At 43.1% G+C, this 230,686-nt stretch carries 192 protein-coding genes, 9 tRNA genes and 2 pseudogenes (2 of these 203 cut by a window edge); 77 read left to right on the top strand and 126 right to left on the bottom strand.

Annotated features, from left to right (window positions below):
* The 5 genes from rluB to rnm form a co-directional block, all read right to left on the bottom strand.
* A protein-coding gene (gene rluB, locus CXF83_RS10830) for a 23S rRNA pseudouridine(2605) synthase RluB (protein ID WP_101092111.1) crosses the window boundary here: on the bottom strand, window positions 1–128 show its start. It extends 745 nt beyond the left edge of the window; only the first 128 of its 873 coding nucleotides appear in the window; the start codon lies at window positions 126–128; its stop codon lies off the left edge, out of view.
* On the bottom strand, window positions 121–717 hold the full coding sequence (scpB, locus tag CXF83_RS10825) for an SMC-Scp complex subunit ScpB (protein ID WP_101092110.1): 597 nt from the start codon (window positions 715–717) through the stop codon (window positions 121–123). The genes rluB and scpB overlap by 8 nt, the downstream gene beginning before the upstream one ends.
* A 12-nt stretch (window positions 718–729) precedes the next feature.
* On the bottom strand, window positions 730–1,518 hold the full coding sequence (locus CXF83_RS10820) for a segregation and condensation protein A (protein ID WP_101092109.1): 789 nt from the start codon (window positions 1,516–1,518) through the stop codon (window positions 730–732).
* A 93-nt stretch (window positions 1,519–1,611) separates the two neighbouring features.
* The gene (locus CXF83_RS10815; protein WP_101092108.1) at window positions 1,612–2,232 is read right to left on the bottom strand and encodes an L-threonylcarbamoyladenylate synthase; all 621 of its coding nucleotides are present in this window, start codon (window positions 2,230–2,232) and stop codon (window positions 1,612–1,614) included.
* Window positions 2,229–3,107, bottom strand: coding sequence for an RNase RNM (rnm, locus tag CXF83_RS10810; RefSeq protein ID WP_374702341.1), 879 nt, complete (start codon window positions 3,105–3,107; stop codon window positions 2,229–2,231). Before rnm ends, CXF83_RS10815 begins: the two co-directional genes overlap by 4 nt.
* Before the next feature lie 951 nt (window positions 3,108–4,058).
* On the opposite strand from rnm, the gene CXF83_RS10805 reads away from it, so the two are divergent.
* The 6 genes from CXF83_RS10805 to trpA all read left to right on the top strand — a co-directional run bounded on the left by CXF83_RS10805 (window position 4,059) and on the right by trpA (window position 10,922).
* Window positions 4,059–5,642, top strand: coding sequence for an anthranilate synthase component 1 (locus CXF83_RS10805; RefSeq protein WP_101092106.1), 1,584 nt, complete (start codon window positions 4,059–4,061; stop codon window positions 5,640–5,642).
* Window positions 5,639–6,256: an aminodeoxychorismate/anthranilate synthase component II gene (locus CXF83_RS10800; RefSeq protein WP_101092105.1), complete on the top strand. Its 618-nt coding sequence runs from the start codon at window positions 5,639–5,641 to the stop codon at window positions 6,254–6,256. The genes CXF83_RS10805 and CXF83_RS10800 overlap by 4 nt, the downstream gene beginning before the upstream one ends.
* A 7-nt stretch (window positions 6,257–6,263) precedes the next feature.
* Window positions 6,264–7,316 carry an anthranilate phosphoribosyltransferase gene (gene trpD, locus CXF83_RS10795; protein WP_101092104.1) on the top strand — a complete coding sequence of 351 codons (1,053 nt, stop codon included), beginning with the start codon at window positions 6,264–6,266 and terminating at the stop codon, window positions 7,314–7,316.
* A 64-nt stretch (window positions 7,317–7,380) separates the two neighbouring features.
* Window positions 7,381–8,799, top strand: coding sequence for a bifunctional indole-3-glycerol-phosphate synthase TrpC/phosphoribosylanthranilate isomerase TrpF (gene trpCF, locus CXF83_RS10790; RefSeq protein ID WP_101092172.1), 1,419 nt, complete (start codon window positions 7,381–7,383; stop codon window positions 8,797–8,799).
* Window positions 8,800–8,905: 106 nt separating this feature from the next.
* Window positions 8,906–10,120, top strand: a complete 1,215-nt coding sequence (trpB, locus tag CXF83_RS10785; protein ID WP_101092103.1) for a tryptophan synthase subunit beta — start codon at window positions 8,906–8,908, stop codon at window positions 10,118–10,120.
* Window positions 10,113–10,922 carry a tryptophan synthase subunit alpha gene (gene trpA, locus CXF83_RS10780; RefSeq protein WP_101092102.1) on the top strand — a complete coding sequence of 270 codons (810 nt, stop codon included), beginning with the start codon at window positions 10,113–10,115 and terminating at the stop codon, window positions 10,920–10,922. Before trpB ends, trpA begins: the two co-directional genes overlap by 8 nt.
* Before the next feature lie 126 nt (window positions 10,923–11,048).
* On the opposite strand, the gene CXF83_RS10775 is transcribed toward trpA, so the two are convergent.
* A complete protein-coding gene (locus CXF83_RS10775; RefSeq protein WP_232775186.1) occupies window positions 11,049–11,966 on the bottom strand; it encodes an integron integrase in 918 nt (305 codons plus the stop codon).
* Window positions 11,967–12,349: 383 nt separating this feature from the next.
* On the opposite strand from CXF83_RS10775, the gene CXF83_RS10770 reads away from it, so the two are divergent.
* Window positions 12,350–12,682 (top strand): hypothetical protein, encoded by a 333-nt coding sequence (locus CXF83_RS10770; protein WP_101092101.1) that lies wholly within the window; start codon window positions 12,350–12,352, stop codon window positions 12,680–12,682.
* 256 nt (window positions 12,683–12,938) lie between these two features.
* Here the strand turns inward: CXF83_RS10770 and CXF83_RS10765 are convergent, their stop codons facing one another.
* Both CXF83_RS10765 and CXF83_RS10760 read right to left on the bottom strand, forming a co-directional pair.
* Window positions 12,939–14,039, bottom strand: coding sequence for an IS91 family transposase (locus tag CXF83_RS10765; protein ID WP_101089235.1), 1,101 nt, complete (start codon window positions 14,037–14,039; stop codon window positions 12,939–12,941).
* Entirely contained in the window at window positions 14,036–14,926 is an 891-nt protein-coding gene (locus CXF83_RS10760; RefSeq protein WP_101097995.1) for a tyrosine-type recombinase/integrase, read from the bottom strand. Before CXF83_RS10760 ends, CXF83_RS10765 begins: the two co-directional genes overlap by 4 nt.
* Window positions 14,927–15,158: 232 nt before the next feature.
* On the opposite strand from CXF83_RS10760, the gene CXF83_RS10755 reads away from it, so the two are divergent.
* Window positions 15,159–15,470: a VOC family protein gene (locus tag CXF83_RS10755; protein WP_101098004.1), complete on the top strand. Its 312-nt coding sequence runs from the start codon at window positions 15,159–15,161 to the stop codon at window positions 15,468–15,470.
* Between the two features lie 237 nt (window positions 15,471–15,707).
* Here the strand turns inward: CXF83_RS10755 and CXF83_RS10750 are convergent, their stop codons facing one another.
* Both CXF83_RS10750 and CXF83_RS10745 read right to left on the bottom strand, forming a co-directional pair.
* Window positions 15,708–16,685 carry a transposase gene (locus CXF83_RS10750; protein ID WP_101098003.1) on the bottom strand — a complete coding sequence of 326 codons (978 nt, stop codon included), beginning with the start codon at window positions 16,683–16,685 and terminating at the stop codon, window positions 15,708–15,710.
* A 275-nt stretch (window positions 16,686–16,960) separates the two neighbouring features.
* A complete protein-coding gene (locus tag CXF83_RS10745; RefSeq protein WP_101098003.1) occupies window positions 16,961–17,938 on the bottom strand; it encodes a transposase in 978 nt (325 codons plus the stop codon).
* Between the two features lie 261 nt (window positions 17,939–18,199).
* Here CXF83_RS10745 and CXF83_RS10740 point away from each other — a divergent pair, with 261 nt between their 5' ends.
* The 7 genes from CXF83_RS10740 to xthA all read left to right on the top strand — a co-directional run bounded on the left by CXF83_RS10740 (window position 18,200) and on the right by xthA (window position 23,779).
* On the top strand, window positions 18,200–18,727 hold the full coding sequence (locus CXF83_RS10740) for a GNAT family N-acetyltransferase (RefSeq protein ID WP_101089754.1): 528 nt from the start codon (window positions 18,200–18,202) through the stop codon (window positions 18,725–18,727).
* A gap of 428 nt (window positions 18,728–19,155) precedes the next feature.
* Entirely contained in the window at window positions 19,156–19,749 is a 594-nt protein-coding gene (locus CXF83_RS10730; RefSeq protein ID WP_101089753.1) for a hypothetical protein, read from the top strand.
* Between the two features lie 491 nt (window positions 19,750–20,240).
* On the top strand, window positions 20,241–20,951 hold the full coding sequence (locus tag CXF83_RS10725; protein ID WP_101089752.1) for an HAD family hydrolase: 711 nt from the start codon (window positions 20,241–20,243) through the stop codon (window positions 20,949–20,951).
* 456 nt (window positions 20,952–21,407) lie between these two features.
* On the top strand, window positions 21,408–21,779 hold the full coding sequence (locus CXF83_RS10720; RefSeq protein WP_101089751.1) for a hypothetical protein: 372 nt from the start codon (window positions 21,408–21,410) through the stop codon (window positions 21,777–21,779).
* 331 nt (window positions 21,780–22,110) lie between these two features.
* Window positions 22,111–22,656: a septation protein A gene (locus CXF83_RS10715; RefSeq protein ID WP_101089750.1), complete on the top strand. Its 546-nt coding sequence runs from the start codon at window positions 22,111–22,113 to the stop codon at window positions 22,654–22,656.
* Window positions 22,656–22,955: a YciI family protein gene (locus CXF83_RS10710; RefSeq protein ID WP_101089749.1), complete on the top strand. Its 300-nt coding sequence runs from the start codon at window positions 22,656–22,658 to the stop codon at window positions 22,953–22,955. Before CXF83_RS10715 ends, CXF83_RS10710 begins: the two co-directional genes overlap by 1 nt.
* A gap of 17 nt (window positions 22,956–22,972) precedes the next feature.
* The gene (gene xthA, locus CXF83_RS10705) at window positions 22,973–23,779 is read left to right on the top strand and encodes an exodeoxyribonuclease III (RefSeq protein ID WP_101089748.1); all 807 of its coding nucleotides are present in this window, start codon (window positions 22,973–22,975) and stop codon (window positions 23,777–23,779) included.
* 184 nt (window positions 23,780–23,963) lie between these two features.
* On the opposite strand, the gene CXF83_RS10700 is transcribed toward xthA, so the two are convergent.
* The 7 genes from CXF83_RS10700 to CXF83_RS10670 all read right to left on the bottom strand — a co-directional run bounded on the left by CXF83_RS10700 (window position 23,964) and on the right by CXF83_RS10670 (window position 32,280).
* Window positions 23,964–25,421 (bottom strand): methyl-accepting chemotaxis protein, encoded by a 1,458-nt coding sequence (locus CXF83_RS10700; protein ID WP_101089747.1) that lies wholly within the window; start codon window positions 25,419–25,421, stop codon window positions 23,964–23,966.
* A 105-nt stretch (window positions 25,422–25,526) separates the two neighbouring features.
* Window positions 25,527–26,018 carry a DUF1097 domain-containing protein gene (locus CXF83_RS10695; RefSeq protein WP_101089746.1) on the bottom strand — a complete coding sequence of 164 codons (492 nt, stop codon included), beginning with the start codon at window positions 26,016–26,018 and terminating at the stop codon, window positions 25,527–25,529.
* 359 nt (window positions 26,019–26,377) lie between these two features.
* Window positions 26,378–27,424 carry a ribosome small subunit-dependent GTPase A gene (gene rsgA, locus CXF83_RS10690; RefSeq protein ID WP_101089745.1) on the bottom strand — a complete coding sequence of 349 codons (1,047 nt, stop codon included), beginning with the start codon at window positions 27,422–27,424 and terminating at the stop codon, window positions 26,378–26,380.
* Window positions 27,425–27,692: 268 nt separating this feature from the next.
* On the bottom strand, window positions 27,693–29,939 hold the full coding sequence (locus tag CXF83_RS10685; RefSeq protein ID WP_101089744.1) for a xanthine dehydrogenase family protein molybdopterin-binding subunit: 2,247 nt from the start codon (window positions 29,937–29,939) through the stop codon (window positions 27,693–27,695).
* Complete coding sequence (locus CXF83_RS10680) at window positions 29,936–30,415, bottom strand: (2Fe-2S)-binding protein (RefSeq protein ID WP_101089743.1); 480 nt, start codon at window positions 30,413–30,415, stop codon at window positions 29,936–29,938. The genes CXF83_RS10685 and CXF83_RS10680 overlap by 4 nt, the downstream gene beginning before the upstream one ends.
* 102 nt (window positions 30,416–30,517) lie before the next feature.
* On the bottom strand, window positions 30,518–31,243 hold the full coding sequence (locus CXF83_RS10675) for a nucleotidyltransferase family protein (protein ID WP_101089742.1): 726 nt from the start codon (window positions 31,241–31,243) through the stop codon (window positions 30,518–30,520).
* Entirely contained in the window at window positions 31,240–32,280 is a 1,041-nt protein-coding gene (locus CXF83_RS10670; RefSeq protein ID WP_101089741.1) for an XdhC family protein, read from the bottom strand. Before CXF83_RS10670 ends, CXF83_RS10675 begins: the two co-directional genes overlap by 4 nt.
* 244 nt (window positions 32,281–32,524) lie before the next feature.
* Here CXF83_RS10670 and CXF83_RS10665 point away from each other — a divergent pair, with 244 nt between their 5' ends.
* Entirely contained in the window at window positions 32,525–33,100 is a 576-nt protein-coding gene (locus CXF83_RS10665; protein WP_101089740.1) for a type II secretion system protein, read from the top strand.
* A gap of 121 nt (window positions 33,101–33,221) precedes the next feature.
* Here the strand turns inward: CXF83_RS10665 and CXF83_RS10660 are convergent, their stop codons facing one another.
* Window positions 33,222–33,710, bottom strand: coding sequence for a CreA family protein (locus CXF83_RS10660; RefSeq protein WP_101089739.1), 489 nt, complete (start codon window positions 33,708–33,710; stop codon window positions 33,222–33,224).
* A 48-nt stretch (window positions 33,711–33,758) separates the two neighbouring features.
* Window positions 33,759–35,129, bottom strand: coding sequence for a molecular chaperone (gene yegD, locus CXF83_RS10655; protein ID WP_101089738.1), 1,371 nt, complete (start codon window positions 35,127–35,129; stop codon window positions 33,759–33,761).
* A gap of 298 nt (window positions 35,130–35,427) precedes the next feature.
* Here yegD and CXF83_RS10650 point away from each other — a divergent pair, with 298 nt between their 5' ends.
* Both CXF83_RS10650 and CXF83_RS10645 read left to right on the top strand, forming a co-directional pair.
* A complete protein-coding gene (locus tag CXF83_RS10650; RefSeq protein WP_101089737.1) occupies window positions 35,428–36,822 on the top strand; it encodes an NfeD family protein in 1,395 nt (464 codons plus the stop codon).
* 22 nt (window positions 36,823–36,844) lie between these two features.
* Window positions 36,845–37,624 (top strand): slipin family protein, encoded by a 780-nt coding sequence (locus CXF83_RS10645; RefSeq protein WP_374702324.1) that lies wholly within the window; start codon window positions 36,845–36,847, stop codon window positions 37,622–37,624.
* Window positions 37,625–37,673: 49 nt separating this feature from the next.
* Here the strand turns inward: CXF83_RS10645 and trhO are convergent, their stop codons facing one another.
* Window positions 37,674–38,657, bottom strand: coding sequence for an oxygen-dependent tRNA uridine(34) hydroxylase TrhO (gene trhO, locus CXF83_RS10640; RefSeq protein WP_101089735.1), 984 nt, complete (start codon window positions 38,655–38,657; stop codon window positions 37,674–37,676).
* Window positions 38,658–38,926: 269 nt separating this feature from the next.
* Between trhO and CXF83_RS10635 the strand changes: the two genes are divergently transcribed.
* Complete coding sequence (locus CXF83_RS10635) at window positions 38,927–39,577, top strand: glutathione S-transferase (RefSeq protein ID WP_101098002.1); 651 nt, start codon at window positions 38,927–38,929, stop codon at window positions 39,575–39,577.
* Window positions 39,578–39,921: 344 nt separating this feature from the next.
* On the opposite strand, the gene CXF83_RS10630 is transcribed toward CXF83_RS10635, so the two are convergent.
* Window positions 39,922–41,112 carry an AAA family ATPase gene (locus CXF83_RS10630; protein ID WP_101089733.1) on the bottom strand — a complete coding sequence of 397 codons (1,191 nt, stop codon included), beginning with the start codon at window positions 41,110–41,112 and terminating at the stop codon, window positions 39,922–39,924.
* Between the two features lie 575 nt (window positions 41,113–41,687).
* Window positions 41,688–42,164, bottom strand: coding sequence for a glycine zipper 2TM domain-containing protein (locus tag CXF83_RS10625; RefSeq protein ID WP_101089759.1), 477 nt, complete (start codon window positions 42,162–42,164; stop codon window positions 41,688–41,690).
* A gap of 53 nt (window positions 42,165–42,217) precedes the next feature.
* Here CXF83_RS10625 and aat point away from each other — a divergent pair, with 53 nt between their 5' ends.
* From aat to infA, 3 genes are all read left to right on the top strand, one after another.
* A complete protein-coding gene (gene aat / locus CXF83_RS10620; RefSeq protein WP_101089732.1) occupies window positions 42,218–42,928 on the top strand; it encodes a leucyl/phenylalanyl-tRNA--protein transferase in 711 nt (236 codons plus the stop codon).
* Window positions 42,918–43,649 carry an arginyltransferase gene (locus CXF83_RS10615; RefSeq protein WP_101089731.1) on the top strand — a complete coding sequence of 244 codons (732 nt, stop codon included), beginning with the start codon at window positions 42,918–42,920 and terminating at the stop codon, window positions 43,647–43,649. Before aat ends, CXF83_RS10615 begins: the two co-directional genes overlap by 11 nt.
* A 112-nt stretch (window positions 43,650–43,761) precedes the next feature.
* Complete coding sequence (gene infA, locus CXF83_RS10610) at window positions 43,762–43,980, top strand: translation initiation factor IF-1 (protein ID WP_005500725.1); 219 nt, start codon at window positions 43,762–43,764, stop codon at window positions 43,978–43,980.
* 148 nt (window positions 43,981–44,128) lie between these two features.
* On the opposite strand, the gene clpA is transcribed toward infA, so the two are convergent.
* Window positions 44,129–46,387, bottom strand: a complete 2,259-nt coding sequence (gene clpA / locus CXF83_RS10605; protein ID WP_101089730.1) for an ATP-dependent Clp protease ATP-binding subunit ClpA — start codon at window positions 46,385–46,387, stop codon at window positions 44,129–44,131.
* Between the two features lie 36 nt (window positions 46,388–46,423).
* Window positions 46,424–46,732, bottom strand: coding sequence for an ATP-dependent Clp protease adapter ClpS (gene clpS / locus CXF83_RS10600; RefSeq protein ID WP_101089729.1), 309 nt, complete (start codon window positions 46,730–46,732; stop codon window positions 46,424–46,426).
* A gap of 505 nt (window positions 46,733–47,237) precedes the next feature.
* Between clpS and cspD the strand changes: the two genes are divergently transcribed.
* Window positions 47,238–47,444, top strand: a complete 207-nt coding sequence (gene cspD, locus CXF83_RS10595) for a cold shock domain-containing protein CspD (protein ID WP_101089728.1) — start codon at window positions 47,238–47,240, stop codon at window positions 47,442–47,444.
* A gap of 95 nt (window positions 47,445–47,539) precedes the next feature.
* Here the strand turns inward: cspD and CXF83_RS10590 are convergent, their stop codons facing one another.
* Complete coding sequence (locus tag CXF83_RS10590) at window positions 47,540–49,765, bottom strand: NADP-dependent isocitrate dehydrogenase (RefSeq protein WP_101089727.1); 2,226 nt, start codon at window positions 49,763–49,765, stop codon at window positions 47,540–47,542.
* A 296-nt stretch (window positions 49,766–50,061) separates the two neighbouring features.
* Between CXF83_RS10590 and CXF83_RS10585 the strand changes: the two genes are divergently transcribed.
* The 6 genes from CXF83_RS10585 (at window position 50,062) to CXF83_RS10560 (ending at window position 55,705) form a co-directional block, all read left to right on the top strand.
* Entirely contained in the window at window positions 50,062–50,745 is a 684-nt protein-coding gene (locus CXF83_RS10585) for a pseudouridine synthase (RefSeq protein WP_101089726.1), read from the top strand.
* Complete coding sequence (locus CXF83_RS10580; RefSeq protein WP_101089725.1) at window positions 50,738–51,190, top strand: NUDIX hydrolase; 453 nt, start codon at window positions 50,738–50,740, stop codon at window positions 51,188–51,190. The genes CXF83_RS10585 and CXF83_RS10580 overlap by 8 nt, the downstream gene beginning before the upstream one ends.
* Window positions 51,191–51,333: 143 nt before the next feature.
* A complete protein-coding gene (mnmA, locus tag CXF83_RS10575) occupies window positions 51,334–52,449 on the top strand; it encodes a tRNA 2-thiouridine(34) synthase MnmA (RefSeq protein WP_101089724.1) in 1,116 nt (371 codons plus the stop codon).
* Between the two features lie 3 nt (window positions 52,450–52,452).
* Window positions 52,453–53,070: a high frequency lysogenization protein HflD gene (gene hflD / locus CXF83_RS10570; protein ID WP_101089723.1), complete on the top strand. Its 618-nt coding sequence runs from the start codon at window positions 52,453–52,455 to the stop codon at window positions 53,068–53,070.
* Window positions 53,071–53,099: 29 nt separating this feature from the next.
* On the top strand, window positions 53,100–54,470 hold the full coding sequence (gene purB, locus CXF83_RS10565) for an adenylosuccinate lyase (protein WP_101089722.1): 1,371 nt from the start codon (window positions 53,100–53,102) through the stop codon (window positions 54,468–54,470).
* A 107-nt stretch (window positions 54,471–54,577) separates the two neighbouring features.
* The gene (locus CXF83_RS10560; RefSeq protein WP_101089721.1) at window positions 54,578–55,705 is read left to right on the top strand and encodes a cupin domain-containing protein; all 1,128 of its coding nucleotides are present in this window, start codon (window positions 54,578–54,580) and stop codon (window positions 55,703–55,705) included.
* Between the two features lie 264 nt (window positions 55,706–55,969).
* Here CXF83_RS10560 and CXF83_RS10555 read toward each other — a convergent pair whose 3' ends face one another.
* A complete protein-coding gene (locus tag CXF83_RS10555; protein ID WP_101089720.1) occupies window positions 55,970–56,407 on the bottom strand; it encodes a DUF4826 family protein in 438 nt (145 codons plus the stop codon).
* Window positions 56,408–56,675: 268 nt separating this feature from the next.
* On the opposite strand from CXF83_RS10555, the gene CXF83_RS10550 reads away from it, so the two are divergent.
* Window positions 56,676–57,707: a Leu/Phe/Val dehydrogenase gene (locus CXF83_RS10550; RefSeq protein ID WP_101089719.1), complete on the top strand. Its 1,032-nt coding sequence runs from the start codon at window positions 56,676–56,678 to the stop codon at window positions 57,705–57,707.
* Between the two features lie 169 nt (window positions 57,708–57,876).
* Window positions 57,877–58,221, top strand: coding sequence for a hypothetical protein (locus CXF83_RS10545; protein WP_101089718.1), 345 nt, complete (start codon window positions 57,877–57,879; stop codon window positions 58,219–58,221).
* An 8-nt stretch (window positions 58,222–58,229) separates the two neighbouring features.
* Here the strand turns inward: CXF83_RS10545 and CXF83_RS10540 are convergent, their stop codons facing one another.
* From CXF83_RS10540 to ppsA, 5 genes are all read right to left on the bottom strand, one after another.
* A complete protein-coding gene (locus CXF83_RS10540) occupies window positions 58,230–58,646 on the bottom strand; it encodes a PliI family lysozyme inhibitor of I-type lysozyme (protein ID WP_101089717.1) in 417 nt (138 codons plus the stop codon).
* A 98-nt stretch (window positions 58,647–58,744) separates the two neighbouring features.
* Entirely contained in the window at window positions 58,745–59,164 is a 420-nt protein-coding gene (locus tag CXF83_RS10535) for a MarR family winged helix-turn-helix transcriptional regulator (protein WP_101089716.1), read from the bottom strand.
* Window positions 59,165–59,311: 147 nt separating this feature from the next.
* The gene (locus tag CXF83_RS10530) at window positions 59,312–59,746 is read right to left on the bottom strand and encodes a DUF1285 domain-containing protein (protein ID WP_101089715.1); all 435 of its coding nucleotides are present in this window, start codon (window positions 59,744–59,746) and stop codon (window positions 59,312–59,314) included.
* Window positions 59,747–59,872: 126 nt separating this feature from the next.
* Window positions 59,873–62,938 (bottom strand): D-2-hydroxyglutarate dehydrogenase YdiJ, encoded by a 3,066-nt coding sequence (gene ydiJ, locus CXF83_RS10525; RefSeq protein WP_101089714.1) that lies wholly within the window; start codon window positions 62,936–62,938, stop codon window positions 59,873–59,875.
* A gap of 486 nt (window positions 62,939–63,424) precedes the next feature.
* Window positions 63,425–65,800: a phosphoenolpyruvate synthase gene (gene ppsA / locus CXF83_RS10520; protein WP_101089713.1), complete on the bottom strand. Its 2,376-nt coding sequence runs from the start codon at window positions 65,798–65,800 to the stop codon at window positions 63,425–63,427.
* A 125-nt stretch (window positions 65,801–65,925) separates the two neighbouring features.
* On the opposite strand from ppsA, the gene ppsR reads away from it, so the two are divergent.
* Together ppsR and CXF83_RS10510 are read left to right on the top strand one after the other, a co-directional pair.
* A complete protein-coding gene (ppsR, locus tag CXF83_RS10515) occupies window positions 65,926–66,738 on the top strand; it encodes a posphoenolpyruvate synthetase regulatory kinase/phosphorylase PpsR (protein WP_101089712.1) in 813 nt (270 codons plus the stop codon).
* 236 nt (window positions 66,739–66,974) lie between these two features.
* Window positions 66,975–68,039 (top strand): 3-deoxy-7-phosphoheptulonate synthase, encoded by a 1,065-nt coding sequence (locus CXF83_RS10510; protein ID WP_101089711.1) that lies wholly within the window; start codon window positions 66,975–66,977, stop codon window positions 68,037–68,039.
* A gap of 158 nt (window positions 68,040–68,197) precedes the next feature.
* Here the strand turns inward: CXF83_RS10510 and CXF83_RS10505 are convergent, their stop codons facing one another.
* On the bottom strand, window positions 68,198–68,620 hold the full coding sequence (locus CXF83_RS10505) for a GNAT family N-acetyltransferase (protein WP_101089710.1): 423 nt from the start codon (window positions 68,618–68,620) through the stop codon (window positions 68,198–68,200).
* Between the two features lie 275 nt (window positions 68,621–68,895).
* Between CXF83_RS10505 and CXF83_RS10500 the strand changes: the two genes are divergently transcribed.
* Both CXF83_RS10500 and CXF83_RS10495 read left to right on the top strand, forming a co-directional pair.
* Entirely contained in the window at window positions 68,896–69,321 is a 426-nt protein-coding gene (locus CXF83_RS10500) for an acyl-CoA thioesterase (protein WP_101089709.1), read from the top strand.
* 216 nt (window positions 69,322–69,537) lie between these two features.
* The gene (locus tag CXF83_RS10495) at window positions 69,538–70,197 is read left to right on the top strand and encodes a response regulator transcription factor (RefSeq protein WP_101089708.1); all 660 of its coding nucleotides are present in this window, start codon (window positions 69,538–69,540) and stop codon (window positions 70,195–70,197) included.
* Window positions 70,198–70,257: 60 nt separating this feature from the next.
* On the opposite strand, the gene CXF83_RS10490 is transcribed toward CXF83_RS10495, so the two are convergent.
* Window positions 70,258–71,547 (bottom strand): NAD(P)/FAD-dependent oxidoreductase, encoded by a 1,290-nt coding sequence (locus CXF83_RS10490; RefSeq protein WP_101089707.1) that lies wholly within the window; start codon window positions 71,545–71,547, stop codon window positions 70,258–70,260.
* 401 nt (window positions 71,548–71,948) lie between these two features.
* Here CXF83_RS10490 and CXF83_RS10485 point away from each other — a divergent pair, with 401 nt between their 5' ends.
* Window positions 71,949–72,281, top strand: a complete 333-nt coding sequence (locus tag CXF83_RS10485; RefSeq protein WP_101089706.1) for a hypothetical protein — start codon at window positions 71,949–71,951, stop codon at window positions 72,279–72,281.
* 55 nt (window positions 72,282–72,336) lie between these two features.
* On the opposite strand, the gene CXF83_RS10480 is transcribed toward CXF83_RS10485, so the two are convergent.
* Window positions 72,337–75,765 (bottom strand): PAS domain-containing hybrid sensor histidine kinase/response regulator, encoded by a 3,429-nt coding sequence (locus tag CXF83_RS10480; protein WP_101089705.1) that lies wholly within the window; start codon window positions 75,763–75,765, stop codon window positions 72,337–72,339.
* 173 nt (window positions 75,766–75,938) lie between these two features.
* Between CXF83_RS10480 and acs the strand changes: the two genes are divergently transcribed.
* The 3 genes from acs to CXF83_RS10465 all read left to right on the top strand — a co-directional run bounded on the left by acs (window position 75,939) and on the right by CXF83_RS10465 (window position 80,150).
* Window positions 75,939–77,891, top strand: a complete 1,953-nt coding sequence (gene acs, locus CXF83_RS10475; protein ID WP_101089704.1) for an acetate--CoA ligase — start codon at window positions 75,939–75,941, stop codon at window positions 77,889–77,891.
* Between the two features lie 143 nt (window positions 77,892–78,034).
* On the top strand, window positions 78,035–79,798 hold the full coding sequence (locus tag CXF83_RS10470; RefSeq protein WP_198553572.1) for a DEAD/DEAH box helicase: 1,764 nt from the start codon (window positions 78,035–78,037) through the stop codon (window positions 79,796–79,798).
* A gap of 85 nt (window positions 79,799–79,883) precedes the next feature.
* Window positions 79,884–80,150 carry a GrxA family glutaredoxin gene (locus tag CXF83_RS10465; RefSeq protein ID WP_101089702.1) on the top strand — a complete coding sequence of 89 codons (267 nt, stop codon included), beginning with the start codon at window positions 79,884–79,886 and terminating at the stop codon, window positions 80,148–80,150.
* Window positions 80,151–80,232: 82 nt separating this feature from the next.
* On the opposite strand, the gene CXF83_RS10460 is transcribed toward CXF83_RS10465, so the two are convergent.
* From CXF83_RS10460 to CXF83_RS10380, 19 genes are all read right to left on the bottom strand, one after another.
* Window positions 80,233–81,384, bottom strand: coding sequence for a DcaP family trimeric outer membrane transporter (locus CXF83_RS10460; RefSeq protein ID WP_101089701.1), 1,152 nt, complete (start codon window positions 81,382–81,384; stop codon window positions 80,233–80,235).
* 1,608 nt (window positions 81,385–82,992) lie between these two features.
* A tRNA-Ser gene (locus CXF83_RS22515) sits at window positions 82,993–83,084 on the bottom strand.
* A 35-nt stretch (window positions 83,085–83,119) separates the two neighbouring features.
* A tRNA-Lys gene (locus CXF83_RS10455) sits at window positions 83,120–83,195 on the bottom strand.
* Window positions 83,196–83,260: 65 nt separating this feature from the next.
* Window positions 83,261–83,353: transfer RNA gene (locus CXF83_RS22510), tRNA-Ser, on the bottom strand.
* A gap of 35 nt (window positions 83,354–83,388) precedes the next feature.
* Window positions 83,389–83,464: transfer RNA gene (locus tag CXF83_RS10450), tRNA-Lys, on the bottom strand.
* A 157-nt stretch (window positions 83,465–83,621) separates the two neighbouring features.
* Window positions 83,622–83,697: transfer RNA gene (locus CXF83_RS10445), tRNA-Lys, on the bottom strand.
* 65 nt (window positions 83,698–83,762) lie between these two features.
* Window positions 83,763–83,838, bottom strand: a tRNA-Lys gene (locus tag CXF83_RS10440).
* A gap of 55 nt (window positions 83,839–83,893) precedes the next feature.
* Window positions 83,894–83,969, bottom strand: a tRNA-Lys gene (locus CXF83_RS10435).
* A gap of 65 nt (window positions 83,970–84,034) precedes the next feature.
* Window positions 84,035–84,110: transfer RNA gene (locus CXF83_RS10430), tRNA-Lys, on the bottom strand.
* Window positions 84,111–84,165: 55 nt separating this feature from the next.
* Window positions 84,166–84,241: transfer RNA gene (locus CXF83_RS10425), tRNA-Lys, on the bottom strand.
* Window positions 84,242–84,435: 194 nt separating this feature from the next.
* Complete coding sequence (gene ybgF / locus CXF83_RS10420) at window positions 84,436–85,155, bottom strand: tol-pal system protein YbgF (RefSeq protein WP_101089700.1); 720 nt, start codon at window positions 85,153–85,155, stop codon at window positions 84,436–84,438.
* A gap of 22 nt (window positions 85,156–85,177) precedes the next feature.
* Window positions 85,178–85,714 (bottom strand): peptidoglycan-associated lipoprotein Pal, encoded by a 537-nt coding sequence (gene pal, locus CXF83_RS10415; RefSeq protein ID WP_101089699.1) that lies wholly within the window; start codon window positions 85,712–85,714, stop codon window positions 85,178–85,180.
* Between the two features lie 23 nt (window positions 85,715–85,737).
* Window positions 85,738–87,066: a Tol-Pal system beta propeller repeat protein TolB gene (gene tolB, locus CXF83_RS10410; protein WP_101089698.1), complete on the bottom strand. Its 1,329-nt coding sequence runs from the start codon at window positions 87,064–87,066 to the stop codon at window positions 85,738–85,740.
* Window positions 87,067–87,075: 9 nt separating this feature from the next.
* Window positions 87,076–88,011 (bottom strand): cell envelope integrity protein TolA, encoded by a 936-nt coding sequence (tolA, locus tag CXF83_RS10405; protein ID WP_101089697.1) that lies wholly within the window; start codon window positions 88,009–88,011, stop codon window positions 87,076–87,078.
* A complete protein-coding gene (gene tolR, locus CXF83_RS10400; protein WP_101089696.1) occupies window positions 88,011–88,448 on the bottom strand; it encodes a protein TolR in 438 nt (145 codons plus the stop codon). The genes tolA and tolR overlap by 1 nt, the downstream gene beginning before the upstream one ends.
* Complete coding sequence (tolQ, locus tag CXF83_RS10395; protein ID WP_101089695.1) at window positions 88,448–89,137, bottom strand: protein TolQ; 690 nt, start codon at window positions 89,135–89,137, stop codon at window positions 88,448–88,450. Before tolQ ends, tolR begins: the two co-directional genes overlap by 1 nt.
* Window positions 89,127–89,525: a tol-pal system-associated acyl-CoA thioesterase gene (ybgC, locus tag CXF83_RS10390; protein WP_101089694.1), complete on the bottom strand. Its 399-nt coding sequence runs from the start codon at window positions 89,523–89,525 to the stop codon at window positions 89,127–89,129. Before ybgC ends, tolQ begins: the two co-directional genes overlap by 11 nt.
* A gap of 315 nt (window positions 89,526–89,840) precedes the next feature.
* Window positions 89,841–91,997 carry a prolyl oligopeptidase family serine peptidase gene (locus CXF83_RS10385; protein ID WP_101089693.1) on the bottom strand — a complete coding sequence of 719 codons (2,157 nt, stop codon included), beginning with the start codon at window positions 91,995–91,997 and terminating at the stop codon, window positions 89,841–89,843.
* Between the two features lie 619 nt (window positions 91,998–92,616).
* The gene (locus CXF83_RS10380) at window positions 92,617–93,486 is read right to left on the bottom strand and encodes a flagellar protein MotY (protein ID WP_101089758.1); all 870 of its coding nucleotides are present in this window, start codon (window positions 93,484–93,486) and stop codon (window positions 92,617–92,619) included.
* 140 nt (window positions 93,487–93,626) lie between these two features.
* Here CXF83_RS10380 and rnt point away from each other — a divergent pair, with 140 nt between their 5' ends.
* The 3 genes from rnt (at window position 93,627) to yfcE (ending at window position 96,965) form a co-directional block, all read left to right on the top strand.
* Window positions 93,627–94,349 (top strand): ribonuclease T, encoded by a 723-nt coding sequence (rnt, locus tag CXF83_RS10375; RefSeq protein WP_101089692.1) that lies wholly within the window; start codon window positions 93,627–93,629, stop codon window positions 94,347–94,349.
* A gap of 627 nt (window positions 94,350–94,976) precedes the next feature.
* Window positions 94,977–96,041, top strand: a complete 1,065-nt coding sequence (locus CXF83_RS10370; RefSeq protein ID WP_101089691.1) for a Preprotein translocase subunit SecY — start codon at window positions 94,977–94,979, stop codon at window positions 96,039–96,041.
* Window positions 96,042–96,413: 372 nt separating this feature from the next.
* Window positions 96,414–96,965, top strand: coding sequence for a phosphodiesterase (gene yfcE / locus CXF83_RS10365; RefSeq protein ID WP_101089690.1), 552 nt, complete (start codon window positions 96,414–96,416; stop codon window positions 96,963–96,965).
* Window positions 96,966–97,133: 168 nt separating this feature from the next.
* Here yfcE and CXF83_RS10360 read toward each other — a convergent pair whose 3' ends face one another.
* Together CXF83_RS10360 and CXF83_RS10350 are read right to left on the bottom strand one after the other, a co-directional pair.
* Window positions 97,134–98,435 carry an anaerobic C4-dicarboxylate transporter gene (locus CXF83_RS10360; protein WP_101089689.1) on the bottom strand — a complete coding sequence of 434 codons (1,302 nt, stop codon included), beginning with the start codon at window positions 98,433–98,435 and terminating at the stop codon, window positions 97,134–97,136.
* Between the two features lie 593 nt (window positions 98,436–99,028).
* Window positions 99,029–99,634, bottom strand: coding sequence for a peroxiredoxin (locus tag CXF83_RS10350; protein ID WP_101089687.1), 606 nt, complete (start codon window positions 99,632–99,634; stop codon window positions 99,029–99,031).
* 317 nt (window positions 99,635–99,951) lie between these two features.
* Here CXF83_RS10350 and CXF83_RS10345 point away from each other — a divergent pair, with 317 nt between their 5' ends.
* Complete coding sequence (locus tag CXF83_RS10345) at window positions 99,952–101,271, top strand: Na+/H+ antiporter family protein (protein ID WP_101089686.1); 1,320 nt, start codon at window positions 99,952–99,954, stop codon at window positions 101,269–101,271.
* A gap of 100 nt (window positions 101,272–101,371) precedes the next feature.
* Here the strand turns inward: CXF83_RS10345 and upp are convergent, their stop codons facing one another.
* On the bottom strand, window positions 101,372–101,998 hold the full coding sequence (gene upp / locus CXF83_RS10340) for a uracil phosphoribosyltransferase (RefSeq protein ID WP_101089685.1): 627 nt from the start codon (window positions 101,996–101,998) through the stop codon (window positions 101,372–101,374).
* Between the two features lie 218 nt (window positions 101,999–102,216).
* On the opposite strand from upp, the gene purM reads away from it, so the two are divergent.
* The 3 genes from purM to CXF83_RS10325 all read left to right on the top strand — a co-directional run bounded on the left by purM (window position 102,217) and on the right by CXF83_RS10325 (window position 105,727).
* Window positions 102,217–103,257, top strand: a complete 1,041-nt coding sequence (gene purM / locus CXF83_RS10335) for a phosphoribosylformylglycinamidine cyclo-ligase (protein ID WP_101089684.1) — start codon at window positions 102,217–102,219, stop codon at window positions 103,255–103,257.
* Entirely contained in the window at window positions 103,257–103,901 is a 645-nt protein-coding gene (gene purN, locus CXF83_RS10330) for a phosphoribosylglycinamide formyltransferase (RefSeq protein ID WP_101089683.1), read from the top strand. Before purM ends, purN begins: the two co-directional genes overlap by 1 nt.
* Window positions 103,902–104,656: 755 nt before the next feature.
* Window positions 104,657–105,727 carry a DcaP family trimeric outer membrane transporter gene (locus CXF83_RS10325; protein WP_101089682.1) on the top strand — a complete coding sequence of 357 codons (1,071 nt, stop codon included), beginning with the start codon at window positions 104,657–104,659 and terminating at the stop codon, window positions 105,725–105,727.
* Window positions 105,728–106,096: 369 nt separating this feature from the next.
* Here CXF83_RS10325 and CXF83_RS10320 read toward each other — a convergent pair whose 3' ends face one another.
* Window positions 106,097–106,717 (bottom strand): response regulator, encoded by a 621-nt coding sequence (locus tag CXF83_RS10320; RefSeq protein ID WP_101089681.1) that lies wholly within the window; start codon window positions 106,715–106,717, stop codon window positions 106,097–106,099.
* Entirely contained in the window at window positions 106,714–108,114 is a 1,401-nt protein-coding gene (locus CXF83_RS10315; protein ID WP_101089680.1) for a cache domain-containing protein, read from the bottom strand. Before CXF83_RS10315 ends, CXF83_RS10320 begins: the two co-directional genes overlap by 4 nt.
* Before the next feature lie 713 nt (window positions 108,115–108,827).
* On the opposite strand from CXF83_RS10315, the gene CXF83_RS10310 reads away from it, so the two are divergent.
* Complete coding sequence (locus CXF83_RS10310) at window positions 108,828–110,471, top strand: L-lactate permease (RefSeq protein ID WP_101089679.1); 1,644 nt, start codon at window positions 108,828–108,830, stop codon at window positions 110,469–110,471.
* A 76-nt stretch (window positions 110,472–110,547) separates the two neighbouring features.
* Window positions 110,548–113,367, top strand: a complete 2,820-nt coding sequence (locus CXF83_RS10305; protein ID WP_101089678.1) for an FAD-binding and (Fe-S)-binding domain-containing protein — start codon at window positions 110,548–110,550, stop codon at window positions 113,365–113,367.
* 262 nt (window positions 113,368–113,629) lie between these two features.
* Here the strand turns inward: CXF83_RS10305 and CXF83_RS10295 are convergent, their stop codons facing one another.
* Window positions 113,630–115,771 carry a TonB-dependent receptor gene (locus CXF83_RS10295; RefSeq protein ID WP_198553533.1) on the bottom strand — a complete coding sequence of 714 codons (2,142 nt, stop codon included), beginning with the start codon at window positions 115,769–115,771 and terminating at the stop codon, window positions 113,630–113,632.
* 333 nt (window positions 115,772–116,104) lie between these two features.
* Between CXF83_RS10295 and CXF83_RS10290 the strand changes: the two genes are divergently transcribed.
* The 3 genes from CXF83_RS10290 to asnB all read left to right on the top strand — a co-directional run bounded on the left by CXF83_RS10290 (window position 116,105) and on the right by asnB (window position 121,125).
* Window positions 116,105–116,851 (top strand): HAD-IIA family hydrolase, encoded by a 747-nt coding sequence (locus CXF83_RS10290; protein ID WP_101089676.1) that lies wholly within the window; start codon window positions 116,105–116,107, stop codon window positions 116,849–116,851.
* Window positions 116,852–117,101: 250 nt separating this feature from the next.
* On the top strand, window positions 117,102–118,742 hold the full coding sequence (locus CXF83_RS10285) for a M28 family metallopeptidase (protein WP_101089675.1): 1,641 nt from the start codon (window positions 117,102–117,104) through the stop codon (window positions 118,740–118,742).
* Between the two features lie 718 nt (window positions 118,743–119,460).
* Window positions 119,461–121,125 carry an asparagine synthase B gene (gene asnB / locus CXF83_RS10280; protein ID WP_101089674.1) on the top strand — a complete coding sequence of 555 codons (1,665 nt, stop codon included), beginning with the start codon at window positions 119,461–119,463 and terminating at the stop codon, window positions 121,123–121,125.
* Between the two features lie 77 nt (window positions 121,126–121,202).
* Here the strand turns inward: asnB and CXF83_RS10275 are convergent, their stop codons facing one another.
* From CXF83_RS10275 to CXF83_RS10265, 3 genes are all read right to left on the bottom strand, one after another.
* Window positions 121,203–121,547, bottom strand: a complete 345-nt coding sequence (locus CXF83_RS10275) for a 5-carboxymethyl-2-hydroxymuconate Delta-isomerase (RefSeq protein WP_101089673.1) — start codon at window positions 121,545–121,547, stop codon at window positions 121,203–121,205.
* A gap of 31 nt (window positions 121,548–121,578) precedes the next feature.
* Window positions 121,579–121,929, bottom strand: a complete 351-nt coding sequence (locus CXF83_RS10270) for a VOC family protein (protein WP_101089672.1) — start codon at window positions 121,927–121,929, stop codon at window positions 121,579–121,581.
* Window positions 121,930–122,257: 328 nt separating this feature from the next.
* Complete coding sequence (locus CXF83_RS10265; RefSeq protein ID WP_101089671.1) at window positions 122,258–122,965, bottom strand: DUF445 family protein; 708 nt, start codon at window positions 122,963–122,965, stop codon at window positions 122,258–122,260.
* Window positions 122,966–123,298: 333 nt separating this feature from the next.
* Between CXF83_RS10265 and CXF83_RS10260 the strand changes: the two genes are divergently transcribed.
* The gene (locus tag CXF83_RS10260; RefSeq protein WP_101089670.1) at window positions 123,299–123,685 is read left to right on the top strand and encodes a VOC family protein; all 387 of its coding nucleotides are present in this window, start codon (window positions 123,299–123,301) and stop codon (window positions 123,683–123,685) included.
* Window positions 123,686–123,702: 17 nt separating this feature from the next.
* Here the strand turns inward: CXF83_RS10260 and CXF83_RS10255 are convergent, their stop codons facing one another.
* Window positions 123,703–124,701, bottom strand: coding sequence for a 2Fe-2S iron-sulfur cluster-binding protein (locus CXF83_RS10255; RefSeq protein WP_101089669.1), 999 nt, complete (start codon window positions 124,699–124,701; stop codon window positions 123,703–123,705).
* A gap of 92 nt (window positions 124,702–124,793) precedes the next feature.
* Between CXF83_RS10255 and CXF83_RS10250 the strand changes: the two genes are divergently transcribed.
* The 3 genes from CXF83_RS10250 to CXF83_RS10240 all read left to right on the top strand — a co-directional run bounded on the left by CXF83_RS10250 (window position 124,794) and on the right by CXF83_RS10240 (window position 129,301).
* Complete coding sequence (locus tag CXF83_RS10250) at window positions 124,794–127,994, top strand: DUF748 domain-containing protein (protein ID WP_332871127.1); 3,201 nt, start codon at window positions 124,794–124,796, stop codon at window positions 127,992–127,994.
* Window positions 127,995–128,159: 165 nt separating this feature from the next.
* Entirely contained in the window at window positions 128,160–128,855 is a 696-nt protein-coding gene (locus CXF83_RS10245; protein ID WP_232775090.1) for a Type 1 glutamine amidotransferase-like domain-containing protein, read from the top strand.
* Between the two features lie 89 nt (window positions 128,856–128,944).
* A complete protein-coding gene (locus CXF83_RS10240; RefSeq protein ID WP_101089668.1) occupies window positions 128,945–129,301 on the top strand; it encodes a glutathione S-transferase N-terminal domain-containing protein in 357 nt (118 codons plus the stop codon).
* Window positions 129,302–129,486: 185 nt separating this feature from the next.
* On the opposite strand, the gene CXF83_RS10235 is transcribed toward CXF83_RS10240, so the two are convergent.
* The 8 genes from CXF83_RS10235 to CXF83_RS10200 form a co-directional block, all read right to left on the bottom strand.
* Window positions 129,487–130,002, bottom strand: coding sequence for a porin family protein (locus CXF83_RS10235; protein ID WP_157822884.1), 516 nt, complete (start codon window positions 130,000–130,002; stop codon window positions 129,487–129,489).
* A 391-nt stretch (window positions 130,003–130,393) separates the two neighbouring features.
* Entirely contained in the window at window positions 130,394–130,780 is a 387-nt protein-coding gene (locus CXF83_RS10230; protein WP_101089666.1) for a hypothetical protein, read from the bottom strand.
* A 116-nt stretch (window positions 130,781–130,896) separates the two neighbouring features.
* Entirely contained in the window at window positions 130,897–131,409 is a 513-nt protein-coding gene (locus tag CXF83_RS10225; RefSeq protein ID WP_101089665.1) for a thioredoxin family protein, read from the bottom strand.
* 92 nt (window positions 131,410–131,501) lie between these two features.
* Window positions 131,502–132,515 carry a DUF1214 domain-containing protein gene (locus tag CXF83_RS10220; RefSeq protein ID WP_101089664.1) on the bottom strand — a complete coding sequence of 338 codons (1,014 nt, stop codon included), beginning with the start codon at window positions 132,513–132,515 and terminating at the stop codon, window positions 131,502–131,504.
* Window positions 132,516–133,045: 530 nt separating this feature from the next.
* Window positions 133,046–133,450 carry a CBS domain-containing protein gene (locus CXF83_RS10215; RefSeq protein WP_101089663.1) on the bottom strand — a complete coding sequence of 135 codons (405 nt, stop codon included), beginning with the start codon at window positions 133,448–133,450 and terminating at the stop codon, window positions 133,046–133,048.
* Window positions 133,447–133,797 (bottom strand): P-II family nitrogen regulator, encoded by a 351-nt coding sequence (locus CXF83_RS10210; RefSeq protein ID WP_101089662.1) that lies wholly within the window; start codon window positions 133,795–133,797, stop codon window positions 133,447–133,449. The genes CXF83_RS10215 and CXF83_RS10210 overlap by 4 nt, the downstream gene beginning before the upstream one ends.
* Window positions 133,787–134,572, bottom strand: coding sequence for a DUF1538 domain-containing protein (locus CXF83_RS10205; protein WP_101089661.1), 786 nt, complete (start codon window positions 134,570–134,572; stop codon window positions 133,787–133,789). The genes CXF83_RS10210 and CXF83_RS10205 overlap by 11 nt, the downstream gene beginning before the upstream one ends.
* The gene (locus CXF83_RS10200; protein ID WP_101089660.1) at window positions 134,572–135,306 is read right to left on the bottom strand and encodes a DUF1538 domain-containing protein; all 735 of its coding nucleotides are present in this window, start codon (window positions 135,304–135,306) and stop codon (window positions 134,572–134,574) included. Before CXF83_RS10200 ends, CXF83_RS10205 begins: the two co-directional genes overlap by 1 nt.
* 312 nt (window positions 135,307–135,618) lie before the next feature.
* On the opposite strand from CXF83_RS10200, the gene CXF83_RS10195 reads away from it, so the two are divergent.
* Window positions 135,619–136,026, top strand: a complete 408-nt coding sequence (locus CXF83_RS10195) for a GFA family protein (protein ID WP_101089659.1) — start codon at window positions 135,619–135,621, stop codon at window positions 136,024–136,026.
* Between the two features lie 389 nt (window positions 136,027–136,415).
* Entirely contained in the window at window positions 136,416–136,841 is a 426-nt protein-coding gene (locus tag CXF83_RS10190) for a hypothetical protein (protein WP_101089658.1), read from the top strand.
* A 44-nt stretch (window positions 136,842–136,885) separates the two neighbouring features.
* On the opposite strand, the gene CXF83_RS10185 is transcribed toward CXF83_RS10190, so the two are convergent.
* From CXF83_RS10185 to yqfB, 4 genes are all read right to left on the bottom strand, one after another.
* Window positions 136,886–139,996: an efflux RND transporter permease subunit gene (locus tag CXF83_RS10185; RefSeq protein WP_101089657.1), complete on the bottom strand. Its 3,111-nt coding sequence runs from the start codon at window positions 139,994–139,996 to the stop codon at window positions 136,886–136,888.
* Entirely contained in the window at window positions 139,993–141,333 is a 1,341-nt protein-coding gene (locus CXF83_RS10180; RefSeq protein WP_101089656.1) for an efflux RND transporter periplasmic adaptor subunit, read from the bottom strand. Before CXF83_RS10180 ends, CXF83_RS10185 begins: the two co-directional genes overlap by 4 nt.
* Window positions 141,333–141,944, bottom strand: coding sequence for a TetR/AcrR family transcriptional regulator (locus CXF83_RS10175; protein ID WP_101089655.1), 612 nt, complete (start codon window positions 141,942–141,944; stop codon window positions 141,333–141,335). The genes CXF83_RS10180 and CXF83_RS10175 overlap by 1 nt, the downstream gene beginning before the upstream one ends.
* Window positions 141,945–142,100: 156 nt before the next feature.
* Window positions 142,101–142,406 carry a N(4)-acetylcytidine aminohydrolase gene (gene yqfB, locus CXF83_RS10170; RefSeq protein ID WP_101089654.1) on the bottom strand — a complete coding sequence of 102 codons (306 nt, stop codon included), beginning with the start codon at window positions 142,404–142,406 and terminating at the stop codon, window positions 142,101–142,103.
* Window positions 142,407–142,925: 519 nt separating this feature from the next.
* Here yqfB and CXF83_RS10165 point away from each other — a divergent pair.
* Window positions 142,926–143,141, top strand: a complete 216-nt coding sequence (locus CXF83_RS10165; RefSeq protein WP_101089653.1) for a DUF2986 domain-containing protein — start codon at window positions 142,926–142,928, stop codon at window positions 143,139–143,141.
* A gap of 20 nt (window positions 143,142–143,161) precedes the next feature.
* On the opposite strand, the gene CXF83_RS10160 is transcribed toward CXF83_RS10165, so the two are convergent.
* A complete protein-coding gene (locus CXF83_RS10160) occupies window positions 143,162–144,691 on the bottom strand; it encodes an MATE family efflux transporter (RefSeq protein WP_101089652.1) in 1,530 nt (509 codons plus the stop codon).
* A gap of 96 nt (window positions 144,692–144,787) precedes the next feature.
* Window positions 144,788–145,621, bottom strand: coding sequence for an ion transporter (locus tag CXF83_RS10155; RefSeq protein ID WP_101089651.1), 834 nt, complete (start codon window positions 145,619–145,621; stop codon window positions 144,788–144,790).
* Window positions 145,622–145,851: 230 nt separating this feature from the next.
* On the opposite strand from CXF83_RS10155, the gene CXF83_RS10150 reads away from it, so the two are divergent.
* Window positions 145,852–146,334: a L,D-transpeptidase family protein gene (locus CXF83_RS10150; protein ID WP_232775184.1), complete on the top strand. Its 483-nt coding sequence runs from the start codon at window positions 145,852–145,854 to the stop codon at window positions 146,332–146,334.
* Window positions 146,335–146,412: 78 nt separating this feature from the next.
* Window positions 146,413–146,970, top strand: coding sequence for a VOC family protein (locus CXF83_RS10145; RefSeq protein WP_101089649.1), 558 nt, complete (start codon window positions 146,413–146,415; stop codon window positions 146,968–146,970).
* A 48-nt stretch (window positions 146,971–147,018) separates the two neighbouring features.
* Here the strand turns inward: CXF83_RS10145 and CXF83_RS10140 are convergent, their stop codons facing one another.
* Together CXF83_RS10140 and CXF83_RS10135 are read right to left on the bottom strand one after the other, a co-directional pair.
* Window positions 147,019–147,402, bottom strand: coding sequence for a hypothetical protein (locus tag CXF83_RS10140; protein WP_232775089.1), 384 nt, complete (start codon window positions 147,400–147,402; stop codon window positions 147,019–147,021).
* A gap of 18 nt (window positions 147,403–147,420) precedes the next feature.
* Window positions 147,421–147,726 carry a monooxygenase gene (locus tag CXF83_RS10135; RefSeq protein WP_101089648.1) on the bottom strand — a complete coding sequence of 102 codons (306 nt, stop codon included), beginning with the start codon at window positions 147,724–147,726 and terminating at the stop codon, window positions 147,421–147,423.
* Window positions 147,727–147,898: 172 nt separating this feature from the next.
* Here CXF83_RS10135 and CXF83_RS10130 point away from each other — a divergent pair, with 172 nt between their 5' ends.
* Window positions 147,899–148,783 (top strand): LysR family transcriptional regulator, encoded by an 885-nt coding sequence (locus tag CXF83_RS10130; protein ID WP_101089647.1) that lies wholly within the window; start codon window positions 147,899–147,901, stop codon window positions 148,781–148,783.
* A gap of 104 nt (window positions 148,784–148,887) precedes the next feature.
* On the opposite strand, the gene CXF83_RS10125 is transcribed toward CXF83_RS10130, so the two are convergent.
* The 4 genes from CXF83_RS10125 to CXF83_RS10110 form a co-directional block, all read right to left on the bottom strand.
* Window positions 148,888–149,637: a toxin-antitoxin system YwqK family antitoxin gene (locus CXF83_RS10125; protein WP_101089646.1), complete on the bottom strand. Its 750-nt coding sequence runs from the start codon at window positions 149,635–149,637 to the stop codon at window positions 148,888–148,890.
* A 526-nt stretch (window positions 149,638–150,163) separates the two neighbouring features.
* Window positions 150,164–151,456, bottom strand: a complete 1,293-nt coding sequence (locus CXF83_RS10120) for a DUF4785 domain-containing protein (RefSeq protein WP_101089645.1) — start codon at window positions 151,454–151,456, stop codon at window positions 150,164–150,166.
* Between the two features lie 9 nt (window positions 151,457–151,465).
* Window positions 151,466–152,329 carry a hypothetical protein gene (locus CXF83_RS10115; protein WP_101089644.1) on the bottom strand — a complete coding sequence of 288 codons (864 nt, stop codon included), beginning with the start codon at window positions 152,327–152,329 and terminating at the stop codon, window positions 151,466–151,468.
* A gap of 378 nt (window positions 152,330–152,707) precedes the next feature.
* Complete coding sequence (locus CXF83_RS10110) at window positions 152,708–153,625, bottom strand: M14 family metallopeptidase (RefSeq protein WP_101089643.1); 918 nt, start codon at window positions 153,623–153,625, stop codon at window positions 152,708–152,710.
* A gap of 189 nt (window positions 153,626–153,814) precedes the next feature.
* On the opposite strand from CXF83_RS10110, the gene CXF83_RS22505 reads away from it, so the two are divergent.
* On the top strand, window positions 153,815–153,964 hold the full coding sequence (locus CXF83_RS22505; protein WP_157822882.1) for a hypothetical protein: 150 nt from the start codon (window positions 153,815–153,817) through the stop codon (window positions 153,962–153,964).
* Window positions 153,965–154,081: 117 nt separating this feature from the next.
* On the opposite strand, the gene CXF83_RS10105 is transcribed toward CXF83_RS22505, so the two are convergent.
* The 9 genes from CXF83_RS10105 to CXF83_RS10065 form a co-directional block, all read right to left on the bottom strand.
* Window positions 154,082–155,500, bottom strand: a complete 1,419-nt coding sequence (locus CXF83_RS10105; protein WP_157822881.1) for a hypothetical protein — start codon at window positions 155,498–155,500, stop codon at window positions 154,082–154,084.
* A 1,165-nt stretch (window positions 155,501–156,665) separates the two neighbouring features.
* A complete protein-coding gene (locus CXF83_RS10100; RefSeq protein WP_101089641.1) occupies window positions 156,666–156,932 on the bottom strand; it encodes a pentapeptide repeat-containing protein in 267 nt (88 codons plus the stop codon).
* Entirely contained in the window at window positions 156,923–157,321 is a 399-nt protein-coding gene (locus CXF83_RS10095; protein ID WP_157822880.1) for a hypothetical protein, read from the bottom strand. Before CXF83_RS10095 ends, CXF83_RS10100 begins: the two co-directional genes overlap by 10 nt.
* Before the next feature lie 127 nt (window positions 157,322–157,448).
* Complete coding sequence (locus CXF83_RS10090) at window positions 157,449–158,402, bottom strand: Gfo/Idh/MocA family oxidoreductase (RefSeq protein ID WP_101089639.1); 954 nt, start codon at window positions 158,400–158,402, stop codon at window positions 157,449–157,451.
* Between the two features lie 101 nt (window positions 158,403–158,503).
* Window positions 158,504–160,984 carry a TOMM precursor leader peptide-binding protein gene (locus tag CXF83_RS10085; RefSeq protein WP_101089638.1) on the bottom strand — a complete coding sequence of 827 codons (2,481 nt, stop codon included), beginning with the start codon at window positions 160,982–160,984 and terminating at the stop codon, window positions 158,504–158,506.
* Between the two features lie 1,187 nt (window positions 160,985–162,171).
* Window positions 162,172–163,293, bottom strand: coding sequence for a heme-binding protein (locus CXF83_RS10080; protein WP_101089637.1), 1,122 nt, complete (start codon window positions 163,291–163,293; stop codon window positions 162,172–162,174).
* A gap of 393 nt (window positions 163,294–163,686) precedes the next feature.
* The gene (gene lolE, locus CXF83_RS10075) at window positions 163,687–164,940 is read right to left on the bottom strand and encodes a lipoprotein-releasing ABC transporter permease subunit LolE (RefSeq protein ID WP_101089636.1); all 1,254 of its coding nucleotides are present in this window, start codon (window positions 164,938–164,940) and stop codon (window positions 163,687–163,689) included.
* Complete coding sequence (gene lolD / locus CXF83_RS10070; RefSeq protein WP_232775088.1) at window positions 164,937–165,635, bottom strand: lipoprotein-releasing ABC transporter ATP-binding protein LolD; 699 nt, start codon at window positions 165,633–165,635, stop codon at window positions 164,937–164,939. The genes lolE and lolD overlap by 4 nt, the downstream gene beginning before the upstream one ends.
* Window positions 165,636–165,645: 10 nt before the next feature.
* Window positions 165,646–166,869: a lipoprotein-releasing ABC transporter permease subunit gene (locus CXF83_RS10065; protein ID WP_101089634.1), complete on the bottom strand. Its 1,224-nt coding sequence runs from the start codon at window positions 166,867–166,869 to the stop codon at window positions 165,646–165,648.
* A 206-nt stretch (window positions 166,870–167,075) separates the two neighbouring features.
* Here CXF83_RS10065 and CXF83_RS10060 point away from each other — a divergent pair, with 206 nt between their 5' ends.
* The 3 genes from CXF83_RS10060 to CXF83_RS10050 all read left to right on the top strand — a co-directional run bounded on the left by CXF83_RS10060 (window position 167,076) and on the right by CXF83_RS10050 (window position 172,234).
* Window positions 167,076–167,660: a hypothetical protein gene (locus CXF83_RS10060; RefSeq protein WP_101089633.1), complete on the top strand. Its 585-nt coding sequence runs from the start codon at window positions 167,076–167,078 to the stop codon at window positions 167,658–167,660.
* 90 nt (window positions 167,661–167,750) lie between these two features.
* On the top strand, window positions 167,751–171,224 hold the full coding sequence (gene mfd / locus CXF83_RS10055; protein WP_101089632.1) for a transcription-repair coupling factor: 3,474 nt from the start codon (window positions 167,751–167,753) through the stop codon (window positions 171,222–171,224).
* Window positions 171,225–171,226: 2 nt separating this feature from the next.
* The gene (locus tag CXF83_RS10050; RefSeq protein WP_101089631.1) at window positions 171,227–172,234 is read left to right on the top strand and encodes a peptidoglycan binding protein CsiV; all 1,008 of its coding nucleotides are present in this window, start codon (window positions 171,227–171,229) and stop codon (window positions 172,232–172,234) included.
* Window positions 172,235–172,270: 36 nt separating this feature from the next.
* Here CXF83_RS10050 and CXF83_RS10045 read toward each other — a convergent pair whose 3' ends face one another.
* From CXF83_RS10045 to nagZ, 3 genes are all read right to left on the bottom strand, one after another.
* Window positions 172,271–172,546 carry an acylphosphatase gene (locus CXF83_RS10045; protein WP_101089630.1) on the bottom strand — a complete coding sequence of 92 codons (276 nt, stop codon included), beginning with the start codon at window positions 172,544–172,546 and terminating at the stop codon, window positions 172,271–172,273.
* A gap of 199 nt (window positions 172,547–172,745) precedes the next feature.
* Window positions 172,746–173,285, bottom strand: a complete 540-nt coding sequence (gene ycfP, locus CXF83_RS10040; protein WP_101089629.1) for an alpha/beta hydrolase YcfP — start codon at window positions 173,283–173,285, stop codon at window positions 172,746–172,748.
* Between the two features lie 78 nt (window positions 173,286–173,363).
* Window positions 173,364–174,377 (bottom strand): beta-N-acetylhexosaminidase, encoded by a 1,014-nt coding sequence (gene nagZ, locus CXF83_RS10035; protein ID WP_101089628.1) that lies wholly within the window; start codon window positions 174,375–174,377, stop codon window positions 173,364–173,366.
* 380 nt (window positions 174,378–174,757) lie between these two features.
* Here nagZ and CXF83_RS10030 point away from each other — a divergent pair, with 380 nt between their 5' ends.
* The gene (locus CXF83_RS10030) at window positions 174,758–176,134 is read left to right on the top strand and encodes an L-serine ammonia-lyase (RefSeq protein WP_101089627.1); all 1,377 of its coding nucleotides are present in this window, start codon (window positions 174,758–174,760) and stop codon (window positions 176,132–176,134) included.
* Between the two features lie 95 nt (window positions 176,135–176,229).
* Here CXF83_RS10030 and cysB read toward each other — a convergent pair whose 3' ends face one another.
* Complete coding sequence (cysB, locus tag CXF83_RS10025; protein WP_101089626.1) at window positions 176,230–177,204, bottom strand: HTH-type transcriptional regulator CysB; 975 nt, start codon at window positions 177,202–177,204, stop codon at window positions 176,230–176,232.
* Between the two features lie 225 nt (window positions 177,205–177,429).
* Between cysB and CXF83_RS10020 the strand changes: the two genes are divergently transcribed.
* Complete coding sequence (locus CXF83_RS10020; protein WP_101089625.1) at window positions 177,430–178,206, top strand: hypothetical protein; 777 nt, start codon at window positions 177,430–177,432, stop codon at window positions 178,204–178,206.
* Window positions 178,207–178,354: 148 nt separating this feature from the next.
* Here the strand turns inward: CXF83_RS10020 and topA are convergent, their stop codons facing one another.
* The gene (gene topA / locus CXF83_RS10015; protein WP_101089624.1) at window positions 178,355–181,066 is read right to left on the bottom strand and encodes a type I DNA topoisomerase; all 2,712 of its coding nucleotides are present in this window, start codon (window positions 181,064–181,066) and stop codon (window positions 178,355–178,357) included.
* A 333-nt stretch (window positions 181,067–181,399) separates the two neighbouring features.
* On the opposite strand from topA, the gene astB reads away from it, so the two are divergent.
* The gene (astB, locus tag CXF83_RS10010; RefSeq protein WP_101089623.1) at window positions 181,400–182,737 is read left to right on the top strand and encodes an N-succinylarginine dihydrolase; all 1,338 of its coding nucleotides are present in this window, start codon (window positions 181,400–181,402) and stop codon (window positions 182,735–182,737) included.
* Between the two features lie 70 nt (window positions 182,738–182,807).
* Here astB and CXF83_RS10005 read toward each other — a convergent pair whose 3' ends face one another.
* Window positions 182,808–187,094 carry an invasin gene (locus CXF83_RS10005; RefSeq protein WP_101089622.1) on the bottom strand — a complete coding sequence of 1,429 codons (4,287 nt, stop codon included), beginning with the start codon at window positions 187,092–187,094 and terminating at the stop codon, window positions 182,808–182,810.
* Window positions 187,095–187,311: 217 nt separating this feature from the next.
* On the opposite strand from CXF83_RS10005, the gene CXF83_RS10000 reads away from it, so the two are divergent.
* Window positions 187,312–188,628: a dicarboxylate/amino acid:cation symporter gene (locus CXF83_RS10000; RefSeq protein ID WP_101089621.1), complete on the top strand. Its 1,317-nt coding sequence runs from the start codon at window positions 187,312–187,314 to the stop codon at window positions 188,626–188,628.
* A gap of 255 nt (window positions 188,629–188,883) precedes the next feature.
* Here the strand turns inward: CXF83_RS10000 and CXF83_RS09995 are convergent, their stop codons facing one another.
* The 6 genes from CXF83_RS09995 to recR form a co-directional block, all read right to left on the bottom strand.
* Window positions 188,884–190,188, bottom strand: coding sequence for an inosine/guanosine kinase (locus CXF83_RS09995; protein ID WP_101089620.1), 1,305 nt, complete (start codon window positions 190,186–190,188; stop codon window positions 188,884–188,886).
* Window positions 190,189–190,420: 232 nt separating this feature from the next.
* Window positions 190,421–191,416, bottom strand: a complete 996-nt coding sequence (hemH, locus tag CXF83_RS09990; protein WP_101089619.1) for a ferrochelatase — start codon at window positions 191,414–191,416, stop codon at window positions 190,421–190,423.
* Window positions 191,417–191,545: 129 nt separating this feature from the next.
* On the bottom strand, window positions 191,546–192,190 hold the full coding sequence (gene adk / locus CXF83_RS09985) for an adenylate kinase (RefSeq protein WP_101089618.1): 645 nt from the start codon (window positions 192,188–192,190) through the stop codon (window positions 191,546–191,548).
* Window positions 192,191–192,378: 188 nt separating this feature from the next.
* Complete coding sequence (locus tag CXF83_RS09980; protein ID WP_101089617.1) at window positions 192,379–193,224, bottom strand: co-chaperone YbbN; 846 nt, start codon at window positions 193,222–193,224, stop codon at window positions 192,379–192,381.
* 73 nt (window positions 193,225–193,297) lie between these two features.
* Window positions 193,298–195,217 (bottom strand): molecular chaperone HtpG, encoded by a 1,920-nt coding sequence (gene htpG, locus CXF83_RS09975; RefSeq protein WP_101089616.1) that lies wholly within the window; start codon window positions 195,215–195,217, stop codon window positions 193,298–193,300.
* Window positions 195,218–195,390: 173 nt separating this feature from the next.
* Entirely contained in the window at window positions 195,391–195,990 is a 600-nt protein-coding gene (gene recR / locus CXF83_RS09970; protein WP_101089615.1) for a recombination mediator RecR, read from the bottom strand.
* A 734-nt stretch (window positions 195,991–196,724) separates the two neighbouring features.
* Here recR and CXF83_RS09965 point away from each other — a divergent pair.
* The gene (locus tag CXF83_RS09965) at window positions 196,725–197,018 is read left to right on the top strand and encodes a helix-turn-helix domain-containing protein (RefSeq protein ID WP_101089614.1); all 294 of its coding nucleotides are present in this window, start codon (window positions 196,725–196,727) and stop codon (window positions 197,016–197,018) included.
* A gap of 44 nt (window positions 197,019–197,062) precedes the next feature.
* Here the strand turns inward: CXF83_RS09965 and CXF83_RS22975 are convergent, their stop codons facing one another.
* From CXF83_RS22975 to CXF83_RS09940, 6 genes are all read right to left on the bottom strand, one after another.
* Window positions 197,063–197,197, bottom strand: coding sequence for a hypothetical protein (locus tag CXF83_RS22975; protein WP_269801707.1), 135 nt, complete (start codon window positions 197,195–197,197; stop codon window positions 197,063–197,065).
* On the bottom strand, window positions 197,197–197,586 hold the full coding sequence (locus CXF83_RS09960) for a helix-turn-helix domain-containing protein (protein WP_101089613.1): 390 nt from the start codon (window positions 197,584–197,586) through the stop codon (window positions 197,197–197,199). Before CXF83_RS09960 ends, CXF83_RS22975 begins: the two co-directional genes overlap by 1 nt.
* A gap of 339 nt (window positions 197,587–197,925) precedes the next feature.
* Complete coding sequence (locus CXF83_RS09955; protein ID WP_101098001.1) at window positions 197,926–198,855, bottom strand: hypothetical protein; 930 nt, start codon at window positions 198,853–198,855, stop codon at window positions 197,926–197,928.
* A gap of 127 nt (window positions 198,856–198,982) precedes the next feature.
* Entirely contained in the window at window positions 198,983–199,597 is a 615-nt protein-coding gene (locus CXF83_RS09950; protein ID WP_101098000.1) for a hypothetical protein, read from the bottom strand.
* Window positions 199,590–201,038 (bottom strand): AAA family ATPase, encoded by a 1,449-nt coding sequence (locus CXF83_RS09945; RefSeq protein WP_101097999.1) that lies wholly within the window; start codon window positions 201,036–201,038, stop codon window positions 199,590–199,592. Before CXF83_RS09945 ends, CXF83_RS09950 begins: the two co-directional genes overlap by 8 nt.
* 168 nt (window positions 201,039–201,206) lie before the next feature.
* A complete protein-coding gene (locus CXF83_RS09940; RefSeq protein WP_157822859.1) occupies window positions 201,207–201,851 on the bottom strand; it encodes a DCL family protein in 645 nt (214 codons plus the stop codon).
* Between the two features lie 865 nt (window positions 201,852–202,716).
* Here CXF83_RS09940 and ltrA point away from each other — a divergent pair.
* Window positions 202,717–204,189 carry a group II intron reverse transcriptase/maturase gene (gene ltrA / locus CXF83_RS09935; RefSeq protein WP_101089108.1) on the top strand — a complete coding sequence of 491 codons (1,473 nt, stop codon included), beginning with the start codon at window positions 202,717–202,719 and terminating at the stop codon, window positions 204,187–204,189.
* Window positions 204,190–204,401: 212 nt separating this feature from the next.
* On the opposite strand, the gene CXF83_RS09930 is transcribed toward ltrA, so the two are convergent.
* A complete protein-coding gene (locus CXF83_RS09930; RefSeq protein WP_101089109.1) occupies window positions 204,402–206,486 on the bottom strand; it encodes an AAA family ATPase in 2,085 nt (694 codons plus the stop codon).
* Between the two features lie 814 nt (window positions 206,487–207,300).
* Here CXF83_RS09930 and CXF83_RS09925 point away from each other — a divergent pair.
* The 4 genes and pseudogenes from CXF83_RS09925 to CXF83_RS09905 all read left to right on the top strand — a co-directional run.
* Entirely contained in the window at window positions 207,301–207,591 is a 291-nt protein-coding gene (locus CXF83_RS09925) for a hypothetical protein (RefSeq protein ID WP_101089110.1), read from the top strand.
* 659 nt (window positions 207,592–208,250) lie between these two features.
* Complete coding sequence (locus CXF83_RS22830; protein ID WP_232775086.1) at window positions 208,251–208,472, top strand: hypothetical protein; 222 nt, start codon at window positions 208,251–208,253, stop codon at window positions 208,470–208,472.
* A gap of 340 nt (window positions 208,473–208,812) precedes the next feature.
* Window positions 208,813–209,097, top strand: a complete 285-nt coding sequence (locus CXF83_RS09910) for a hypothetical protein (RefSeq protein ID WP_101089113.1) — start codon at window positions 208,813–208,815, stop codon at window positions 209,095–209,097.
* Window positions 209,098–209,916: 819 nt separating this feature from the next.
* Window positions 209,917–210,075, top strand: a pseudogene (locus CXF83_RS09905) (IS110 family transposase); the annotation flags it as partial.
* A gap of 65 nt (window positions 210,076–210,140) precedes the next feature.
* On the opposite strand, the pseudogene CXF83_RS09900 reads toward CXF83_RS09905, so the two are convergent.
* From CXF83_RS09900 to CXF83_RS09860, 8 genes and pseudogenes are all read right to left on the bottom strand, one after another.
* Window positions 210,141–210,437 (bottom strand): annotated as a pseudogene (locus CXF83_RS09900) (IS6 family transposase); the annotation flags it as partial.
* 80 nt (window positions 210,438–210,517) lie between these two features.
* Complete coding sequence (locus tag CXF83_RS09895; RefSeq protein WP_101089114.1) at window positions 210,518–210,952, bottom strand: hypothetical protein; 435 nt, start codon at window positions 210,950–210,952, stop codon at window positions 210,518–210,520.
* Between the two features lie 255 nt (window positions 210,953–211,207).
* Window positions 211,208–211,872, bottom strand: a protein-coding gene (locus tag CXF83_RS09890; RefSeq protein WP_232775085.1) for an IS6 family transposase whose coding sequence is annotated in 2 segments (ribosomal slippage) — window positions 211,208–211,530 and window positions 211,530–211,872 — 666 coding nt in all. Because the reading frame shifts where the segments join, the coding sequence is not laid out codon by codon here.
* An 85-nt stretch (window positions 211,873–211,957) separates the two neighbouring features.
* A complete protein-coding gene (locus CXF83_RS09885; RefSeq protein WP_101089115.1) occupies window positions 211,958–212,896 on the bottom strand; it encodes a LysR family transcriptional regulator in 939 nt (312 codons plus the stop codon).
* A complete protein-coding gene (locus CXF83_RS09880) occupies window positions 212,893–213,825 on the bottom strand; it encodes a LysR family transcriptional regulator (RefSeq protein ID WP_101089116.1) in 933 nt (310 codons plus the stop codon). The genes CXF83_RS09885 and CXF83_RS09880 overlap by 4 nt, the downstream gene beginning before the upstream one ends.
* A gap of 304 nt (window positions 213,826–214,129) precedes the next feature.
* The gene (locus tag CXF83_RS09875) at window positions 214,130–215,164 is read right to left on the bottom strand and encodes an outer membrane beta-barrel protein (protein ID WP_101089117.1); all 1,035 of its coding nucleotides are present in this window, start codon (window positions 215,162–215,164) and stop codon (window positions 214,130–214,132) included.
* A gap of 800 nt (window positions 215,165–215,964) precedes the next feature.
* On the bottom strand, window positions 215,965–220,956 hold the full coding sequence (locus tag CXF83_RS09865; protein WP_232775084.1) for an Ig-like domain-containing protein: 4,992 nt from the start codon (window positions 220,954–220,956) through the stop codon (window positions 215,965–215,967).
* 11 nt (window positions 220,957–220,967) lie between these two features.
* Complete coding sequence (locus tag CXF83_RS09860; RefSeq protein WP_101089119.1) at window positions 220,968–222,038, bottom strand: OmpA family protein; 1,071 nt, start codon at window positions 222,036–222,038, stop codon at window positions 220,968–220,970.
* 400 nt (window positions 222,039–222,438) lie between these two features.
* Between CXF83_RS09860 and CXF83_RS23045 the strand changes: the two genes are divergently transcribed.
* Window positions 222,439–222,744, top strand: coding sequence for a tyrosine-type recombinase/integrase (locus CXF83_RS23045; RefSeq protein WP_101089120.1), 306 nt, complete (start codon window positions 222,439–222,441; stop codon window positions 222,742–222,744).
* A 141-nt stretch (window positions 222,745–222,885) separates the two neighbouring features.
* Here the strand turns inward: CXF83_RS23045 and CXF83_RS09850 are convergent, their stop codons facing one another.
* The 7 genes from CXF83_RS09850 to CXF83_RS09815 form a co-directional block, all read right to left on the bottom strand.
* Entirely contained in the window at window positions 222,886–223,215 is a 330-nt protein-coding gene (locus CXF83_RS09850) for a YbaB/EbfC family nucleoid-associated protein (protein ID WP_101089121.1), read from the bottom strand.
* Window positions 223,216–223,315: 100 nt separating this feature from the next.
* The gene (gene dnaX / locus CXF83_RS09845; RefSeq protein WP_101089122.1) at window positions 223,316–226,156 is read right to left on the bottom strand and encodes a DNA polymerase III subunit gamma/tau; all 2,841 of its coding nucleotides are present in this window, start codon (window positions 226,154–226,156) and stop codon (window positions 223,316–223,318) included.
* A 151-nt stretch (window positions 226,157–226,307) separates the two neighbouring features.
* Window positions 226,308–226,859: an adenine phosphoribosyltransferase gene (gene apt, locus CXF83_RS09840; protein WP_101089123.1), complete on the bottom strand. Its 552-nt coding sequence runs from the start codon at window positions 226,857–226,859 to the stop codon at window positions 226,308–226,310.
* A gap of 251 nt (window positions 226,860–227,110) precedes the next feature.
* Window positions 227,111–227,479: a YbaN family protein gene (locus CXF83_RS09835; protein WP_101089124.1), complete on the bottom strand. Its 369-nt coding sequence runs from the start codon at window positions 227,477–227,479 to the stop codon at window positions 227,111–227,113.
* A gap of 281 nt (window positions 227,480–227,760) precedes the next feature.
* The gene (locus CXF83_RS09825) at window positions 227,761–228,525 is read right to left on the bottom strand and encodes an HvfC family RiPP maturation protein (protein WP_101089126.1); all 765 of its coding nucleotides are present in this window, start codon (window positions 228,523–228,525) and stop codon (window positions 227,761–227,763) included.
* Complete coding sequence (locus tag CXF83_RS09820) at window positions 228,525–229,361, bottom strand: HvfB family MNIO-type RiPP peptide maturase (protein ID WP_101089127.1); 837 nt, start codon at window positions 229,359–229,361, stop codon at window positions 228,525–228,527. Before CXF83_RS09820 ends, CXF83_RS09825 begins: the two co-directional genes overlap by 1 nt.
* Window positions 229,362–229,460: 99 nt before the next feature.
* A complete protein-coding gene (locus CXF83_RS09815; protein ID WP_101089128.1) occupies window positions 229,461–229,883 on the bottom strand; it encodes an HvfA family oxazolone/thioamide-modified RiPP metallophore in 423 nt (140 codons plus the stop codon).
* Window positions 229,884–230,257: 374 nt separating this feature from the next.
* Between CXF83_RS09815 and dusC the strand changes: the two genes are divergently transcribed.
* On the top strand, window positions 230,258–230,686 hold the start of the coding sequence (gene dusC / locus CXF83_RS09810; RefSeq protein WP_101089129.1) for a tRNA dihydrouridine(16) synthase DusC. 528 nt of this gene lie beyond the right edge of the window; the window shows 429 of its 957 coding nt (coding positions 1–429); its start codon is at window positions 230,258–230,260; the stop codon falls past the right edge of the window.

The following is a 230,686-nucleotide window of genomic DNA, read 5'->3' as shown; positions in this document are numbered from 1 at the left end:
TCAATGCGATCACCTAGGGTTGCTATTTCACCGTCAATACTAACTCGGCCTGCAGCAATCCATACCTCCATCTCACGACGGGAGCCATGGCCTGCTCGGGCCAAGACTTTCTGCAATTTTTCACTCATTAGTAGACTCTTCTGTTTTTTCGGCAACACTTTTCACTGTCGAGAAAAGTGCGTCCAATGATTCGGGATCTGACAACGACGGAAGTTCCGTGATGCTGTCCAAACCGAAGTATGATAGAAATTCTATTGTTGTAGCATAAAGCGCTGGTCTACCCGGCACCTCTTTATGGCCCACAACTTTAATCCAATTTCTATCGTTTAAACTCTTAATTATATGGCTGCTAATCGCAACGCCTCGAACAAACTCAATATCACCACGGGTAACAGGTTGTCGATATGCAATAACGGCCAAGGTTTCAATTGTTGCCCGAGAATATTTAGGGGCTTTCTCTTGCCATAGAGGCTGCAAATAAGGACTCAGTTCAACAAGAGTTTGAAATCGATACCCTCCTGCAACTTTGACTAACTGCACGCCTCGTCCTTCGTAATCAAGCTGCAGTGCATCAATTGAAGCCTGTACCTTTGCTCTAGAAACACTGAACTCAGAAAGTACGGTTTCTTTAAGCGCTTTAATCGTCATCGGCTTCGCCAACACGAAAAGACTCGCCTCAATTAACTGTTTTAGCTGCTCTGGGTTAATCTGTGACAACGAAGTAGATCCTTAGTACGCTCTAACATGTATAGTCGAAAATGGTTCAGCTTGTACCAGTTCAACCAACAACTCTTTCACCAGTTCCATTAACGCCAAAAAGCTCACAACAACCCCACTCCGACCTTCTTCAAAATCGAATAAAGCTTCGAAAGGCAGGTAGGTTTGTGCGTTTAACTTTGCCAAAATTTGAGTCATACGTTCTCGAGTAGATAACACTTCTCGAACAACATGGTGGTTTTCAGTCGCTTCAATACGCTTGAGCACTGATGTAAACGCACGTGCAACTTCGGTGAGTGACACTTCAGGCGGTAATAACTCAGGTTTTATATTGGCAGCTGGAACCGCTTTCGCTTGAAATACGTCGCGCTCCATTCTCGGAAGAACGTCTAACTTTTCTTGCGCGTCTTTTATCACTTCATACGCTTTTAATTGGCGTATTAGCTGGGCACGAGGATCTTCTTCATCCTCAAACTCAACATCAGGCTTTGGCAGTAAAAGTCGAGATTTAATCTCGGCTAATGTCGCCGCCATAACCAAATAATCTGCCGCTAATTCGACTTTGGCACCTTGTAGCAGATCCACATACTCTAAATATTGCTGCGTTACCGCAAATATGGGTAAATCAACCACATCGAGCTTTTGCTTACGAATAAGGTACAGTAAGAGATCCAGCGGCCCTTCAAAGGATTCAAGAAACACTTCAAGGGCTTCAGGTGGAATAAATAGGTCCTTTGGCATCACCTTAAAAGGCTTACCTCGCACCTTGGCTAAAGGCAATTTTTGTACAATTCCCTCCATCCGTAACACCCACTCTTTCGCAAACGCGCGATTATACCCGTAAATCACGACAGTTTAAAGCAATACTCGCCTTACATCACCGCCGAATACAACTTAAAGGAATGGAGTCACATCTCCAGCGCCTTCACGTATAATTTCAATCTCACCTTCTGACATATCAATCACCGTCGTTGGCTTTTCACCTAAATATCCACCATGAATAATCAAGTCAACCTGATGCTCAAGAATGTCGCGAATATGCTCAGGGTCTGACTCGGTAAACTCTTCGCCCGGTAATATCAAACTTGTAGACATCAAAGGCGCATCGAGAGCTTCTAACAACGCCAACGCAATGACGTTGTCAGGCACTCGAATACCAATCGTTTTCTTCTTTGGATTCTGAAGACGTTTAGGCACTTCTTTTGACGCTTTAAAGATAAATGTATACGGCCCAGGCGTATTATGTTTTAACACACGATAAGCTTGGTTATCAACGCGAGCATAGGTGGCAAGCTCAGACTGATCTCGACACATCAATGAAAAATTATGGTCGTTATCGATCTGCCTAATGCGTGCAATTCGGCTCATTGCATCTTTATCGCCTAATAAGCAGCCCAGCGCGTAGCCGGAATCCGTTGGATAGACAATGACGCCACCCTTTTGAATCACGTTCACGGCTTGGCTGATTAGGCGTACTTGAGGATTTTCCTCATGCACATAAAAAAACTGACTCATGGTGAATCCTTCCATTTTTCTGACTGCCAAACCCAACTAACGCCTTGGGGTTGGAACATATTTTTACCAAGTTCTATCCAACTTCCTGGAAAATGAAAATCACTGCCTAGTGAACACATCAGGTTATTGAGTACACTTAATGCAATTAAGTTACTGCGATCATCGATTGTCTGTTGACCCAATACCACTTCGATTGCGTCGCCGTTCGCGGCTTTAAATTCTCGTACTAACCGCTTTAGCCATTTAGCTGATAATTTATAGCCACTGGGATGGGCTAAAACGGCAACGCCGCCCGCCTGATGAATAATGGCAATCGCACTGGCCATATCATCCCAATTATTAGGCGCGTAACCTGTTTTGCCACGAGCCAAGTACTTTTTAAATACATTCGCAGTCGTCGTGGCATAACCTTTTTCAGCTAACCAACGAGCATAATGGCCGCGACTAATCGCAGCGTCACCCGCATAGAACTTAGCACCTTCATAGGCACCTTCTATGCCTGCTTTAGTGAGTCGGTCTCCAATCTCAAATGCTCGAGCAGCTCTTAGTTCACGTTGATGTGCTAAAAACTCAATCATGACGGCATTCTCAATATCAATATTGAGTGCAACAATGTGAATATCGAAGCTGTTCCAACACGTTGAAATCTCGACACCATTGATTAACTCCAATGGCGTTTCATGATTGTTGTTGTATTGGTGTGCTTCTTTTAAGCCATCGGTAGTGTCATGATCAGTAATAGCAAACACTTGCACGCCTTTACTGATAGCACGCTCTATTAATTCTGAAGGGGTAAGTTGACCATCTGATGCCGTCGTATGACTGTGCAGATCAACCAATTTTATTTCATTAATGTTTTCATCTTTCATCCCCATATAATACTTGAGTTTACAAATGAAAGGGGATTTAAATAACTAAAATGTAATCAATTTGGTTATTCCAGCGAGTCAGCTAGTTTAGAAACACAACTCTGGCTTGTTAGGTATTCGTGAAGTACTCCACATTAGCGACCACAAGATAACACTGATACCCGATGGTGATGGCTATGCGTTTTACTGAGCCATGCAACCGTTTTAGGATCACGACAATAGCCATTGATTGGTTCAACGATTGAGTGTATCGAGTGGTACTAAAGATACGGATCATAAATAGATTGAAGTGAACAGAGTCATACCCTTAAGTCACACTAATTGAATTTCAATGCTGTTCACTTAACCCCAGCACAAGGCTAACCGCAACATCAATGATGATATTGAAGCATTTACCCAGCATATTGCTAAACAGCCTATTTATACCGATATGCTTTTAGCCGCGGCCTTATAATGACAGTGGCTAGCACGGGCTTTAGCCCTTCGCTTCGCTGTAACATTGGTACACAGCTTATTAAATAAGTGGGGATCTCTTTACAAAGCCAACAGAACCACACCCGTTTCGCCTTCAACTGCGCTTTATCCCCACCTTTTCACTATCTTTTCTCAAAAAGAGAAATATTCAATTGACAGCCTTTGTCTGCAAATGTTTTTATATAGTCACGACAACAAACGAGATTGAATATTTAATGACACAGTTTACAACTTTCCAAAACATTAATTGGTGGTGGCACTTCCCAAATTAGCGGGTGGTGTGAAATTCTGTGCTCAATCAGTTTGAGACAAAATTAAACAAGAAAGCCCGCACAATTGCGGGCTTTCTTGTATCTAAACGATAGCAATACCATTAGATACAGTTCCCCAAGCGGCAGGCTCTTGATTTCTCATTATGAAAAATAACCTTAAAAGAGATATTACAATGAACAACGCATTATCCACCAAGGCAGGAACATAAGCATGGCACAAAACACAATGGCCAAAGTGGTGACTCAAAAGGAAGCACTCGCTTATCATAACGACCCATTACGCTTATACCAGCATGTGACCAACGATGCGCCGCATACTATGTTGCTTGAGTCCGCAGAGATTGAGAGTAAGGATCACCTTAAAAGTATTATATTGACCCATGCGGCAATGAAGATCCGTTGTGATGGCTACACCCTATTGTTTCAGGCATTGACCGAAAATGGTCAAACGTTACTTGACCCCATTAAGTGCTTTTTCACCGCAAACTTCCCCACAACGGAGTTTATCGAATCATCTAGCCGCACGTTAACCGTCAAACTACAAAAAAATAGCAAACAGCTTGATGAAGATGCACGCTTAAAGTCAACATCGCCGCTTGATGGCTTAAGAATGCTGGTCAAGCATATTCGCTGCGACGAAGCCCCTGCTTTTGAAGACCTCTTTTTGGGCGGCGTACTCTCTTACGACTTGATTGATACTGTTGAACCATTACCTCAAGTACCAGAAGGCGACAATAGCTGCCCGGACTATCTATTCTATCTCGCAGAGACCTTAATTCTGGTCGATCATCAGCAGCAAAGCGCTGATATCATTACCCATCAGTTTGATACGTTCACCGAGCCACGCATTGTAGAGATCCAAGCCACATTGGCGAGTCGCATGGCTGAACTGCAACAAACCTGTCAATCACTCCCACCGGTTGCTGCGTTAAATGTGGTCAATGCCGAGACGCAGGTCAATATCTCCGATAGCGAGTTTAAACAAACGGTCAACGACTTAAAGCAGCACATTATCGCCGGTGATATTTTCCAAGTGGTGCCATCTCGTAGCTTTAGCTTACCCTGCCCTAATACGCTCGGTGCCTATCGCGCCCTTAGACTCACTAACCCAAGTCCCTACATGTTTTACTTTAGAGGCGAAGGCTTCACACTCTTTGGCGCCTCACCTGAAAGTGCGCTTAAATATGAAGCCAGTACCAATCAAGTTGAGATCTATCCTATTGCAGGTACGCGTAAGCGCGGTAAGACAGCCGATGGTGAAATCGATTTTGATCTTGATAGCCGTAATGAACTAGAACTGCGTCTCGATAAAAAAGAGCTATCAGAACACATTATGTTGGTTGATTTAGCCCGTAACGATGTGGCTCGAATAAGTCAAAGTGGCACGCGTAAAGTCCCCGAGCTATTGAAAGTTGACCGTTATTCGCATGTCATGCACCTCGTTAGCCGAGTCACAGGGCAATTAAGAACCGACCTTGACGCCTTACATGCATATCAAGCGTGTATGAATATGGGCACCTTAACGGGTGCGCCCAAAGTCAGTGCCGCGCAGCTTATTCGCGGCGCAGAAAAAACACGACGTGGTAGTTACGGCGGCGCCGTGGGCTACCTAAACGGACTCGGCGATATGGATACCTGTATTGTGATCCGCTCCGCCTTTGTCAAAGACGGAACCGCATATATCCAAGCCGGTGCTGGCGTGGTGTACGATTCAGATCCACAAGCCGAAGCGGATGAAACAAGACAAAAAGCACAAGCCGTAATTTCAGCCATCAAGATGGGAGGTGGACGATGAAAATCTATCTACTCGATAACTTCGACTCATTCACTTATAACCTAGTGGACCAATTTAGAAGCCTTGGCTATGAGGTTATTATTTATCGAAATGACGTCGATGCTGACTTTATCGCCGATAAGTTACTCAATGAAACACAACCGGCGGCATTAGTGTTGTCTCCAGGTCCTGGCGCCCCCCATGAAGCGGGTTCATTAATGGCACTGATTGCCAATGTTGCAGGTAAAGTGCCTATGCTTGGGATCTGCTTAGGTCACCAAGCGCTGATTGAACATTATGGCGGCAAAGTCGAGCGAGCAAAACAAGTTGTACACGGTAAAGCCAGTCCAACAGAGCATAATGGTAAAGGCATCTTTGCCAACCTGCCCTCGCCTCTGCCAGTTGCCCGATACCACAGCCTTGTGGCGACTCAGGTACCCGACTGCCTAGAGATTATTGCCACCACAGAAGACATGCCAATGGCGATTATTCATCAACAAGATAACGCGGTGGGTTTTCAGTTTCATCCCGAATCAATACTCACCACGCTTGGTAGCCAGTTGTTAGTGCAATCATTAGATTACCTTGCACAATCATTAACCTTAACCCATGCCAAACTTGACGATAAAGGATAACAAAGTAATGAGCCAAACTAACAACAATGCCCCACTGCTCGAATCTCTTTATCGTGGTGAAAGCCTCAATCGTCAAGATGCTAAAAAGTTGTTTAGCAGTATCATTCAAGGCGAAATGAATGAAGTTACCATGGCCGGTATGCTGGTCGCGATGAAAATGCGCGGCGAAACAATTGATGAAATATCTGGCGCAGCTGATGCGTTAAGAGCAGCCGCAAAACGATTCCCAACCCCAAATGAACGTACAGTAGCGCAAGGGATTGTTGATATTGTGGGCACTGGCGGCGATGGCCACAACACCATCAACATCTCCACTACCGCCGCTTTTGTGGCCGCTGCAGCAGGCGCAAAAGTCGCCAAACATGGTAACCGCAGTGTTTCCAGTAAGTCGGGGTCATCGGATCTATTAGCCCAATTTGGCATTGATTTAACCATGGCACCTGAAACCGCACGAGACTGTTTAGATAACCTAGGCCTCTGCTTTTTGTTTGCGCCGCATTATCACGGCGGTGTTGCACATGCAGTGCCTGTTCGCCAAGCGCTTAAAACCCGTACCCTGTTTAATGTCCTTGGGCCGTTAATTAACCCGTCGCACCCTGACTTTATGTTACTTGGGGTGTATAGCGCAGAACTTGTCGCGCCAATCGCGCAAGTGGTCAAAGCCCTGGGGATTAAGCGGGCGATGGTGGTTCACGGTAGCGGTCTTGATGAAGTCGCAATACATGGTAAAACCTTGGTGCATGAACTTAATGAAGGCACCATTACTGAGTATTACCTCACCCCGAGTGAACTTGGCGTAGAAACCGCACAATTGACCGATCTTGAGGGCGGTGCGCCGGAAGAAAATGCTGCTTTTACCCGAGCTATCCTACAAGGTAAAGGCAAAACAGCCCATATGAATGCGGTAGCCGTTAACGCTGGTTGCGCCTTATATGTCGCTGGAGTGGCGGATTCAGTCAAAGTCGGTACTGCGCTTGCGTTAGCGACCATTGAAAGTGGCAAAGCGTATGAACTACTCACTGAGCTTGCCAATGCAAGCCAAGCGGGAAAAGGAGCTTAGTGTGAGCCACAAAATTAATATCAGCACTCATATAAAAACCGATAGCGATTTAAGAGAAGCATCAATGGCCAATGATACGACAACTAAAGTAAGCAATGTATTAACCAAAATTGTTGATACTAAACCTGCCCATATTGCCGCATTAAAACTGCGTTTCCCTGAGGCGAGCTTAATGCCTAAGCAGTCAGACCGCAGTCTGTTTGATGCACTTAAAGCACCTAATGCTGGCTTTATCTTAGAGTGTAAAAAAGCCAGTCCGTCGAAAGGTCTTATCCGCGACGTATTTGACGTGGATGCTATAGCCGATGTTTACAACCACTACGCTGCTGGGATCTCAGTACTAACCGATGAACAGTTTTTCCAAGGCGACATGGATTACATCCCTAGAGTCCGTGCGCGTGTTCGCCAACCTATTTTGTGTAAAGACTTTTTCGTTGACGAATACCAAATAAAACTCGCCGCCCATCAAGGTGCTGATGCCATATTGTTAATGCTCTCGGTGCTCAATGATGAGCGATATCAAGCACTGGCTAGCGAAGCTGCAAAGTATCAATTAGACATTTTAACCGAGGTCAGCAACGAAGTAGAATTGAGCCGCGCCATTGCACTTAACTCCGCTATTATCGGGATTAATAACCGCAATCTACGTGACTTATCAACGGATTTAGCCACCACCGAAGCGTTAGCGCCACATGTTCCGGCTGATCGCGTCGTTATCAGTGAATCAGGGATCTACAATCAAGCACAGGTACGTCGTTTAGCGCCCTTGGTTGATGGTTTTCTCGTTGGCAGCTCATTAATGGCAGCTGATGACTTAGACTTAGCCTGCAGAACCTTAACCTTTGGCCACAATAAAGTCTGCGGCTTAACCCGTATTGAAGATCTAGTTGAGGTAGCAAAAAAAGGCGCAGTTTATGGCGGATTAATTTTTGCTGAAAAATCACCCCGAGCCGTGACCAAAGCGCAAGCAATTGAACTTGTCCGTCAGCTCGATGCATCGGGCCACAGGCTTAACCTTGTGGGCGTTTTTGTCAACGAAAGCAGCAATGTTATCGCCTCACTTGCAAGTCAACTAGGGCTATATGCAGTGCAATTGCATGGACAAGAAACCTCGCTTGAAATAGACGACCTTCGCAGCGCATTAGCCACGCTAAAGGCTGATTGTCAGATTTGGAAAGCGGTTGCAGTGAAAAACGACAGTATCGATACCGAATTAGATATTCCGACCAATGTCGATCGTATTTTATTCGACAGTAAGAGTGACGGTCAGTTTGGCGGCACTGGGCAGGTATTTGATTGGCAACAAGCCATCCCTAATCGCAGCGAGGCACTTTTAGCGGGGGGCTTAACAGGTGATAACGCCAAGCTTGCCGCTAACCAAGGCTTTTATGGACTCGATTTTAACAGTGGCCTAGAACAAAGCCCTGGCGTTAAAGATCATAACAAGATAGCCCAAACATTTAACCATCTACGTCAGTACTAGATGAAGAACACATAAAGCGCGAATAGTGCGTTACAACAGCTCCCTCTGCATGCCGACATAACACGTGTCGGCATGCAGACAGAAATGAACGATAAAGGAACAGATTATGAGTAAATTAAACCCCTATTTCGGGGAATATGGCGGAATGTACGTCCCGCAAATTTTAATGCCTGCCCTCAAGCAGCTAGAAACCGCCTTTATCGAAGCGCAAGAAGATGAAGCGTTTCAAAAAGAATTTACCGATCTGCTCAAGAACTATGCTGGCCGCCCAACAGCGCTAACGCTAACCAAAAATCTTAGCCCTAACCCATTGGTTAAAATTTACCTAAAGCGTGAAGACTTACTTCACGGCGGCGCACACAAGACTAACCAAGTATTAGGCCAAGCACTGCTGGCAAAACGCATGGGTAAAAAAGAGATCATTGCAGAAACGGGCGCGGGTCAGCACGGCGTAGCAACGGCGCTTGCCTGTGCATTGCTTAATTTGAAATGCAAAGTCTACATGGGTGCTAAAGACATTGAACGTCAATCGCCAAACGTCTTTAGAATGAAACTGATGGGCGCCGAAGTTATTCCGGTCACTTCAGGTTCTGGCACCTTAAAAGATGCCTGTAATGAAGCGATGCGCGACTGGTCTGGTAGTTACGAAAAAGCGCACTATTTATTAGGTACGGCGGCAGGTCCACATCCCTTCCCTACCATAGTGCGCGAATTTCAGCGCATGATAGGCGCTGAGACTAAAAAGCAAATTCTTGAGCGTGAGGGACGCCTACCCGATGCGGTTATCGCCTGTGTCGGCGGAGGCTCCAATGCTATTGGTATGTTTGCCGACTTTATCGATGATGAAGAAGTCGCACTTATCGGTGTTGAACCTGCAGGAAAAGGGATTGATACCCCCATGCATGGCGCACCGTTAAAGCACGGTAAAACGGGCATTTTCTTCGGTATGAAAGCCCCATTGATGCAAGACAGTGAAGGTCAAATAGAAGAGTCATACTCGGTATCAGCCGGGCTTGATTTCCCATCGGTTGGCCCACAGCACGCACATCTTGCTGCCATTGGCCGTGCAACATACGAGTCTGCGACTGATGATGAAGCATTAGAAATGTTCCAGTTATTAGCCCGTAGCGAAGGTATTATTCCGGCACTTGAATCAGCCCATGCGATAGCCTATGCCGTCAAGCTTGCAAAAGAAGCGACCAAAGAGACCCTGCTAGTGGTGAACCTTTCAGGTCGTGGCGACAAAGATATCTTTACCGTGGCTGACATATTAGAAACCCAAGCAAAAGAAAAATCAGCACAGGAGAGTGGCAATGAGTAATCGTTATCAGGCAGCGTTTTCGGCCCTAGATAAGAAGAATCAAGGCGCATTCGTCCCCTTTGTGACCTTAGGCGATCCCTCTCCTGAGTTGTCACTGAAGATTATTGATACCTTAGTTGAAAACGGCGCTGATGCACTTGAACTGGGGTTCCCATTTTCAGACCCACTTGCAGATGGCCCTGTGATCCAAGGGGCTAATCTACGTTCATTAGCCGCAGGCACTACGCCAACACAGTGCTTTGAGATGCTTAGCGCTATTCGCGCTAAATACCCAGACTTGCCTATTGGCTTACTGCTTTACGCCAACCTTGTATTCGCTAATGGCATTGATGCTTTCTATGCTAAAGCCCAAGCCGCCGGTGTTGACTCAGTGTTGATTGCAGATGTGCCCGTTGAGGAAGCTGACCCATTTATTGCTTCAGCTAAGGCTCATGGCGTAGCGCCAATTTTTATTGCACCACCCAATGCCGACAGTGAAACATTGCAACTTGTGAGCGATAAAGGCGAAGGTTACACCTATTTGCTGTCACGTTCAGGCGTAACAGGCACTGAATCAAAAGCGGGGATGCCAATTACCGATATTCTTAACCGTTTAAAAGAGTTTAATGGTGCGCCGCCACTGCTTGGATTTGGTATTGCTGAGCCCTCTCAAGTTAAAGCGGCGATTGATGCTGGTGCAGCAGGCGCCATTTCGGGTTCTGCCGTGGTAAAAATTATCGACGCCAATAAAGACAATGAAGCGAACTTGCTCAACGCATTGGCTGAGTTTACCCGCAATATGAAAGCCGCCACGGCGCGGTAATGTTGCAAATGAATGGTTAGCTTAAGCGTTAAACGAAATCGCGGTACTCGATGAACTGCCGCGATTTTTTTATTGGCTTTTCGACCTCCTTTGCAATAGGTAGCTTCATAATCTGTTACCACATCATTAGCTGTCGAACGGACTGACAACACCGCTTGTATGGGCACCCACTACATGGGTATAAATTTGTGTTGTTTTAATGTCAGTATGCCCGAGTAATTCCTGAATAGTCCTTAAATCATAGCCTTTTCTCAGTAACGCTGTTGCAAACGAATGGCGGAAAGTATGGGCTGTGACACGTTTATCTATTTGTGTCTGCTTCACTGCAACACTTAACGCTTTTGAAAATGCTGTCTGATGAATGTGGTGCCGACAAATATAGTCATCGCTCGGGTGAATACACCGACGACTAGCAGGAAAAATAAATTGCCAATGAAATTTATTAGCACTGCTCCGGTACTTTCTAATGAGTGATATAGGTAAAGACGCTAGCCCGTACCCAGCCCTAAGATCTCCATTATGAACCGATTTAACTGACTCAATTTGACCTTTTAGCGGTAATACAAGCTCACTAGGCAGTAAACATACTCTATCTTTATTTCCCTTTCCTTGATGAACAAAAACGGTTTTGGAAGACAAATCGATATCCTTAATCCGTAAGCGTAATACTTCCTTTAACCTGAGGCCGGATCCAAATAACAATGCGGCTATAAGGTAATGGTTGCCGGCTAAATGTCCAATAACACATTTTGCTTCACCTATAGAGAGCACTTGAGGTATTCGCTTAGGGGCTTTTGCGTAGGGAAAATTCAGCCCCGCTGTATCCATCTTTAATACATAACGGCAAGCAAACACGATGGCACATAATGCTTGTTTTTGTGTACTGGCCGATACACCGCATTGCTCAGCTAAAAAACACAAAAACCGCTCAATAGCTTCATTTGTGATCTCAGATCCATGCCGTATATGACAACGCCGAATGAAGTACCTATTCCAATAAAGATAAGACTTTTCCGTTTGATAACTGTAGTGGCGTACTCTTATCTCAGTTCAAATAGCATCGATATATCCAGATTGACTCATACAAACCTCAGTGCTGTGTTTATATACAGTTATAATTGAAAATCATCTAAAAGATCAATTTTGATGTAAAAAAGATGCCTAAAAAAGTGTTCTAGGCATCGATAATATTTTAACATCCAATAAAAGTTATAAAAATCAAGCTTATGGTGAATATTGAAAATTGATACATAGACCTCGTAAACAACGGGGCTCTCTTTCTCCGACTAAAGCAGAGTCTACTTCTAACTGGGGTATGAAAAATAAACGATTTACAACAATGGCTTACAGATGATAAGTTTAACAGAATTAACATAGTTGCTAAGAACGTTATCAAGCGACTAATCAATAAGCTGTTAGGCATCAATATGAATCTCGATGAATTAGTAGCCTCCGTGACTGAAGTGGAACTAAGAGAAGATTTACTTCATTGGGTCAGCGAATGGAAGAATGATGAAAGTGATATTGAAAATCTAACTTTCATGATGAGCAAGTGGCACGGCAATGTATGGTTTAAAGATACTATTGAATCGAATGGGTTTCATACTAGATTTGAAGTATTTAAGAAAAATGCTGTTGATGGTATCGGTAGTTTAACTTTAAACGAAAGACTATATTGGTTTGGTTTATTTGAGCAATGGGATGATTCAAACGAAGAGTCACAATCACGTATCCGAACTAAACTGCGCGCAAATGCCTAACGAATAAGGATAGGCCGCGCGTAGCCGCGTCCTTATCCCGATTGTTGAACAAGCCCGAGTGATACCTTTATTGTGTAAATATCGGCGTAAGATCTTACGCTTTTTCGATGTGTGCTGAGCAGTAGCATTTTTTACTAGCCGCATCTATCCCTTAGCATCGCCAGCTAATTTCGTTACCTCAACATATCAATGCCTTAGCACCTCCTTATACTTTTCTTGTTCCGCATCTTAAGTGTTAACTTTTTTATCCTTCCGCTTAAACAGTGGCGTTAGGTGTCGTTGGTTTTTGCCTAAGAAAGCTTGTCAGTCGTGCGTGCACTCCCATAAATGTCATCGGCTGCTGGCAGCAGGGACAAGGTCGTATAGCTTTGGTTTTGGTAGCTTTTTCGAACGGCGCAAACATCGTTCCCGCAACCGCTAGCATGAGCTGTATTTGCAGTCTTAGTTTTCGGCAACTTCCTTGCAGTAATCCATAGTCTCTCACTCGACGTAATCCCTTCGGTAGCACATGCTGAAGCACTAACCATAGGAACTCCACCGTAGGTAAAGTGCGTATTTCAGTGGCTTTGGTTTGGCTATTTTGATACTCGAAGGACACTTGATCTTCGGTTGCACTAATGATGCTTTTGTCAGACAAAACGCCGCGATAGAGGTATCTCGACAGGTACTTTAGCGCAGGTAGCCCTTTGCCAACATGCTGGCAGTCGACAACCCACTGTTTCGGGATGGCTGCTGGCAGCTTGATGTTGAGCTTGTCTGTCAATTGCTCAAGCAAGCGTGCTCGCCATACTTTGGCGAGGTTAAAACTGTTAAACAGGTACTTGCCTTTGTTCTTGTGCCACTGTTGTTTGGCTTTGTTGAAACTCCCCGCGGGAATGATGAAGTGAATATGAGGATGGTAGTCGCGTCGCCGATTATGGGTATGTAGCACGCCCGTAAAACCGATGTCACCACCGAGTTTTTTTGCGTTTTTAGCAAATTCCTTGAGCACGCTAGCAGCGACGGTGAACATGGCTTGATAGACAAGTTCAGGCTGATGTTTGGCGGTAACTCTAAGCTCATAAGGCAGAGTGAAAGTGACCATGTAATACTCCACGGGCAACAGTTTAGCCTGCTGTTTTGCCAGCCAGTCGCTCGTGGTGTTGTGCTGACATTGCGGGCAACTGCGATGACCACAAGACAACGGAAAGTCAGCATGATGAGGGCAACTCTGACACGCCCACTGACTCGTTCTCTCAGTATTGGTGCGACAACTGAGCATGGCGAAAATAGCTTGCCGCATCGAGGTTGTGATTTGTTGATCAAAAGCCTGATTAAAGGTATCAAGATGGTCGCGTAAAATATCGATGAACTTCATACGTCGCACTCCCACTTCAAGATTAAATCATCAGCAAGTTTGTTAATTGCCTCAGCGGTATTTTTACGGGTGATGTGGGTCAGTTTGGTGTAACGAGCGGTGGTGTTGAGGCTGTTATGACCGAGCAGGCTTTGCACTGAGCGCAGGTCTAGTCCTTGCTCTAGCAGATGGGTTGCGTAGCTATGTCGCAGATTATGCGGACTGATGGATTTATGAATATTGCACTCAGCAATGACTCGTTTTAAGGCTTTCTGAATGCCGCCTTTATCTATCATCGAATCCGGTTTACCGTCTTTACCAGGAAACATCAGGCGTGGATGGCGATGAGTTTGCCAGTAATATCGCAGCGCTAATAAGGTGCGTTGTGGTAGAGGAACCAATCTATCCTTACCGCCTTTAGCATTGCGAATATGCACCTGCATCATCTGTGAATCCACATCACCTATTTGCAATGAAATGGCCTCGCCGAGGCGCAACCCCATACTGTATAGGGTCAGAAAGCAGACCTGATATCGCAACTTATGTGTGAGACTTATAACGATGGCAACTTCAGTTGGGGTTAGGATATCGGGCAGTCGGTTGACCTGTGGAGGCTTAACGATGTTGAGCCACTCCCAGTGTTGGTTGAGCACATGGCGATAGAAAAACTGTAAGCCGTTACGGTCAAGCTTAACGGTGCTCCACGAGTGTGATGCTATCAGTTGAGCAAAGTAACGCTTTAAATCATCGGTGGTAAGGTTGTCGGGACAACGGTCAAAGAAGGCGGCAATACGCCGTACTGCACGGCTATATGCATCGATGGTGGCGGGTCGCTTGCCTTGTAGGGTTAAGTTGGTAAGATGTTGTTCATAAAGAGAATCAAAGCGGTGTTGTTCGAATGTGTCCATGATAATACTCCTAGTAGTAAAGACCTAACAGGGTCTGTACTAATAAGTATTTAGGATGGGAGATAGAGAGGGCTTTTATCTTTTCTGCCGCAGAGCGGCTTCGTTCAACAAGCCATTCAAGCAGGACAAATAACAACTGGCTGTTGTTCGTGCCTCACACATTTTAGCCAGCTATTATAGGCCGCTTAACGTGGCGTTATGTGTATTTCAAAGTTAGGTGAATATTTAAATTATGAAGTTTAATCACGTTGGGATTCCGGTAACAGGTAGTTTTGAAGGCGAAATAGACTTGCCTCATTTAAAAATGACAGTATCTGATCATGAAAATAATCCTTATGGAATTCAGTGGCAACGCTATTGGAACGATGCTCCTTATCCAGAATTAGTTAAAACAGTTCCCCATGTAGCATTCGTAGTAGATAATTTGGATGATGAACTTGAAGGGAAGGTAGTTATTATTAAGCCTAACTCTCCAAGTGATGGTTTGCGTGTTGCTTTCATCGAAGTAAATGGTGCACCTGTTGAACTGATGGAGTATTCGTAAATATACACATAACAAAAATAAACATAGCCAGCCATTAATAATCAACAACATAACCAGTTTAACAACCAATATTAACGATTGATGTATGCCAAACGTGTACTTTAATTACTTTCAATAAATAATCGACGAAAAGTTCTAGAAAATTGCCGAGTTTGGTGGGATTTATGGGTTTAAAAGCGCAGATGTTTAACTCAGAGTTTTAGCTAAGGAATATAAGCTTGAAGGGGTTTATTGTGTCTAGTTTGTTTGCATGTACTGACAGCTGCTTGAAAAGTGCCGTCGCCGTTTTCCTAGGTGTTCGCAGTAACAGCTAAATTCTTGTAGTGTCCCTACGGGGCCATGGAATAACTCACCAAATTCTGCAACGATTTTTATCCAATTGTCTGCGGGGATATTTAAGCGATTGAGGATATTATTTGCAGTCGCTGATATAGCACCTCGCTTGTCATCACGGATAATTCTGCCTGTTTCATCAACTAACTCCAGGTAATCTTTCAGTGAGAAGGCAATGCCTTTGGGTTGATGTGCTCGCTCATTACCAATAAAGGGTAATAGCCTCTTCGGTTGTTCGCCTTTTAGGGCGGCACTGACTCTTAATTTTAAACTGGTGAAATCTGATTGTTCTGGTGTGTTAGCCATCTTAGCGCGAATAGGGTTGAGCTCAACATAAGTCATACAGGCCAGAACTGCAGCTTCATCCAATAGTGCTTGAGATTTGAATCGTCCTTCCCAGAAGTGCCCTGTGCAGTTGTCTTCATGGTTGGCTTGCCTCGCGATGGGTTCATTGAGGCACCTCATGAACCATGAGATATCACTGAGTCGTGAGCGGTAAGTGGCAATAAGGTGCTTTAGTGCTGTGACCATGCACTCGTCTATCACTTCACCTTTGGCAATTTTTTGAGTCAACGCTGTACCGTTAAACAGCTTATGCCACTGCTCTACAACCTCCCTATCAGACCAGTTATTTACTGTTTCTAGGTCAATATAAAGCACCACATGCAGATGATTACTCATCACCGCGTACGCCGCAACATCAATGGCAAACACTTCGGTTAACTTGAGTATTTGTTCTTCAACCCAACCACGACGGTGGTTGTAGTTTTTACCTGTGTATTTATCGTCGCCACACAAAAAGGCGCGCCGAACAACTCGACTGCAACAGTGATAATAAGGGGTGTCTTCGATACTAATCAGCGTTCTTCTTGACCGTGGCATGCAACCTCCTTGTTAAATGCTTCTTTCAAAGCTTAGTCGGAGGTTCTTCTTTGCACTAAACATAGCCAGCCATTAATAATCAACAACATAACCAGTTTAACAACCAATATTAACGATTGATGTATGCCAAACGTGTACTTTAATTACTTTCAATAAATAATTGACGAAAAGTTCTAGAAAATTGCCGAGTTTGGTGGGATTTATGGGTTTAAAAGCGCAGATGTTTAACTCAGAGTTTTAGCTAAGGAATATAAGCTTGAAGGGGTTTATTGTGTCTAGTTTGTTTGCATGTACTGACAGCTGCTTGAAAAGTGCCGTCGCCGTTTTCCTAGGTGTTCGCAGTAACAGCTAAATTCTTGTAGTGTCCCTACGGGGCCATGGAATAACTCACCAAATTCTGCAACGATTTTTATCCAATTGTCTGCGGGGATATTTAAGCGATTGAGGATATTATTTGCAGTCGCTGATATAGCACCTCGCTTGTCATCACGGATAATTCTGCCTGTTTCATCAACTAACTCCAGGTAATCTTTCAGTGAGAAGGCAATGCCTTTGGGTTGATGTGCTCGCTCATTACCAATAAAGGGTAATAGCCTCTTCGGTTGTTCGCCTTTTAGGGCGGCACTGACTCTTAATTTTAAACTGGTGAAATCTGATTGTTCTGGTGTGTTAGCCATCTTAGCGCGAATAGGGTTGAGCTCAACATAAGTCATACAGGCCAGAACTGCAGCTTCATCCAATAGTGCTTGAGATTTGAATCGTCCTTCCCAGAAGTGCCCTGTGCAGTTGTCTTCATGGTTGGCTTGCCTCGCGATGGGTTCATTGAGGCACCTCATGAACCATGAGATATCACTGAGTCGTGAGCGGTAAGTGGCAATAAGGTGCTTTAGTGCTGTGACCATGCACTCGTCTATCACTTCACCTTTGGCAATTTTTTGAGTCAACGCTGTACCGTTAAACAGCTTATGCCACTGCTCTACAACCTCCCTATCAGACCAGTTATTTACTGTTTCTAGGTCAATATAAAGCACCACATGCAGATGATTACTCATCACCGCGTACGCCGCAACATCAATGGCAAACACTTCGGTTAACTTGAGTATTTGTTCTTCAACCCAACCACGACGGTGGTTGTAGTTTTTACCTGTGTATTTATCGTCGCCACACAAAAAGGCGCGCCGAACAACTCGACTGCAACAGTGATAATAAGGGGTGTCTTCGATACTAATCAGCGTTCTTCTTGACCGTGGCATGCAACCTCCTTGTTAAATGCTTCTTTCAAAGCTTAGTCGGAGGTTCTTCTTTATGCCATTAACCATGGCTGGCTCTATTTTATTCGAATGTGTCCATGATAATACTCCTAGTAGTAAAGACCTAACAGGGTCTGTACTAATAAGTATTTAGGATGGGAGATAGAGAGGGCTTTTATCTTTTCTGCCGCAGAGCGGCTTCGTTCAACAAGCTGTTCAAGCGGGATAAATTACAGGGCGTTATAAAGCCTAAGGAAGGTAAACGTGCAACTTGTAGGTCAAAGATTAAAACTATCTCCTTTCGATAACACTGATATGGATCTTTTCATTGAAATATCAATGTGCCCGCAGATGATGGAACATGTATATGAGCCTTGTACATATGATGAGGCAAAAGAAGCATTTGATGCAAGGTCAAAACCTTGGATTTTGGAAAGTGATGGCTGGCTTTCATTAGGTATTACAGAATCATTTACTGGTGAAAAACTGGGGAGTATAGGTCTTAAAATTGTTAACCGTGAAGCTAAAATTAGTGAAGTCGGATTTATGATTAAGACAAATGCTCAAGGGAAAGGTTTTGCTAGTGAGGCGTTAAACCTTCTTAAAGCTTATTCGTTTGAAGAACTTGATCTAAATAAATTAGTAGCCACATGTTCAATTCACAATCATAGCTCATTTAACTTACTTGGAAAGGTGGGATTTGTTCGTGAAGGCTGTTTACATCAAAACTCTTTAATCAACCATAAGTATGTTGATGATTATGTTTACGGCCTATGTAAGTCGGCCTTATAACAAGTTGCTAAATTCAGATTCACCAAGACTGTCATCCCATTTGCTGAGCAAATCGCCCGCCAGCACATGGCTCACTTATTAGAGAGGCGTTAGCAGTACCAGATAAACTGGAGTCTGAATGAATATTGAAGTGTTAGAAAATCCTGAACAAAAGTTAATTGATTACCTTGATAAAAAGATCGATGACCTCAATTGGGCTAATTGGGAAGTAAGCGAACGAATTCCTTTAGCAGTGTAAATAAAAAATGAGCAAGGTGAAGTCATTGCTGGTGCAGCAGCTCGCTCATTGGGTGACAATTAATTTTTTTAACTTACGTTGGGATACGGTGAAATAATCTTACTGTCACAATATGGGGATATACTCATGCTTGGGCATTTTTTAGCAGAAATTAATGTGTTGAGATAGGATTATATTTAGGGAGCAAGCCATGCAAGAATTTCGTTATGAATTAGACCGCGAATCGATAGAATCATTACAGTCTCTAATAGGCCAAGAGATTAACTTAATAACTCAATTTGCGAATTTCAATTTTAATCAGCGAAATGTCACATGTTTTCCACCGTTATATTTTAGGAAGAAAGCCAGTTTTGTTGAGCTGACGAACGAATGGAATACCAGCCCTCAAGGTCATGATTTCCATCTTCCAAAGTTTAGGCTAGTGCAGAAACCGGATGACATTGAGTATCAAAGTGATAATGACTCTATCGGCCCATGTTCTGAAATTAAGTTTACGGAAAATGACCGTATCACCATAGAGGCTATAGAGATCCTTCGTCTTAGATGTCGGTGTGCAGTACAAGATGAAACTGAGGTTAGGAAGCTAATTCCGTCAGATGAAGTTGTCATATATGACTGGGGGATCAACATCAGACTCTCGGATGGTTCTTATGCTTCAATTACCACTGAGGATGACCATATTACGGGTGAATTAATAATCTCACCACTGGCTATTGAGGCCTATCATAAAGAAGATATTTGGGTTCAACAGCTTGATATTAGGCAAGTATTAACAATAATATAAGTTGTAATATCAACTAATTGCTTGAAAAGGCAGTGCCAGCCATGGTAAGTGGCAGCGTCATCTATTTAACTTCTCTTTAGATGACATTAGTAATGATTTTGATGATAATTCTGTGAGTAAAAGTAGCGTTGAATCATACAAGATGGGTGGCTTCTGTCGATATACTAAACGTAATGGTTGGTGAACTGGCTAGTCGTGGTATTACCGGTGGGACGAATATGGACACATTTTTAGCATTAAAAAGCAGTTTTACATCCAGAAAAGCTAAAACAATATCTAATTCATTAGAAAGCATAAATTGCTAACAAAGCATTTAGGAGTAATCCTCAACGCTTGGCATTCTCGGTTCTATGTCAGCTTAAGTGTTTATGGCACAATGGTTTAAGTATGGTGGTGGCATTGTTCACACCTTAATGCGGCGTTATGCGTATACACAAACTTGTCGTAAGGTGTATGATTCAATTAAGTTTATTGGATAATGAGGTGATGAAATGAAATTAGACGCAATACTGTGGGATTACGATGGAACCCTCGTTAATTCAGTACCCAAGAATATTGATATTACAAAAGCCATTCTATCTATCGTTGCTCCACATTTAACAGGTAACAATTTGCCTAAGTATTTGCTCAGCGAAGATTTTTACCATGAAGCCAATCACGGTGCTAAAAACTGGCAAGAGCTCTATGTTGATTATTACGGATTATCTCATGACGAAATGATCCGAGCTGGCAGTATGTGGGCAGAGCACCAAGAGAAAAATCAAACTGAAGTGACGCTTTTTGATGGTATTAAAAATGTCGTTGAGCAGTTTTCACAACTTCATCATGGTATCTGTTCTCAGAATTCACAAAACAATATTCGTCGTGTACTTAGAGATAATGGAATAGACGCTCCATTTAAAGCGATTATTGGTTACGATGATGTATCAAATGGCAACCAAAAGCCTCATCCATTTGGTGGTATCAAATGTGTGGAATCAATTTTCGGTCATACAAATAGTCAATTGTTAATGTACATCGGTGACCATGAAGCTGATGCCAAGTTTGCCCGTAATCTACAGTCCGCGCTTGGAAATAGTGCCAAGGTGATTTCTGTCGCGGCCGCATATAGTCGTTCTGAGCCTGAAAGTTGGGAAGTTAAGCCTGACTACATTGCAAACAATGTTGAAGATCTCCTTTCTATCATCGGGAAATACGCATAACGAATAAGCATAGGCCGCGCGCAGCCGCGTCCTTATTCCCAAGCCAGATTGATGCCTTTACATAGTAAATAGCGGCGCGAGAGTTCACGCTAGTTTAGCATCTAATGTCATTCGTTAAAATTTCACAAGTTACAACGATCCTTTAGCTTCGATAGTTAATCATTTTTTATATCATTAACCCCAAAATATCAGCGTATTAACTACCTATTTTCATCCGTCTCCGTCTGTATTTCAAATCTCATACTCATGACCTTTTACATCAAATGCTTATGCGGTTTCCCAGGGGTAATCCCCCTTTAATCAATATACTTTATGGCGCTCCTTACTTTACAGATATTCGGGGTCCTCAGGATTGATTAACGTTTAATAAAATGTCACAGTGTTATGGAATATTGAAGTACTGTAGCCTGTTGGAGTCGAGTTCTAGCGCAGGGCTATTAGAGGAGATAATGAGTAATGAGTAAAGTTATTAGGTGCCTTTTCTGTTTAAGTATAATAATTTCGTCCTTCAGTTCTCATGCGGAATATATCGTTGAGGTGACGCTCGATATTAACGGAATGTACCAAGGAAAGCAGGAGATAGGTTTACAGGAAAGCAAAACCCTGAAAAAAACAGACGACACAGTTTTGTTGTTAATCAGTCAGTCTTATGTGCATGATAATTATGCCACTCTGAATTATACAGTTATTGAATATCTTATATCTGATCCTGAAACACGAAATGAGCTTAAGTTACCCTCTATAAGCACCCTTGTTAATAATGAGGCTAGTCTTTCGTTAGGTGATGACCTCTCCTACAGTGTAACTGTCCGTGAAGTAAATAAATAGTAAGCCCATGACAGCATTTCTGAAAGACTATACCTTCAATCACTGTTTTCAAGCTAAAACAAATACCGCTGCCTTCAAGCTTTCCCTCTTGTTTTGCCACATATAATTAAAGCGTAACGGTTCTAGTCAGCAGCGACACTCTTTTTGCCAAATTTTTGCAACAACTAACTAGCGCAATATGTGCGAGATGGTGGCAATTCATTAACCCTAATGCAGCCATACTGAACATGGGTTTACCGAAGTGCTCAAGTGAACCCGTTACCCTTTTTCCTTCATGGCTTGCATGTTAAACTCAAGCACACTTTTATGAATTTTGAATTGACACTATCCTATGAAACAGTTGCTCGACTTTCTGCCTCTGGTTATCTTTTTTGCCGTCTACAAATTTTTTGATATTTACGTTGCCAGTGGCGCATTGATTGCGGCCACCGCATTGCAGCTCATCATTACCTACATCCTGTATAAAAAACTGGAGAAGATGCACCTCATTACCTTTGCAATGGTCACCGTGTTTGGCTCGCTAACCTTGATTTTGCACGATGACTCATTTATAAAATGGAAAGTCACTATCGTGTATGCTCTGTTTGCCATCGCGCTAGTGGTTAGCCAGTTTATGAATAAACCCATTTTAAAAAGCATGCTGGGCAAAGAGTTAATTGTTGCTGACAAGATATGGGCCCATGTGACTTGGTATTGGGTACTGTTTTTTGTGGCATGCTCTCTCGTTAATATCTACGTTGCCTTTAGCCTATCGCAAGAAACTTGGGTAAACTTTAAGGTATTTGGTCTAACCGCTTTGACACTGATCAATACGGTACTCACGGTATTTTATCTCTTTAAAAACATGTCTGAAGAAGATCGTAAGGAACTTAAATAATGTGGTATATGATTTCGTCGCAAGATGTTGAAAACAGCTTAGAAAAACGCTTATCTGTTCGTACAGACCATTTAGCGCGTCTGCAGCTTTTAGCTGATGAGGGCAAGTTACTCATCGCAGGGCCTCACCCCGCTATCGACAGTGAAAACCCAGGCGAAGCGGGTTTCACAGGCTCACTCGTGGTTGCTGACTTCCCCTCACTTGAAGATGCACAATGCTGGGCTGATGCCGACCCTTATATCGCCGCGGGTGTATATGAAAGCGTGGTTGTAAAGCCTTATAAGTTAGTGTTGCCGTAAATAAAAGGAACTCAAAATTGAAGATAGTTTCATTTAATATCAATGGATTGCGAGCAAGACTGCATCAACTGCAAGCTTTAATCGATAGCCACCAGCCTGACGTCATCGGTTTACAAGAAACCAAAGTGCATGACGAAGCCTTTCCACTTGCTGATGTAGAAGCAATGGGATACAAGGTGCATTATCATGGCGGAAAGGCACACTATGGTGTGGCCATGTTGTCGAAGGCTGAGCCATTAAAGCTTCAAAAAGGATTCCCAACCGATGAAGACGACGCTCAGCGCCGTATGATCATGGGGACTTTTATGCAGGAAAATGGCCGTCCGCTTACCGTGCTAAATGGCTATTTCCCTCAAGGCGAAAATATTAGCCATGAGATAAAATATCCCGCCAAGCGTAAGTTTTACAAAGACTTAATGGTATATTTAAATGGGTATCACAGTGCTGATGAAGATATTGCCATCATTGGCGATATCAATATATCGCCTGTCGATTTAGACATAGGTATTGGTGAGCCCAATGCCAAGCGCTGGTTAAGAACAGGTAAGTGTAGTTTTCAACTTGAAGAGCGTGAATGGCTTAAGACCTTAATGGACTGGGGCTTAGTGGATACGTTCCGCGAACTGCATCCAACGCGCACAGAGCGATACTCGTGGTTTGATTATCGCAGCAAAGGATTTGTCGATAACCGCGGCCTGCGCATTGATGTCGTCTTAGCGACCAAATCACTGGCACAGCGTCTGGTTGAATCTGATATTGATTACGACCTACGTGGTATTGAAAAGCCTTCAGATCACGCGCCTATTTGGAGCACCTTTAGTTAATCTAAATGGTGGTTTCAGCTAATAAAAAAATCCAGCAATGATTGCTGGATTTTTTATTATCTGATCAGGCAAAGATAGCGCTGTGGTGTCATTATTGGCAAAGGAACTAACCTTAGTGCAAAGCGACAGCCCTGCTGAGTCAAACTGACCTTTAAGCCTCGCGTTATAAAACTCGTTTATAACATTAGGTGGCTTTAGCCAAAGTATATTGCTTTAACAACTGCTCTAACCCCTGAGAAGCATCATTTAAGTCTGTCGCAAGACTAATTGAATGTTCAGTGGTTTGCTTAATCGTTTCAGCTTGGCCTCGAATATCGTCTAACTGAGAGCCAATTTCCCGAGATGCAACACTTTGCTCTTCAGATGATGCTGCGATTTGTGCACTCATATCGAATACTGTACTGATCGATAACGCCATGTTATCAACATCACTACTCACTGACACGATAGCCTCGCGGCCTTTGCACGCTTGCGATACGATATCGCCAGTAATGCTGCTCAATTTATGTGTACCCGCTTGTAAACCTTCAATCATAGATTGAATTTCAACTGTCGCTTTTTGTGTCCGGCTCGCTAACGTTCTCACTTCATCAGCGACCACGGCAAAGCCTCTGCCCTGCTCGCCCGCTCTGGCCGCTTCAATTGCGGCGTTAAGCGCTAACAGATTAGTCTGTTCTGAAATACCGTTAATGGTGGTTACTACTGCACCAATCTGTGTTGCAGCGTAGGAAAGGTCTTCCACTGAAGCTGACGCTTCTGAAATTTTGCCCGTTAATATACCAATACTCGCTACCGCTTCAGCCAGTTGAACTTTACTGTTTGCCGCCTGAGATGAGTTGGTTTGAGTTTGCTCTGAGGTGCTAGAAGCATTCTGAGACACCTCTTCAACTGCCGCTGTCATCTGCGACATCGCAACCGCGACCGTATCGAGGAACTGATGCTGTGCAGTGGTTAACTTTTCATTTTGACTCGCCTGTTGATGAAACTCACCAGCGGCCTCTGAAAGCGTTTGTGCGTTACGTGCAATTGCAGACACCATTTCACTCATGTTATCTGCGCTACGGTCTATTTCGCGGGCAATTAAGCTGAAATCATCTTTACCAAAAAAGTTAAGTCTAAAACTAAGATCACCATCAGCAAGTCTTTTTATGGCTTGGTACATATCCCACAAGCCGCCACCAAGCGAAGTTGATACCCAATAACTCACAAGATATAACGGCAGTAGACCTAAAAGAGCCAACCAAAGCATGTTATTCATATTTGACAAAGCTGGCTGTTCCCAACGACTCACATTAACCGTGTAGTTAATGAACTCACCGTCAACGGGGGCATTCACGCTAAGATTATCATTTGAGCGTTTCGTCTCAGAATTAAAAGCAACACTCAATCCATTTTCGCCGGCAAAATCAGTTAGCGATTGCCCAGTAAGAGATTGGGTCATCGCCATATTGGCATAAGCCTCAAGCGTGGCTTGAGCGCGCGCCATTGAAGCCGCTTCAATCTGTTGTTTGCTATTAAAATAGTTTGCTCCGGCCACCATTGCAGTGATGAGCGTAACCATAGTGCAGATAGACCAGAACTTTCCATTTAGACTGAGCTTGATTAATACCGCATCGACTGTTCGAAAATTAATTTGCTTCATCGTAAAATTCCCATGGCCCTTATATTTGACCTTTTATAATGCGTTGATAGACTCACTCGCCCAGTACGGCACAGTGTTGAGTTACTCGCTATATTCAATGTTGAATTATGACTCTTTTGCTGTATTTTCAGCAAATATTGTTTGTAGTTTTTGGGTCAAGCTGATTAGCTGAGTCGTCAGTAGACTCATACTGTAGCCCAGCATCGCGCCCACCAGTAAGGGGGGTAATATTGCCGCTACGTCGCCACCCATTGCAAAGGTGATACAACAACCGATAAATGCGCCGGGTATAAAGGCGAGCTTTTGATAACTTGCTTGTAAACACATGGCAGCCGTTGCGATGCCCGTGAAGGTATAGCCCATAACCGGAGAGACAAAAAAACTGCTTCCAGAAATAATTAGCCAACCCCAAAAGACACCAGAGACATTCGTCGCCATCGCCATCAGCATGCCTTTCACACCCGTTTCGGTTTGTGCAAAAAAAGTGCTACAACCAAGAAAACCTATCCAGGTGACAAGTTGAAATACATCAGCAAAGCCAGCCCATACGGCTGCCAATAATCCTGCTGAAATTGCTATTTGCCAACGATGCTCCATAAAGCCCTCTCTATAACGCGATACACACTTTGACTATGCCGATACACAGTACTTAATATCAAGGTCGCTAAATTACCATCTTTTGTAGGCTAAAAAACACGATCTACGACAAAAAAGCGCTAACAAAGTCGAATCTAGTGCACAAAACAACCGAAAGCGTAACAAATATACAATACTCCGACATACAACTAACCCAATAGGAGTATGAACTCAGCGGTAATAAGAGCCTCAGCAACCGAGTTATTTCAAACAAAATAGCCTTATGCTGATCGAGCTGCGATTGTCAGGCACAAAAAAACATCTACAAACGAGATGTTTTATTCAACGCAGGAGCACTCACAAAGAAACATATTAAAGCCTCAAGCTTTTTTCTTGTTCCTGCGTGAAGCGGTTTGCACGCCATTGATCATTTTCCCTAACGCCTTATCTTTGGCTCTTTTCTCCGCCAGTGTCGCGCCATTCAATGCCTGTTCACGCATCAGTTTGCGATAGCTCGTCAGTCGACGTTCCGTCACTATGCCATCATGCAGGGCTGCTTGGACCGCACAACCAGGCTCACTTTCATGACTGCAATCGCTAAATCGGCACTGCTGTGCTAATGCGGTAATTTCACTAAACGTATCACTAACACCTTGTTCGCAATGGCTAAGCTGTAGCTCTCGCATACCGGGTGTGTCCATAAGCAGTCCACCTTGAGGTAACCACTTCAGCGCTCTTGAGGTTGTGGTGTGACGTCCTTTACTATCATCTTCACGCACAGCACGGGTAACTTGCGCGTCAACGCCCATTAAACCATTGACCAATGTTGACTTCCCCACACCGGATGAACCTAAAAACGCAATCGTTTTGCCTGTTTGGCAATAGCTCGATAGCGCTTTAAGCGCTTCACTATCGAGCGCGTTAACGGCATGGATCATCATCAACGGATCTAGCTGCTGCACTTGCTGGCGCTTGTCATCCACATCAACACACTGATCCGCCTTTGTTAATACCACCACGGGATCCACCAGCGCTTCTTTCGCTAGCGCTAGGTAACGTTCAATTCGGCTCAGGTTGAAATCATGATTGAGAGAACAGACAATCATGACACTATCAAGGTTTGCAGCAATGAGCTGAGTCGCCACTTTCGAGCCTGGCGCTTTTCGTTGGAACAAGGACTGACGATCCAAATGGCGATGCACCCGCTGTGAGTCATCAAACAATGCCCAATCGCCAACGCATAGGCGCTCAGCCTGCGCCGAGAACGTTAATCTCACTTGTCCTTGCTCACTCATCACCACGACGTGACTTCTGTGCTGCTCAACCACACGACCAATACTGAACAGCGATAACTCTTCTAGGCTAAGTTGTTGCTGGAAAAACGGCCGCCAGCCGAGTTGGGTTAATGTCATCGTTGGGTTTTCCATGGTCTTCCTCCATCTACGATTTAGTAGATAATAAGCAATAATTGATATTGTAGCGGCGCTGATGCCACCTTTCAGCTAAGAGTTTCATATTAATGACTTGCTCAACAGTTTAATTGAACAAAAGCGACAGATTGCACGAGCTTATACCGACAATAACGGAGCCTGACATCCAACGAAAATGTCCAAGTCAAAAAATGCATAAAAAAAGTGCCATTAAGGCACTTTTTATTAGATTTGCTTTGTTGTTATTTATCCTAAAAAGAGATGTTTAAATATTAAGTAATTTATTCACCGGTAAATCTCTAATTCGCTTGCCAGTTGCCGCAAAGATAGCATTCGTCAGCGCTGGAGCAACGGGGGGAACACCAGGTTCGCCAACACCTGCTGGCGGCGCATCCGAACGTACAATAGTGACTTCTATCTCTGGGCATTGGCTAATGCGCAGCAATGGATAATCATGAAAGTTCGATTGCTGAACTTTACCCTCTTTAAAGCTAATCTGGCCCATCATCGCTAAGCTAAGGCCAAACATCACCGCGCCTTCTGTTTGCGACGTCACGCGGTCGGGGTTAACAATTAATCCAGCATCAATAGCAGCGATAGACTTAAGCACCGTTAAGTTTTGCTTATCGTCTACTTCAACCAATATCGCCACGGCAACATAACTGGTAAAACTTCGATGAACCGCAAAGCCCCAGCCCTGGCCCGCTTTAACGGCTGGCTGCTTATTGATTGCCTGTTCAACAATATCAATCACATTGAGGTAGCGGCCAACATCAACAGGGTGGCGCGATAGCTCTTCACCATAATTACCATATTTAAAACCTTGATCAGCAAAATCAACTTTTCTAGCCTTGCCTAACAGCGTCTTCCACATGGTTGTACAAGGAACTCCGGCATTACTGGCAAGCTCATCAACAAAACTGCCAATACCAAAAGCATGCTGGATATTACACACCGAACGCATCCAACCTATTCGTGTATGAGCCTCCGCTTTAACCGCTTCACAACGGTAACTCTCAACCGCTAAGGGCACATCAACAAAGCCGAGATCCAACTCGCCCGCCGAAGGATAATCGACACCTTCAGCAAAGGTTGAACTAATCGATGGGAAAGCCGAGCGCTGTAACATCGCCTCGGGCATCTTATTGTCATTGAGTTTGGCTTGATAAAACTGGGCACTGATTGCATGAAGATAGCCATTTTGGATCTCATCTTCTCGGCTCCAGCTGACTTTAACGGGTCGTTGCAGTTTTTGTGACAATAGCGCTGCTTCAACGCTAAAATCAGGTTTAGATTTACGACCAAACCCGCCACCAAGTAGAGTCACATTAACTTTAACCTGTTCCTCTTTGAAGCCAAGATTAGCCGCCACATTCTGCGCCGTGCTTTGTGGTGTCTGAGTCGATGCCCATACTTCACAGCCCGTTTCGGTGACTGAAGCCGTTGCCACTGGCGGCTCCATAGGGGCATGCGCTAAATAAGGCACCGTGTATAGTGCGTTGATCGTCGACTTTTCCGGCCAATCTTTGGTTTCTTTGCCTTGCTGCCGCGCGAGTTTGCCCGGCAGTTTGACACGCTCTGACAAAGTCTTTAGGTACTCGGTTGTATCGTGGCTGTCATTTGCAGATTCAGTCCAAGTGATTAAAAGTACCTTTCTACCTTGCTGTGCACTCCAACTGTTGGTGGCTATTACTGCAACGCCCCCTAACGCCTGAAAAGCAGGAGCACCTGTAGGCACTTTCATGCGAATAACATCAACCACTCCAGCGACTTCACGCGCCGCACGATCATCAAGCGTAGCAACATTACTGCCCAATACAGGTGGTCGGGTGATGCTGGCATAGAGCATCCCCTCCATCTGCACGTCGTAACCATATTTGGCTTTACCGACTAGCATGTCTTGCATATCAACAATGGTATGTGATTTACCAATGTGCTTAAAATCTTTGCTGTCTTTTAGCGTTACCGCATCCTCGGCAGGCATTGACAGTTTTGATGCTGCGATGGCCAACTCGCCATAACTCAGTTTACGGCCAGAATTTATGTGATGAACTTGATGATCTTTAGCACTAACCTCAGCTACTGGCACTTGCCAGATGTCGGCCGCGGCTTGCTCAAGCATGGTACGCGCCATCGCACCCATCTGCCGCATTGCTTCATAGTGTTTACGAATACTGCGTGATCCATCGGTATTTTGGCTGCCATAACGTTTGTCTGCTAAGCCCTGTACCACAACAACATGTTGCCAATCAGCTTCCAACTCATCTGCCAATATCTGTGGGATCCCGGTGCGGATCCCCTGCCCCATCTCTGAGCGATGACAAGTTAAATAGACTTTGTTGTCTTCGCCTATCGCGATAAACAGGTTTAATCGTGCTTCTTTATCTTGTGCCAGGGCCATCGGGCTCCAGCTCAGTCCGCTCGCGCCTAACGCTAAACCACCTCCTGTAGCACCAAAGAGCTTAAGCACGTCGCGACGACTGAAATTTTGTACTGCAGTAAAGGTTCTCATGATGATGCTCCTTTTTTAGCAACACCTTTTTTTGACACACTATGAATAGCAGATTTGATCCGGGTGTATGTGCCGCAACGGCAGATATTGCCTGACATAGCAGATTCGATTTCAGCATCGGTAGGAGCGGTGTTTTCAGCGAGCAACGCAGCGGCAGACATTAACTGTCCAGACTGGCAATAGCCGCATTGTGGCACATTATGATCACTCCAGGCTTGCTTAAGCTCTTCCGCGGCTAAACCTTCAATCGTTGTCACCTGTTTCCCTTGCGCTTGGGCGACACTGGTTAAACAAGCGCGAGCCGGTTTGCCATCAATATGAACAGTACAGGCGCCGCATAAGCCTGCGCCACAACCGTATTTGGTTCCCGTCATACCGAGCATATCTCTAATGGCCCATAGTATGGGCATTTTAGGATCGGTATCGAGGGCAAAACTCTTGCCATTTATACTGAGTGTCAGTTTCTCATCATTCATTACTCGCTCCTCATCTGTCGCTCTAATAGCCTCAATCACCGCGAAAGATTGATGACGTTATAATTTAATTATTTGATGTTTATGACGGTGTATTTATTAGTGTTAGCTCAGTTGTTGTTTTATCGCTTGCTGCCAAACTACAACATCTTCTCTTTGGTCGATATCGACGGCGATCCCTGGCACTTCAACAACGGTCAATTCATCTTGGGATGCGAGCTGCTTCAGTAAAGGTTTAGCGCCTTTATCGCCCGTAAGTTGCTGCAGTTGATTGAATAGATCCGCATTGAAAATAGCAGGCACGCCAATACTGTGTTGATAGCAAGCGCAACAGGTTTTTCTCTCTAATAACCAACGCTTAACTATAAGTGTGTAGGCGTCCTTATCTACGCCAATATGATCGGCGAGCGTCACCATCAACGCATCAGCGTTTAGCTGTTTTGCCGTTGTGACTGCGGTTTTTATTGAACTGGATAATCCTCGCTGCCATTGAGGATTGGTAATGACACGCACACCTGCGGGTATCAGGGCCATTAACGCTTGATGATGCGCGCCAAGCACCACAACAACGTCACAATGCAAAGAGGTTGATTCGAGCTGCTTAGCAACAGATTGAAGTTTATCAAGGCTATGAAGTAATAGCGGCTGACGCTTCACTTGGCCTATTGTATTAATAACATCAATAGGTTCTGCGAGCTTGATCCCTTCAAAACGGCTACTAGCGCCAGCGGCAAGTAACGCTATAACCAATTTATGAGTGCTATTTATCTCGTTAATTAAGGCGTTGTTGTCCGCAGCACCTTTGCTTACCTTGTTAAAAAGTTCTGTCACGTCATCACCTTATCTAGCGAGACTTGATGAGCCTTATGCAATACCCCGTGGCATTGGGCTAAAATACTTAGCGCAATGGACTCAGGTAATTCGCCTCCCAATGCAAGGCCCGCAGGGGCTGAAAATACCCCACTGAAATCATTTGCCGACACCCCCGCAATCGCCAGCACCTTTTCTCTACGATGTGGCGGCCCTAATAAAGCGACATAGCAGATTTGAGTCTGACTCAAACGCAATATCGCGTTAGCGTCTAATGTGAGGTTGTGCTGCATGACAACCGCCGCATCGAATCGATTCATTATGTCATGGGTTAATTTAGCTGGCGTTTGTTTGATGATTGTTGATGACGGAAAGTCATGATGACGGGCATAACTGGTGCGTTCGTCTATCACAGTGACTTGCCAACCTAGCTGATTTGCAATATTAGCCAAGGGCTGAGCGTCTAAGCCGCCACCGAATATCGCAATATGAAAACGTGGACGACAAGGGATCACTAATCGATGCTCTTGCTGCATAGGGTGATGACCCGTTTGCTCCAGCGTAAAAATAACAGGTTTTTGCACATCACTTGGGGGGTAGTGACTCTCAGATGGGTTGACGACCGTCGCTACAAATAGGTCTGAGGTCGTCCCCTCATCAGGGAGTACCAACTCGTATAAACAGGGGATCCCCGCTTGCAGATTTTCAGCAAGGCGATGCAGTTGTAAGTAGTGATTTTTAGATGTTAACGGAAAAAGCATAAGCTCAATGATGCCGCCGCACCCCAACTGATAGGTGGTGTCTGACTCGTCGGTCGCATCGTATACCAGCTTTACTGCGGTATTATATTGAATAGCCCGCTGGGCATGCCTTTTAAGATCCCCTTCTAAACACCCCCCGCTAACTAAGCCAATACTTTTCCCTAATGGGTGAAATAGCATCATCGCGCCCGCTTTACGATAGGCAGAACCTTGAACCTTAGTCACCACTGCTAACACCCATCCATCGTGGGGTGTTAACTGCCATTCGCTCAGTAGATCTTCAATATGATTCGACATAATTCCGTGTCCCCCATTGAGTGTGATACTCAATCTAGTGATTAAAACTAATCAACTTATTTGGCAATTGAAAGCCGCAAACCGTTACAAAAGGTGTTTTATCGTAAGGTAAATATAAGCGGGTCTTGTACATAGTTCAAATAACCGAGATTCAACGCCTTCGTTGACGGTTTTTTATTTCCGTTTTTTAACAAATCGATTACTATTAGTGGAATAGCAACACCTTATTGGAAGTCAAAATTGCATGGCCGCAAATAGTCAGAACAAAGGATTTACGTTAATTGAACTGGTGGTCGTCATCATCGTTCTCGGTATTCTAGCCGTTATTGCGGCGTCACAGTTTATCGATTTTAGACGAGATGCCGAAGTTAGCCGAGTTCAGGCTATCGCTGGAGCCTACCAACAGGCAATAACCTTTAGCCACACCCGTTGGCAAATATTGGGAAACAATAGCTCACTTAATGATTTGCCGAACTACGCGGGTGGCAAGCTAGATATGAATACGTTGGGTTTTCCACTGGGGATTGATAAAGGCAACCCTATGGGGCAACCAACCAACATTGGTCAGGGCGAACAGGGCTGTGTTGATCTGTGGGAAACATTACTTGAAGAACCCGGCAGCGTATCTTTATCAAGCGTCGATAATGGCAGTGATTTTCAAGCTTATCGCCACCAAGCTGATACCAACTCAACCGGACAGACCCAATGCAGCTATGTATTACGCACGCTTAATGATGTTGCGGGACGTAAAACAGCAGACATTAAGATTGTGTACGACTCTGTTGCGGGCACCGTCGTCAGTATTATAAGTGACAATTAATCGGCATTTAACCTCATAAATTAAAGCCGCCCAGTACAATTGCTTGATGGCGGCTTTAATTATCATCTACAGCACTTGCCAATATCCCAACATTTATCCATTACAAGATTAAAGTGCAATATTAGTGCGTCGATATTGTTGAAGGCTCAACCCACGCTTGAGTGCCATATAACGGCACCGTAGACAATGCATGTTTATGGCTGCCATTGGTCTCTTTTGTCGAGTAAGACAGATAAAGTAACGTCTGATTCTCAGCATCATAAATACGGCGTACTTTTAGCGTCTTAAACAGAATACTTAACGACGCTTTAAACACCACTTCACCATTTTTACTCTTATCGATACTCGCTATATCTGCGGCCGAAATAACACCCGTCTGACGACATGAGATACTCATGTCTGAGGGGTCGGCCAAGCTGAGGTTCGCTTCAATACGGCTAATATGACAGGTAACACCCGCGATTTTAGGATCGGGGCGTGCATCTATGATGATATCTTTAGTGGTAAATAAGCCAAGACTGACTTTACCAACGTCATCGCCACAGCCTGCTAACGTCAACGTGGCAACAGCGCCAAGCATACTGGCTTTTATTAGTGCTAACTTACTCATTTTATATCCTTTAACATTGTGTAGAGCCAGAGAGATACGAACAAAACGTTATGCAAAAACTCTTTGCGCCCAACGTGTTAATCCTGCAGTAACACTACCAAAGTGATCACCAACAACAATTGGAATGTCCGGGAATAAGCCTGAAATACGTCGGTAAATGGCTGGGCTTCGAGCGGTACCACCGGTGACATAAATTCTATCGGGCTTAACCCCTGATGTGCTCAATGCCTCACGCATTAATGATTCAACTTTGTTTAATGGTATGGTTATCGCTTTTTCAAAATCAGCTTCAGTCACTTTGGCATGTAAGCCTGCATCTATATATTCGAGTTGAGTATCGATACTGTTCTCGCTAGATAAGGCTATCTTACTTTGCTCTGCACTGCGTACTAATTTATAGCCTAACTGCTCTTTCTGCACTTTGAGTAAACGGTTTATCAACTCAGGTTGCCGTGCTTCGCTCACCAGATCTTCGATGAGTTTTTTTGATTTTATTGTAGCAAAATCACGCTGCGCACTAATATCGTTAACAGCGACCGCATTCCAGAAAGGTTTACTTGGCACAGGTAGCTTATTGACCATCAAACTTCCCAAACCAAGATGTGGCATAAATGCAGCCATAGACAGGGCGATATCAAGATCGTTACCGCCGATTCGTTGGCCGCTATGGCCTAAGAAATCAACGCTACGGTCACGCTTATCGATATGACTCGGCCCCATCTTCACCATCGAGCAATCAGTGGTACCACCACCAACATCCACTACTAGCACAGTCAAGTCTTCATCTAAAGAAGCTTCATAGTCCATACCCGCTGCCAGGGGTTCAAACAGAAAATCGACATCAGTAAATCCGGCGCGTTTTGCTGCAAGCGATAAAATAGCCTCAGCTTGCTGGTTGCTTTGCTCGCCGCCAACGCCTTGAAAATTCACTGGGCGGCCAATAACCGCATGGGTGATCTTGTTGCCAGTGGCGACCATGCTTTTTTCTGCTGCGCCTTTAATGTGCATCATCATTAATGTGACAATATCTTCAAAAAGCGCAATTTGATTATCTCTCAAGCCTGTTGCACCCAAAAATGACTTTGGAGAGCGAACATAAAACCCTTCATCAGGCATCTCAAAATAGGCTTCTACTGCTGCATCGCCGACAAACACCGCTTGCTCGTTAGGTAACAGATCCAGTTCACGGCGGGCATGCGCAGCTCGGCTTAGCTGTGCAGATCTAAGTCGGGTGTATTCGGCCTTCTGAGGCTCTGGTAATTGTCTTAACACGGCATCCGCAATCAACTCTCTGTCCATTGCGTATAGAGTAGACGTGAGATATTTCGATTCACCAGACAAAGGCACCAAGTCCACCTGCCCGTTATCCATAATACCAATCGCACAATTGGCACTACCGTAATCAAATCCTACAAACATTCGTCTATACCTACCTATTACCCATAAAAAAGCCGTGAAAAATAGCACAGTTAATAAGATGCAAAAAGCGTTATTTTGAAAAAATATCAGTAACGACGATTTCTATTCACTTGTGACAATAACTTGAGAAATGTAAAGAAAAACTGCGCAGCAAGTTCACTCCATTTCGTTTGCGGATATCCATCAGCATTTTTAAATTCGAATGGGAGCCTATTTCAGTCAATTGAGTAAAAATCGACTAAACTTAAATCATATACCGACACTGGGACTCGACTAGATAAACAACTAAGGTCTTATTATGTATGGCTGGAAGCTAGCCTTATTCGTAACCTTTATCTCATTGCTTTGCATGGGCGTGCAAAGTGCGGAAAAAAATAGTCTTACCTCAGAAATCCCCGTAATTAGCATCAAAGGTCCAATAGGGCCAGCAGTAAGCGAACATCTTACCGCTGAAATTAACGTCGCAAACAGTCAAAACACCTCACCACTCATTATTATAACTTTGGATACCCCTGGCGGATTGGTCTCTAGCCTTCGCGATATCAATCAAACTATTTTGGCCTCCAATATTCCTGTGGCATGTTTGGTTTACCCTAAAGGTGCCAGAGCCGCTAGCGCCGGCACTTACATTCTATATGCATGCCATGTCGCAGCGATGGCAAAGGCAACAACGATAGGCGCGGCTACGCCAGTTCAAATAGGCCCAAGTGCTCCTAGTCCCGAAAAAAGCGTTCCAGCGGATAAAAGTGAATCAGATAAACCGAGTAATATCACTGCATCAGCAATGGAGAAAAAAGTGCTTAATGATGCTATTGCCTACATACGTTCGTTAGCTCAACTAAGAGGACGAAACGAAAAATGGGCAGAGCTTGCGGTAAAAGAGGCTGCAACGTTAACGGCGCGTGAGGCTTTGGAACTCAATGTCATCGATTTGATTGCCGAGTCTCCGACACAACTCGTTAGCCGTCTTGATGGAACCATTATTACTTTTGGCGAAACAAAAATCCCCCTAAAGCTAAAAGGTGCAGTATTAGTGGATAAACTGCCAAGTTGGCAAAATCAGTTTATAGCCACAATCACTAATCCCAATATTGCCTATATTTTAATGATCATCGGCGTCTACGGCTTGCTGTTAGAGTTTTATAGCCCTGGCGTTGGGCTAGCGGGCGTGACCGGTGCCATTTCACTCATTATTGCTCTTTATGCATTCCAAATGTTGCCCTTGAGTTATGCGGGATTAGCACTGTTGCTTCTTGGTATTGTGTTACTGATAACAGAATCAATGCTGCCCAGCTTTGGGATATTTGGCCTAGGTGGTATTACCGCATTTGTGGTTGGATCGATATTTCTCTTTGATACCGCACAACCCCAATTTCAAGTATCACGTGTTCTTATCGCCAGTGTGGCGGTATTGAGTACATTGTTTTTTTTATTCGCCCTAGGCTTTATTTGGCGGGCTAAAAAGAACCCAGTGGTGACGGGGCCTGAAGCGATTATCGGCGCAAACGCAACGGTAATTTATGATTTTGAAGGCCAAGGTTTTGTCAATTTGAATGGCGAACGTTGGAATGCAATCAGTCCCATAAAACTCAGTAAAGGTCAGGCCGTAACGGTCATAGAAATTAACGGCCTGTCGCTACTCGTATCGCTCGTTGAAGCTAAGGAGGCCTCTAATGGAGTACGCAATCAATAACGGCGCAGTATTCGGTGCGGTAATGATCTTTGTCATTATCTCGCTGCTTATTAGTACATTCAGGATTTTGAGAGAATATGAACGAGGTGTCATTTTTCTATTAGGGCGCTTCCAACTCGTAAAGGGACCAGGACTTATCATCGTCATTCCATTTATTCAACAGATGGTAAGAGTCGATCTAAGAACCGTTGTTATGGATGTGCCTAGCCAAGATGTTATCAGCAGAGATAATGTATCAGTAAGGGTCAATGCAGTGCTGTACTTTCGGGTGATTGATTCTCAAAAAGCCATTATCAATGTCGAAGACTTCTTACAAGCAACATCTCAACTGGCACAGACCACTTTACGCTCGGTATTAGGGCAGCATGAACTGGATGAAATGTTAGCCAATCGCGAGATGCTCAATGCCGATATACAAGTGATCCTTGACGGTCGTACTGATGATTGGGGGATAAAAGTATCCAACGTCGAGATAAAACATGTTGATCTTAATGAGACCATGGTGAGAGCCATCGCTCGCCAAGCGGAAGCGGAAAGAACGCGTCGTGCTAAGGTCATCCATGCTTCGGGTGAGATGGAAGCATCGAGCAAACTCGTCGAAGCCGCGACCACACTTGCCACTGAACCGAATGCCATTTTATTGAGATATTTACAAACCTTAACTGAAATAGCCAGTGAGAAAAATTCGACGATTTTATTCCCATTGCCGATGGACCTGCTCAATGGTGTAATGAATACTGATGAGAAGTCAGCTGGTCTAGCAAAAAGAAAAACCGAACCCTCGAATAACAATGGCGAGTAAAAACTAAAAAAGGCAGCCTAGGCTGCCTTTCGTTTAACTGGAGTGCTCGTTATAGATTTTTTTCATTTTGAGCTTTTTTAAGCTGCTCTTTCTTAGCTCTACGAGACTCTATTACCTGGCTCACATCGCTACCGATATGTGCTTCACCACGCTGTTTTGATAATTGCACCTGACGCTCGCGCTCTAAAAAACGTTCACGTTGCTTATCGGTCACAGTGTCGATGCAATGAGGGCAGCTAACACCTTGCTCAAACTGAGCTGACGCTTTCTCTTCTACGGTGATAGGCATACGGCAAGCATTACATTGGTCATACTGACCTTTTTCAAGATCATGATTAACGGCGACGCGATTATCAAACACAAAGCACTCACCTTCCCACAAGCTTTCTTCCTGCTTAACTTCTTCAAGGTATTTCAAAATACCACCTTCAAGATGGTAAACATCATCAAAACCCTGCTCTTTTAAGTAAGCAGTCGATTTTTCGCAGCGAATACCACCCGTACAAAACATAGCTACTTTTTTATGCTTAGCTGGGTCAAGGTTTTGCTTAACGTATTCAGGGAACTCTCTAAACGCGGTTGTTTGTGGGTCGAGTGCATTTTTAAAGGTACCAATTTGGACTTCGTAGTCATTACGAGTGTCGACCAAAAGCACTTCAGGATCTGAAATCAGGGCGTTCCAATCTTTTGGCTTAACATAAGTGCCCACCACTTTGTTAGGGTCAATACCTTCGACGCCCATGGTCACGATCTCTTTTTTAAGCTTAACTTTAGTGCGATAGAAAGGCATATCGTCATCAAAAGACAGTTTGTGCACGATGTTGTCTAGCCCGGGTTGTGACGATAACCATGCGAGCAGTGCATCAATTGCAGCTTGAGAGCCAGCAACCGTGCCATTGATACCTTCGTTTGCCAATAACAATGTGCCTTTAACACCCAACGCTTCCATCACACTGAGTAATGGTTTTTGGATGTTTTCAAACTCAGGAAGTGACACAAACTTATACATAGCACAGACAACAACTTTTGACATAAAAACCTCTTATTACTGCTCGCTGAAGCTTAATCTTCAGTGCATTTAGTACTGCAGCGACAAAATGTGAGCCACTACGCAAAATTAAGCGCGGAGTCTACCTGAATCACATCAGAACAAACAGGTACAAAAAGTAAGGTTAATCGAATTTTTCTTAATAAGTTGTCTTATTTTTTACGCTAACCATTCGCGTAAAATCGAATATTGATTGTTATTTCACTTAAGTCAGTTAAAAATAGCCCCCTAGTTTTTATTCAAATAATATTATTATGACCTTACCCACATTATATTCATTTCGACGCTGCCCTTACGCTATGCGCGCTAGGCTCGGTCTAGTTCTCGCAAAATCCCCTGTTAGCTTGCGTGAAATTGTATTAAAACATAAACCAGAGGCGATGCTTTTAGCGTCTCCTAAAGGCACAGTTCCAGTATTAATTTTACAAAATGGCGAAGTGATTGAAGAGAGCTTTGAGATCATGTGTTGGGCACTGGCGCAAAATGATCCCCACGATCTACTTCTAACAGCGACGAGCGACAAGCAAGAAGCGGCTAAAGCACTGATTGATTATAATGATCAGGTTTTTAAATCTTGGCTAGATAAATACAAATATGCCGACCGTCACCCCGAATACAATGAGCAGTATTATCGTGAGCAAGGTGAAGTGTTTATCGCCCAGCTGGAGAATCTGTTGAGCAAACACCCTCAGCTTTTACGGGCGACCCCCTGTATTGCAGACTACGCCATCTACCCTTTTATTAGGCAATTTGCTCATGTCGACAAAGCTTGGTTCGAGCAATCCGCTTATAAAAATGTACAACTATGGCTAGCTAACCACCTTCAAAGTGATGAATTTATCACGGTTATGCAAAAATTCCCGACTTGGCTAGAGAATGAGCAATCATTTGTTTTTGGACAGTAAGTACTTGGTAAAAATAATAATGTAACTTCGTTATTAGGCATCTGTAGCAGAAAATACAGCTGGGATACTCATATCACAATCATAGGTATTATCACCATAAGTAACCCACCCATACTCCAATTAAAGCAACGGCGTCGTTTAGCTGAATTTAATTTATTTTTGGAGATAAGCTCTTCTAATACAAGGGGTTATGATGTAATAGAAAGGCGTCGTCTCAGCATCGATTAGGGTTCGTCTTGCAGAGGTCATGAGCGCCATCCTTAACTAAGCAGTACAAGCTAGTTTTTAAATTCGTGAGGAGCCATCAAGCTCTGCTCCCCTTTCTTTTATGTACGCGGCATATTTTACCCTAATAGACCTAGAGGCTTACAACACACACCATACCTTAAGCTGGCTCTACGATGGAGTTCATATACTTCACAACCTAACATAGGTTCAGTTCTATTGATAACTGCGCCAAAACGCTCCTGGTAGTCTTCATTGATTTGTTTTGCACTTATAAGCGGTACTTCAATACTGACATCTACACGACCTTTACGTATCAACGCAGGATCGAGACTTTCAAGATGGTTAGTGGTCATTATTACAAGGCAGTCTTCAAGAGGAATGACTCCGTCTAGCGCGTTAAGTACGCCACCTAAGGTTAGCGGCGGATTATCTACGTTACTTTCTGCAGCACGTGATACCGTAGCCTTTACACAGTCACAGTCTTCTATTAACAACATGGCTCCAGGCGGTATCTTTCTAATCGCCTTATGAACAGTGACATCGTTTACAGTAGAAAGATTAAGTATGTATAGATCGCGACCATACTCAACGGCTAAGGCTCTAGCTATACCCGTCTTACCGGTACCCGTTCGTCCATGTAGCAGTAAGGTTAGCTTACTTACAACCGATTTATCTCTACTTGCAAAGTTACCTACTTCACGAAGTAGCTCCTGCTTAAACCCTCCATCTAGCACTAATTCTCTAAAACCTGATGACTTCAATGTGCCATAGCGACACCATTCTGTGTCCTCGAAAATATTAACCTTTGGCTCAGTAGATATGTCTCCACGAACATCTTCTAAAAAACTATATAGTTTATCTCTCGACCACCATGGTACCGCTATAGTAATAGTATCGTACGGCATAGTGCTATCGACCTTGGACCGAGTTGCCAGCATGAAGCAACCATCGTATTTAAACATGTGCATGCCGTAACCAATAGATTTAACACTGATAAGACCGTCATAACTCGCACGATAGTCAAAGTACACAGCCTCAGAGATAGAGCGTGAAAACAGCGGAACGGTAGTGTTACTTATCAGAAAGGACAGTTTATTGAATACCTCTGTACGCGCCTGCTGGCTGTCGTCTATAGTCAGCCGTATCGACAGCAGGCTACTGACCCAGCTTAACATCTTCGAGGGGATGCCTTTTAACATATAGCCCACTAGTCCACTTAACGTTAATGTCAATACTCCGACAATGACAGCTGTCAACAAAGGATCACCGTTGGTGAGTGTCTTTACTTGTAGTAATAACGCGTTCATTTACTTATCTCTCTTATAAATGCCTAATGGACGTCGTAGAGAATACTACCAACATAGTCGAGGGTACTACCAAGGTATCCTCAGTATGTGCGCTATAGCACGTGGTTAAAACGTATACTTCCGAGAACGGCACCTAGCCTAGTTTTGCATTGCAGGGGAACCGATGTTCTAGGCTCTCAGGTTCGAGTGACCGCTGCTAGAGGCTGTGCATCAAATAATAGGACGTTATAGAAGCCACCATAAAATACTGATTTAAAGCGCTTTGATAAAGCAGAAACATGAGGGCTCGGCCATAGTCTTTCTCGTGCATCCATATATGGACTTCAAGGAATTTAGGTATCTTGCCTAAGCAGATGGCAAATAGAGGCGATAACGATTTTAAAAAAATAGTCAGAAGATCAACAACTTCATCTGGAGCCCTGAGGGATTAACTCTTATGAAATCAAGAGCGGACGCAAGCACTTTGCCCTTTACAAAAGAATGGGCGAAGCGCCACTAATTTTGTTCCGACTAAAAATAAAGGCGCCGCTTTATCAAGCTGCGCCTATGGGTAAAATCCGATGCCACAATGCCAATCACATCTGCTGGTCGACTCTGACGTAGCCTTTAAGATAAACCACTCTAACGTCATCATTGACGTTAAAAATCATCCCTTGATCTAAGTCTTGGATCACCATCACTTGTTCACCCGTGTCTAAGGTAATCATCATTTCAACTAACTTAAGCTCTTGATAATATGAGCTATCACCGTAGCGATTACCTATACCAGCACCTAGAAGCGCGCCCAAGACTGTCGCGACATCTTGGCCTGAACCACCGCCAAATTGATGCCCTACAACACCACCAATTAACGCCCCCCCAAATGTCTTCCAGCCAGTATTGCGATCTTCAACCAATTGCTTCTCGGTAATGTTTCTTACCGAAACCACTTGACCAAATTCAACTTTTTCAACTGGAACAGCCTGATTACGATCATAAGGCGCAGCGCTTAGTTGGGGTATACTAAATAATAAACTGATAACCGTAAAAACAATAAGATGAGGTTTCAACATATGCATTTTTCCGCTAACTTAAAGGTATGTACATTGCCTAATTTTACTCAATTGTGAACTCACTGTCCTATTTAAATCAAGATCAACAAGATTTTCCACCAGCAGAGCAAGCGCTAAGCGACCCTAATGGGCTACTCGCGGTTGGTGGCGATCTGCAACCTGAAAGGCTGCTAAATGCTTACTACAATGGGATTTTCCCTTGGTTTAATCAAGATGATCCCATTTTGTGGTGGTCTCCCGATCCGCGTGCGGTTTTTGTTCCCGGAAATTTAAAAATAAGCCGTAGCTTATTGAAACATTTAAAAAAACAAAAGTGGACCTATAGCATTAACAAACAGTTTTCCGCTGTCATTCAAGCTTGCGCAGCCCCAAGAGCTAAGCAAGATGAAACCTGGATTTCAGATGATATTCAGCAGGCTTATCTTAAGTTGCATCATCAAGGCCATGCTCACTCAATTGAAGTATGGGAAGAAGGCAGCCTCATTGGAGGCCTTTATGGGCTGGCTATTGGACAAGTTTTTTGCGGAGAATCGATGTTCCACCTTCGTACTAATGCCTCTAAAGCTGCTATGATCTTATTACAGCAACACCTAATACGGTGTGGCTTTAAACTCATTGATGCACAAGTGGTTAACCCACACTTGGACAGCTTGGGCGCAAAAGCAATAACACGAAAAGATTTTCTCGCGCTCCTTAAGCACCTAAGAGACGGCAACGTTAACCCGAACAGCTGGTTAACTGCAGAGGTACCGATTGAACTCTAACTCTAAATCTAGACCTGTCACGGTTGGAAAAACCAAAATCTTTCCTTGTAGCTACCTAGAGGAGCAACAAGAGCAACTCTTAGTATTGCAAGAGGATATCATTGATGCGGGATTATTTGAGCAGCTACTGGCGTTAGGTTTTCGTCGCAGCAGCAGTATGATCTATAAACCACAATGCCCTCACTGCAACGCATGTTTACCCATTAGACTTGAAATCGATGAATTCAAGTTATCAAAAAGACAAAAGCGCACCCTAAAAAATAATCAAGATTTAAGCTGGAAAATTGTCGATCATAAAACAGATGAGCAATATGCCTTATATGAGCGATATGTTAATACACGCCATTTAGACGGTCCAATGTACCCTGCCACACCAGAACAGTACGATAGTTTTGCCACCGCAAATTGGACTCAACCAGTGTTTATAGAGCTATCTATCGCTGACAAACTGATTGGTGTAGCAGTCACAGATGTGCTTCCGAACAGTTTATCTGCCATTTATAGCTATTTTGATCCAAATGAGCATAAACGATCTTTAGGAAGTCTGTTAATATTGCTGCAAACCAAGATAGCCAAAATGATGCAGAAACAATTTTTATATTTAGGCTATCAAATTGATGATTCTAGAAAGATGAATTACAAACGAGACTACCGTCCCCACCAAATTCTCACGCGTTCTGGCTGGGTTACAGAGATTAAGATCAAAAACATAAACATTTAAGCAATAACGGCTCTACAGCTGTGGTTCACTCAACCTTTTCTTTACAGTGACGTGAATTTACGGCATGATATGCCCGTTTTTAATATTTGAAGGCTAACAGGATAACTGATTAATGGCGAAAGAAGACAACATTGAAATGCAAGGCACAATCCTTGAAACCTTGCCAAATACAATGTTTCGTGTAGAACTTGAAAATGGTCATGTCGTAACGGCACACATTTCAGGAAAAATGCGTAAAAACTATATCCGTATTCTTACGGGTGACAAGGTAACGGTTCAGCTGACCCCTTACGATTTGAGCAAAGGACGCATCGTCTTCCGTTCACGCTAAGTTATTATTAGCCTATAACGTATCGAAAAAAAAGCCGGCTTATGCCGGCTTTTTATTATCTGCAATTCGGTGATGTTTGATAACGATGCTAAGCATCGCTATCAATCAACAAAGAATGGAGCCAAATGATGACTCCACTCAACGGCATTTAATGCATGGCTTTTTGCTGTGACTCAACTTTAATCACAATCTCATCGCCTTTCACATCAACATGGGCAACACCGCCTTTTTCAAGGTCACCAAATAGAATCGCATCTGCAAGTGGACGTTTGATTAAATCCGTCACTACGCGCGCCATTGGCCTTGCTCCCATAGACTTGTCGTAACCTTTCGCCGCTAATAGGGTTCTCGCTTCATCGCTGACATGGAGCATCACTGACTTGTCGTCTAGCTGAGCTTGTAACTCGACTAAGAACTTATCAACTACCTTAGCAATAACGGTCATATCAAGGTGGTTAAACCAGATAATGGAATCCAAACGGTTACGGAATTCAGGTGAGAACACCTTGTTGATTTCCGATAACGCATCTTGAGTATGATCTTGTTGCTTAAAACCTATCGATTTACGAACCGTTTCCTGTACACCAGCATTGGTGGTCATCACGACAGTGACATGTCTAAAATCGGCTTTACGGCCGTTATTATCTGTCAACGTACCGTGATCCATCACTTGCAGCAGCAGATTATAGACGTCGGGATGGGCTTTTTCTATTTCATCGAGCAATACCACACAGTGTGGGTTCTTAATCACTGCATCGGTTAATAAGCCACCTTGGTCATAACCGACATACCCAGGAGGAGCACCAATCAGGCGTGACACCGTATGGCTTTCCATATATTCAGACATATCAAATCTAACAAGACTAAGGCCAAGGCATTTAGCCAGCTGACTCGTCACCTCCGTTTTACCGACGCCAGTAGGACCGGCAAACAAGAAGCTACCGACAGGTTTATTCTCACCGCCGAGTCCACTACGAGATAGACGAATAGCGGCACTAAGCCCCTCAATCGCGATGTCTTGCCCAAATACGACCATCTTAAGGTTACGCTCAAGGTTCTTGAGCATATCCTTATCAGAACTCGATACCGACTTCTCAGGTATACGCGCCATTTTTGCGATGATGGTTTCGATTTCACTTTGACCGATGGTTTTTTTACGCTTATTGGCAGGCAACATCGCCATTCGAGCGCCCGCTTCATCGATCACATCAATCGCTTTGTCAGGTAAATGTCTATCGTTAATGTGCTTATCAGACAGCTTTGCAGCAACACTCAACGCCGCCTGCGTGTAGCGCACATTATGATATTCTTCATATTTCGACTTCAGTCCTTGAAGGATTTTGGTCGTCTCAGCAACAGAGGGCTCATTGATATCCACTTTTTGGAAGCGACGTGCCAATGCACGGTCCTTCTCAAAAATACTTTGGTACTCTTGGAACGTTGTGGAGCCCATACATCTTAAATTACCACTTGAAAGCAGCGGTTTAAGTAAGTTGGAGGCATCCATCACGCCGCCAGATGCGGAGCCTGCACCGATAATCGTATGGATTTCGTCGATAAATAAAATCGCATGTTTATCATTTGCAAGCTCTTTGAGCAAACCTTTAAAGCGTTTCTCAAAATCGCCACGATACTTAGTCCCCGCAAGCAATGCTCCTAAATCAAGCGAGTAAACCGTTGCCTTACTCATGACTTCAGGCACTTCATCCTTGACGATACGGTACGCTAGCCCTTCTGCAATTGCCGTTTTACCGACACCGGCTTCCCCCACTAACAAGGGGTTATTCTTACGGCGGCGACACAAGGTCTGAATTGAACGTTCAATCTCTTCGCTGCGACCAATCAATGGGTCGATTTCACCTTTTTTAGCTAACTCATTCAAGTTAGAGGTAAATTGCGACAAGATGCTGCGCTCTTCTTCCGTCTCAGTTTGATCTTCAATGCGATTGGGTTCGGCATCGGTATCAACATCATTTTTTGACGAACCGTGTGAAATGAAATTGACCACATCTAGACGAGTCACATCGCCTGAGCGCAATAGATAAACAGCTTGAGATTCTTGTTCGCTAAAGATAGCCACTAACACATTTGCGCCAGTAACTTCGTTACGCCCAGATGATTGGACATGAAAAACGGCTCGTTGTAAAACGCGCTGAAAACCGAGCGTGGGCTGAGTTTCTTTCTCTTCTTCAGGATCGGAAATGATAGGCGTAGTTTGTTGAATAAAACTCGAGACTTCGCCTCGGAGTTTATCGAGGTTTGCTCCGCAAGCAACTAACGCCTCTTGTGCGGCCGGATTATCGATTAACGCCAACAATAGATGCTCAACCGTCATATATTCATGACGTGCATCTCTGGCTTGCTGAAAAGCCAGGTTTAAGGTGACTTCAAGATCTTTATTTAGCATAAGCACCCCCAAAAATTAAAAACAGATTCAACCAAATTAGGCCTCCTCTAAAGAACACAGTAACGGATGTTCGTTTTGTCTTGCAAACTGATTTACCTGAGCAACCTTAGTTTCTGCAATACCAAAAGGGAAAACACCACAAATCCCCTTTCCTTGATGATGAATGGCAAGCATTATTTCAGTGGCTTGTGCTTCATCCTTTCTAAAAAATAGCTGTAAAATCTCAATAACGAAGTCCATTGGAGTGTAATCATCGTTATTCAATATAACTTTATACATAGAAGGTTGTTTTAGTTCTGATTCAACACTCTCTTCTACGTGTTCTACGTTTTCTGTTCTACTCATGTTTCAATACTAGCCTCTAGTCTTGGCTTGTTCCAATTGATTATCGAACTCAATCTATTTAATACCACAAATCATACCAATTGCATTAAGTATTTGACCAATTCAGAGAGCCTCAGACTTTTCAATTCAAGGCACATTGGTGAAAAAGGGTTATTCCCTGTTAAAGCACTGCAAAGCAGAAGTGGAAAATCTGAGGCGCTCACTTAGTGCGGGTTTCAAAGCCCTTTAAGCTTCGTTGTGGGCTTTAGATATAGAATAACTATTAGCTTCAATCCCCCATCTCGCCTACAGGGCTTTGAATTCCCGCTGAATGGTCAAACTTTTAATGCAATTGGTATCATACCAAATAGTATGTGCTACTTTGTTTGTAAAAATGTTACCTACTTGTTAATTTTATCTTGACAAGCAACTTTTCTGCTTTCATTCTGTTCAGTACGCGAGGATTTTCCTCGCTGATATGTTTGACTATCTTACTGGGAAGTGAACAACAGAAGGAAGTGGAAGTATGGCAAGCGGAACTGTTAAATGGTTCAACAACGCCAAAGGATTCGGGTTTATTTGCCCTGATGCTGGCGGTGAAGACGTTTTTGCGCACTATTCTACCATCGAAATGGAAGGCTATCGAACTCTAAAAGCAGGCCAACCCGTCAGTTTCGAAGTGGAAGCAGGACCAAAAGGTATGCACGCGTCAGCAATATCAACAGCTAACTAAATTAGATGTGTTTGAAATAAAAAAAGCAGAGTAGTGATCTACTCTGCTTTTTATTGCTTATTAAAAAAGGCCTGTGCAATACAGGCCTGAATATTTTAGCCGTTAACAAGTGCGTTTAGCGTCGCACTTGGGCGCATAGCGTTAGCAGCTTTCACAGCATCTAAACGATAATAACCGCCTAAATCTACTGCTGGGCCTTGCACACTATTTAGCTCAGTAACAATCTTTTCTTCATTACTCGCCAAGCCTTCAGCAAACTGCGCAAACTGTGTTTGTAGCTCGCTATCTTGTGTTTGCGCCGTTAACGCTTGTGCCCAATACATCGCTAGGTAGAAATGGCTACCCCGATTATCAAGCTCACCTACACGACGTGACGGTGACTTATTGGTATCAAGGAACTGACCAATGGCCAAGTCTAGCGTATCAGCTAATACTTGTGCTTTTGCGTTGTTGGTTGTCTGGCTTAGATGCTCTAATGATGCACCTAACGCTAAAAACTCACCTAATGAATCCCAACGAAGATGACCTTCTTTCTCAACTTGTTGAACATGCTTAGGCGCACTGCCACCCGCACCCGTTTCAAACAAGCCGCCACCGTTCATAAGTGGCACGATTGAAAGCATTTTAGCACTGGTACCCAGTTCTAAAATAGGAAATAAATCAGTGAGATAATCACGCAGCACGTTACCCGTTACTGAGATAGTATCTTTACCCGCTTTTACACGTTCAAGCGTATAGCGTGTCGCGTCAACCGGAGACATGATGTGCAGTTCAAGACCATTGGTATCATGATCTTTTAGATACAGCTCAACCTTTTTAATGATTTCAGCATCATGCGCTCGATCAGCATCTAACCAAAATATTGCAGGAGTCGCTGACAAGCGTGAACGATTAACCGCAAGCTTTACCCAATCACGAATTGGCGCATCTTTAACTTGGCACATTCTGAAAATATCACCGGCTTCAACCTTGTGTGACATTAGCACTACGCCACTTTGGTCAACGACATTAACGCTACCCGCCGCTGCAATTTCAAATGTTTTGTCGTGGCTACCGTACTCTTCTGCTTTTTGGGCCATAAGGCCAACGTTTGGCACGCTTCCCATAGTGCTAGGGTTAAATGCGCCATGCTTGATGCAGAAATCAATGGTTTCTTGATAAACGCCAGCGTAACAACGATCTGGGATCATTGCTTTCATGTCTTTTAGCTGACCATCTGGACCCCACATCTTACCTGAAGTACGAATAGCGGCAGGCATAGAGGCATCAATAATGACGTCACTTGGAACGTGTAAGTTAGTAATGCCTTTGTCAGAGTCAACCATCGCCAGTTCAGCACTGCATGCGTATACCGCGGCGATATCCGCCTCAATAGCCGCTCTTTGATCTGCAGGTAAAGTGGCAATTTTGGCGTAAACATCACCCACACCATTGTTAACATCAACGCCAAGTTCTTCAAATAACTTGCCGTGCTTCGCAAATACATCTTTGTAGTAAACTTTAACCGCATGACCAAAAAGAATCGGATCCGATACTTTCATCATGGTCGCTTTTAAATGCAGTGATAATAAAACATCCTGCTGTTTAGCTTTTTCTGATTCACGCTCGTAAAAACTCACTAAAGCTGCTTTGCTCATGACAGCAGAATCAATCACTTCATCGGCTTTCAATGCGATAGCACTGCGCAATACTTGTTCAGATCCATCGGTTTTGCTCAATACAATTGAAACACTACCCGCGGCTGCAACAGTGACCGATTTTTCACTGCCATAAAAATCACCTTCACTCATATGAGCAACGTGAGACTTAGAGTCTGTAGACCATTTCCCCATTGAATGTGGATTTTTTTGAGCAAACTTCTTTACCGAACCGGGTGCACGGCGATCTGAGTTTCCTTCGCGCAATACAGGGTTTACCGCGCTGCCTTTAATTCTGTCGTAACGCGCTTGGATATCTTTTTCAATATCGCTTGCGGGCTCATCAGGATAGCTAGGAATGTCATAGCCTTTATTCTGCAGTTCTAAAATACAGGCTTTAAGCTGCGGCACGGATGCGCTGACATTTGGCAGCTTGATGATGTTAGCTGCTGGTGATTTAGCCAGCTCGCCAAGTTCAGCAAGCGCATCACTGATTTTTTGCTCAGCGGTTAAGTTTTCAGGGAAAACAGAGATGATCCGGCCAGACAGTGAAATATCACGAGTCTCGACGTTAACACCTGCACTTTGAGTGAACTTCTGAATAATAGGTAACAAAGAAAGAGTGGCGAGTGCTGGAGCTTCGTCAGTTTCGGTATAGATGATCGTTGATGATTTATCGTTCATTTTTTGTCCTACATTATTTTAAATTTAAGATTTTTATAATAATTATGTCTATCTTTATGATTAAAAGGTAAAAAATTCAGTCACTTTCGATACTTATCGTCACTCACGCTGTGCGATAATTTTTTATATTGTTTGCCGCTACGTTCTCAATTGAGATCGCATAAACACGCGATTTTAGTTGCGGATCACACTTTTATGGCCGACATCATAAAACATTCCGAGCAAGATTCAAATTCCACTAATGGCCAATGAGCAGTACAATGTAATAATTAGCCCCTTTTTAAAAGTTAATTCGCGTGACTCAGCCATTTTCAAAGAAAAAAATACAACATAATAAATTCACCAAACCAAATGGCTTCTCTGCAACATCGGCAAACAAGCCCTACCGCCAATCACGACCAATCGCTAAACCTAAAGAGGTGCAAGACCCTATCATCGTGTTGTTCAACAAACCATTTGATGTACTTTGTCAATTTACAGATGAACAGGGCCGTAAAACCTTAAAAGACTATATTCCTATTCAAGATGTTTATGCCGCGGGCAGATTAGACCGAGACAGTGAAGGCCTTTTATTACTGACTAATGATGGTAAGTTACAAGCTCAAATTACTGAACCTAAAAAGAAAACCTTTAAAACATATTGGGTTCAAGTCGAAGGCGCCCCCACCGAAGTCGATCTCGATAAACTCCGCCAAGGGGTCGAACTTAAAGACGGTCTAACCTTACCAGCAAAAATTAATATCATGGAAAACCCAACAATATGGCCGCGTACGCCCGCGATACGCGAGCGTGCCAACATTCCAACGACGTGGTTAACCATTGAAATTTGTGAGGGCAGAAATCGTCAGGTGAGAAGAATGACCGCTAATATCGGTTTTCCTACCTTAAGATTAATCCGCTATAAAATAGGCCAATGGAGTCTAGATGATCTACCCAATGGCCAATACCGCCAATTGGATATGAGGTCTAAAAGTGTCTGAACGGTATAAACCAAACACCACGGTAGCCTGCGTCATTGCCTCTAACGATCGTTACTTATTGGTTGAAGAGCTGATTGATGGTGAAATTAGATATAATCAGCCAGCTGGCCACCTTGAGGCAAATGAATCGATTGTCGCTGCGTGTATTCGCGAAGTTCAAGAGGAAACAGGGCTCGATATCGAACCCGAGGGACTCGTGGCAATATATCAATATACCGCAACTGAGCAACTTGCATTTGTGCGTTATACCTTTTATTTAACGCTTAAAAAATGCTTGATTTCTACGCCTTTAGATCCTGCCATACAGACCACTAAATGGCTTACATTTACTGAAATAGTCGCGCTTAAATCTAAGCTACGAAGCCCGCTAGTGCTTAAATGCATTGAAGATTATCAAAACAATAAGCGCTATCCTCTCGAAATACTAAATGATCAATTGCTTTGATAGCTCAGTCTCCCAATGCATGGTAGAATATGCCCCCGCAGAAAGCGGCTGATGTTAGGCTCCCTTGTAATTAGATTTTTTACCCATATATTTAGCTAATATATGGCTGCGACACTCGTTAAACACAAAGGTTTTTAGGATTTATGACATCAATCGAACCCACTCATCTAGGTAAAAAAGTCATCGTCGGCATGTCCGGTGGTGTTGACTCCTCTGTTTCTGCTTACTTACTAATGAAGCAAGGCTATCAAGTCGAAGGCCTGTTCATGAAGAACTGGGAAGAAGATGACACGGATGAATATTGTGCGGCGGCTGATGATCTAAAAGATGCACAGGCTGTCTGTGACAAGCTAGGTATTAAATTACATACCGTCAACTTTGCCTCAGAATACTGGGACAACGTGTTTGAGTATTTCCTTGCAGAATACAAAGCGGGTCGTACGCCTAATCCAGATATCATGTGTAATAAAGAGATTAAGTTTAAGGCTTTTCTTGAGTTTGCAGATGAAATACTCGATGCAGACTACATTGCAATGGGCCACTACGTGCGCCGCCGTGACATTGATGGTATCCCCCAAATGCTACGCGGTGTTGATGGCAATAAAGATCAAAGTTACTTCTTATATACTCTCAGCCACGAGCAAGTTGCACGTTCACTATTCCCTGTGGGTGAGTTAGACAAAAGCGAAGTCCGTGAGATAGCCAAAGAGATGGGACTCATCACCCACGATAAAAAAGACAGCACCGGCATCTGCTTTATTGGTGAACGCAAGTTTACTGATTTTTTAGCCACTTTTTTACCGGCGCAACCTGGTGATATTGAAACCAGCGAAGGCGAAGTCATTGGTACGCACCAAGGTTTGATGTATCACACCTTAGGCCAACGCAAAGGCCTAGGCATTGGTGGCCTTAAAAACAGTAATGATGACCCTTGGTATGTTGTTGAAAAAGATCTAGTGCGTAATGTATTAGTTGTCGGCCAAGGTGGTCACCATCCCCGCTTGATGTCTAATGGCTTAATCGCTAATCAACTGCACTGGGTTGATAGAAAAGGGCCAGAAAATGGCGCCAAAATCACTCTAAAAACCCGTTATCGCCAACAGGATGTACCCTGTACTGTGACTTATGACAGTGCAGATCAAATTCGCGTTATCTTTAATGAGCCAGTCGCCGCAGTTACACCAGGCCAATCAGCTGTGTTTTATGATGGTGAAATCTGCCTTGGCGGCGGAATAATCGACGTACTAATAAGAGATTAATCCATGAGCGACCAGCTGTTTGAACGCACCATGGCTTTTGCTGGCATATTGCAAGCCGTAGCCCAAGTACAATACATCGCAAGAAATGGCGACTCCGATAAAGAAGCGCTAGCGGCAAGTTTAAATTCAGTGTTAGTGACTAACCCTGAATCGACAGCCGATGTTTACGCTGACCAAGAAGCGTTAAAGAAAGGCTATGAAATGATTGTTGCCCAGCTGGGTGACAGTAAGCAAAAAGATGTTGAAGTTACCCGCTACCTGGTGGGTATTCTGGCACTGGAGCGCAAACTAACGCGCTCAGCCAATGCCATGGGAATGTTGTCTGAGCGGATAAGTCAAATACACCGCCAACTTGGACACTTCGACATTACCGATGAGCAAGTTATTGCTAATTTCGCCGGCATTTACAGTGATATAGTTAGCGAACTCGGCCCAAAACTGCAGATTTCGGGTAATCCTGAGTTTCTCAAACGCACCCAAACTCAGCAAAAAATTCGCGCCCTGCTACTGTCTGCCATGCGCAGCGCAGTGTTATGGCGACAATTAGGAGGCAAGCGTAGGCATCTTGTCTTCGCAAGAAAAACAATAGTCGATACAGCTATGAAAAGCCTCACCCTATAATTTAAGACAAGTTCATCAAGGAGCTTCTAATGGAACTTTCCGCACTAACGGCTATCTCTCCGGTAGACGGTCGTTATGGTAGTAAAACCACCTCATTAAGAGGGATTTTCAGCGAGTTCGGCCTGACCAAATATCGCGTTCAAGTCGAAATTAACTGGCTAAAGCTGCTATCTAGCAGCCCAGAGATTGAAGAAGTTCCCCCTTTTAGTGAAGCAGCACTTGCTTTACTTGATCAGATTAAAGATAACTTTAGCGAAGCAGATGCCCAGCGCGTAAAAGATATTGAAGCCACCACTAACCACGATGTTAAAGCCGTTGAATACTTCATTAAAGAACGTATCGCGGATAATGCTGAACTTGTCGCTATTGACGAGTTTGTTCATTTTGCTTGTACGTCTGAAGATATCAATAACCTTTCTCATGCATTAATGCTAACGGAAGCGCGTGATCAGGTGGTTATGCCCGATTGCCAGAAAATTATTGATGCGATTAAAGCATTAGCAAGAGAGCATAAGACGGTACCGCTGATGTCGCGTACACACGGTCAACCAGCTTCGCCTTCTACCTTAGGTAAAGAGATGGCTAACGTTGTTGTGCGTCTTGAACGTCAGCTTAAACAAGTTGCAAACGTTGAAATCATGGGCAAACTCAATGGTGCTGTAGGTAACTACAATGCTCACATATCTGCTTACCCAGAAGTTGATTGGCATGCCCTTTCACAACGTTTCGTGACAAGTCTTGGCATCAACTGGAACCCGTACACGACTCAAATTGAGCCACACGATTACATTGCTGAGCTATTTGACGCGTTAGCACGATTCAACACCATTCTTATCGATTTCGATCGTGATATTTGGGGCTATATCGCCTTAGGTCACTTTAAGCAGCGTACCATTGCCGGTGAAATTGGTTCTTCAACCATGCCGCATAAAGTTAACCCAATTGATTTCGAGAACTCTGAAGGTAACTTAGGGATTGCAAATGCGTTAATGCAACACTTAGCGGCTAAGCTCCCGATATCTCGCTGGCAACGTGACTTAACTGACTCTACTGTTTTACGTAACTTAGGGGTGGGTATCGCTCACTCGCTTATCGCTTATCAATCGACATTGAAAGGGATCAGCAAGCTACAAGTTAACGAAGAGCAACTTCGCAAAGAACTTGATGGCAACTGGGAAGTACTTGCAGAACCAGTACAAACAGTGATGCGTCGTTATGGCATCGAAAAGCCATATGAAAAGCTAAAAGAACTCACTCGTGGTAAGCGCATTGACGGTCAGCAACTTGCTGTCTTTATCGATGGACTTGAGCTACCTGATGAAGTGAAAATTGAACTTAAGAAGATGACACCCGCCAATTATATTGGCCGTGCTGAAACTTTTGTTGATGAGCTTAAGTAAACGAACAACAACCTTGGTAGCTTAACTGACTACTAATGGTTCAAATAAGGCGGTAAGCTTAGGCTTATCGCCTTTATTTTTATCCTTTTTATGAGTGCTGCCAAAACATGTACAGTCTTAACTTAGACACCAATGCTTTTCTTACCGACTATTGGCAAAAAAAGCCGTTACTTATCAAAAATGCCTTTCCTAACTTTGAAGAGATCATCAGCCCAGATGAACTTGCAGGCTTAGCCTGTGAGGAAGAAGTCTCTTCTCGCGTTGTAGTGACAAAAGACAACGATTGGCAGATCTGCCAAGGACCTTTTGAAGATTATGATAAGTTTGGCAGCAGCCATTGGCAATTGCTGGTACAAGCGTTAAATCATTGGCATCCTGATTCTGCTCACTTTATTGATGCCTTCCGCTTTATTCCAGACTGGCGCTTCGATGATTTAATGGCCTCTTTTGCAACGCCTGGCGGCGGCGTGGGTGCGCACATTGATAACTACGATGTGTTTATTATCCAAGGTGAAGGTGAGCGTCACTGGACTGTGGGTGAAAAAGGCCAGTATGCGCCGAAAAATAATGATCCAACCACGCCATTAATTGAAGGGTTCACTCCCATCATTGATGTGGTTCTGGAAAAAGGCGACATGCTTTACATTCCCCCAGGTTATCCGCACCAAGGCCAAACCTTAACCACGGCGATGAGCTACTCAATAGGCTATAGAGCCCCAAGCCAACAAGAGCTATTCAGTTCATTAGCTGACGCACTCATTGATACCAATACCGGCCTAAAGCGCTTTACATCAACATCTGAACCGACCATTGCTAGCCAAGTGAGCATCAGCCACCAGCAAGATATGATGGCACTGATAAGCGAACTGGCCAGTTCACCAGAAAGTTATCAAATGATGTTGGGTAACATGCTGAGTCAGAACCGATTTGAATTGGATTTATGTGAGCCTGAGGACCCTTACACAGCCGAGATGCTGATGGACGATATTGATCAAGGCGCGCAGTTATACCGTATTGGTGGCTTAAAATTGTTGCAGCTAGAAAATGACACGATATCTCGAGTATTTATTAACGGTGAAGCCTTTGTGCATTCAACAGACATCACAGCCGAGGTTACGGTTTTAGCTAATAGCTTCAGTTTTGATACTGAGAAAACTCAACAGCTGATACAAAACAGCGCAACTCAAGATTTGATTTTGATACTGCTTAATCGTGGCTACTTTTACTTAGGCTAATACCAAAAAACAAATATTCTTATTTAAACAGGCCGCTTCAACGCGGTCTTTTTTGTCCGGCAACTCCAAGATTAAACAACACGATTTGAAGACACAATAATGCCGTTATCGATAATGGTCATGATTGAGTAGTGAACTGCAGTCTTGGATATACAAAAGTGGGCTATGTGCTAAAAATATTGAATTAGAAAAGTCGCACAAAATAAAACGCCTGAATAATATAATTTATTCAGGCGCTTACATCACTAACTTAATGGAAATAGATTAAGCAGCAGGACCCCAGATCTTATCATCGGCCTGCATTTTATACAGTCCTTCAGCTCGTGAGATAAGTAAGTTTGCAAACTTAGCTTGCGCAGGATCGTTGACCAAACTTGAGCGCTGAATATTCTCTGCTTTCATTTGCCACATCATAGAAAAATGACGAACCGCATCTCTAGCAGTAGCAGCAACGTTGACATCAACGTAGTCTGAAGGCAGGTCACCGGACATCACCCAAAATGTCTGCTTAGAGGGTTTTTTAGAGTCCATTTTCCAAATAGCAACAAATGGCGCTAAATAGCGGCTTTCATCAGCATGGACCTTATTTGGCAAAACCCCTTTTTCAGCGAGAAACTTGTTTGCTTTTTGAAATTGAGTTCTGATCCACTCTTGTCTTAATGCTTCTTGGTCTTGAGCTTGATCGACTTCTTGTTCAGCCATCTCTTCCTTCCTTTCTTATTTTTCTTTTGAGTCCCTAAAAACAGCAGTTCTCTAATAATTTACACACTTAACTAGCATCAATAACACTCATAGCCTTACGTTAACGTAAGGTGGAAAGCAGGATTGCCACACAGATCACAAATAATCCTAATCTTTACTTTGTTGAGAGTATCGCTAAATGCTATCGTTCTGCAATAAATATAACAAACAGATCGCACTGTAATCTAGCAGTAGCGGCATTATTGATGCTCATAGCGGAGATCAACAAGTGGCAGTATTCAATCACATCTCTTTTGACGACCATGAACAAGTAGTTTTTTGTCAGGATAAAGAAAGCGGCCTCAAAGCCATTATTGCAATTCATAACACAAACTTAGGCCCTGCTGTTGGTGGCTGTAGAATGTGGAACTATGAATCTGACGATGAAGCGATAACTGACGTACTGCGTCTTTCTCGTGGAATGACCTATAAAAATGCATTAGCTGGCCTCACCATGGGCGGTGGTAAGTCAGTTATTATTGCCGATCCAAAAATCAAAGATCGTGAAGCGCTCTTTAGAGCTTTCGGCCGTTGTATCGATACCCTAGGTGGAAAGTACTATTCTGCTGAAGATGTTGGTGTATCAACAACCGATATTATGATTGCACATCAAGAAACCCCTTATATGGCAGGTTTAGAAGGTAAGAGTGGCGATCCTTCGCCATATACCGCACTTGGTACTTTCTTGGGCATTAAAGCTGCTGTAAAGCATCAGCGTGGCATAGACAGCCTTAAGGGACTTAAGATATCTGTTCAAGGCGTCGGACATGTTGGTTACTACCTGTGTCGCCACCTTCACGAAGCAGGCGCAGAGCTCATCGTTACCGATATCAATCAAGAGTCGTTAGACAAAGTGGCTACTGAATTTGGTGCCACCGTTGTAGCACCTCAAGATATCTATCATCAAGATGTGGATGTCTATGCCCCTTGTGCACTCGGTGCAACAATCAACGACATCACTATTCCTATGTTGAAGGCGACTATTGTTGCTGGTTGTGCCAATAACCAGCTAGCTGAAGTTCGTCATGGTGAGTTGTTAAAGGAGCAAAATATCCTTTATGCTCCGGATTACGTTATTAATGCAGGCGGTATTATCAATGTCTCTTTTGAAAAAGACTATGATGCAACCGCAGCAACAGCCAAAGTAGAAGAGATCTACAACACGCTACTGACTATTTTCAAACAGTCAGACGAGCAAAACCGTACAACCGGTGATGTTGCTGATGAAATGGCGCGCAAAATCATTAATGCCGCTAAGTAAAACCTAGCACCTTGAAAAAAACCAAGCATTTGCTTGGTTTTTTTTTGACTATTATCTGCATAGTTCCATATACATAGCGATTGTTCATAAAATTTTCATTTTATCAAACTGGCAAAGGTCATATTCCTCTGCTTGAATTAAAGGCCCTAGGGAAATTGAGGGTCGTAAAATGGTGTGTTTTAAGTATGATCTCAACCAAGAAAACATTGAACTACAAGCCAGTAATTGGTGCGGTTTAGAACAAGCATATGTGAATGGAAAACGCGTATCGAGAAAACTAAACTTTGGCTATCAGAGCGAGCATAATGTGATGCTTAAAGATGGTAAACCTGCGAAGTTACATCTCTGTCTCGACCCAATGACTGAGCAAATTATCTGTCGTATTTATAAACAGAACAACCTAGTGGCGAGCCTAAAACAGGGCAAAAAAGAGCTGTATAGAAGCCGCTTAATGATCCAACAAGGCATCCTTGCTGTTGGCTTACTCGCAGTATTAGTGCTTACAATGAGTTAGTTTTTATATCAACATAATTGAATATCGTTCGATGTGACGCAAACTAACTGACTTGCTTGATAATTACCACTTCCTGCTGTCACGGTTGTAATCGATAACTTTTGACTATCCGTGCCATTCTCAATCAGTATCGCTTTAACGATTGTTCCGTCGCGAACAAAATTAACCGCAGCAATAAAGTCACCCACATACAGATCTCTATACAATTTAACACTGATACTGCCAATAGAACGAGGTTCTAGGCGCCCTTCTTCAACCACCAAAGTAGAACCATTAGCCAGAGTAATCGATTGAATAAACCCTTCAGTAGGGCGAGTTTGTTCAATCGTCTCTATCGTCGGTTGCTTCTTTTTTGATTTATTGATATTGACCGAGCAAGACGTTAAACCGGCAATAACGGCAATAATTAGCAGCGTTCGATTCATAAAAACTCCATTTTAAACGTGTACCCTTTAGAAAGTATGGTGGTGATTATTAATCATTGATTGTCGCATCAGGATATCAACAATATATAGCCGTAACATTAATCGGTAAAACGATTGATTTTATTGATCAGAGCTAAAAATATAGTACGTTCATCAAGGCTTAGGTTATCAAGAAAGGTTTCATTCACTCGCTCAGCTTCACGAATCAGATCTTGCTCTAAAGCTTTACCGTTATTAGTCAAATAGATATTGAAGGCTCGGCGATTGTCGACATCTTGCTGGCGGGTGATTAACTGCTGTAGTTGCAGCTGATCGAGTAATCTGGTCATGGTGTAATTAGCCACATCACAACGTTTGGAAAGCTCAGTTTGTGTCACGCCCTCTTCCTGCCAAAGTGAAAACAGCACTGGCCAGAGTTTTATGTCCAGATCATAGCGTTTAAGCTTTTGATCTAATGCATTTTGTAGGTCTACATTCAGATGAGAGACCAAGTAACCTAAGCTTTCAAATCGATTCAATCAGCACCTCCACTGCTATATAGCGCTTCATTCAATCTTATCACTTACGCTAAAAGAAACTAGCCTTCGGGTTAGCTAATTATCAAAATTCAATCAAACAGCTTATAAATCATTAGCTTGAAATAGCACATTTAGCTTAAGGGGCTGTCAGGCTATAAACTCATTAATAAAACGATAAAAACAGGCTCGATTAAGTCGTGCAATCACTCCCCTTTCTACCCTTGTTATTATTTTATCGTCACTCACAATAAACCCTTCAAACGCTGAAATGTGGTGACGGGTATTAATACTCGATACCAGCTCATATCCACCCTTGCCATCAGCATCATAATCAACAATGATTAATGCTTGATTGACCACCTCGACTTTTAGCTTTTCCACTGGCGTGATGAGAAAGTACTCATCATCAATTCTATTTAAAATACTGGCAAAAAGCTTACTAAACTTAAGCGGTAGCAGCCCTCCCTGATAGAACCAGTCACCGTTATCAGTGATCTCGAAAATCGCTGTATCAGTGCACAAAGGGACACTTGGTGTCAAAGATGCTATTGCATCGGTCACGTTTGATTCCTTTGATGTCATAGCCACCCCTACTTCTGTCCACTTTATTCAGTCTACTCTATACCCAAGCCACTTAGGTATAGAGATACCGACTTCGCCTAATATAAAAAAACTAGCCATTAGCTAGTTTTTTTAAGATGGGTACCGTTACAGTAACGTTAGCAATGCTTCTATCGGATGCTTTGGTTTATAACCGCTAAAACGTTTCACCTGACTTCGACAAGAGTAACCTGAAACCAATACTTGAGACTGCGGCAGCTTCGATAACGTTTGCTCCCAAGACATACCGTACAGCGCTTTAGAGCGCTCAAGATTTTCAGCTTCATGGCCATATGTTCCTGCCATACCACAGCACCCTAGATTCACCGTATTAAGCTTGGCACCAAAATGCTCGAAAATCCCTTTCCACTCATTTGCGGTATTGGGCTTGGTGGTTGATTCTGTGCAGTGACTAAACCAAGTGAATTCAGGTTTACTGCGCTCTGAACCGTCACAGGCAGGCTCACTTTCCTGCTGCTTAGGTTCAGCTTTGAGGACATCCAATAACCATTCATTCGCAAGTTGGACATGGAAGTCCCCTCTGGCGCCACCGAGTACTTCTGCATATTCGTCTCGATAACAAAGTACTAACGCAGGATCGATGCCCACCATCGGCATATTAAGCTGAGCCACCTCATTTAAGAAATCAGCAGTCGACTTAGCCGTCCGAGCAAACTTATCTAAGAAGCCCTTAATATGAATAGGCTTACCATTAGGTTTAAACGGCAGTAATACGGGCTTGAGGCCTAATTTATGAATTAGCTGGATGAAATGCAGCACAGTTCCCGCTTCATAAAAACTATTAAAAGGGTCTTGTACTACTAATACGTATTCACTGCGCTGCGAGACTGGAATTTGTTGCAGAGCAGCTAAATCATAGCCTCTGCTAGCGTGTCCTTCTAAACGTTGCTTTAACGTCGGAACTGATAAGGCTGGTGCATCAACATAACCGAGAGACTTCTTTATGACCCATTTGCTTAAGCTATTTTGCGATACCGCATTCACCAGTCTTGGCGCGTTAGCCATTAAGGGCAGCGAGTCTTCAATGCCTGCGACTAAGTAATCTTTTGCGGGACGCAGATAACGCTTGTAGTAAATATCAAAAAACTGCGCTCTAAATTTGGGTACGTCCACTTTAACGGGGCACTGACTTGAGCAAGCTTTACACGCCAAACAGCCTTTAAGAGACTCCATCACCTCATGTGAATAGTCATACTCTTTATCACTTTTTAATGAATTCTGCGCTCGTTGCAGCCAACCTAACGGCTTAGAGCGAGTCAGCTCGTTGACATCTATGCCTTCAGCTTCAAGCAGTCGCAGCCATTCACGCATGAGTCCTGCACGGCCTTTGGGTGACTGAACTCGGTCACCTGTGACTTTGAACGATGGACACATTGGCGAATAGGCGCTGTAGTTAAAGCACAAGCCATTACCATTGCAGTTCATCACATCAGGAAAAACGTTTCGGGTTTGGATCGGGATTTGTCTATCAAAGCTGCCGCGCTTAACGCTGTCGACATTGTAAATCATCGGTCCACTGTTTTTCGGCGCAACTAACTTGCCTGGATTGAGCTTATTGTGCGGATCAAACAGACCTTTAACCTCTTCGAGCAAACCATACAAATGCTCACCGAAAACCGCTGGTCCGTATTCACCGCGAACACCTTTACCATGCTCTCCCCACATCAAACCGCCATATTTCAACGTGAGTTCTGCCACTTGATCAGAGATTGTTCTTAGCAGTTTTTCATCTTCTACATCGCACATATCGAGCGCTGGACGCACATGCAACACACCAGCATCGACATGACCAAACATGCCATACTGCAGTTGATGGCTATCGAGCAGCGCTCTAAATTCAATAATATAATCAGCCAGCTTTTCTGGCGGTACAGCGGTGTCTTCTGCAAATGCGAGCGGCTTGCGAGTTCCCTTTGCCGCGCCCAATAAACCGACCGCTTTCTTACGCATCGCATAAATAGTATCGATACTGCTTCTGTCAGCAATGACTTGATAACCCAAAAGCCCAGCTTCGCTATTGGCCATTTGCGAGGTTAACATGGCTTCAAGTTTAGCCAATCTTGCTTCAACATCGGCTTGTTCGCCAGCGAACTCAACCATGTTTAGGCCGTCAATCTCTTTACCTGGAACGTCGGTAATTAAGGAAGACACCGAGTGCCAAATAATATCCTGTTTCGCCAGGTTGAGCACTTTGGAATCGACCGTTTCAACCACGGTGGCATTGGCTTTGACTAAATCGGGCGCATGACGCAACGCAGATACAAATGAATCATACTTGATGTTAACCATCATGCGGCACGTCGGTAACGGGGTAATATTCAACTTGGCTTCGGTGATCACTGCCAATGTGCCTTCTGAACCGGTCAAAATACGTGACAGGTCGAAGTTCTCTAAGGTGTCATCCCAAACATTTTTAAGATCATAACCGGTCAAAAAACGGTTTAACTTAGGAAAACGCTGCTCAATCTGTTCTCGATTACCTTTACACATTTGTGCAATCGTGGTGATTAGCTGCTGTCCTAATACGTTATCGGTTATCGATGTAACATCGTTTAATTGGCTCTCGCTTACCGGCTGAGTCTGAAGCTCGCTACCATCAAATAAAATGCTCGTTAGCCCGAGTACGTGATCTGAGGTTTTACCATAAACGAGTGAACCGGCGCCCGAGGCGTCGGTATTGACCATTCCGCCTAATGTCGCACGATTGGACGTCGATAAGTCAGGACTAAAAAAGAAACCATGGGGCCGCAATGCATCATTGAGCGCATCTTTAACCACACCCGCCTGCACTTTTACCCAGCCTTCAGCCGCATTAACCTCTAGCACGTGATTCATATAGCGTGACATATCAACAATAATGCCATGGGTTAATGATTGACCATTGGTGCCTGTGCCACCGCCTCTCGCGCTAAAGACAACCTTGGAGAACTCATCTTGATAAGCAAGCTGCAGTGCTAGCTGGACATCCTCAGCCGTTTTAGGATATATCACCGCTTGAGGTAAAAATTGATATACCGAATTATCGGTCGCTTGGGCTAGACGCGCACTATAGCGAGTATCTATATCACCAGAAAATGTTCCCTCTTCTAATCTCGTTAAAAAAGAAAGGTATATTGGTTCAAGCGTTTGTTGATGAGATAATTTCGGTAACATAGCAGCTTCTGTTAATTATTATTCTTAGGTTTATCTCAGCATTATATACCCAAGCTACTTGAAAATGCAGGCTTCAGTGGGAATTTATACGCTTTAGGCGATTTCAGTAATATGCTCCTGCATGACTGACATCCCCCCCTCTCTGGAGATTGCATTGATTAGGGGGTCGGGATCCCTTTGCAACATCAACATTACAGACTAAAGTGCATTCTAGATGACAACAATCCCCATAGAGTAAGGCTTTGCACATGTTATCTGCAGGAGTGTAGATCAGAGCTGAGAGCTAGATGCAGTCGCTGTGCGTTCTTTTTGACAGAGAGTATTAGAAGGAAGCCCCTACCTAATACGACTAGAATGGAATCGGTATAATACCTCTTAAACGAACATGTCCAAGTTGTTCGGGTATTAAAAAAGCCGCTAAATAGCGGCTTTTTTATTTTTTAATGAAATGTTAAATCATACCGATTTAACACCGCATTTTAGCGTTTAAGCTTCGTTATGTGCTTTGGCTAAATATAACCAAGTATCGATAACGGTATCAGGGTTTAGCGATACAGTATCGATGCCTTGTTCAACTAACCAAGCCGCGAAATCATTGTGGTCTGAAGGACCTTGACCACAAATACCCACGTAAGCGCCTTTTGCTTTAGCCGCTTTAATGGCCATTGCAAGTAGTACTTTTACTGCCTCATTACGCTCATCAAATAGATGGCTGATAATGCCGGAGTCACGGTCAAGACCTAACGTTAACTGCGTTAAGTCGTTTGAGCCAATGGAGAAACCATCGAAATGCTCAAGGAACTGATCAGCAAGCAGCGCGTTTGATGGAAGCTCACACATCATAATAACGCGGAGGCCATCTTTACCACGTACAAGACCTTCCTCTTTAAGCAGCTCAATAACTTGCGCAGCTTCGCTTACGGTACGAACGAACGGGATCATGATCTCTACGTTCTTAAGACCCATGTCATTACGTACTCGCTTAATCGCTTCACACTCAAGTGCGAAACAGTCACGGAACGATTCTGAGATATAACGGCTTGCACCACGGAAGCCCAACATTGGGTTCTCTTCCTCTGGCTCATAACGGTCACCACCAACAAGGTTTGCGTATTCGTTTGACTTAAAGTCAGACATACGAACAATCACTTTCTTTGGATGGAACGCAGAAGCGATAGTCGCAATACCTTCAACCAAGCGAGCAACATAGTACTCAACTGGAGATTCATAACCCGCGATCATCTCGTGGATCTCTTCTTGAAGCTCAGCCGTTTGCTGGTTGAACTCAAGCAATGCTTTAGGGTGAATACCAATCATACGGTTAATGATGAACTCAAGACGCGCCAGACCAACACCTTCATTAGGCAGGCGAGCAAAATCAAATGCTCTGTCTGGGTTACCCACGTTCATCATCACTTTCATTGGCAGATCAGGCATAGAATCAACACGTGATGAAATCACTTCGAAATCTTGCAGACCGTTATAGATGAAACCAGTATCACCTTCAGCACAAGAGACAGTCACTTCTTGACCGTTCTTAATACGTTCAGTGACATCGCCACAACCAACAACCGCTGGAACACCGAGTTCACGTGCAATAATTGCAGCGTGACATGTACGGCCACCACGGTTTGTCACAATAGCGCTTGCACGCTTCATGATAGGTTCCCAATCAGGATCTGTCATGTCAGTAACAAGTACATCGCCCGGTTGGATTTGGTCCATATCGTCAATTGACTTAAGGACTTTAGCAACGCCTTTACCAATTTTGTGACCGATTGAACGGCCTTCACAAACGACATCACCTTTAGTTTTAAGATGGTAGCGCTCGATAAGCTGTACATCTTCACGAGAACGAACAGTTTCAGGGCGAGCTTGAACAATATACAACTTACCGTCGTTACCGTCTTTTGCCCACTCGATGTCCATTGGACGACCGTAGTGCTTCTCGATTGTCATTGCTTGCTTGGCAAGCTCTTGTACTTCTGCGTCATTAATTGAGAATTCACGACGCTTGTCAGCAGCGATATCTTCAATCTTAACTTGCTTACCGTGAGATTCATCGTCTGAATAAACCATTTGGATAAGCTTGCTACCGATATTACGGCGAACAACGGCTTTATGACCAGCAACCAAAGATGGCTTGTGCACATAAAACTCATCTGGGTTAACAGCACCCTGAACAACCATTTCACCTAGACCGAATGAAGAAGTAATAAATACCACGTCATTGTTGCCAGACTCAGTGTCCATAGTGAACATTACACCAGAAGCAGCAGTGTCAGAGCGCACCATACGTTGTACACCAGCTGAAAGCGCTACGCCTTTATGGTCATAACCTTGGTGAACTCGGTAAGAAATTGCGCGGTCGTTAAATAGCGAAGCAAATACGTGTTTAGTCGCAACTAAAACAGCTTCGTAACCTTTAACGTTAAGGAATGTTTCTTGTTGTCCTGCAAAAGATGCATCCGGCATATCTTCTGCAGTAGCTGAAGAGCGAACCGCAAAAGATGCGTCGCTGGTTTCAGCGGCAAGCTTGTCGTAAGACTCACGAACTGCTTGCTCAAATGCTGGGTGGAATGGTGTATCGATAACCCACTGTCTGATCTGTGCACCGGCTGTAGCGAGTGCGTTAACATCATCTACATCTAGAACGTCTAGAATTTCGTATATCTTCTGGTTAAGTCCGCTTTGTTCAAGGAATTCATTGAACGCGAAAGACGTTGTAGCAAATCCACCAGGCACCTGAACACCTGCATTTGAAAGATTGCTAATCATCTCACCAAGAGAAGCGTTCTTTCCGCCTACCTTGTTGACGTCACCCATGCCTAATTCTTGATACCAGAGTACGTATTGCTGCACAGTTCTATCTCCGCAAGTATATTTCAGTTTGGCTCTTCACACGAGAGCAGCGGCATTTTACACTCCACGGCAACAAGCGTAAATGTATAATTTTATTTGTAATTTTATTACTACAAGAGGCCAAAATGTTACGTAAAGTATTTTATATCTCAGATGGGACGGCGATCACAGCAGAAGTGTTTGGCCATGCAGTTTTATCACAGTTTCCCCTTGAATTTGACGCACTTACGATTCCGTTCGTTGAAACAGAAAAAAAAGCTGAGTCCGTTAAGGCACAAATTAATGATTGTTTTATTACAACAGGTGAACGGCCTCTGGTTTTCCATTCCATCGTAAAAGCTGAGATTAGAAACATCATCTATAGCAGTGAAGGTTTGGATTATGACTTTTTGAACACCTTTGTCGCGCCATTAGAGAAACAATTAGGCATGCCTGCAACGCCAGCTTTACACCGTACTCATGGTAAAACCAATGACAGTTATGAAGCACGAATAGAAGCGATTAACTACGCAATGGAGAACGATGACGGCCAAACCATGAAACATATGGACAAAGCGGACCTCATTTTACTCGGAGTATCTCGCTGCGGTAAAACCCCTTCAAGCCTGTATCTATCAATGCAGTTTGGTATAAAGGCAGCGAACTATCCTTTTACTGAAGATGACATGGATAATTTAAAACTCCCTGATGCGCTAAAGCGCAACAAAGATAAGTTATTCGGCCTCACCATTGATCCTGTGCGTTTACATGAGATCCGTCAAAGCCGCATGTCGAACAGTCGTTACTCGTCATTACGCCAATGTAGGATGGAAGTGAAAGAGGTCGAAATGATGTACAAAAGAGAACGCATCCCTTTTGTAAACACCACCAATCATTCCGTTGAAGAGATTGCTACCAAAATCCTCGAAGCCACCAGTTTAGAGCGCCACATGTTTTAAACTTCCAAAGCAAATTAAGGGCTTTTTAGAACAAAAGCCTTACTGCCCAAGCCACATGAGAATGCCCCCTGATTTATGCATTTCCAAGCGGCTTGGGTATAACTTAAATCAAATAGTTTCAAATAAGAGGCAAATTAGCGCTAAATTTCCCATATTTGCCACTGTGCATAGCGCTACTATTCGTTATAATCCGAAGTAATCAGGCAAAAAGCCCATACAAACGCTCGGTATTGTGAATGACCATTAAAACAGACGAACTACGCACCTCCCTATTATGTAAGGTAATTTCACCTGCACAACTCGCTTCTGAATACCCTTTAACGCAAGACGCAGCAGACTATCTAGTCGAGCAGCGACGTGAAGTTGAAGCTATTATCAATGGCGAAGATCAACGACTGCTTGTCATTATCGGCCCTTGTTCGATACATGATACTGAAGCCGCACTCGAGTACGCTCAGCGTTTAGCCAAATTGCACCAGCAATATAAAGATGACCTGTGCATTCTAATGCGCGTCTACTTTGAAAAGCCTCGTACTACGGTTGGTTGGAAAGGCCTTATTTCAGATCCAGATCTAGATGGTAGCTTTAGCCCTAATAAAGGCCTTCGTAAAGCACGCCACCTGTTACAGCAGATCTCTGAACTTAAGCTACCTATCGCAACCGAGTTTCTTGATATGGTCAATGGTCAGTACATTGCCGACCTGATTACTTGGGGCGCTATTGGTGCGCGTACCACTGAAAGCCAAATTCACCGTGAAATGGCCTCTGCACTTTCTTGCCCTGTAGGTTTCAAAAATGGTACCGATGGCAATATAGATATCGCAGTCGATGCAGTGCGAGCAGCGCAAGCACCGCATATCTTTTATTCACCAGATAAAGACGGTGCAATGGCCGTTTACCGCACGCACGGTAATCCATTTGGTCACATTATTCTACGCGGTGGTAAACAACCTAACTACCATGCAGCTGATATCGAAAAAGTGGCAACACAACTTAATAGCGTAGGTGTAACTCAACGTATCGTTGTTGATTTTAGCCACGGTAACAGCCAAAAGAAGCATAAACAGCAATTTGATGTTGCCGAATCTATCATGCAGCAGATGAGCGAAGGCTCTACCGCAATAGCGGGCATTATGGCTGAAAGCTTTATTGAAGAAGGTAATCAAAAGGTTGTTGCAGGTGAATCACTTATCTATGGTAAAAGTATTACCGATGCTTGTATTCACTGGGAAGACTCAGAAGTATTGCTACGCGATTTAGCTAAAGCATCTCGTGCAAGAATCGAGTTATTGAAAAAGTAACCTTATTCTAAAGCTATACACTAGCAAGATTTAACCGCTTAAAAACGTAGTCAGCTATAGATAGTGACTGCGTTTTTTTATGTCCTCCTCGCTGCTCGTTACTTAACTACCCAAATACGTTGCAGCACAAACCCGGCATAATGCTGAAATCAAAATACTTAAACCAAGTTTTTTCTTAACCAACAACGGCTATGTCCTGGAAGGTAATCTTCAAGCTCACCAAAAACGCGATAGCCTTGCTGTTTATAGAAATCAACAGCTTGATAGCTAAAACTGGTTAAATGTGAATTTTTACAACCATTAATGCGAGCTTCCGATTCAATTTCATTTAATAAACGAATACCATACCCTTGACCACGCAAAGCCGCTGATACCCATAGCGAATCAATCCATAGCCAGCCAAAATTGTCATAATTCCCTTGGACACCGCCAAGCAATAAACCATCACTATCACGCAACAAAAATGCCAGTTCATATCGTCCAGTCGCAGGGACTTGAGTTTGGCTAAAACCTTCAATGCCATCCCAAATCGTACTTTGCTCCTGCTGTGATAGCTTATCTTTACGTTTTATCTGGTGCATTGACGTTTTTCCTTTTACCCTATCTAGCCATACAAATAGTTCGAATGTTGATCCCTTGTATAGCTCCCATATCGATGAATGTGTATCAAGGTATTGAAAATAAATGCAATTGTAAAGCGAGTAAAACTCACATAAACAGTACCCAATGACATGCAGTCATTGTTATTGCTCAAGTAGACTTTAGTCCATTTCAACATAGCTATAAATTATCTTTTTTGGATGCCAACAAACGACTATAATCGCGCCCCTATTAATGCATAACCTTAAGTTGCCGTATGCCCTTAACTCAAACACCGACTCAATTTAGTGACGCTATGTCGCTTAGAATTGAGCAATCTGAAGCTCGCGTGATCAAAGCGGTCTTTCCATCAATAACCAACCATCACAATACCCTTTTTGGTGGTGAAGCATTATCTTGGATGGATGAGACGGCTTTTATTGCGGCCACTCGTTTTTGCCGTAAAACGCTAGTCACCGTGAGCTCAGACAAAATCGATTTCAATAAAGCGATCCCTGCTGGCTCGTTAGCAGAAATTATTGCGCGAGTGGTTCACGTGGGTAACACCTCAATCAAAGTTGAAGTGAACATCTTCGTTGAAGATATGTATCGAGATCATCGTGAGCATGCAATACGCGGTGTATTTACCTTTGTCGCGGTTGATGATGAAAGAAAACCCACCAAAGTTTGGACCCCGAAGTAACCCGCTTAGATTGAGGGTTATGAGCATAATCCTCATTGCTTTATTTCAACGCTTAAACATATCTATTAAACGCTAGCTTAGTCTTTAGACCAAAGTCTAACTCTGTATAAGGTTTCGCGAAATTATAACCTTTCCTAATAAATCCATAGAACCCCTTATCATTTATCTGTTACATTGAAGCACCTTCACGCGCAACGAAAATAACCCTATAAAGCCATGAAGCCTGAAAACTTAAATATAATTATTGCTGACGACCACCCTTTGTTTAGAAATGCATTGAGACAAGCTTTGTCATCTGCATTTACAAATACCCAATGGTTTGAAGCTGATAGCGCTGATGCGCTACAAAAGCTATTAGACAATAAAGACATTGAATATGATGTTGTATTGCTCGATCTGCAGATGCCCGGCTCTCACGGTTATTCAACGCTGATCCATCTTAGAACTCACTATCAAGAACTCCCGGTGGTTGTTATCTCCGCTCATGAAGATAATACGACTATTAGCCGTGCCATTCATTATGGTAGTTCGGGGTTTATTCCTAAGTCTTCATCAATGGAGACACTTGCAACAGCACTCGAAGCGGTTCTATTCGGGGATGTTTGGTTGCCTGAGGGGGTTGAGCTAAAAGAGGTCAGTGACGATGGCACCGATCAAGTCGCCAGTAAGCTATCGGATCTGACGCCACAGCAGTATAAGGTGCTACAGATGTTTGCCGAAGGTTTGCTTAATAAGCAGATAGCCTACGACTTAGGCGTATCAGAAGCCACGATTAAAGCCCACGCTACAGCAATATTCAGAAAGCTCGGCGTTCGAAATAGAACTCAAGCTGTTATCGCATTACAGCAGCTAGAGATGGAAAAAGTCGACCTTTAACCCAGTAAAAATTATCAATAAAAAACCGCAATAAAATGCGGTTTTTTTATGCTTGATTTACTATCTAAAGTTCTCCATCACTTTGTAATACATCATTCCTAATGCTAGCGCCTGATTTCCAACCCATTCATTGACTGGGATCCGTAAGTGCGACATTTCAGCAAATAAACTAAATTCTTGTAGCTCTCCAACAACAGCATTGGCCATTATTTCACCCATGATATGGGACGTTGCAACGCCATGCCCAGAGTAACCTTGGCAATAAAAAACATTGGCTGATGCTTTGCCCAGTTGTGGAATACGGTTTAGCACTATGCCTGCCATTCCCGTCCACTGGTATTCTATTTCGACCCCTTTTAACTGAGGAAATGTTCGCTCAATCGCCGGTCTAAGTGCCTTGGCAACATCTTTTGAATCTCGGCCTGAGTAATTGGTTCCACCGCCAAACATCAAGCGATTATCAGCCGTTAAACGATAATAATCCAATACGAAGCGAGTATCATAAACTGCGACATCTTTGGGAATAAGGTTTTTCGCCTGCTCAGGCGTTAATTGTGCAGTAGCGCAATTGCCAAGCGATGCAGGAAACAGCATTCCTCGTAGCTTTTTACGCGCTAATTTATGGTAGGCATTCCCCGCTAGCACCACGCTATTAGCAGTGATTTTGCCTTTTGCAGTTGTGACAGTAGCCAGTATACCGTCTTCAATATTCAATACAGCTGATCCTTCAAAGATCAGCGCTCCCATACTTTCAGCAGCTCTCGCTTCACCAATGCAAAGGTTGACTGAATGGAGGTGCATATTGCGTTTGTTAAGTAGACCTGCATGATACAAAGGCGTATTGATGTAATCGGGCAACTGCTCTTTTGATAATAGCGCTAGCTCACTTTCCATACCACGGCGGCAGCCTTCATCGAAGGTTTGCTTCAGCTCGTCAATATGACTGGCTTTATAAGCGGTGTGTAAATGGCCAAATTTAAGATCACATTCAATGGCATATTTTTTGACTCGGGCTTTAATAATCTCATGTCCACGCCAACGCATATTCCACACAAAATCTTCAGCTTCAGCACCCACTTTGTTCTTTAATTGCTTAGTCATCGCGGCATCGCCAGAAAGACTACCGGTGACCTGCCCTCCATTACGACCTGTCGCCCCCCAACCTACCTTATTCGCCTCAACAATTGCGACTTTATAGCCCTTTTCACACAGCTCTACCGCCGTCGCCACACCGGTAAAACCGCCACCAACAATCACAACATCAACGCGAATATCGCCCTCTAATTGAGGATAATCAGTCTCATCTGTAATGGTAGCGTTATAGTATGAGTTGCAGCGTGGTTCTGGCATGACAATTTCCTTTTGAGTAATAGATTACTTCTTGTTTTATATTTTTTACATTGTGTTCAGTATATCCATCTGTATCGTTTGGTCAAGCAGTCTTAAAACCAATACTCGTCTCGATGAAATAAGTTAATCCGTTGTTACCTCTCTTCAGACTGAGGGCTGTTTAGTCTATTCGAAGCTATAACTTGTCGAGTGATATTTCAGCGACTATCTTCAATAGTAAGCATTTAATACCCTAATCATTAAATGGTGATGAGTTCAAAGTGCTGGAATTTCATCCCAAGGCGCGTCGATGGCGAACGGTATAGCTTAAAAATGATACAAATTCATTGTCGATAGGTATTCAGGGATTGCTCTCTGCAGGTTCGGCAGATTAAGTAACGATTCAAAAGAAGGACTGTGATATGAAAAAACTCGGTTTAGCTATTGTGATCTTCGCCCTCAGTGCCTGTGCGTCATCGCCTGCCACGTGGAAAGGCATGTCTGAGCGAGACATTGCAGCATGGAAAGATATTGGTTTTAACGCTGAACAAGCTCAAGCATGGAAAGGCGGTGGATTTAGCCCAGAGCAATCTGAAAGTTGGTCAAAACAAGGCTTTAACCTAACGAATGCCAGTAACTGGAAGAACCAATCTTTTGATGCTAAAGAAGCCAACAGTTGGAAAACAGGCGGATTTGATGTCGAAAGTGCAGTAGATTCTCGTGATAAAGGTTTAACGCCAGTAAAAGTTGAGTAACAAGTCATTGATAAAAAATGGCACGCTTAATCAGTGTGCCATTTTTGTATCTATACTACCCTTTTCTTATCAAGCTTGAAATCAAGGCTCTTAGCGCAGCAGGTTTGACCATTTTAGCCATGTAGTGATAACCACGAGCATGTACATCATCAATCAAATCTTTACGCGTATTGGCGGTAATCAAAATGCCTGGTAAATGCTCGCCATAAAGACTACGTACACCGTCCATTGCATCGACCCCATTTTGATTGTTATCCAAGTGATAATCGGCAAGAACGATATCAGGCGCGACCCCTTTAAGGCCTAATTTAATTCGAGCATCAGCAAAATCACTGGCGCAAATCACTTCACATTGCCAACGCGTCAATAAACTCTCAAGCCCGGCTAAGATAGCCTCTTCATTATCAATGCATAATACTTTGATGCCCGCTAATGGTTGCAATAAAGACGGTATTTTCTTGGCTATTGGCGCCGTCACTTTTTCGCCCAGTGGCACTCTGATAGAAAATACAGAGCCTTGGCCCAATATTGAAGTCACACTAATTTCATGCTCTAAAACACGGCTTATTCTATCAGCAATCGCTAAACCTAACCCCAAACCATTGACACTTTTACTTTCTGGGTTATCGAGTCGTTTAAACTCTTTAAAAATCTCCTGAGTTTCACTCTCATCAATACCACAGCCGGTATCCAACACTTGGATCTCAAGTTCAGTCTCGCGGTAACGGCAACCCAATAGCACACGATTACCTTTGGCGTAACGATAAGCATTGGTGAGGAAGTTTTGCAGTACCCGTCTTAGCAAACTAGGGTCCGAGTTGATGGTTGCTGAACAGGGTATTGAGCTAAATTTAATCATGCAGTCTTTTGCCATAGCTTGGAACTCAACGGTTAAACCATCAAGCAAGTCCGCAATAGCAAAATCCCGACGATTGACATCTACCATGCCTGAATCTAATTTAGAGATATCAAGCAAATCGGTAAGCAACTCCCCTGCAATTTTAAGTGAACTATTGACGTGGCTTAAGGTTGTCTTTGCCTCTAAGTCTAAATTTGGATACTGCGAGAGTGAGGCGGTAAAAAGTCGTGCAGCATTTAGGGGCTGCATCAAGTCATGTCCTACCGCGGCTAAAAACTGACTCTTAGAGGCATTTGCCATCTCCTCTTGCGCTTTTGACTCCAGCAGTTTGCTGTTGAGCATCGATAACTCATAAGTACGTTCTTGTACTCTCGCTTCGAGTGTCTCGTTCGACTCTTGTAATGCCTTGGCCTGCAAACGGTATTGGGTAATATCGGTAAACGTCATAACAAAACCGCCACCAGGCATCGGGTTTCCTTGAATCTTGATAACCTTGCCATCTTTACGTTGCCGCTCTGACACATGCTGAGTACCGTCTCGCATGTGCTGCACCCGCTTCTCTACTTGGTCCTCAATTTCACCAATACCACAGTAGCCACGCTTAGCATTAAAACGGACAACCTCTTTAATGGGCATGCCTGCCTGCAAAAAATTATCTGGATAATCATAAAGTTCGGCATATTTAAAATTCCAGGCCACTAGATTCAAATCTTTATCCACCACACTCATACCTTCGTATGCATGCTCGATTGCGCCCCGCAGCATATCTTGGCTTAGAATGATTTTAGAAGATGCCTCATCAACAAGGTTAAACACTTCATCTAAGGCAAGATCTCGACCTTGTAATACTGAATCCATAACCAATGAGGCACTAGAAGCTCCTAGCACTCCCGCGAGCATATGTTCAGTGTGTTCAATCAATTCAGGCGGGGCGATTTTATGCCAACTGTCGCTCTTTACTGCATCTTCTGAAAAACCAGAGAAGCTCTCATACGCACGAGTTGGGCTAACAAAGCGACTCGCGAGGATAAGTAGGTCTTGCTGAGAAAGCGCCGCACTCTTGCGGTTAGTCGCCTTCTTTAACCGCCCCGGAGTGACAAAGGCACTGGCTTGCATACGCTCAGCAACACCGGCACGAAACCAAACAGAGCCAAGCACATAACAAGCACAGTTAGCGAGCAAAGCGATGAGAATATCGCGAACATTGGGTTTAATCGAATCAAGCAAGGCAAAGTCAGTGGTGACGAGGCCTGGGGAATCCGCAGCACCTTGCAACAAGATATAACACCAACTGCCAAATCCGACAGCAAGGCCTAAAAACACCCCACTTCGATTGCCATGTTTCCAATACATACCGCCGATTAACGCGGGAGCTAATTGCGCAAATGCGCCAAAAGACAACATGCCTAAAGAGGACAGCGAATCATTATCCATAAACGAAAGATAACTAAAATAGCCTAAGCCTAGAATCAGCACGATGGCAAGACGACGTACATTAAGCAGCAGTTGCGAAAACTGGCTAAAATTTCTCGCTTTTATCTGCCCTGTACGCAGCATTAATGGCACCAACCATTCATTACTCACCATAACGCTAATCGTCACTACCGCGACGATCACCATTCCGGTGGCTGCGGACAACGTCCCTAGCAACGCTACGACAGCAAGCCACGGCTTATCGAGCGCCAGTGGTAAATTAATCACATAAGTGTCAGCAGCAACGGCGTCACCTAATAATAGCTTTCCAGCTAACGCTAATGGCGCGACAAACAGGCCAAACAACAACAGATAAAGCGGGAACATCCACCGTGCTTTGACCATCGTTTGTTCATCATTGCACTCGACCATCATCACATGGAACTGTCTTGGCATACATAAAAAAGCCGCCATGCCTACCAGTAACTCAGGCATTAATGATTCGACACGTAAATTCGGTTTGTTGATCAAACCCTGCGCACTCGCTTGCTGCCAGATATCGCCGAAACCGTCAAACACACTAAAACTGATGACCGCGCCAATCAATAAGAAAGCACCTAACTTGACCAGTGACTCAAAGGCAATCGCCAGTATCATGCCAGGGTTATGTTCGGTTGCATCGAGCTTACGTGTCCCAAATAAAATGGCGAAAACAGCTAATAGTCCAGTAATGACCAGCGACACTGTAGAACCATCGAACAAGGATCCTTCCGGCTGAAAAAGATTCAAGCTAAAGACCATTGCCTTAAGTTGCAGCGCAATATACGGCATGATGCCAAACAGGGCGATTAAGGTCACGATGGCCGCAAGCAGCTGAGACTTACCATATCTTGCGGCAATAAAGTCGGCCACAGAGGTAATATTCTGCGCTTTAGACACAATCACCATTTTTCTCAGCAGACCAAAACCGACAGTAAAAATGAGAATTGGGCCGATGAAGATAGGAAGAAAAGACCATAGGTCATCGGCTGACTGCCCGACTGTGCCTAAAAAGCTCCAAGAAGAGCAGTACACAGCAAGGCTTAAACCATAGATCCAGGCTTGAATACGCTTAGTGATGCGACTGAACCACCGCTCTGCTCCCCATGCGATGAGGAACAATAGACAGACATAAACAATGGCGATGGTGCCAACAAGAACAGTCAAATTCATAGGATTCTCTTTTTTTCCCTATTTTGCGGTAAAAAACGAATGAAATCTAGCCAAAAATAATTTACAACCATTTAAAAAATAAGGATATTTTTTTACTAGACCAAGGTCTAATAGAGATGTAGCCCTTACACAATTCATACTCAACTCACGCATTATTAGATAAGGGAAGCCCAATGAGCATGCCGTCTCTCTACAAAGTTCCAAGTGAAATCGCTAAAAACGCACTTGTAAATGACGAACAATATAAAAAAATGTACCAAGAGTCGATTGTAAATCCTGAAGGTTTCTGGAGAGAACACGGCAACCGTATCGATTGGATGAAGCCTTTCACTAAGGTAAAGAAGACTTCGTTCGATGACCATAACTTATCCATAAAATGGTTCTATGATGGCACATTAAACGCGTCAGCTAACTGCCTAGACCGACATTTAGACACCAACGCCGATAAGGTCGCCATTATTTGGGAAGGCGATGATGCTAAAGATCAACGCACTATCACTTATGGTCAATTACATGCCGATGTATGTAAATTTGCCAATGCCCTTCGCAGTCAAGGGGTTCGACGCGGCGACATAGTAACCATTTATATGCCTATGGTGCCAGAAGCTGCCGTAGCCATGCTCGCATGTGCCCGTATTGGTGCCGTTCACTCTGTTGTATTTGGTGGTTTCTCACCTGACTCCATCGCATCTCGCGTGATTGATGGAAAATCAAAAGTCATTATTACCGCCGACGAAGGTTTACGTGCTGGTCGCATTATCCCCCTAAAAGCCAATGTCGATGAGGCTCTTGCTCATCCTGATGTCGATTGCGTTGAAAAAGTCATTGTAATGAAGCGCACTGGCGGCGACATCAATTGGGTTGAAGGTCGTGATATTTGGTGGGAATCTTTGCTAGAAACCGCATCAGAGCATTGTGTTCCAGAAGAGATGGGCGCTGAAGACCCACTCTTTTTACTTTACACATCTGGCTCAACTGGTAATCCAAAAGGTGTGTTACATACCACCGGTGGTTACATGGTTTACGCCGCGATGACTCATGAGTATGTATTCGATTACAAAGATGGTGAAGTGTATTGGTGTACCGCAGATGTAGGGTGGATCACTGGTCACTCTTACATGGTTTATGGCCCGTTAGCTAATGGTGCAACCGTATTAATTCACGAAGGCGTCCCCAATTATCCGACCCCTGCCCGACTAGGCGAAATAGTTGACAGACATAAGGTCAATATTCTTTATACCGCGCCGACGCTTATTCGTGCCCTAATGGCCGAAGGCAAAGAACAGTTTGATAACTTTGATGGTAGTTCACTGCGCATTATGGGCTCGGTAGGCGAACCGATTAATCCAGAAGCATGGCGCTGGTACAACGACGTTATTGGTCATGAAAAGTGCCCTATTGTTGACACATGGTGGCAAACTGAAACCGGCGGCATTTTGATCAGCCCGTTACCGGGAGCGACTGATACTAAACCTGGCTCTGCTACGCGTCCGTTCTTTGGCGTCCAGCCTGCACTTGTTGACAACATGGGCAATATCGTTGAAGGCGCAAATGAAGGTAATCTGGTTATTCTAGATTCATGGCCTGGACAAATGCGCACCGTATTTGGCGATCATGAACGCTTTGTACTGACTTACTTTAAAACGTTTAGAGGCATGTACTTTACGGGTGACGGTGCTAAACGTGATGAAGATGGTTATTACTGGATCACCGGCCGTGTTGATGACGTTATTAATGTATCAGGTCATCGACTCGGTACTGCTGAAGTTGAAAGTGCCCTTGTGGCCCATAAGGATGTCGCTGAGGCCGCTGTTGTGGGTTACCCTCACGATATCAAGGGTCAAGGTATCTATGCATATGTCACGCTCACCCGCGGCACTGTCGAAACTGAAGAGCTGCGTCAGGAACTTCGCCAATGGGTTAGAAAAGAGATCGGTGCGTTAGCAACACCCGATTTAATTCAATGGGCCGGCGGATTACCTAAGACACGTTCAGGCAAGATCATGCGTCGATTCCTGCGTAAGATTGCCGCAAATGAAGTGACCAACTTAGGCGACTCTTCAACACTTGCCGATCCAGCAGTGATTGACACTCTAATTGAGTCTCGACTCAACCGTAGTGAGTAATCATTAAGCAGTCACTCTCCATTTGACCTTCCCTAGCCCCTCTTAAGAGGGGTTTTTTTATGCCTAAAAGATAGAAGCCAATATTTTCCTTATCGTCGCCCCTTATTTGTGTGATGATTTCGTTATCTGCTCCCCCCAATGGCATGCCAAACGGAAACTCACTCGTGCAACTTAGAGATTATCAGCAACAATCGGTTGATGCCGCCATCGCCCACTTTAAATCCAGCCCCGACTCTGCCGTGCTTGTCTTGCCTACTGGCGCAGGCAAAAGCATTGTTATCGCCGAGTTAGCCAGAATTGCTAAAGGACGTGTATTAGTATTGACGCACGTTAAAGAGCTTGTAGCGCAAAATGCCGAAAAAGTCGGCTTACTCACCGATAAAGCTTCAATATATTCAGCAGGGTTAAATCAAAAGTCGACAGCAGGCAAGACCGTCGTCGCCAGCATTCAATCCGCAGTTAAGCGCCCCGAGCAATTTGACGAACCTTACAGTCTTGTCATCATCGATGAATGCCATCGCGTTAGCCCCGATAAAGACAGTCAGTATCAACAACTATTAAGCCATTTAAAGTCGAAGAATCAGCGTTTAAGGCTGTTAGGATTAACCGCTACTCCTTATCGCTTAGATTTAGGATGGATCTACCGCCAGCACTATCATGGCAAAATTGGTAATACCGAAAAACCTGTATTTGAAAAATGCATTTTTGAACTGCCGATGCGTCCACTGATTAAACAAGGTTTCCTAAGTCAGCCAAAAATGTTTGACGGCTTAAGCGCCCAATATGACTTTAGTGAGCTTACTGCTACGCCAACCGGTGAATACAATGGATCCGAGGTCAATTCGATACTCAACCATTGTGGCCGAGCGACTACTGCAATTGTTAAGCAGCTCATTGAGCTGGCTAAACATCGTCAGGGTGTGATTATCTTTGCCGCAACGGTCAAACACGCTGAAGAGATCATGGCTAAGCTTGCGGACTGTAAACCTGCATTGATTACAGCCAAAACCTCGAGTGAAGATAGAGACGCTCTCATTCACGCGTTTAAAGCCAAAGAGATAAAGTTCCTTGTCAACGTTGCCGTTCTGACGACAGGCTTCGACGCTCCTCATGTGGATCTTATTGCGATTATGCGCCCCACAGCCTCTGTTAGTCTGTTCCAACAAATGGTTGGGCGTGGCTTAAGGATCGACAAAGACAAAACTGAATGCCTTATTATTGATTACGCTGCAAACGGCTATGACCTTTTCTATCCTGAAGTTGGCCAACCTAAACCCAACAGTAAGTGTAAGCCTGTGCAAGTCCATTGCCCTGTGTGTGATTTTGCCAATATCTTTTGGGGTTTGACCGATGACGACGGCGATATCATTGAGCATTTTGGCAGACGTTGCCAAGCTTTGATTGAAACACCTGAGGGTATACAACAGTGCGATTTTAGGTTTCGTTCCAAGTCCTGCCCCAATTGCGGCGAAGAGAACGACATTGCCGCCAAGGTATGTGGTCATTGCCAAGCCGTATTAGTTGATCCCGATAAAAGACTCAAAGAGGTGTTACAACAGAAGCATCATCACTTATTCAAGTGCCAAACAATGTTGCTTGAGCCTGAAAAGGATCGTTTAGTGGTGCGTTATATCGACATCGAAGGCAATGATTTCTGTCGTTACTTTAAGATGCAAACACCCGCCCAAATAAGAGCCGTATTTGCGCTGTTTATTTTTCCACATAGCAAAACACCGGGAATGAAGCATAAAAAATATAGTTCAGCTCAAGAGTTGGCCGCTGACGCGCTTTGCTTTAGAAAACCGGACTTATTGTTGCTTAAAAAAGGGAAAAAAGGCTGGGATTTACTGGAGTCTATCTTTGATTACCAAGGCCGTTATCAAACACAACCCTCAGATAATGAATAATACGATTAACTCGACTATAAATATCGATTAGAACTAATCTCTCGCCTATGTTATAAAGTGCTCAAGCTATTTTAGAGGAACTATTATGTTTGTTGTGATTTTCGGTCGTCCAGGTTGTCCTTATTGTGTTCGTGCAGTACAAGTTGCTGAGCAACTTACTGAAAAGCGTGATGATTTCAAATTTAAATATGTTGATATTCACGCAGAAGGGATCAGCAAAGCCGATCTTGAAAAAACAGTCGGTAAGCCAGTTGAAACCGTTCCACAGATCTTTGTCGATAAAGACCATGTTGGCGGATGTACTGAGTTTGAACAATACGTCAGAGCAAACGAGCTAATGCCTGCGGCATAAGTTGAACGCTTAAAATAAAAAAGGAGGCTATTGCCTCCTTTTTTGTGTGTAACACAATTTACTTAACTATTTATCTCATCAACTACAGCACATATTTCATTGAGAAAATCACTCGATTTAACTCGCCATCAAGGCCATTTTCTTTGGTGTTTTTAGCATACATATACTCAACACCCACCGTTAATGGTTTCACAGGTGAGTACAATAGGTTGAGGTAACCTGAGTAAGAATCTTTATTTACCGACCCACCAGTTAAACTCGCATTATTATCCGCTTTAAAACCTGACCCCGTGATACTGGTACGCCATTTATCATTCCACCAGTGACGGTAAGAGATATAGCCACCGTATGAGCTGATAACCTCAATATCACCATTAGCATCTAATACGCCTGCATTAGCATAGTTAAGTGCCATATAACGCCCTAGCCCATCACCGTAGGTTGCTGACATCTTAATGTCATCCTGCCCAACAGGAATAACCCCGGTGAAGCTCACACCATAACCAAATTCGGAAGTGTCTAGACCATCTTGTTCAATATTAAGCTCACGCGCTAACCCCGCAAAGGTGAACGCCATGCCGCCTTCTGTTTTCATGTTATAGCGAGCGACAAAATCAGGCACCATGCCGCTGCCGCTGGTGATTCGACTGCTACCACCTGTATCACTTCGATAACTATTCACCGTCGTTTCAGGATTCTCTGCGGAGAATTGAAAGCCACCATTGGTGTAGCGAACCATGGTTTGACGCACGAACGGCGTACCTTCAGCAGCACCAACAAAGTCTAAGTTCTCAGGTAGCGCACCTGGGTTTTGAAAGGTAGTCCACATTTGGCCCGCAGCCCAATTGTCAAAACTGACAAAAGCTTGGCGGATACGAGGAGAGTAACTATTTGATACTCGCTCGTTGCCATCGGTATGTGTCATAAAATCAAGTTCAATAAACCCAACGAGCTTATGCCCATCAATATCAGTAGAAGATTTAAAGTTAAAGCGTGATTCTCTTGCTTGAAAATCGACGACTTGCTTGCCGTTACTCGGATCACCATAAATTGTTCCTGGTACATAAAACTGACGAGATAAGCTTCCAGAATCAGGCGCGCCATTGCTGTAGTCACTGAACATCACATCAGCTTTTACATAACCACCGAATTTAAAATCTGTCTCTGCATATGCACTGACGCTCATTGTCGCAATAGCTGCTGCGCAAAGAACGCTTAGTTTTGCTTGTTTCATTCCCTTTCTCCCATATTTTTTATTATCCTTACGAAATATGACCGACTTAACATCAAGGCAACATTGGCAATAGGTCTATCAGACAAAGGTAGAATACATACAACCAATTAGTCACATCCGCATCTAACGCCACCAATATTAGTAAAGAATCATACAAAGTGTTAATAAGTGGAGGCGTTTTTAGAAAAGAAGTATGTGTTAATGTCGAATTATTTCATTCGAATAAATATAAGAGGCAAGATAAATGCCTTAGAAAACAAAAGATATAAAACAATGATAATCAACAACTTAAAATGTTATATTTAAAATTTAAATACCCTGCAAAATAAGTGCAATACCACTGTCATGAAATATGTGAAATTTTATGCAGACTCATTACCTATCTCACTCATTATTGGTTGTTTAGTCACATAAAACTCTGTCATAAAAAGCTAACAGCTAAAATACCCATTTTTGACTTTACTCATTTCCTACGTAAATATGTTCAAAATAGAAACTATCGGGACTATCGGGACTATCAGCAAAGAAAAAACTGAGCCAGAACTATTTTGACCATTTGCTGGCTTAACAATCATAGCCAAACAGCTCAGTTAATTTTTATTCCCACTTTACATGGAGTATTTTCAATTACTGATCCCCTTTGGAGTCATATTGGCAAAATTGGCTTTTATTAGTGATGAATAAATAAGCTAGACGCGAAGACATAGAATAATACCAATTCAGATCGCCTCAGACTTTTCAATTCAAGTCGCATTGGTGAAGAAATGGTTATTCCCTTTTAAGCCAATGCAAAGCAGAAGTGGAAAGTCTGAGCCGTTCACGCAGTGCGGGCGACGTTTAAAGTAAATGGCAAAGCCCTTTAAGCTTCGTTATGGATTTTGGATATACGACTAAACGGTCTATTTTGTTCCATACAAAATAAGACATTTCCACCCTCCTTGGCGGTCAGATTCAGGATGGACGAAGGTAGATTAATGCCGGAGCAATTGTCGAGGATGCCAGAGCCGAGAATCACTATTAGCTGCAATCCCCATCTTGCCTACAGGGCTTTCAATTCCCGCTGAATGGTCAAACTTTTAATGCAACTGGTATCATAACAAAAAATAGCAATTTACTTCTATTAGCGACAAACAAGCCACTTTAAGGACAGTTACAAAACAATATTATTAATTATCAGAAGTTGTTAGTGGGGTAGGACTAGAAGGTATAACTTGAAATAGAGCATTTGATCAGAGAGCTTCAATAGACGATTGAAACAAAGAGTGCTGAGTCGTGAAGAATTCTAACTTTCGAGCAATGGCTCAATAAAGAGCAAGCTACTACCAATTCACTCTGCAAGTGTCAACAGAGCTCACAACCTAACTTAATCGTTATTACTTTTATGAATGCTGAGTGTCGCTAGGATAAATACTGGCTTGAAGTGAACAATTGAAATAGGAGCTGAAATAAAGAATTTAAAATTGATTTATATGATTTGAACAAAGAAGTGATGGGTCGTGAGGGATTCGAACAACATGGTGGTTAAGAGTAAAGCTAACTGCGTACTTTATTAAGATGCAGCAACTGATTCTTTTACTAACGTCTCTAATATTTATTCACTAAGAGAAGTGGTGGGCCCTGAAGGATTCAAACCTTCGACCAATGTGGTAGTTAAGAGTAAAGCCACTGTGCTCTTATTCAAAGCATCAACTGAGCTAACCTATCTTTACCGTCTCCATTTTACCACCTGGAGAAGTGGTGGGCTGTGAAGGATTCGAACCTTCGACCAATTGGTTAAAAGCCAACTGCTCTACCAACTGAGCTAACAGCCCTTTCTGGTATTGCTGATATTACATTTTCTGAATTCATCTGCTTTTAAGCAAATCCACTTCAGAAGTGGTGGGCTGTGAAGGATTCGAACCTTCGACCAATGTGGTAGTTAAGAGTAAAGCCAACTGTGCTCTTATTCAAAGCATCAACTGAGCTAACCTATCTTTACCGTCTCCATTTTACCACCTGGAGAAGTGGTGGGCTGTGAAGGATTCGAACCTTCGACCAATTGGTTAAAAGCCAACTGCTCTACCAACTGAGCTAACAGCCCTTTCTGGTATTGCTGATATATCCAAGTAAATAACTAACTATCATTAGTTAAAGCCAACTGTCTGTTTCTACAAGAAACTGAGCTAACGGCCCTTTCTGGTATTGCTGATATTACATTTTCTGAATTCATCTGCTTTGAAGCAAATCCACTTCAGAAGTGGTGGGCTGTGAAGGATTCGAACCTTCGACCAATTGGTTAAAAGCCAACTGCTCTACCAACTGAGCTAACAGCCCTTTCTGGTATTGCTGATATTACATTTTCTGAATTCATCTGCTTTGAAGCAAATCCACTTCAGAAGTGGTGGGCTGTGAAGGATTCGAACCTTCGACCAATTGGTTAAAAGCCAACTGCTCTACCAACTGAGCTAACAGCCCTTTCTGGTATTGCTTTTCTGAATTCATTTGCCTTGAAGCAAATCCACCTCAGAAGTGGTGGGCCGTGAAGGATTCGAACCTTCGACCAATTGGTTAAAAGCCAACTGCTCTACCAACTGAGCTAACGGCCCTTTCTGGTATTGCTGATATTACATTTTCTGAATTCATCTGCTTTGAAGCAAATCCACCTCAGAAGTGGTGGGCTGTGAAGGATTCGAACCTTCGACCAATTGGTTAAAAGCCAACTGCTCTACCAACTGAGCTAACAGCCCTTTCTGGTATTGCTTTTCTGAATTCATTTGCCTTGAAGCAAATCCACCTCAGAAGTGGTGGGCCGTGAAGGATTCGAACCTTCGACCAATTGGTTAAAAGCCAACTGCTCTACCAACTGAGCTAACGGCCCTTTCTGGTATTGCTAGTATCTTTAACGCTTAATTTAGATTAACTAAATAATTCGTTTAGATACCCCCGAAAGACGGTGTCTCTCTGAGGGCGCCTATAATACCTTTTTCATTTGCTCATGCAAGCGCAAATTTATCATTTTTTATCGTTTGCATGAAAAACAGCCTAAGAGATTGTTTTTTGAATAAATCGTCATCAAAGTGCTGAAAGTTGCTGCTGTGCAATACGCGCCGCGGCACTGTTGGCATATTCCTTAACAACTTTCTGATAATAGGCTTTCGCTTTTGCTTTATCGCCAGTCTTCTCAGAAATCATTCCCAGCTTGACTAAACTCTCACCGCGCTTACCGGAATCTTTGAATTTATCAACCACGGTTGTAAACGCTTTAGCCGCGCTAACAAACTCACTCTTATTATAAAGTAGCTGACCTAACCAGTAATTAGCATTAGGAGCATAGCTAGAATTTGGATATTTTTCTATAAACTGGGCAAATGCTGGAATGGCAGCTTCGTACTTTTTCTCTTTCAGCACTAAATTTACAGCTTGCTCATAACTGGCAGTCTCGCCCAGGCTTGAACTTGCAGTCGAAGAACTATTACTACTTGCTACTATAGGTACCGCAGGCTTACTTGAGATATTAGCAATATCTTCATAAAGCTGACGTTGCCTTTGCAGCATCTGCTCAATTTGATAAGACTGTTGCTCACTTAATCCACGCAAGTCGAGGACTTCTTGTTGCAAAGTTTCTAAACGTTGCTGCATAGCAAATTCAGTTTGCTGTTTAGCTTTTACAATTCGCTCTAGACGAGCCACTCTGTCGTCTGAAGAGCCACCAGCAACATCCTCAACTGGTGCAGGTGCAGCATGAGCCGCACTCGCTAGGATGATTGCCGCTGATATCACGGCGTATTTCATAGGGTAAACCTTTTACCGAAAATTAATATACAAGTACTGCGCGACGGTTTATAGCAAAACCCTCATCAGAACGAGTTAGGTCCATTGGCTTTTCTTCGCCATAGCTAACAATACTCATTTGGCTAGGCTGTACACCCATGCCTTGTAGATATTTTGCAACAGCTTTAGCACGACGTTCGCCTAGTGCAATATTATACTCAGGCGTGCCGCGCTCATCTGCATGACCTTCAATCATGACTCGAACATTTGGATGTTCAACAAGATAATCACCATGTGCTTCTAACACTTCAGCAAATTGCTGAGAAACTGAACTACGATCAAAATCAAAATAGATGATGTGTTCTTTTCTTAGTTCTTGAAACTTAAGCTGCTGCTGCTCTTGTGGTGTTAGTACTGGCGCTACACCGCCAGTTTCAACACCATTGTTAGCAGATTCACTTGTTGATGTTCCAGTAGAGCTAGTTGCATCTGTTTCAGACTCAGAAGTCGAGCTACAGGCACTGATAGCCATAATAGGAAGTACGACTAACATGGCTTTAAATAGCTTATTCAGATCCATTTTAAAATCCTTAATCTTTATAGTTATAGAAATGGTGACCAAGAAGGTGATTTCACTTCACCTTGACCGGCAGGTAATCGGGCTTTAAATCGCCCATCCATAGAAACTGCGGCCAATACTTGTTTACCTTGGTATGTTGTTCCGTAAATTACCATAGTACCGTTGGGTGCTAGGCTTGGGGATTCGTCGAGTCGTGTACTCGTCAAAACTTGCATAAATCGTGTTTCAAGATCCATTCTTGCAATATTGTATTTACCATTAGTCCGATTTACAAAAATAATGCTGCGTCCATCGGGTGCAATCGACCCCCCGAGGTTCCACTCACCTTCGAACGTTAAGCGAGAAATCTTACCTGAATCCAAAAAGACTCTGTATAGCTGAGGGCGTCCGCCACGCTCGGAAGTAAGTAGTAATGACTTACCGTCTGGAAACCAAGAAGGCTCTGTATCAATAGCGTAATGATTGGTGACTCGCTTTAGTGCACTCGTTGCAATATCAACCACATAAATATCAGGCTGACCATCTTTTGAAAGCGTTACGGCCAATTTTTTCCCATCAGGCGAGAACACAGGCGCACCATTAATACCGTTAAAGCTGGTGACTTTTTTACGCGCCTGCGTATAAATATTTTGCACGAACACTTCAGCTTTACGGTTCTCAAAACTGACATAGGCTAATTCCTGCCCATCAGGGGACCATGAAGGTGACATCAATGGCTCTGGTGAACGTAACAACATCTGCTCGTTATAGCCATCATAATCGGAGATCATCAACTGATAAGGAGATTTTTCGCCATGTTTGACAACGACATAAGCAATACGTGTCAGAAATGCACCACGAATACCCGTCAACTTCTCGTAAACCACATCACTAATACGATGTCCATACTGCCTAAACTGTTCTGCGCTAATCACTGTTTCGCGACTATCAATCACCAGCTCTTTTGCAGATTGTGGACCCATATCGGATTGTAATTGTGCTTTTACCAAGTCGATTAACTCAAAACTCACCAGGTATTTATCAGCGCCATAAGGCTTGACTGATCCCATGACGACCGCTTCAGCAGGCTGTGCCATCCAGGCTTTAGCATCAAATTGCGCCAACGTACTGATATTACGTTGCGGTAGGCTTAACTCATCTGATGGGCTGAATGTGCCACTACGTGCTAAATCTGACATAACAATATCAGAGATCTGTGACGGCATAGGGCCAGTACCTTGCCAAACAAAAGGAATAACGGCTATCGGTCTTGCAGCATCAACCCCTTCGGTAATAACGATATCTAATGCCGCTTTAGCAGGCATGCTACAAATTAGCAGGCTTACCAGTAACCATTTCCCAAAAATCTTCATGTGACTCCTTTAATCAAACTCGGGTTGAACTGTTAAATTAATTTCTTTTAGCTTGTTATATACATCAGGCTCATTCGACACTGGCAAACGGCCAGCTTTGTTGATTGCCGCCTTAGTGGCTCGGCATACAACGCTATCTCCGTCCAAAATCCTACTTGCAGTAACAAAACCATCATTGGCTAAACGAATAAAGACTTTGCAGCTTTTCCCTCGCATAGATTCATCAACCACTAAATTGCGCTGAATCGTCGCTCTAATCATTGAGGTATAACGCTGAACTTCACTCGTGACCTGTTTATTCCGCGTTTGCGACAGTGCCACCTGCTCTGCAGCCAATGCATCTTGCATCATCTGTTCTTGCTGTCGCCTGGCTTGCTCTTCTGCTTTACGTTTACGCTCTGCTTCCGCTTTACGCTTACGTTCATCTTCTGCTTTTTTAGCCTTGGCTTCTTCTGCTTTACGCTTATCAGCCGCTTTTTTCGCAGCCTCTTCAGATGCCTTACGCTCTTTATCTTTTTGCTTACGATCTGCTTCAGCCTTTACCGCTTTCTCGTTTTCTTGTTTCTGCTTTAACTTGGCGGCTTTGGCTGCGTCATTAGCATTTTTTGTTTCAATCTCTTTTTGCTTACGTTGCTTCTCTAACTTTTTAATTTGTGCTTGTTCGCGCTCGCGCTCTTTTCTGGCATCACGTACACGCTTATCCGCATTATCTTGACGCGCTTTCTCTTTACGTTCAGCTTCACGCTTCTGCGCTTTTAACTTTTCAACATGCTCGGCCACTTTTCGCTGATCAATCACCACCGCCTGCACAGCGGGGGCACTGGCTTGAGGCTGGGGTTTAGGTTTTTCGGAAAAATCGATTCCTAAGGCTAAAATAACTATCACGCCAATATGAATCCCAGCTGAAATTGATACTGGAAGGGTTAAATCAGATTTAGTCGCCACTACTTATCCTCCGGCGAATCGGTCATCAAACCAACAGACGGTACGCCAGCCCCTTGCAGTGTCACCATCAACTGGATCACTTTTTCATAAGCAATGCTGCGGTCAGCTTTAACAACAACAGGACGTTCAGGCTCTAATTGAATAATAGCGCCAATTCGAGTAGCAACCTCTTCAAGTTCAAGCACCTCTTTGGTACTCGAGCTGCCCACATCCAGGTAGTACTCGCCCATAGCATCGATTGACGCAACGATTGGCGGCTTACTATCTGCCGGTAAAGATTCCGCAGCACCTTGCGGCAGATCAACCTTAACCCCCTGAGTTACAATCGGGGCTGTCACCATAAAAATAATCAATAGTACCAACATCACATCGATATAGGGCACCACGTTAATTTCAGCGACTGGACGACGGCGCTTCCTTTGGTAGCCTTGATGCATTATGCCTGTTCCTTCTCGCTGTATGCTTGGCGATGCAAAATACTGGAGAACTCTTCCATAAAGTTGGCGTAAGACATTTCAATCTTATCCACTTGAGTTGAGAAGCGGTTATACGCAATAACAGCCGGTATAGCCGCAAATAGGCCCATTGCGGTGGCAATCAATGCTTCTGCAATACCGGGCGCGACCATGGCAAGCGTGGCGTTTTCAACCGCACCGAGGGCGATAAAGGAGTTCATGATCCCCCAAACCGTACCAAACAGCCCAATATAAGGACTCGTTGAGCCTATGGTTGCTAATAGAGGTAAATGAGTTTCGAGTTTTTCCATTTCACGAGAAAGAGACACTCGCATGGCACGGTAGCTACCATCCATAATCGCTTCAGGTACTCGTCCGTTTAATTTGCTCAAACGTGAGTATTCTTTAAAACCAGTCACAAACAATGCTTCAAGACCTACGTTCCGATCCTGACGAGCAGAAAGCTCTTGATAGAGTTTATTAAGATCAACACCTGACCAAAATTTATCTTCAAACTTTAGCGCTTCGCTTTTTGTTGCCGCCAATAATTTACGACGTTGAATAATCACTGCCCATGAGGCAATGGACAAACTAAGCAAGGTCAACATAACAAATTTAACTAAAAGACTTGCTTGTAAAAATAATCCAATAAAAGAAATATCAGCTTCCACCGTTAAACTCCTGGGCAATATGTTGGGGAATGGCTCGGGGTCTCATACGCGATAATGCGACACAGGCGACTAAGATTTCAGCCTCGCAATACGTAACGCCCTGTTCATCAATTAAACGCTGTTTAAACACCAACGACGCTTTCTTAAGTTGTATGACCTCGGTTTCGACCATAAGGTTCTGTTCAAAACGCGCAGCTTTACAAAAATCCAGTGCGGCACGCTTTACAACAAAAGCTATATCATCGGCAAGTAGTGCAGTTTGACTCACACCCATCGCCCTTAACCATTCAGTTCGTGCACGCTCAAAAAACTTTAAATAATTTGCGTGATAAACAACGCCACCAGCATCAGTATCTTCGTAATAAACGGAAATAGGCCAACGAAACATATAATGATATCGCCATTTAATGAGATAAAATAAGAGGCCTACTATACCTAGCCAATATGCAATTGTGAATGGCGATATGTGATAACCCAACCGCTTCTTCATAAAATTTTGTTAATAATCTTAACGAATTATTACCTCTGTACCCAAACGGCTTAAAAATGCGCGTTGCAGAGATGTTGCGCCAATTCAATTCACGGCGCATTGCCCGTTATTCCCTAATTAAGCGAATGCGACAACGAAGTGGGCTTGGGTATCATTTTCAGGCAAAAGAAAGGGAAGCCTGAGCTTCCCTTTTTAATAAACCGAAATCAAAACTTATTGTGCGATTTTCGCTGGCACATTTAACCCAAAGTTATGCCATAAGAAACTATAAATATCAGCAAACTCATCAATCTTCATTGCCGTTGGTTTACCCGCACCGTGACCCGCTTTTGACTCTATGCGCATGATAACTGGCGCATCGCCTTGTTGTTTCTCTTGCATCATGGCACCAAACTTAAAGCTATGCAGTGGTACAACCCGATCATCATGATCTGCTGTCATCACCATAGTGGCAGGATAAGACTGTGCTGTTACATTGTGATATGGCGAATAAGCATAAAGTGCAGGGAATTGTTCTGCGTTATCTGCACTGCCATATTCACTGGTCCAAGCCCAGCCAATGGTGAACTTTTGAAAACGTAGCATATCCAACACACCTACCGCTGGCAGCACTGCCGCAAAAAGCTCAGGACGCTGAGTTAATGCCGCGCCCATCAATAAACCACCATTGCTACGACCATAAGCACCAAGCTTAGTACTATTGGTATACTTCTCACTGATCAGATACTCGGCCGCAGCGTAATAATCGTCAAATACATTCTGCTTTTTGTCGAACATGCCAGCTTGGTGCCAGCTTTCACCGTATTCAGCGCCACCACGAAGGTTAGGCACCGCATAAACACCGCCCATATCCATCCAAGCAATATTGGCAGGACTAAAGCGCGGGGTGAGTGAAATAGCAAACCCACCATAGGCATAAAGCAAGGTTGGATTGTTGCCGTCTTTCTTAATCCCCTTCTTGTATGAGATCATCATTGGCACTTTTGTACCGTCTTTACTGGTATAAAAAACTTGCTCTGATGTGTAATTTTCAGGGTCAAATGAGACAGTAGGCTTTGAATAAAGTGTCGACTTACCTGTTTTGAAATCAAACTTATAGGTGGTTTGCGGTTGAATGTAACTATTAAAGACATAGTAGAAGTAATCTTTACTACGTTTACCATAAGGCCCAGCTATCTTTCCTTTCCCCGGTAAAGCAACATCTTGGCGCTTGTCGCCATTCATGCTGTAAATCGTTAATTTACCCAGAACGTCATGCAGGTAGCTCACAACAATGTGATCATTAACGATAGCAATATTACTTATTGGATCTTTAAGCTCAGGAATAATCGTTTTCCAATTATCCTTGCTGCTTTTATTCACATCAATAGCAATCACTTTACCATTTGGCGCGTGATAATCGGTCTTAAAGTAGAACGTCGATTTATCATTACCAATAAAGCTGTATTCCGCTTCCAAGTCAGGGATAAGTTCAACCATCTCGGCTTGTGGCTCTTTTAATGACTTATAAAAAAATCGATTACGACTGTCTGTCCCCTGAGAGATATAAAGCAGCAGGTAATCGCCTTTATCTGTCACTTCAATCCCAAAACCCCAATCTTTATTTTGTGGTCTTTCATATACCAAGGTGTCTTCTGCCTGACTGCTGCCTATTTTATGAAAATACACTTTCTGGTTAAAGTTAACATCGGCGAGCGCATTTCCCCCTTTGGGAGCATCATAGCGAGCGTAATAGACGCCAGTGTTTTCACTATTCCATACCGCGCTGGAAAACTTTATCCAATCTAGCTGATCAGTTAACTTTTTTCCGCTCGCAATATCGACAAAGTGCCAGGTTTGCCAATCCGAACCTGATTTAGAAACACCGTATGCTAATGTATTACCATCATCACTTACCGACGTACCCGACAGTGCAATTGTACCGTCAGATGAAAACGTATTTGGGTCCAATAACACTTTCTCGTTACCCTTTGCATCTTTCACAAATAAAACAGACTGTGCTTGCAGGCCATTATTGCGATAGTAAAAGGTGTTAGTGCCCTTTTCATTTGGTGCTGAAATTTTTTCAAAGTTCCACAGTTCAGTAATACGATCAACAATCGCTTGTTTGTTTTCAATCGCCCCTAAGTAAGCTTTACCGTCTTGCTGTTGCTGCTTCACCCATTGATGGGTTTTATCTGACTCAACTTCTAAAAAGCGGTAAGGATCGGCAACCTGAACACCATGAATGGTTTCAATGACACTATCTTGGTCCGCTATAACAGCTTTTTCCTGTGACTCTTCAACAGATTGAGATTGGCATCCGACGATGGCAAGCCCTAATCCGATAGCCAATAACTGTCTTTTGGCAAAAAAAGAATTAATTCGCATTATTTGTATCCCTGATTCACTTATCCGTAGCACAACAGAACAGCCTGACTAGGTAAGCTTTTTTATTAAGTTGGCATAAATAGCCATTTTCAAGATGCACTATACAAACTAATAAAAAACAGCGCAAAAGTTTGTTATCGCCTAAGCTGACCTTATGCCACTCATTATTCATTATCAATCTTGCAACATAGATTAATTATATATTATGTTAAGTTATGCATAAAACGTGATTAAGCACTCAAAAAACAGTGTTTAAGCCTATATAGTTACCATCTAAACAATTTTAATTCATTAGTAAAACTAATGTTTAAGTTCAATTATTCTAGTTTGTCAGTTTACTAATCTCGCTCTATAATTCACCTCGTTTTCAGGAAGTGTCTGCCTAGCAGATTTGAAAACAAAGAACTCTAAACTTTGGTGGTTATCCACGGAAGTTACATCCCTGGTTCTTAGCTTGACTTCCTTCCTTCAATTTGTTGATTGCAAATCAAATATTTTTGCAGCCCGCTTGCTAATGTAAGCGGGCTTTTTTTTATCTTATTTTTACCAAAGCCTAAATCACAAAAAAGCCCTGCAATATATACAGGGCCTATCATTGTAGCTTGGATGAGCGAAGCGCTTAGAGCGGCTTACTTATTCTAATCACTACTCTGCGGTTTCTTGCGCGCTCATTAATAGTCAGGTTTGATGCCACATGTCTGCGCTCACCATGACCTACTGTGTGAATACGACTTTGTGGTATACCACTAGCAACAAACAAATCTTTAACGGAGTCAGCACGCTGCACCGACACCTTTTCATTTACACTGCGTCCACCATAGCTGTCGGTGTAAGCATCGATTAAGACTAGATCAACATTTTGATCATAGGCTAAATACTCTTGTACCTTACTAATTTGTGATTTAGCGTAACGCGTTAACTCGGTGCCGCCTGACTCATAAGTTAATACCGTAAAAGCAATATCTTCAAAAGAGTATGGTAATAGTGTCGATAAGCACGATTTAAATTGCGCGTATTGCCGTCTAAAGTTTACCGCCGACAAACCCACTGCAATTTTATTGGTCTCGTTGTACCAATCAGCATAATAAAACGTGGGCTGCATACCGCTTTCAAGTTCAGCCAACATTGACCATGCAGCATTGCGCGGTACTTCGCCACTAAAGTACTTTTGATAGGTGAGCTCAGTGATCTCTTTTGATACAACTCCAGGTCGCCATGCCGGCGCCATACTCATTAATGTTGCCTGCGTAACTTGATCAGGTTTAACCCACATATCCAGCGTAAAGTTCAGATTATGATCTTTACCGGCAATGCTGGTAAATACCGCTTTACCGTAGGCAGGAATATCGTGCTCAAGACGGCACATTACCGGATTATTGCCGCTCACACGCCACTGCGACTCTTCTAATGAAGCTACATATTGCTTTAAATCAGCACTGGCAAAAAATGGTAAGCATATTAATGTTGCAAAAAGAACGCTAAGCCGCATAAAACTAACCTCTATAATTGAGTCACTACACTCTATCGGCACAATATTATCTTTCTTTAGCGTATAAAATGACCAAACGCACATGACAGTCATTATCAGTTGCCCCATAATAGGCACCTGCTAACTTTTTGGAAAATTTAATGACTGACACTTTCGACCCCAACAAATTGAAAAACCGCTTTAGAGGATATTTTCCAGTGGTTATCGATGTTGAAACAGCCGGGTTCAATTCAAAGACCGACGCGCTATTAGAAATTGCAGTCACTATGTTAAAGATGGATGACGACGGCGTAATCGGATTAGATAAGACGCTGCATTATCACATTGAGCCGTTTGAAGGGTCTAACCTAGAACCCGAAGCGTTAGCATTCAACGGTATTGACCCCACTAACCCGCTTCGCGGCGCCGTGAGTGAGAAAGAAGCTTTTTTAGAAATTTTCAAAGAAGTCAAAAAAGCACAGAAAGCATCTGGATGTCATCGCAGTATTATTGTTGCCCATAATGCCGCTTTCGATCATGGTTTTGTCAGCCAAGCCATCGAGCGTAATGGTCTAAAACGTACGCCTTTCCATCCTTTTGCCACGTTTGACACAGCCGCACTCGCAGGCCTTGCCATCGGCCAAACTGTGCTGGCAAAAGCCTGCGCCATGGCGGGTATTCCGTTTGATAATAGAGAAGCACACTCAGCGTTATATGACACAGAACGCACAGCAGAACTATTCTGTTTAATCGTCAACCGTTGGAAGTCTCTAGGCGGCTGGCCATATATTGCCGATGAAACAGCCTCAGCCTCAGATTCAGAAGCTGAAGTTGAAGTTGAAGTGGAATCAGAAGCTGAGTCCAACTCTAAGCCAGAGTCATAGAGTCTGCTTTCATTGCTACATTAAAAGGCCGCAAATAATGCGGCTTTTTTTATGACTTGGATTTGATGGTGTCGGGGACGCTGTTCACTCATAGCAGCCGATAACCTAGCCTATAGTCACAATATAGTTTGGTCATAAGTGCGGCATAGCCAAATGCTTGTCAAAGAAACAAATTGTAGTTCCCCAGTGCAATTGAGGGCTGAGGATGACACAGTAGGTTTGAAAGCTAAACCTCCCTATTCACATTACGATAAATAGGGTAAAGCTAGAAAATGCTATAGAGACTGTTGAGTCAGTCTCTCTAATTAGGTCAAATTAACAATGCCACTGCAAATAGTTATTTTGCCCATTCAATATAAATGGGCAGCTTAATCAATCGACCTGTTTAACCTGCAAATCATCAATGTAAGACCTCAGGTTTACTTATGAGTGAATGCTTAATAAGCAGCGGCTGAACACCTTTTGAACACTTACACAATTGGCGTGTGAAATTTCAGCAGGAACACTTGGTAGGCTATGTTTTATAAGGGCATAACCGTTTTTATGATATATCCTTACGCACCATTTTTGCCTGACGATCCCGTTGACAGGTTTTGAGCTCACCGCTCACCGATAAAGAAGTCCGTTATGTTTTACACCGAAAATCCAGCCGTTAGATACCCGAAAGGGAATTTTGCCATGTGGAGCGTTTATAGCTTTACAGGGGCATCCATCATCGCCTCAATCGTGTTCTCTATGTTGTTATTTTTATCCATCGATGATGATCCATTTATGCAGGTTATGTTTGGCTCGCTTGCAGTGATTTTTGAGTTGGGTAAATTCTTTGCTTGGTATGAAGTGGGCGAACGTCAAGCTCGACGAAACTATAGTGGGATGATATTGGCCTTGGTCTTCTATGCTGTACTGGCCGTCATCTCGATCGGTGGTTCAGTGGGGGGAATAAACAGTGCCACTAACAAGGCTCAGGAGCATGCTAATGTTCATCAAAGTAAAGTAAACGCTTACAACATGCAGATTGACTCAATAGAGAAGCAGATCGAGCTTAATAACGTAGCGGCTAAGAAATACATTCAGATGGAACTTATTGCAACTGGGGTTATGCGTATTCAAAAAGAGAACGATAAACTTCGGAGCGAGCAGCAGCACTTAGCGATGGAGCGAGACAGCCTGCCGCTGATAAGCCAAGGTTCGGTCATTGGCTTGATCGATAGTCTGGCCAACGCCTTGAATGTATCGACTCAGACAGCTCAATTAAGCTTAGTAATTTTTCTCTCAGTACTCCTCGATTTTTTTGCTGCATTCTTTGTCGGATTAATAGGGGAAGAAAATCGATTCAAATACCAGTTCCGCCACACCAAGCCTATCACCATCGATGCATTCTCTATTCAGGAACTGAAGGCTCCGGACCTTCTCAGTAATTTCGAACCACATCAAGTCAGTTCGATACACTATTCCAGTGAGGTTGAAGATGTCAGTACTTCGCCCATGATGTCAAAAAGCGCTTATGAAATGGCTATTGATGCCTTAACGGCAAATCAGGTCAATTGCAGTAAGCGCGCGGTCAGTAAATACCTCAATATCTCTACAGATGAAGTGGATCAGATATTTAGCCGGTTGTTTAATGAGGGTATTGTGAGTAAAAAACCCAATAACCACTTTCAATGGCATGGTGTGCAGCAGCTAGGTATATAGGCCCTGACGGCTATCAGCACTTCATCGGCGTCGTGAGCGAGTGACCATTACATTTGTTATGACTTGTTCAGTCAAGGGCAATAGAGGTCCCTAATACACCCTATATAGGCTATTAGTGTTCGGATGTCGTTAAGCATTCTTTGCCTCTGGACATGTCTAGCTGAAAAATCGATTAAATTAAGCGAGAACAAATACTCTGAGGCCTTAACCTGTCTAACAGTAATAAGGCGAAGCAACCAAGAGATTAAGGATAAGTGGTTTTACAGGAGAGGCTTATATTCTCGAGGTTGAGGATTGTAGCGGGTTAGCTCATAGCAAAAGGGGGGGAATAGGCGTAATATTTCATTCCTGTTTTTTTATGGTGCATCTCTTATGGAACTCTTTTTTGCCTCCGATCTTCATGGCTGCTTCGATAGCACTCAGAAAATGATCGCCGCATTCGAACAAAGCGACGCCAAACACCTGATATTATTAGGGGATATATTGAACCCCGGCCCCAGAAATACGCTCCCTGCTGGCTATGCGCCGATCGAGGTGGCAAATTTACTGAATGGTTACGGTGATAGAATCATCGCCGTAAGAGGAAACTGCGACAGTGAAGTCGATCAGGTTCTGCTCGATTTCCCCATAATGTCTGACTATAATCTGGTGCTGCTTCCTAATGGGCGTCGTCTGTTTTTGACTCATGGTCATCTTTATAACATTGCTAACCATCCACGCTTGTGTCGTGGTGATATCATCGCTTCTGGTCATACTCATGTTCCCGTTGCTGCACAACATGATGACCTTATCGAGTTTAACCCCGGTTCTGTCACCATGCCTCGCGGCGGTCACGCTGCCAGTTATGGCGTACTGCACAACAACACCCTGTCGGTAATGAGCTTTGACGGTTCGCAGCTTTGTTCTTTAACTTATGATGAATAACGTCTTCAATAGATTGGAAACTGACTGTAAGCCAGATTATCGCTTGAGGCATTCGCATTGATTAATTTTATATGATGAGTAAGTGTATCCATAAAGAATGATTTTTCCAACATCAGCGGCCAGTTTTGAACTGACCCCTTAACCATACTTTCTCACGCTATTCCCTCATTAAAGAATCATCCCGCCGATGATAAACCCCAAGCCCACAGAAGTTGATATGGTGACTAATCCTGGAATAAGGAATGGATGGTTAAAAACCATATTTCCGATACGCGTTGAACCGGTATCATCCATCTGCACCGCGGCTAACAGTGTCGGATACGTAGGTAATACAAACAAGGCACTCACGGCAGCAAATGAGGCGATAGCCGTTATGGGAGCCACGCCAATGGCTAAGGCTGCTGGCATCAGTGCCATTGTCGTCGCCCCTTGTGAATAGAGCAGCATCGAGGCAAAAAACAGGGTAACAGCAAGCATCCACGGATACTGATTAAGCACATCTGCTGAGAGTGCTTTAATGTCGTCAATATGACTAGACACGAAGGTGTCTCCCAGCCAAGCAACACCTAACACACAGATACAGGCGCTCATCCCCGATTTAAAGGTCGCAGCATTAGCAATCTCAGAGGCGTCTATTTTGGTGAATGTCACAATCGCGGTCGCCGCCGAAAGCATAAACACCATGATCGCTTCATTGCGACCCAGAGATGGGTTTGGAATAAGATTGACCGTGTCTGAGATAATGGTGGCATAAACAATGACGCAGACAATGGCCGTGATAAAAATATAGGTGGCGGGTTTGGCCGTCGGGAGAATATCCCTTTGAGTTTGACCCTTTAGTTTAACTAACCCTTTTTGAAGACGTGCCTGATAAACCGGATCATCTTTCAACTCACAGCCTAAAAAATTTGAGACGAAAGCCCCGGCCATACAGGCAATAAAAGTCGTGGGGATACAGATTGCTAGCAGAGTCAGATAACCCACGCCAAGAGGTTCTAAAATCCCGGAAAAAAAGACCACCGCAGCCGATATCGGCGAAGCGGTAATGGCTATCTGTGAGGCGACAACCGAGATCCCAAGTGGCCTCGATGGTCTTATACCTTGCTCTTTAGCCACCTCGGCGATAACCGGTAGTGTTGAAAATGCCGTATGGCCGGTGCCTGCCAACAGAGTCATAAAATAGGTTACGATAGGCGCGTAGAAAGTGATACGTTTAGGGTTCTTGCGCAGGAAGGTCTCTGATAGATCAACTAGCCACTCTAGGCCGCCGGCGACTTGCATCGCAGCAATGGCCGCAATTACCGACATAATGATGAGAATCACATCTACCGGAATGTGTCCCGTGTCGACACCCAAAAATAACGACAGAACCAAGACACCTGCTCCGCCTGCCAAACCAATACCGATGCCACCAATCCGAGCACCAAGATAGATAAACGCGAGGACCACGAACAATTCAACAAAAACCATAAATAACCTTTATATGAAGCGATGGAGCAAACCATCCCAAACTGGATAAGGATGCTTTGAGACGTTCAGGTGAAGCTTATTAGGAGTTTTGGTACTGCTTTTCCCTGCGGAAGAAGATTTTACTATCGTTATTGCTTATGTAGTGATGTTTAATTCACTAATTGTTGAAGCTGTGAGTCCGCTCACGTGAGCGCTGTCTATGGTCGGGGGAAACGCACACTTATGGCAATCATGACGATAGGTATTAAGAAAAGTGATTGCTTATCAGCGTCGAGGAAGCAGTAAGACAGTTAGCTATAAACACCAAAAAGCTCGCAGCGCATGCTCTTCCCGCAATCGGAATCATTGATGTAGGGAACATCATTAACCATGCCATCGCGGCATTCGTGAATCCATTCATATCAGAAAAGCAGTCCTTTTTACCCGACTCTTTACTACAGAATGGGCAAAGCGCCACGACCTTTCTTTTGATCAAAGTAAAAGCACTGCTTAATAGGTTAACGTGCCTAATGCACGAATGTATTAGCAACAAACCGCAGACACAAAAAAGCCGCGTTTAAACGCGGCTTTCATTCAACAACTAAACGCAAATATTATAGCTTATCTGCGTTGTCACTTAGGTAAGAAGCAACACCTTCTGTCGTTGCGTCCATGCCTTTATCGCCTTTTTCCCAACCAGCTGGACAAACATCACCATGCTCTTCGTGGAATTGAAGTGCATCGACCATACGCAGCATTTCATCAACGTTACGACCTAATGGAAGATCGTTAACCACTTGGTGACGAACTTGACCTTCTTTGTCGATTAGGAAAGAACCACGGAATGCAACACCGGCTTCTGGATGCTCAACATCGTATGCTTTACAGATTTCGTGCTTAACATCTGCAACCAAAGTGTACTGAACTTGGCCAATACCACCTTTGTCGATAGGAGTGTTGCGCCATGCGTTATGAGTAAACTGAGAATCGATAGAGACACCGATAACTTCAACGCCACGTTTTTTGAACTCGTCCATACGGTGATCGAAAGCGATCAACTCTGAAGGACATACAAATGTAAAGTCTAGTGGGTAGAAGAATAAGACGGTTGGCTTACCCTTGATTGCTTCAGACAAGTTAAAGGTATCTACAATTTCACCATTACCAAGTACCGCAGCTGCAGTAAAATCAGGAGCCGGACGGCCTACTAATACACTCATTTTATTTCTCCATCTATGGATTGCTAAAAACGCTGGTTCGTTTTAAATCTAAAGGCATTATAGGCAGTGTTTTACGACACACAAGCTATTTGAGATCAATATCACCTTTTTAAATCATTATCGTGTTAACTGCGCAATATGCCGTCAGCATACCCTTATTCACGGTGATGATATTTACACTTTGTGCGCAATTAAGGCTACAGTGATCTAACAACTCACATTGAAATCAATATATAGCACGCTGGTACTGGACATCAGCGCTGTTAACAGGCAAAAATAGCCACAACTTTAAATATAAGAAAAAGATTAACCATATTATGAACGCTGTCGTCATTGCCGTTTGCTTAATGCTGGGCTTAAGCCTTGCACGAGTAAATGTAGTTATCGCTCTTACCATTAGCGCACTCGTTGCAGGCTTAGTGGGCGGGATGGGGTTACAACAAACCGTTGATGCCTTTAATACCGGTCTAGGCGGAGGCGCTCAAATTGCTCTGAGTTATGCACTGCTTGGCGCTTTCGCGGTAGCCTTATCTCATTCTGGGTTAACCACGCTTATCTCTCGAAAAATGATTGGCGCTCTAGGTAAGGAACAATCTAGCCAGAACATCAAAAAAGTCCGTTGGGCGCTGCTATTCGCCATTTTGACGATGGCAATATCATCACAGAATATTTTGCCTATTCATATTGCCTTCATTCCTATTTTGATCCCGCCTTTATTACACTTAATGTCAAAGCTGTCGCTCGATAGACGTTTGGTTGCTTGTGTGCTGACATTTGGCCTAGTAACCACCTATATGATATTACCTGTGGGTTTTGGTGGCATTTTCCTCAACGATATATTGCTAGCCAATCTTAACAATAATGGATTAGAAGCGGTTCGTTCTCAAATCCCACAGGCAATGTTACTCCCGGCGTTAGGCATGATTACCGGTCTATTGATTGCTGTATTTATCACTTACAGAAAACCAAGAGAATATAAAGAGGAGCTCATCCTCATTGCAGAGCCGGAGGAAGGTGTCAATAAGCGTAATATCGCCATCGCGATGATTGCTATTGTCGCCACGCTTGTCACTCAGCTCTATACCGGTTCAATGATTTTTGGTGCACTCATCGGCTTTATTATCTTTAGCTTCTCAGGGGCACTTAAACATGTTGCCGACCAAGATGTATTTAACCAAGGCGTGCGCATGATGGCCAATATCGGCTTTATCATGATCTCTGCCGCAGGTTTTGCTGCAGTGGTTAAAGAAACGGGTGATGTCAGTACTTTAGTAACCTCTCTTAGCGACATTATCGGTGATAATAAAGCACTGGCCGCCTTCTTAATGTTACTGGTGGGACTGTTTATTACCATGGGGATCGGCTCATCTTTCTCAACTATTCCGATTATTGCTACTATCTACGTGCCGTTAGCAATGACTTTTGGTTTCTCTGTTGCCGCAACGATTGCCCTCGTCGGCACAGCGGCAGCGCTTGGTGATGCCGGTTCACCCGCGTCTGATTCAACCTTAGGCCCGACAGCAGGTCTCAATGCTGATGGACAGCACGACCATATTAGAGACAGTGTTATTCCAACATTCATTCACTACAATATTCCGCTGTTAGTGTTTGGTTGGATTGCAGCTATGGTGCTTTAGTCAAAAAACGCCCAACAAAAAGGGAGCCTATTGGCTCCCTTTCTTATTGCTAGTGGCTTTTTATCAACAGCCTAATCAATGCGTTCTTTAAATATAGAGTTTACTTAGTACCAAAAATCTTATCACCCGCATCACCAAGACCAGGCAAAATATAGCCCTGCTCGTTTAAGCAGTCATCAATAGAGGCTGTATACAGTTCAATATCTGGATGGGCTTTTTCAAGTGCTGCAACGCCTTCAGGCGCTGCCACAAGCACAAGGGCTTTGATAGCAGTGCAACCACGGGCTTTAAGCAGATCAATGGTTGAGATCATTGAACCGCCAGTGGCTAGCATTGGGTCAACGACCAACGCGATACGTGAAGGCATATCACTGGCTAGCTTTTCAAAATAAGGCACTGGCTCAAGTGTTGTCTCATCGCGGTACATACCAACAACTGAAATACGTGCACTAGGTACATGCTCTAGTACACCGTCCATCATGCCAAGGCCGGCACGCAAGATTGGCACGACAGTGACCTTCTTGCCTTTTATCTGTTCAACTTCAACAGGACCATTCCAACCTTCGATAGTGACTTTCTCAGTTTCGAAGTCAGCCGTTGCCTCATACGTCAGTAGGCTCCCGACTTCCGCCGCTAGCTCACGAAAGCGCTTAGTGCTCACGTCACCTTTACGCATTAATCCAATTTTATGACGAACCAAAGGATGCTTAACTTCAACGACTTTCATCTTGTTCTCCTAATTTTCTAACGTATTTTTTACGGTAAATTTCAACGATTCTAGTAGATTTGTTCGCATAGGAAAACTTAAAGTTTTAAAAAGACGTTAAATCGTGACCTCTGTCGCGAACTTTATTGAAAAACTAAGCTTTCGAGGCTACTCACAAACTGTTAGAATAGCGCCGCATAAAATCCTATAATGATCTACCCGTACCCGAGAGGATCACCGTGAGCACTCCTACTACCCCACTAAGCTATAAAGATGCAGGCGTTGATATTGATGCCGGAAATGCACTAGTTAACAACATCAAGTCAGCCGTTAAACGTACTCGTCGTCCAGAAGTTATGGGCAACCTAGGTGGTTTTGGTGCACTTTGTGAGTTACCAACTAAGTATAAGCATCCAGTACTGGTTTCTGGTACTGATGGTGTTGGCACTAAGCTGCGCCTTGCTATTGACTATAAAAAGCATGATAACGTCGGCATTGACCTCGTTGCCATGTGCTCAAACGACTTAATCGTTTCAGGTGCTGAGCCGTTATTCTTCCTCGATTATTACGCCACAGGCAAACTCGATGTTGAAGTTGCTACCGCAGTAGTGAAAGGTATTGCTGAAGGCTGCGTACAATCTGGTTGTGCACTCATTGGCGGTGAAACTGCTGAAATGCCAGGTATGTATGAAGGCGACGATTACGACCTAGCTGGTTTCTGCGTCGGTGTTGTTGAAAAAGCTGACATCATTGACGGCACTAAGGTGCAAGATGGTGATGCACTTATCGCTCTCGCTTCAAGCGGTCCTCACTCAAATGGTTTCTCTCTAATCCGCAAGGTATTAGAAGTCAGCAAAGCAGATCCAGAGCAAGAACTTGCTGGAAAGCCGCTAATTGACCATTTGCTAGAACCAACAAAAATTTATGTAAAATCACTGCTAAAGTTGATTGAACAGTCAGACGTTCATGCAATGTCGCACATCACTGGTGGCGGATTCTGGGAAAATATCCCACGCGTTTTACCAGAAGATTGCAAAGCTGTGGTTAAAAGTGACTCTTGGCAGTGGCCTGCTATTTTTGACTGGTTGATGGAAAAAGGCAACATTGCAGAATTTGAAATGTACCGTACATTCAACTGTGGCGTAGGCATGGTTATCGCACTTCCAGCCGATAAAGTAGACTCAGCACTTGAGCTACTGAATGCCGAAGGCGAAAACGCATGGCTGCTCGGTAACATTGCTAAGCGTAACGGTGACGAAGAGCAAGTGGAGATCTTGTAATGTCTGAGAGCTGTCGCGTTTTAGTATTAATTTCTGGGAATGGCAGTAATCTACAGGCCATTATTGATGGTTGTGATGATAACGTACAAGCAGAAGTTGTTGGCGTCATTAGTAATAAACCTGACGCTTTTGGATTGATACGTGCTCACCAGAATGAAATTGATACCAGCTGCGTCATCGCTCATGAAGGCGAAACCAGACCTGAATATGACGAAAGACTTTTTAGTGCGATAGCAAAGTATCAACCAGACTTAGTTGTCTTGGCTGGCTTTATGCGCATATTGAGTGATGATTTTGTCATGCGCTTTGAAGGGAAGATGATTAATATCCACCCTTCTCTCTTGCCCAAATATACCGGCTTGAATACGCATCAACGCGCCATTGACGCAAAAGATACTGAACATGGCGCGAGTGTGCATTTTGTGACACCAGAGCTAGATTCAGGTCCGGTTATTTTGCAAGCCAATGTCCCTGTTTATGAAGATGATTCTGTTGAGGTCCTGGCAGGTCGTGTCCACGAACAAGAACATGCTATCTATCCACTCGTTGTAAAATGGTTTAGCCAGAACCGATTGCAGATGGTTAATGGTATAGCACAGCTTGATGGTCAAGCACTTGCTGTAAACGGTTACGCTGTTGACTAAGCGGCATTAAAACCAGTATTGCATTACAAAGGGCACCTTTCTGTGCCCTTTTTTACTTTCAGCCCTAACGCAGCCTCATGCGCTTACTCTATGTAGAGACCTCTTCAAGAGTTTCCCCTAGTATCCTTTGCCATCAAGTAAATTAGACCGAATACAAACACAGATATTTTCACCTAAACCATTTGCTAAATAGCGATATTAGAAAAACAATGTCGATGATGACACCGCTGTACAGCTACAGAGATTTTCGTGACACACCCCAAGCACAATTCCAGTAGGCTCAGTCATGGTGCCCTTTTCATTGATAGTCACGGCCGCATCTACAATAATATTTGACCTTATTCGCTTCGCTCTCTTAATCCGATCTTGTGACCTCTCCTTCACCCACAGGTAACACATTTCACGACTAATCGTTACAAAGTTGATCTACATCATATCCCCAGCTGCCTAGAATTACCCCTGAAGATCAGTTAACTCACACACGAGAAACAAGCCTGTAACTGACTGTATTTATTTGTTAAAAATATTAACCATCCGTTACCCACCTCAAAAAAAGGCAAGCCTGAACATAGGAAAACCGGCATTTCTACGGGTAAACCCTTAGTCGTCTTAGGTGCAAACACGGATAAAAAAAGCCTCTATAAAGCCATATGGTAGCCCCAGATAAACCATAAGTTTGCCGGGCATCTGATCCTATATCACCGCTCAAGACAAACAACAACCAACTGATCAACAAATCCAAATAAGGCACCTTGATGAATAGAATAACTAAAACGGCGTTAGTGGTAGCTGCATTTTTCTCAGCATCTTCTTTCGCTGGCTATGAAATTCAAATCGACGATAGCTCGAAGTTAACCTTCGGCGGCTACTTCAAAGCAGACTTGCGTAATGTCAGTGGCGACCAGGCTTATCGTGACTACTGGATTGGTACCAGTACCAGCGCGCCAGATACCAATCAAACCAGCCTCCAGGCCAAAGAATCGCGTTTCAACGTAAAGTTCACTCATGGCGAAGTGACTGGATTCCTCGAGTATGATTTCTACGGTGGTGGCGGTAACGCACTCGTTTCTAACTCATACACACCGCGTATGCGTCATGCCTTTATTGCTTACAAGAACTGGAAAGTCGGCCAGACATGGTCAACCTTTATGCCACTGGCTTCTATCGCTGATGCACTGGACTTTGGTGGAGCGCACGTCGGTCAGGTATTCATTCGTCAAACCCAGATCCGTTATACCAATGGTGGTCTAGAACTGGCATTAGAAAACCCAGCCAATGCTACCGATTCCAACCAAAGTATTCCCGATGCCGTGGCGCGTTATACGTACAAAGGTGATTTTGGCCAAGTAGCGGTTGCAGCGCTGGCTCGCACCTTCGATGACAATGGTGTAGCTGGTAATGCCGACGGCACTCAGTTTGCTTACAGCATAAGCGGTAAAATTAATACCTTCGGTAAAGATGACTTCCGCTTCGCCTACAACGCGGGCGCTGCAGGTCGTTATATTTCACCTGGCCACAACCCTGGTGACAAGGTCAATGCTGATGGCAGTGGTGACTTACTAGCAACGCAAGCCTATACCGTCGCTTATCGCCACTTCTGGACTGACGACTTGCGCTCTAGTGTTTACTACGGTCACGCTGAAGTTGAAGATTTCAATGGTGTGAATGCTGATTCAGATCGCAATCACTATGGCGTCAACCTGATCCAGCAGCTTAACAAGCAGTTAAGCGTGGGCGTTGAATTCGGCAACTATGATGCGGATATCTCTGCCACTGACAGTGCCAACTCTGATTACATCCAACTTTCGGCTAAGTACGTACTCTAAGTAACAGACGTTACGTATAAAATATTTATTCACTGTGCTTTCGACCAAGCACGTACTCTGAAACGACGCGGCATAAGCTGATTTATGTCGCCGGTTTTCTGAGTATTGTGAAAGTTCCCCTACTTACCCTAATATCAAGCAAGCATGGCGGCAAAGAAAGAACTCAAACTGGCAGTCATCTATCTGCCCCTAGAGAATAAGCTCCAAAAGGTCAACCAGTGGGATGGTTGACCTTGTCCCTCTGACCATAAACATGAGGGCAAAAAACCCCTAACTTAACGCCCACAACATGGCTAGTTTGCCATGATTTTACCCGAAGCATGACACCGCTTCGGGTATTTTTTTCATGAAAATACGGCGTGAATAGTGTTACCGATCTAAGCCATGATCGATGGCATAACGCACTAGCCCCGCCGTACTGTCTATCGCCAGTTTCTGTTTGATATTACGTTTGTGAGTCTCGACTGTGCGTACGCTGACATTCATCTCCAGCGCAATGCGTTTATTGTTCATCCCCAGCGATATCAACCGTAATACCAACTGCTCACGTTGGGTGACCAGGACTTGCTTGCCACTAGCAAGCTCCTGCGACAAGGTGTCTACGACTTCGGCACTGAAATAGCGCTTGCCAGCGGCCACTTTTTTGATGGCTTCAATCAGTTCTTTACCGGGTACATCCTTGAGAATATAGCCATCAGCACCGTAGCGCATTGCCGCCATAATATATTCTCTGTTGTCATGCATGCTCAGCATCACCACCTTGCATGACATCTCCTGCTCTTTAATCAGCTCAAGCAGATACATGCCGTCCATTTGTGGCATATTAATATCGGTCAACACCAGATCGATTGGCATTTCCTTGAGGATCTCTAGTGCCTTGACACCATTGTCGGCTTCAGCCTGCACCTCAATGTCATTGTCTAAGCTCAGACGATATCGTAATCCTTCACGAAACAGCGGATGATCGTCTACCAGAAGCACACGGATCATGACAGTCCCCCAGTGGCAGCATCGGCTCGATAACGCAACTCACTCTGGGGAATACGTGCCACCAGCGTCACTCCTTTACCAAGGGTTGACTCTACCTTGAGCTCACCATTATAAAAACTCACTCTTTCCTTCATATTTCTCAAGCCTATTCCTTCAAACGGGGTCGATTTTCTCTCAAAGCATTCATAGTTAAATCCCTTACCATCATCATGAACCTCCAAGGTCAACCATCCCGGAGTCAGTCCCAGCGAAATCAGCACTTTTTTTGCTCCCGAGTGACGCTCAATATTAGTCAATGACTCCTGCACAATGCGGTAAAGCGCGCAACTAAGCTCGGTTGACAAGATCTTGCGCACCGATAATCGCTGCACCTTGACCTCGATACCTGTGCGCAACGAAAACTCCCTGCCCAACTCTTTTAACGCAGCGCCCAGCCCATAATCCTCAAGGATGGCAGGATGTAGCTGATGCGAGATATTACGGATATCGAGCATAATCTGTCGCGTAAGTGTAATCGACTTATCCAGTTCCGGACTGGAATCGCCACCATATTCCTGTTTCAATTGGGCGGTTTCCATAGCAAACAGGGCCGCGGCAATCGTTTGGCTAACCCCATCGTGCAACTCTCTGGAAACTCGCTTACATTCCTCTTCCTGAGTCTGATAAATTCGCTCATTGAGGGTTCTGAGCTTAGCATTTGCGAGTCGTTTTTCACCCACACGCATAAAGATCCCCCCTATAAACACGGCGCTGACCGCTAAGATACCTATCGTCAGAGTCATGAGGGAGGTGTTGCGGATATGACTACTAATAGCGGTGCTCAATAATGCCGCCTCCTCATCGATATCATCAATATAAACGCCAGTACCAAACATCCACTCCCACTGTCCCAACACCTCGGCATAGGCGAGTTTTTGTCCCAGTTGGCCATCATTAGAGGGCTGATTGAATAGGTAGGTCAGATAACCGCCGCCTTTCCTCGCCCCTGAGATTAACTCTTGGATAAAGTGGACTCCGTTGTCGTCTTCCAAGTCTAGCCAGTTTTTACCGACACGCCACTCCTGCTCGGGTAAGACCAGGCTATTGCCATTGAGATCGTAGGCGAAGAAATACCCGTTTTTACCGAAGCGCATATTGGCCAGCATAGACTTAACTTCTTGCTGGGTTTGTTGCTTGTCATCACTCTTATTTTGATAAAGATGCTTAATAGCCACGTTGGCGATCGCCAGATAATTTTTCAACTCTTCTTTGCGGTGATCGATAATACTCTGCCTATAAACGTCGACCACATGCTGGGAGAGATCTCTATACTGCATTTGAGTCACAAACAGCACCAGCATCAGAGATATAATGAGTGGAAGTACGGTGATTAGCTGTAACTTATGATTAATATTCATCGCTGATTAATACTCCGCTATATCAGGGATAGCCCCTCAGAAAACGGGGTTATACTAACAGTTAATCAACCACAAAGTTGCAACAAATACCCATTTATATGGGGGTTAAATCAAAGGAAGGGCAAATAATTCATCTTAACTACAGCACCTAAACCAGACTCTCACAGTCATTAATATTAAAAATATGTAGCGGAGCCATCAAAAAACCATATATAAAATGCAGGTTTACAATCGGAATAAATGATCATGTTTGTTTTCCGTTCCTGCTTCAGTGCCATTGACCGATCTTACTACCGTATCTCGACACTCATCGATAACACATTTCACGGTTAATCGTTACAAAGTTGATCTACATCATATCACCAGCCGCCTACACTCCGCCCTGCAACACGTTAACTCATAACCAAACATAAACCTCATAACTACCTGTATTTAATAACAAAAATAACACACATTCAATTACCACCTCAAAAAAACGCAAACCTGAACACGGATAAACCGACCTATCTACGTGTAAACCCTTAGTGGCATTAGGTGCAAACACGGATAAAAAAAGCCCATATAAAGCCATATGATTAGCTGCAGATAATACATTTCCCGGGCATCTGACCTCAGGTCAGCGCTCAGGGCAAATGACAGTAACCAACGAGTCAACAAAACCGCTATTAACTAGAAATAACTCTAAATAAAAAATACGATAATAAGAGGCAAGCATGACCTTTATTCAACTACTCGCAAGTTTAACGCCGGTGATCAGCGTAATGCTATTTTTAGTATTACTGAAGATGCCCGCATCACGGGCAATGCCCATTTCTGCAATCTTAACCGGCCTAGCCGCCGTGTTTGTCTGGCAGATGGATACGACCTTTTTGGCAGCATCTGTCGTCGAAGGATTGCTTGCTGCATTGACACCATTGAGTATCATCTTTGGTGCCGTGTTCTTACTTAATACCCTGAAGTATTCAGGCGCGATGGATACCATTCGCGCAGGTTTCACCAATATCAGTGCCGATGCCCGCGTCCAGGTCATCATTATCTGTTGGTTGTTTGGCTCATTCATCGAAGGCAGTGCGGGCTTTGGTACACCGGCGGCTATCGGCGCGCCTTTACTGGTGTTATTGGGTATTCCCCCTATTGCCGCTGCGGTTGTTGCCCTGATTGCTGACTCTGCGTCCGTATCCTTCGGCGCAATTGGTCTACCAGTACTGTTTGGTATGGAACAGGGTCTGACTTCTGGTGGCGTTAACATGGCGGCCGAACAGATTGCTCAGCATGGTGGCAGCTTTGCCGATTATGCTCAGTTTATTGCCATGCACATGATTACCATAGATCTAGTTACCGGTACCCTAATTCCTCTGGTCATGGTGTCTTTACTGACCGGCTTCTTCGGTCGTAACAAATCATTCGCCGAAGGCTTTGCCATCTGGAAGTTTGCGCTGTTTGCCGGACTGGCATTCACGGTTCCGGCTTGGATCATTAACTTCGTCGCCGGTCCCGAGTTCCCATCGGTTATCGGTGCCCTTGTGGGTATGGCTATTGTTATCCCAGTTGCTAAAAAAGGCATTATGCTGCCTAAAACTCCCTGGAATGATTTTGCCGAAAACGACGGCCAGAAAGAATCTAAAGTGGCTTCTACGGCTAAGTTCTCACAAATTGCTGCCTGGACTCCCTATATCATCATGGCGGCCTTGTTGGTGCTGTCTCGTGTTATTGGCCCGCTAAAATCATGGTTGCTGAGTTTTAACGTCAAGTGGACCGGCTTGCTAGGTACCGAACTGGGTGCTGGGTTCAAGACACTGTATGCACCAGGCGCCTTCTTCATCGCCGTGTGTATCCTAGGTTTCTTCCTGTTCAAAATGAACAAGAAAGCCATCAAAGAGTCTATTACGGTATCGTGCCGCTCTATGATTCCAACCATCATTTCGCTAGGCGCTTCTGTGCCTATGGTGAAGATTTTCCTTAACTCCGGTGAAAATGCTGCGGGTCTGACATCTATGCCTGTTGCCCTAGCTGATACTTTGGCTGGCAGCATGGGAGCGGTATGGTCTTGGGTTGCCCCTATCGTCGGTATTTTCGGTGCCTTCTTATCAGGTAGCGCCACCTTCTCCAACATGATGTTCTCCGGCCTACAGTACAGCGTCGCCGACAGCATTGGCATGAACCACGCGATGGTACTCGCACTGCAGGGCATTGGCGCCAACGCCGGTAACATGATGTGTGTGATGAACGTCGTTGCCGCCGCTACGGTAGTCGGTATGGCGGGTCGTGAATCAGAAATTATTCGTAAGACAATGCCGGTAGCGCTAGGTTACGCCATGATCGCAGGCAGCATAGCCTTCGTGTGGGGCGGATTCTAAACATAATACTCAAATAATCAGAGCGCAAATTCCGGCTCTGATTGCTCTTAATAATAGCAAGTAAAGAGATATGTCCATGTCGATAAATTATAAAGCTGTAATAAGTGATTTACGTAAGCAACTAGGTGAAAAACCTGTGACGGATGAGTATGTTCGTCGATTCGCTTGGTCAACCGATGCCAGCTACTTCAGAATTGTTCCAGAAGTCGTTGTTCACGCCGAAAACATGGAACAAGTTAAGCACACTCTAGCCGTTGCCCGTGAGCATAATGCGCCGGTAACTTTCCGTGCAGCGGGTACCAGCTTGGCTGGTCAAGCTCTTGGTGAAGGGATTTTGCTTATTCTGGGCCATGATGGCTTCAGAAAGATTGAAGTCAGCGATGATGCTAAACAGATCACCCTTGGCTCCGCTGTCATAGGTTCCGATGCTAACGCAGCGTTAGCCCCGCTTAACCGTAAAATAGGCCCAGATCCAGCGACAATTGCCTCCGCCATGGTGGGAGGCATTGTCGCTAACAATGCCTCAGGCATGTGCTGCGGCACTGCACAAAATAGTTACCAGACTATAGCGTCAGCCAAGTTGCTGTTCGCCGACGGTACCGAGCTCGACACGGGTTGTAAAAAATCTAAAGTCGCCTTTGCCAAGTCTCATGGGAAAATGCTTGAAGATGTGTTTGAACTGGCACATAAGACGCGCCATAACATTGTACTTGCAGACAAAATTCGTAAAAAATATTCTATCAAAAATACTACAGGTTATGGCATTAATGCCTTAGTCGATTTCAGCGACCCATTTGACATTATCAACCACCTAATGGTCGGCATGGAAGGCACATTGGCCTTCATCAACGAAGTCACCTACCACACGGTCAATGAAGCCAAATTTAAAGCATCGGCGCTAGCCGTTTTTCATAATATGGAAGATGCAGCTCGCTCAATCCCATTGATCAATGGCGAAAGTGTCGCAGCGGCCGAGCTACTCGACTGGCCATCCATCAAGGCCGTTACGGGCAAACCTGGCATGCCAGATTGGTTATCCGACTTGCCACCGCTGTCAGCTATCCTGCTGATCGAATCCCGAGCCGATGATGCCGATACCTTAGATACCCACACCAAGGATGTGATCGCCAAGCTCGAAGGATTTGAGTTTTTACGTCCGATCAGCTTTACCAGCGATGCTGCGATATATGGCGAGTACTGGGCTATGCGTAAAGGCCTATTCCCTATCGTTGCCGGTGAACGTCCCAAAGGCACGTCGGTTATTATCGAAGACGTGGCGTTCGAGCTTGAACACTTAGCCACGGCCGCAAGTGATATTACCGCACTAATGCACAAATTCGGCTATCCCGAAGGCTGCATCTATGGCCATGCATTGGCCGGTAACTTCCACTTCATCATTACGCCAACGTTCTCTACTCAGGATGATATTGACAATTTCCATGCCTTTATGGATGAAATTGCCGACATGGTGATCAACAAGTACGACGGTTCGATGAAAGCCGAACATGGCACCGGTCGCGCTGTCGCGCCTTATGTTGAGATGGAGTGGGGACAAGATGCCTATGCGCTGATGAAGAACATCAAGCAGCTATTCGATCCCCAAGGGATCCTGAACCCTGGAGTCATCTTAAACGATGATCCCAAAGTCCACGTCAAGAACATCAAGCCTTGCCCGGTAGTCGATGACTTTGTCGACAAATGTCTTGAGTGTGGTTTCTGTGAGAAAACCTGCCCAACATCGGCACTGAACCTTACTCCGCGTCAGCGTATTGCAACCTTACGCGAAATTGCTCGTCTGGAGCAAAGCGGTGATCAGCAGGCCGCCGATACCATGCGTGCAGCCGCTAAGTACGATGTTATCGATACTTGCGCCGCTTGTCAGATGTGTACTATCGCCTGCCCAGTAGATAATAAAATGGGGCAACTGGTACGTAAATTGAGAACCCCATCCATCAGCAGTGGCCAACAAAAGTTCCTCGATTTTCAAGCTAAGCACTTTGGCTTGGTAAACGGCGTGATCAGTACTGGTTTCGATATGTTGGGCGTTATCCACAAGATCACCGGCGACGGCATCACCGGCACTATGATGAAGGCCGGACGATTGCTCAGCAGTGAGGTTCCCTACTGGAATCCTTCTTTCGCTAAAGGCGGCAAACTCCCCAAGGTTTCTGCCCCTAAGCCTGGACAGGAAACGGTAGTTTACTTCCCAGCTTGTGGTGGTCGCACCTTCGGCCCTACACCCGTCGATACCGATAAGCGACCGCTGCCTGAAGTTGTGGTCACGTTACTGGAGCGAGCGGGTTATAACGTTATCACTCCAGAGAAGACGCGAGATCTGTGCTGTGGCCAGATGTGGGAATCTAAGGGAGACTTTAAAAATGCCGATGCAAAACGTCTCGAGTTGATCCAAGCTGTTTCAGCTATGACACAAGACGGAAAGCTGCCAGTGATCGTCGATGCGCTGTCATGTACTAAGCGAACTTTAGGTGGCGATGCGGCTTTAATAGAGAAAGTAGAGATAGTTGATCTGGTTGAGTTTATGCATGACCAATTGTTGCCTAAACTGACCATTAACAAGAAATCGCACGCTGCATTGCATCTTGGTTGTAGCGCTAAAACGATGAAGGTTGAACCCAAAATGACCGCAATAGCGGATGCCTGTTGTCATCAGGTTATTCGTCCAGCGGGGATCGAATGCTGTGGTTATTCAGGTGAAAAAGGCCTCTATAAGCCTGAGATAAATGCCAGTGCTCTGCGTAATATTAAGAAGCTGATCCCGGTTGATGTGAAAGAGGGGTATTACGCTAACCGTATGTGTGAAGTCGGTCTTACTCAGCACAGCGGCATCTCTTATCGTCATCTGGCCTATCTGCTAGAAGAGTGTACTCGTGGCTAAACGTCACTAAACTGCACTTATCAATAAGGGGCTGAAATCAGCCCCTTTTTTTATCTATTTTAGCTAGAGATATAACACATTGATACGTTACTTTTTCAATAAGCTTGCACACCGTTTAACGAAGTCTGATGAGGTAACAATCCCATCAACCTCACCTTGAGCCCCAACCACTAGACAAAAGGATTGGAGCCCATTAGGTATGGTTGAACAGCTCAAGATATTTTTTCTTATGCTCAAAAATTATCTTAGCTATAGTCACCCATTAATAGTTGATAGTGTACTCAAGCGCTAAACGGCGGCCGTAACCAGAGAACTGATTACGATATTGCTTCCAAACAACCTCTTTGTTCATTTGTGACACTAACGGCTGGTAATCTTCATTTAACAGATTATCAATACCCAAGGTTAAACGCCCGTAGTCAGTATCAAATGTAGTGACCAAATCGACCAAGGTGTAGCCATCATAAGGCGACTCGTAATAGCTGTAACCCGCATCACTCTCAGGGCTGTTCTTATCCCTATCGCCGACGTAATTAGCCTGTAAACGCAGAGACGCCATATCGTTAAAGCGATAGTCGCCGTAAATAGATGCTTTAATCGGAGTGATTCTGGTGCCATTCATCCAATAATCAACGCCTGTTTCACTATTAGTACGTTTCCCTTCAGACATAGACACACTAGTGCCTAACTTAACGGCTTGGCTAATCTTATAGTCCAATGTCGCTTCAAATCCCCAAACCTTTTCATCAGCCACAATAACGGCTGCTACTTTCTTCAACAATTCAGCATTAACATTATAGTCGTATGCGTAACCATCTGTAATATCTGAGTAGAAGAAAGACAGGCTCGCTTGCAGTGAATCAGCACCGTAGCGCAAACCGGTTTCATAGTAGTTGGTTTGAGTTGCCGGAATATCATCTGCAAACTCACTAACACTATCAACCGGCATATCTCTGAGCATACGCATATCAGCGTGAGAATAACCCTGCGAGAAACTCGCAAAGAGATCTGTGTTATCAGCGACCCGATATACTAAGCCTAGATTGACCAGTGGTTTATCATATTTTAACGTATCACCCTGTTTCTCTGACAATACCCCTTTTTTATAACGCTGGTAATCTGGTACCTCTATTTCAAAATTTTCATACCGCAAACCAATTTGTAAGGTGAGGTCATCAGTGAGTTGATTCCAGTATTGCGCAAATGGGCTTAACTTGGTTTCAGTTAAATCGCAAACAGAGCAGATATACTGCGACTGTTTTTCAAGATTACCACCTACATCTTGACCCACGATCACATCTCGCATTCTGCCTTGTTCTGTATTATCTCGCCCATATTCAACACCATAAGCCAAACGGCTAGTGTCATTGATGGTCCACTGCAGCGCGGCTTTAAATCCACTGCGCTTAGACACAATTTCAGAGTCCGACTCATAGCCAACATTCACTTTGCTGTAGTAAGTAGACAGACTTAATTGCTGGTTAAGGACATCGTCATTGTCATAGGTAAGCTGAATAGTGCTGAGCTTGGTTTTAGGATTAGAGCCGGTATATGGCGCGCTTTTGTCAATTTCAACTAAGCCATTTTCATCATTAACAGTGCGCTTATAGTGCAGTTTATTCTCAATATTGTAGTGATGTGCGAGCAGTGCAAAACGACCGTTATCCATCTCTTGCTCTAATTTGAATAGCACATCATATTCATCAGCATCGCCCATGCCACCTTGGCTATTAGGTGCTCCTGGCAGTTGGTTACCATTCGAATCATACAAATTGCCGCGGTCTTTACCAGACAAATTCAGCAAATAGCCTAAATCAAAGTCAGTGGTACCCGAAAAGCTCTGTGAAACACTGTAGCCTGCATCAGACAATTCATCCGAAAAAGCTTCAACGCCAACTCGCGTCTGCATTTCAAAATTAACAGTAGGCTTCTTAGTAATCACATTAATAATGGCTCCGGCTTCACCGTTGCCATACATGGCGCTTGCCCCCTTGATCACCTCAATACTCTGAATGACATCGACTGAGATTGACTGTAGATCACGCCCACCGGCGCGCAACGTCGTTGAAATCAACACACCATCAATCATCACTATCGCTTTACCGCCACGAAAGTTTTGGCCAAAGGTCGACATCGTTTCAGTACTCGGGGAAAAACCTGGAACCAGATTAGAGATCATTTCAGAAAGGTTACGCGCGACGACACGTTGAAGATCGAGATCCTCCTCTGAGACAATAAAAACTGAATTGGGAGTATCACTTAACTTTTGCGCAAATGGGGAAGCGGTTATCAGAATATGCTCTACGCCATCATCTTCCACTGTCGGCAGTGTATTTTCCTTTGCTTGAGTCGATGTCACTGCCAAAGCACTTAATACCGCCAATCCTAAAATACTTAATTTCACTTGTCTTTCCATATGCGAATGAGAGCGACTATTATTTACATTTAAATAGAAAAAGCAACTTACTTACACAACCTTTACACACCTACCCTGCACTTGCATCCCCCAGCCTTGCCTAAAATAAATACATTACAACGAACTTAATCCTTCAATTGGATTACGCTTCCTTAGTGTTAGTCGCTAAATTTAGTCGATTTGCTTCAAGTAACCATGAAGCACCGCATAACCCGCGTTACAAAATGCAGTCTCTAAGATAAAAATCATTGTTTTCTCAGCTGATTTGGCATTATATAAACAACACTCCAAATGCATGTCCTTAGACTCAAAGAGAGACCGATGAAGAATATTATTTGCGATATCGATGGTGTGTTACTGCATGACAATAAATTAATCCCCGGCAGTGATACCTTTATTCATCGAGTATTAGAACAAGGTAATCCTCTGGTTGTGTTGACAAACTACCCCGTCCAAACTGGCAAGGACTTACAAAACAGATTAGGGGCGGCAGGCATTAACATTCCCGAAGAGTGCTTTTACACCTCGGCGATGGCGACAGCTGATTTTCTCAAACATCAAACAGGCACTAAAGCCTTTGTGATTGGCGAAGGTGCGCTGACTCATGAACTATATAAAGCAGGCTTTACCATCACCGATATAAATCCTGATTTTGTCATCGTGGGCGAGACGCGCTCATATAACTGGGAGATGATCCATAAAGCAGCCAAATTTATCAGCGCTGGGGCGCGATTTATTGCCACCAATCCAGACACTCATGGCCCCGCTTTTAGCCCTGCATGTGGTGCTCTTTGCGCACCGATAGAGCGTATTACCGGCAAGATGCCCTTTTATGTAGGTAAGCCAAGCTCATGGATTATCCGCTCAGCACTCAACCATATTGATGGCCATTCTGAAGATACCATTATCATTGGCGATAACATGCGCACCGATATACTCGCGGGTTTTCAAGCTGGACTCGAAACCATATTAGTCACCAGTGGCGTGAGCTCTTTGGAAGATATAGAGAAAGAGCCCTTTAGGCCAAATCATGTCTTTAGCTGCGCTGGTGATATTGACGTGGTTTAAACTAAAACTCTGGATAACGTTAGCGGAAAAAACTGAGTTAACCCTATATCGCCAAGTTCAATGCTATCAAACATGACGATGGTTATTTACTTGGCGATATTAATAACCAAAATGCAATATTAAGTAACACTTTCAAGCCCTCGCCCTCTTGTCATCATGGGCTACTTTCCGCCATTATTGTCACCTAAAGTTCTCAACAAACAACCAAATACAACAAAAAAGTCTAAAACAACAATAATAGGACCTATTAATGCGCACTATACTCCCAGTCTGTGCACTCGCCTTACTCAGCGCGTGCAGCCAACATACGACAGACGTAGTCACCCCAGAAAAAGTCTCCTTTGATGAATCTCGTTTCCGCCAAGATATAAAAGTGCTCGCTTCAGATAAATTTGAAGGACGTGCGCCAACCACCAAGGGCGAACAGCTAACACTGGACTACCTTAGCAAGGCGTTTGCTGAAATGGGCTTAGCTAAACCCAATGGCAAAGATTACCTTCAAGCAGTGCCAATGGTGACCTATACCGCATCTGAGCAGCAGTCAATTCGTTTCGGGGATATGCAATTGCAGCATCGTCAAGATGTGGTTGTAGGCAGCCGTCATGATATCAGTAAGGTTGATATCGCCAATGCGCCGCTAGTCTTTGTTGGTTATGGGATCAACGCTCCGGAGTATCAATGGAACGATTACCAAGATCTTGACATGACGGGCAAAATTGCAGTGATTTTAGTCAATGATCCAGGATTTGCTCTACCAACATCTGGAAAGTTCAACGGTAAAGCAATGACCTACTACGGTCGCTGGACCTATAAGTACGAAGAAGCCAGCCGCCAAGGTGCTCTAGGTGCCATTATCATTCATGATACCGAGCCAGCCTCTTACCCTTGGTCAGTGGTTGAAAACAGTTGGACTGGTGCACAGCAAGATCTTGTTCGTACTCAAGAAGAGCAAGATAAGTGGATTGAAGTTGAAGGTTGGATGACGCTTGATGTCGCCACTCAGTTATTCGAAAAAGCCGGTCTTTCTCTTAGCACTGTGTCGGATCGCGCCGCGAGCAGTGCCATTAACATACCGCTTAACCAAACGGCCTCTATCGCGTTCGAGAATAAAGCAGAATACGCCAACAGCTATAATGTGGTTGCTACCCTTGCAGGAAAAAGCCGTCCAGATGAGCAGATCCTATTCACCGCTCACTGGGATCATCTCGGCCTTGACCCAACAAAAGACGGCGATCAGATCTACAACGGTGCACTCGACAATGCCTCTGGCACAGCCGGTATATTAGAAATTGCACGTCAATTTGCCAAGCAAGCTAAGAATGGTAACCCACTTGCCCGTTCAGTCACCTTTGTGGCAACAACAGGGGAAGAGCAAGGCTTACTCGGTTCTCGTTATTATGCATCAAATCCGGTATACCCATTGGATAAAACCGTTGCCGTGTTTAACTTAGACAGCACCAACATTTATGGTCGCACTGCAGATTACACCATCGTCGGTAAAGGTAAGTCGGAGTTAGAGAATTATCTGATTACGGCGGTTACAGCACAAAATCGTACTGCAACCAGTGAAAAGCACCCTGAATCGGGTGGATTCTTCCGTTCTGATCATTTCAGTTTTGCAAAGCAAGGCGTACCCGCCGTCTTCGCTGGTGGCGGCAGTGAACCCATTGATGAGGCCACAGCACAGTACAAAACAATGATGAAGCAAAAGATGAAAGGCTGTTATCACAATCTCTGTGACGAGTACCGCGAAGACTGGGACTTAAGTGGCGCGTTAGAAGATTTAGCCATCTACTACGATGCAGCAACAGTATTGGGTAATAATAGCGACTGGCCGGGCTATTTTAACGGCACAGAGTTTCATTCACTCAGACCGGCAAAAGCTGAATAGAATTAATCACAGCCTGAGTCACGACTAATGATGGTAATTAACGCTCGATAGCTATCCGCTTTCGAGCGTTTTTTATACATTTCCTTGTACTTATTGATCAGGGGCTGTTGATCTTTCGAGCTTGTTTTTTGTTCGTCTCTCTCCCGTAAAGAATGATGATTTTAGTACAAGGCTTGAGCGATGATGCTTAGCAGTCTAAGCGAAAAGCGCGTAACCCATTCTAGTCATAAAAGAATAAAAGCATTGAAACGAACCCTAAGGGCCACGCTTCTTGGCTATTTTTACGCTGTTGTAGGCTATTTGTGGAGAATGACTAAACGACATAGCCTCCGCCTTGTCAAAATAACCAATAAACGGCGGCAAAAACAACCGTGAAAGATCTACAGCCCCTAGTTCGCGACGGTCATTAAACCAAGTTAGTCGAGATTTTGCGCCAGACGTCACTTAATTAACCGAAGCACGCTAATTATTGTCATTATCTGCTGTGCATTATCATATATTGAGTAGAAGCCAGACCACGCACAGCAAAATGAGCATTAATCAATAAATAACACTAATTTTTAAACTTTCTGCATTTTATTAATTAAAAAGCTACATATAATAATGCCTAATAGCGTACTTTATAGATAAAACATCAAAAACTAATTTGTACTTATTCATTTTCAATGGCAGAGTAATACTCAATTGAGATTAAGACTGACATTTTTTGGAGTGACCTATGTGTTCAATTTTCGCTATTTTAGATATTCAATCTGACGCAGTGCCACTGCGTCAAGTTGCACTTGAAATGTCAAAACTGTTACGCCATCGTGGACCGGACTGGTCTGGAATTTACAGCAGTGATAAGGCTATTCTGGCCCATGAACGTTTAGCCATTGTCGATATTGAACATGGCGCGCAGCCATTACTAAGCCAAGATGAAAGTATTGTTCTGGCAGTAAATGGTGAGATCTATAACCACAAAGAGCTTAAAGCAGAACTTGGCGATAAGTATAGCTACCAAACAAACTCTGACTGTGAAGTCATTCTGGCTTTATACCAGGAATACGGCACTGAGTTTTTAGATAAACTCAACGGTATATTTGCCTTCGTTTTATACGACAAAGCTAAAGATACTTATTTAATCGGTCGCGACCATATGGGCATTATTCCGCTGTATACCGGTCGAGACAGCGAAGGCAACTTTTATGTGGCTTCAGAAATGAAAGCGCTGATGCCTGTATGTAAAACAGTTGAAACCTTTACTCCGGGTCACTATCTATCAAGTGAAATAGGCGAGCAGACTCAATACTACCAGCGTGATTGGCGTGATTTTGCCGCGGTTCAAAGCAACCCAGCCAGCAGTGAAGAGGTGCGAGATGCACTCGAAGCTGCCGTTAAACGTCAATTGATGTCTGACGTGCCTTACGGCGTATTACTTTCTGGTGGCTTAGACTCATCAGTCATTTCAGCGATTACCCAGACATTTGCTAAACGACGCATTGAAGATGATGGCGAAACCAGCGCATGGTGGCCACAGTTGCACTCTTTTGCCGTAGGCCTTGCGGGCGCTCCCGATCTGATTGCTGCAAAAAAAGTAGCGGATGCCATTGGTACTATTCACCATGAAATCACCTTTACTTTCCAAGACGGCATCGATGCGATTAAAGATGTGATTTATCATCTTGAAACCTATGATGTGACCACGATTCGTTCCGCAACACCTATGTACCTAATGGCTCGTAAGATTAAAGCTATGGGCATTAAAATGGTGTTATCTGGAGAAGGGGCTGATGAGTTATTTGGTGGCTACCTGTACTTCCATAAAGCCCCCAATGCACAAGCCTTCCATGAAGAATTAGTGCGTAAGCTCGATAAGTTGCACCTGTTTGATTGCTTACGCGCAAACAAAGCCATGGCGGCATGGGGATTAGAAGCGCGCGTCCCTTTCTTAGACAAAGAGTTTATGGACGTAGCAATGCGTATTAACCCAGAAGCTAAAATGTCAAAAGATGGCAAGATTGAAAAGCACATTTTACGTAAGGCGTTTGAGCATAAGTTACCAAAAGAGGTGACTTGGCGCCAAAAGGAACAGTTCAGTGATGGCGTTGGTTACTCTTGGATAGACGGCCTAAAAGAGCATGCGGCAGTTAAAGTTGATGATCTGCAGCTGGCAAATGCAAAATTTAGGTTCCCATACAACACACCTGAAACGAAAGAAGCCTACTTCTATCGCACCTTCTTTGAAGAGTTGTTCCCGCTTGCCAGCGCAGCTGAAACAGTACCCGGTGGAAAGTCGGTAGCATGCTCGACCCCAGAAGCATTGGCGTGGGATGAAAGTCTACAAGGGATCATCGACCCATCAGGACGAGCTGTGCAATCTGTCCACGACAGTGCTTACTAGCCAAACTGATAATGGTCTCAGTAAAAAGCCACTCGATTGAGTGGCTTTTCTTTGCTTAAGAAAAAGCTAAAAGTGATTTAGTTAATCACTTTTAAATAATGCTGTTTGTTAATGTCGACGATTTCCATAGTAACGCTGCTAACCACATTGGTGATCAGCGAAATAGACTCAAATACCCGTTCAAGCAATAACGCTTTTTGCTCGTCGGTGCGCCCAGGCATAATGGCCATATGAATATGAACAAAGGTATTGGCTTCATCTTCGCCTATTCGAAAATGCTCAACGCCATGAGCGCGGGTTTTAATCGCCTGCGGTTCAAATAAACCGGTATCAATCAAAGCTTGATGTGTGGCTTCAACTAATGCTTCTACCGATATGATGTGCTTTAACGGTTTAGCGTATTCAATGACACAATGTGGCATGTTCAGCCCTTCTTATTTTAAGTTTGCTTTACTATTCAGACCATACAGCAAATTCATTACCATTAGGATCAAGAAAGTGAAACCGACGCCCGCCTGGAAATGAAAAAATGTCCTTACTCACTTGTCCACCAGCCGCGGTCACATTTTGCATTGATAGGCCTAGATCATTTGAATAGAGCACCACTAATGGTGAGCCTTTGCTTAAAGTGAAATTTTGCTTCGAAAGGTAAAATCCACCGGTGATCCCTGCGTTCAAAAAACAGCTATATTCAGGTCCGTAATCAACAAACTCCCAAGCAAACACTTGGCTAAAAAAGTCTTTGGTTGCCTGAATATTACTCACGGGCATTTCCAAATAGTTAATCGTATTATGCTGGCTCATCAGTTGCTCCCTGTAACGAAAAAACTTATATGGCTAAAACCATATCACGTTCAGCCTTAAGGCTATATAGCCAAACGACCTCAAAATGCAGGATTCAGTATGCCGAAAATTAACTGGGTTCTAGGTCGTTTATTGCCACCTACATTGACCACATTCTCTCCCGGTGTGGTGGTCTTCATGTCATAGCAATACTGGCTATTGCCATTCAGTATTTATTCTTATCAATAAAGAATGCAGAAAAATATAGCTTGGTGTAAAAAACAGGCCACAAAAAAGGGAGCCTAAGCTCCCTTTCATAATCTATGACTTGCCATCAACCCAAGTTAAATTAACTTTGAAGCAGCGCTGCAGCTAAGCCGATTAAACCACCGAAAATACCGCCCCAAACAACGAGCCAACCTAGGTGCTTCTTAATCATATCTTGCACTATCTCTTTTACGAGTTGAGGTGTTAACTCATTTAAACGCTGCGTGACAATCTCTTCGACTTTAACGCGCATGTCATCAATCATGTTGCTCTGCTCTAGCTCAGCTTTTAATAATTCATAAAACTGGTCTGATTGTGATATATCACTCAGCGACGCTTTCATTTTTTCAATAAATGGCTCACGCAGTGGTTGTATTGCCTCCGTCCCGCCAAACATCGCTAACATTCCCCCGAATGAAGACTGTGAAATAGTGCTAACCAGTGCGTCAAATGCAGGCGAAAGATCGAGTTTTTCAATGACGGGTGCCAAATTTATGTGCTTCTCAGCATCGCCTTGCTGTGACAAAAATCGTTCAATATTTTCTTCGGTAAAAAACTGCTTCATCATTAGATGAGAGATACCCTCTTTAAACTCTTCAAAACGCGAAGGCACCACGCCAGAACCATAAAGGCCAGGCACTTTCTCAAAAAGCATATAAACAGCAAGCCAGTTAGTCACCGCACCAGACAATGCAAACAGCCCTACCGTCAATAAAATAGGCGAAGCTAGAAGGTAGCCGGCGAGCACTGCTATCGCAGCGATTAAATTGGTAACAACACTTTTATTCAAGCTAATTCCCCATGAGCATGATTGAAAACGGGCTATGTTACCTCCCGTTAAAGACACTAAGCAACACAATAATGTGTTCGTTACTCCAATTCGCGGCAGACAACGCAGAGTAAGCCATTGTTGGATAGCATGGTCTTGGATTGACTTGCTTCATTCATCAGTCTCTTTAGAAGGTAAGATTACCGATATCGCTCAATGACAGTGAGCTGCCACCTTTTAGGAGGCTAATAGGGACTATAAACCGCAGTGAAATAGCCGCCACCTCGGTTTATTTCCCCCTTACGGCAATGTTGAGGCTACACTTATTTCAGCAATACCTATCAAGGAACACTGATGATCCCCACATCAAACAGTTCAGGCTCATTGAGTTGGCATGAATTAACCGCCAGCAGCAGTAAAGAAGCAATGGTATTTTATAGTCAAGTCTTTGGTTGGCAATTTAAGACCATTGTTGTTGCCGATGCGCCTTACCATATCATTATCAATAATGGCATCGATATCGGCGGCATAGCGCAAAGCCCTGCACCGGCAATGCCAAGTAATTGGACTGGTTATATCACAGTGAAAAATGTCGATGAGGTCGCTGACAAAGCCCATGAACTCGGCGCAAATATTTTATTTGGCCCAGAAGATATTATTGGTATTGGGCGTTTTTGTTGGTTAAAAGACCCACAAGGGGCCATTATCGCCGCGATTAGCTACATTGATGCCGATAAATGATCAACACCAGATTCAAATCAAGCTCGTTTAACCGTGCGTAAATCTTTATATTCAAATGGTAATACGTGAATTTTTGCGTATTCAAATCCATCTAAAAATGCTTGCTGCTGCGCTTTAACCACGGCTTCAGGTTCCCCGCAAAGAAACACTCTGTTATGACGATTAATGGGGTGCTCCTTGGCAGCAAGCTCAAAGGGTTGTATTTGCAGGCAACGTTTATCAACCAAATCAACCGGGGCCGTAGCGGTAATACATGCACGATAGTGGACATTCTTGTGCGCCAACATCAAAGATAAGCATTTTTTATGCAGGTAAAGTTCCTCTACTGTGCGAGCACCATGATAGAGATAGATATCAGCTTGATGCGACATGTCTAGTGCCTGCTCAACAATGCCCATCACGGCTCCGATACCTGCGCCATGGCCGATTAAGATAAGCTTATCCTGCTGATATGTTGCTTTATAGATACATTGACCTAAAGGCCCTTGAATAAGGAGTTGCTCACCGATACTGGCGGTACTAAATAGCCAGCCGCTAAATTGACCGTTATATTTTCGGGTAATATGCAGCTCGATAACATTGTCGTCAAACACCTTAGCAATGGCGTAACTGCGTGTCAGTCCATCAAATCGTCTGAGATTGATATATTGCCCAGCATAACAATCAAGGTTTTCAGACAATTTAATCACCACTTTCATCACACTTTCGGTCATGAAAATGCGCTCAACCAATTGCGCAGACACAAACAAATCTTGCTCAATCACAGTTTTGAGTTTGAGTCCTTCTGTGGGTTGGCACTGACAAGTACAAAGGTAATGATTGGCTTTGAGCCGAGCACTTAAGCCACGTTGCGAACCAGGGGACAGCTCTCCCCCCACATGCTGCACCAAGCACGTTTTACAAGCGCCTTTTTTACAGGAATAGTTTATTGAGTTACCACTACGTATTAGGGTCTCTAGTACTGATTCATCTTCTGCGGAATCAAAAGCTTGGCCATCTAAAAAGAAAGTTGTCATTGGCGAACGTTTATTCTCAATTAATAATGAAAAATATTATGATCTCTGGCGCACTTCCTTAATAATGTAGCTAAAATTATGGAAGCCCACTTTTGCTTTGTAACGGTCTTGTGGCTAATCAGCATAAACCGAGTACCAACCATCAGCAGCAGAAACCAGTGCTCATTCATCTAAACGAAGTTAAGGTCAGTATGTCTATTGCCTCAAAAACACTCATTGGATTTAGAGATAAATACCGCCAACGACCACGCTACCAGCGCCTGCTCGCGATCGCGGTTACCCTTTATCTTCTTTTTACCGCTATTTTAGGGTTATTAATACCCTATATTGCCGTTAAACAAGTGCCGAAGCAATTATCAAATATGCTACAGCGCACCGTTACATTAAGCGATGTCAGCATAAACCCTTTCACTTTGAAAGTGGCTATCGATCAATTTCAAATACAAGAGGCTAAGACTAACCTAAACAGCAATGAATTTGTTGGATTTGAACAGCTTACTTTTGAATTTCGTTTTTGGCATTCTATTTTCAATGCCGCTTTTAGCATTGCCGATGTCACACTATTAAAACCTTCTATTCGTGTTGAACGACTCAAAGCTGATAACGATCTAACATTCAACTTCAGTGATATTATCGATACTCTGGCACAAAATAGCGCATCAACCCCAGAGCCGACGTCAGCACCATCGACCGGCCTGCCACACTTTATGGTCAAGAACTTGGCTATCGTTAATGCTAACTTGCGCTTTATCGACAACATCACACAAGGGCAGCTACTCTACCCGCAAGTAAATCTAAATATTAAGTCCTTTGATTCTCAAAATGCCCTTTCAGCTTCAATGCAAAATAAAGAGGGTGAGAAGAGCAATCACTATGCAATCCATCTTGTAGGCAATAACGGCGGAGAAATTGCGACGCAGGGTATTGTTCAATTAGAACCGCTATCCATTGTCGGTGATATTCAATTAACGAATATCCAACTGCCGCAGTTTTGGTCATTTGTTGATAAACTATTTATAGCCAACCTAGCCACCGGTAAACTCAGTGTCGATAGCCAATATCGCCTTGAGGAAAAGAGTGACTACTTTCAAGTTACGGCTAACAATGGCGTGGTGAAGCTCGAAGATATTACCCTCAAAAATAGCAATGACATCGTTGCAAGCTTGCCCATTTTTGCAGTTGAAGGTATTAACTTTGATTTACATGAGCAAAAAGTAACCGTCGATAAGATACGCTCTCAAGGCTTGCTTGTTAACACCACGCTCGACAAAAAAGGCAGCAACCTACAAAGACTATTACAGCCAAAACTCGCAGAAATATCAACGGCGACGAAGCAGCAAACAACACCAACTAATATCGATAACACCACAGAGAGCTTGCCTTGGAAAGCTGTTTTAAATGGCGTTGAGCTAAAGAATTACCAGGTTAATCTTACCGAGAAAATAGTCACCCAAGGAACGCTTTGGCAGATCACTGACATCAAGTTACTCACCGAAAAAATTAATGCCGATCTATCAACGCCTATCGACTACCAACTCTCGCTTAATATTAATCAACAAGGTTCACTTTCATCAACGGGTAGTATTGATATTCGACAGCAAAAATCGATTAATCAATTAACACTGTCAAAGCTAAGCTTAAATCAGTTCCAGAACTATCTTAGCCCTTACCTCAATATTGATTTAAAACAGGGCAAACTCTCTACCCAAGGGACGCTAGCGTTAAACAATGAAGCAGAGCAACTTAGTTATAATGGTGCGATCAACATTAACGATCTGCTCGTTAAAGATACCGTGCAAAAAAAGACACTGCTAAAATGGAAAAGTGTCGATATAAATCAATTTGGCTTCGATAAAGCCGCCAATAGCATTGAAATTGATCATATAGCACTAAAGCAGCCCTATGGCCGTATCATTATCGCTGAAGATAAAAGCACCAACTTTGGCGAATTAATGGTGAGCAACAATAACCAAGTGGCTGCGAGTGATGAGTCAAAAGAGGCGCAAGCAGAACAAAAAACATCAGCACCGATAACGAGCACAAATAGCGATGAAACGCCCACTGCTATGGCGATTAGCATTAACAAAATTAGTATTGAAGACGGCTCTACTTTCTTCGCTGATAGCTCACTAACGCCTAATTTTGCCGCCAGCATCGAACAACTTAATGGGGAGATCACTAAGTTATCATCATCGAGTGAACAGGCTGCATCAGTTGACATAAAGGGTAAAATTGATCGCTATGCCCCCGTCACCTTAAAAGGCGATATCAACCCATTACTTGAACAACCTTTTTTAGATTTAGCACTCGGTTTCAAACATGTAGAGCTCACCTCCGTAAACCCATATTCGGGCACTTACGCAGGTTACTATATTGATAAAGGCCAATTATCGTTAGATCTTAATTACCGCCTCGAGAACAATCAATTAGTAGGTGACAACCACTTAGTGGTCGATCAACTTCAACTGGGTAAACCAAGTGACAGTAGTCTCGCGACAACGCTGCCTGTCACACTGGCAATTGCCCTATTGCAAGATAGGCATGGCGTTATTGATTTAGGCTTGCAAGTATCCGGTGATTTAGACGAGCCAAGTTTCAGTATCGGCAGTATTGTGATGACCGCATTTACTAACATCATCACTAAAGCCGTTACCGCGCCCTTTTCGCTTCTAGCTGGCTTATTAGGTGGCGAGGACGATGAACTCGATAAAGTGAACTTCGCTGCTGGTACCGCTGATCTCGACGAACAGGCCAAAAAGACCTTAGCCATGCTCGCCAAAGGCTTAGCCGATAGACCCATGCTAAAACTGAATGTTGAAGGCGCCGTTAATGTTGCTGAAGACAACCGTGCATTGGCCGAAGCACAATTGCGACAAAAACTAGCCCAGCTAGCTCAATTAGAAATCGAACAGATGCCAGCGGATTTAACCGCCAGTACCTACCCAACATCAGGCGCTTTATCTGATGCACTTAAACTACTTTATGAGACTGAAATTGCCAGTCCAGCCATTGATGTAAAAAAAGCTATAGAAGCCGATCATCAAGGCGATAATGCACTTACGGCTGAAGACTTGGCTATCCGTTGGCATATTGCGTTATACAATTTCAGCCTCGGTGACCAGCGGATCTCCAATGATGCATTAGGTGACTTGGCACAGCAACGAGCCAGCGCAGTGAAGAACTTCTTAGCAGACAATAAAACCGTGGCACCAGAAAGAGTCTTTTTGCTCGATAGCAAAGTCAATTTAAATACGGGCGCCAGCCAAGCGTTACTGACATTAACGGCGAACTAAAACGGCTGTAGATTTAAGCACATCCCACACGATATAAGGCACCTTAACTTAGGTGCCTTTTTATTACGTTTATTTAGTTAACACACCGCTAAACCTCGGCTTAATCGACTCACTCCCATAGATAACCCTTTCTTAATTTATTTCGCTAAGGTAATGTTTTAAGATGTGTTTAATGCAGTGATTTTTAATAGCACTTTATTTGAATGTCGCTTTAATGGAATCGTTATCATCAATCTCGCCCTTATCAGCCAGCCCACAGCGGCCAATGCACAATTAGCCATCAGTAAGCTCCTCTCGATACTAAAGACTACTACGCCGAAAATTGGTTATATCGCTTCAGCGCCGGATCCACAACGGGAATATTTCAGACAAACCCAACAAATCTACTCAGCCCTTAACGCTGAGATGGATGTTTATTTGGAACTTGAATCCGAGTTTTCCCAGCAAGCACTTGATGCGCTATTAACTTGTGACCTGATCCATCTTTCAGGCGGCGATACCCTGCGATTTTTACTGGCGATAAAACAGCGGCAGCTCATTGCACCTCTCACAAAATTTGCAATGAATGGCGGCGCAATAGTGGGGGTAAGCGCAGGCGCTATGTTGTTAACGCCCTCAATCGACAGCGCAGTACTTTGTGGTGATCACATTACAGCGTCACCAGAAGCACTGAGTGCATTAAACCTCGTTCCTTTCCAATTCGTGCCGCATTTTGAAACCACTCAATTGAGTGATGACTCATTTAACCAACAGCTTAACTCACTCAACCAATCAGTTTACTTGTGTGGTGACAATGACGCACTATTACTGACTGGCAATAAATTAACACTCTATGGCTCACCTCAGCTGGTTAAAAAATAATGTTATACCAACGATTTCTAATCAAGGCTGTTATCCCTGTATCGCATGGGGTAAAATCCCCGCGAATCAAAACACATTAAGGGCAGTAAATGTTTGTTATTCGTTGGGTGCTAGGCCGGATCATTTTGTTTTTTAACTTTATTTTTACTCCAAAAAAGCTCAAGCGTCCTATCGCTGAACAGCAAAAAGTGGATGATGCCACTAAAAGCATGACCATCTACGAGTACAAAGCTTGTCCTTTCTGTGTGAAAGTGCGTCGCTCATTGCGCCGTCAAGGTCTTAACATTGTGACCCTTGATGCGAAGCAAGAACCACATAAAAGCACTTTGCTTACCGAAGGCGGTAAGTTGCAGGTACCTTGCATGAAAGTTGAAGAAGCTGGCCAAGCCACTTGGATGTATGAGTCATCAGAGATCATCGGCTTCTTAGATAAGAAATTTGCTTAAGCAGCAAATTATTGAACACAGCAAAAGGCAGCATTAATATGCTGCCTTTTTTGTCTAAGTAATATGACTTTTTAGCTATAGCTGCTCATCTTTACTTCAAACTGTCTTTCTCATTTTCGCTTATGAAATAGGGCGGATAACCACACCCGGTGGGAGTAGTAGGCATGGCTACCCTAAATTAGTGATTAAAATTTATAATCAACACCCAGCATAACGGCATCAAGCTTATAGGCGTCATGTGATGAAATGCGTGTAGCTTCAAGGCTCACACCAAGGCTATCGGTAATAGAATATCTAACACCGGCACCAAAACTAGCGCTACTCTCAGAACTATTTTTATCATCCAATATCATTCCTGGTAAATTTGCAGAAGTCGCACCTGCTAAACCATATACTGTGAATGACTCACTTACAGGAAGTTGTGCTTTGGCATAAACAGACGTAAAGCTATTCAGTTCGATATCAGAAGAACTTGAATTGACACCACCGTAACGGACTTCAGCACCGAAATAATCATTAAAATCATAACCAGCCTTGATAGAACCTACGTTTGTAGTTGTTGCTTTATCCATGAGCTGGTTACTCTGTTGACCAGAACCTGCATTCGCCCCTAAATAAAAGCCTGTTGCATTCGCTGCCATTGGCGCTACAAGTGATACTGCTAAAGTCGTTGCTAAAGCGATAAGTTTCATGTTTTTCATCGTCATTTCCTAATTAGTAAAGTTATTTTCAATCCAAGGTTCTCCTTGGTTGAGGTAATAATCTCATCGTTTAGAAAATATCATGAGTTAGAATCTATAGAGTAATCGAATACGTTGTCGTTAATAGGAGCAGAGGCACCCACTAATACTATGGGTGATCTATTGAAGTTAAGCGTGGAGATTGGGCGGCTCTGCTCATTAGTCCCATAGGAAAGTGGCAAGTGGGTCATTATGATGCTGGGAGCCTCATTGACCACGGCATTCCTGAACCCATTCACATGAGACGCACAGCTTTTTTGCTCGACTCTTTTTATTAGAAAATGGCCGAGGTGCCACGATGTTGGCCAAGCATAGCTTGATTAAATTCAATAATCCGAACTTGTGCAACTTGTTATACACAGTCCCACTCCGCAAAGTCTCGACTTAATATTTGTGTCTCCGATAGCTTCGACTTATTACTAGGCATAAAGGTGTCTCTAGCCCCTGCACCTAAAGCAGCCTCACGAAATGCTCGAATTTCTACATTTGTATAGCCACCCTCTACAGACTCTAGGAGATGCACAACAGCAATAGGGGCTTGAAGCAAAAAGCGTCGCGGAGCTAGTTCTTTAGCAATACTTTTAAAGCAATCTTCAATTTCCATGAAGTTACCCATAAGGGTCCGAGGATGATTAAGGGCACTACAAGCCCTCGTTATGGATTTACCATCTTCAAGCGAAGTGACAGTAACTTCGCCTTTTTTGACTTGATAATACAAATGACGTTTAATCCAAAACACGAATAGTCCCTCTAAGTGTATAACGGCTGTTAACAGGCAGAATTTAGCGGGCAAAATAGCGACAAAGGAGCAAAACCCAACTGTATTTTGTCCTAATTAGCAGCTTGCTAGTTATTTTATTTAATCAACCCTACTAGCTGACTCTTTGTTAATGAACCACTTTTTCTAATTGTCTCATCGCCATTTCTAAATACTATGACTGTTGGTAAGCCTCTTACTGCGTATAACTTGCTTAGGGTTGAGTTTAATGACACATCGACTTTAACAACGCACACTTTCCCTGCATATTCTTGTGCTAACTTACTAATAGTATTATCCATTAGTAGGCAAGGTCCGCACCACTCAGCCCAAAAATCTACTAACACCGTACCTTGTTGAGAGACTATTTTTTGAAGCTCATCGTCAGAAGTTATATTAATTGGATCTCCTAAAGCTAATTCTTTTTTATTGAGCTTTTTGGATATAGCAGAAATTGGCCATTTACCTATTGCTATAAAATTAGTAATAATCAAGGCTAAAAGAAGCACTATCCAGCCTAATACCTTAACCGGAAATAACAAGGTTGAAGAGTTCTCAATGAAATTCTCTATGCTATTTAGTTTACCTGTTATTTGATTGCCGAGACTCAACTGATATTCCTTATAGTGCTAACGCCGCGTTCACCGGCTAATCCGGTGCAACGCTTTGTAATGTGCTGCTTTGGCAGCCTTATATTTCAAGTCTATTTCACTGGTGTCGGATCAGGGAATTTCCAGCTGCCATCTATAACAGCTTCTTTGGGTTGATACATACGCACGATGTAGTTCCAGCCATCAGTCACTGGAATACAGTTAATGCGACCATCCTCACAACCGCCGAAGTGAACAGTGGCTCCACCATCTTTATTTGGTTTTGCAGTTAAGTTGTTAAGCGAGTTGATGCCCAGCTCGTTTTTTTCCATAAATCCCTTGGCATTGTAAACCGTGATGGAGGCAAACCCGTCAACGGGTACATCTTTAATAGTCAAAGCATAATTAGTTTTACCATCATTTTGTTCAGGAACCACATTGACATAAATGGCATCTTTTTTAGGGTTTCCCCCCCACCCCATTGCCGTTCCCATTAGATGGTGAATTGGGTTAAGTTTTGATTTATCGCCCAGCATTCCTGAAGTATCACTTAACGTAGCGGCTAATACATTAATAGCGTCTCTAACTTTAGTCAGAGACGCTTCATCCCATTCTGGAATATCAAGTGAACCAGCGTTTTCCTGCTTAACCGTTATCTGATCCTGAATCGCATTTGCCAGTTTGATGTCATTTTCATCATTGGCATTAACAAGGGTTCGAAATACGACCGTTAGATAACGTGTACCAATTTCTTTTTGTGTAAAAGTATACGAACCAGCTTTATAAATAGCAGCAGGGATAGAATGGTCCTGGTTAACTAGCATCAATGACTGCCAACGGTCAGTTTTTGGTTTAGTGATCGTGACCGGTGTTGTTAAATCAAAAATCCCAATAGAATAGAGGGTATCTTGATTCATCCGAATAACATCTTGTTTATCTAAGGGTGTCGGCTGACGTATATGGAACATTTTGCCGAATCCGCCAGCAGCTTCGTAGCGCTTCATTGTCATGTCGGTCTCAGCTCGGACAAAATTATCGACAGTCACAGTTTCACTTGCACACACGTTTGTAACTGAGCTAAAAAAACCCGCAGCTAATGTACCAAAAATCCAACTTTTAATTCTCATTGTAATACCTATATTAGTTGTTTTTTAATGTTAACAAACTGAATTAAAATCCCCGTAAAAGCGCGGATAAATTCAGGATGTGGCACATAACATGTGCATAAACGCTTGCGCGTTTATCAGGTTCAGCCAGTCAAAACGTGTATCAATAACCATCTAATTTATAACTGTTTTTAACGTTCATTCCAAATACAGTTTCTGGTAAAACGAGAATAGAGGATTAACTTGCCTCGTATCTGCTGCAAAGCGCGCATGCACGCTTTTAGTGACTTGAATTTACGCTGCTTTTATTTGTACTCAATAGCAACTCGAGCACTGAACCCGCATAATTTTATGCGATATTCGAAAAAACCTAATAATACTGTATAGCACAACATGCCGGCGCCAGCGCGTTTTAGAGAGAAGTGAGTGACCTTTGGGCTTATGTGGTTCCAATGACCAGTGATCAGCGTATGTGCAGATACTCCTGAGGCTTGCTGTAAACTCACCGAAACGTCCCTTTTTCGACGGTTTCAGCCGCAACATAACCGTAATTACCCTCTGTTAATCATCCCTTTCAGCACGATATCGTGGTAACTCACGAGTCCGACAATTTTACCCTGTTCTACCACTGGTGCTTTAGTAATACCGAAGCGATCAAATAAGCGAGCGCAATAGCGAACGTCCATATTACCGTTAACAGCCAGTACCGGTTTTACCATGATTTCGTAGATATTAACCCGTTCAGGCGCCTTATCTTTCGCGAGTACCTTTTTGGCGATATCACTCATCAACACCATGCCATATTCGTCGTCATCGTAGCGCTTATTAACGAACAACACATTCACCTTATGTGATACGGCTTGCTCAATGGCCTCTGCAACGGTTTGTAACCCATCTACCATCGCATAATCTTGGCACATCACATCATGGTTTCTTACTGGGGTTGGTTTATTCATATCTGGTCCTCAATATCATGGCTCAATTGTTGTACTTGGTGCGCAACACCAACGGCATCTTCTACATCAATTTGAATAGCGATGCCTTTTCCGGAGTCGTTATCAAAACCTCCAACTTTATTGACTGTTTCTAGAATTGCTCGGCTAAGGTGCTCTTCCACCAGCAACAACACCACATCGCGCTGAATATCGAGTGACAAGCCCATAAAGGTTTTTTGCTTCTTGAGCCCTTCGCCACGAGCATGATTAATCACAGTAGCACCGGTGGCGCCTTTGCTTCTTGCTGCATCAAGTATGTCGTCGGTACAGGCATCGTCAATAAAGACAATAATGAGTTTAAAGCGCATTATTTCGCTCCTTTTGAGCTCTATTTTTGTATTCAACCAGTTGGGCATAAGCCATCACGCTGATTATCGGAAATAAGCTGGCAAAAGCAATTAAGCCAAAACCATCAATCAGCGGGTTACGACCATCGACGTTGGTCGCTAGCCCTAACCCCAGTGCAGCCACCAGAGGCACGGTAACGGTGGAGGTTGTTACGCCGCCAGAGTCATACGCCAATGGCACAATCATTTTTGGAGCGTAAAAAGTCTGGATCACCACGATAATATAGCCTCCTAAGATATAGTAGTGAATGGGATCGCCAACCACAATTCGAAAGCAACCAAGGCTGATCCCAAAGGCGACACCAATGGCTACGGAGATCCGTAACCCCTGAATACTAATAGTGCCGCCAGAGACTTCATTGGCTTTAATGGCCACCGCAATGAGCGAGGGCTCAGCAATCGTGGTACTAAAACCAATGGCTGCAGCAAAGATATAAACCCAGTAGTAATCTTGCCATGCGTTGATGGTAATAGAGGGGTCGTCGGCATGGATGAACGCGGGTGAGGTCAGTTGTTCTGCCATTGCCTCGCCGATGGGAAATAGCGCCAGTTCTAAACCGACTAAGAAAAAGCTCAAGCCTAGAATAACGTAAACGAAACCCGCGGCGACTTTGCGCCAGTTGGCAATAGGACGTTTTAACACCCCCAGCTGGAAGCCAAATAGAATAATTGCGATGGGCACGACATCACGCGCGGTTAACATCAAGGTGTTAAGTACCTTTAACAGCATCTCCATTACAGCACCACCATTCCGTAAATAAGTACGAATATCATCGGCATTAAACTGGCGAAAGCGATTAAACCGAAGCCATCTAACATCGGGTTGCGCCCTTTAATGACACTGGCTAACCCAACGCCGAGCGCGGTAACTAAGGGCACTGTGATGGTTGAGGTGGTCACGCCGCCAGAATCATAGGCGATGCCAATAATGCTCTCTGGTGCAAATGAGGTCAGCAGCATCACCAAGATATAGCCAGCAATAATAATGTAATGAATTGGCCAGCCTTTTAAAATTCGCACCACGCCTAATAGGATTGCAAGCCCCACCGATAAAGCGACGGTGAGTCTAAGCCCCATAGCATAACTGTCCATTGAAGCTTCACTCTTAACAATGGCGCCTGCCTCTGCGGCAACCTCAGCTGCTTCATTAGCGACCGCGGTTAAGGCGGGTTCGGCCAGTGTGGTACCAAACCCTAGCGAAAATGAGAACACTACCAGCCAAAATACGCTGCCCTTTCTCGCCAATGCTTGCGCTAGAGACTCACCTATCGGAAACAGCCCCATTTCAAGGCCAAACACAAAAAAAGTTAATCCAACAACGATGAAAATAAGACCGATTAGAATAGAGAACAGATTATCTGGCGCTTGATGCAACACAAATATCTCAAAAAAACTGACCACCAAAATGATTGGGATAAGATCTTTAAAGCTATTTAGCATTGCTTTTAACAACTGAAGAATTGAAGCCATACTCACTCCTTTGGGGCTACAACTTCAGTCTGCCAAAACCGTCACAAAGTACAACAAGTGATTAACATTATTGTCAGTATATGTGAGCCAAGTCATGGTGTTAACTACCACGGGGTGGGTTACATCACCACAAAAGTACGCTAGGGGGAGTTTAACGCTGCGCTAACAGATGAGAGTGACTATTATTAGCAATCTTTATTGCGTTCTAACGTACACTCTACTCGCTGAAGGCACCTGTATATGACAAAGATAATAAATCAGGATATGGTGAAATCACTCACACTTATAAAACTAATAGTCAGGGGGAGATTGATGACAATAGCAGGTTTACAACAAGGCGGTTGCCTTTGCGGCGCAATACGATATCAGTTAACGGCAACACCATTTTCCGCTGATTTTTGCCATTGTCGTCAATGCCAAAAGAGCACGGGTTCTGTATTAGGTGCGTGGATGGACTTTAATATCGATGAGGTGAGCTGGTTAGTGGGTTCGGTAACCGAATTTACATCATCAGAGTTTGTAAGGCGGGGTTTTTGTCATCATTGTGGTTCGCAATTAACCTTTAGAGATACTCGTCATCCCAGCTATCTAACATTGTCTATCGTATCACTGGATGAACCAAATGCTGTTCAGCCCAGCTACCATATTCACACTGACAGCCAGCTAAAGTGGTTAGCCTTAAATGACACTTGCGTTAGATACCCTCAATCGAGAAGCTAAACGAGCCCCCCTCACTAAAGGCCGTTATTGCATGCCCAAATACATTTTCCCAGTCGTCAGTGATGATGCATCACACAGCCAATGGTGTTGGTATATAACAAATATAGTGTTGCCTATACACCAACCAAACATCTGTAGAAGTATCACCAACTCTATAAATTGTACCCAGATGTGGACACTGACGTTGATAAACCATCGAGTATTGATTGCAAACGTGACAATTAACACTGCTGACAAGTGTAGTAAGATACACCGTCATCAGTAAATACCGCCTCCAAGCCCTCTAATACAAAAGTAGCCTAATGTAAAAACAGCTAAAGCCCCTGCTAACTTGCTTAAATATACGTTATGCTGACCAATAGAAACCAATTATTAACATAAAAACAATAATGAAAAAATACCCTCTACTGTTAATTTTATTACTTTCAGCCTGCAGCTTTACTAGCGAAATAGTGCCGGAAGAGTTCGCAGGTCAACTCACTGATTCATTTAAAACAGATATCAAAAGTAATGGCTTAAAACTATTCACCTATCGCGCTAAGCTCGTTCAAGATAATAATGCTCAGCAAGCTCCTCTGCCTCATGAACAGCGAGCATCACAAAAGAAACGCGCTAAAAAACGTTATCAAGGACCGGATTTAACGGCCTGGACTCAGAAAATTGAACACGGTCTTGGCCAGACAATTGAGATGACCGGATATTGCAGAGAAGGTTATATCGAGATCAGCCGTTCCATTCAGTATGACCGTGGCAGTATTCGAGGCGAGTGCAAAGAAGGGGCCACTGAGAAGGATATCGCCAGATTTGATTCTTAACACAGCGATAACAAGGGCCTTAAAAGAGACCCTTGTTATCCGTACTATGCCCTTAGCTCATTATCTTTAGCGCTAAAACTCACTTTGCCAAAGTCCTCTAATATTGCGTAACAAGCAGGTACCATAAATAGCACCAGCGCGGTCGAGGCAAAAATACCAAACACCATTGAGATGACTAATGGCTGCAATACTTGCGCCTGAATACTCGTTTCAAGTAGCAGCGGTAACATACCCGCTGCAGTGGTCAGTGACGTAATAAACACGGCTCTAAAGCGCTCCTTACTGGCACTCACTACCGCCTCATGCACAGATTGCCCTTCATCCACATGAAAACGAATATATTGCACTAGTAATATCGAGTCATTAACCACCACTCCGGACAACGCAATAAATCCCATTATCGAAGGCATACTCATGGAAAACCCAAGCAGTAAATGTCCCCAGAAAACACCGATAAGGCCTAACGGTATAACCGCCATCACCACTAACGGCTCAAGGTAGCTCTTAAACTGTAAACTCAAGATAGCAAATACCCCCAATAGCCCCAGAATAAAGCCGGACACCATTGAGTTTCGAGTCGTGGAACTTTCTTTGACTTCACCTTCAAAACTGACCCGCACTCCTGGGTAACGCGTTAATAGCTTGGGTAATAGTTCCTCTTTAAATGCGGTGTTAATTTCTCCCCCATTGGCTAGATGAGTATCCACTTCACCAGTGATCGTCACAAAGCGCATACCGTCTAAACGTGAAATTTTGACGTAATTACGTTGCCAAGTGAAATCTGCCACGGCTGACAGCGGTACCTGTTCGCCAGACGTATTGAGAGTAATAGGAAAGTTAGCCAGGTTTTCAAGTTTTGCAGCGTCGCCTTTATCGAGTTGCACATCTATCTGAATACTCTCTGGACCCACTTGAATGTAATCTGCTGTTTGATGAAAATAAGCGCCCCTCAATTGGCTCGCTAACATCATGCCGTTGACACCAAATGCCTCTGCACCGGGCTTTAAGGTCATTAAGATTTCAGACTTACCAGGACGCATACTGTCCATGACACCCGATACACCGTTAAAACCACTAATGTATTGCTGCACATCAATTGACGCTGATTTAAGCTGCTGCAAATTATCACCTCGCAGACGTATGTCTATTGCGCGGCCCGCGGGTCCCATTTTCGGCTGTTTATACACAATGGCAATGGGATCAGCTAATTCGCCTACGCCTTGCTCCCATTCACGGATAAAGGTGTTTATCCGTGTTTGCCGCACCTCGGCACTGAGCAGGTCGATCTTAACCGTCGCCACATGCGCGCCACTCTCGTTAGCATCACTATTGAAGTTAAACCGCTGCGTAATATGCTTAATTAACGGCTGACCATCTTCATTTTTGCTGTATTTCTCATTCAACACCTGTGCTGCGCTAACAATCTTGGCAACCACGAAGTCTGTTTGCGCTAATGTAGAACCCGGCGGCAAAATTATTCGCGCCTCCACCACATCACCATCAAGCTCAGGAAAGGCAATAAACTTAACCATTCCCCCCGCAGCTAACGATACTGATATCAGCAACAAACTAATAACTGCGCCCATAAAGGCATAGCGCCAAGCAATAACCCACTCCACAGCTGCGACTAAATTGACGGTTCTAAAATGCTCGAACCTGCGGTTAAACTCGGTTTTAAATCGACTGGTTTTACGCTCTTTCCCTTTCGCTGCATGGGCTAAGTGGTTCGGTAAAATCAAGAATGCTTCAACCAAACTCACCGTCAAAATAAGCAAAAGTGTTTGCGGGACCACTCTGAGCACTTTACCCATATCACCTTCCATAAAGGCGATGCTAGAAAAGATAAACACCGTGGTTAAAAATGATGAAACAACCCCCGGCAGTACTCGCTTAACGCCTTGGATCACCGCTTCCGTTTTATCTAACCCCCGTTCGATATGCGATGCCACCGATTCAGCAATAACAATGGCGTCATCCATCATAATGCCGATCGCCATTAAAAAAGCCACCAAGGTCATGATGTTAATCGTCAACCCCACTTGCGCCATAAAGAACAGACTCCCCATAAATGCCACAGGTAAGCCCATTGCGACCCAAAATGAATAGCGAAAGCTGAAAAACAACCACATACATAAAAAGACCAGTAACACCCCTTGCCAACCATTTTTGGTTAGCATGGTAAGACGGTCCCACAGTAAGGAGCTTAAGTCATTAGAGGTACTGATATTAACGCCACTGGGCGTGCGTAGTTTTTCGGCCTCTAAAAAGCCCATCACTTCCTCTTTCAAGCGCAGAGAGTCTTGTGATTTGTTCTTAAACACCGTAAGAATGGCCGCTGGTTCGCCATCAAAACGAACATGATCTTCATCTAACTCAAATCTGTCCGTCAGTTTGGCGACATCTCGTAAGCGCACCACGCCGCCCTCGGCATTAGAACGGATCACGATATTGGCCAGCTTATCCGCTTCAACTTCTCGTTGGTCGAACCTTATCAAGATGTTCTTACTTGCGGTCTCTAACGTCCCACTGGGTAGTTGCACATTTTGCTGTTCAATTTGAGCAGCGACATCGGCAACACTCATGCCTAAGCGCTTGAGTGCATCAAGCGAGATCTCGACTAATAGTTGATGTTGCGAAAAGCCAGCGATCTCAACTTGGCGAATGCTGGTATCAAGCTTTAAACGTCGCTTAAAATCCTCAGCATACGCTTTCAACTCTGGTTTGCTGGTTGATGCCGACAATGCAATATCGATGATCGGCTCATTAAAGTTAAGCTCTTCAACGATGGGGGGTTCTATCTCTGCGGGGAAGTCTTTGATTGATGCTATTTTTGTTTGAACATCAACCAGATTACGGCCTAAATCGGCATTATCATCGAGCTTGATGGTCATCTGCGCAACGCCTTCCAAAGCGTCACATTTAGTTTCAACAATGCTGCCTAGACTGTCGATCGCATCTTCCATGCGTAAACAAAGGTTTTCTTCAACGTCTTGCGGTGATGCGCCTGGTAACACCACTCGTGCACTGATGTAGTTCGGCGAAAATTCAGGGAACGTTTCACGCTTTAACTCAGGTAAGGCCTTTATACCCAAAATAATAAGCGCCAACATCAGTAGATGAGTTGCCGTAGGATGACGAACAAAAAAGGCAATCACAGCGCAGCTTCCTCGTTTGTGTTTGAAACCTCAGCATTGCTGTTATGACTGCGCAGCGCCATTCCGGTTACTGCGGGAATAATATCGGTCAATACCAGCTGCATATTGTCATTAAGATCGCCTTGCACCGCAGCATGTCCTTCTTGACGAAATAACACCTGCACGTCAATTATTTGCAAGCGGTTGTCGCTATCCATTAAATACAACTTGTCCCCATGCAAAGCCCGCTCAGACACCATCCAGTAGTCTTTTGCACTGCCTTTAATACGTGCGCTAACAAACATGCCGTGAACTAACGGCGGTGATTGGCCAATTTTGAGTTCGCGATATTGCTGCTTAACTTGTAAAACCACACTGACGGTGGCCAATGTTGGGTCAACAGTTTCGCCAATACGGCTTATTTTTGCTGGCCATTTAAAGACATAAGCAGCACTTTTAAGGGTGATTTCGGCGGTTAACCCGAGCGTTTCAGCATTGGGTAGCTGCTTATTCAAAGTTGTTGGCTTGTCGACGGTTTTCATTAATGTCATTAGATCGGCGAGCGATAACTGCGCCTCAACTTCCATGATCTCCGTTCCATTGATCCTTGCCAGTACTTGTTGTGGCGAAACAACTTGGTTGTTTTCCACATTAACCTCGGAAACTCGGCCTTCGAATGGCTGGCGAATTTCCGTTTTATCGAGCTGGCTTTGTGATTCATCTTCTCGCGCAACGGCTTGTAATAATTGTGCTTGTAGCACATCAGTTTCGTTTGGCATTAGATTAAGGTTGTTGTTTAAATCTTGGATTTTTTGCTTTTGAACCAGCACATTCTGGCGCTCACCATCGAGTTCAGATTGAGAGATCAAATTTTGCTTTCTTAAGGTCTCTTTACGTTGCAGATCGGATTTGACCAAATCATAGCGATTGGTTTCAATTTCGAGTGACAACTTAAGGTTCTCCAGCTGTAACCCTTTACCGATCAGTTGACCTTCTAATGCTTTTCTATCGGCTTGTGCTTGCGCTAAACGAATTTGATAATCGAGCGGATCTATCGATAATAGCAAAGTCCCTTCGGGGATCATTTTCCCGACGGCTAAATTTGGATGCTTGTAAATAATTTTACCGCCAACTTCAGGCAACAATTGCCATTGCACCTTTGGCGCTACACGGCCAAACGCATCGACTTGAGCGACAACAGAACTTTTGTGCAGGGCAATAACGTCTACCAACTTACTTTGCTCTGACTGCTCCTCTAGAGGAGGATGGCCCTTAAACATAATCACTGAAAATAACGTTACAACACCTACGGCTACAGCTGGGAAAAAGTACCAACGTTTACCCTTAATTATATCCATCAGTCTTGATCTCCAAATAAACCTTTCTCGAGTAACTTAATATTGTGTTTTGCTAATCTTTGATAAAAATCGTCATCTAATTCAAATCCATGCAGCTCGGCCATTGATTGTGGGATCACAAAGGGGAAGATCATTAAGCTCATCATCGACATCTTAACCAACATGGGATCGGTATCACTGCACTTGTGTAACAGCGGCTTCGGCATTGGCGTTAGATTAGCTAATGGCGTGAACAGCTTAAAAATGACTCCTTTGGCTTCATGTGAATGTTCTGAACTCATTAGCCTGAACAGAAAACGGGGGAAATCGGGAGTCTCTGTCATCGTTTGATAAAAATTGTCTAAGATATCTGACATTTTTAGCGGATTATCACCCTGGTTAATCGTTTTACTACGTTGTAACACTGGCGAGATAAATTCGGCAATCATAACTTCAAAGAGGCCAAGCTTATTACCGAAATAGTAGCGGATCATCGCCATATTAACCCCTGCTTCTTCAGCGATTTGGCGAATACTCACTTTGTCATAATCTGAAGCAATAAAGCAGATACGCGCAGCGCGGATAAGGCTGTCGCGTACTTGGGTAGCAGGTTCGCTTTTTTGATCTGTCATGAATGGTCTACTTAGTGTTATTCACTTGAATAATGCTAAGTCTACTTGCTCGATGTTGATATTGCATGATTTATCGTTATTCAAAAACCCTGCTTATGAATAGACATTGGACCCGCTGAGATGAGTCTAAGCAGATTGAAATGGTTTAAGTTATGGCTATAGCAATTTAAAGTTAATTTGATAAAGCGCTTGGATTTCTGGATAGATCTCTCTAATTAAGGTCTTTAACTCTACCAGAGTCATATTTTCCTGCTGGGCATGCAACAAGTTTAAGTCGTCAAACTTAACCCAAGCAACGCTTAGAATGTGTAGCTGACCGTAACAAGTTGCGGTTTCTAAATTGGCCACATTAACGGTTTGGCCAGCTTCAAAGTGAGACTCACTTTTATCTCTTAAAGTGATTGTCTTACGACCTGCCAGAATATCATTCTCAAAACGTTGGAAAAAAGTGATCGTTTGCATTTTATCTCTACTCAAATGTGTCAGTTAATTTAAGGCTAGTGATCTCGTCCCACTCTGGAGATTAAATGCGGAAGCAAGAGCGGAACCGTATGCCAAAGCCGAGAATAACAATTACTGCGACTTGATGCCTTGAACTCTGTCACTTCTAGGCATGCAAAATTGTGCATTTAAAGTTTGTTTGGCGATTACGCTAATAACACTAGGCCCGCAACTGCTGCATAGTGCCGAAATACGTCGTGATATCAAGGCAAAGCTCATATGTAATCGTCGCTAATAAAGAGTGAGTTCTAGACCAATATAACGGCCTTTTATCCGCTAAAAAATATCCCTAACTGTATTAGCGAGCCATTTTAAGCACATATTTGTCTGTTTGAATATCTACAAATTAACGACATACTTAAGGAATTGAGGTTGGTACTGTGGCGTAGCGGTCAGCTTTAGGGTAAAATCCGCTTCCGATTTCAAGCTTGGCGCACAATGCGCTAAAATTGTCTTAGATTGACGTATCGTAGAGAACACATGAACAAAAAACAGAAAATGATCAAAATGACGGCGAAGCGTGCCAAGGCTCGTTTAAATAAGCACACTCCTCCTACGATCAAAAAATACGTATCTAAGGCTGAACGTGCTGAGAATTTAGCTAAGCTTGAAGCTGAAGAATTAGCAGCACAGAGCGCTACCGCGACTGAAGTATCTATCGATACTAGTGAAACGGATGCCACACCAACCAGCTAATTAGTTTTGTGTTATTGAGCTTACTTGGTTGATGGGCCCTTGCCTTTCACACCAATAAGCTCAGCGATTTCATTACTTGCTTCACAATCCTGCTCTTCTGTCACCATTGCCATATTTGCACATGAAGAAGACAACGGACTTTGGCTACTTAAACTTAATTCCTCATCAAACTCACTTATCACTTCAGCAGTCTGCGGCACGCCACTCGTTTTAGTCTGTCCTTCGGTAAGACCTCTTACTTTATCCACTAAACGATAAGCCATTAACACACCAAGCACACCAAAGATAATCGAGCCTATAGCTTGGCCCACAAGTACTCCGTAAACTCCACCCCACTTAGCCCCGAAATACACAAATGGGATAGTCCCAATCGTTGCTTTACCAACATTAAATAACGTCGAATACTTAGCTTTACCTAAGTTATTAAATGAAGCGTTTGCGACAAACAATACCCCCGAAAAAATGAAAAATATCGCAATATAACTACAAAAGAATAAAATCAATTCTGCGGCATCACCTTTCATGTCGAACACGTTGACGATTTGATTACGGCTTAAAAATAGCAATACTGAGACCACCACGACATAGGCGCTACAGAACTGAATCGCACGGGTCAATGACTCCTTCACCCGTCCAAACTCATGAGCACCATAATTTTGTCCTACAATCGGTCCCACAGCACCCGATAAGGCAAAAATCATCCCGAATGAAACCGGTATTAACCTGCCTAATACCGCCCAACCCGCAACATAACTGTCACCAAAATCAGCAATCGCACGTGTCACAACAGCATTACCAATTGGTGTTGCAACGTTGGTGAGCATTGCGGGTCCCGCTATCGCAAAAATAGGCTTTAAGTCGGCAATAAAATGCTCCTTATTAAAGCGACCAAATAAATTATGCTTAACCATTACCCCTCTTGCTGCCACCAGGAGTACCGCCAAGCGGGCTAAAACAGAAGCCACTGCGGCACCTTCTATTCCCATAGCAAACATAAAGATAAAAATAGGGTCAAAGATCGCGTTAACGCCACCGCCGACTAACGTTGATATCATCGATAATTTTGCATCACCAACGGCTCTTAAGGCGCTACCTAGCGCCATTGCCAAGCAAATTAGCGGTAATGAAGGCACTAATATATAGAGGTAATCAGCTGCTAGTTCCGCGGTTTTACCGGTTGCGCCCACAAGGCTCAGCAGCTCGGGAATAAAAAGAAAGACACTGATAGCCACGACGATGCTGATCAACAAAGTGACCACTGCGCTATTAAGTAACAAACGCTTGGCCTTTTTCATCTCTTTAGCGCCAATAGAGCGTGACACTAGAGCGCCCAGAGCAATGGATAACCCGATACCAATAGAGGTCGTAAAAAATGAAATGGTGCCTGCATAGCCCACGGCGGCGGCAAGCTCTTGTTCACCCAATAAACTCAAGAAAAACATATCCAGCAAATCGACCACAAACAGCGCAGATATGCCAACGGCAGCCGTTGAACTCATCGTCAAAATATGCCGCAGAATCGATCCTTGTACAAACTTGGCTACTGCCATAAAACCTCTTAGCCTGTGGCTAATTTAGATGCATCTTTAATCTCGGGGGCAGCTTTATTTATGTGTATTGGCTGAACTCGCTTCACTCAAACAACGCTAAATATCCGTTTCAAGTTCGCTACCACACTTATCACAATACAATGCACTGTTGTCGTGCCCCACTTTCAAACAATTACTGCAACGGCGTAAATCTTTACTTCTCCCTATCTCTTGAGAGATCTCCGCGGTGAGAATACCCGTAGGAATAGCAATAATGGAGTAACCCAACAGCATCGTAAATGCGGCAATTGCCTGCCCTAAGTTAGTACCTGGGGTAATGTCGCCATAGCCAACCGTGGTAATGGTGACGATGGTCCAGTAGATAGATTTTGGAATTGAAGTAAAGCCATTATTGGGGCCTTCAACAACATACATGATTGAACTTAACACCACGACGATTAAACTGACTGAGAAGAAAAACAGAAAGACTTTACGGCTCGATTGTATCATTGCTCGTAACAGTATATTACCTTCACTTAAATAGCGTAAAAGCTTGAATACTCTAAATATTCTAAATAACCTTAAGACTCTGATCACCATAGTAAAATTGGCACCAGGGAATACTAACGCTAAGTAAGTCGGTAGTATAGATAACAGGTCCACTACCCCATAAAAGCTTTTAGCGTAACTTAGCGGACTGGCTGAACAATATAAACGCAGTAAATATTCCACTGTAAAAATGAGGGTAAAGCCCCACTCTAAGACAATAATTATCTCGCCATATTTTTGATGGATATGTCCAACGGTATCAAGAAAAACCAACATCACGCTAAGGATAATACAGACGATTAAACTGATATCGAAAAAGCGGCCTGCGGGGGTATCAGTTCCAAAAATTATTCGACGAAGTTTAAGCTTAAATAAGCTTTCTGAATCCGTTTCATTTACCATTTTGACCGCTGTTCCTTGCTATACATTGCTCTAAACTCATTCGACTTAAACCGAATTATCAAGGCATTAAAATAGATGATACGAATAGTGTGACACGCAAACCGCAAGAGCTCAAAAATAATCTTATCCGTATACATCAACAATCAAGGTTTTTGAGGTAACATAAGTCATATATTCACAAGCTAAGGGCGTTATGCTCAGGGTTGTACATGCGTTTTATCTGTTTTTCCATGCTTAAAGTAACACTGCTGTTGTGTAGCCTAATTCCAAGCCTCTCATTCGCTAGCGACAAAGCCGATTTAGTCGTCGTCACCAAATCAACAGCAAGCTTATCATTATTAAGCCAAGGCAAGATTTTCAAATCCTATCGAATAGCAATGGGCGATAACCCCGTAGGACATAAACTGACCGAAGGCGATCAACGCACCCCTGAAGGCCGTTATTTACTCGATTACAAAAAGTCAGACAGCGCCTACTATCGTTCAATTCATATCTCCTACCCTAATGATGAAGACAAATTACGCGCTGATGCTTTAGGAATTCAGCCAGGAGGACAGATAATGATCCATGGTGAGAACCCCCATTCAAACCTGAGTCCAAAAGAGGCACAAAATTACAATTGGACCGATGGCTGCATCGCTGTGACCAATGCTGAAATGGATGAGTTATGGCGTGCGATTGACGCGGGTACTCCAATCGAAATCTGGCCTTAGCCGTTATTTGTTAAGCCTACAAGGCTGAATAATTATCTTTCATCGACTCAGTCAGGCGTTTATCAGGAAACCTTTGTTATGACATACGAGCAATTAAGCCAAAGTTGGCCGAGCTTCAGCCAATCAATTACCGCCTTTATCGGTGAACTGGGACTAGACACACTTAATCTAGAGTGCGACCACAGCGCTTTACGCGTCAATACCACAGGCACAGCGAATGAGCTACTAAATCAATTTTCAAAACACGGTAATATCATCTCTGACAACATGATCAATGGCAGGCCCATTTTGATTATTGAGCTTGATGTACCACTCATGCTAAATGATATAGAGATCCATTGTGTTGAACTGCCTTACCCTGGTGAAAAAACATACCCACAACAGGGTTGGGAACATGTCGAGCTGGTATTTAAGTGCGATGCCATTGATTGTGAGTCGTTAAGCCAACAGCTCGTTAGTGCCGTGCCAACAATTGCGCCTATCATTGCCGGTACAACCGATATTAAGGTGAAGCAGAGTTCGCCAAAGGGCGATAAAGAGCGACTCGCTAACCCTACTATCGCCTTTAAGAAGAATGGTCTGTGCGTAAAGGTTCACCCCCACGGAATAAAAGCGGTGATAGCGTCTGAAGCCTAGTATTATAAAAACAGCAATCTTTTAGGTTGCTGTTTTTACGTTACTTTATTAGTGTGGCTTTTGTTTCGCCAGCTGTAAATAACTCAAAATAGCCATCAATGTAAAGAACACTGGGTCGCTCCAGCCGAGACCAACAAAGATCCCCGAAACTCCAGCATAGACAGTGATCATCACCCCTAACAGGTTAGTTATAAACAGTGCCTTAAATAGCTTATTAGCGGTTTGGCCTACTTCTATATCTCTTAGTAATAAGCAAATCACCGCTATACCGCCTAGAAATATACTCGTATGTTGAGACAAGAAATAAGCATATCGGTCATTTATTTCAACCCCGTACATCGGCCACATCAAAGCAGGAATAAAAAATAAAGCCAATGCAAAGATCACATAAATCGTGCCGTTCACGGTTAAAAATGTTCGGTTATTCATCATCTTCTCTCTATTAATTGCCTAAGCAATAGGCCCTTTATTTATGTTTGAAAGTAAGGGATTTACCGCTAAAACCAGCCCTCTAATATTTTCAATACCCATCTTATTTAAGCGAACTGAATGCATTTCTAGATAAGCACGGGCTGTGATTTCATCTTCGAACAAATAGATCCCACCACCAAGTTTATCTTGTTGGTTTTCTGTCCAGATTTTCCAGATCATGCCGGCTTCATTGTTAATCGACTCAGCAAGATCTGTCAGCATTGCTGCCATTTCGTCACCAAAGGGTCCTGTATAATCAAAGTCAACTTGTAATAATGTGTTCATAATTTATCTCCAAAGATCGAGTTAATGGCAAAATTGGCGAGCGATGTAATAGCTCCAAGTTCAGATGAATGAAGTTTTACTCCTCTCCGCCTTAAGAGAGGTGTCATAATACCTATAAAAATTGGACATAAAAGTTCATAATACTGCCAGTTAATGTGGACAAATTAGACATATGAGATTAAAGACAACCTTAGATCAGTGGTTAACATTATTTGAAATTGATAAAGCGGGTAGCATTCAAGCGGCTGCGGCGACATTGAATAAAAGCCATACCACGTTAATTTATTCGGTGAGAAAACTAGAAGATCAATTGGGAGTGCCGTTACTCAAAGTAGAGGGACGCAGGTCTATACTCACTGATGATGGAAAATCATTGCTTCGAAGAGCGCAATCTATGCTTGAACAAGCCAAAGCTCTTGAGGAGATAAGTACTCAACTCGCCCAAGGGACCGAGTCAGAATTAACAGTTGCTATCGATCATCTATGTGATCGCCGATGGCTATACGCACCGATGGCTGAATTCTTTAAGCAAAACCACACAACATCAATTCAAGTGGTAGAAACATCATTGTCAAAAACACAAGAGATGGTCACTAACGAAAGTGCCGATATTTCTATTATCACTTTGCCTATAACTAACCACCCGTCAGAAACATTTGGGATGGCTAGCATGTTACCCGTTGTGGCCAAAAGCCACCCGTTAGCCGAGAAGCTTAACCCCTGTTTAGCAGATCTCAGTGCCACTAGGCAGATTGTGATCCGAGACTTAGGCCATCACGCTAAGCAAGATGTCGGCTGGCTAAAGTCGAACCAGCGCATTACCGTCGATAATTTTGATCATGCGTGGCAAGCAACAAAGCAAGGCTTAGGCTATTGCCGTTTACCTCGACACATAATCGAAAAACATAATGATAATGATATAAAGATCCTTAGGGTTGAGCATTCAAATCAATACCAAGTTCCCTTGCACCTGACTTTACCTAAAGGTGCTAAAACAGGCCCCGCTGCTCAAGAGTTGTATCAACTCATGCTTGCTTCTGCAAGTCATAGATCTTAAACATTACTATTGCCGAACTTTATCCATTTCCCTATGAAATAACTCAACACAAAGCTAAAAGGTCAGCAGTAACTGACCTTTTTATTCATAAAAAAATACCGGCGTTAGTCTTTCAGTTGGCCATTTTTTTTCCACTTAACAACCTTACTCACTTTTTTACCATATTCGTATTCAACTTCGCTCTTCTTTTTGCCATTGTCATAATATTTGACTACGGTGCCATGTTTCTCATCATGTAAGTAATTCTTTTCCTCTTTGAGGCTACCGTTGCTGTACCACTCTTGCTCTTTCCCTTGCTTTTCACCCAACTTATATTCGGTTTTGCTCTCTAATGAACCATTGTTAGCATACTCAACTTTTACGCCATCTTTTTTATCATTGAGGTAACCAATAGCTTCTTTTAACTCACCACTTTTATACCACTCACGTTTCAAGCCATTTTTGTGGCCGTCACTATAGTGAGTCTGGCTTACTTTTAAATCACTCGACTTTTTTGAATACTGAGTGAATTCACCATGCTTTATATCACCACGGTAATACCCTATTTCCTCAGCATAACCATTCTTAAAAAATGCACGGTATTCACCACTCTTATTACCATCCTTATAGCTATATTCGGTCTCAACTGTGCCACTACTGTAATACTTTGTGCTCAAGCCAGATTTTAGACCATTACGATAATTAACTTTTTTCTTAAGCTTTCCGTTGCTACGTTTTTGATTATAAGTGCCTGTAAGCAACATATCCGTGTTTTCTTGGTAAACCATTCCAGCGCGAATATCGATACTATCTACATTGAGCGCCGATGCACTAAAGCTCAAACATAAAAGGGGCACTAAAAGATACTTCATCATAATCCTCATTCCATTATTAAGGGGTAAACCTTTGAATTACATTGCTGTTTTATTAAGTAACATCTCCATAGCATTCAAGAGATTCTATTTAACAGATAATAATACCAATCTCTTTATCAAAAAAAAACACCTCAGTATCATCGAGTACAATGCAATACAGGCTAAGAATACGAGAGTTCACTGCTTACGACAGTAAAGCCGTTATTGTTATCTAAGCTCGAATGGGCAAGCAATGTCCAATATAGATATGGTTCCGCAATATGTTGTTAATGAGAGCCGAGCTGTGACAGCACCAAATGTTATTATCCTTTTGATTAATAATGAATAAGTATATTACATCTTGCCATACCTGTCGTAAGTTCCCGTAGAATATCTGTACTGCATTAATGATATTGAAATGAGAATAACCATCATCTCAATCACAGCCTTGTTCAGCTATCCTACGGGAGTTCGAAAACGAATATGGTGAAATCGTTCAGGTATATGTAACGCGCCTTATCTCAACTCTAGCGCTATAACTTACTGTTTATAGACGCATTATTAGCGCTTGCTGCAGATAGCTCAACCTCGCCATCTGTCCTTGATCCACAAGTTCTAGCGACTTTATCTTAAAAGGTGCTTTTAACCCCGACGCCTTAATGACACTCGCATCAAGATTTAGGGTTATTTGAGATGACTTAGAGGTTAACCAATTGGCTGATTGCGTCGTCAGAATAAGCTTGTCATTGCCAAGTTCGTCCGTGCCTGTCAGTGCAGCATTTATACCAAATCGGCCCTCGTGCTCTACTGCAACATCAAATATCAACAGCTTTGGCACTTGATCTTGCCACTGACTTTCTACAGAGCTATTGAGCTTCGCCGTCGGTACAAATTGCTTAAAAGCCGTTTTTACCGTTCTAAAAACGGCTTGGCCATTCACTTGGGTTTGAATGTTTACTTGGATTTCACTCAAGCCTAAATTACTCTCTGGCATCTTAGATGCTGTCGGTAACTTAGCCTGCCATTGACCATTGACCAGCTTCAAATCTAAAGTCTGAATTTTTCCATCTGCATGCTTCAAACTTGCTTGCGGCTGTAGCTCCGACTGGCTATTACTTAAACTAAGAGACAGCGGCATACTTGATACGTCACTTGCTACACGGTTAATACTCGATAACGTTAGCTGATAGGGAGATCCCTTCTCTTTCACATTCACTAAATATTGGCCACCTTGATCAAGCGATTGCACTACCCTTAGCTTATATATCCCAGCTGTGGCATTTTTTGATAATGTGAGTGCACTTGAATTATCATCTAGCCCTGCAGTAGCCAATGCATCTGCATCCGTTAATGACTTGATATACGATACAGACTTGTCAGTTTTAGCACCCACTTTTTGTAGCTGAATCTGCTCTGGTGATATCGACTGGCTTTTAATGATACTTCCAGAGCGATTATCCGCTCTTGGGGCAACTCTGATAATGCTTGACGGCTGGCTTATGGCTAGTTTAACCCCTTTATTGAGTTCTGCCCCCGACACCGTCATCCAAAACTCATCACTTTGACTACTGGAAGTCGACGAGGGTAATAGTAACGCTTGCTCACTAGGATTGACGTTAACGAAACTAATTGAATCCCGGCTACTATTGATTGCATCTAAAACTGGGCTCTGAACCTCGCCAATAATAAGATCTCCTACTTGTGGCGTAGCGAGCGTAAACAGCTTAGTACTTACTTCCATACTCTGCTTTGACTCTGTGGCTTGCGGTTCATCACTCTGACAGCCGGCAAAAAGAACCCCTGCGGTGATTGTCACCAAAGCACTTGTTAATATATTCATTGGTGGCTCCTATATATGATCGCGAATTAGACGATGAAGGTTAAAACAAGCACGTCGACTTTGTTGGTGGCTTAACGGCTCTTTTCCTGCTGTGCGTTGTTTGTCAGTAAACCAAACCGTTCCAGCGGCACTTTGAGAGCTACATTCTAAAAAGCCATCAGAGCAATCATCCAACCAGTTTTGAGTCGTTTCTAATGCAACTTGATACTGGTAGCCAGCACAATAACTGTCACCATCCCAAATAGCAGAATCTACATCAGAACCAACCACCACCTCAAAGGGGCGACTTAAACTAGGTCGTCCTGAGGTTCCATGCAACCAAGTGTTGTTGTAGTACTGCATCCAACTAACTTGTTGCTGCTTGACTGCATCACTGCCATAACCTAACAACCAACCTAGAGAGGTTTCAAAAACATTGCCTTGATTTACCGCATCCGCCAATGGCGTACCTCCACTTGAGGGAGCGAGTGCCACCACGCGCTCGGTAACATTAATAATCTTGGGATAACGACTGTCCCAAGTTGGATTTGAAAGAATCCAACGCACAACATTGCCACCATTAGAGTGGGTGATCATCGTCAGCGAATCGATCTGTTTAGTGTTGATAAAGCTCGACAACTGTTCTGCTAAGCAACCAGCCGCAGATTCTTGCCACATGTATTGGTCAAAATCACAATTTACAACAACATAATTGTCCGGTTCAGTTATCCCCTGCCTAACGGTATCGACAAATTCTCGACTCCAATAATCAGAAAGAGCATCAGTTTGATGTCCGGTTCCATGTATAAATGCGATCCCTGTTGCACTATGTGCAAAGGGGCTGATAGCGACCAACACCAGTAAGGTTAAGGTGAATTGATTAAAGATCTTCATTTTTTATCTCTATTGTTATTGTCTGAATAGTCTTTTACGAGGTCAGACATCTGACCTCTTTAGCCAACCTAACGACTAGAAATTAAGGTATCAAGAAAAACTTCAGGTACGGAAGTACTAGTTAACTTGATGATTTAGAAATGAATGTTTTAAACAAAACATGAAGTGCAGCCTCCTAGCTTTAGTAGGCGCTTAATTAGTGGGTTCTCTGTTTGAATTGACGTTAGAATTGAATGTGAATTATTTTAAAGTAGATTACATATGCAGTGACTAATATCGTTTCTGGAACAAAAACAACACTTTCCCCTCTGTAATTTATATATATAGGCATTTAATAGAGATCAAATTCGCCCCATTATCACAATGGGGCGATGGTAGTTAAAGTGTCAACAAATAATCCAAACCACCGGTGATCGCCGCAACCTGAGCGATAATACACTTCTCGTCATCCACCAGTGGACTATCTGGGTACACTTCTGTCGTTGATACATATGTTGCACCGCTTAAGCCAGCACACAGCCCCAATGCCTTGGTGGCATAATTAATTACACCAAACTGTGCCAGTTTAACACCAATCAGCTTGCCACTGTCATCAGCAGGAGCAATATGAGTCACTTGTTCGACTGCAGCAATCATCGCCTTTTGAAAAGCAGGTTGTGGGTTAATGGTGTCACCAACGAGATAAAACCCATCAGGGATACTCCAATTATCATGCACTACGGCATCTCGTGCGGCTAACGCCGGTCTAAACTCGCTATTATCAGTATCTGTCGTTTCATGCAAATCAATATGAGCAAAAATGTCTGCATTAATTGATGCCAAGTAGTTCAGTACAGCCGCAGACTCTTCTGCTGGGCTGTCTTGATAAAATGAGCGATTTGGATCTATAGCACCTGGGTTCCAGCGGTTAATAGTCTCGTAACCCCAAGGGCTAACACAGGGAATGAGTACGATATTAAAATGTTCAGCGTAAGCTTGCGCTTTTGTCTCCATAAAACGAATAGCCCCTTGCACACCGCTCGTCTCGTAACCATGTACGCCGCCGGTGACCAAAATAATCGGTTTTGTCGGCTGCCAGTTATGACTCTTTAGCGCATACAAAGGATATTTAGCCTCATCACACGACAGCGCACCATATTGCTCTAGGGTGAATTGTTCCCCTAGTGCCAGCACTTTACTCAGTACTTGCTCTTGATATGAGCGCTTTACTGACTGCATAGCAAGCCAAGCTAACTTATCAGCATCGCTCCATTTCTGTCCGGTTGAGCCTATAGGGTAGTGTTGTGAAGAGTTCATTAATTTTCCTTTTATTTGCGCGACAATACATTAATTTTTTAAGGTCTTTATATTGTATTGAGAGCTGCGAAGCATAAACATCACCCCTTTGAATTTCAATCATCATTTAATTTATTCAAGGCATTAATGTGATTGCAAAAGAATTATGCAGCTGAGCGCTAGTTTACAGACTATTGTGGAAGCAAAGGCATGAACGTTATGGTGAGAGCTAGGCATGGCGAACTGGCCGTTTTTGATATCGACGAACAGTCCTCTCCTTGCTCTGACGTTGCGAAGCACCGCGACGTTAACCATGCACTGCTTAATTGGTATTACAAAGCTGAGCCTTTAGTTGAGTAACACGCATTTTTAACTAAACGTATTAATGAAAAAGCGCCATTGCAAGGGCGCTTTTCTGTTAACTGATGTTGTAACTGAACCGCTGAATACGGGATCGACTATTGAATTCAATGAGGGTCAATAATAAGTAAAAAACAAATCATAAATTACCGCATCATCTTCCTCTGACTCAAATTTTGCGATGAGGTTAAAATGTTCCCGCAAGATATCAATTGCATCATTGTTATCGATAGCGTCTTCATATAAAGCTAACATTCCTTGTTTATCCTGAGGCAGTTGCAGCGATTTTACAGACAATGAAAATGAATCGCTTTTACTGTCTGTAAAAAACGGTTCACTAATATGAGCTTGGCTGAGCTCAATATCATCAAATTGTAAAAGAACATGATTACCGACTAGCCACCACTGCTTCTCATCACTCGCTATATTTATTTTATTGGTTTGCGGGATCTGCTTAAGCAAGTTTGGTAGCGTCATCAGCTCTACATTATTAGGTTGCAAGTGCTTATACAGCCATTGCTCTTGTTCCGATGTCAATTGAGGAAGTGCTTGCTTTTTCGCCTCATATTCATTATCCGTTAACGTGAAGTGAGTGAGTAAAGTCACTGGTTTGTCTTTTGTTGTAGGGTGAAAATCATCAAATTGTAATATAAGGCGTTGTTGCTTTTGAGTAATAACTATTTGATCTGAACTCTCTTTAATATCGTACTGCGAGAGCGAATCTCTTACTTGCTCAATTGGGCTATTGTGCGCAGCGATGATCCCCTCTAGTTGCCACTCAATATCATCAAAACCATCTCTATAGCCGATACTATTTTGGCCTGCACTATTTAATAACGAAAGCTCTGAGCTAACAGATTTCAACCTATCAGCTGAATAAGTAAACCAAAGGTTACGTCCGTAGCCCCATATTTGTTCGTGGTTTAAAAGTGTGAGAGTTATACTTGGAGGACCCAACTTTTCGGCTGTTTGGGCTGTGCTCGCTCCCAACTTTATGTCATACACACCCGTTGCAAAAGAGATATTAGCAGCTGGTAAAACCATATTATTGGCAACCACTATCGGTTCTGTTGGCTTTATAACATTGGGGGAGATTGTATATTGGTAGCTCATTGTTTGTAGTTCGTAACCATCAGCCGTATAAGCGGTTCGCTCATGACTAAAAGATTTATCGGCTTCACATACGGTGTATAACTGCGCTTCAATGTGTATTATTAAGCTAGATTTACTTGTTTTTCTTTTTGCTATTGTGATCTTTTTATTTTTGACATTAGTTAATAATACTATGTCAGCACCTTGTGCAGTGGCTTCTTCACGTAATTGTTGAAGTATAAGTGCAAAAGCTGTACTTTCCTCAGGCGGTCCTAAATCCTGGTATTTTGGTGTATTCACTGTGAGTGATATAGGCGCTAATATATCAACAATACAGTTGGGTTTGTAATCGGAGATAATAGCTAATTCAGCAGCTTGGATATTCGTTACTGAGGCCAATAAAGTCATGAAAAATAGGCTTATTTTGAGGGGTTTCCTTATCATTGTGCACAGTCCATTGTTACAAAGAATAAGTACATATTCTATATAATAAAAGATAAAGTTCAATTTATTTAATTAGATAAATTAATATTATCGAGCTTCATAAACATGTCGATAGTTAAATTTGTCTTTCCTTTTTCGATCCATTGAGGCTCCGTGACACATGCAGCAATAGATGCAACAGTCTAAAAGCCTACGATTCAAGGGAATGGAAGACCTGCAAACGCCACCAGAATCAATACAGCGGTGAGGGAAGATTTTATAAACAACGTCATAAGCAATTCATGCCCTGCTACTTAAACATGTAACTTAATGCTGATATATAATAGCTACTATCTTTAAATTCTTGTATAGGTTTATATTATGTCCGTAAAAGTTTTTATATCTCACCGTCATCATCTGATATTAATAACCATTTAAATTCTTGTCCTGAATATAATGAAAAAAGTATTATACAAATTAACGTTACGCCAACAAGTTGGATTGTAAAGTATCGTCCCAAGCTTAAAGTTATTAAAAAATAAAATATGGAGCTATAAAGGTAAAGTATACAAACTCAGAGTTAGCTCTGTTAGCTCTGTTAGCTCTGTTAGCTCTGTTAGCTCTGTTAGCTCTGTTAGCTTGTCATCAGGTATTTTATTTTTCTTTCAGAATGATGAAATAATCGAGTTACGCGGGTTTACAAAAACAACTGCCCCACTAAAAAAGATGATCTATTAGTGGTGAAACTTTATCTACAATGGCAGCAATCAAAAGGTCTTACCCAGGTACTTCAGTCAAGTCAATACTGTTAATTTACCTTTAAATTTAAGTAATAAACGTATAGTTTAAATGAGCATAAAACGGTCAGCGGCACATATGCTTATCGTTTTTATTAGGTCAGAGATGCAATCCATCTATGCCTATGTTAAATACCGAATCACGAAATGAATAACGCAACCGCCACTAATCCAATGTGTACGGATTAGAGTAAATACAACGCACTTATATTAGATAAATTAAGTACTTGCCCATAGTTATAATGGCCATACAGACTAAAGTAAGGCAACCCTCTTCATCACTGCAAACCGAACGTATTCTTGATGGACAACTGGATATTAAAGGAGCTCGTTGTCAATGAATAAGGATGCGACAGCACGCGTCTTATCCTTATTCATTAGCTAATGTGTTATTTACATATACCGATAGAACCTTTTACGCACACTCTTCCATCGCTCCATTTAGCATAATCAAGAATGGCTCCTTCTAAATCCACCTCACCTATATTACTCCCTGTAAAATAAACATCAGTAAGGTCACTTCCTGCTAAACTAACCATTAAAAAATCAGCGTTACGAAATGATGATGCAGTGAAACTACATGCTTCACATGGAAAATTATAAAATGATGATTGCTCAAAGTTTGAAGATATAAAAATCATATCTTCTAGTTCCATAATTTGAATATCGCTACTGGATAGATTGAATAACTAAAATCAATATAGTACTGAGAGGCTTGCTGATCCTGTTCAAATGGACTGCCACGTAAAATATCGGGACTTGCCTCCGAAAGATAGCGCAGTACGTTAATCATTTCCTCTTTCCGTTCCAGCTCTTGCAACCTAAAAAATAGGGCTCGACTACGAGCAATAGCCGCATAGTGAGATAATTCAGCTCCTTCTGAAGATAATATGTCTGTAATGCCATCAAAATAACTGTCTACCATTTGTGTAACTGCAATATCTTCCTGCCAAGACGATATTTCAGCTTCTATCCACACACTTAGCCCAAGTAAAGTAAATGGAACTAATACAATCTCTAGCATTCTATCCCAGTCTTTTTCCATCCAGACTTTCAACATAATCTACAAATCACCGACCAACTTATTTATACTTATAAATCAAAAATGACCCGTTAAAGTACGACGTAAAAAGGTTAGGAACACCATCAAAAGTAACATCTAATCAGAGGCGTTATTTCTGTAAAAATGCCATTGTTTTTCCCCATAAACTCGACAATCCCAGCAAGTATTCAGGCTGCTGCTCAATTATAGCGCTGGGCTCTGCAATACTGACAATGAGTTTATTTAATGCCGTAATATTGGCATTATCTCGCTGCTGCATTAACTGGTACTGATCGCTAGCCTCGACTTGAACAGGTAGATAACTGCGCCATGACTCTGCAGGCATTGAAACCGGTGATGGGAACCAATAAACCGGCCCCGCGGTTTCACAAAGTAACAAATTACCATGAACAAAGGTCGCGCTGACACGATGATTAAGTAATGTAGCACTTCCATCATCATGCTCTGACGCAAAGTTTTGGCATAAGATTGATACCGATAACTCAGGGCCCTTCAGTAATATAGTTTCAAATAATTGTCTTACTTGGCCTGCTGTTTGTGGTGCTGATTGGAGTTCAATATTAGCCAATGAGCCAATAGCCCTTCCCAACAAATCCAATCCAGAATATAACGTGCGTAAATTAACATTCAAGTCGAAATGTAGACAAGTACCTTGCTGCATAGCTATTGCCATCGCACTGTAAAATGCTTGCGGTGCAGTAAGATCAGCAAAATGAGCATTAACATGAAAACGGCAGCCTTTTTGCGCCGCTAAACTAAGCGCGTAACGCACAAACTCTTCGCCCACAGGGTGTTCACACAAAACATGAATGCCTTTATTAAGGCACTGCGCGGTCAAATTTTGCCCAGCCTCACCGGACACCGCGATACAAGCGATATCAATGCTGCCTGACGGGATCTGTTCTATTTGGGTAAAATGCGGTACCTGCATTTGCTGCGCATACTCAATTGAACGTTTGCTGCCCGTAGATAATATTCCCGCCAAAGTAAGGTTTTGCGGTTGTGTTGCCAACGCGCGAATATAGGTTGCGCCATAATTAGTACCACATACCAGTACATTCATTTGTTCATCCTTGATGTTATTTAGTTTTTAGGCTGCCGCTGACGTGTTACCTGCTGTTAGCATTAAGAGGTCACTTAGCGGCAACTGCAAATAATCAATCACTACGCAATAGGGTGAGGGTACATATTGACAACCTTACCCTTGAGTAACTGCTGCAAGCGTGGGTTATCAATCCGTTTAAATTGCTCCCCAAAATGAATTGGCTGCATATTTTTTCCCACCGCTCTGGCAACCCTAAATGGACTCAGTGCAACATCTGGAGAGGTCACATCGACAATGGCAACGTCAACATTGGCATTACATAACCTCTGATTTAGATCGGTCGCATCCTTCACAATGGGATATGGCCATTGATCAATATCAATCGAGTGTTCATCAGCTTGGCGCATGAAATCAAAAGCAGACTTGTTATTCATTTTAAAATAGTAGGCCGCGTGATCTTCTAGACTTTGTACTTCACCAACATGCTGTGGCACTTTGGCGCCCGTTCCCATCAGGTAACACAAGTAAGGCATGACATGCCCTTGCTCAAGTAGTGCTTTTTTCATCGCGACCGCAATGTCTCCATGACAAGCCAGTGCAACCGAAACTGCAGGTGTTCGTATCCCGTCACCAAACGCGAGACAAACCACCGTTGGCACATGAATACCGACGTCGAGCAAGTAGAGCTCTAAGCTCATTCCCATTGCCGTTAACTCATCCAACATCACCCGCATTTTTCCGTGATTAACAGCATCGAGTTTAAGTCGTTTACACGGATGCTGGGCATACCAAGTGAGCATCATGGCATCTCGTTCAATAAGCTCGTATGTTGCTCTAATTGCAGCATCGTCATTATCTTGCCCTGCCGCGAGCCCATTGGATGACACTTGGCTAAACTGCTCTTCATAAGGACAGCTAAAGTTAAAATAGCTAACTAATGACGGTACCCATACCGGTGTTTGAGTCCCTAAAAACATGCCTTTACTCCAGTGTATTTTTCGTTTTTTATTCCAACGAGAAAACGGAAACTGCGGTGTATGGTATTGTTTTTTTGAATATAGAACTAAGTCGTTTGGATCTAAATACTCTCCCGTCAGCTGACTAATTGAAGCGTAATGGCAATCTTCCAGACGGTATCTTGCAGCAGAGTATCGTTCAATAGCTTCGCCGATAGCGCTGATATGCGCAGACACACTGTCTAAACCTTTACCGGAACCAACATGCCCAGCGGCTCTGGGATCAAAGTGGCCAGACGTAAAGTTGGCCACATTGGCCGATGCCGTGATCGGAAAGTCAGGAAGCTGTGGAGAGTGTCCTGTGAGCTGACGGATAATGCCAGTCTTAGCATCTATCCAACCTTCAAAAAGATCGGTGACATCCTCAGCCGTACCAACACTATTTAGCGGATTGGCCTGTGAAATTTGATGTGCAGAAACAGCACTCATTGCCCCCACTTGCATGTTTGCAGCTTGCCGTTGACGCTCATTAATTGAATGGATATGAGCGGCCGCTGTATCGTGGTCATAGCCGCAGACCTTACACCAAGGTACAGGAATGATCTGATGCTGCTCTGCTTTATTGGTCACCAGATTCTGTACATTCACTTTTCCCACGAGATCGCTCTGAATGTAACCCACTAGCAGCTTCAACACTTCCATTGATAACTGGTGACCCGTCAACGCAGCCATCGAGGTTAACATGCTGCGAGCTCGGCTTGTTTGCTGATTTTTATAAGCTGTTTTTTCTAATTCGTGCGCCAAATCAGGTGCCACTTCAGTGCCTAATCGTCGTAAACGTAAACAGTTCCAGCATGCGTCAATTGCCGTTGTCTGCTGTGGTAAATTAACCGCCGGTCCCACCCAAGATTCCAATCCATCTAAACTGCCGTAGAGTGCAGGTAAACCCAAATGATGTAATGTTTTAGAGATTTGATAAAGCCAATGCTTGGCTTCTTTGCTGAGAGTCACCACCACCAGATCCCAAATGGGCTCACTCGCGATATGGATGCCGCAGTCGCCTTTTTCTAACGGTTGTAGCGTCACATTACACCAAGGCGCTTGTTGCTGTAGCAAGCCTTTTAATACCTCTCCCCGCAATAAGCCAAGGTTAGACTCACCGAACGGACGATGGCAAAGAATATCATCTGCCGAAATCAATTCATTATCAATAATATGAATATGCCCGACGCCAGAACAAGCCAGTTCATCAACCATTTTGACAGACCAAGGCTCGAGTCCAATAACCAGTAATCTTTTGTCCTTTAGTGCCACTTCCGAATGCTGACTGCTTGACCATGCATTGATAAATCGCTCGTGCATCGCCCAAGGCGGTTTAAAGTCGGTATTAGCTTCCACCTCCTCCACTAATCCATGTTGCTTTAGTAAAGCAATAATTGACAGCACACTGCTTTGGCTATAACTCGGAAGCTGGTCACAAACAGCCTGCTCGGTATTATCACCTCGCAGTAAAGGGACAATAACGGTTACAAACTCACTTACATCTTTGCCATGCAGTTGAAAGTCGCCAAGATCCGATTGTAATAACACACCATGAGCATTCGGTGTAATGGTGGCTGCTGGTGATAACAAAAGAGTGTTCATTTTATATTCCTTTAGTCCCAATAACCCTAGTGATTAACTAGCGTTATTAGGTCATTTGTTATTAATCCAAATTAACTAGTGGCACTCAATAAGCAGAATGTCACTGGCGAGCTGGCACACTGGTACCCTGGATCACATGGTCTACACGTGACGCATTGAGTCAGTGGATGACTGTAACAAGGTAAGCAAGTGACACATTGTGAGTTTGTGGCGGGTTGACACTGCACGCAATAAGAAACCGGGCTAGGCGAACAGGTCACACACTGCAGCGTGGGCTGACAAGTCAGGCATTGCAAACCAGTAGCACAAGGCGTTGGTTGACACTGTACGCAATAAGCAATCGGGCTCTGCGAACAGGGCACACACTGCAGCGTGGGCTGACAAGTCAGGCATTGCAAACCGGTAGCACAAGGTGTTGGTTGACACTGCACACAATAAGCAATAGGACTTGGTGAGCAGGTCACACATTGTACTGTGGGCTGACAAGGCACACAGTAATACACAGGTTCTGGTACACAGGGCGCACAATAAGCGACTGGACTCGGCGAGCAAGTCACACAATGCACAGTAGGAATACCTGGCAAACACTGTAATCCAGTCGCACATGGCGTTGGTTGGCACTGAACACAGTATGAAACTGGGCTTGGATAACACGTCACACATTGCACTGTCGGCTGACAAGGAGCGCAGTAGTAAATAGGTCCAGGAGCGCACGTTTCACACTTAATTGCTGGCTGAGCACACTGTACACAAAAACTGACTATGCCCGGATTACATAAGTTGATAGTGCAAGGCAAACAATTGTCACACTTACGAACCGCCTGACCACCATCGCATACCACGCATTCTGTCGTAGCACAGACTTGGCATTTATCCGCCGCTGTGATGTTGTGATAGTGAACTTCTAATTCTTTCACTTTGGACGTTAGCTCCGTCACCTGAAGCTGCAGATCCTTTATCGTTTTATCACTCATTTTTCATTCCTTGAAACTAAATTAATAGCTTAGATATTGCTAACAGATTGCCCCGAAATAAGCATTTTGAGACAGGTGAACGCCTCGAGTCGTGTTTCTATAGCTGTCACGACTCGAGAACGCTTTTTGACGCCAGAGCCAACAACGCCCAAGGAATCAAATGTGTTCTCGATCTTTAACAACAGAAAGTGGATTAAAAATCGGTCAAATAGGTTACTGAACTTTGGTCAAGGTGTTTGCCGTGATATGCGGAAACTTATAGGTCTTGTCACCGACGGGCAGATCTAATGTGATGTTTTGCGTATATTGCAGTTGTAGATGACCCGTTGATAAGTGCTCTATCCAATATGTGGTGGTAAATCGCGATACATCTGAGTGACTCTTCATAAATGGCGTATTGGCGATAGCGCCATGATTATCACTGTCAACTGTTAGCGCCGTCGTACTCGCAACGCTCACCCCTTTATCCGCTAATTTCAGTAGTGCACTATCAAGCACCGCATTGGGATTGATGCTTGGGTTGGTCGCAATATTTGGACCATAGGCGGCGCTAAATGCGTCTGGAGCAGCGATAGGCAAGCAGTTTGCAACGGGAATAGTTGGAGCACAGTAAGATCTAGTCACTCCGCCTAAGGCTAAAATTGAGTTTCCATGAGGAACCGAGACCTGCTTTACGATTTCAGTTAACGGACTTTGCGTTGGAATGGGATTTGGCGCTGGAGGTGTAGGAATGAAGGGCGCGGTATTGACTTCGTTTTGACCTTGCTGCGCCGACACTTGATGCAACCAAGAACCATTTTCAGCATGCACTAAGTCATCCGTCTGAGGCCCATCAGCAAAAAACACTCTTTGCTCATAGAACAAGGTGTATGAGTCTTGTTCGTACTGACCTCCTCGGTTTGCAACTTTGCCAGAGATTGCGCTGAAAGTAATAACTTCATAATAATTAAAGTTCTTTAAAATAAAGCCATTCGGTGCTGTGACTTGAGGGATAGGCATCACGTTAAAGCCACTAAATCGCTGGCTAACCCAGGTGCCAACGAGATCGGCTAACGGGCCTAACTTTTCAAGAACATCCGGCTTTTGATCGCCACCACCCGGCGCCAACAACGGAATATTATAATCAGGTACAAAAGGCGATGCTATCGGATGATTAACCGCGCACTGACGAGTTGAAGGTATAGCTTGGCTACATTTAGCGACTGGGCAACCTTGCGCTGAGCTAACTGATAATCCTTTATCAGCTACAGGACACTGCTTCTCTAAATCTGCCACAACTGACGATAGCTGTTGCACGCTCATGTCTAATTGTTCTAAATCTGGTTTTGCGTTCATTGTCATTGCTCCATGCTTTTACAATTAACCAAATCAAGGCTTCCATGCCCTGCCATAAAGGCATCAAACGACCTTTGAAATGGGAGTACTAAAAAACTAGCACAGCAATTCCAACGAAAAAATAGCACTTTATAAGGATAATTAGACTGCAACAACAATGATGAAAAAGGTTGAGTAAACGCGAGTCAAGTACATCTACAGCGGAATAAATGAGGACGCAAAAACACACTGCAACGCCCATCAAGTATGGGAAGTTAGCTAACCCTAAATGTAGGGTAAGATTAACGTAAGGTTTAGGTAAGGTTTACCGAAGAGAGGCAGTGACCGCACTCGCGATCACTCTAATACCAAAGCACTATAAAGCGCCTGAATGAGTCGTTAAAAACAGTCCCTCTAGCGGCCTGCTAATGCACTTGCTGGCGGTGTTTGGCTGGCTTTCCACGCGGGATAAAGCGTTGCGATAAGGCTCATCACAAAAGCGAGAGACACGACCGTAATCACATCGTTAACCACTAATTGTGACGGTAGAAAATCAATAAAGTACACATCTGCCGACAACAGTTGAATACCTAATACCGATTCTATCCCTTTGGCAATATCGCTGAGGTTGAGCGCAATTGTCACCCCTACAATAGATCCTATGATGCAGCCCAAAATGCCATTGAGTGCGCCCTGCACGATAAATATCAGCATCACCGAGGTCTTTTTCATGCCCATGGTTAACAAGATAGCGATTTCAGACTGCTTATCTCGCACCGCCATCACAAGTGTCGACACGATATTAAAACATGCCACAGCAATAACTAAAGCCAACACAAGATACATCACCATTCTAACCAATTGTATATCTTGATATAAATGTCCTTGAGTTCGAGTCCAGTCCGAAATATAAACATATTGCTTTTGGCTATAACCGAGGTCACGGATCAACATCGGCGCATCGAAAACATTTTTGACCTTAATACGCACACCGGAAACACCTTGTTCTAACTTTAACAACTTAGCCGCATAATCCATAGGCACATATGCGGTGGTTGTATCTAGCTCGCCCCCAAGTTCAAAAATACCAGAAACCACAAAGCGGTGACTTTTAGCGGCGGCTATTTTATTTTGAGACGAGTTATTATTGTTAGGCATATATAAGCTAATAGATTGACCAATCTCAATCCCGAGGTTATTCGCCAGCCCTTTACCAAGCACGATATTATTGTGCTTAGCTTCTTGTAAACTTTGCCAGCTCTGCTCAGACATGAAGTGACGAATATTTGATACTTTCGCTTCTTGCTCTATATCTATCCCCTGAACCGTTACCCCTTGAAAACCACCCGGCTTTTGCACCAGACCTTGCATCCGTACAAAAGGAGCCGCTGCAACAATTCCAGGGACTTTATCAGCATCCGCCACAACGGCCTGCCAATCATGTATTGGCTCATTCACACCGACTAACTCACCATGAGAAACGACCCCTAAAAGTCGCTCCTCTAACTCCTTCTCAAAGCCATTCATCGCCGATAATACGATAATCAGTACCGCGACTCCGAGTGCAATACCCGCAGTAGAGGCAAAAGAGATAAAGTTGATAAAACGGTTTGACTGACGGGCTAAATAAAAGCGCCACCCTATCCGCATCGCTAACAGGCTTTTCATCCAGTGAGCTCCTCAGCATTCACCAAGTAGCCATCTTTCATGTGTAACTGTCTATCCATTCTCGCAGCAAGTTGTTGATCATGAGTGACCACCACAAATGCTGTGCCTAATTGGGCGGCGAGTTCAGTGATCAATTCGTAGACGGCCTCACCACTATTAGCGTCAAGGTTACCGGTAGGTTCATCAGCAAGCACCAATTTGGGATCGTTAATCAAGGCTCTAGCGATAGCGACGCGCTGGCGTTCCCCGCCAGACAACTCCGCAGGAGTGTGTGCGAGACGATGGCCTAACCCCACTCGCTCAAGTAAAGCGGTCGCTTTACCTTCCACCTCTTTGCGTGTTTTACCCTGTATTAATGCTGGCATTGATACATTTTCCAATGCACTAAATTCAGGTAACAGATGATGGAACTGATAGATAAAACCAATATTATTATTGCGCACTTGAGCTTGGCGCTTGTTAGACAGTTGGTAGAGATCTTCATCGAGCATCGTCACATTGCCACTTGTCGGCCGATCTAAGGTACCCATAATATGCAGCAGTGTGCTTTTACCTGATCCAGAGCTGCCAACTATCGCAAGTTGTTCACCCTTGTAGACCTCTAAATCAACGCTATGCAACACTTGGGTTTCGACTGAACCATCGTTGTAACGCTTACTCACATTGCTCACTTTTAGCAATAATTCTGAATTCATTGTTAACTCACTATTCATGTCTAAGGGCACTCGCTGGCTGAACATTCGCGGCTCTTAGCGCCGGGTAAATGGTGGCTAATAGGGTAATGACAAGTGTGCCTATGACTATCGAGCTCAATTGATTAAAGTCGAGCTGTACTGGCAAATTCTGACCTGCGCCAAGAATAGAGATCCCTAACGCATTAGTGATCTCATTTAAATTAAGGGTTAATAACGCCCCCGTTGCCACCCCAGTAATCAAGCCTATGATGGCATTAAGCGAGCCTTGGATCATAAAGATCCCCATCACATTAGCCGTCGATAAGCCCTGGGTTTTTAACACGGCAACATCAGTAGTTTTATCCACAACCATCATCACTAACGCAGAGACGATATTAAACGCGGCGACCGCAATAATAAGGCTAAGCATTAATGACATCATGTTCTTTTCCATTTTAACGGCGCCAAACAGGTGACCATAAGTGTCATGCCAATCTGTGGTGGTCACTGTGTGGGAAAAATAATCCACCACGCTCGGGGCAATTTTTGCGGCATTGAAGGGATCATCAAGATAAACACGTAACTGTTTTACTTCACCGGCTTTTTGGCGCATTAAGCGCTGTGCATCGTCATGATGGATATAAGCGACGCTAGCATCAACTTGAGACCCCATTTCAAATACACCCGCCACGGTGAACTTTCGCTGGCTTGGCACCGGACCTAACGGCGTATAGACCACGCCATCTCCGCTCAGGACTCGTATTTTATTACCGACAACCACATCAAGTTTACGTGCCAGCTCAGCGCCCAATATAATTTGATACTTGCCAGAGAGCAGCGCGTCGAAGTTACCTGCATAGGTATTGCGCGTAAGGCTAAGCAGATTTTTTTCCTGTTCTGGGTATACACCGTAGATTTGCGCGGCGCCAATATTAGAGGCCGATTGCAGCATCGCTTGAGTCGACACACTCGGCGCGGCGCCCTGCACCCCTTTTAAGGCTGACAATTGAGTCACATCTTGCTGCCAATGTTCTAACGGTACGGGAGAATGAATCGTTAGTTGCGGCACGGCACCTAAAATGCGCTTTTTAAGCTGCCCTTCAAGACCATTCATCACGGAGCTAACAACAATAAGTGCAGCCACTCCAAGCAAAATGCCTGAAACAGAGAATATGGTAATAAACGATGCAAAAGCATTGGCTTTTCTTGCTCGCCAATAACGGTAGCCAATATAAAATGATAATGAAAAATTCATTAAAAAACCCAAATAAAGTCAACTCAATTCTGGCGCCAATACGATTGATAATAAAAAGATAATAACCTCTCTCATTTCAAACAATACTGCTCAGAGATACTCTAGAAATACAAAAGGAGAAGCAATTACGCCTCTAACCTTGCTAAATCATAAAGATGCGCATGATAATAGGGGTATTAGCCCCCTAAAGACAAGAGGCAAAACCATTGTTAAATGACTCTACCGCCTATTTTAGTATTAATCATGCTTTTGATGTCTATTTACAAGCTTGGGACAGCGGCCAACCTCTCCCGTCAGTGGAACAGCTGAGTTTTATGCTACCGCCGAGCCTACAACTTATCAGTGATATTAAAGTACTCGAGTCTGACTGCCTGTTGCAGTTGCGACACCTTGATGATGATGCCAAAACCGTTGTTGAATTCTTGAAATTACAATCTCGAAAAATTGATATGGTTTTACAACACGTTATCGGTAAAGAGGAGTATGAAGGCGACTACTATATCGGCAGTCATTTTGGGGGCAGCTCAATTAGATTAACCACCAATGAAGCGATAACAGTTGGTAGCCAGTTTAAAGTTAGCTTGAATATCAAAGAGGAGCTAGTCGCCCTGATCTGTTTCGCGACAGTGCAAAGCTGTTCATTGATAACCAATGAAGCAGAAGAAGCGCCGCAGGCCTTTAGCATTGAATTAGCTTTTAGTGTCATTCAAGACGCTGATGTGGAACAGCTGGTAAAAGCCAGCTTAAGCCTACAACAGAAACAACTAAAATTACGAAAGATAGCCCTGTAATCTAAAACCAGTTTTAACTGGCCAGAGCGACGGCAAGCCACTACAATACCAAGCAACTTTGCTGTTATTGGACTCGTTTCCTCGCCCTTAATGAATGCTTTTTCCGTATTGACTCCACCAGCAGTCAAGAGTGCTAAATTAGCACAAACGCTGTGTACTCTTGGTGGCGCTGCTCAAGCGCTTACGATCGCTAATATTGCTAAGCAACATCAGAACGTGACACTTGTTGTTACCGCAGATACGCCTAGTGCCATTGCGCTAGAATCTGAGCTAAATTATTTGCTCAGTGAAGCAGCAATTTCAATATGGCTATTTCCAGACAGGGAAACCCTCCCCTATGACAGCTTCTCTCCCCATCAAGATTTAGTCTCACAACGTCTTGAAGCGCTTTCGAGGATCCCTCAAGCGCAGCAAAGCGTAGTCATAGTGCCAATCACCACGTTAATGGTCAAGCTGCCCCCTAAATCCTTTTTGAGCGGTAATGTGCTTATTTTGGAGAAAGGCGATAACTACCAGCTGCATGATGTTAGAGAGCAATTAATCAATACTGGTTACCACAGTGTTGAGCAAGTATACGAGCACGGTGAGTTTGCGGTTCGTGGTTCGATTATCGATATTTTCCCTATGGGATCAAATCAGCCATTTCGTATTGAGCTATTTGATGACGAAGTCGAATCTATTCGACATTTCGATCCAGAAACCCAACGTTCTAGCCACGAGCTACCATCGATTCGACTGCTGCCCGCGAAAGAGTTTCCCACTGACAATGCTGCCATTGAAGGCTTTAGACAGCGTTATCGTCGCCGATTTGAGGTTCTCGTCAAAGAACCTGGCTCTATTTATCAAATGGTCAGTAAAAAGACCATGCCCGCAGGAATAGAAAATTACCTGCCGTTGTTTTTTGATGACACTGCGAGTCTGTTCGATTATTTGCCAGAAAAAACGCAATTAATCACTGTCGGTGATATTGAGACTGCCACCCAAGCTCATCTGCATGAAGTTGAAACTCGCTATGAAGATAGACGCGTGGATCCACTGCGGCCTTTATTAAGCCCGCAAGAGCTTTACCTTTTGACAGAACAGATCTTTAGCGCCTTTAAAGGATTGCCAAGATTTCAGTTAAAGACAGCGCCTTTTACCGGTACCGCAATTGAGGCAAAAGCATTAAAACTGCCTGACCTAGCTGCAAATCATAAACTGAAACAACCTCTTTTGCTCCTTGAAGAGTATGCCGCCTTAGGCGAGAGGATGTTATTCAGTGCCGAATCAGAAGGTCGCCGTGAAGCCCTTTTAGAGCTGCTCGGTAAGATAAAACTAAAGCCAACGCTATTTAGCCACTTTAACGAATTTGCTGCCAGTAAAACCAAATTAGGGCTGATTGTTTCACCCCTGTCTCAAGGTTGTGTGATTGAGAAAAAGACCGGTGGAAAATTCAGCTTAATTTGCGAAACGGAGCTGTTTGGTCAACGCATATCGCAGCGCCGCCGTCGAGACAAACAACGCCAGATCAGTAGTGATGCACTGGTTAAAAACCTTGCTGAGCTAAAAGTGGGCCAACCAATAGTCCATCTAGATCATGGTGTAGCGCGCTATCAAGGCCTAGAAACACTTGATACCGGTGGGCTTGTTGCCGAATATCTCGTGCTTGAGTATTCTGGCGGTGACAAACTTTATGTTCCCGTGTCCTCTTTACACCTCATCAGTCGCTACAGTGTTGGCCCCGATGAAGAGGCAAACCTCAATAAGTTAGGCAACGAAAGCTGGACTAAAGCGAAACGCAAAGCCATTGAGAAAATTCGTGACGTTGCGGCTGAATTATTAGATGTTTATGCCCGCAGGCAATCAAGGCCGGGTGAGGCTTGTCATATTGACCAAGAAGAGTACGCACAATTTGCCGGTAGCTTCCCGTTTGAAGAAACCGTCGATCAAGAAACTGCGATATCAGCAGTTATAGAAGATATGCGCACCCCCATGGCAATGGATAGATTAGTCTGTGGCGATGTGGGTTTCGGTAAAACAGAAGTGGCGATGCGCGCCGCATTTGTGGCCGTTAATGACGGTAAACAAGTGGCCATTCTGGTCCCAACGACTCTACTTGCACAGCAACATTTCGAAAATTTCCAAGACCGTTTTGCTGATTGGCCTTTTAAGATAGAGGTTATGTCACGTTTCAAAACAGCCAAAGAACAAACCCAGGTCATGAAAGACTTAACCAATGGCAAAGTGGATATTGTGATAGGTACTCACAAGCTGTTGCAATCAGAGGCTAAGTTCGAGAACTTAGGCTTACTGGTTATTGACGAAGAGCACCGTTTTGGCGTGCGACAAAAAGAGAAGATTAAGGCACTGCGTGCCAATGTCGATATCCTTACCCTTACCGCCACGCCGATCCCACGCACATTAAACATGGCGATGTCAGGCATGCGTGACTTGTCGATTATCGCCACCCCCCCCGCCAAGCGTTTAGCCGTAAAAACCTTTATCCGTGAATATGATGAAGCTACGATTAGAGAAGCGCTCCTTCGTGAGATTTTACGTGGTGGCCAAGTCTATTTCTTACATAATAGCGTGGAAACGATTGAAAAAAGGGCTGCAGAAATCAGTGAGCTGCTACCCGAAGCACGTGTTGTAACTGCACACGGACAGATGCGTGAACGCGAACTCGAGCGAGTGATGTCTGATTTTTATCATCAACGCTTTAATGTATTAGTCTGTACCACGATTATTGAAACCGGTATTGATGTTCCATCAGCAAACACCATCGTAATTGAACGGGCAGACAAGTTTGGTTTAGCGCAGCTGCATCAATTGCGAGGCCGTGTTGGTCGCTCGCATCACCAAGCATATGCCTATTTGATGACACCACATCCTAAAAGTATGACTAAAGATGCGCGTAAGCGATTAGAAGCCATTGGCGCACTCGAAGATCTTGGTGCTGGATTTATGTTGGCCACCCAGGATTTAGAGATCCGCGGCGCAGGCGAATTGCTCGGTGACGAGCAAAGTGGTCATATCTCTAAGATAGGTTTCACCCTTTATATGGAGATGCTTGAAGAGGCCGTTAAGATGCTCAAAGACGGTAAAGAACCGTCTCTCGATCAGATGCTACGTCAACAAAGTGAAATCGAGTTGCGGATCCCAGCCCTATTACCTGAAGATTATGTCAGCGATGTTAATATGCGTCTTTCGCTATACAAACGCATCGCTAACTGTAAAACAGAGAAAGCCGTCGATGAATTAAAAGTTGAGTTTATTGACCGTTTCGGTATGTTGCCCGAGCCCACTAAGAACCTAATGGCGCTAACACTCTATAAGCACCTTGCTACGCAACTGGGTCTTCGAAAGATCGAAATGCATGCAAAAGGTGGTAGCATAGAATTTGGCGACAATAATAAAGTGGATCCCACCTTTATTATTGGTTTATTACAGAACCAGCCGCAAATATATCGAATGGATGGCCCCAATAAGCTAAAATTCAGCATGCCATCAGAATCAGCCAAAGATAGGCTAGCACTCATAAAACTGTTACTTGAACAGTTGTCTCAACATCGCATTGGAGAATAATCGTGTTTAGACTATCAACAAATAAGTTAATAATCGCCCTCGCTGCTAGCGTTATTTCTAGTCTGTCGACAACAGCCTTTGCCCAAGAAGAGCGCTGGTTTGAAGTCGAGATCTACCTATATGAGCACAACGCGCCTACAACTGAGCAATGGCCAGATGAAGTCATTAACTCACGTCAACGTAAAACTGTCGATTTTATTACCCCGATGGTGAGTACTGATTTAACCGCAGTTAATATGGGGCTTAATGGCTGTACCTCTGCGGATTGGGCAACTGACAGCCTAAATTGTAATGAGCAGCTTAACTCAAATAACCAAGTTAAATCGGTAGCGGACATCCCGATGCTGATTGCAGCACCTAAACCCGCGACCGCTTATTTAGGCGATGGCGCTGTTTTATTGGCAGAAAGCCAAAGCCAATTTAAAGACATTATCGCGACATTAAAACGAGAGAAAGGCAATAAAAGCCTACTGCATATGACATGGCAGCAATCCATGCTTCCAAGAAACAAAGCCATTCCCGTTAAATTATATTCTGGAAATGATTACTCCAAGGATTATGAGCAAAATGGACAACCACTGCAGCTCAGTAATTTAAACGACGAATTGCCACAGTTTGATTTTATGAGCAGTGGTTTATTAGCTGATACCAAAAAACCAGTATGGAAGCTAGATGGAACTCTTAACATCTATCTTGAACATTATCTGTTCATAGAAACTGCGTTTAATTTACGTCAGGAGGGTGAGAAAACGGTTACCTTGGCTTATCACGACCCAGAAAGTTTTAGCAGTGATAACCTCACTGCGGAAACTGGATCTGTAACCACTCCCTTTTTGTATTCGATTCCTATGAATCAAAATAGGCGCGTTAGAAGCGACGAAGTGCATTACTTTGACCACCCGAAGATGGGAATGATCATTCAGATCCGAAAAATGGAACAACCTACCGCGCAAACTGAGATTGATATGACGAATCGTATCAGTAGCACCAGTGAAGCAAACCGCTTTTAAAGCGAATATATTCCCCAACGTGTTGGGTATCGCTCACTACAACTGCACAATAGAAAAGTCGAGGTAGATATCATCTGCCTCGTCATCTTCAACATAAACCCTATCGACTTTGGCTAGCGGTGCGCCGCTTTGACACCAATTAATCAACTTATCAACTGCAGGGTAGCTACCTTGTGCAAGCACTTGAACTGAGCCATCAGCAATATTACTCACATAACCGGTTAGACCCAGTGTCGTCGCTTGAAGCAATGTTTTTTGACGAAAAGAGACACCTTGAACCTTTCCAGTGATCTTAATAATGACGCGCTTCATAATTAACACCCACTCCGTAATATCAGTCTATGTAGAGAGAATAATGTTTGCTGCTAACCACTCATTCACCCAGCGCAAGGCTTAGGCTGCTTTTAACAACTTAGCCTATAGTTCACCATTGAGCAAAGTTGTGCAGACACATAAATCCACTAAATTCAAATGGCTTTAGTGGATTACAATCACCTATCGATAAAATAGCTTAACCAGCTTTAAAAGCCTTGATCCTATTTAACCGCGCAGCAAGCGAAGTAAACTTGTGGCTCTGTTCTTCATCCCATACGATATCGTAATAATCTTGTAATTGATTAGCAGTAGCATCGTTATCATTAACTTCATCATTTCGCGATAAAATACAAAGTGCTTTTTGACGGTTTAGCTCGCGGAAATCAGTGACACATTTATTGGCAATATCGGTGTACTCTTCGGGCCTGTCTATTCTGTTAACCATATTATGTTGTGGGGCGAGGTTAGGATTAATCAATACCGACTTAATCTTGTTTAAAAATCCTATCCTTTCCGCCCAAAAAGCCCCTAAACCCACACCTATGATTAGCGGTGATGTATCCTCTGAAGCAATAATATGTTTGCTAACTTCATTCAATAAATACTGCATATCATTTCTAGGATGCTGCGTACTGTAACTAACCAAACGCACATCTTCGTCAATAAATTGCAGTTGACGCATTTTATCGTGATTACCGGGGCTGGTTGCATCAAACCCATGTAAATACAGGATCATATAACGCTCCTCTGTCTATGCGAGTATATTAATAAGAGCTAACCTAACAAGCTAAGCGATAGAGTTCGTTGCGCTGCATCAATTTTTTAAAATTTTAGCAGCAATTGCCTTCGCTTTTTCCCAACGTTCATTATCTTGCAGTGCATTCGCCACAACCAACAAATTAGGTTTTAACTGGTTAGCAGTGATCTCTTGCTCTTGCTTAGGCCATTTAACACCATGGAGTACTTCGGTAGCGCCTAAACTGTCGTTACAGACCAATATCATGTTGCAACCTGCATCAATGGCAGCCTGCGCCCGCGCACAATAGCCTCCAGCAACAGCGGCTCCTTTCATCCCTAGGTCATCAGAGAAGATCACGCCGCTAAACCCAAGTTCTTTACGCAGCACATCTTGCAGCCAAAAAGTAGAGAAGCCAGCGGGGTTTGCATCAACATTAGGATAAATAACATGTGCAGGCATGATCCCTTGCAGTCGTTCCTTCGCTATCAGCTGTTTAAACGGCTGCATGTCATTAGCAAAAATAGCCTCTTTTGATCTTAAGTCAACTGGTTTAGCGATGTGCGAATCAGCCTCGACACTGCCATGCCCTGGAAAATGCTTACCCACACTTGCCATTCCAGCTTGCTCCATTCCAGTAATAAATGCATTTGCGAGTAATTCGACCTCAGCTTTATTATCACTAAAACTACGCTTGCCAATCACTTGGCTAACACCATTGAGATCAAGCACAGGGGCAAAGCTCAAATCGATATCGATTGCGAGTAGCTCTATTGCCATTAAAAATCCAAGCTCTGTCGCCCAAGCGCTTGCCAGTCTGAGATCGCCTTTAGCCGCAGGTAATATATCGCCCATTGCGGGTAATATGGTGAAATCGTCTCTAAAACGTTGTACCCGCCCCCCCTCTTGGTCGACCGCAATTAAAATATCAGCACGAACAGCCCTTATAGACTGAATGAGCAGTATCAATTGGTTGCGATCGGCATAGTTACGGCTAAACAAGATAAGGCCACCAATCATTGGGTGGGATAGTTGTTTTGCTTCATCATCACTTAAAAATGTTGACTCAACATCTAACATCAAATAACTCATATGACCTCTAAAAATTCATTAAGGGTAGTACCCATGCAAAAAAAGGAGCAAAAAAACGCAAAAAAGGTTCAAGAATAACAACCCATATCATTGTTAAATAATGCTTTATTCGCGTAAAGCTAAACGTGACATTACAAATTACACATGCCACACCAAAATTAGTTTTTCTAATGCTTTATAACTAAATTAAAAAAAACTAATGCTATATAAAAAGAAAAAGTATGGGATACTTTTTACACCAATTAATTCAAGCAACTAAGATTAACATTAAGCATAAGTTTTTTACGCTGATTAATCGACATATACAACCATATGTTCAATTAACCACACGGTAATGATCTTAGTGATATTGGGTATAACTAGAACAATAAAGGTTTAGCATGATTAGTGTATTCGACATGTTCAAGATAGGCATTGGCCCATCAAGTTCACATACTGTAGGCCCGATGAAAGCGGGTAACATATTTATTAAAGATCTCACCAAACAAGGTCTTTTTGAAACGATTGATGAGTTACGTTCAGAGCTGTTCGGTTCATTAGGTCAAACAGGTAAAGGCCATGGCACCGGTAAAGCCGTTATACTCGGCTTGATGGGAGAAGCACCTGATACCGTTGATACCGATAAGATTGACGCTATTTTAGAAAATGTTAGCAATAATGAAAAGCTATTGTTGAGTGATGGCCGTGAAGTGAAATTTTCTCGTGCAAACGGTGTCACCTACCATCGACGCAAAAGCCTACCCGCTCATGCTAATGCCATGACCCTTTATGCTTATACTGACGGGAAATGCATCTATGAGCGTACCTACTACTCTGTTGGTGGTGGCTTTATTTTGGATGAAGATGAAATCAAAGCCCAAGATGCCTCTCCAGCTACCCCCATCAAATCTGCTCCTTATGATTTTGAGTCAGCTCAACAACTTCTTGAACTCTGTACCGAAAACGGCTTTAGTATTTCATCATTAATGATGGCTAATGAGCTCAGTATCAATGACTCTGACGCCATACAGAAACAGCTTTGGGAAATTTGGCAAACCATGAAGTCCTGTGTTGAACGTGGTTACCAAAAAGAGGGTATCTTGCCCGGTGGATTAAAGCTAAGACGCCGTGCGCCATCGCTTTATCGTCGCTTAAAAGCGGAAGGTAAAAGCGTGGTAGATCCTTTTACTGCCATGGACTGGGTAGACTTATTTGCGCTTTCAGTCAATGAGCAAAATGCGGCTGGCGATCGCGTTGTCACCGCTCCCACAAACGGCGCAGCAGGCATCATTCCAGCCGTCCTTAGCTATTACGATATGTTCGTGCAAGAAGTGGATATGGACGTTTGTTGTCGTTACCTGCTTACTGCAGCTGCTATTGGTATTCTTTACAAAAAGAACGCATCAATCTCAGGTGCTGAAGTCGGCTGCCAAGGCGAAGTCGGTGTGGCTTGTTCAATGGCCGCAGCTGCGTTAACCGAGATCATGGGCGGTACTATAGAACATGTTGAAAATGCCGCTGAAATCGGCATGGAGCATAACTTGGGCTTAACGTGCGATCCTGTCGGTGGTTTAGTACAAGTTCCCTGCATTGAACGTAACGCAATGGGCGCAGTTAAAGCCATTAACGCTTCGCGCATGGCAATGCGCGGAGATGGTAACCACAAAGTGTCTCTAGACAAAGTCATCAAGACGATGATGGATACCGGTAAAGATATGCGTAGCAAGTATAAAGAAACCGCTAAAGGTGGCTTGGCTGTTAATATCGTAGAGTGTTAATTCACACTCTTTCCATAAAAAACCTCGCTATTGCGAGGTTTTTTTATGGGCTATTGAACGCTGTTGACTCAATGACGGTTCGTCATTGAGCTTAACTACCTGACTGGCAGTTGCATATCTTCAAACATCGCTTCAATCTGCTGTGCATCCCGCAAACCGACGGCTTTTTCGACAACCGTACGAGTTAAATGAGGTGCAAAATGCTCAATAAAGTCGTACATGTAAGTTCTTAAAAAATTACCCTTTCTGAAGCCAATCTTAGTGGTACTGTGAGCAAACAGGTGGCTTGCATCAATAGCGACTAAATCTTTATCCATATGCTCGTCTATTGCCATTGAAGCAATCACACCAACACCTAAACCTAATCTAACATACGTTTTAAGCACATCGGCACTGGTTGCACTAAAGACAACACGAGGCTCAAGACCTGCGCGGTTAAATGACTTTTCAATCTCTGAGGCGCGATCAAAACCAAATACATAAGTGACTAATGGGAAACGACCGAGATCTTCAATGCTGATATGGCTTCTAGAGGCTAACGGGTGATCACGGGTTACCACTATTGAGCGGTTCCAGTGATAACACGGCAACATAATAAGATCGCTATAAAGGTGCATCGCTTCAGTGGCAATGGCAAAATCTGCATCACCACGGGCAGCCAATTCACTGATCTGTGATGGTGTGCCTTGATGCATATGCAGGTTAACCTTAGGGTAGCGATCAATAAATCCTTGAATAATATGCGGTAAAGCATAACGGGCTTGAGTATCTGTGGTGGCAATATTCAATTCACCTTGATCAGGCTTAGTGTATTCCTCTGCCACTTTCTTAATGCTTTCTACTTTACCCAGAATGTCATTAGCGATGCTAATCACCTGCAGACCAGCAGGCGTAACATGGGTTAAATGCTTACCACTACGGCCAAAAATTTGAATACCCAGTTCATCTTCAAGCATACGCACTTGCTTACTAATACCAGGTTGAGAAGTATAGAGGTTTTCCGCGGTCGCAGAAACATTGAGGTTATGGTTAACCACCTCTGCAATATATCTAAGTTGCTGCAACTTCATCTTTAGTCCTTCTCTTTGGTAGGCTTACAGATCCATGAATAGATAAGCAATGACGCATTTAGTATAATTATTCGTTATAGTATAACCGAATAATTATACTTAAATGGAATATAGCACAATAGTCAACTCCTGCGAACTGATAATAGCCAAACCATGATGAAGTGACTATCCTAGAATGTTGATTTATAGTAGCATTAAAAGCACTGTAAAATATTTGGACCCTCTATGATTATCGTTTCAGTCTTTGTCTTGATCGGTGTTTTACTGCTACTTATTATCGGCATTAGCATCATTCAACAACAAAAAGCACGTGTGGAAGCTGAGAGACGCACAGAGCTTGCTCGACAGAGGGCGATCATTGATGAAACAGAAGATGTGCTTTCTAACACTGGGCTTATTCCTTGTTCCAGTAATATAATACTCGTGCTATATAAAAGAATAGAAGAAGCACTCAATATTGCCGCCTCATTATCCCCTGCGCAAAAAAATGATTATGAACGCCGACTATACGATTTGCGCAGCCAGATAGAAGTACTCAACAATGCTCCTAAGTCTACTCCTGCCATTGAGCTGTTTAGGCTACCTGATAATGATAGACAAGTGCTCACGTTAGTTCAGACGCTTAAGAAAATGAAAGCAATACTCAGATCTGAGCATAATAAGGGACGAGTAGAGCCCGCTATCTTTAGCCAAGAAGAGCAGACCATAGACAACCTTCAACTTAGAATTAACGTTGACTCAATGCTTGCAAGAGGAAGAGCAGCTTGCTTTATGAAGCAGTACGGATCCGCCAAGCAGATGGTCACCAAAGCTTTGTCGACCTTGCATACCATTAAAGCACAAACGCCCAATGATCCTTTCATTGCAAAAAAAGTCGATGAAGCTAAAACAATGTTAGACGAGATTATGGGGGCACAGAAATTAGCCCAGCCACAAGTTGCCAAACCTAAAGCAGATGAAGATGACATTGACGTGCTGTTCCAGCCAAAACGGAAGTGGTAGTCATTGATACAATATGCGAAAAATGGTCATTGGTCTAATCAGAAGCTAGACAATTGACCAAATATACTCAAACAACTTGAGTATAAAAAAGACATTAAAAAGCCCCGATATATTCGGGGCTTTTTATTAAGCTTGCAAACCTAGTACATTACTCTGCTTCAGGTTCTGCTTTAGGTTTTGCTTTAGCCTTTGGCTTCGCTTTGGCTTTAGGCTTAGCTTTGGCTTTAGGTTTTGCCTTTGCCTTAGCTTCAGCAACCCACTTACCGTCAATAAACTTGGCATTCCACCCCGTCGCTTTACCATCAACATCAGTCGCAACGTATTGCTCTTTTGTCTTTCGGCTAAAGCGCACAGACGCTAAATTACCATCATCATCAGCAACCGGTGCATCAGCAAGGAAAGCGTACTTAGGCCATAACAGCTCTCGGTACTTCACCAGCTCTTCCACTAATGGGCCACGCGTTTCACGCGACTTAGGGAAAGTGCTGGCAGCAAGGAAGATCCCTGCGGCGCCATCTCGTAATACAAAATATGCATCAGACTTAATACATTTAAGGTCTGGCAGGTGAATTGGGTCTTCTTTTGGTGGCGCTGCTTCACCGCTTTTTAGCAATTTACGCGTATTCTTACATTCAGAATTAGTGCAACCAAAATATTTACCAAAACGACCATTTTTAAGTTCCATATCGCTTTGACAACGATCGCACTCAATAAGTGGCCCTTCATAGCCTTTAATCTTAAACTGTCCCTCTTCGATTTCAAAACCTTCACACGTTGGGTTATTACCACAAATGTGCAATTTACGTTTTTCATCAATGAGGTAGCTATCCATTGCAGTGCCGCATATACCACAGCGATGTTTCGCTCGTAATGCTTCAGTTTCCGCATCTTCACCGCTTTCACTTACCGCTTCTTCGCCAGGCGTTAAGTTTAAGGTCGTCTTACAACGCTCTTTAGGTGGCAACGCATAACCTGAACACCCTAGGAATACACCCGTTGTACCGGTGCGAATACCCATTGGACGCTCACAGGTAGGACACTTAATATCTGTCAGTACCATTTCATTAGGACGCATACCGCCCTCTTCAGGTGGTAATTCAGCGTGCTCTAACTGCTTGGTAAAGTCTTTATAAAAACCATCGAGTACTTTCTTCCAATCCAGCTTGCCTTGAGCAACATCATCTAACGTCTGCTCCATGCTTGCGGTGAAATCATAACTCATTAAATCTTGGAAGCTGCCGACAAGTCTGTCACTGACAATTTCACCCATTTTCTCAGCATAGAAACGACGGTTATCAACCTTAACGTAGCCTCTATCTTGAATGGTCGAAATAATCGTTGCGTAAGTAGACGGACGACCAATACCCCTTTTTTCCAGCTCTTTAACTAATGAAGCTTCACTATAACGTGCCGCTGGCTTAGTAAAGTGCTGCTTAGGCAAGAGCTCTTTGAGCTCAACTTTATCGCCTTTAGCGACGACAGGCAGTGTATTGTCTTCTTCGTTCTTTTTCTTAACGGCAATTTGAACTCGCGTCCAACCGTCAAAACGTAATGTACGTCCAGTGGCTTTTAGCTCGTAGTCACCCGCTTTTACCGTAAGACGACTAGCGTCATACTTTGCAGGCGTCATCTGACATGACACGAATTGACGCCAGATCAGCTCATACAAACGCTGAGCATCACGCTCCATATCACTTAAAGATGCAGCTGTTACTTTCACATTCGACGGACGAATCGCTTCGTGAGCTTCTTGTGCGCCCTCTTTGCTACCATAACGAATTGGAGCTTCAGGCAAATACTTATCACCAAAATCTTTACCAATCATTTCGCGCACATTATCTAGTGCTTCTTGGCTTAAGTTGGTTGAATCGGTACGCATATAAGTAATATGGCCCGCTTCGTATAAGCGCTGCGCCATCATCATGGTCTTTTTAACACCATAACCTAAACGCGTACTTGCAGCTTGCTGCAGCGTTGAGGTGATATAAGGTGCTGACGGCTTGCTTTGCGTTGCACGATCTTCACGTGCTGCGACAACAAAACTAGACTGCGACAATGCACTTACTGCGGTGTCAGCTTCAGCTTGAGTCACCGGGTTAAAAGCTTTGTCCTGGTACTTAACTACCTGCATTTTTAGCATGTCATCGGCTAAAGTATTTAACTCAGCATGAACATCCCAAAACTCTTCAGGCACAAACGCTTTAATTTCGCTCTCACGCTCAACAACCAACCGAACGGCGACTGACTGAACTCGACCCGCAGATAAACCACGCGCCACTTTTTTCCAAAGCAACGGTGAAGCCATAAAACCAACGACACGGTCCAAGAATCGACGCGCTTGCTGCGCATTGACCATATTGGTGTCCAGCACCGACGGCTGACTAAATGCGTCTTGAATCGCTGATTTAGTGATTTCATTGAACACAACGCGTTGATAGCGTGACTCGTCTCCACCAATCACTTGTTGGAGATGCCATGCAATAGCCTCCCCCTCTCTATCCAAATCGGTTGCGAGATAGATGTGGTCAGCAGATTCAGCGAGTGCTTGTAACTCTTTTACGACTTTCTCTTTGCCTGGAAGCGTTTGATATATCGCTTTCCAACCGTTGTCGGGGTCTACTCCCATGCGTGCGACTAAAGCTTGTTTAGCTTTTAAACTCTTATATTCAGCCTTCTCCTCTGGAGACATCTTCTTGACTTCAGCTGGTGTTTTACTGATCACCTTAGCGTCTTGACTCGACGATGTAGGAAGATCACGGATGTGACCTACACTCGACTTAACGATGAAATCTTTGCCTAGATATTTATTAATAGTCTTGGCTTTGGCCGGTGATTCGACGATTACTAACGATTTACCCATAGATTACTTTGCGCCAACAAGTTTCAAAACTCTGAAAATTTTCCCCATATATAGAGGGTTGTGTAAAAACTTTCAAGCTAATCCCTCTTTTATTTGAACTGGAGTACCATTTTCAAGCGTTTTTGAAATAAATGTGAAAAAAATTAGTGCTTATTTAAAAACTAATATTTCATTATTAGTCATCAAGTAAGTATTAGTTGTGAATTTTGATGCAAATTCACCATTTTTATAAATTATACCCAGCTTGTTTAGGCTTTGAGCTTAAGTATACTGAGCTCAATAATTACAACTCAGGAATAGAAATAGCACCTGAGCTACCCTAAAGGATAAAGAATGAAGCATTTTGAAGCCAATTTCGACGGACTTGTTGGCCCAACACATAATTACGCGGGTTTATCATTCGGCAACGTTGCCTCTTTAAACAACGCCGCCGCGACATCTAGCCCTAAAGATGCTGCCAAACAAGGGATCAAAAAAGCCAAAGCACTTGCAGACTTAGGTTTAGTACAAGGTATGCTTGCCCCTCAAGAGCGCCCAGACCTTCACACACTGCGTAGAATCGGTTTTACCGGCTCAGATGCTGCAGTATTAAATAAAGCTGCCAAAGAAGCTCCTGCGTTGTTACGCGCATGCTGCAGTGCCTCAAGCATGTGGACTGCAAACGCCGCAACGGTATCACCGAGCGCCGATACTCACGACGGTAAATTGCATTTCACTCCAGCAAACTTAGTCGATAAACTTCATCGCAGCATTGAACCTGTGACTACAGGTAATATTCTTCAAGCTACATTTAACGATAGCCGTTATTTCAAGCACCACCAACATTTACCTGAACACGCAAGTTTTGGTGATGAAGGTGCAGCCAACCATACTCGTCTTTGCAGTGAATATGGTCATGCCGGTATTGAACTATTCGTTTACGGTCAAGAAGCGACGAATCCTTCTGCGCCGAAACCACAAAAGTTTCCAGCACGTCAAACATTAGAAGCGTCCCAAGCCATTGCTCGTCTGCATCAATTAGATGATGACGGCACGGTATACATGCAACAAAATCCAGATGTCATTGATCAAGGTGTGTTTCATAACGACGTCATTGCAGTCGGTAATCAAAACGTTCTTTTTTATCATGAGCAAGCATTTTTAAATACACAAGCTAAATTTGAAGAGATAAAACAAAAGTTTGGTGAATCACCATTACATTTTGTCGAAGTACCAACGGCAAAAGTCGCGATCCAAGATGCGGTAAGAACCTACCTGTTCAATACTCAAGTGGTCACATTACCGTCTGGTGAAATGGCAATCATTGCGCCGACTAACTGCCAGGAAAACCCCGCTGTACATGCCTACTTAAGCGAGTTGGTCACGTTAGGAACACCGATAAAACAGGTCCATTACTTTGATGTGAAGCAGAGCATGCAAAATGGCGGCGGGCCAGCATGTCTGCGACTACGCGTGGCGATGAATCAAAATGAAGTGGCCGCTGTTAACCAAAATACCCTGATGAACGATGCGTTGTTTACGCGACTAAACTTATGGGTTGATAATAATTACCGTGACCGCTTATCAGTGGCTGATTTAGCTGACCCGCAGTTACTGATGGAATCTCGTACAGCACTTGATGAACTCACACAGATCATGAAGCTAGGCAGTGTGTATCAGTTCCAAAGATAATAATTATCTCAATTATTAATTATGCAAAAAAATGCCGCTATTTAGCGGCATTTTTTGATTGTTCTCCTAATTACCCATCATCTCTCACATTGACACTAAAGGTAACGGGATCACCATATTTGGTTGTAACCGTTATCGATAATAAACCTGATGACTTTTTATTTTCGGTCGATTCCCTACTAAGTGAGAATGCAAATAACAGTGGTTTATTAGAACTATTATTCCCAATTTTGTATGACTGAGTTGAGCTCGATAAGTCACCATTATCGGTACTTGCAGTGATTGTCGTACCATTAGACAATGTGTTGTTATTTAAGTCTGAGAGGAACAGATAAACTGTTTTAGATGATAACCCCAAGTCTACTTCAGGTGTAACAGGATCGCTATCATCATCGACCAAATTGACTGTTAAATCAATTTCAATGACAGGCGTTATATTGCCTGCATCATCAATATCAACAAGTCGACCATATGGAGTAGAACCAGACATTACTAGGGTCAAATTTCTAAACACATTTAGCTGAGCTTGAGAGTTATCAACTCCAGTTTGAGTACAGTTTGCAGAAGAAGAACTTGCACACAATAAGCCTGTATAGAAGCCGTCTACATCATCAAAGCTGCCATTACTATTATAATCAATAAACTCTTCATTGACTGCGCCAGCTGGAATTGAAGCTCCACGATAAAACCCATCTTCGTTGTGATCAGTAAAGGCTTCGGTTAGATCAGTCCAATCTTCACCGAAATCATATTGACCATTGCCATTTAAATCAACAAAGCTTTCTTCACCGATTGCATAGGCTGTTATTGTTGCTCGACCTGGACGAGGCTCCTGAATGATAAAATCAGTACCACTTGCTAAATTACTTCCAATACAAGGTGGTGTGCTTGAACCGTCAAACGGGGCTGTGCAAGTAACAGTGACACTCTCAAAAGGGCGTGGATTTTGGCTAGTCCAATCAAGCGAGCAAGCTCCTGTTTTATCAATTGTTTGACAGCTTGCTGCAACATTGCCACCTTCAGTTCTAAAATTAATAACCGTACCTGCAGGAACTGGGTTATTGAAGTGATCAGCTGAACGGATAGTAATTGATGCGGATTCACCATCATGTTCCCAACCTTCAAGGTTTAATTCGGTAGATGAAAGACTAAAGCTATTGAAATCAGCCAAACCCGTTGTGACCGTTAAACTATCTGACACATTTGCGACTATCGGATTACTTGCATCTGCACTATCTTGCCAAACCGCAAAGACCTTCACTGGTGTAGACACCGTGCCTGAACGCACGGTGACTTCCACGTCGCCATTTGCATCGGAGTAAGCAACTGCGTACTTATTTGGTTCACTGATATCTAAAGGATATTCAGAGTCTCCCGATTTAGGGAAGTTTGGACAATTAACATAATCATTAGCTAATGGAGCCGGCGTTAATGTCATTCCTCCAACATCCGTTGATAGCTCAAAACAAACCCTTTCAGAGCCTGCAGCTTGTCCTACCTCATTTAATAATTTAAATGAAACTAATGATGTTTCTGAACGAGAACCCGTACCACTTAATCCACCTGATACTTTTATAGCAAGCTCTGATGGTGAAGCAGTTACAAACTCAATCGCACCGACCTGCACAGGGCTAATAATAATATCTGCTGTAGCACTAACGGTTGAGGCTCCAGTAATGGCTGAAACAGTTACAGTATCAGTGCCTTCGCAATTAATGCTTCTATAAGTAGCAAAACCTTTACCTGCATTAGTTACCACTGGAGAATCAATAACAGATGATCCAGCAGCCATACACTGTGACGTAAATTCAAGAGTAAATGGCTGACTTGTCTCTATAAGCCCACTTGAATCTTTTACTGTGACTTCGATTACCGTTGAGCCACCAGCAGGCAATGTACCAGAGCCTATATAAGTTGAAATATCAAGACTAATATCTACCCGACCTATTTCAAATGCCTTCGTAGAAGTCACTTGCTTCACTTTCAAAGACACTTCACCAGCGCCCACATCTCCATTTGAATAGAGATCTAACACAGCTTTGCCGTCCGCATTAGTAATCGCTGTGGCAGAGTTAGGGCTAATCGCACCAAGTGTGGTACCCGCACTGACTAAAACTTGTTTGAGAGGTTGGTTAGAGCCTTCTAGTTTTATCGTTGCCCCTAAAATACCAGGACGTAGATTAGTGATATTATCTGTGATTGTGCAAAGCTCAAAATTCTTCAGTGCTTTATCGAAGCCAGCAACTCCATTGCAATCATAAATTTCAAAACTAATTGAAGGATCAGCAGCCACAGGATCAATATCGTCACCAGCAGTCACAAAGCTTAACGATGCAACGCTAGCTCCATAATTAGCACTTACAGTCGCAGCACCTTCAACAGTACCTGCGGTAATTAACAATTCAGCACTACCTGCACTATCCGTTAATGATGTGCCAATAGAAGGCAAGAAGTCACCTAAAGTACTCGTAAATGATATTAATTTTTGACTGAGAGGATTGCCATCTCTATCTGACAAAAATACTTGTACTTTACCAGGGTTTGCCTGGCTTACATTTGAAGTTTGATTTCCGCTTAAGTCTAATAACGTAATTGCTAATGAATTATTTTCACCATCACCACTAGGAGCATCACCAGCCACACTATAATTAAATGTGTCTGAAATTTGGTCAGCTCCTAATGTGAATGAGACCTCAGCAGTACCAGCTCCCTCAACGATACCAGTCAACAGTGTCACTTTTGCGATACCGTTAGCATCTGTTAACGCATTCCCTGACGTAGGATTAATGGCACCTTCACCTATTAGAGAGAAGTTAACCACTTCGTTAGACACTGGAATACCATTATTAAGCAAAGCAGCGTTAACAATACCTGGAGCAGTAAGTGTTATATTCCTGTGTTCATTACCGGCAGAATTCTCAATCGATAAAGTGATTGTATAAGTATCAATTGGTCGAACAATGACTTCGTCACCTAATGTATCAAAGCCGATGCTGGCCGTTGAACTTTCAACAGCCACTAGCACTGAGCCCGCACCTGCAACATCACCCGCATTTAATTGTACTTTCGCTACACCAGATGAATCGGTTAACGCGCTGCCTGAACTAGGCTCTAAATTGCCTAATGTACTTGAGAACTTGGCAACCTTACCGACCAGCGCCGTACCATTAATATCTAAGTAAGTCGCCTCTACTGTTGCCGGAACCGCATTACTCACTTGTGTAATATCACTGCCCGAGGCATCTAATAATTTAATCGATAAACGATTACTGCCAACCGCCACGCCATCTCCCGCCAAGTAAAAGCTAATAGATGTTGATAAACCTATACCCGATATATTAACAGTAGCTGCTGTTTCAACGTTTGCAGAACGAACTTTAATGGTCGCTTTGCCTGCTGCGTCTGTTAATACCTTACCGCTTTGAGGTTCAAATCTGCCTAAAGAGCTATCACTAAATGCAAAAGTAATCACTTCATTAGATAAACCTACCCCAGATGAATCAGCTAAAGCTACATTAATATAAGCTGGTGATGAATCGCTCACATTTGAAGTGTTTTTCCCATTTTCATCAACTAATAAAGCTGAAATACTCGATGTTCCAGATACGCTAGCATCACCTTTAGAAGAAAAATTAATGTTAACTGGATCTTGATCATCAATTTTTACTGCAACAGATCCCGCCCCCTCTTTATTTGCAGCTATTAACTTGATTAAAGCAAGGCCGTCTTTATTCGTTAGGGTTGTGCCACTATTAGGAAAAAATGAAGCTAACTCTGCATCGTTTAGACTAAAAGTAACAAGATTATTTGGAATTGAATTTCCAGCTGGATCAAGATATTTGACATAAATATAACCTGGTGAATCAAAACTGATATTGTTTATAGGATTATCCGCTGCATCTTTTAACAAAACTTGGATAATATTTCCGCCGATGACAGCTCCATCGCCGGCCATAGTTACACCAGTAGAAGTTGACTCGCCACTATCTATAGATGCTATTACAGTTACAGCCCCCGGCTTAGTCGATGTATTCAATGTAATCTCGGCAACTCCATTAGAATCCGTCTTAACAGTTCCTGATTCTGGAGAAAAAAATCCGAAAGACTCATCAGATAAAGAGAATGCTACTACTTTGTTACCTAACAAGCCTACAGTTGAACTTTCAACTGTTACTTTAAGAGTTACTGGTGAACTTGCAGAAACATCATTGGAAGATGTGTCTAATACTATAGAAATTACTTCCGGCTCTGGCGTCCCTCCATCACCAGGATCAGAAGATATACTTCCTCCCCCCCCACAACCAACGAGAAAAAACGACCATATTAACGCAATAAAAATACTATAAGCTGACTTCATTGTCAGGCTCCCTGTTACTCAGATTATGATATCCGGTAATTATCTGATTACCTAGGAGCTTACATTACACAATTACTAAGCAACTTATCTACAACGAAAGCCAGTAAATTAATAAATAACATTAAAAACTTTAACTTTTAGCCCATTTCAACTGTGGCACTTTCTTGCTAGGCTTTAATCTGCAAATTGAAAGCATAAAAATTATACAGGAAGCACTATGTCTGCTACGAAAACAAAAAAATTTGGCCTGACGAGTAAAATTTTACTCGGTATGACGTCAGGTATTATTCTCGGGTTAATTCTTCGTAACCTTTTCCCTGAAAGTGAATTCATCAAAGATTACATCACCGAAGGTTTTTTAAATGTCATCGGTACCATATTCATCTCAAGTTTGAAAATGTTAGTGGTGCCTTTGGTCTTTGTATCATTGGTCTGTGGAACGTGTTCTTTAAGTGAACCTTCCAAATTAGGTCGTCTGGGTGGAAAGACCCTCGCGTTTTATCTATTCACTACTGCTATCGCACTCTCAATGGCAATCCTTATCGCCATTGCCATTCATCCTGGTCACGCAACAATGGTGACGGAGAACATGCATTTTGATGTCAAACAAGCGCCAAGCTTAGCTGACGTCATTATTAATATTGTGCCGACTAACCCACTGCAAGCGATGAGCGAAGGTAATATGCTGCAGATCATCATATTTGCGGTTATTTTTGGTTTTGCAATCTCACATATTGGTGAGCGCGGTAAACGCGTTGCAGCATTGTTTACTGACCTTAATGAAGTCATCATGCGTGTTGTTACCTTAATCATGCAGCTTGCGCCGTATGGTGTATTTGCATTGATGGCTAAACTGGCATTGACTCTGGATATGAAGACCTTTGGCAGTGTGGTGCAGTACTTCTTTGTTGTCCTTGGCGTATTGCTCATCCATGCATTTATCGTCTACCCAACATTGTTAAAGTTATTCTCAGGACTCAACCCCTTTACCTTTATTCGAAAGATTCGCGATGTACAGTTGTTTGCCTTCAGTACCGCAAGTTCTAACGCAACCCTTCCAGTGACGATTGAAACCGCTGAACACCGCATGGGCGTCGATAATAAAATAGCTTCATTCACGCTACCGCTAGGGGCTACCATCAACATGGATGGCACCGCGATTATGCAGGGGGTGGCAACGGTATTCATTGCGCAAGTTTACGGTATTGATTTAACCATTACTGATTACGCCATGGTGGTGATAACAGCAACATTAGCCTCTATTGGTACGGCTGGCGTGCCAGGGGTCGGACTTATCATGCTAGCGATGGTACTGAATCAAGTCGGTCTACCGGTAGAAGGTATCGCACTGATTATCGGTGTCGATAGATTACTTGATATGGTGCGTACAGCCGTTAACGTCACTGGTGATACAGTGGCAACTGTTGTGATCGCTAAATCTGAAAATGAGTTTGATGAAGATATTTTCAACAATACTCAAGCAGGTAAAGTGGCACCGGGTTTTAACGCTCAAGTTCACGCTGAAGAGAAGTAAGCAAAGCTTAAAATCTGTGTAACAAAGGCGCCTATATCGGCGCCTTTGTTGCTTATGCTCTAGGTGGTGACGGTGTTTCCTCGTCATGATATCACTTCATCAACGGCAAAACTTTTAAGCTATGCTCAGCATATTTTGCTAACTTAATGCATCGCCGACCATAAAAAAGCCATCGTTCAGAAGGACTAAACGATGGCTTTTTTATGGTTTTATTTTAAGTTTTGTCTGGATGTTTATCCCAGAACTTAAACTAAGTTATCTTTCCCAGTATGACTCTTCTAAGCTGTCTTCACGTTCAGGTAAGCCACGAGATAGTCTAGGGCTATGTTGCGCTAACACTTCATAAGCGACACGGTTAGCATATTTACAAATCTGTGAGAATGACGAATAACACAAACCATCACGCTTATGCTTGCTTGAACCCGGTACGTTCATCTTATGGAATCGATTTGAAGCTAAATCATGCAGTAATGCCGCTAATGCACCATCTCCTGCACCGTTAGTATTACGAATTTTTTCTGGGCCGCCCATATACGGAGATATGTGCGCATACACTTTAAGCGGTGACTCACAATCAGCTTTAAGTTTAGGACGAGAAAACTCATAGCGGTTAAATTCAGGGATTGCACCTGGCAGTAACGTATGGGTGGTTTCACGTTTTTCAGAGTCTTCAGTATATCCCGCAGTATAAAGCCCTAAAGGCCCAGCTGTAGTCAACACCATGTCACACCAATCTAAAGCTGTTTGACTGGCTTGTAAGGGGTCTTTAAATCCAGTCAATGCTTCGCCTTCATCCTCATTCATGGCCAGAATACTCACGTGCTCTTGAATGAAACGCTGCCACCACTGTGGATCTTCCTCGATTAAGAAACGAGTGCCTAAGGTCAATACCACGGGCACCTCCGCTGCTTTAGCATATTCAATCGCTTTCATTGCGGCATCGGTTATCTTATCTTCGCCGCTTGCCCGCATGAGGTAGGCGGTCAAAATCAGTGCAGAACCACCCTGTACAATATCTCTATCGATATATTCTGGTGTCAATTTGTCCATTGAACCTTTGCTAATCGCAAACGTTCGTTCGCCGCACTCTGAAATAAGCGTGAAGCAACGACCAATAGGACCCGCGACGGGCTGCAACTGGTTTAAATCAACCTTTGATGAAGTATTGCAGAGGTAGCGATAAGCGTAACTGCCAATTTCTATGTTCTGACTCATCACGCCAAATAACACTGAGCGGTCATCAGCAAGAATTGAGTAATTGTGTACCGTGTTACCTATGGTGCCACCGGCAAACTCATCACTGACCAGCTCACGCTCTTTTAACTCGGTATACAAAGCATGTGCCTTGTCATCATCTATCAAAGTCGAATTCCCCTTGGGTAATTCATAGCGACTTAGTAACTCATCTTCCACTTTAGCTTCAATATCTACCAGTGTTTGGTCAATACCAGACACGTAAGTCGAGATAGGTTGAGGCTGTTGGATAAACTGTGCTAATAGCGGATCACGTTTTTTGACAGGAAAATAATGTTTAGACTTACGCTGACCTGGAAACTTCATATTGAGTTCTCTTTCATTCGGCATCCATGCAAAAGATAATTAAAACGGCTAAGGAATCACAATTCATTGTTCTTGGCAAAAACTAACGACTTGTGGCTTTCAATTCTAGCAACCTGTAGTGCTAACGCAGCTCACCACCTTAAAACGATTAAGCAAAAGGCTTAAAAAAAGTGGGGAATTCTACCATACCCAGCCTCATTCGCTAGCTGAAATCACTACTAAGCATTTAAATTTAGCACCAACCTAAGGTTTGCTGCTCAACAATTTGCGTTAACAAGTTGATATGCTGCTTTGAGTCATTTAAACAAGCAATAAATTCATAGCGCTCGCCACCAGCAGATCGAAATGAGGCTTTACCCTCTTCTGAGATCTCTTCCAGTGTTTCAAGACAATCAGAAGAAAAAGCTGGACACATAATATCGACCGATTTTATCCCTTCGGCTGGAAGTGCTTCCAACAGTTTATCGGTAGCAGGTGTTAACCACTGCTCTTTACCAAACTGAGACTGGAAACAGATCCGCCATTGTTCAGGCGATAACGCCAACGACTCCGCCACCAGTTCAGCTGTTTTTTGGCACTGCATTTGATAAGGATCGCCTTCCGTTACATAACGCACTGGCACGCCGTGAAAAGACATGAGTAATACTTCACCACGCCCTTTACTCTGCCAGTGTTGTTTGACTGAATCAGCAAGCGCTGCAATATAGGCGGGGTGATCAAAATAATCTTTATTGATCCTAAGCTCCGGGAAATCACGCTTGGTTTTATGCAGATCCGCGATAGCATCAAACACTGGGGCAACGGTAGAGCAGGAATATTGCGCGTAGAGAGGTAATACAAAAATCTTGTTAACACCCTGCGATTTTAATTTATTAAGCCCGGAGTCTAATGATGGATTACCGTAACTCATGCCTAACCCAACAGGCACTTCAAAACCAAAAGTAGTATGCAGAGATTGTGCTAATTTATCGCGCTGACGTTGGCTAATAACCATTAAAGGCGACCCTTGATCCCACCAGATAGACTCATAGAGTTTGGCGACTTTTGCAGGACGGGTATTTAAGATGATGCCATTAAGAATAGGTTTCCAGATCCAAGGGGAGATATCAACAACACGAGGATCACTCAGGAACTGTTTTAAGAATTTTTTAACATCTGCCGCCGTTGGAGAGTCTGGCGTGCCAAGATTAACTAATAAAACACCAAATTGGGAGGTTGTGTCGCTCACATTTGTTCTCTTTTAACCAAGATATTCTGCGTCAGGCTATCATTGGAAAAACCATAAAAAAAGCCCACTTACGTGGGCTTTTTCAAATATGAGAACTAGCTCATAAACACATTACAATTTTGTGTCTATTTAGCCAAGTACTGCAACAATTTCTTGGCTAACTTTTGTCACTGTCTGGGTGCCATCGAACTTGTTATAAGTCGCGTCACCTTTAGCCGCAACCGCACCGTAGTATTCAACCAATGGCTTAGTCTGCTCATGGTAGATATCAAGACGCTTACGCACGGTTGTTTCTTCATCATCTGGACGAATAGCAAGGTCTTCACCAGTAACGTCATCTTTACCTTCAACCTTTGGTTGATTAAAGACGATGTGATAAACACGGCCAGAACCTGGGTGAACTCGACGGCCGCTCATACGTTTAACGATCTCTTCGTCTGGCACGTCGATCTCAACAACATGATCGATAGTAATGCCGCCAGTTGCCATTGCATCGGCTTGAGGAATTGTGCGCGGAAAACCATCTAATAGAAATCCATCAGCGCAATCATCTTGTGCAACACGCTCTTTCACAAGACCAATAATTAACTCGTCAGATACCAATTGACCGGCATCCATCACTTTCTTAGCTTCTAAGCCAAGTGGAGTGCCCGCTTTTACTGCAGCGCGCAGCATGTCACCCGTTGAAATTTGAGGAATACCGTACTTTTCCATGATGAATTGGGCTTGGGTACCTTTACCGGCACCTGGGGCACCTAATAGCATAATGCGCATCTCAATCTTCCTCTTATTTCGCATTGTTATACCAACCTCTAACACAGACAAAAGTCTAAAGTTTGGTCACGCGATTGGTATTATTATGTTTAGGGCGGCGATCTTCGCATAAATAGCCGCCATTTTGAAGCGATTTCCCTTCGACTTTAGCCTCACTTGAGGCAAATTAGTCGAGATATTGACCTTTATCAGTAAAGTAAGGTGTAAAGTTTACGGCGATACTGACTAGCAACACTATTACCTTGACCTAACGCGGTTAAAATCTCTAGGAATACCCCTTTCACTTTACCGTCTAGCGCAGCCATATCCTTCTGCAAAGGCGCAAATAACAAGGCAAGTGCTTCATCATTACGTTGAGCTTGGTGCAGTGCTTTGGCAAGCTCAATCATAACCTCAAGATCGTTTGGCGATTGCTCTAAATCAATTTGTAATTGTCTGATCTCTGGTGTGTCTGCGGCATCAAGCGCAAGTGCAAACTTGGCTTTTAAACTCTGATAATAGCTATCTTGATCAGCAAGTCCCACGCTAGCGAGTAGTCCTTGTGCATCTTCCAAAGCACCCAGCGACAGATACACATCCGCTAAAGGCAGTGCGATCTCAGCGATAGGCTGCTCGGCGTAAGCCTCTTTCAATAACGGCAGTGCACCAATGGCATTTTGTTCAGATAAAAATATTCTGGCTTGGTTAAGCTTTAGTTGCCATTCTGCCGGCAGATGCTTATCAAGCATTTCGGTAATTTGCGTCGCATTTTGTACACCAGCAAAACCATCAATAGGTTTACCTTCGTGTAAAACTAAGGTCGTTGGCAAATTTTGGATCTGGAAATAATTGGCTATCTCCATTTCAGCTTCACAGTTTACTTTTGCTAACACAAAGCGGCCGTTCTGCTGCTGCGAAAGGCTCTCAAGTGTTTGCATCAGGGTTAAACTCTCTGGGCTTTTATCGGCCCAAAATGCTAATACAATCACCTGCTCCATTGAAGCATCGACGATTTGCTGAATGTTTTCTTTAGTCAGTTCTAGAATATTTTCCATCACTTTCCTTTAAAACCTTTTAAATACCCAAAAAAAAGAGGCAGATTAACTGCCCCTTTATTATAGTTCTTTATTACTTAACGTTTGCTAACAACATCTGATTCATCAATTTAATGAACGCTGATGGGTCAGCTAAACTGCCTTTTTCAGACAATAATGCCTGCTGTAGTAAAAGATCTGACCACTGTGAAAATGCCTCTTCGTCTTGCTCGTCGTTAAGACGGGCTACAAGAGGGTGCTCAGGGTTTAACTCAAATGTTGGCTTAGACTCAGGAACCGCTTGACCAGCAGCTTGCATTAGCTTGATCATTTGTGTCGACATTTCGCCTTCACCAGCAACAACACAAGCCGGTGTATCCGTTAAACGAGTTGTTACTTTAACGGCTGACACTTTATCACCTAAGCTGTCTTTAACGCGTTTCACTAAGCCTTCTGATGCTGTTTCAAGCTTCTCTTGTGCTTCTTTTTCGCCTGCATCTTCTAACTCGCCAAGCTCAAGATCGCCACGCGTAACAGAGTGCATCTGCTTACCATCAAACTCAGTAAGATGGTTAATCAACCATTCATCGATACGCTCAGACATTAACAGTACTTCAATGCCTTTTTTGCGCAGTAGTTCCAGATGTGGGCTATTAGCAGCCGCTTCATGACTATCAGCAACGATGTAGTAGATCTTAGTTTGACCTTCCTGCATGCGCTCAATGTAATCAGCAAGTGATACATTTGACGTCGCTTCGCCAGTGTGAGTTGATGCAAAGCGCAACAAACCTGCAATACGTTCTTTATTAGCAAAATCTTCAGCAGGACCTTCTTTAAGTACCTGACCAAACTCAGCCCAGAAAGACAGGTATTGTTCTGCATCATTTTTAGCAAGCTTTTCAAGCATGCTAAGCACGCGCTTAGTTACCGCTGTGCGCAGTGATGTGGTCACTTTATTATCTTGTAAGATTTCACGCGATACGTTAAGTGGCAGATCATTTGAATCAATTAGACCTTGAGCAAAACGCAGATAACTCGGCATAAACTGTTCAGCATCATCCATAACGAATACACGCTGTACAAATAGTTTTAGGCCATGCTTACGATCGCGGTTCCACATGTCGAAGGGGGCTTTAGCCGGAATATAAAGCAAGCTGGTATATTCCTGCTTACCTTCAACGCGGTTATGGCTCCAAATCAGTGGGTCAGCGTAATCGTGTGAAATATGCTTATAGAATTCTTTATACTCTTCTTCAGAGACGTCACTTTTATTACGTGTCCACAATGCGGTCGCCTTGTTCATTGGCTTCCAGCTACCATCAGTAGCAGGAACAGCTTCACCGCCCTCTTCTGTAGCTTCAATTGCAGCTGTACCGTCTTCAAACATCTCAACGGCAACAGAGATATGGTCTGAGTATTTAGTCACAATTGAGCGCAGACGATAGTCATCAGCAAACTCTTTTTCATCATCACGTAAATGAAGCGTGATTTCAGTACCGCGGCTCTGCTTAGTAATAGTGTCAACGGTAAAGTCACCTTCACCCGCTGATTCCCAAAGCACACCTTCATCAATGCTATGGCCCGCTGCACGAGTACGCACTGTCACTTTGTCAGCCACAATAAAGGCAGAGTAGAAACCAACACCAAATTGACCAATTAATTGAGAATCTTTTGAATCATCACCTGACATGTTCTTAAAAAAGTCAGCGGTGCCTGATTTAGCGATCGTCCCTAAGTGCTCAATCACACCATCACGGGTCATACCAATACCATTGTCTGCAATGGTTATCGTGCCTTTCTCTTTATCGGCACTAATGCGAACGCGTAGATCGCCTTCACCTTCGTAAAGGTCATTATCCGTTAACGCTTGATAGCGCAACTTATCTGCCGCATCAGCAGCATTAGAGACTAACTCGCGCAAGAAAATTTCTTTGTTTGAGTACAAAGAGTGGATCATCAAATGTAGTAGTTGTTTGACTTCAGTTTGAAAGCCATGAGTCTCTTGTTGTGACATGAAATGTTCCCTTTAAAATTCGATTTAAGTACTGCTTGTTACTAGAAATGGGGTTATAAAATCACTTTTCAAGGGGCAAGGGTCGCATTGATTCTAATTGCACAAAAAAAGCCCAGCAAATGAGTCACCATTAACTGAGCTTTGTTATGACACTGACGTTAAACCTAGCGTTACTAAATAGGCAAACGTCCACTGAAAGACAATGCTAGCGTTGTGCTGTCAACGTATTCAAGTTCACCACCAACAGGCACACCGTGAGCAATACGGCTCACAGCCAACGCATGGCTTTTAGCCATATCGGCAATATAGTGTGCGGTGGCGTCGCCTTCAACCGTCGGGTTGGTGGCTAAAATAAGTTCACTGACCTCACCCGAAGCCAAATGGGTTTCTAACAGTGATAACCCCAACTCATCGGGACCTACGCCATCGAGCGGAGATAAATGTCCCAGCAATACAAAATAACGTCCAGTAAAATGCCCACCCGCTTCTATCGCTAGTGCATCAGCAGGAGTTTCTACAACACAAATAATACTCGAATGGCCACGTTTAGTACTGACACAAATAGGGCAATAGGTTTCTTCTGTAAACGTACGACATGATTGGCAATGGCCAACGTCAGACATGGCTCTACCCAACGAATCGGCAAGCTTAGCCCCCGCCTTACGATCGCGTTCTAATAGCTGGAAGGCCATGCGCTGTGCAGATTTAGGCCCCACTCCCGGTAGGCATTTAAGTGACTGGATCAACTCATCGACAAGTGGACTAAATTTCATTTAACGTTCCGCATAGCGAGGCAAACTCTTGCCTAAAAATAATAAGTATTGATTTTTCAAGAGCTGATATAAGCCAGAAACTTACATCATTCTTAATCAAATGAACCGTGAATGTTAACATAGATTAATCAATGATAACGCTAAATCACAGCGGTACAGATACGATAAAGTGACCAAAGCAGGCGCTTTGCGCACAAAAAAGCCCAAGTTACCTTGGGCTCTTAAAAACAATAAACGGCGACATCATACTGTAAATGCTAAACACAAATGCAGCACATATGTACGGTCTTAGAACGGCATCTTCATGCCTGATGCAATGGATGTTATGAGCAGTGCTTATGAGTGATGAAAACACCGTTATACCGTCCATCATAGCAAATTCAAAATAGAATGGTACTGTACAGAACTTAAATTTTGACCCCTATATGGCCCCACAACTTCTTATCATACCAATTGACTAGATGATTTATCGTCATGACTTACTACAGTAAGCAACACCATAAATAAGTCCATTGCAAATTTTCTCAAATTTTTTTGTGAGTATGTCGTTTATGCACCCCAATGTTAAAGGGAAAAGCAACACATTTTCATAAGCTTACTTTAACTGGAACAATCTGAATACTATTAGAGATATAAAATCGACTTCCAGCTTAACCCGTTTTTCTCAAAAATTTGAACATCGGATATCCTTCACTCCGTTAATGTACATCTACTCAAAATAGTGAGGGACATCAATGTTACAGCAGCTAAATAGAATGACTTTATCTGAATTCAATATATGGTATGAAAATTTAACTCAAAGAATCCAACAATTGGACAATGCAGAAATTGAGGGAACCAAAAGCACGACCAATAATGAGGAGATGAGTTTGAAGGATGCAGCTGAACGATTAGGGCTATCACCATCAGCTTTACGCCAACGCATAAAGCACCCAAAAAAACCAATGCCTAAAGATATCGTATGGATTCAGGAGCGACCTGGTGCAGACATTTATGTTAACTGCAAGCAGTTAGAAGCTCACTTGTAATACCTTGACTTGATCCTAATACTTAAATAAAACCATTTTACCCATTAGCCAACTGGCAAAGCGATTGGTTTATATCGACCCCCGCCACTGCCACTGCCACTGCCACTGCCACTGCCACTGCCACTACACGTTAAAAATGAATCAGGAAACATCCCATCATCCAAAAAGATAATTGTCACTATGTATGAAACTTCTTTCGAGCTTCAAGGAATGTTTCAATATCTTCCATTCTATAACCTACTAGTCTGCCACATTTCACATAGGGTAATTCATAACGGCCAGTACATCGCCACACACTAAGCGTGCCGACAGCAACATTTAACAAATTAGATGCTTCGATTGGGGTTAATAGAAGTTTATCTAATCTCTTTATTTGGATGCAATCATCTACTGAAGTTGAGTCATAGTCATCTAAATCAGGCTGTTTGTGCTCTCCTCGTTCGAACAACAACCTCTCTGCTCGTCCAGCTCGATAATCTGCTATTGCAAGCTGTCGCTCTAACTCTCCTATCCTAAGGTTTAATTTCTCGACATGCTTACGCTGTAACCCTGCCTTTGAATTTTTCATTTGAACTCCTTTACTCGCACACCAAGCAACGCACTTCTTACTTTTGACTGTACTTATTATGTATTGAAGCAAACAGGAGAAGTCAGTTGAATAGAACAAGCTACCAAATATTAGTGAGATAAAAGGAGATGGAATAGGAGCTTGATAAATGTGATGAGAAAATTGGTCGTTCAGGCCAAAGTATCGGCTTGGCCTGAAAAAAGCGGTTATCGAAACCACTGCTAAATATCGCACGCACCAAGATCTACTATTTACCTATAAAGGTACATCCTCGGGCTTGTTCAACACTTGGAATAAGGTCGCGGCTACGCGCGGCCTATCCTTATTTGTTAACTGCATTTACTTAAATAACTTCACCCTTTTCCATTCTTCTTTAAGTATTTTTTTCGAGATGGCGAGTACAATATCTCGCTTTTCTTTAAACTCTTCTACCTCATAACTAAATGAACAAAGTTCAATTATGTCATCCAATTCTTCTATTAAATTATTATGTAGATCTTCTTTAGGGTTTAACAACAATTGAACCTTGTAAAATTCATGCCAAATATCTGAAAAAATAACAACTCTCTGTTCTTTGCTTGCAACCATATAACGAGTTAAATTAGATGCCAATAATGCTAAATCATCTCTTAATGTATTAATCCATTCCTGTCTATTACTTGATATTATTACTTCTTGTGATTTCACTCGCTCTAACTCATTGTTTTTCAGACTAATCTCAAGCTGTTTTTCATTGTTTTTTTCACTGATATATAATTGGTTTTCGTTACTATTTTGACTGATTCTTAGCAAGTTCTCATTGTTTTTTTTATTAATATCCAGCTGATTCTGATTGGACTTCTCTATGGCATCTAATGATTCTTGAGATTTTATTTTTAATGTATTTAAAGACAGATATGTACTACCTAATACAATGAAGATCGTAACTACTGGTAACACGAACACATATAAGTTTGTTGACTGGAGCAATTGAACTTCTATTTTAGGAGTCTTTTCTTTTTCTGTCCGAATTAGTTCTAATAGTTTAGTTGAGGACTCTTGGAGTTTTTGTTGGAAAATCAGGTTATTTTTTATATTCGTATTCAGATCTAATGTCATAGCAATTAAACTATCTAGATCTCCAGTTAATTCGTCAATCTGGTTTCTTAATTTTAATTTATCTTCTTTTAAGTGATTAACTTGATTTGTATTATTTTCATTAATTAATATGCCTTGTGAATAGACTGTAGAACAAAACGATAATAAAAAAATTAGTAAAAAAAGCTTCAATTTAGTACTCCGAATATAGTTAACGCCCACCTAACCAGCGGCGTGCTGGCGCAGTTTTTTTTTGCGTTTCTTTACTAAAAATGTGACAGTGTTAGCCGTCTGGTTGAGGTGCTTGTTATATCGGAATTCATGGAATGTAATTTAGCGCATCGGCAATAAGATCAGCGCCTCCAGGAATAGTTAATATATATGCATTTACTTTTATTCTTGTCCTTGCTTCTGAGTGCCTTGTTGAGTCTAATTTAAATACGCGGATACTTTCTAACCCTTCGGGACTTATTCCTTGAATAAGTATTTTTTCCCTATCGTTAGTCCACGCATAGTGTAAAGAGTGAATATCAAAATATGGGTGTACGATCTTGAAGGTACAAAGGTTATAATCAGCATTTTTTACTTCAATGGTGTCATAATTCCCTTTTTTAACAGGACTATTGCACAAGTTACATGACAAAACCAAGTTTTTAACTGTAAAAGCAAATTCAGGGTGTTTAGGCCTTATCGCTCCCCCCTTAGGAGCAAAGTGCTCTATTTCCGTTTTACCAGTCTCTCCAAAAGGAAGTCCACAATAAGCACATTTATCATCTTGTGTGATTAATAATTGTGATTTTAATGACCCCTTAAATTGAGTGATATCATCATTGTTTTTTATGTCCCATTCGCCTCCAGTTAAAGGCTTCAATTTGTCAATTTCATCCATGACATTTTGAGCAATAATTGGGGCTGGATTTAATTGATTAATCATGTTTTAAACTCTCAAGATAGCTTCTTGATTGAGATAAGATCACATTAATTGGATCACTTTCATTGAATACATACTTTTCCAATTTTTCCTGCAATTGGGAAATATTTTCAGTTTCCGTGCTTCGCTCTGATACCATTTTAAGTAAATTAGTTAAATCATGTTCAAAATAAGAATTTCTTGTTGTTCTTAATTTGAACACCTCATATAGGATGTTTTCTGCTGACCAGGAGTATGTATCGTATGGAATTAACTTACTCACTCTTGATTCGATTCCATTATCAATAACTTTTTCCAATGAAACGAGACTTGAACTATCAGGCGCTAAATCAGAAACCATAAAATGAGAATGCGAAGCTAATATACAGTGAGAAGTTTTAAACTCATTAGTTATGTTTTTCAATAACCTTATATATTTCATTTGCCACTTTGGATGCAAACTCAATTCAGGTTCATCAATCAAAATTAATGAATCATCTTCAATTGTTGATATAAGATTAATCATTGTAAATATGAAGTGCTTTTCCCCTGAGCTCGTGTACTCAAAGTCAAATGAATCGTCTTTAACAAACTTTATATCAGGGCTTGATATCAACTCAAGCTTTTCCATCAGATCAAGAAACCTTATATTTCTAATAAGTTCAAAATCTTTCGCTTTTGAAAAATCCAAAGAATATATAATTTCATTATCTGATACGATTTCAGATCCTACCAATGAATTAATAAACTCATTTAGTTCATTGGCAGAAACATTAATTTCTTCGGAATAAGACTTATTAATAAATTCTTTTCTACGTAGGATTGATTCAAACTTTGACTTTAGTAAGTTACTACCCATTTTTCTAGTAAAAAGAGTTTTTCGCTTCAAAGTGTAAACAATCTCAAGTTCTCCGTTTAAACCTACAAAATCGAATATTTTGTTTATCGAAGGTATCTTTTTTGAATCTGAAAGAATATTTAATATTGATGACAGAAGTTTCTTTTGGATTGTACTGGTATAAGTTGCATTTGAAGTTGCTCTGACGCCTAGATATCTATACCTGCCAAAGCCTTCTTTTTCACTTACGAATGAAAATTTATCATTTACCATAAACGATAACGCAATAATTTTTTTAGGAAACTCAACACTCTCAATATCAATTGTTTTTTCATTTTTATAGGATATTAATCGCCCCTCGCTCTTTTCGATAGAATAGGAATTTTCATTTAATTGATACTGAACTTTGAAAAAGTCATACTTTATATTGTTAGGTTTGCTTCTATTCGAGATGTGTCTAAAAAAGTCAGAGAGCATTTTCAAAAGAAAACTTTTCCCCGCACCATTTTCACCAATAATCAATGTTGTAAATAAACTTTCTCTTTCTTCCATTTCAGAATTATTAAACACGCAGTCATAAATTACTTTTTTTTTGTGTTTTATTGTAAAGCTATTAAGAATGAACATTATTATTTCTCATTAGATAAATTTAAGGAAAAGCAAAATGGTATAGCGCCTTGCTAGGTTGCAACTAACGTCAACCACGCTCAAGGAGAGCCACCTTAAGCACAAAACTCCACCAAACTGAAAATGCCTAGCGTGACGTGAGCTGTCAACTTGCGAAATTTGTTAGTTTTATTTGCTTAAATTAGCCTCAGCACTTAACAGTTCAAAGCTCGCCTTTGATTGATGATATTTTTGCCAACTCTCAGTAATCGCTTGGTCTCGCAGCTTCCCTCGCTGATCACTATCGTTGAAGTCAGGATCTACCAACTCGATAGTTTCGTACGAAAGATTATTTGCTATAAGAAAACCACTGAGTAAATCATCGAAAGATATCGCTGAATAAGAAACATGGCTGTTGTCATATACAAGTTGGGTACCCAGAATTGGGCAAACTGCACCATTCGAAATGGCGCTATCTTTAAATGCCATTACCGTATCTTTTATAGCTCTTCGATAAGCATATGAAACAACCATTTTTCTTGTATGCGGTTTTACGCAGTGTCTCCAGCTAATTACTACTTTAGAATTATCCCTTCGAATAATCGACAGACATCTATTGCGGTGAAAATCTAATCCAACCTCAATATCTTTTATCCCGCAACCAATTTTCTCATCATATTCACTATGCAATGTAAACAGAGCTTCAAAAAAGGTCTTATCGACAGGAGCAATTATTGAACCTGGACAATATGAATTAATTCGTTTGCGTGCCTCTTCTTCACACGCCTTTTTTGTTTTAAATTGGTATTGTCCAAATGAAATTGGTTTTGCCAAAATTGCCTCCTTAAAACTAACATTTGTATACACGCCTTGCGCGTTTATGTGGCAAAACGCGCATGCACATTTAAGAAACCTATTATTTAAGCTTCGCTAAAGTGAAGCTATTGATTTATAGGCACTCTATCAGAGTGTTACTGAATAAACGAGCATGAAAAACTGAAAATAGAGCATTGATATTGATGTCTTATAGAACGTCATCAGTAACTGTCACTTATCGATTAGTAAAAGTAGGCCAACTAGCTTGCTACAGCTCTGTACTGCCTATCGCCTGTAGCTCACAATGGGGCGTGCGACGTGAGGTCGTATGAAGCGCTGTTCACCGCTTTGAGTGAACCATCTGTATCACCAGATGAACCTAGGGCTCTGAATAAAGTAGCGAGCCTGACAATGTAACGAAGATTGGTTATAGACCAATCGGGATGTAAATCGTGAGAGAACGATCCTCCTGATAACCACAAATCGGGTGAGTGCTAGGTAGTCAGTATGATGAACATAAGTGAATCCGCGTAAGGTGCGTCACGTGAGAAACAGCGGAAGTGGTTTTTACGCTGTGGCCAAAAGGCAATGAGAGTTGGAAAGAGATTGCCCCATGCTCTTTCGTGGTCAATATAACTCTTCGCACTATAGCGGGCATCTACCCTGACATTGCGCGACATACGGAACACGGTAAGCCTATATCGCTCCCACTGGGAAAGCTTTTATGGCCGACAGCGATGTAGGTATAGGAGGTTGGAAAAAGCTAAAGCTGCATTGTAACGATGCAGATACAGACTTGTGTCTGGTCACGAAAGTGAGCCCACTTCCGACTGGTCTCCCGTTGCAAGATAATTTGAAGAACTTTATTCAAGGAGAAACGCAAATGATGATTTCAACAGAAATTAGTGCCTCTCCTGACGGCGAACAATGGCAGTCAATAGACTGGAAATCCGTTGAAACGCATGTATTAAAGCTTCAAATGCGTATTGTAAAGGCAACACGAGAAGGTAAACACGGTAAGGCGAAAGCGTTGCAATGGATACTGACTCACTCGCATTCAGCAAAACTTCTTGCTGTTAAACGAGTATCAAAAAGCAAAGGCAGTAGAACGCCTGGAATAGATGGTGTTATCTGGAACACGGATACACGCCGCATGAAAGCAGTAAATCAATTGAGTAGGAAGGCATATCAAGCCAAACCACTTAAGCGTATCTATATCCCCAAAAAGAATGGCAAACTTAGACCTCTTGGTATCCCATGCATGATAGACAGAGCACAACAAGCGCTCCACCTTCTGGCATTAGAGCCTATATCGGAGACCCTTGCTGACCCAAACAGCTATGGATTTAGACCAAATCGTAGCACTGCCGACGCAGTCGATCAGTGCTTCAAATGCTTGGCTCTAAAGAAATCAGCGCAATGGGTTCTTGAGGGAGATATCAAATCCTGCTTCGACAAAATCGGGCATCAATGGCTTGTTGATAACATCGCCATAGATAAACGAATGTTGGAACAATGGTTAAAGTCTGGTTTTATGGATAAAGGGCTGTTTTATCGTACTGATGAGGGCACACCACAAGGAGGGGTTATATCCCCAACCTTGATGCTAATGACTCTTGCAGGACTCGAACAGCGCATAAAGTCTACAGCACTCAAAAAGGGTGCTAGAGCCAACTTTATTGGATACGCCGACGATTTCGTCGTCACCTGCGCTTCAAAGGAAGTGCTCGAGAACGATATCAAACCGTTGATCGCAGATTTCTTAGCGGAAAGAGGCTTAACACTCTCCGAAGAGAAAACGCACATTACCCACATCAATAATGGTTTTGACTTCTTAGGATTCAATCATAGGAAGTACAAAGGAAAATTGCTCATTAAACCGAGCAAGTCCAATACCTTGTTGTTCTTGAGTAACCTGCGCGAACTCATCAAAAAGCACGCAACCATCCCTGTTAACGATCTTATCAAACTGATAAATCCGAAACTAAGGGGCTGGTCGAACTATTATCGACATTGCGTTGCTAAACAAGTATTCGGATATGTTGGGCACAAACTATTCTACGCGTTGTGGCACTGGGCAGTAAGGCGCCATCCAACAAAGTCTAAGACTTGGGTAGCCCTTAAATACTTCATCAACCGCAAAGGCCAATGGCAATTTCACGGTTGGCAGAAGGTCAAGGATATGGATTGCCAATTCAATCTATTCCAAATAGCCAAAGTGCCTATTGAGAGACACGTGAAAATCCGAAGTTCGGCTATACCATTCGATCCTCAATACCAAGAATATTTGGCTAGGAGAAAATCGAAAAGGCAAGCTCGTAACTCTTGGAATGAACCTGCTCTCACTGCTTTCTAGGTTGCTGGGTATCTAACGATACCTTTGTGGAGGCTTGAGCCTAGTGCAGTGAAAGTTGCACGCTGGGTTCTAAGGGAGACGGCACTTGGTAACAAGTGTCGTCCACCCGACACAAACGTGTCAGTCTGGATTAGCTGACACGTTGATGGAATCGACTCCCTTATCTAAATTACGATAAATATTAAAAAGATTAGAAAGTTATTAATCTAAAATCAAGCAGCTTCCAAACACTTATCACAAGCTAATGTTACATATTCAGGTATTAGATCGAACTGACTTGGATCAAGCTGACATATATACTCATTCTCGATGTGATATGTCTCATTAATAAACTTCTGAAGAACTGAGTTATCAATCTTAATCTCAAAAAGCCTAAAAACTTGCAACTTTTCATAACCATTCGAGCAGGAATAATAAAGCTCTTTCAACGCCGAAGTATCTTTTAAACGTGCTAGTATTTCATCGTAGTTAAGCTCAGGGATTTTACCTGCTATTTCAGAAATCCCCTTGTCAAGTTTTCCAGAGTCCATAATTGGAGAGCCATCCTCCCTAGTGTCAATTGCATCAACTTGTTCTCTCAAATGAAGTAAGTTAGAGAGCATTTGATACGCATCACCTCTGTCATCAATGATCTCGTAAAGCCTTCTTAAGTAAATTAACTTAAGAACTGAATCAGCTCCTGTAGTTAAAAAATCTCCACAAATTTGCGAGAAAGTCTTAATATCATCTTTTCTGATGTTTTGCTCTTCGATCTCACCGTTACTAAAGCGCAAGTAGGATGCAGAAACCTGATTATCAAACTGTTTAGCTACAGCTTTGACGGTATCAATAATAGGTTCTACATCATGCGTAAGCATTAGGACAGTTTTACTCTTTAGACAATTCATTGGTTTCCTTCTAAAAAGCATCTCTAAAATTGCATATTTCTTGTTCTTATCAAAAGAAGATATTGGGTCGTCAAGTACAATCAAGTCTGGCTTTTTAGCCAAACATTCATACATAAATAAAACAATGGCAAAAGCATTACGCTCACCAAAACTAAGGTGTTGGCCTCCACCTACTACAAACTCATCATGATCTACATGTCGTAGTTTCAATTGAGAGTTATCATCTTCACCAGTGATTTTGACTTCATACTTATAGCCTGCATAAGACAAGAAGTTATTAATATCTGATTGGTGCTTTTCAATAATGTTCTGCATACCTGAACGTTGTTGTTTTATCTTTCCTTGCAGAAACCTTTCCTTAGCAACAACTTCATCAATTGAAGCGTTAATGGATTCCACTTCAAAGTTAGTTGTTTCAGAATTAAGCTCAGATAAAAAAGCTAGATCAATTTTATAATTCTCAAGCTTATCTTTAACTTGCTCGTCATCTTTAAAATCGAAGCCTTTTAATGCTTTCAATTGTTCTAAACGGCCTACCAAGAGATCAATCTGCGTTTTGACTGTTTTTAGATATGCTACGTGCTCTGCTTCTAAACCATCAGCTAGTGAAGTAATCGTATTCAATTTTTCCTTTGCTTCTACGGTGAAATAGTCCTCCAACTTGTCGAACACTTCGATTATTTTTAGCAAGTTTTTAATCACATTTTTGTCATACTCTTGGCCAACTTTTTCAATTTGCTCTTTTTTCTCTACTGTATCTGCGGAGCAAAATGGACAGCACGCTGAGATCGCTGAAAACTGATCCGAGCCTTTTGTTTGCCAATCAATCCAGTTCACGCTATCAGAGCTGTTAATAAACGGCTCATATGCTTCCAAACCTTCAGGTATGTGCTTCAATTTATTACCTTGAGATAATCCCTTCATTCCCAAAGATGATTGTGACAGTCCAGTCTTGGTTAATTTGAATGCAGAACTCAGCTCATTTAAGTTGGCAGTAAAAGTTTCTAACTCTTCATTACCTTCAAAAAGATTATTGATGTCTTTGACAATAGCTTGTATTTCGAGTCCAACAGCAATATAGCTATCAGTACGAATAAAAATATTAAAACTGTTACTTACCAACTCATCAGATTGAAATGTAAACTGGCGTACATAATCTTCGTTAAAGCACATTACTTTACCAATATCTTGAGCTATCGTGATTGAAGGGGCTTTAGACTCTGGGTTATCTTTCCTCAGCTTGAACGGCATTAAATCCACAAGATCCTTACCTTCGGCGTGTAAAGTAATTGCTTTAGCTATTGTGCTCTTTCCCGTACCATTAGGAGCAAATTTGATATTGAGTTTTTTATCAACGATTTCTAAATTTGCTTTGTCTAAATTATTACAGTTCTCAATTGTTATATTCATTTAACCCTCCGATAATTCACACTGATAAAAACCACTCATCCATTACTAATCAATAAGATATAACTTTTGCAATACAAACTCAAGCTAGGAAAAAGTAAGAGTTTGACAATGTAACCCCAGAGTCTAGACAGCTATATAATAGGCACTGTTAATAAGGTGAAGCCACCTGTTATGCCCTTATTTAGGGTTACAAAACACTAGTGATAAAGCTCAAATCGAAGAATGCATGTTTATATGTGGCCGCAAGCTTCCAAAAAGGAAATTTTTGGCAAAACTGTAGTATGCGTCCGGTGATCTACAGTTAATGCGCCGCAACTTCACCATTTATATTTATCTGATAATCGAATTACGGATAACTTCTAGTAGGGCTAAACTGCATTAACAAGATACGAGTGAGTGATTACTCTAAATGATTTTGGGGCAAAAACAATTTAGCTTCAGCCCAGAAATGCTAAATTTGCTCAAATGAGCCAGACCTAGTTAAAGAGTTAGGTAATCGAACTTCTTAATTAGTCACTTCATGCTACTTTATTTTGATTAACGCTACTGTCGTTACACCGTAACGTATAGCTGCTACCCATACATACGAACAAAACTGATGGAATTTGTTTTATATCAATATCCTAACCCATATCTCTGTACAAAAAATAGACCAAGAAACGCCAAAATAAAGACGAGTAAATTCAGACGATTAAAAATTGTGTTGGAGAATCCTTGGGGAATTAGAACCAACTGCACATAGTTCCCCCTCCATGATACTACGTAATAAAGAGCCAAATAACTCACCTTTTTACTTAATAATATGGAGAACAAAATGGATAGAATCCCAAGCACCATTGATGAGGCTTTAGCAGTAAATTTTGATAATGACGATTTTTCTTTACTTATGTCGGTGAAGAGAAAGAAGCTACAGCATGCACTCGAAATCCTACTAAGCATCACTCAACATGAGCAATCTAATATCAATTCTGAAGATTCATACTATGACGACGAGTGTGAGCAGTTTTACTTTCGCGTGCATAAATGTCTTCTAGATGAATTAGAGGACCCTTTAGAGATGCACATTCTCATGAAGTTTGTACACACCTATATAGGGCATATGTAAGTATTGTTGAGGTATGGTGAACAAAGTAAAGCCATACTGAATTATCCTTCATATATTTTTTAACCTTTTATAAGGTAGTAAATAGTTACTCTTGTATCTATGAGTTGCTGTTTACTTTTTATTTATAGAACCCTCAGATTCATCTCCCAAATTTCCTATCTACCTGTAGTTCGACAAAACAATATGAGGTAGCCAATGAAATCTAATTTTTTAACTCAACTAAATTCCCTCACCAGATTACTCAATGAAATATCTAATTGCGTAATAGAAGAGCAACGGTTTACAGATAGAAAACAGTATGCACATGAAACAGAAGTTACTTTCTTGGAGTTTTCACTAAGGAATCACCTAACCAGAAAGGAAGTACCACCAATAGAACAAGAACGAGCAGTGGAGTTTTTAAAACAACATGTCAAAAATCCGCAAGTGGCAAACCTAACTACAAAGGAGGACAACTCACTAATTAATTAGGAACCACTATGAGCGATAAAAAGTCACAATTCATCAGAGAGTATCAAAGGCAATCTAAGTCTCCCTGGAATGACCACTGCACGATTTTGTTGCTAGCAGACCACCAACTATCAGAAGGAAACGATATCAAGTTGACCTTTGCTCGGTATATTTATCAACACAGAGATTCAGCAGGAAGGATTTTGGGGATGAGTATAAGTAAATCAATACAAGAGGAACATCCAGAGCTTGATAATCAATATCTTGAGGATTTAGATATGTACATGGTGCTGTTGCTACTCAAAGACGAGGTACAAAGTTTCTGTGGCTTATTTGATGATGAGTTTGAAAGCATCTTTGGATTACCACCAGAAGTTTACTTCGATATCGCAGAGCAACATTGGGCACAAAAACTAGAGGAAAGTTTATAGAGACTACTAGCGGGCCATAAGGCCCGCTTTTTCACTCTGTAAACACAGTTGAATAGAAAAAGTTACGCCAACACCATGATGGTTGTCGTTAACATTAAGTTAACTATGGCTAAATTTGGAAATACTAAGAAGGTAGTTGAGGTTAACCTCAAATTAAATTGCCTATTTAGCTAGGTTATTTCACCTAAACTGTCAGTTCTATTATCCACAATAGAAATGTTCAGATCCCTTAGACTAGATTATTAGCAACTGAGTAAAAAATAATTTTCCTAAAGTCTAAATTCGCCCACCCTTTGCCATATTTACTTCCAATACCTACATTTAGAAATAAGGAGTAACTATGGATACGGGACAATCACTAAATCAGGGGATTATGAGTTTAATCACAACACTAGATAACCTAAGTAGCGCATTCAGAAAGGACTTATCACATACAAATGCAACGGTGTATAAGGACGAGGTAGAGCTGTATTTCTTACTTCATTCCATAAAAATTAGCTTAAATAAAGGGGCTTGTTCTCAAACGGAGAGCGAACTAACAATTACCTTTATTGATAATTTTTTGAGTATGAACATTAATCACAACAAGGTCATATCTGGCAATGCTAATTTAGCTGGTATTTAAAGGCAAAGGCGGATTTCAATCCACCTATAAAACGAAAGGGTATCAAAATACCATTCTAGCGAATCATAAGGATTCGTATTTTCCCCTCTGATAAGCCCTAGTCATCTATTTAAAATCAATGAGAACTAAAAACCCCACTCAAGAGACAAATTAATCAGATTTTTGAGACTCTGAGACTCCTTTTCATGAATCCTCACTATCTCTGAATAACGAAGCTAATAATATTTAAATGTAGCATCCAAGAAAAAACTGACCACGATGTTAGTGCCTATCTAGCTTGTTTCTGTCGGATAAGTGACACCTGTTGCCAAGTGCCGCTCTCCTAAGAACCGTACGTGCAATTTTCACTGCATACGACTCAAGCCTCCACAAAGGCGTACAATGCTACCCGGTAACCGCAAAGGGGACCTTTACAATACTAACTTGAAGCTTTGATACTTTCTGCTCTATGACTTTCCAATCTTTGGATTGTCATTGAGCAAATCTAAGGAGAGGCACTAACTTCAGTTAAAGTCATCATTTGCGTTTCTCCATTAAGAAAGTTCTCCAAACTTTCTTGCAACGGGAGACCAGCTAGAAGTGGGTTCACTTTCGCGCCAGACATAAGTCTGTATCTGCATCATTGCACTCAGCTTTGGCTTTCTCCAGCCTCCTTTACCTGCACCACTATCGGCTACCCTCGCAGACACCTTTCCCAATGGGAGAGATACAGGCTTACCGTGTTCCTTATGTCACGCAATGTCAGGTTAGATAATAGGACTCCCCACTCTCTAATCAGTTACGTTATATCTCAATTTTCACAAGATTTTGGAGTCAAAAATAAAAGGTACTATTATTGGCGTTGACCTGGCTAAAAATGTGATTCAAGTTTGTGTTTTCACAAATAACAAGGTGCACTCAAATACTGAAATGACACCGAATGAATTTATCGATTGGCTGGCCAACTCAGCCATCGTATTCGAAGCTTGTGGAATGTCTAAGGTTCTGGCGAAAACTGATATTTAGCTGCTATGGTTTGAGGTTGCAGGATCCCTCAGATACAATTATGCCGCTAAAAAATAAAATTGTTCCCATGCGGTCATATTTTCAGAAGTGTTCATTTGCCCTTGCTTAATAATGGATCAAAGCTCAACGCCAGCGAGTGTCAAACCGGCACCTTCCCATGACTTCCACCCCAAATATTGATGCATTTTACCTTTCACTTTTCGGTGGTTTTGCTCAACAATATTATTCAAATATTTTACGGCAAGAACCTCAATCATAAACAGCATGTAACCAGACAACCAAAGTCTAATATTGATGGTATTTAATGCCGCTGCATTCGCACCACTTTTAGATAATGTCGCAAAGTTAATGTTTGACTATCATCAACTTCTTAGCTTGTGTCGTCACACTTTGCGACAGAACCATTAATAATACGTTAGTCTTCTTTCATCGTTCGCTTTTTTGCCCAAACTTCAATTTTACCTTTCTTACTTATTCCCAACAAATTAGTTTTTACACTACCAATACTCTTGTAATTCATTTCCAGGCTTTTAAATTTAACATTCTCATCATCAGGTAATAAAAAAGGACGAGTTGATATTCCTTTCATTAAAACCCCTAAGGTTTCTAGTTTTTTTGTGGAACCATCGGACATTGTGATAGTTAAATTTTCAATATTGACAATTCCTTTTATACATTTGAGCTTTATATGACTAAAATTTTGGCTTTTAATGAATAATATAGGCTCTACCTTATCGAACTCGCTTTTGTAATTCACTGTTTTTGTCGCTATTTTCGTCCATTCGCTAGCGACCGTGTTAAATGAACAGAAAAGTGTTAATGCGACTATCGATAATATTGTTCTTAACATAGTTTATCGCCTTTAATATTTGCACTTGTTTGATTTTTAAAACAGAGACGCTGAGTAAACGAAGCCTTAAAGGGAATCGCGCTACAACGGCTTATGAGCTATGCGACGGAAGCGGCAAAATATCCACCTATTCTTGAGGCGTTAAAGAGAGGTTGAACTAATTCCGGTTCTGTCGCAAACTGATATTTAGCTGCTATGGTTTGAGGTTGCAGGATCCCTCAGATACAATTATGCCGCTAAAGAATAAAATTGTTCTCATGGCGTCATATTTTCAGAAGTGTTCATTTGCCCTTGCTTAATCATGGACCAAAGCTCAACGCCAGCGAGTGTCGAACCGGCACCTTCCCATGACTTCCCCCCCAAACATTGATGCATTTTACCTTTCACTTTTCGGTGGTTTTGCTCAACAATGTTATTCAAATATTTTACGGCAAGAACCTCAATCATAAACAGCATGTAACCAGACAACCAAAGTCTAATATTGAGGGGATCTAATGCCGCTGCATTCGCACCACTTTTATCAATGACAACCTTTTCAGGTAAACCGTGTTGGTTGATGGCTTTGTTAAAAATGCCTGAGCAGCAAGTTCATCACGGGTTTCGCTCAAATAAAAATCAATAATAGCCCCGTATTTATCCACGGATCGATAATAGTAAACCCAGCGACCTTTAACTTTTATGTAGGTTTCATCCATTCGCCAAGAGCCGGATACCGGACGTTTTTTCTTCCTGAATACCGTTTCGAGTTGCGGTGCATATTTGATAACCCAACGGTTTAGCGTTGAGTGGTCAAAATGGATATTTCGTTTGGAAAATATTTCCTCTATTTCACGATAACTGAGTTTGTAAGCCAGATAATATCGAAGGGCTTGCATGATGATATCTGTTGGTAAATGGCGTCCCGAAAAGTTAAGTGACATTGATTAAGTTGGTTAAAAGAGCATCGCCCATAATAAACCTTCTCATCAGTTTGCGACAGAATCAGAGTGAGTCTATGTTGCTGGCCTAGAAAATATAACTCTGCTGGTTTAGCGTGTTGGCTATATCTAGGCACTCGTCTTTAAACCACTGGATTAACGGGTCTTTATGAACTCTAGCATGCCAGTAGAGGGTGCTGTTTATCTGAGGTAATTCATCTAGTACAACACCTTTAAGCTGGGATCTCCATTTTTCTGACATGAGTATTCTTTGTGGCAAAAAACCTACATGTTTACCGGCTAACAAGCCCTGTAACAACACTAAAAAAGAGCCAGTGGTAAAGGTAATGCTACGTTGTAGTTGGTTTTGTAGAACCATCAGATTGATCTCAGTTTCAACTAGGTTAGAGGCAGAGTATTCTGCAGTGTTATGGGCAAAAATCTGTGCCAAAGTCGGTTGTTTTATTTTTGCTAATGGGTGGTTGAAACTATAGGCTGCGCAATATATGTCAGTACTTATGTGACGGCCATGAATATTGGCGGGTGGGGTATTAGTGCCTGCAGCAGCAATATCTATCTCGCCAGATTCTAAAAGAGGAAATACATCCCTAGGCTTATGAACAAACTCCAGCTCGACATTGGGAGCAGATGTAAGGATTTTATCAAGCATAATAGGGATCATAGATTGAGTCAGGTTGTCTATGAAGGCAACTCTGATCACCCCGTGGCTTTCCATTGGATCAAAAGCGGTCTGTGAAATCAATCGATCACTCATCTGTAACCATTCAGTCAACGAGCTATATAGCCGTAGTGCTTTGCTTGTAGCTTTAATTCCCTGTCCTTGCTTAACAAACAATGGGTCGTTAAAGACACTGCGCAATTTTTTCAAATTTTGGCTCATAGCTGGCTGAGAAATATCAAGCCTTTCGGCACTTTTAGAAACACTTTGCTCTTCAATTAGAATAGCTAAACTAAGCAATAAGTTAAGATCCGCTTGCTGAATAATTTTTAAGTCTGTTAGATTCATAATTTAGGCTCTAAAGGAAAATGTTGGTGGATGAGTGTAATGATTTGTCGTCTGAACCATCCTAGTAGCTCGGGTGCTCTATGGTGGCGATCCCAACATATTTTTAATTCAAGCTTAATTGGCGAGCCTAACCAATCAAAATTCTTGGTCTCATTCTCAGGCAAAATATCCATGGCAAAATGAGGGAGTAAAGTGACGGTGTTATTGGTTTGCAATGCGTACACTAATGCACTTAACGAGTTGGTTGTTAACACATATGCCGCATCCGTTGCGTCTAAGTGTTCCAGCGCTTCAATTGAATACAGTTGGTTATGCTCTTGAAATTGGTAGCGTAATAACTTTATTGCGTTTTTATCGGCATGCAGATTTTTTTTATTAGTTGTTTTATGAGTCACCATTTGCCAAGGTGCATAGCCTATTGTTTCACTAATGATAGGGCTGGGTATATTGTCATAGAAGCCAATAACAAGATCAACTTTTTCACGTCTAAGTAGCTGGAAACCATTGGAGCTTTGCGAGATATATTCAAGCTCTATACCGGGGGCAAGTAGTGAGATATGTTTAATCAAAGGGCCGATCAGTAACTGGGCTGTTACGTCATTCATAATAAAGCGAATACGGCCTTGCGCAGTCTTTGGACTAAAATGCTCAGCTTCCAATATACGCGCGGTTTTGTCCAGCAGCGGGGTTAACTCAACTGCAATGGCCTGGGCTTTATTGGTTAATGTCATACCGTTATTACTTTTAAGCAGTAAAGGGTCGGCAAACATTACTCGTATACGTTTGAGCATTTGACTCATTGCCGATTGAGATATACCGAGTTGTTTGGCGGCATTAGAAACGTGAGCCTCTTTGAGTAAGACTGCAAGGGCAAGCAATAAGTTTAGATCGCACTTTTTCAGACGTTCAAGATTGAGCTGAGTTAGCATTATGTTACCTATTCCTTATTGATATTTTGACTATAAACGATAAGTTACAGCTTGAATAGGTTATGTTTATACGAATTTGTATCGCGTAAATAAAGCCATCCTTGGCTCATGTCAATCCTTGTCATTAGCGCTTTGAAAAGCGTACCTGCTCCTATCTGTCTTTGGTAAAAATGCACCTTAACGGTCCTAATTTAGGCGACCCTTACGTTCATTAACTGATAAGCTTATGGGATTCCTAATGTATTGCGCCGCAGTTCTAGCAGAGACGGATCCTTATTAATGATACTTATCCAATATATACGTTTTAAGATGCTAATACTTTTTGTTGGCTTGTTAGCGTGACAATTACGCGACGTTCTAGTGCACGATCTTTAACCGTATTAGCATGTGCATCTTGTTCACCTATCGCATCTTTATCAATACGATTAACTTCAACACCATGAGAGGTTAAATAGGCTTCAACATGCTGAACACGTTTTTCTGATAATTTAAGGTTGTACTGGCTGTCACCTTGGTTATCTGACTGACCATTTAACAAGATTACATCTTGATCCTGTTGCTTAGAAAGATGAATTACTTGATCTAATTTGGTTTTAGAAGCATTACTCAGCGTTGTAGAGTCAAAACCAAACAACACGACAACACTGCTTCTATTGGTTTGGATTTCATACTTTGGCTCAGGCTTAGGGCGCGGCATAGGTTTAGTCTGTTTATCGATTACAGCAGGTAAGACAACTGCTGTGGCTGTCGCAGCTTTAACTCCAAAGCGGTAAGTTAACTGTAAACCTACTGTTTGTGCATCCATATTTACGGTGTTCCAAGCGGTTTCATCTATGTCCGCAAAGCGACGGTACTTGGCTGAGATAGCCAAAGAGTTTGTAATGTTGTAGCCAACGCCAGCACCAAAGTAAGGTGCGGTGTCTGTCGCGCTGACATATTGATTGGCACTCATTTGATGTGATAGGTGGTATTGATATGCGCCTGCTTCTCCAGTTAAGAACCATTTATCTGACAGTGGTAGGGTACCGACAACCCCAAGCGTAAAGCCATCAACGTCTATTTCTTGGCTTCCATCTAATCCACCCCATAAATGGGTATCGTCATTAGTTCCAAGATCTTGCCAGCCAGCTTCAATGGCAAGGTATTTGTTTAGTTGATAACCGACAAGAGCATTCCAGGCTAAATCACTGTCGTCACCTAAATGACTTGTTGCATCTACTGACTCGTAGTTGCTTTGACCTGCACCGGCGCCGACGTACCAAGTGTTATCAACATTTGCAGCATTGGCGTATCCGCAGGTGCCAAATAATGCAAGTGCAATAAGTGTTTTGTTCATCATATTATCTCCGTTGAGTTTAAATTTATATTGATTTCAATGACGGCATTTTGCTGTAAGGGTGCCACTAGGGCAATAGAGTGAACGGAATAACGATTATTCGATTTAATTATACCTTAGTATTGGTAACGTCGTTAAAATAGGCTGTTATGAGTTTTGTCATAAGTAGATTAGCTGATGAATGACACTAATACTTAACGTCTTAGTATTTTCGCGTTGCGCAGTTTGCAAGGCATAAATAGCTTGTTGGACTTGGCCGCTGCCACATCCAGATTAATTGGTATACTTTATGCTATAGGGATTTTATTTTTTGAGGCCAGTTAAGGGCTGCAGGGCAGATTTGATAAATTTTAATCGAACATTTTGCAAATGTTTCATTGAAACTCCTTTTCATCTTTGTGTCCCTTCACTTCTTTATAAGTTTAGCGGTTCTCGTGTGAACGATACACTCAACCGAAGCCTCGATTAGGCTCCGCGGTGCAGCTTGCTGATTGAGAATTTAATAGCAGACTCCGCCCCAATCTCGATGCTCGCAAGCAGATCACCTTAAAGAGTCTGGATCTCATCCGGTTTTACTGAATCACCAGGTGTTTCTCAGAAGCCAGTACGACGACATACAAGGTAAAACGTCAGCTGAAGTTTTGAGGTACTCATACCATCTAAATTGGTTGATAATGCTAGATTTATTTTAAGCGGCTATCGCTAGCCGCTTAAGCTGGTTTAACAATCTAATGATTTCTAAGGTAGTTCTTGGCAGGATGCCTAGTGTTCACTAACAGTACGCTGTTTTTGAACAATGTCTTTTATTTAACGGTCACATCTGCCGAGCCGGATACTCCGTCAAATGTAGCGGTGACTGTGGCACTACCTGCTGAATGTGCCGAAATTTGATTTTTATGTGCCGTGGCTACAGCTGGGTTATCACTACTCCACTTAACATAAGCCGTATAATCGTCAGCCTCTCCATTAGCATAGATAACCCAGACTTCTACATCATGAGAACTACCTAAAGCCATTGAAATATCTGCTGGGTTAACTTCAACACTCTTCACAATATTTTCCTCTACCGAAACCAGCCGTGAATCAACCTTGCCTTGATAGGTCACGCTAATGGTGGCCGAGACGTTATAATCTGAGCCTAGGGCTTCACCAGCTTGTGAATTTCCTGTTTGTATAATAATATTTTTTGGGGTATCACTTTTCCAATTTGCATCTAAGGTCACATCAACACTGCTGCCATCGGAGAAATGAGCCATAGCAGTATATTGAAACGGCCACTGGGCAAAGATCACATCATCTCCAGGTGTAATTTCGAGCCACTCAAATGCAGGTTCGGTAACCGTTGTTGTCACCCGATCACTCGCTCCCTCATATTGTGCGGTAATTTCACTACGACCTACGGCCCTGGCTGTGCCGGTGCCACCATCGGTCCCGGTCGTCACCATATGGATCACATCAGGCTGACTCGATGACCAGGTGGCTTTATCAGTCACATCGACTTTTGCCAAATTAAACATAGTTGCCGTAGCTTTATATCGTCCCTTGGTGCCCACTGGTACTTCAAGGTTTTCAGGAGTAACATCAAGACTTATAACCTCACGGTCAAAGACTGTCATTGCTCCTTGACCTTCAACTCCCTGAAACATGGCAAAAGTATAGGAAAAACCTGCTTCAATACCGTGCACAAGCCCAGTGGGATCGATGGAAATTTTATTCCTGTCTCCTGGCCTCCAATCGCTTTGGTCTGTGACATCTTTTTGAGTAATCATCCCGGCACTATTTTGATAAACAGCAAAGGCTTGAAGTTGAGTCGTTTTGCCCACAATCACCTTGCTATCGGCAGGTTCAACACTCAGCATCAAATATTCTAGGTCACTCACTATGACTTCCGCCTGAGCATCCATGCCATAATACTGCGCATTGATACCGGTTTGACCTTGGGCATTCCCCGTCACACGACCAGCTTTTGAACCTGATGTCACAACATGTGCAATGCTATCATCGGTAATCGACCATGTTGCAGCGGTGCTCACATCGATTGAATATCCATCAGAGAAAAATGCGGTTAGAATATACTGCTGAGTTTCATTGATATTCACCGTCGATGTCACTGGCGTTAACTGCAATTCAGTCAAGATGGGCTCATTAACAAACAGTGAAGTCGCTGCCATTAACGTTTTATAGCTGGCTTGGATCTCAGTTACACCAGAGTAAAGGGTGTGGGCTATGCCTGCTGTATCGATTGTAGCAATATCAGTTTTGCTACTTTGCCAACTCGATTCGAGGCTTACCTCTTTACTGCTTCCGTCAGAAAAACGAGCAAATGCTTGATAAGGCTGATCCAGTCCGGCAGATACGGAAGTGTCCGGCGGTGTGACGGTTAACTCAAGCAGTTCAGCGGCTGTGACCTCAACTACTGCCGTGGAACTCATGCCTAGGTACTGCGCTTTAACTTGGGTATTACCGACGTTTAGTGCATTAGCAAAACCACCATCCAAGCTACCCGTCCCGATATAAACTATCGCTTGATCTAGGCTTGTCCAGCTGGCGACTAGAGTTATATCCTCTGAGTGACCATCGGTATAGAAAGCTCTGGCTTCAAATTGCCCTTCGGTGCCTGCAGCCACTTTAACCTTCACTGGTGTCACTTGAATATAACTCAGCGCAGCGTCGGTCACAGTGAGTGTTGACGAATCACTGAATCCGATATAGCTTGCCGTAACAACTGTCTCACCGGCTCGGTAACCCCTTGCCTCCCCATCACGTTCAACGCTGGCAACAGAGATATCTGAACTCTGCCAAGCAGACTCGAGACTCAAATCTTTGCTGCTGCCATCAGAGAATATTCCAGAGGCTTGAAAAACCTGAGTCAAACCCGCAGCGATTGTTGTTCTGGCGGGGCTGACAACCAGCGTTTCTAAAATAACATCTGTAACAGTGATCTCGGTCCAGGCCGTTGCACCATCATAATTGGCCTGTATCTTAGTACCGCCGACGGCAGTGGCCTCAGCCAAACCGGCCGAAATTCCAACGGCAACGATATTGATGATGCCAGGATCCAGAGCACTCCAGGTTGCCAACTGAGTCACATCACTCGTATGGCCGTCAGTATAGAATGCCTCAGCTTTATATTGCCCCGAGGTACCTTTCGGCACAGTGGAGTTCGCAGGTGTCACCTGTAAACCGGTAATACTGGCATTGGTGACGCTCAGCTCGGCAACGGAGGAAAAACCGCTATAGGATGCCGAGATCTGGCTCATTCCCTTTATGTAACTCCGAGCTAATCCTTTTCGATTTACCGTGGCAACATCTTGCGTACCCGATTGCCAGGTCGCGACGTAAGTTAGATCGATATTTGAACCATCAGAAAATATTCCAATAAACTGATATTGCTGAGTATTACCCGCCGCTATAGTCCGTATCATTGGCGACAAGGTAACAGACTCGAGAATCGCATCAGTTACGATGAGCTCCGCATACGCCGTCATACCATCAAAACTTGCCCGAACCAGTGTATCTCCTACAGCCTTAGCACTGACATAACCGGCCTGAATACCGGAAGAGACGACCTCTCCAACTGCTGAGTCGTCACTCGCCCATGTGGCAAGTCGGGTAACATCACTCGAGTGCCCATCAGAGTAAAATGCAGTAGCAATCTGCTGCTGGTGATAGCCAAGCGCTAAGCTAGATTTAACTGGCGAAACCTGTAACGAGGCAATTAACGCATCGGTAACCGTTAGTTCAGCCGTCGCTTTAATGCCTAAGTAGCTAGCAGTAATCTTAGTATCACCTGCAATTAACCCTAAGCTCAATCCGTGACTATCTATCTGCGCAACAGATGTCTTATCAACTTGCCATGATGCGGCAGTTGTCAGTACTTTACTGCTGCCGTCGGAGAAGATCCCTGTCAAATTGTATTGTTGACTATTTCCCGCTGCGATTTTAGCCGTTGTAGGTGAAATAATGAGTGACATAAGCACGGCATCAGTTACAGTTGCCGAAGTTGTTACCGACGCAAAGGCCTCTGGATTACTCGGGTTTAATGCCCTGAAATTATCTGCCGTTTTGACGTTAAGCCCTGCATAACTTGCCGATATTCCAGTCTTGCCAACAGAGTAGGCCGTTGCATATCCCCCCTTATTTCCCGAAGTTATCACACTGATGATTCCGGTATTACCTGAACTCCAAGTGGCTTGCTTAGTCACGTCACTGCTGCGACCATCGGTAAAATAAGCTATCGCCTGATACTGCCCCTGAGTCCCGACAGGCGCCTGCAGATCTCTGGGTGTTATCTGAAGTCCCGAGACGACAGCCTCGGTTACGGTCAGTGATGTTCTGGTATTCATTCCCATGTAGTCGATTGATATGTCAGTAACACCCGGTGATAAGGCTTTCGCCCTCCCCGCCTTGGCACCGCTCATGCCTATGGTTGCGACGTTTGATTCTTTACTCTGCCAATAACCCAGTAGGCTGATGTCATGCACACTGGCGTCAGAAAATCGCGCTCTGGCAGTATATTCAACATCGATACCGACAGGTGTCACGAAATCGATGGGGAAGATCTCGATACTCTCAATCACAGCCGAAGTGACTTCGGCAACACCATGAGCCGTGACCTGTTGAAACTCTGCATAGACCTCAGTGACTCCTGGGGCCAATGCTGTCGCATGACCGCCACTTTCTCCCTCGGCCACTAGGCTAACTACCTGTTTATCCTCTACAGACCAAAAAGCATCTCGGGTTACATCTACCACCGAGCCATCGGAGTAATAGGCCATCGCAGCATAGTCTCCTTCGGTACCCACTGGGTATTTAACCTTAGCCGGAGACACTGTCAGGGCTGTGATCTCAGGTGCAACAACGGTGGCGAGCGTGCTATCACTTAGAGAGATATCCGCAAACTTCAAGCTAGCACTCACCTGAGTAGTGCCAAGTTCTTGGGCTGTCAATACCGCTTCATTGTCGATAGCAGCCGTTATGCTCATACTTGATTGCCAAACAGATTGCTCAGTAACATCGATACTGGCACCGTTTTCTAAAATCAAATACGCCTGATATTGCACGCTAGTGCCTTGGGGCATGATGATATTTTCAGGATTAATGACTAACTTATCAGCTGCAGCAGCTAATACCGCCAACTGAGCCTCAGCGCTGACTGTCAGGTAGCCAGCACTAATCGAGGTAACACCGGGTACTAAACCGGTAGCAAGGCCTTTACGCTCACCTTGATTAACAATAGATCCAATGGTCGCATCGTCGACACTCCAATCAGAAAAATCGGTCACATCTTGCTTATGAGAATCAGCAAACAGCGCAATGGCTCTATAGCGCTTTGACATTCCGACCAGCACTTCAGCCTCGGCTGGCTCAATCGTCAGGGCAATAACCGCCGCATCGGTAACCATCAGCTCTGCTGAATCAGATAACACTTCCCCACCCGCCTGTAGCTCAAGAGTCGCGATTATCTCTGTTTTACCCGCCGTCAGTGCCCTTGCGACTCCCGAAGCTGCAATATCGGCAATAACCACTTCGCTACTTGACCAGATGACTTGTTCAGTGACCTCTTTTCTCTCACCATCACTGAATGTAGCCATGGCGGTATAGCCATCACTAGTATCCACGGCCAGCGTATTGACCTGAGGCGTGATATCCAAAGCTACCGCGAATGCCGGGCAAGGGGTATCGGGCCCGCCACACTCAGATGAGGGGAAGCCATCGTTATCGCCATTACATGCAATCAGCAGAAAAGTCAGCAGCAACAGAAAATGGGTATTAACCACTTTAGAAAATGTCATCGTTATAAGCCCTATTTCGCATCCGTTGTGATTGAGGGAATATGAACCATTACTCGGCGGTTCTTATGTCTATGACCCTCTGTTGAGTTATCCGTAACCGGAGACTCCTCGCCAAAAGCACGTACCTCTATCTGCTTTGGCGCAACACCATTTGAAATTAAGTGTTCCGCTATGCTTTGTCCCCTTCTTTGAGACAAGGCTTGGTTATATTCAGCGCTGCCCATAGAGTCGGTGTAACCAGTTATCAACACCTTGGCATCTGAATCGCTATTGAGTCGCTCTATGACTGCCTGAAACAGGAGAGGATCGTTTATCGTGCTGCTGTCAAAATCAAACAGGGTAGTCACAAAAATGGCCGCAAGTACCACAGGTACGGGAATAACCTCCGGTTCAATCGGCTCTTGAGTATTATCTACCGGTAAGGTAACAGGCTGAATTGTTGGCTCTGGCTGACTACTTTTCTGGCCAAATCGATAACTCAACCCTAAGGTAGTTAAGTGGCCATTACTGCCACCGATATAGTCGCTGCCCAGGCTGTCGATATACTGGTATTCGAATCTGGCCACCCAGGAGGCTGACAGTTTATACTCCAGCCCAAGACCCGCTATCGGTGCCCAATCACTGTCTGTTTTATTATTGAAGGGTCCGCGGTTTTCACCTTCCCAGCGAAATGTACCTGCCTTGGCAAAAAGGTCCAAATTTTCACTGACGGGCAGACGCCCCAACAAAGACAATTCGATACCCGACATAGTGCCGCTGTAGGTCTGATTAATGCCACTCTCGGGATATACCGCTACCGCCTTACCTAAATCGAGATAGGCAGCCTCAAAACCGATATGCTCCCACAGCTGATACCCAGCAAAAGCGCCAAAGCCTAGGTCATTACCGTCGCAACTGATGCTCCAGGCTTCGCAAGCGTTTTGGTAGTGCATAGTTCCCATCTTGCCGCCAAGATAAAAAAAGGAGGAAAACTCTGGTTCCTGAATATCAAGAGAGTTTGAATCAACAGCACTGGCGGCGAAAGGTGAAATTGAGAGGTTTAACAACAAAGACAAAATGGATGACGTGCGGATATTAGGCATAACAACCCCTGAAAGTTTACGTTTAAAGTGAAGCCAAACACCTAGATTATAACAAATTTTGTACAACAAAACTATTTACCCTGATGATAGTGATCATAAGAAGAACGAATATTTAGCTATGTTTGATTACTGTTAGTTTTCTAAATTTACCTCTTACAATAGATTGGGTTATTATGATTATCGAAATCTGACTAACCGAAAATTATAATGAAAATTCTATTAGCTATTGTCATCAGTACAATTTGACGCGCAAAGGTAATTTAAAGCCACCAAAAACAGCCGCAGGCCACAGATTAATCGAGATACTTCCAGCTGCTGTGGATACACTCATGGAGTAAATGAATCAAACCTTCAGCTCACCTGCACGCAATGAAACCATTTATTATAAAAATCAAAAACTATCAAACGCAGACGAGTATTTGTAAGCAGAAAGAATGAACCCTATAAAAGACCTGAATTATCGACTACTCCCAAGCAGTGGAAGAATTGGTTAATTAAAGCAGGATTAGCCCATAGGCCCGCATATCAGTTAAGGCATACTTATGCCAGCCAGTTATTGATGATAGGGGCTGAACCATCGTGGCTAGCTGGACAGATGGGTCATTCTGACTGGGGGATGATCCGCAAGATCTATGCAACATGGATAAAAGCTGAGAAGCCAAACTATATTGAGGAATTGGCTAACAAGTTAAAACAGACCTACTAGACATAAAAAACTCGTAGGCAAAAACAAAAAAGCTCAAGCAAATTGCTTGAGCTTTTTTGTTTTTAATCGCTTGGATTTGGCCCCTATTTGACCCCTCCCACCTTAACGACCTAAAGATACTATTAAAACAGTAACTTAGGACTAGAACGGCATCTTCATGCCTGGTGGCAACTGCATGCTGCCAGTGACTTCAGCCATGCGATCTTTTTGATTCTCTTCAACACGGCGAGCCGCATCGTTGCATGCTGCTGCGATAAGATCTTCAAGCATCTCTTTATCGTCTTCAAGCAAGCTTGCGTCAATATCGACTTTACGCACACTGTGAGAGCCCGTCATGGTGACTTTAACAAGGCCAGCGCCGGCTTCGCCTGTCACTTCCATACGCGCGATCTCTTCCTGCACTTTGGCCATCTTGTCTTGCATCTGTTGGGCTTGCTTCATCAAGTTGCCCATACCGCCTTTTCCAAACATACTCTAATTCTCTTCTATTATTTATCACAACAAATAAAGTGGGCTAATCTTACTAAATATAGACTGATTAGCAATGAAAGCTGAAATTTCAATTGTAAAATTATGACTCAGGTAACCGCTTAAAGTTCGACATGTCGACCAATTCTATCGACTTTCCTTTTTTAACCAGTAATTCTGGTGCATAAGATAACGTGTCTGGTGTTAACTGTGCGCCCATATTCTGGGCTAACCAATGTACATTCGCGTCAGTCATTAAGCCATGATGAGCTTGCGCGAGGATCTCTTTATGAAAACGACGCCGCACTTCAAGAGGGGTCTCTCGAGTACTGTCGATCCCCACTGACACACGCACTTCACTTGGCTCACCAAGCGCTAGGCTCATGGCTTCTTCAAACTGCTTAATCGCAACATCGGCTGCAAGATGCTTTTGATCGGGTTTCAATAACAACGACAACGGTTGTTCAAACTGATGGCAAACGGAGTTAACGGCGAGCTGTCTAACACGTCCGCCTACTTCAAGCTCAGCCATAAATCGGTACCACTTCAAATCAATGTCATTGCCGCTTAACTCGCCACTTGGCAGTGCGGTTAAGTTTAACGCAACATCCTGAACTGAAGTTGAATCAAGCTGCATAGCAGTGGGTTTATGACTAACCTGAGCGGTTTCGTTCTGCTGTTGACTTGGTACAACAACAGCTGCAACTGCGACATTGGCTGGCGACTCTGTTGCATGAACGGCGCTTTCATCTTGAAATCGCGGTGTGGGATCCTGCTCATGAGGCTCTTCCCATGGTGGCCGGTCGATAATATTGCTGCTGTTATCAACTGGCGCTAAAGCTTTGCTTTGTTCCAATGGCTCGATATCGTCATCAATAGATGACCCCTCAGCGTCTTTATCTTCTCGCTTAGGCTTGCGAACTGGCGGCGCAAAAGGCTTGCGCTCATTAACGGACTTTTTTGTGGAACTCTCCTTAGGCTCATCATCACCTAATCCATCCAACAGAGAATCTCTTGCTGCTAATACAGCATCCAAAATATCGTCGCTTAAATCAGTCGTTGATACTGTGCTATCTGGCTTTTCTGTTTCACTTTGAGCCACAAGCGTATTTTGTTCAGCAGCAAGTCGCGATTGGGGCGCAACTGAAGATAACGTGTCTTGTGACAAAGGAGCTGAGTTGGGAGTATCAAAGTCAAAATCGTTGCCGTCAAAGTCAATATCCTGCGCGCCAGCATATTGTGCATAAGCAGATAGATCGTCTTCACCTTCATCGCCAGCTTCAACTGGCTGTGTGACCTCTGTTGCGGCTATCTCGGCGTTAGCCGTTTCAACTACACTTTTATTGGCGCTATGACTTGCAGTAATAGTCGAATCGATAACTAAATCATTCGTTTTATTGGGTACCGGAACAGATGCAATACTCGGGACTATAACGGCAGTATTGGCGACTTCGATTGTTTCATTTGAAGTTGCAGTACCCTCTTCAACTAAAGGGCTTTGCTGCGGTTTAGTGAGCGGCGCTTTGACATCTGACTCACTAGACTTTGAATACCCTTGACTCTGAGCTTGGCTGAGTATGACAGCCATTTCACTGTTCATGCTCTCAAGGCTATTCAATACTGGTGTCGCGACTTGAGGCACCACAGCTTGAGGCTTAGGTTCTAGAAGCTCTGGAGTCTTGACACTAACAGGAGTGGTGACTTCATCACTCGCGTCTATAAGTGTTTTTTTTTCGGCAGCCATATTTAGCGACGTGGCTTTAGTTTCTGCTTCTTGCTGTTTTGAGCCAGCAGTTGACTCTGAAGTTAACGCAGGGATTGAAAGATTTGCAGGCGTGTCAGTCACCCATTTGGTCACAGGTTGCTCTGGTACAAAGGTCACTGCGCGCAATAATGCCATTTCAAGCCCTGACTTGGGATCAGGTGCATGAGGCAAGTCTTTACGACCTGTCAGCAATAATTGGTAATATAACTGCACTTGCTCAGGCGATAACTGCTCCGCAAAGGCTTTGATTTGTTCGCTATATAACGACATTTGCGCTGCAGCAGGCGCAAATTGAGTTAAGGTAATTTGATGCAGTAGCTCTAATAAACTTCGCAGTACTTCGTCTGGCTCAGCACCAAATGACAATACCCTAGCAGTGACTTGCATCAATCCCATGATATCCGCTTTGGCTAATGCTTCCAGTAAGGCTAAGACCTGTTTGTCATCAATACTACCGAGCATGGTTTGTACAAGTTCAAGTTTGACTTGTCCAGCACCAAAAGCAATCGCTTGATCGGTAAGGCTTAACGCATCACGCATACTACCGTTGGCCGCTTTTGCCAGCAGAGTTAACGCAGAGGTTTCGAAATTAAGGGTTTCTTGTGTCAAGACATTGGCTAACTGATTGGCAATTTCATCTTGAGTCAAGCTCTTGAGATTAAATTGTAAACAGCGTGATAATACGGTTACAGGTAAACGCTGCGGATCCGTCGTTGCAAGCAGGAACTTAACATGTTCAGGTGGCTCTTCAAGCGTTTTTAGCAGAGCATTAAAGCTACTGCGAGACAGCATATGCACTTCATCGATAAGGTACACTTTATAGCGGCCACGACTCGGACGATACTGCACGTTATCGAGCAGTTCGCGGGTGTCATCAACTTTTGTGCGTGAGGCAGCATCGACCTCAATGAGATCAACAAAACGCCCTTCTGCGATTTCTACGCAAGCAGAACATTCGCCACATGGCGTAGCAGTAACACCTTGTTCACAATTTAAGCCTTTAGCGAAAAGACGTGCAAGACTGGTTTTACCCACTCCTCGAGTGCCGGAAAACAAATAGGCATGATGCAATCTTTGCTGAGTGAGCGCATTGGTTAATGCATGTAAAACATGAGACTGGCCAACCATTTGCTCAAATTTGGCAGGGCGCCATTTTCTGGCTAACACCTGATATGACATGGAACTCCCCAACGTGTCATGAATATGATTACGGGAGCACGCTCCTCGACTAATTTGAACAATAGCATGCAAAGGTTTGACATGCTATATCAAGCGTTCAAGGAGCGGTTTGGCGGTGATTAATTCACCTTAAACAGACATTTCAGCCTGATTATTCGCCTTCGAATTCACATAAGCTGAGTAATTCGAGATCCATTGTTGCGAGACGCTTTTCACCACCAAGATCCGGTAATGAGATAACAAATGCAGCATGATTAACCTGGCCGCCTAGATTACGGATTAACTTAACGGTTGCTTCAATGGTGCCGCCCGTCGCCAGTAAATCATCAACAACCAAGACTTTATCTTCACTAGTAATAGCATCGACATGAATTTCAAGAACGTCATGACCATACTCAAGCTCATAGCTTTCAGAAATAGTCTTTCTTGGTAATTTACCCGGCTTACGTACTGGAACGAAGCCAATACCTAACTCTAATGCCAAAGGTGCACCAAATAGGAAACCACGAGCTTCAGTGCCAACGACTTTAGTAAAGCCTTGTTCCTTGTAGTGTTCCACTAAAAGACCAATGGTTAATTTATACGCTTGTGGATCTTCTAATAAGCTAGTCACATCTCTAAACAAAATCCCCTCTTTAGGGTAGTTTGGGATGGTTTTAATGCTGTTCTTTATAAGTGCTAAGCTGTCAGTATTCATTACCATAATTCTTTACTTTATTGAGTTGAATTTGCTGACATGTTGCTAGCGACTATCGCCATAGCAAATGTCATCGAAGTGTGAAAATCGGCGTAAAGCTTAAGCCGCTTTATGCATAGTTGCAACAATGGATCGCCAGAACTGCTGACTCACCCCATGCAAAATACCACTACTATTGTTCACGGTTCCAAAGAGCGGTTATCAATTGGTTAAATTCGCTTTTATATTCAGTACTATGCACTAATACAGTCAAAGGCTTATTCATCGATCTCAGGAATGCTTCTCAAGTAAACAATGAGTCCAGTGCCAATGCAGGCTAGCATCACTTTGACCCAAATAAGCGGGACTATCGTGATACTGACAATAAAACTTAGGCTACTTACAATATAGGCCTTCTTCTTTAGTCCTTTACGCATAGCACCTTCTGCTTGCCAATTTTGCAGCGCATCAGCAAACCACGGGTGTGCCATCAACCATTGATATAGTCTGTCGCTTGAGCGAGCAAAACAATAAGCAGCCAATAAGATAAAAGGCACCGTTGGCAGTATCGGCAATAAAATGCCCAATAAACCTAACGCTAGGCTACAAAGACCAGCCAGAAGAAAGAAACCACGTTTTAACGCCATCAGTACCGCCCAAAAAAACAAAAAGCCACTCAAAAGAGTGGCTAGTATACCTGAGCTAGGATGAAACAGAGCTTAAATTAGCCCCATTACCTTCAACCAAGATAGGCTTGCGGGTAATGTCGGCAACAACATTACCAGGATAAAACCAACAAAATAAACAATGTTAAATGGGTCTTTAAACGGCTGACTCATGACTTCCTCTACAACTGTTGTTAACGACAATTATTGATCTAGATCAATTTTTGGCGCCATTATAGGGTTTAGCCGTGCTGATAGAAAGACTAATCCTCAATAAATTCTCTAATGATGCCTTTAGCACTCAATTGCATTAACAGGTCTACACAGCCTTGTTGTAATACCGTAGGCTCTATATCGGTAAAAGTCACTGATAACCATTCAATTAAATCTGCACATTTCACTGAGTCAAATTGCGACATATAAGCTAAAACCTGGGCTGTTAGCGGATTGAGCTGCAAAAAGCTCACTTCATCTTCAAAATCAGAATATATACAAAAAAACTGCGGCTCCTCTGTCGGCTCTTTTGGGCGGTAATCTTCGCTAATGTGTTGTACATCGTATGTATACTGGGCTATTTGCGATGTCGACGACACACTTAGCGTCATCGCTGAAATAACGTCAGCATCCATTACCGCCATGTCGATTATCTTTTGCTGCGGAACCTCTTGTGCGACGGCCACAACCAGCTCTAGCCATTCATAATGTGCCAGTTCCAGCATAAAAGGAGGATCGATTTCTGTTGCTGTGTATTCGGTTTGCAAAAACAGCAGAAATTCCTGGGAGATCTCAATAAAGATAGGTGTGTGACAATCATGATACACGAAGAACTGTTGCACTCGTTCTTGCCAGTCTTGTTCGCTATATAAACTCTTTAATACCGGGAAGGCGTTAGACACAAAGCCATCAATATTATTAAAAAATAGTTCGCGGTAAATCTTCATCCGCCGCGCTTCAATCCCCTCAGGTAGAGGATTTGATGGATCTTTAATGTAATCCATGAATTTTTGTTGTGTTTCAATAAAACTCATCAAGCGCTCCTTTTTAAACTGGCGATATGACGGTTTTGATAATCATGGATCTGATTAATTTCTAACAACAACTCATTGGTTGCTGGAATATTAAAATCTCGTTCAAGCAATGTAGGAAAAACACCATGGTACTGATGGCATGCCTCAAGTAGCTTCCATACCGGATCAACAATATCAGCGCCGTGTGTATCAACCACTAAGTCTTCAGCCTCTTCATAGTGACCCGCAATATGTAAATATTCGATTCTATCGGTCGGCATCGCTTTTAAGTATTCAAGCGCATCGTATTGATGGTTAATCGAGTTCACATAGATATTGTTAACGTCGAGCAGCATCTTACAGTCAGCTTCTTCCATTACGGCTGTAACAAACTCCAGTTCAGACATTTCAGCGCCAGGGGCAGCGTAAAATGATACGTTCTCCAATATTAAAGGACGTTCAATAATATCCTCTACTTGCTTAACACGCGCAGCCACATGACGAACGGCTTCGCCTGTAAAAGGGATTGGCATCAAATCGTACATATGTCCAGTACCAGAACAATAACTTAAATGCTCTGAATAGCTTTTTATCTGATGCAAGTCTAGAAAGTCTTTGACGTTTTTGACAAATTGAACATCGAGCGGCGCTGGGCTACCAATAGATAGCGATAAACCATGACAATAAAACTCATGTTTTTCTGTTAGTGCCCTAAATTGACGACCAAACTTTCCGCCGAGTGTCATCCAGTTTTCTGGTGCCACCTCAAAAAAATCAATGGCCTTAGGAACACCTTGGCAAAATTCATCCAACATTTCTCGCCTAAGACCGAGACCCACCTGTCCTTTATTTGTCATACTGCACGTCCACTAATTTATGATTTATATACCCAATCGGCTTGAGTATATACAAATAGGGCCAGCAAACGCTGACCCCGTTTAACTCAAGTGGAAAGCTTACTTAGAACCACCACACTTACCTTCTTTCTCAGCTTTCTTATCGCCGCCACATTTGCCTTCTTTAGCTTTCATTTTGTCGCCGCCACACTTACCTTCACCACACTTACCTTCTTTAGCTTTCATTTTGTCGCCGCCGCACTTACCTTCTTTGGCTTTCATTTTGTCGCCGCCGCACTTACCTTCGCCACACTTACCTTCTTTGGCCTTCATTTTGTCTTCGCCGCACTTACCTTCTTTGGCCTTTTTCTTGTCTGCGCCGCATTTGCCTTCGCCACACTTACCTTCGCCTTCAACTAGCTGGTAACCGGCTTGCATCTCACTATAACCAAATGGGCTTGCTTGGACAGATGCAGCCAAAGAACTTCCAAGAACAACAGCACCAACAGCAACAGTAATAGCAGTCTTATTAACGAGTTTCATAATATCTTCCTTCTTGATTTAATCTACAGTATTTCGGTTACCAACAATGTATTTTGCTGGCTTGCTTAAAGAGACCTGTGTACCTACAAATAAATTTCATTTATTCTACAACTATCACATTTATGACGCATAAAAGCTGATAGTGCAAATATTGTTTGCATCTATTAGTGCCTGCTATAGCGATGTTTATCTTAGTAATTTGTAATAAATAGCGCTTATCAAGCAACAAATAGAGACTGACCAATAAAACAACAATCAAATAACAATACTGATTATTAATGATATAAGATCACTCTATACTCGCTTTAATTTGGTGCCGTACGGTGCATGATGTAGAATGCAGCGCCTTTTAAAACTGATGAGTGGACTGTTCTGTGCGAATAATTTTGGCGCCTATGGAAGGCGTGGTTGATGATTTAATGCGTGAAATCCTTTCAGCAATCAATCCGTACGATTTAATGGTGACGGAATTTGTACGTGTCGTTGATCAGTTATTACCAGAAAAAGTATTTTACCGTCTCTGTCCTGAGCTAAAAACTGACGGTAAAACAACTTCAGGCACGCCGGTAAGGGTCCAACTACTGGGACAAGAGCCTGGTTGGATGGCGGAAAATGCCGTTAGAGCAATAGAGCTAGGATCTAAAGGGGTTGACGTTAATTTTGGTTGCCCTGCAAAAATGGTTAATCGCAGTAACGGTGGTGCAATCATGCTGCAATATCCTGAGCAGCTGTATAATGTCGTCAAGGCCATGCGAGATGCAGTGCCTGATGAGCATCCTGTGACCGCAAAAATCCGTCTCGGT

Origin of the sequence: Shewanella sp. Choline-02u-19 (assembly GCF_002836205.1) — a bacterium.
Classification (GTDB): domain Bacteria; phylum Pseudomonadota; class Gammaproteobacteria; order Enterobacterales; family Shewanellaceae; genus Shewanella.
The sequence above is the reverse complement of the archived record's forward strand: the minus strand, read 5'-3'. Positions and strand labels throughout refer to the sequence as shown.

Bases quoted from the DNA above. Each gene is read 5' to 3' on its own strand.
- CXF83_RS10820 (WP_101092109.1), bottom strand. From the start codon at position 1,518: ATGGAGGGAATTGTACAAAAATTGCCTTTAGCCAAGGTGCGAGGTAAG.
- CXF83_RS10815 (WP_101092108.1), bottom strand. From the start codon at position 2,232: ATGAGTCAGTTTTTTTATGTGCATGAGGAAAATCCTCAAGTACGCCTA.
- rnm (WP_374702341.1), bottom strand. From the start codon at position 3,107: ATGGGGATGAAAGATGAAAACATTAATGAAATAAAATTGGTTGATCTG.
- CXF83_RS10805 (WP_101092106.1), top strand. From the start codon at position 4,059: ATGGCACAAAACACAATGGCCAAAGTGGTGACTCAAAAGGAAGCACTC.
- CXF83_RS10800 (WP_101092105.1), top strand. From the start codon at position 5,639: ATGAAAATCTATCTACTCGATAACTTCGACTCATTCACTTATAACCTA.
- trpD (WP_101092104.1), top strand. From the start codon at position 6,264: ATGAGCCAAACTAACAACAATGCCCCACTGCTCGAATCTCTTTATCGT.
- trpCF (WP_101092172.1), top strand. From the start codon at position 7,381: ATGGCCAATGATACGACAACTAAAGTAAGCAATGTATTAACCAAAATT.
- trpB (WP_101092103.1), top strand. From the start codon at position 8,906: ATGAGTAAATTAAACCCCTATTTCGGGGAATATGGCGGAATGTACGTC.
- trpA (WP_101092102.1), top strand. From the start codon at position 10,113: ATGAGTAATCGTTATCAGGCAGCGTTTTCGGCCCTAGATAAGAAGAAT.
- CXF83_RS10770 (WP_101092101.1), top strand. From the start codon at position 12,350: ATGAATCTCGATGAATTAGTAGCCTCCGTGACTGAAGTGGAACTAAGA.
- CXF83_RS10765 (WP_101089235.1), bottom strand. From the start codon at position 14,039: ATGAAGTTCATCGATATTTTACGCGACCATCTTGATACCTTTAATCAG.
- CXF83_RS10760 (WP_101097995.1), bottom strand. From the start codon at position 14,926: ATGGACACATTCGAACAACACCGCTTTGATTCTCTTTATGAACAACAT.
- CXF83_RS10755 (WP_101098004.1), top strand. From the start codon at position 15,159: ATGAAGTTTAATCACGTTGGGATTCCGGTAACAGGTAGTTTTGAAGGC.
- CXF83_RS10750 (WP_101098003.1), bottom strand. From the start codon at position 16,685: ATGCCACGGTCAAGAAGAACGCTGATTAGTATCGAAGACACCCCTTAT.
- CXF83_RS10745 (WP_101098003.1), bottom strand. From the start codon at position 17,938: ATGCCACGGTCAAGAAGAACGCTGATTAGTATCGAAGACACCCCTTAT.
- CXF83_RS10730 (WP_101089753.1), top strand. From the start codon at position 19,156: ATGCAAGAATTTCGTTATGAATTAGACCGCGAATCGATAGAATCATTA.
- CXF83_RS10725 (WP_101089752.1), top strand. From the start codon at position 20,241: ATGAAATTAGACGCAATACTGTGGGATTACGATGGAACCCTCGTTAAT.
- CXF83_RS10720 (WP_101089751.1), top strand. From the start codon at position 21,408: ATGAGTAAAGTTATTAGGTGCCTTTTCTGTTTAAGTATAATAATTTCG.
- CXF83_RS10715 (WP_101089750.1), top strand. From the start codon at position 22,111: ATGAAACAGTTGCTCGACTTTCTGCCTCTGGTTATCTTTTTTGCCGTC.
- CXF83_RS10710 (WP_101089749.1), top strand. From the start codon at position 22,656: ATGTGGTATATGATTTCGTCGCAAGATGTTGAAAACAGCTTAGAAAAA.
- CXF83_RS10700 (WP_101089747.1), bottom strand. From the start codon at position 25,421: ATGAAGCAAATTAATTTTCGAACAGTCGATGCGGTATTAATCAAGCTC.
- CXF83_RS10695 (WP_101089746.1), bottom strand. From the start codon at position 26,018: ATGGAGCATCGTTGGCAAATAGCAATTTCAGCAGGATTATTGGCAGCC.
- rsgA (WP_101089745.1), bottom strand. From the start codon at position 27,424: ATGGAAAACCCAACGATGACATTAACCCAACTCGGCTGGCGGCCGTTT.
- CXF83_RS10685 (WP_101089744.1), bottom strand. From the start codon at position 29,939: ATGAGAACCTTTACTGCAGTACAAAATTTCAGTCGTCGCGACGTGCTT.
- CXF83_RS10680 (WP_101089743.1), bottom strand. From the start codon at position 30,415: ATGAATGATGAGAAACTGACACTCAGTATAAATGGCAAGAGTTTTGCC.
- CXF83_RS10670 (WP_101089741.1), bottom strand. From the start codon at position 32,280: ATGTCGAATCATATTGAAGATCTACTGAGCGAATGGCAGTTAACACCC.
- CXF83_RS10665 (WP_101089740.1), top strand. From the start codon at position 32,525: ATGGCCGCAAATAGTCAGAACAAAGGATTTACGTTAATTGAACTGGTG.
- CXF83_RS10660 (WP_101089739.1), bottom strand. From the start codon at position 33,710: ATGAGTAAGTTAGCACTAATAAAAGCCAGTATGCTTGGCGCTGTTGCC.
- yegD (WP_101089738.1), bottom strand. From the start codon at position 35,129: ATGTTTGTAGGATTTGATTACGGTAGTGCCAATTGTGCGATTGGTATT.
- CXF83_RS10650 (WP_101089737.1), top strand. From the start codon at position 35,428: ATGTATGGCTGGAAGCTAGCCTTATTCGTAACCTTTATCTCATTGCTT.
- CXF83_RS10645 (WP_374702324.1), top strand. From the start codon at position 36,845: ATGATCTTTGTCATTATCTCGCTGCTTATTAGTACATTCAGGATTTTG.
- trhO (WP_101089735.1), bottom strand. From the start codon at position 38,657: ATGTCAAAAGTTGTTGTCTGTGCTATGTATAAGTTTGTGTCACTTCCT.
- CXF83_RS10635 (WP_101098002.1), top strand. From the start codon at position 38,927: ATGACCTTACCCACATTATATTCATTTCGACGCTGCCCTTACGCTATG.
- CXF83_RS10630 (WP_101089733.1), bottom strand. From the start codon at position 41,112: ATGAACGCGTTATTACTACAAGTAAAGACACTCACCAACGGTGATCCT.
- CXF83_RS10625 (WP_101089759.1), bottom strand. From the start codon at position 42,164: ATGTTGAAACCTCATCTTATTGTTTTTACGGTTATCAGTTTATTATTT.
- infA (WP_005500725.1), top strand. From the start codon at position 43,762: ATGGCGAAAGAAGACAACATTGAAATGCAAGGCACAATCCTTGAAACC.
- clpA (WP_101089730.1), bottom strand. From the start codon at position 46,387: ATGCTAAATAAAGATCTTGAAGTCACCTTAAACCTGGCTTTTCAGCAA.
- clpS (WP_101089729.1), bottom strand. From the start codon at position 46,732: ATGAGTAGAACAGAAAACGTAGAACACGTAGAAGAGAGTGTTGAATCA.
- cspD (WP_101089728.1), top strand. From the start codon at position 47,238: ATGGCAAGCGGAACTGTTAAATGGTTCAACAACGCCAAAGGATTCGGG.
- CXF83_RS10590 (WP_101089727.1), bottom strand. From the start codon at position 49,765: ATGAACGATAAATCATCAACGATCATCTATACCGAAACTGACGAAGCT.
- mnmA (WP_101089724.1), top strand. From the start codon at position 51,334: ATGACATCAATCGAACCCACTCATCTAGGTAAAAAAGTCATCGTCGGC.
- hflD (WP_101089723.1), top strand. From the start codon at position 52,453: ATGAGCGACCAGCTGTTTGAACGCACCATGGCTTTTGCTGGCATATTG.
- purB (WP_101089722.1), top strand. From the start codon at position 53,100: ATGGAACTTTCCGCACTAACGGCTATCTCTCCGGTAGACGGTCGTTAT.
- CXF83_RS10560 (WP_101089721.1), top strand. From the start codon at position 54,578: ATGTACAGTCTTAACTTAGACACCAATGCTTTTCTTACCGACTATTGG.
- CXF83_RS10555 (WP_101089720.1), bottom strand. From the start codon at position 56,407: ATGGCTGAACAAGAAGTCGATCAAGCTCAAGACCAAGAAGCATTAAGA.
- CXF83_RS10545 (WP_101089718.1), top strand. From the start codon at position 57,877: ATGGTGTGTTTTAAGTATGATCTCAACCAAGAAAACATTGAACTACAA.
- CXF83_RS10540 (WP_101089717.1), bottom strand. From the start codon at position 58,646: ATGAATCGAACGCTGCTAATTATTGCCGTTATTGCCGGTTTAACGTCT.
- CXF83_RS10530 (WP_101089715.1), bottom strand. From the start codon at position 59,746: ATGACATCAAAGGAATCAAACGTGACCGATGCAATAGCATCTTTGACA.
- ydiJ (WP_101089714.1), bottom strand. From the start codon at position 62,938: ATGTTACCGAAATTATCTCATCAACAAACGCTTGAACCAATATACCTT.
- ppsR (WP_101089712.1), top strand. From the start codon at position 65,926: ATGTTACGTAAAGTATTTTATATCTCAGATGGGACGGCGATCACAGCA.
- CXF83_RS10510 (WP_101089711.1), top strand. From the start codon at position 66,975: ATGACCATTAAAACAGACGAACTACGCACCTCCCTATTATGTAAGGTA.
- CXF83_RS10505 (WP_101089710.1), bottom strand. From the start codon at position 68,620: ATGCACCAGATAAAACGTAAAGATAAGCTATCACAGCAGGAGCAAAGT.
- CXF83_RS10500 (WP_101089709.1), top strand. From the start codon at position 68,896: ATGCCCTTAACTCAAACACCGACTCAATTTAGTGACGCTATGTCGCTT.
- CXF83_RS10495 (WP_101089708.1), top strand. From the start codon at position 69,538: ATGAAGCCTGAAAACTTAAATATAATTATTGCTGACGACCACCCTTTG.
- CXF83_RS10490 (WP_101089707.1), bottom strand. From the start codon at position 71,547: ATGCCAGAACCACGCTGCAACTCATACTATAACGCTACCATTACAGAT.
- CXF83_RS10485 (WP_101089706.1), top strand. From the start codon at position 71,949: ATGAAAAAACTCGGTTTAGCTATTGTGATCTTCGCCCTCAGTGCCTGT.
- CXF83_RS10480 (WP_101089705.1), bottom strand. From the start codon at position 75,765: ATGAATTTGACTGTTCTTGTTGGCACCATCGCCATTGTTTATGTCTGT.
- acs (WP_101089704.1), top strand. From the start codon at position 75,939: ATGAGCATGCCGTCTCTCTACAAAGTTCCAAGTGAAATCGCTAAAAAC.
- CXF83_RS10470 (WP_198553572.1), top strand. From the start codon at position 78,035: ATGCCAAACGGAAACTCACTCGTGCAACTTAGAGATTATCAGCAACAA.
- CXF83_RS10465 (WP_101089702.1), top strand. From the start codon at position 79,884: ATGTTTGTTGTGATTTTCGGTCGTCCAGGTTGTCCTTATTGTGTTCGT.
- CXF83_RS10460 (WP_101089701.1), bottom strand. From the start codon at position 81,384: ATGAAACAAGCAAAACTAAGCGTTCTTTGCGCAGCAGCTATTGCGACA.
- ybgF (WP_101089700.1), bottom strand. From the start codon at position 85,155: ATGAAATACGCCGTGATATCAGCGGCAATCATCCTAGCGAGTGCGGCT.
- pal (WP_101089699.1), bottom strand. From the start codon at position 85,714: ATGGATCTGAATAAGCTATTTAAAGCCATGTTAGTCGTACTTCCTATT.
- tolB (WP_101089698.1), bottom strand. From the start codon at position 87,066: ATGAAGATTTTTGGGAAATGGTTACTGGTAAGCCTGCTAATTTGTAGC.
- tolR (WP_101089696.1), bottom strand. From the start codon at position 88,448: ATGCATCAAGGCTACCAAAGGAAGCGCCGTCGTCCAGTCGCTGAAATT.
- ybgC (WP_101089694.1), bottom strand. From the start codon at position 89,525: ATGTTTCGTTGGCCTATTTCCGTTTATTACGAAGATACTGATGCTGGT.
- CXF83_RS10385 (WP_101089693.1), bottom strand. From the start codon at position 91,997: ATGCGAATTAATTCTTTTTTTGCCAAAAGACAGTTATTGGCTATCGGA.
- CXF83_RS10380 (WP_101089758.1), bottom strand. From the start codon at position 93,486: ATGCGGCTTAGCGTTCTTTTTGCAACATTAATATGCTTACCATTTTTT.
- rnt (WP_101089692.1), top strand. From the start codon at position 93,627: ATGACTGACACTTTCGACCCCAACAAATTGAAAAACCGCTTTAGAGGA.
- CXF83_RS10370 (WP_101089691.1), top strand. From the start codon at position 94,977: ATGTTTTACACCGAAAATCCAGCCGTTAGATACCCGAAAGGGAATTTT.
- yfcE (WP_101089690.1), top strand. From the start codon at position 96,414: ATGGAACTCTTTTTTGCCTCCGATCTTCATGGCTGCTTCGATAGCACT.
- CXF83_RS10360 (WP_101089689.1), bottom strand. From the start codon at position 98,435: ATGGTTTTTGTTGAATTGTTCGTGGTCCTCGCGTTTATCTATCTTGGT.
- CXF83_RS10350 (WP_101089687.1), bottom strand. From the start codon at position 99,634: ATGAGTGTATTAGTAGGCCGTCCGGCTCCTGATTTTACTGCAGCTGCG.
- CXF83_RS10345 (WP_101089686.1), top strand. From the start codon at position 99,952: ATGAACGCTGTCGTCATTGCCGTTTGCTTAATGCTGGGCTTAAGCCTT.
- upp (WP_101089685.1), bottom strand. From the start codon at position 101,998: ATGAAAGTCGTTGAAGTTAAGCATCCTTTGGTTCGTCATAAAATTGGA.
- purN (WP_101089683.1), top strand. From the start codon at position 103,257: ATGTCTGAGAGCTGTCGCGTTTTAGTATTAATTTCTGGGAATGGCAGT.
- CXF83_RS10325 (WP_101089682.1), top strand. From the start codon at position 104,657: ATGAATAGAATAACTAAAACGGCGTTAGTGGTAGCTGCATTTTTCTCA.
- CXF83_RS10320 (WP_101089681.1), bottom strand. From the start codon at position 106,717: ATGATCCGTGTGCTTCTGGTAGACGATCATCCGCTGTTTCGTGAAGGA.
- CXF83_RS10315 (WP_101089680.1), bottom strand. From the start codon at position 108,114: ATGAATATTAATCATAAGTTACAGCTAATCACCGTACTTCCACTCATT.
- CXF83_RS10310 (WP_101089679.1), top strand. From the start codon at position 108,828: ATGACCTTTATTCAACTACTCGCAAGTTTAACGCCGGTGATCAGCGTA.
- CXF83_RS10305 (WP_101089678.1), top strand. From the start codon at position 110,548: ATGTCGATAAATTATAAAGCTGTAATAAGTGATTTACGTAAGCAACTA.
- CXF83_RS10290 (WP_101089676.1), top strand. From the start codon at position 116,105: ATGAAGAATATTATTTGCGATATCGATGGTGTGTTACTGCATGACAAT.
- CXF83_RS10285 (WP_101089675.1), top strand. From the start codon at position 117,102: ATGCGCACTATACTCCCAGTCTGTGCACTCGCCTTACTCAGCGCGTGC.
- asnB (WP_101089674.1), top strand. From the start codon at position 119,461: ATGTGTTCAATTTTCGCTATTTTAGATATTCAATCTGACGCAGTGCCA.
- CXF83_RS10275 (WP_101089673.1), bottom strand. From the start codon at position 121,547: ATGCCACATTGTGTCATTGAATACGCTAAACCGTTAAAGCACATCATA.
- CXF83_RS10270 (WP_101089672.1), bottom strand. From the start codon at position 121,929: ATGAGCCAGCATAATACGATTAACTATTTGGAAATGCCCGTGAGTAAT.
- CXF83_RS10260 (WP_101089670.1), top strand. From the start codon at position 123,299: ATGATCCCCACATCAAACAGTTCAGGCTCATTGAGTTGGCATGAATTA.
- CXF83_RS10255 (WP_101089669.1), bottom strand. From the start codon at position 124,701: ATGACAACTTTCTTTTTAGATGGCCAAGCTTTTGATTCCGCAGAAGAT.
- CXF83_RS10240 (WP_101089668.1), top strand. From the start codon at position 128,945: ATGTTTGTTATTCGTTGGGTGCTAGGCCGGATCATTTTGTTTTTTAAC.
- CXF83_RS10235 (WP_157822884.1), bottom strand. From the start codon at position 130,002: ATGAAAAACATGAAACTTATCGCTTTAGCAACGACTTTAGCAGTATCA.
- CXF83_RS10220 (WP_101089664.1), bottom strand. From the start codon at position 132,515: ATGAGAATTAAAAGTTGGATTTTTGGTACATTAGCTGCGGGTTTTTTT.
- CXF83_RS10215 (WP_101089663.1), bottom strand. From the start codon at position 133,450: ATGAATAAACCAACCCCAGTAAGAAACCATGATGTGATGTGCCAAGAT.
- CXF83_RS10210 (WP_101089662.1), bottom strand. From the start codon at position 133,797: ATGCGCTTTAAACTCATTATTGTCTTTATTGACGATGCCTGTACCGAC.
- CXF83_RS10205 (WP_101089661.1), bottom strand. From the start codon at position 134,572: ATGGAGATGCTGTTAAAGGTACTTAACACCTTGATGTTAACCGCGCGT.
- CXF83_RS10200 (WP_101089660.1), bottom strand. From the start codon at position 135,306: ATGGCTTCAATTCTTCAGTTGTTAAAAGCAATGCTAAATAGCTTTAAA.
- CXF83_RS10195 (WP_101089659.1), top strand. From the start codon at position 135,619: ATGACAATAGCAGGTTTACAACAAGGCGGTTGCCTTTGCGGCGCAATA.
- CXF83_RS10190 (WP_101089658.1), top strand. From the start codon at position 136,416: ATGAAAAAATACCCTCTACTGTTAATTTTATTACTTTCAGCCTGCAGC.
- CXF83_RS10180 (WP_101089656.1), bottom strand. From the start codon at position 141,333: ATGGATATAATTAAGGGTAAACGTTGGTACTTTTTCCCAGCTGTAGCC.
- CXF83_RS10175 (WP_101089655.1), bottom strand. From the start codon at position 141,944: ATGACAGATCAAAAAAGCGAACCTGCTACCCAAGTACGCGACAGCCTT.
- yqfB (WP_101089654.1), bottom strand. From the start codon at position 142,406: ATGCAAACGATCACTTTTTTCCAACGTTTTGAGAATGATATTCTGGCA.
- CXF83_RS10165 (WP_101089653.1), top strand. From the start codon at position 142,926: ATGAACAAAAAACAGAAAATGATCAAAATGACGGCGAAGCGTGCCAAG.
- CXF83_RS10160 (WP_101089652.1), bottom strand. From the start codon at position 144,691: ATGGCAGTAGCCAAGTTTGTACAAGGATCGATTCTGCGGCATATTTTG.
- CXF83_RS10155 (WP_101089651.1), bottom strand. From the start codon at position 145,621: ATGGTAAATGAAACGGATTCAGAAAGCTTATTTAAGCTTAAACTTCGT.
- CXF83_RS10150 (WP_232775184.1), top strand. From the start codon at position 145,852: ATGCTTAAAGTAACACTGCTGTTGTGTAGCCTAATTCCAAGCCTCTCA.
- CXF83_RS10145 (WP_101089649.1), top strand. From the start codon at position 146,413: ATGACATACGAGCAATTAAGCCAAAGTTGGCCGAGCTTCAGCCAATCA.
- CXF83_RS10140 (WP_232775089.1), bottom strand. From the start codon at position 147,402: ATGATGAATAACCGAACATTTTTAACCGTGAACGGCACGATTTATGTG.
- CXF83_RS10135 (WP_101089648.1), bottom strand. From the start codon at position 147,726: ATGAACACATTATTACAAGTTGACTTTGATTATACAGGACCCTTTGGT.
- CXF83_RS10130 (WP_101089647.1), top strand. From the start codon at position 147,899: ATGAGATTAAAGACAACCTTAGATCAGTGGTTAACATTATTTGAAATT.
- CXF83_RS10125 (WP_101089646.1), bottom strand. From the start codon at position 149,637: ATGATGAAGTATCTTTTAGTGCCCCTTTTATGTTTGAGCTTTAGTGCA.
- CXF83_RS10120 (WP_101089645.1), bottom strand. From the start codon at position 151,456: ATGAATATATTAACAAGTGCTTTGGTGACAATCACCGCAGGGGTTCTT.
- CXF83_RS10115 (WP_101089644.1), bottom strand. From the start codon at position 152,329: ATGAAGATCTTTAATCAATTCACCTTAACCTTACTGGTGTTGGTCGCT.
- CXF83_RS10110 (WP_101089643.1), bottom strand. From the start codon at position 153,625: ATGAACTCTTCACAACACTACCCTATAGGCTCAACCGGACAGAAATGG.
- CXF83_RS22505 (WP_157822882.1), top strand. From the start codon at position 153,815: ATGAACGTTATGGTGAGAGCTAGGCATGGCGAACTGGCCGTTTTTGAT.
- CXF83_RS10105 (WP_157822881.1), bottom strand. From the start codon at position 155,500: ATGATAAGGAAACCCCTCAAAATAAGCCTATTTTTCATGACTTTATTG.
- CXF83_RS10100 (WP_101089641.1), bottom strand. From the start codon at position 156,932: ATGGAACTAGAAGATATGATTTTTATATCTTCAAACTTTGAGCAATCA.
- CXF83_RS10095 (WP_157822880.1), bottom strand. From the start codon at position 157,321: ATGGAAAAAGACTGGGATAGAATGCTAGAGATTGTATTAGTTCCATTT.
- CXF83_RS10090 (WP_101089639.1), bottom strand. From the start codon at position 158,402: ATGAATGTACTGGTATGTGGTACTAATTATGGCGCAACCTATATTCGC.
- CXF83_RS10085 (WP_101089638.1), bottom strand. From the start codon at position 160,984: ATGAACACTCTTTTGTTATCACCAGCAGCCACCATTACACCGAATGCT.
- CXF83_RS10080 (WP_101089637.1), bottom strand. From the start codon at position 163,293: ATGAACGCAAAACCAGATTTAGAACAATTAGACATGAGCGTGCAACAG.
- lolE (WP_101089636.1), bottom strand. From the start codon at position 164,940: ATGAAAAGCCTGTTAGCGATGCGGATAGGGTGGCGCTTTTATTTAGCC.
- lolD (WP_232775088.1), bottom strand. From the start codon at position 165,635: ATGAATTCAGAATTATTGCTAAAAGTGAGCAATGTGAGTAAGCGTTAC.
- CXF83_RS10065 (WP_101089634.1), bottom strand. From the start codon at position 166,869: ATGAATTTTTCATTATCATTTTATATTGGCTACCGTTATTGGCGAGCA.
- mfd (WP_101089632.1), top strand. From the start codon at position 167,751: ATGAATGCTTTTTCCGTATTGACTCCACCAGCAGTCAAGAGTGCTAAA.
- CXF83_RS10045 (WP_101089630.1), bottom strand. From the start codon at position 172,546: ATGAAGCGCGTCATTATTAAGATCACTGGAAAGGTTCAAGGTGTCTCT.
- ycfP (WP_101089629.1), bottom strand. From the start codon at position 173,285: ATGATCCTGTATTTACATGGGTTTGATGCAACCAGCCCCGGTAATCAC.
- nagZ (WP_101089628.1), bottom strand. From the start codon at position 174,377: ATGAGTTATTTGATGTTAGATGTTGAGTCAACATTTTTAAGTGATGAT.
- CXF83_RS10030 (WP_101089627.1), top strand. From the start codon at position 174,758: ATGATTAGTGTATTCGACATGTTCAAGATAGGCATTGGCCCATCAAGT.
- cysB (WP_101089626.1), bottom strand. From the start codon at position 177,204: ATGAAGTTGCAGCAACTTAGATATATTGCAGAGGTGGTTAACCATAAC.
- CXF83_RS10020 (WP_101089625.1), top strand. From the start codon at position 177,430: ATGATTATCGTTTCAGTCTTTGTCTTGATCGGTGTTTTACTGCTACTT.
- topA (WP_101089624.1), bottom strand. From the start codon at position 181,066: ATGGGTAAATCGTTAGTAATCGTCGAATCACCGGCCAAAGCCAAGACT.
- astB (WP_101089623.1), top strand. From the start codon at position 181,400: ATGAAGCATTTTGAAGCCAATTTCGACGGACTTGTTGGCCCAACACAT.
- CXF83_RS10005 (WP_101089622.1), bottom strand. From the start codon at position 187,094: ATGAAGTCAGCTTATAGTATTTTTATTGCGTTAATATGGTCGTTTTTT.
- CXF83_RS10000 (WP_101089621.1), top strand. From the start codon at position 187,312: ATGTCTGCTACGAAAACAAAAAAATTTGGCCTGACGAGTAAAATTTTA.
- CXF83_RS09995 (WP_101089620.1), bottom strand. From the start codon at position 190,188: ATGAAGTTTCCAGGTCAGCGTAAGTCTAAACATTATTTTCCTGTCAAA.
- adk (WP_101089618.1), bottom strand. From the start codon at position 192,190: ATGCGCATTATGCTATTAGGTGCCCCAGGTGCCGGTAAAGGTACCCAA.
- CXF83_RS09980 (WP_101089617.1), bottom strand. From the start codon at position 193,224: ATGGAAAATATTCTAGAACTGACTAAAGAAAACATTCAGCAAATCGTC.
- htpG (WP_101089616.1), bottom strand. From the start codon at position 195,217: ATGTCACAACAAGAGACTCATGGCTTTCAAACTGAAGTCAAACAACTA.
- recR (WP_101089615.1), bottom strand. From the start codon at position 195,990: ATGAAATTTAGTCCACTTGTCGATGAGTTGATCCAGTCACTTAAATGC.
- CXF83_RS09965 (WP_101089614.1), top strand. From the start codon at position 196,725: ATGTTACAGCAGCTAAATAGAATGACTTTATCTGAATTCAATATATGG.
- CXF83_RS09960 (WP_101089613.1), bottom strand. From the start codon at position 197,586: ATGAAAAATTCAAAGGCAGGGTTACAGCGTAAGCATGTCGAGAAATTA.
- CXF83_RS09950 (WP_101098000.1), bottom strand. From the start codon at position 199,597: ATGATTAATCAATTAAATCCAGCCCCAATTATTGCTCAAAATGTCATG.
- CXF83_RS09945 (WP_101097999.1), bottom strand. From the start codon at position 201,038: ATGTTCATTCTTAATAGCTTTACAATAAAACACAAAAAAAAAGTAATT.
- ltrA (WP_101089108.1), top strand. From the start codon at position 202,717: ATGATGATTTCAACAGAAATTAGTGCCTCTCCTGACGGCGAACAATGG.
- CXF83_RS09930 (WP_101089109.1), bottom strand. From the start codon at position 206,486: ATGAATATAACAATTGAGAACTGTAATAATTTAGACAAAGCAAATTTA.
- CXF83_RS09925 (WP_101089110.1), top strand. From the start codon at position 207,301: ATGGATAGAATCCCAAGCACCATTGATGAGGCTTTAGCAGTAAATTTT.
- CXF83_RS22830 (WP_232775086.1), top strand. From the start codon at position 208,251: ATGAGTATAAGTAAATCAATACAAGAGGAACATCCAGAGCTTGATAAT.
- CXF83_RS09910 (WP_101089113.1), top strand. From the start codon at position 208,813: ATGGATACGGGACAATCACTAAATCAGGGGATTATGAGTTTAATCACA.
- CXF83_RS09895 (WP_101089114.1), bottom strand. From the start codon at position 210,952: ATGTTAAGAACAATATTATCGATAGTCGCATTAACACTTTTCTGTTCA.
- CXF83_RS09885 (WP_101089115.1), bottom strand. From the start codon at position 212,896: ATGAATCTAACAGACTTAAAAATTATTCAGCAAGCGGATCTTAACTTA.
- CXF83_RS09880 (WP_101089116.1), bottom strand. From the start codon at position 213,825: ATGCTAACTCAGCTCAATCTTGAACGTCTGAAAAAGTGCGATCTAAAC.
- CXF83_RS09875 (WP_101089117.1), bottom strand. From the start codon at position 215,164: ATGATGAACAAAACACTTATTGCACTTGCATTATTTGGCACCTGCGGA.
- CXF83_RS09865 (WP_232775084.1), bottom strand. From the start codon at position 220,956: ATGACATTTTCTAAAGTGGTTAATACCCATTTTCTGTTGCTGCTGACT.
- CXF83_RS09860 (WP_101089119.1), bottom strand. From the start codon at position 222,038: ATGCCTAATATCCGCACGTCATCCATTTTGTCTTTGTTGTTAAACCTC.
- CXF83_RS09850 (WP_101089121.1), bottom strand. From the start codon at position 223,215: ATGTTTGGAAAAGGCGGTATGGGCAACTTGATGAAGCAAGCCCAACAG.
- dnaX (WP_101089122.1), bottom strand. From the start codon at position 226,156: ATGTCATATCAGGTGTTAGCCAGAAAATGGCGCCCTGCCAAATTTGAG.
- apt (WP_101089123.1), bottom strand. From the start codon at position 226,859: ATGGTAATGAATACTGACAGCTTAGCACTTATAAAGAACAGCATTAAA.
- CXF83_RS09835 (WP_101089124.1), bottom strand. From the start codon at position 227,479: ATGGCGTTAAAACGTGGTTTCTTTCTTCTGGCTGGTCTTTGTAGCCTA.
- CXF83_RS09825 (WP_101089126.1), bottom strand. From the start codon at position 228,525: ATGAGTTTTATTGAAACACAACAAAAATTCATGGATTACATTAAAGAT.
- CXF83_RS09820 (WP_101089127.1), bottom strand. From the start codon at position 229,361: ATGACAAATAAAGGACAGGTGGGTCTCGGTCTTAGGCGAGAAATGTTG.
- CXF83_RS09815 (WP_101089128.1), bottom strand. From the start codon at position 229,883: ATGAAACTCGTTAATAAGACTGCTATTACTGTTGCTGTTGGTGCTGTT.